This window comes from Aeromonas sp. FDAARGOS 1411 (genome assembly GCF_019047125.1).
Classification (GTDB): domain Bacteria; phylum Pseudomonadota; class Gammaproteobacteria; order Enterobacterales; family Aeromonadaceae; genus Aeromonas; species Aeromonas veronii.
Window position 1 is genome coordinate 862,294 of sequence record NZ_CP077214.1, and the last position, 230,686, is coordinate 1,092,979.

Below are 230,686 nucleotides of genomic sequence, written 5' to 3' on the forward strand. Positions count from 1 at the left end.
ACTGGCGTGATGGCAAAGTGCATCTGCCGCTTCTGACCCACCTCAACGGTGCCCTGTTTGGTGCGCCCGAAGCCGGGGTAGACATGACCTTCAGCTTCTTCGAGCTGATTGCCCACGCCGCCAAGACCAGACCGCTCGGTGCGGGCTGTATCATTGGCTCGGGCACCGTCTCCAACTACGATCGCAGCGCCGGTTCATCCTGCATTGCCGAGCGCCGCATGCTGGAAATTCTTGATTGTGATCAAGCTATAACCCCCTATTTGCAGTTTGGTGATAGAGTGTCGATCGCGATGGAAGATCGCTCTGGCCAAAACCTGTTTGGCACTATCTCTCAACAGGTGGTGCCAGCGAGCGGTCAGGGAGGTTGATGGCCAGCGCCGGTTGGCGGCAAGGATATTCGGGATATGTCCGGATCACGACGAGCCCTCAACCGGTGCCGGATACACAAGGAGGCAGGTGGCGAGCACCTGCCGGGCTTCGGGCCCAGATAAGATGCAGGGACAGATTATGTTGCAGTTGTTTGGCTATTGGCGTTCGTCGGCAAGTTTTCGGGTACGGATCGTGTTGCAGCTCAAGGGGCTCGCCTACGAGCAGCATCCCATCAATTTGCGGCAAGGCGAGCAGAGCGAGAAGGCCTATCGCCGGATCAACCCCCAAGGGCTGGTGCCGTTTCTGGTGGATGGCGATGTGCAGATCGGTCAGTCGGTCGCCATCATGGAGTACCTTGACGAGACCTATCCCGCCTACTCTCTGATGCCCTCTTCCCCCGACGCGCGGGCCCGGGTGCGCCAGATCGTCAACATGATCGCCTGTGATATTCACCCGCTCAACAATCTGCGGGTACTCAACTATCTGGAAGAACACTTCAGGGCCAACAACGAGCAGGAGGCCCGCTGGTATCGCCACTGGATTGACGAGACCTTCACCGCCCTCGAACAGCTGTTGATGACCACCGCCGGTGTCTACTGCGTCGGCAACGAAGTGACCCTGGCCGACTGCATGCTGGTGCCCCAGGTCTACAACGCCCGTCGCTACGACATGACCCTGGACGATTACCCCACCATCCGCCGCATCGTCGCCAACTGCGAACAGTTGCAAGCCTTTATCAAAGCCGCCCCCGCCAACCAGCCGGACGCGCAGTGACCTACTGACTTGAATCGCGGGATGGCATCAACACGCCATTCATAAACAAGGGCCCCACTGTGTGGGGCCCTTGTTCGTTAACGGCACTCCAGTTTGCTGGCGTGCCTCTTTCTGTTCAGAGGGGATCAGGCTCCCTGCTCCGGGCGGGCGTCCGGGATCAGCGGATCGGCTTTGCGGCGGCGCAGCAGGCGTACCAGCGGGGGTAGGGTGATTACTACGATGGCCAGTACCAGCAGGGTCTGGCTGATGCCGCTGCTCCACAGGATGGCGGTGTCGCCATTGCTGATGGAGAGGGCGCGGCGCAGGTTCTGCTCCAGCATTTCACCCAGCACGAAGCCCAGAATGAGCGGTGACATGGGGAAGTGCATCTTGCGCAGCAGGTAGCCAAAGACCCCGAGGGCCACCATCAGCAACAGGTCGAAGGTGGTGCTGTGCACCGCATAGACTCCCACCGCCGAGACGCTGGCGATGGCGGGCACCAAAAACCAGAGCGGGATGGAGAGCATGCGGGTAAAGAGCCCCACCATGGGGATGTTCATCACCAGCAGCATGACGTTGGCCAGCAAGAGGGCGGCGATCAGTCCCCACACCACATCGGGCTGTTCGGTGAACATGGTTGGGCCCGGGGTGATGTTGTAGAGGGTCAGTGCCCCCATCATCACCGCCGTGGTGCCCGAACCCGGCACCCCCAGGGTCAGCATGGGGATAAAGGAGCCGCAGGCTGAGGCGTTGTTGGCCGCCTCCGGCGCGGCCACGCCGCGAATGTCCCCTTCGCCGAATTTGGCATTGGGCCCCGCCAGGCGCTTCTCGGTCATGTAGGTGATGGCACTGGCGATGGTGGCACCGGCGCCGGGCAGAATGCCGACGAAGAAGCCGATGGTAGAGGAGCGCAACATGGTGCCGGTGCAATGGACCAGCTCCTTGAAGTTGAACAGCATCCGCCCGGTGGTGCGCACCAGCTTGCCGCCACTGCTGGTATGCTCCAGCATCAGCAGGATCTCGCTCACCGAGAAGAGGCCGATCACCACCACGATAAACTGCACCCCGTCCGAGAGGTGAACGCTGTCGAAGGTGAAGCGATAGACGCCAGTGTTGGCATCCACCCCGACGGTAGCGAGCCCCAGCCCAATCAGCGCGGCCATAAAGGATTTGAGCGGGTTCTGGCTCATCATGCTGCCAAGGCAGGCGATGGCGAACACCATCAGGGCAAAATACTCCGCCGGGCCGAAGGCCAGTGACCAGCGTGCCAGCGCCGGGGCGAACAGGATAATCCCGCCGATGGCGAGCATGGAGCCGACAAAGGAGCTGACCGCCGAGATGGAGAGGGCCACTCCCGCCTTGCCCTGCTGGGCCATGGGGTAGCCATCCAGCGCGGTCATGATGGCGGCGGCATCCCCCGGCACGTTGAGCAGGATCGAGGAGATCCGCCCGCCATACTCGCAACCGATATAGACGGTGGCGAGCAGAATGAGCGCCGATTCGGGGGGCAGTTTCAGGGCAAAGGCCAGCGGCAACAGGATGGCGACGCCGTTGATGGGGCCAAGGCCCGGCAGCAGGCCGACCACGGTGCCGACAAAGCAGCCGATGAGGGCAATAACCAGATTCTCCGGGGTGAGTGCCACCGCAAAGCCCTGGGAGAGGTACATCCAGGTATCCATATTGACTCCTTAAGAGAACCAGACGCCGAGGGGCAGGGTGACATCCAGCAGCCGGTCGAAGGCGAGATAGAGCACCAGACCGCCGACAACGCCGGAGAGCAGGGCGGCTTTGGCAGAGGCGCCAAACAGGCGCCCCAGAACAAAGGTGAGCAGGGTGGTAGCCAGCGGAAAGCCCAGCCACTCGAAGCTGGCACCGTACCCGGCCAGCGCTACTACCATGATGGCGAGGTGGCGCAGGGTACGCAGCGGCGGCCAGGTAACGATGTCCGGCTGGCGGCGCAGCAGCAACAGGGCGCAGAACGCCATCAGGCCGATGATGCCGAGCGGGAAGGGGCGTGGCCCCAGCGGCTCATAGCTGTATTCGCTCTGGATCTGCCAGGCGATGGCGGCGCCTGCCAGACAGAGCAGCAGCCAGATGGCGGCGAAGATGCGATCGCTCATGGCTGCGGCTCCTATTTGGCCAGACCGAAGGCTTTGGCCTGCTCGCGATATTGTGCTACCTGCTCCTTGACGTAGCTGTCGAGGGCCTCGCCGGTGAGGTCAAACTCGAACAGGCCGCGCAGATCCCGCTGCGCCTTGAAGGTGTCGGTTTTCACCAGCTGATCGAAGGTCTGCTTCCACCACTGGTATTCGCTGTCGCTTACCTTGGGGCCGACATAGAAGCCGCGGATCACCGGCCACACCAGGTCATAACCCTGCTCCTTGGCGGTGGGGATGGTGGCCAGCTTGCCGGGCAGCCGCTCGGCAGAGAACACCGCCAGCACCCGCAGTTTGTCGCCACCGATATAGGGCACCATCTCGCTCAAATCACCGGAGACCGCCTGCACATGGTTGCCCAGCAGCGCGGTGACCGGCTCGCCACCCCCTTCAAAGGCGACGTAGCGCATCTTGTGGGGGTCAACCCCGGCCTGTTTGGCCAGCAGCGCCGTCTTCATCCAGTCCTGACTGCCGATGGAGGCACCCGCGCCGATCACCACGCTGTTGGGATCGCGCTCCATGGCGCTCACCAGCTCCTTGAGGTTCTGATAGGGGGCATCGTGGCGCACCGCAATCATGCCGTAATCGGTGCCCACCGCCGCCAGCCAGCGCACATCGTCCACCCCGTAACGGCCAAATTTCCCCTGGGAGAGGTTGAGCAGGGAGCCACCGGAGAAGGCGACCACGGTCCCCGCCTCGGCAGGGCGCTGGGCCACGATGGCGTTGTAGGCCACGGCGCCGACCCCGCCCGGCATGTAGGTGACCCGCATCGGCTTGTCGATGGTGCCGGTCTCCTGCAGGCTCACCTGCAGCAACTTGCAGGTGAGATCGAAGCCACCGCCCGGTTTGGCTGGTGCGATACATTCGGTACGGCTCGGGGTCGTGGCACTCTCGGCTGCCTGCAGTGGCAGGGCGCCGAGCAGGGTTAGCAGGGCGAGGGCATGACGTGTGCGTTGCTTCATGGTTGTGTGCTCCATCTTGTCGTTGTTTTTCCTGGGTGTGACTCCGTCGATAGACGAAGTGATGCGAAATTGTTAAAACAACAACCTTTCATTCACCTTTCAATCGCTGACCAAGAGCCGGGAGTGTGACTCTGATCGCACCTTCTCCCACAATGGCAGTGACGAAGGGATTCAGTTGAAGTAGTAAGGCTGAATGCTGCGGTTAGGAACAAGGGGAGAGGGATGCGCTTGCTGTTGGCAGAAGATAATCACGAACTGGCCCACTGGCTGTCGCGGGCACTCACCAGCGCCGGTTTCGCGGTGGATTGGGTGGCTGACGGGGCTCAGGCTGATCACCTGCTGCGCCACGAACAGTACGCGCTGGCGGTGCTCGATATCGAGATGCCCAAGCTCGACGGGCTGGCGGTACTCGGCCGGTTGCGCAGTAGGGGGCAGGGGGTGCCGGTGCTGCTGCTCACCGCCCGCGGCGCGGTGGAGGAGCGGATCTGCGGCCTCAATGCCGGTGCCGATGACTATCTGGCCAAGCCGTTCGATCTGGGGGAGCTGGATGCCCGGTTGCGAGCCCTGCTGCGGCGCAGCGAAAGCGGTGGTGCCGAGCTGCGGCTGGGGCGCCTGACCCTGCACCCCGACGGCTATTTTCTGCTGGCCGATGCCCGCCTTGCCCTGACTCCGCGCGAACTGGCGCTGCTGACCGCGCTGATGTACCGCCACGGGCGGCCGGTCGCCAAGGGGCAGCTGTTCGAGCAGGTGTTCAACCTCGATGACGAGGTGGGGCTCGACAGCATCGATCTCTATATCCACCGGCTGCGCAAAAAGCTGGTAGGCAGCGGGGTGGTGATCACCACCCTGCGCGGTCTCGGCTATCTGCTGGAAGCGGCGCCGGAGGCCTCCCATTAGTCGCTCCCTGCTCCATCAACTGCTGCTATTTCTGGGGGGCCCCTTGCTGATCCTCTGGGCCGCCTCGGCCTGGTACAGCTACTACGGCGCGCTGGCGGCGGCCACCTCGGCCTATGATCGCACCCTGCTCGCCTCTGCCCGCACCGTCGCCGAGCGGCTGACGGCGGCCGAGGGCAGCCTCAAGGTGGATGTGCCCTACGTGGTGCTCGACAGCTTCGAGCGCAACATGCGCGATCGCCTTTTCTATCAGGTGCGCGGCATCGACGATAGGGTCATCTCCGGCTTTGACGACCTGCCCCCCATGCCGGACGGTACGCCCCTGACCGACCGCTATCCGGCGCTCGCCTACTTCTACGACGGCCTCTATCAGGAGGCGCCAATCCGCGCCGTGATGTTGCTGCAACCGGTAGGCGAGGGGGGCGTCACCGGCATGGCCCGCATCACGGTGGCGGAAACCCTGCTCGGCCGCCAGCAACTGGCACAGCAGTTGCTCTGGTCGGCCCTGTTGACCCAGGGGGCGCTGGTGGTGCTCACCCTGCTGCTCGCTTATCTGTTGCTCAAACGGCTGCTCACCCCGATGCGCCGTTTGTCGCGGGAGATCCTGCGCCGCGATGCCGCCAATCTTGCCCCCTTGCCGGATTTGCTTCCCTGGCAGGAGACCCGGCCGCTGGTGCAGGCGTTCAACCGCCAGCTGGCCCGATTGCGCCAGCTGGTGGCCCGGCAGGAGCGCTTTAGCGCCGATGCCGCCCATCAGCTGCGCACCCCGCTCACCATCCTGAAAACTCAAGTTGAGGTGGCGCGCGGCAGTGGCGATCCGGCCCTGATGAGCGAAAGCCTCGATGCCATGGCCGTGCGGCTCGATCACACCATCGCCCTGACCGAACGGCTCCTGCTGCTGGCGCGACTCAAATCGGACGAGTGCTCCGGGCTGCGCCAGCGGGAGCCCATCGAGTTGACGGCGCTGGTACAGCAGGCCTGTCTGTCACGGTTGGCGCAGGCGCGCAGCAAGGGGATCGATCTCGGTTACGAAGGGGAGGAGTCCGCCATCATGGTGGCGGGGGAGCCGCTGCTGCTCGGGGAGCTCTGTGCCAACCTGCTCGACAACGCCATCAAATACACCCCACCCCACGGCACGGTGACGGCGCGGGTGGTGCGCAGCAATGGGCAGATCTGGCTGGAGGTGGAGGATAGCGGCCCCGGCATCGCCCCCGAGGTGGCGGAACGAGTCTGGCAGCCGTTCCAGCGCCTCGAGCAGGGGAGTGAACAACCGGGAGCGGGGCTTGGTCTGGCACTGGTGCGCGATATCGCCCACTACCACCACGGCGAAGTGGTGTTGCTGCCAGCGACCCAGCTGGGTGGCTTGCTGGTGAGGTTGATCTTGCCGCTGGCAACATCGTGAGGGCGATAAAAAAGAGAGGGCACCTCGCGGTGCCCTGTTTATCTACACATAGATGGCGTTGGGGGGTCAGCTGCGGATCTTGTTGAAGACAAACAGGACGATAAGGGCGCCCACGGTCGCCAGCGCAATGCTCGGGATATTGAAACCGGTCACGGAGCCCAGCCCCAGCAGGGTACCCACGTAGCCGCCAACCATGGCGCCGACAATCCCCAGCAGGGCGGTCATGAAGAAGCCACCGCCATCGCGGCCCGGCATGATCCACTTCGCCAGAATACCAACCAACAGTCCCAATACGATCCAGGTGATAAAGCCCATGGATTAATCCTCTCTGTGTGTTTGAGCCCGCATTATAGGCAGGGATGCCGGGATGCGAAGGGCCAGACGGCGCTGGCCGGTCACAAGCTGTCGGACGGCGGCCAGTGCTGGTCGGGCTGCACAGTCCGGTTATGAGCGGCTGAATGGCGGTATGTGCGCCGCCAAACAGGCGGGGGATGGCCCACGTAAAGGCCAAAATGAGAAAAGCCCCGCAAGCGGGGCCGGGTTTGTGACGGGGTTGTGCCCTCACTTCTTGAGGTATTTTCTGATCGCCTTGCCTGAGGTGCCGACTGCCTTGACCGCCCGTTTCAGCTGGACTTCGGTGCACTCGAACATTTTGATCCACTGCTTCATCTCATAGGGATCGTTGACATTGATCTTCTTGGCATCGAACGGGTGAGCGACCGCATTGCTGTCAGGCATACAAACCTCAACTTGTTGAAATAGTTGGCGAGAAAGACATTTCTGCCTGAGCGCCATCATCCTCTCAATTGGCAAGGGGCAAGGTGACGGAGTTCACACAACCTGGGGCCTGAGGGAGGTGTGCAGGTTTGCTTTGCTGATCTGTGAGCGATCACCACTTATTCGCTCGCGCCTTATGGGCAGTGAACCGGATGGCGCGAACGATGGGGAGTGATGGGGACTGGGGGCTTTGTGGTCAACCGGACTGCGGGCTATCAAGCCTCTGCCAGCGCCCGCATTTCCAGCCGCTGCTCGCCGGGGCGACAGACCAGCACCGAGCCTTGCTCGAACCAGTCTCCCAGCACGATGCGCCGCGCCGGCTGGCCATCGAGGGTGAAGTCGTGGATGGCAGGTCTGTGGGTATGGCCGTGGATCATCATCCGGCAGTCGTGGGCGCGCAGGGTGTCGTCCACCGCCGCTGGCGTCACATCCATGATGATCTGGCTCTTGTGGGCATTCTCCATCTGGCTTTGGCCGCGCATCTTGCAGGCGATGGCCTGACGGCGGGCGAGCGGCAGCCGCAAAAAGAGCCAGCGCAGCCACTTGAGCTGGGTGATGCGACGAAACTTCTGATACCCCTCATCCAGGGTGCAGAGCAGATCGCCGTGGCTCAGCACCACTCGCTCCCCATAGAGGTCGATAACGCAAGGGTCACCCAGCAATGTCATCCCAGCGCGCTTGGCAAACTGCTGGCCCAGCAGAAAGTCGCGGTTGCCGTGGATAAAGTAGATGGGCACGTTCTGCTGGCTCAGGGCCAAAAAGGCATCGGCCATCTGCTGATGGAGCGGATTGGGGTCATCATCGCCAATCCAGAACTCGAAGAGATCCCCCAGCACATAGAGGGCATCGGCGCCGGGGGCGTCGTGCTCGAGAAAGCGCACCAGTGCCGCGGTCATATCGGGCCGCTGGGCAGAGAGGTGAATGTCACTGATAAAGAGGGTGCTCATGATGTGGGGGTCGGGCTCTCGGTCGAAACAGGGCAAACAGGGGTGGCAGAGATAGTAGAAACAACTGGGGACGAATAGTGCGCTGCGGGCGCCATCGCGCCAGTTGAGGTATGGATATCGTCACGGGATGGCGGCTGCCATGACAGCTTGGCCAGATTGCGCCCCTCCAGCGTCAGCAGGGCGGCATAAGGATCGCCCGCCAGCCCCAGCAACCGGCACATGGCTGCTTCCCCTTTCAATCCCTCTTCAAGGCGAAGGTGCAGCACTTCGCGGTAGAAAGCATCGCCAAAGCGTTGTAGCAAAGCCGCCATCAGGGTGAGGTGGCGCCAGCCGTTCAGCGTCTCGATGGGGACGGGGGTGACATAGAGCTCCAGCGGCCAGCTGGCCTCGCTCTTGTCAGAACCGCTATTAGCAAAGTGCTGGTCGAGGCAGGAAAAGGTGCGCTCCAGCAGCCAGACATTGTCGCCCTTGTCGCTCGCCTGCCAGCCTTGCTCTGCAAAAGTAGCGGCAAACGCCGCCGGATCGGGATGCTGGCAGAGGATATCGAGATCGCTGCCCGGCCGATCGAGGCCGATGGCGAGCGTGCTCACCAGCGCCATATCGCTGCACTGCGTGGCAAGCTCATCCCACAACCCGGCGGTGAGCAGGGCATGGGCCGAGCGCTGGCGCGGGTTGCCGTGGGCCAGATAGTCGAGGCGGCGCCAGTTTGGGCTGGCAGTGGAGGAGGCAGATGGAAAAACTGCGGCCGGGGCCGCAGTTTTGTCAGTGCCGAGTCGGCAGAGATCAGTCAGCAAGGGTCACCTTGGTGATCACCACGTCTTCTACCGGCACGTCCTGGTGGATGCGGCCGTAGTTACCGGTCTTGACGCCTTTGATCTTGTTGACCACGTCCATGCCGGCAGTCACTTCACCGAATACGCAGTAGCCGAAGCCCTGAGTGGTAGCGGATTTGAAGTCGAGGAAGTCGTTGTTGTTCACGTTGATGAAGAACTGGGCGCTGGCAGAGTGCGGCTCCATGGTGCGGGCCATGGCGATGGTGCCGATCTTGTTGGACAGGCCATTGGCCGCTTCGTTCTTGATGGGAGCGCGGGTGTCTTTCTCTTCAAAGCCCGGAGCGTAGCCGCCGCCCTGGATCATGAAGCCGTCGATGACGCGGTGGAAAATGGTGTTGTCGTAGTGACCGTCACGGCAGTATTGCAGGAAGTTGGCCACGGTTTCCGGGGCTTTTTCAGCGTTCAGGGTGAGGGTGATGTCGCCGTGATTGGTGTGCAGAGTGACCATGATATGTCCTTTCATTTGATGCGGGCGACGAAGTGCCCGCAGGTGTATGGCATAAAGTGGTGGCAATTCTAGCCCATCAGGGGCTGGCGGCATAGTCTCTCAGGCGCCGTAACCGTGCTGGCAGGCGGGATTGGCCCGCTTTTCTGCCTCGTTTTCTGCCCCCGAACGGGGTATTATGACCAACCATTTTACTCACAGGCAGTGGTTAGAAGATGCTGAAGATATACAACACACTCACTCGTCAAAAAGAAGAATTCAAACCTATCCACCCGGGCAAGGTGGGCATGTATGTGTGTGGTGTCACCATCTACGATCACTGTCATATCGGCCACGGCCGCACCTTCGTAGCCTTTGATGTGGTCGCTCGCTACCTGCGTTACGCCGGTTACGACCTCACCTACGTGCGCAACATCACCGACGTGGATGACAAGATCATCAAGCGCGCCGCTGAAACCCGCGTCACCTGCGACGAGCTGACCGAGCGTCTGATTGGCGACATGCACGCCGACTTCGACGCCCTCGGCATGGTGCGCCCGGATATCGAACCGCGCGCCACCCAGCACATCGAAGAGATCATCGAGCTGGTGCAATCCCTGCTGGAAAAAGAGCACGCCTACGTGGCGGACAACGGCGATGTGATGTTTATCGTCGAATCCTACGCCGACTACGGCAAGCTCTCCGGCCAGGATCTGGAGCAGCTGCAAGCCGGTGCCCGCGTTGACGTGGTCGATGCCAAGCGCAACCCCTTGGACTTCGTGCTGTGGAAGATGTCCAAGCCCGGCGAACCGACTTGGGAAAGCCCCTGGGGCCCGGGCCGTCCTGGCTGGCACATCGAGTGCTCCGCCATGAACTCCAAGCACCTTGGCAACCACTTCGACATCCACGGCGGCGGTTCCGATCTGCAGTTCCCGCACCACGAGAACGAGATCGCCCAGTCCTGCTGCGCCCACGGTGGCGACTACGTCAATACCTGGATGCACAGCGGCATGGTGATGGTGGATAAAGAGAAGATGTCCAAATCCCTTGGCAATTTCTTCACCATCCGTGACGTGCTGGCCCACTACGACGCCGAAACCGTCCGTTACTTCCTGATGTCTGGCCACTACCGCAGCCAGCTCAACTACTCGGAAGATAACCTCAAGCAAGCCCGCGCCGCGCTGGAGCGCATGTACACCGCCCTGCGCGATCTGCCGGTAGCCGTTGCTGCCGGTGGCGAGGAGCAGGTGGCTCGCTTCGTTGATGCGATGGACGATGACTTCAACACCCCGGAAGCCTACTCCGCACTGTTCGATCTGGTGCGCGAGATCAACCGCCAGAAGGGTGAAGACATGGCCGTTGCCGCCGCGCTGGGCGCCCGTCTGCGCGAACTGGGCGCCGTGCTCGGCATCCTGCAGCAAGACCCCGAGGCTTTCTTGAAGGGTGACGAAGCGGACGAAGAGGTTGCCGAGATCGAGCGCCTGATCGCCGAGCGCAATCAGGCCCGCGCCGACAAGAACTGGGCCGCCGCTGACGCCGCCCGCAACCGTCTCACCGAGATGGGTATCGTGCTGGAAGACAGCGCCGGAAAGACCAGCTGGCGCCGGGCCTAAGGTCGGTGGGCCTTGTTGGCGTCTGGTGCCAACAGGTTAAGCCAATAAAAAAACCGCAGCCCTTGGGCTGCGGTTTTTTATTGCATTGATTATGTCATATAGTTCCACATTTTTGAGTTAAATCATGGTGACACAAATATTTTAAGTTCGACATCATTACTGTGTGCATTTGATAGCCAGCTCTGTATTAGTTGGTATGCCTGTAATGATTCACTGTTTGCTGTTGACCCCTTAGCTAACTGCTCGGAAAAATGCTTCCGTGAAAAGCTATTAGCCGCGACTATCCAAATTTCTTTTCTTACAGCATGAGAACTCCGTCTTTGGGCGATAAGATCCCAAACCTCGTTAAGCTTTTTTTCTCTATCTATATGATCTTGAGCCGAATAACGCTGGCGATTAAACATTCTAATTCTTTCGTTCATAAGTAACTTAGCACTATTTTTTGGCCATGGTGATAAAAGTTCAGTCCAGTTCCCTGGCTTTAGTTTAGTATTATTGCTAGTTAACATCTCTATGTTTTTTATGGCCTGAGAACCAACTTCTGCAAGCCCACCAGCCGAAGACTGCGGTCTAGTCGTTGAACTTCCACATTTAACATGAACGTAGACTAATTTTTCTGTAGAGGAAAGTATAAAATCAGCGGGCTCAGTTCCCATGTCGGTATTTATAACAAGATCTGCTTCTGGTATATATTTATAGAAAGGCCCTAAATCTTCAATTGTAGGATTAGGTAAGGAATATGCTTTGAGCTTGTCTAGCAGATAAAAAATAGAATCCTCACTAAACTCATCATTATTTATGACCTGATAGACGCTATCTTTGAACCCTTTTTCATCAAGATCCTTATTCAATAAACATGCTAGACCAACAATAACACTTGATAAATTGGAGTCATCTAAAGAAAACGATTTTTCTATTGGTAACTGTAGCTGGTAAAATCTACCACTTGAATATCCTATGCCACGTTCAAGTAGAGCGCAGTGTAGATTCTTAGCAAGAAAGTCAATGATATTTTTATCCGGTTCAATGTCAGGGTCGGTAGAGAATAAAATATCACTATCGGAGGAAAATTGAAAGAATGGCTCGTTTTCGATAAGATTTGCAGATATATGGCTGTCAGCAATATTAGGGTCTAGTAAAAAACCAGATTTGAACTCTCGATATATAAAGTTATTGTCGACACTAAATAAATTCCCATTAACTTTAATACTTAAAGGGCTATTTAGGGCACTGAAGTCAAAAATAACACTGAGAATATTCAGGTTTGACTGTGGTTGAATTGGCTTTGCAAATGAATCTATCAATGCACTAGTTTTTTTCCCTTTTATTGTGAATTGTACTGCGATATGTTCAAGCCAATCATTTAATTCAGCTAGGCTGAAAGAATAATCTTTCTGATCTGAAATCCGCCCAGAGTCAACACCTACATAAAAACTACCAGATTTTTTATTAAATTGGTCGTATGTGTCGCATCTCAAAGTAGCTAATCGATAAGCGGCATTTCCTTGAGTATCTACTAATTGCTTATCTAGATCATCACCTTTTACAACCACACTTTGTGGCCTTCTTTTTGTTGTGCTAAATGATTTACTACTAGCTTCTGTTGTTTTTACTGATTCCCCTGAAGACATAATGCTAAATAGTTTGTCTTGGACAATCGCGCTACCTAAATTAAGTTCTTCATCATAATCAAATCGCCTTCCTCTACTATCGTATACTGCAATGATATCTTTGGATATTTCTTTCAACAAAGTTATTTCTAAGGACGGTTCAAAAAAGAAATGGTCTTTTAAAAACTTCGATTTGTTGAATGCAATAGATACGATCAGTTTTATATCGAAATCAGTATCAAATTGTTTTGCAAGTTCACCAGCATTATTGCTTCTCCAGAATAACAAGTCTGACATTACATGTAAGCTAAATCCATTTGATTTATTTAAAAAACAGACGGATGCGGTTGGAATAATCAGAGATGATGACGGCGTAAAATCATTTATATTAAATTTAGATAAAAATCTGTTTCCATAATAACTAGCATCAGGAAAAGCATCTAGATATGTATCTATTAATTTATTTGTATCGAGAGAGGCTATAAATTTAGTTATGGCTTCTGGCGTGCTTAGCGAGGCATCAAATTTTCGATAATTAAGCCATAATTGATGATTTATCCCTTGAGTAAACTCAACCACTTCTGGGTTTACATCATCAAATAATCTTACAACTCGACCAATGGTTTGTACTAGTTCCCTGCCACTATTAACCGGGTAGGTCAAAATGAGCAGTTTAGCTTGAGGAATATCAACTCCTTCATCAAGTTTACGCTGATGAATGATTATGTCATACGCTGATTCTTTAAGATTTTTAGGAACGGATGATTTCACATTATCACGCTTGTCATTGGCATACTGCTCATGGATTGCAAGAATTTTGAAATGCGAGTTCAATAAGTTGTAGTAATCAACGATGTCAGAAAATTTGTTGCATTTTATTATACACTTAGTGCCTGGGTTTAAATCGAAAAAATATTGGATATGATTTATTAGTTCATCATATTCAATAGTTTTAAATGTAGGCTCACATAATATACCATCAGATAATGCTCTTTCAAATGAGTATATAAAACTAGAGTTTCCGTTAATATCAAATTGGAATAGGTCATTACGATAAGGTGTTGCAGTAATAACTATTTTATGGGCTTTTAAACCTCGGACTAGTGTTCGCCATACGGGAGATGGTTCTGAATGTCCCTCATCTATTATTATAAGGTCAATGTTGTTTTTTAAAACCTTTAGCTCATCTTCATTGAAAGATTGTAATTTTTGGAATGTTGAAATATAAATCCCGTTCTTAGATGTGTCATCAATCTTAGAAAAAACAGTCTTTTTTAAATCATATTCGTTGGCGGTTATTTTGCTAAAAAAACCACCGCTAACCTCTAGAATTAGCTGGTCACATACTGCTCTTCTATGACACAAAACTAGAATTCTTTTCTGCATTGCTTGGTGACAGAGTATAGCAATTACACCTGATTTTCCGGCACCGGTAGGTAAACTTATAAGGCATGATTTTATCTCATCTGAAAATGGCTTTTTTATATAATCCAGCCCTACATTTATACTTTCTTTTTGACATGTTCGTAAATTATCCCAAAGAACGTCATTGATATTAAAATTGTTTGTAGTCATCAATTTATACCTAAATAATGATATTAAACAGAGCCGTATTTTTCGATTCGAAAAGCATAATGGGATGTGCGAGAAAAAGGTAGTTACCACTACAAAGCATTCACTATCTGGCCTTCAATATAAAACCGTTTCCCAATAGATATCTGTGCCGCTTGCTGTTCTGCACACCATGAATTTTTCACCTATGAAATCATATCGATGGCGCTTGTTGCATTGGTGCGACAATCTGCTCTCGCCATGGGGTGGACGAAGGGTTGGTTCTGAGATAAGGGTTCCCCAATTGATATCCCGATAACACTGGGATGGGAGCAGTACACGAAGTTCATTGCCCCGCTATTTCTAAGTACGGTTTTCAACTTTCCAATGGTCACCTTCACTAGATGGTTTTTTATTTTTATCGCCATCCATACATCGAGTCACTTTATTTTTTCCTGTGCCCATTAAAAGCGGGAACCAAATAGGATTTTGATCTTTGGCAAGCATAAAATAGACTGGGTCTTCAATGCTTACGTTTTGTGGCTCTTTTGGGCTGCAAAGTAAAAAGTGAGGCTTTACATTTGGCCATGTATCTTCATCGCCGAAAATAGCCTTAAATCGCTTGTTTTTACTGTTTAACTGAGCGTTGCTAAAATAGCTATCGCCTTTAGCCTCAATCATCACAATATGGGTTGTGTTTTCGTGATCAACAAAGGCAATAAGAAAGTCGACATCTTCTTGAGTGCCTGATATTTGATAGTCAGTTTCAATTCCATTTTCATCTATGAAATTGCGTTCTACGCAGCTCGCAGTGTTGTTTTTAGTGAGGTACAAGCTGGCATAGATCCAGTCAAGGTGATAGTCCATCGCGGCAAAGTATTCTCTGGGGATCTTTATACCGATTAGCTCTGATATTTTATCAAGCTGTTTGTCATCCATGCGAAATTCTGGGTTTCCTAGCATTTGGCCAATTAGGTAAAACCGCTCTTTGCGGTTAAACGATTTCAAATTATTAATTAGGTTATTGCTCATATAAATCTCGAAAATGTATCTTGTCTGATAGGAAGTAATACAATGGAAATCGGTGTATATCGCAGGGTGTAATGAACGAAGTGAATTACACCTCTATCTCAGATTGGCATGAATCCTGTGTCTGATATTTTCCTCGGGGCTACGGGTCGGGTGTTGCCCCCTGTAGTTCGCCGAGCGAGCGCCGCTGGGACAAACGGGTGAACCGAGGGAACCCGACGCAGGAGGGCGAACAAGTGGGGGAGAAGACTTTTGGTGATATTTGCCAAAGAGAGCGGGTCTTTCCAAAGTCACTCGCCAAGCCGCGCAGCGGCGGCGAAACCCCATCGAGGACGGAGTCCTCGTGTCCTGCATGGCGAAGCCATGCCAATTAGACGGCGATATTTCGTCAAGCAATGACGTTACCGACCCCTCACCCTAGCCCTCTCCCGCAAGGGGAGAGGGGACAGTTACCGCGGACGATTACGCTTCGCTAATCGACCCTACGCTAAAGTCGCTACCGCCCCTGACTGTCGCTACCAGATTGCGCCGTTGACCATTGATCTCGGAAAAGGGGTCAACAGACGCCCATCGCCATATTACGGAGCCAGAGTGGCCTTATCTATGGTTTTGATGAGCTAACTATCAGAAAAGAGTGGTTTTTTGCGCTGGCACAAACTTTTATTAATTAGCGATTAGTTGATGATTGTCGGGGCTTGGTAGTGGCAGGGCGGTGGGGTGACGCCGCGAGAGGAGTGCAAACGGTAAAAAGCGAAGGGGCCCGCAGTGGGCCCCTTGTTGTTGGCGCTCGACGCCGCGCCGCTATTTGGCGGCGGGGGTTGGGAAGTATTTGCTGTGCAGCAGCGGGTATTCGCTGCTCGCCAGCACCTGGGTCAAGCCGGTCTGGAACTCCTTGACCAGCTCGTCGCTCACCGGATGGCTGAAGGCGAAGCAGAACTGCTCCGAGCTCAGCACCCACTGCTCCTTGAAGCGGGCGGGGTCGAGTTTTTGTTCGACGATCAGCTGCTCCATGGTGGTCTTGTTGGTGGAGACCAGATCGACCCGGCCGGAGGTGAGCATCTTGAGCGCCTGTGCCAGCCGGTTGGCGGCCATCAGTTTGGTCTCGTCAAAGCCGTTGTTGAGCAGCAGTTGCTCCCCCACATCGGCCCGCACCGCCCCGATATTGAACGCCTTGGCATCGTCGAGCCTGGTGATGGTGATATTGCGATCGGCCAGCCCCACCAGCACGATCTCGGCATACCCGATAGGGCAGGCCCACTTGAACAGGGGATCCCGCGCCTGGGTGCGGGCGGTGGAGAAGAGCACCGCATTGGGCTTTTGGGTCAGCAGGTAGTAACCGCGCGCCCATGGCATGATGGTGATGGGCTGCGCCGGTGTATTGGTCTTTTTCCATACCAGTTGCAGCAGCTCGACTGCGAGGCCGGTGGGGGCGCCGCTGGCATCGGCGTAGTTGTAGGGTTTGTACTCTTCGGTGATGTAGTGCAGTTTGCCGAGCTCAGGACTCGCCTGTGCGAGGGTGGCCAGCAGCGCCCCGGCCAATCCAATCCATGGTTTCATTTTTGCCATCCTGATCAAGGGAATATCTGCTCAAGTGTGACCAAGCTGGCCGATTTCGCCAAGGCGACGGAGCATGTTTGGCAAAAAAGCGCGGGTGCACAGTCCCATCCTGCGCCCAATGTCGGCGGCGATCAGGGTGTTAGCGCAGCGGCAGGTATTTGGCTTGCAGGGCCGAGAAATCCGCCGAGGCGACGACATGGGTCAGCGCCTGCTGAAAGAGGGCGACCTCGCTGTCGGACACCTGACGGCTGAAGGCGTAGCAGAGCGGTCTGGCATCCAGCACGAAGGCGACATGAAAGTCATCCGGCTTGAAGCCGAGCTGCTGCAGGGTTTGATAGCCCGCCAGCTTGTTGGTCGCAAAGAGATCGGCGCGACCTGAGGTGAGCATTTTGGCCGCCTGGGTGAGACGGTTAGCCAGCATCAGCTGGCGCTCATCGATACCGCGTTCGAGCAGCAGCTGTTTGGAGACGGTGGAGCGCACCACGCCGACCTTGTAGCGGCTGATCTCGGCCTCCGAGCCGAGGGTGATGTTGTCCGCCTTGCGCCCCAGCAGCACAAATTCCGAGTGATCGATGGGGCAGGCCCACTTGAAAAGCGCCTCCCGCTGCGGGGTGCGGGCGGTGGCAAACAGCACCACATTGGGTTTTTGTTGCAGCAGGTTGTAGCCCCGAGCCCAGGGCATCATGCGGATGGGCTGGGGCGACACGCCGCGCGCTTTCCAGATAAGCTGCATCAGCTCTACCGACAATCCGGTTGGCATCCCTTGCTGGTCGCTGAAATTAAACGGGGGAGAGATTTCGCTCAGATACTCGAGCTTGCCCGGATCGGCCTGCGCGAAGGTGGCCCACAAGAGCAGTAGCAGATGAGGTAGGTGCCATGTCCGCACGGGAAAGATCCTTCGCAATCAACTATGTAGCCCAGTTTGACTGCTTGTGGCGGGAATAGCTAGCCACCTCTATTGCATCTTTCATCAATAAAATGGGCAGCGAACTGCTGCCCAGCGGGTGAGTGAGTGCTCAGCGCACCGGCAGGTATTTGGCCTGCAATTTGCGAAACTCCTCCGAGGCAAGGGCGCGGGTCAGGCCCTGCTGAAAGAGGGTGATCTCGCTGTCGGGCACCTGACGGCTGAAGGCGTAGCAGAGCTGCTCGGCGCTCAGCACCATGGCCACGTTGAAGTCGTCGCTATTGAGCTTCAATTCGCGGATGGCATCATATCCCGCCAGCTTGCTGGTGGCGAGCAGGTCGGCGCGGCCGGAGAGCAGCATCTTCAACCCCTGCGACAGGCGGTTGGCCGGGATGATGTTGTTGTCATCCATGCCGTTGTTGAGCAGCAGCTGCTCGGCGGCATCCGAGCGCACCGCGCTGATCTTGTACTGGCTCATCTGATCGAAGGCGGTCAGGGTGATGTTTTGCGCTTTGCGGCCGAGCAGTATGTACTCCGAGTAGCCGATGGGGCAGACCCACTTGAAGAGATCCTCCCGCGCCTGGGTGCGGGCGGTGGAGAAGAGCACCACGTTGGGCTTCTGGGTTAGCAAGTAATAACCTCGCGCCTAGGGCAGGATGCGCACCGGCTGGGGTGTCACGCCGCTGTGTTGCCAGATCATCTGCAGCAGATCGACCGCAAGGCCGGTGGGCTGGCCTTGCGGATCGCTGAAGTTGTAGGGGGGGTACTCTTCGGTGAGGTACTCGAGCTTGCCCAGATCAGCCCGGGCCGTCGAGGCCCAGCAGAGCAGCAACAGATGACAGATCAGCCATATCCTCATTGGGAACATCCTTAGCGATCAACCTTCCCTTGAGTGTGACCATGAACAGAGTAAATAGCCACTCACTGCCGCTACCAGCGGGCGCGGATCTGCCCGATGGGCTGGTAGGCCTCATCCCGCAGCCCCACCAGCAGGGTCTTGCCATCCGCTTGCAGCCGGAACTCGCCGTAGCGGGCCGCTTCGTATTGCTCCCCCGTGCCCTCTTCAAAGAAGTAGGCATCGGGGCCGATCTGCCACTGCCGCTCGCTCTGGTGCACCTGCAATAGCCGCTCATCGCTGGCGAGCCGATCCGGTTTGCCATCGGCCACCAGACTGGCCACCTGATGGGCATCGAGGCGGATCACCAGGGTGTCGATGCCTTTGTTTTGAGTAGTACGGGCGTCGCGGCTGGTCAGCTCGCGGGCAATTTCATAGTTGAGCCGCATGTAATCCCCCTGCATCAGGGAGCGGGGATCGACCGGAGCAAGCCGCAGCAACACCACTTCGCCGCTGCTCATGGCGTGCTCATAGCGCCAGACGGTGGCATTGATGCCCGCCAGGATGGCGAGGCCGCTCAGCAACAGGGCGAGTTGTCGGGTGGCGGGTTTCATGAGTCGCTCCTTGCCGCAAAGGTGGTGAGCAGCTGGCGGGCCACCAGCAGCAGGATGCCGGAGCCCAGCAGCAGCCAGGATTTGGTCATCAGGGTGAGCCCCAGATCGTAGTAATAGAGCGAGCCATAGCCGAGCAGCAGCAGGGCCGAGAGGGTCATCAGCCCCAGACTGCCGGCATAAAATCCGAGGATCAGTACCAGTGCGCCCGCCCCCATGCCGGGGATGATGGCGCTGATCAGCACCAGTGGCAGGCCAAACAGCAGGGGGAGCCTCAGCTTCACCATCACCGCCAGCAGCAGGGCGGCGCAGAGCAGGGGATTGAGCCAGAGCGGCAGGCGGGACAGCCCCAGTTCGTCCAGCACGCTGCTGCCGCCATCCCAGAGCGGATGGTGCAGGCGGCCCAGCACCAGCAGGGAGAGGGCCAGCCCCAGCGTGATGGAGTGGTAGAGTTGGTGACGGGCGGGATCCCTATCTGCCCGCAGCCAGCAGAAGGTGATGGCCGCCATCACCAGCGGCAGCGCCAGCAGTTGCAGCCCGAGGCAAGCGAGGCCAAGGGTGAGCAGCAGGGCCGCCGCCACGCTGTGAAACAGCCGCACCAGCCAGTGATCGAACAGCACGGCGATGGCAAGGGACAGCAGGCACAACCCAAACCAGAGCAGGGCATGATGGAGATCAAGCTGATCGAGCAGGCCATAGAGCAGCCAGGCATCGGCCGCTAGGGTGAGGGCCAGCACGAACTGATCCCAGAGATCGCCGCTTTGGCTGCGATTGAGGGCGTAGGCCCCCGCCAGCAGCACGGCCCCGAGCAGCAGGGCGCTGTTGGCCTCGCGGGTCAGCTGTTCGAAGGTGAGAAACAGGAAAAAGAGCAGGAACAGGGCGGCAATCCACCCCACCAGCCCCAGCATAAAGCGGCTCGACCAGTGGGGCTGGGTATCACTGGGCTGATCCCCTTCCACCAGATTGGCCTGTTGCAGTGCTTGCCAAAGGGTCAGATCACTCATGAGACCTCCGTTGTTGTTGCAGCCAGCGGGCGGCGGTGACAGAAAGGCCGATGGCAATCAGGCTCAGCAGCAAGAAGCCGTTGATGTCGGGCTCCATCCACTTGCCCAGCGCCGCGAGGATGACGGCAATCAGGCTGAGGCACCCCATGGCGAGTCCGGCGATAAATCTGTGGTGCCACAGGGCATAGGCCGCAGCGAGCCAGCCAAGCCAGAGCGGCCACACCAGCGGGGAGGCGACATCAAACAGCGCCAGCAGGGTGAGCAGGGTGGCCCCCAGACCGGCAGCAAGGCCCGCCAGCCAGCTTGGCATCAGGCGCCAGCGGTTTGGCGCCAGCAGAAGCAGACCCCAGAGGGCGGCGTTGAGCAGGGTAAGGCACCAGCCCAATCCCTCTTCATCGAAGGTAAAGAAGAACGTGAACAAACCGAGCCGCCAGTAGAGCACCAGCGCCAGCTGGCCGAGCAGCCAGCTTAAGGTCCAGAGCAGGGGACTTTGGCCAAATGCCGCCAGCGGCACCAGCATCAGCGCCCAGGTGGCGAACAGTTGCCAGGGATCGGCGCCGGTCTGGTAGGTCTGACCCACCAGCGCCAGCAGGGCACCGATATTGAGGGCGATGGCGAGCAGCAGCGCCTGACGGGGGGTATCCCCAAGGGGTTTGCGCCACAGCAGAAGCAGCATGGCGAGCAGCGGCGCCTCCAGCAGGGCGAGGCGGGAGACCCGGCCCAACTCCTGCCAGTTGAAGGCAACGAAGAAGATGAGGCCAGCCCCGATGCAGAGGGCGCCGAGCCAGAGCAGCAGCCGGTCAAACAGCCACTGCCAGCGCGCCGGATGGGGGGGAAGATCGGCGAGGGTCAGGGCGTCCGCCAGCTTCTCTGGCGCCAGCCGTCCCTGTTTGACCCATTCGAGAAGCGTCTCTCTTGATACGTTGTGCATGGGGGGACTCCACGAGGTTTGCCCCATTATGGCATGAGGTCCCCGCAACCGTGCACTGCCCCTTGGCTGTAGGGCAGGTGGTTGCGACAGCGGGTTACGCACTAGACAAAGCAGCAAACAAAAAAGCCCTCCGAGGTGGAGGGCTTGGTCAGCGGAAAAGGCGATCAGGCAAAGATCAGGGTGCTCACCCCGAGGCCGACGAAGAGGATGGCGCAGGCGATGCGGATCCCCTTGAGCGGCAGCTTGTCTGCCCCCAGCTTGCCGATCAGCACCACCGGCACGTTGGCCAGCATCATGCCGAGGGTGGTGCCGGTAATGACCTGTACCAGCGAATCATATTTGGCGGCCAGCAGCACGGTGGCGATCTGGGTCTTGTCGCCAATCTCGGCGATGAAGAAGAGCACGAAGGTGGCCATAAAGGGGCCGTATTTATCCAGCGAGCTCTCCTCGTCATCCATCTTGTCCGGCACCAAAATCCAGATAGCCATGGCGATAAAGGCGATGGCGACCAGCCAGGTCATTATCTTGGGATCGAGCCAGCGGCTGATGAACTCACCAATCCAGGCGGCGCCCGCATGGTTGAGCAGGGTAGCCGCCAGCATGCCGGCGATGATGGGCCAGGGCTTGCGAAAACGGCAGATGAGCAGCAACGCCAACAGCTGGGTTTTATCGCCGATTTCGGCAATAGCGACGCTGAGGGTTGAGGTTAACAAGGCTTCCATAAAAATGACCGGGGGACGGAATTGTTATAAACCAAAGACAAGCCTGCGCCATCCGTCCCCGGTATTGGCACTGGCCCGTCAAAGGTCTTGTCAAATCCATGGCTGGCATGGATCACCCTGACCATGGTGATTTGGCACCAAGTATGTTGATCAGGGTCGCAAACCGGTATTCATGCAATGGATGGCACCGGTGTACGAGACTACTCCCCCTCGATGGGAGCGGGCATTCTAGGGAAAAACCGCATGAGTGACAAGGGGATCAGCCACCCACCAGCTTGACGCTGAAACCGGCTTTCTCCAGCTCGGTTTTGATCAGGTCCCGTTTATCCCCCTGGATCTCGATCACTCCCTCCTTGATACCGCCTCCGGTGCCGCACTTTTTCTTGAGCAGGGTGGCCAGGGATTTTTGCTGATCGGCGGGTATGCCATGAATGGTGATCACCCCGGCGCCCTTGCGCCCTTTGGTCTCGCGGCGAATGCGCACGGTGCCGTCAGTGGGGAAGGGGGAGGCGGATTGGGGAGCGCTCTGCTCCTTGATCATGCCGCCATCTGTGCTGTAAACGAGGCGGCTGTTGTTGTCGTGATTCATGGCATTACTTTATGGGTTAGCTAAGCGGAGTTTGATTTTACTCAAATAAAAGTTGAAGACACAGCTTATAATGCCCCAAGTAAAAGAGAATTATTATTGTTTAACTTCAGGAGTCAGTCATGGTACTCACGCAGTTGTCACCGGGACAGAGTGCTCGCATCAAGAATATGAATCAGCTCGCCCGGCCGCTGCGCCGCAAACTGATGGTGATGGGCCTGTTGCCCCAGACTGAAGTCATTTATCTGCGCTCCGCCCCCCTAGGGGACCCGCTCCAGATCCAGTGCCAGGGGATCTGTCTCTCCATGCAAAAGAGTCTGGCCCAGCAAATAGAAGTCGAGCCGGTATAACCCCCTGTTCGGCTACCGCTTCGGTCAAGAAAGTCACCGGGAGCGGTTCAGAGACAAGAAGTCGAACCTGCAAAGCAGCTTGCCACTCGCACGCGGCGGGTTCAGAAGAAAATAGAGGTAGAGCTGGTATGAATTATTCCCTGGTAACGGTAGGTAACCCCAATAGCGGTAAGACCTCCCTGTTCAACGCCCTGACCGGCGCCCGCCAGCAGGTAGGCAACTGGAGTGGCGTCACCGTCGACAAGAAGATGGGTGAGTTCAGCGCGGGTGAGCATCACTTCAAGCTGATGGATCTGCCTGGCATCTATAGCCTGGCGGGTCAGGATGGCAGTCTGGACGAGCAGATCGCCAGCCGCTTTGCCCAGGGCCAACAGCCCGACCTGCTGCTCAACGTCATCGACGCCGCCAATCTGGAGCGCTCCCTCTACCTCACGCTACAACTGCGTGAACTTGGCCTGCCCATGGTGGTGGTGCTCAACAAGCTGGATATCCTGCAAAAGCGCCGCATCGTCATCGACGAGAGCAAGCTCGGCAAATCCCTCGGTTGCCCTGTAGTGGCCCTCTCTGCCCACAACAGCAAGCAGGTTGCCGCCTTCAAGCAGCAGATCCGGCAGTTTATCGGTCAGCAGCAAGCAGCCTTGCAACTCGATTACGGCCAAGAGCTTGAAACCGATCTGGCGGAGCTGGAGACCCTGCTCGCCCCGCATCACCTCACTACCCGTGGCCGCGCCCTGCGCCTGCTGGAAGAGGATGCGGTGATGCAGGAGACTCTGCTGCCCGGTCAGCAGGCGGCCGCCGCCAATGTGGTAGCTCGCGCTCATCAAGGGCAGGATATCGACCTGCAACTGGCAGATATCCGCTACGGCCATATCCACCAGTGGGTACAACAGGCTCGCCAGCAGAAGGGCAAGCTCACCGAGGCCCAGAGTGAGTGGCTGGATCGGGTGCTGCTCAATCGCTGGATTGGCATCCCCTTCTTCCTGTTTGTCATGTACCTGATGTTCATGTTCGCCATCAAGGTGGGCAGCGCCTTTATCGACTTCTTCGACATCATGGGCGGCGCCCTGTTTGTCGATGGGGTGCACCACCTGCTGGGGCTGATCAATGCCCCCGAATGGTTGGGCGCCATTCTGGCTGACGGCTTCGGGGTTGGTTTGCAGACCGTGGCCACCTTTATTCCGGTGATTGGTTGCCTCTATCTGTTCCTCGCGGTACTGGAGAGCTCCGGCTATCTGGCCCGCGCCGCCTTCGTGGTGGATGCCCTGATGCGCCGCCTCGGCCTGCCGGGCAAGGCGTTCGTGCCGATGCTGATGGGCTTTGGCTGTACCGTCCCCTCGGTGATGGCGACCCGTACCCTCAACTCCGAGCGGGAGCGGCTGATGACCTCCGCCATGGCCCCCTTCATGTCGTGCGGTGCCCGTCTGCCGGTTTACGCCCTGTTTGCGGTGGCCTTCTTCCCTGAATCAGGCCAGAACCTGGTGTTCGGTCTCTACCTCATCGGTATTCTGGTGGCGGTGCTCACTGGCCTGCTGCTGCGCAATACCCTGCTGCCGGGCAAGAGCGACTCCATGGTGATGGAGATGCCGGATTACGAGTGGCCGCGTCCTGTCAACGTTGCCATCAAGACCTGGCAGAAGCTCAAATCCTTCGTCTTTGGCGCCGGTAAAACCATCGTGCTGGTGGTTGCCGTGCTGAGCGTGCTTAACTCCCTGGGTACCGATGGCAGCTTTGGCCATCAGGAGCAGGAGAGCTCGGTCCTGAGCAAGATCAGCCAGGCGGTGACCCCGGTGCTGCACCCCATCGGTGTGCGCGATGACAACTGGCAGGCTACGGTCGGTATCGTCACCGGTATCTTCGCCAAAGAGGCGGTGGTCGGTACCCTCAACAGCCTCTACGCCGGTGGTGGCGCAGATGAAGAGGAGGCGAGCGAGTTCTCGCTGGTGGCCAGCTTCCATGAGGCGATCGATGCCGTGGCAGCCAATCTGGCGGAGATCAACCCGAGCGACCCTATGGGGCTTGATGTTGGCAACCTCGACGACCAGAAAGCTGCCGCTGAGGCGCAGGAAGTGGATGTCTCCACCTACGGCAACATGCAGACCCACTTCGATGGGGCGGCTGGTGCCTTTGCCTACCTCTTGTTCGTGCTGCTCTACATGCCTTGCGCCGCCGCCATGGGTGCCCTGGTGCGGGAAACCGGTCGCCAGTGGGCCCTCTTTACCGCGGCCTGGTGCAACTATATGGCCTTTATGTGCGCGACCCTCTTCTATCAGGTGGCCACCTTCGCCGCTCATCCGGAGCAGAGCCTGTTCTGGATCGTCAGCTATGGCCTCTCTCTGGTACTGCTCTGGTGGGCCGGTCGCCGTCACGGTGACATCGTCGCCCGCAAGGTGGTGACCTTATGATCCTGCGCGAGCTGGGGGATTACCTCGCCGCGCAGCAGAAGGTGAGCCGGCGTGATCTGGCTCGCCACTTCCACACCTCGGAAGATGCGGTGGAGGCCATGCTCGGCGTCTGGATGCGCAAGGGGCGGGTCATCAAGCGCGAGAGTCGGGTCTGTGGTGGCAGTTGCTGCGGCAAGAGCGAAGAGGTGATGTTCGAGTGGTGTGACGCGGGCCAGATTGGCATCAAGATCCGCTAAACGACTACCAGACCTCATCACCAAACATCGAACAATAAAAAACGGCAGGCCCTGCTTTAAATGAGGGTCTGCCGTTTTTATTGCTGAAAACAGGCGAGATCAGGCGCTCTGGCGAGCCTCGCTCAGCAGTGCCAGCGCCGGTTGGGCGTTGTCCGGCATCAGCCGGTAGGCCTTGTGGTGTTTGACCCGGGTGGCTTTCTTGTTGCCCTGGCTCAGCAGCAGGCCGTGCTTGAAGGCCGCCTCGGCCAGCACCTTCTCTTCACCGCGCACATAGAGGGTGAGGGGTTTGACAAGCTCACCGTCCTCGATATGGCCTTCATATTCGCTATGGCTTACCACCAGACTCGCCTGACCGCCCGATTGCAGGCGCAGCTTGGCGTTCACCTCGCTCTCGGTCAGCACCAGCCAGCCTGCCGCCGTCAGATCCTCCAGCAGGGCCGCCAGCTTGGCTCCCAATTGCTGCGGATTGGTCATGGCGCACTGGTATTGGAAGGCGATGCGCTCCAGCAATCCCTTGAGATCGGCGCCCGCACCCAGCGTGCGGCCAAGCTGCACCCAAGCTTTCAAATCTTCCATCACCAGACGGGAGAAGCGCTTCTCCTTGAGGGAGTCGGCCATCCAGGTGCAGAGAAAGTGGCTCTCTTGCGCCGGAGTGCGCTTGCCCGCCTTTTGCTCGGCGGTGCGGGCCAGTTCGGCCAGGCTCTGGGTGGCCATCTCGAGCAGGGCCTGATTGTAGGTCGGAGAGGTCATAAGCAATCCTTGAGTTGACCACCAGGGGTCAACACCGATGACAGAGATGGCAAAGGCGCCAGTGGCGCCTTTGCGGTTCAATAGAGCAACTGTCCGCCTTATTTCGGCTGGCGGGGCTTCTTGGCGGCGGCCAGACGCTTGAGGCGCTGACCCTGCAGCTTGGCTTCGGCCATCACCTGGGCCACGGCGTTATCTTCACGCTGCGGACGCTTGCCGAAGCGGCGACGCTCCTGCAGCTGTTTGATCAGCTCGTCACGGCTGCTCACCTCATAGCCCGGTACCATGATGCGGCGGATCTTCTGGCCGATCAGGGCCTCGATCTCCAGCAGGGTACGCTCCTCTTCACGGCTGACGAAGGAGATGGCCATGCCGCGCTTGCCGGCACGACCGGTACGGCCGATGCGGTGCACGTAATCTTCCGCCAGGAACGGCAGATCATAGTTGACCACGTACTCCAGATCCGGAATGTCCAGACCACGGGCTGCCACCTCGGTGGCGACCAGTACCCGTATCTTGCCTTCCATGAATTCGCGCAGGGCGCGGCGACGGTTGCCCTGGGCCTTCTCGCCATGGACAACGGCGGACTTGATGCCGTCGAGGTTCAGCTCCTCGACCAGCACATCACAGCTCTCGCGGGTACTGGCGAACACCAGCACCTGCTGCCAGTTCTGCTTGCCAATCAGCTCGGAGAGCAGCTCGCGCTTGCGCTTCTGCTCGACCGGATAGACGGTGTGGCTGACGGTGTCGGCGGTGGAGTTCTGCTTGTTGACGCTGACGATCTGCGGTCTGTCCAGCATCAGGTTGGCCAGCTTCTTCACCGCGTCGGAGAAGGTGGCGGAGAAGAGCAGGTTTTGACGGGTCTTGTTGACCGCTTGCAGGATCTTCTGCACATCGGCACTGAAGCCCATGTCGAGGATGCGATCCGCTTCATCCATCACCAGACACTCGACGCCAGAGAGGCTGAGGTTGCAGGCGGTGAGGTGCTCCAGCAGACGGCCCGGGGTGGCCACAATGATGTGTGCGCCCGCTTTGAGCTTCTTGGCCTGCACGTCCTGCTTGCCACCGCCGACGATGGTGATGGTGGTGATATCGAGATACTTGGCGAAGTCATTGATGTTGCTCGCCACCTGAGCCGCCAGCTCGCGGGTCGGGGTCAGGATCAGCACCCGGGCGTTGGAAGGCTGGACCGGCGCCGGATTGTCTACCAGACGCTGCAAGATGGGCAGGGCGAAGGCGGCGGTCTTGCCGGTACCGGTCTGGGCGCTGGCCAGCACATCGCGGCCACGGCGAATGGCCGGGATCGCCTGTTGCTGCACAGGGGTCATCTCCTGATAACCGCAATCTGAGACAGCACGCAAAATCTCGGGGGCAAAATCGAACGATTCAAATCTCATAATGGGTTCCTGTGTTCCAGCTGGGCTGTGTTTGGCTTGGTTAGCTCGGCATGAGCGAGACGGAGGTTGTAACCACCGACGGCTGCGCCTGACATCAAGTCAGAGAGTGAGCCGGAAAATGGCGGGCGCGAAGTGTAACAGATAGACGTCACAAATTCTGCCTCAAATGGTTGTCCTTTTCTCATCCTTTGTGGTGTGAATGGCGGTTGAAAGCAATCATTTGACTCCCAAAGACCAAGCCCAGAGCAGTGGGTGAACGGATTTGGGCAAGGACGAAAGGGATATCGATGGAACTGGAACAGTTAAAACGCCAGCTGGAGCAGCTTGGCGAGCGCAATGACAGCATGCAGCAGGCTCGCCACCGCATGCTGCTCAATATCACCCGCGATACGGGGGAGTTGCTGTCAGTGCTGGTGCAGACCCGTGGGGCGCAGGCGGTGCTGGAGATTGGCACCTCCAATGGTTACTCCACACTCTGGCTGGCAGAAGCGGTGCGTCGGCTTGAGGGGCACGTTACCACCATTGAGCTGGATGAGGATAAGCGCGTGCAGGCCCATGACAACTTTCAGCAAGCAGGGTTGGCCCCCTGGGTAACCTTGCTGGCAGGGGATGCAGGCGAGCTTTTACCGACCTTGCCGCAAGCCGGCTATCAGCTCATCTTCCTCGATTCGGATCGTCAGCACTACCGGGCATGGTGGCCGCAGATCCGCCGCCTGCTGGCACCCCGTGACCTACTGGTGGTCGACAACGCCATCTCCCATCGCAGCGAGATGGTGGAGTGGATGAACGAGGTCGGGCAGGATCCGGCCTTTGCCACCTCGCTGGTGCCGGTCGGCAAGGGGGAGTGGCTGGTGGTGCGTTTGTAACAAGGTGATGGCCTGGATTTGGTATCGGGCTGGCAGTGTATGTTTATTCATCATGAATAAACAGTGTGTCCCGCAATCAGTAGCGAATGCGGGACTGCTTTTTCGTTATTCATTATTTCACTTAACATCTTCATATTTCATGGTTTGGTAACGGGAACCTTCGCGTTATTTTTTGCTGGTGCCGCCAAGTGCAATCGTTTATTGACTGTCATCGTATATGTGGCGTGAACCGATTAAATGGTGCTGGTAGCAGTAGGATTCAAAATAATAATTGCATGGTAATCCGGATTATCGTTGGCAAGCGTGCTGGATGTTTACAAATATAACGAGGTGAATAATGAAAAAACTGCACTCCCTGTTTTTGCTGGCAGCCCTTCCACTGGCTTTGATGACATCGGCGCAAGCCGAGTCCAGCCTCGCCGCTATCCAGAGTGCCGGTGCGATCAAAATCGGCACTGAAGGCGCCTATCCTCCGTTCACCTATCACGACAAGAGCGGCAAGCTGGTCGGCTTTGATGTGGAGATTGGCGAGCTGATTGCAAAAGGCCTTGGGGTGAAGCCGGAGTTTGTCGAAGGCAAGTGGGATGGTCTCATCGCCGGGGTGGATGCCAAGCGCTACGATCTGGTGCTCAACGAAGTGGCCATCACCCCGGAGCGGCTGAAAAAGTATGATTTTTCAGATCCCTACATCACCTCCAAAGCGGTGATCGTGGTGCACAGCGATAATCACAGCATCAACAGCTTTGCGGATCTGAAGGGTAAGAAATCATCCCAGTCCCTGACTAGCAACTTTGCTCGGCTGGCGAAATCCTCGGGCGCCGAGGTGGTCGCCACCGAGGGCTTCAACCAGTCACTACAGCTGGTGCTGACCGGGCGAGTGGATGCCACCATCAATGACAGCCTCTCGTTCCTCGACTTCAAGAAACAGAAACCGGATGCCAAATTGAGGGTGGCGGCGACCGAGGCGAAGGGGGAGCAATCGGCAGTGTTGCTCGCCAAGGGACAGCCGGAATTGCTGGCCGCTATCAATCAGGCACTGCGCACTGCCAAACAGGATGGTAGCTACCAGAAAATATCTCTTAAGTATTTTGGTACTGATGTCTCGCAATAATATTGCCGGAAAATAATAACTAGCGAGGTAATTAACGTGCCAGCCTGGTTGCAGTTAATGATCGACTCTTTTTGGCCCCTGCTTAGAGCGGGGCTTATTTTTACCGTGCCACTGACCCTGATCACCTTTGTCTTGGGAATATTGCTCGGCTTGCTGGTGGCGCTGGCCAGATTATATGGCCCGACACCATTGGTGGCACTGGTTCGTTTTTATGTCTGGCTTATTCGTGGTACGCCGCTGCTGGTGCAGCTCTTTCTGATTTTCTATGGCTTGCCGAGTGCTGGCATTGTGCTGGATGCCTTCACCGCCGCGGTGATCGGGTTCACCCTCAACATCGGCGGCTACAGCTCTGAGATCATCCGCGCTACTCTCGCGGCGATCCCGAAAGGGCAGTGGGATGCAGCCTATTCGATTGGCATGAACTGGCCCCAGGTGATGTGGCGGGTGATCCTGCCGCAGGCGGCGCGTATTGCGGTGCCACCGCTCTCCAACACCTTTATTTCACTGGTCAAGGACACCTCGCTGGCGGCGGCAGTGACCGTGCCCGAGCTGTTTCAGGCTGCCCAGCGGCTCGCCTCTGTTACCTATGAGCCGCTCATTCTCTACAGCGAGACTGCCCTCATCTATTTGATGTTCAGCTCGGTGCTCTCCACCTTGCAAGACCGGCTGGAGCGCAAGTTGACCCACAAAGAGACCCGGGAGGTCGCCCTATGATCCGGTTGCGTGGTATCGAGAAGCAGTTTGGCGGGCAGCGGGTGCTCAAGGGAATTGATCTTGCCATGGTGGCGGGCAGTGTGACCGCCCTGATTGGCCCCTCCGGCAGTGGCAAGAGCACCCTGTTGCGCTGTGTCAATGTGCTGGAGCGGCCGGATGCGGGGCACCTGGTGCTGGGGGGGAGCGAACTCGATTTTTCTCACCATCTGCCTCGCCAGAGCGTGCAGGCATTGCGCCAGCAGACCGGCATGGTGTTCCAGAATTTCCAGCTGTTTCCGCACATGACGGTGCTGGAAAACGTGATTGAGGGGCTGGTGACCGTGTTGAAGTGGCCAAGAGCGAAAGCGGAGGCGCGCGGCTTGCAACTGCTCGACAAGGTGGGGCTCAGGCACAAGGCCGAGGCGGTGCCTGCCACCCTCTCCGGTGGCCAGCAGCAGCGGGTTGCCATTGCGAGGGCGCTGGCGCCATCGCCCAAGGTACTGCTCTGTGATGAACCCACCTCGGCGCTGGATCCCGAGCTTGCCCAGGAGGTGGTGACCGTGCTGCGCCAGTTGGCCCGCGAGGGAACCACCATGCTGATTGCCACCCACGATCTGCGGCTGGCCGCCCAGATAGCGCAGCAGGTGATCTTTCTGGAGGCGGGTGAGGTGGTGGAAGCTGGCAGCGCACGCCAGATGTTCACCACCCCCAAGCGGGCGCGTACCTTCGAGTACATCTCCACCCTCACCGAGCGGTTGCCGGAGAGCTGGAGCATCTAGCCGCTCCCCGGACGAGGTGGGTGGAGTGATAAGTGGCAAGCTGCCAGCGAGAACTCCTAGCCTTAAATTCCGAGCCTTAAATTCCTAGCCTCAAAAGAAGAGCCCCGCACTGGCGGGGCTCTGTTTTGGGTTGACTGGGGAAGTGCAGGTTAGACCGCCAGATAGTCCATGATCCCTTCGGCTGCCTTGCGCCCTTCGTAGATGGCGGTCACCACCAGATCGGAGCCACGCACCGCGTCGCCACCGGCGAACACTTTGGGGTTGCTGGTCTGGAAGGCGTATTCCGCCTGCTCGCGGGCCTTGATGCGATCCCGGTTGTCGAGCTCGATGCCGAACTCCGCCATCCAGGGTTGGGGGTTGGGTTGGAAGCCAAACGCCATCACTACCGCATCGGCAGCCAGCACCTGCTCTGAACCCTCGATGACCACCGGATTGCGGCGGCCATTGGCATCGGGTTCACCCAGCTCGGTGCTCACTACTTTGATGCCGACGGTGCGACCGCTGGCATCCAGCTCGACCGCCACCGGCTGCAGGTTGAACATGAATTCAACCCCCTCTTCGCGGGCGTTTTTCACCTCCCGCTTGGAGCCCGGCATGTTCTCCTCGTCGCGGCGATAGGCACAGATCACCTTGGCGGCTCCCTGACGGATGGCGGTACGTACACAGTCCATGGCGGTATCGCCGCCGCCCAGCACTACCACCTGCTTGCCGGCGAAGTCGATGTAGTCGGCTTGCGCCTTCTCGAACCCCAGCAAGCGGTTGGCGTTGGCGATGAGGTAGGGCAGGGCGTCATAGACTCCCGGCGCCTCTTCGTTGGCAAAGCCGCCCTTCATGTACTTGTAGGTACCGACCCCGAGGAAGACCGCATCGAACTCGCCGAGCAGGTCGGCGAAGGTGATGTCCTTGCCCACCTCGGTCTCGAGACGAAACTCCACGCCCATCCCCTGGAAGATCTCGCGGCGACGCTGCATCACCTCTTTTTCCAGCTTGAAGGAGGGGATACCGAAAGTGAGCAGGCCACCGATCTCCGGATACTTGTCAAACACCACCGGGGTGACGCCGTTGCGTGCCAGCACATCGGCACAGGCGAGACCCGCTGGGCCGGCGCCGATGACGGCGACCCGCTTGCCGGTCTTGACCACGTTCGAGAGATCGGGCTTCCAGCCCATCTCGAACGCCTTGTCGGTGATGTATTTTTCGATGTTGCCGATGGTCACCGCGCCGAAGCGATCGTTGAGGGTGCAGGAGCCCTCACAGAGGCGATCCTGCGGGCAGACCCGACCGCATACTTCCGGCAGGCTGTTGGTCTGGTGGGAGAGCTCCACCGCCTCCAGAATGCGCCCCTCTTTGGCCAGTTTCAGCCAGTTGGGGATGTAGTTGTGAACCGGACACTTCCACTCGCAATAGGGGTTGCCGCACTCGAGGCAGCGATCCGCCTGCATCTGTACCTGCGGCTGATTGAAGGACTCGTAGATCTCCACAAACTGGATTTTGCGGATCTTGAGCGGCTTCTTGGGCGGGTCAACCCGCTGGACATCGATAAACTGAAATACGTTCTGGCTCATAGGGTTCCCTCCTTATTGCGCCTGGATTCTGAGTTCTGCACTGGAACGGCTGGTGTGACCCAGCAGCGATTTCACGTCGCTGGACTTGGGTTTGATCAGCCTGAACTTGGGCACATAGGAGTCGAAGTTGGCCAGGATCTCCTCGGCGCGCGAGCTGCCGGTCTCATTGAGGTGCGCCGTGATGATACCGCGCAGGTGCTCCTGATGGATGGCGAGATCCGCCACGTCCAGCAGTTCCACCAGCTCGGGGTTGGTGCGCTTGGCAAAGTTGCCGCACTCGTCGAGCACGTAGGCAAAGCCGCCGGTCATGCCCGCCGCGAAGTTGACGCCGGTCTGACCGAGCACGGTGACGATGCCGCCGGTCATGTATTCACAACCGTTGTCGCCAATTCCCTCGACCACCGCCAGCGCGCCGGAGTTGCGCACCGCGAAACGCTCGCCAGCAGTGCCTGCGGCGTAGAGTTTGCCGCCGGTGGCGCCGTAGAGGCAGGTGTTGCCGATGATGGCCGCTTCATGGGACTTGAACGCCACGCCGACATGGGGCTTGATCACCAGCTTGCCGCCGGTCATCCCCTTGCCCACATAGTCGTTGGCATCACCCGTAAGGATCATCTCAAGGCCACCCGCATTCCAGACGCCAAAGCTCTGGCCTGCGGTGCCGTTGAAGTGCACCTTGACCGGATCCGCCGCCATCCCCTGGTTGCCGTGGCGTTTGACGATCTCGCCCGAGAGGCGTGCACCCACCGAGCGGTCGGTGTTGCGAATGTCGTAGCGGAACTCGCCACCGCTTGAGGTTTCCACCGCTTCCAGCAGATCTTCCACCATCTTGAGGTTGAGCGGCCCCTTGTCGAAGGTGGGGTTGTGCTGCTGGCTGAACAGGCTGGAGCCTGCCGGTGCTACCGGACGGGCCAGAATGCCAGAGAGATCCAGCTTGGCCTGACGAGCGGTGAGGCCGGGCAGGGCTTCCAGCAGATCGGTGCGGCCAATCAGGTCGGTCAGCTGGGTGACGCCGAGCTGAGCCATCAGCTCGCGGGTCTCCTCGGCGATGAACTTGAAGTAGTTCATCACCATCTCCGGCAGGCCGGTGAAGTGCTCGCGACGCAGCTTCTCATCCTGAGTGGCAACGCCGGTGGCACAGTTGTTCAGGTGGCAGATCCGCAGGTATTTGCAACCGAGCGCCACCATGGGGCCGGTGCCAAAACCGAAGCTCTCGGCGCCGAGGATGGCTGCCTTGATGATGTCGAGACCGGTCTTGAGACCACCATCCACCTGCAGCCGCACCTTGTGGCGCAGGCCGTTGGCGACCAGCGCCTGCTGGGTTTCGGCCAGACCCAGCTCCCACGGGGAGCCGGCATATTTGACCGAGGTGAGGGGGCTCGCGCCAGTGCCGCCGTCATAACCTGAGATGGTGATGAAGTCGGCATAGGCCTTGGCCACGCCGCAGGCAATGGTGCCAACGCCGGGTTCGGAGACCAGTTTCACCGACACCAGACAGCTCGGGTTGATCTGCTTGATGTCGAAGATGAGCTGGGCCAGATCCTCGATTGAGTAAATGTCGTGGTGCGGCGGCGGCGAGATCAGGGTCACGCCGGGCACGGAATAACGCAGCTGGGCGATCTGGGCGGTGACCTTGTCACCGGGCAGCTGGCCACCTTCGCCAGGCTTGGCACCTTGAGCCACCTTGATCTGCACCACATCTGCGTTCATCAGGTAGTGAGGGGTGACGCCAAAGCGGCCGGAAGCCACCTGCTTGATGCGGGAGTTCTTCTCGGTACCGAAACGCTTGGGATCTTCGCCACCTTCGCCGGAGTTGCTCTGACCGCCGAGGCGGTTCATGGCGACAGCCAGCGCCTCGTGGGCTTCAGGGCCGAGGGCACCGATGGACATGGCGGCGGAGTCGAAGCGGGGGAACAGCTTGTCGGCTGGCTCAACCTGATCCAGCGCGACCGGATTGTCGACCTTCTTCAGCGCCAGCAGATCGCGCAGGGTGGCAACCGGGCGCTCGTTCACCAGACGGGCGTACTCTTTGTAATCGGCATAGTTGCCGGAGCGCACCGCGGTTTGCAGGGTCTGCACCACATCCGGGTTGTAGGTGTGGTACTCGCCGCCGTGGACGAACTTGAGCAGGCCGCCGTGGGGGAGGGGCTTGCGCACCAGCCATGCCTGACGGGCCAGATTGTGCTGATCCTGCTGGATGTCGGCAAAATCGGCACCCTGAATACGGCTCGATACGCCGCGGAAGCAGGTATCGACCACCGACTTGGCCAAGCCCACAGCTTCGAACAGCTGGGAGCAGCGGTAGCTGGCGACCGTGCTGATGCCCATCTTGGACATCACCTTGTAGAGCCCCTTGTTGATGCCGTTGCGATAGTTGACCATCGCCTGGCGCAGGGACATGGTGAGCACGCCCTCTTCAACCTGTTTGGCCAGGGTTTCGTAAGCGAGATAGGGGTAGATGGCGGTCGCGCCAAAGCCCAGCAGCACCGAGAAGTGGTGCGGGTCACGGCAGCTTGCAGTCTCCACCAGAATGTTGGCGTCGCAGCGCAGGTTGTTGTCCACCAGGGTGCGCTGCACTGCACCCACCGCCATGGCGGCCGGGATCGGCAGGGTGTCGGCGCTGATATCGCGATCCGACAGCACCAGCAGCACGGTGCCACTCTTTGCAGCGGTTTTGGCCTCGTCGCAGATGCGCAAGATGGCCGCTTCCAGCCCCTCTTCGGGCTTGAAGTTGAGGCTGATCACCTGATGACGGTAGTACTCACCTTCCAGTGCCAGCAGCTGGTGGAAGTCGGAGTAGAGCAGGATCGGCGACTGGAACAGCACCCGGTGGGCGTGGCCGAAGGTCTCGTTGAAGACGTTCTGCTCGCGACCGATACAGGTGGCCAGCGACATCACGTGGTTCTCCCGCAGCGGGTCGATGGGCGGGTTGGTAACCTGGGCAAACATCTGGCGGAAGTAGTCATAAAGGGTGCGCGGGCCGGAGGAGAGCACCGCCATCGGGGTATCATCCCCCATGGAGCCCACCGCTTCCTGACCATTTTCACCGAGAACCCGGATGATCTGATCCAGCTCCTCGAAGGAGTAGCCAAACAGCTTCTGATAGGTTTTCAGCTGGTGGTCGGAGAACTCGCGGCTACCGGTCTGGCTGTCGTCCATCTGCTCGAAGGGGACCAGTCGGCGGCAGTGTTTATCCATCCACTGCTTGTAGGTGTGGCGGTTCTTGAGGTCGTCATCGATCTCGAAGCTGGTCCACACCTTGCCGTTGCTGGTATCCACCACGAACAGCTCGCCCGGGCCGACCCGGCCCTTCTCCAGCACTTCGTCCGGGGTGTAGTCCCAGGTGCCGACCTCGGAGGCGAGGGTGATGAACTTGTCCTTGGTGATGACGTAGCGGGCCGGACGCAGACCGTTGCGATCAAGTGCGCAGGTGGCGTAGCGACCATCGGTCATGACGATACCGGCGGGGCCGTCCCACGGCTCCATGTGCATGGAGTTGAAGTCGTAGAAGGCGCGCAGGTCGTCATCCATGTTCGGGTGCTTTTGCCATGCAGGCGGGATCAACAGGCGCATGGCGCGGAACAGATCCATACCACCGGCGAGGAAGAGATCCAGCATGTTGTCGAGGCTGGAGGAATCCGACCCAGTGGTGTTGACGAAGGGAGCCGCTTCCTGCAGATCGGGAATGAGCGGGGTGGCAAACTTATAGCTGCGTGCCTTTGCCCACTGGCGGTTGCCAGCGATGGTGTTGATCTCGCCGTTGTGGGCCAGATAGCGAAACGGCTGGGCCAGCGGCCAGCGCGGGCTGGTGTTGGTGGAGAAACGCTGGTGGAAAACGCAGATAGCCGCCTGCATACGGATGTCGGCGAGATCCAGATAGAAGCGCGGCAAGTCCACCGGCATGCACAGTCCTTTATAGACGGTGACCAGATTGGAGAGGCTGACCACATAGAAGTAGTCGTCGTTGACGCGTTTTTCGATGCGGCGACGCACGATATAGAGGCGGCGCTCGAGATCCTTGTCGACCCAGCCGGGCGGGGCGTTGACAAAGACCTGTTCAATGCTGGGCAGGGAGGCTTTGGCGATGGTACCCAGTACGTTGGTATCGACAGGCACCTTGCGCCAGCCGACCAGACTCAGGGTCTCTTTTTCCAGCTCTTCGTCGATGATGTCGCGGGTCTGCTGGGCCAATACGGGGTCAGGGTTGAGAAACAGCATGCCGACCGCATAGTTGCGGCCAAGGTGCCATCCCTTCTCCTCGGCGACAGCTCTGAAGAAGCTGTCCGGTTTTTGCAGCAGCAGACCGCAACCATCGCCGGTCTTGCCATCGGCGGAGATCCCGCCGCGGTGCTGCATGCGAGCCAATGCTGACATCGCGAGACGGACAAGCTTGTGGCTGGCTTCCCCTTCCATGTGGGCCAACAGGCCGAAGCCACAGTTATCCCTCTCCAGCTTTGGATCATATAGTGACATTGCATTTCTCCCTTGCTCGGCCTTGTATCGCACAGTCATCACCTGACTGCATAAATTGCGATTGGCTCTTGTGGTTCCGTCTGCCTGACGTGGCGAATCTCCAAACTAATGGGATTTTCTGGCGAGGTCAATCGCAGGTCAGGTTTGTCTTCATGGTTACATTCGCATAACAAAATGTCGGGTTAGGGGGATTAGCTCGCAGTTATGGAGTGTTTATTCTGTGTGGTTTGATTTTGTTGGTTAAATATATCGCCATTGGCGGGCTCAATGGTGCGCTCGGCGACGATGGGCGAATGTAGTAATTTTACCAACCCGATGTGGCCGACAGCGGAAGGGATCACATTTTCAATATCCCATGCTTGCAATTGTGTGCTGTCGGGTCTCTTTGAATTTTTCATTGTTCAACAGTGGGTTATCAGGTCTCATTTTCATATGGATGTTTACTGTTTGAATCGTCAAAGAACTGTAAAAATTCTTTTTTTGCGCTTTTTCTCTATATTTATTCAAAATTGATCGGGTATTTATATGTTTTACCCTCTCCGCTAGCTTGATCCAGCTCAGCCCCTGTTTTGCGCAAGCTCGTACAATGGCGCTCCTTTAGCGGAGGTGTCATGCAGTTACACGAACTCGTCAATACATTCGGTCAGGATCTCAAGCAGCGTCATGGTCAGAAGATCCACAAACTCTCCATCCACGGGGCCTTCACCTGCCCGAACCGTGACGGCACCCTGGGCCGTGGTGGCTGCACCTTCTGCAATGTATCCTCTTTTGCTGACGAGTCGGCTCAGCAACTCTCCGTGGTGCAACAACTGCTGGCTCGCCGGGACGAAGTCACCCGTGCCAAGCGCTATCTTGCCTACTTTCAGGCCTATACCAGTACCTATGCCGAGGTCGAATATCTGCAGCGGATGTATGAAGAGGCGCTGTCAGTGAGCGATATGGTGGGGCTCTGTGTGGGCACTCGTCCCGATTGCGTGCCGGATGCGGTGCTGGATCTGTTGGCGGGCTATCAGGCCCGGGGTTACGAGGTGTGGCTGGAGCTTGGGCTGCAAAGCGCCAATGACAAGACCCTGCAACGGATCAACCGCGGCCATGGTTATGCCGCCTATGAGGATGCGGTAAGACGTGCCCATCAGCGCGGCATCAAGGTATGTGCCCATCTGATCGTCGGCCTGCCGGGCGAAGTGCCGATGGACAGCCTCGATACCCTGCATCGCATCGTTGAGACCGGTGTTGAGGGGATCAAGTTGCATCCGCTTCATGTGGTTGAGGGTAGTACTCTCGGCAAGGCGTGGCAGGCGGGGCGCCTTGAGGTATTGACGCTGGAGCAGTATGTGGAAGCGGCCGTTGCCATGATCCAGCACACGCCGCCCGAGGTGGTGTATCACCGGATTTCGGCCTCCGCGCGCCGTCCAACTCTGTTGGCGCCAGCCTGGTGTGAAAATCGCTGGACGGCCATGGCGGATATTGCCAAAGCACTCTCATTGAGCGGCCCGCAAGGTCACGCGTTTGGCAGACCCTTCATACTTCCTGACCTATAATTGAGCACCAGATTATTATTTTCACGTAAAACATAGGGTTATATAAAAAACTTCATACCCTAAACTATAGTTTTGGTACGTGCCGGTTGATATAGTGGTGCGCCATAATAAATGTCATTATCAATTAACTCCGACATTCACCCTGATTGCAGTGTTAGCATGGTGTTGATGAGCCGATTATTTTTACCAATAACGAATCATGCCACCATTGCTGCTGTGCCGGGAAATTGGCGATGAGTGTCGCGATCTATCTGGACAGGTTTATCCCCTGATCAGTCTCATCAGCGGGAAGGCCACTCGGTTTTAGCGTGGCTACAGCAGGGAAATATGAGCGATGAACGCTCCTATCTACCTCATTTATGCAGTGACAGGATGCTATGCAAGCAGAAACAAGTCGTATTGATGAGTTATTGGAGTGTCTGGTCTTCTTGACCCGTTTTTATGGTGTGCCCAACAGTCAGGATGCCCTGACGACCGGGTTGCCACTGGTCTCCGGACGCCTGACTACCGCACTCTTTTGCCGTGCTGCCGAGCGGGGCGGGTTATCCGCCCGTGAAGTGATACAGCCACTGGCCGATATTTCTCCCTTGCTGCTGCCTTGTGTATTGCAGATGCGCAGTGGTGGCGCCTGCATTTTGCTGGAGTGGAACGAAGATCGCAGCCAGGGGAAAGTGATTTTCCCGCAGGCCGGTGATGCCGCGCAATGGCTGACCGCAGCCCAGTTGGGTGATGAGTATCTGGGACGCCTCTTCTACGTGAAGAAGCAGTTCAAGTTTGACGAACGCTCGCCCAAGGTGCTTGAAACCCGTGATGGACACTGGTTCTGGAGCACCTTGTTCGAATCCCGCGGCATCTATCGCGATGTGCTGATCGCCTCCATTCTGATCAACCTGTTTGCCATCGCCAGCCCTCTTTTCACCATGAACGTCTATGACAAGATTGTGCCCAATCTGGCGTTTGATTCACTCTGGGTGCTGGCGGTCGGGGCCATGGTGGTCTTTACCTTCGATTTTGTGATGCGGCAGTTGCGTAGTTACTTTATCGACATTGCCGGTAAAAAGTCTGATGTGCTGCTGTCCGCCAAGATTTTCGCCAAGGTGATGGGCATGCGGATGGAATCTCGTCCCGCTTCCACTGGCGCGTTCGCCAAACATCTGCAGGAATTTGAATCGGTGCGGGAGTTTTTCACCTCCGCAACGGTTTCTACTCTTATCGATCTCCCTTTTGCCGTCTTCTTCCTTTTTATTATCTGGATGTTTGCAGGCGTAATGGTGGTGGTTCCCATCGTCGCCATGCTGATCCTCATCGCCTACAGCTTCTATATTCAAGAGCCCCTCAAGCAGTCCATCGAAGAGGGTTCACGCCTTGCGTCCCAGAAGAACGCCAACCTGATTGAAAGTATTTCCGGGCTGGAAACCGTCAAGATTTTCGGCGCCGAGAGTATGTTCCAGCATCGCTGGGAACAGGCCGTCTCCCATATTTCCACCTGGGGCGTACAGACCCGCCGCATTACCAACTCCATGTCCTCGCTGGCCAGTTATATCCAGCAGGTGGTGACGGTCGGTCTGGTGATTGTCGGTGTTTACCAGATCTCCGAAGGTTTGGTCACCATGGGGGGCATGATTGCCGCCGTGATGCTCTCCAGCCGCGCCATTGCGCCCATGGTGCAACTCTCCGTATTGTCGACCCGTTATAACCAGGCCAAGTCAGCACTGGATATTCTGGAAAAAATCATGCAAACCCCGGGTGAGCAGGAGGAGGGCAAGCAATATATCCATCATCCGGTGATTGCCGGTCGAATTGAATTTGAAAATGTCTCCTTCAAATATCCCGGCATGGAAACCAGCACTCTGCACAATATCAATTTGCGCATTCAGCCGGGCGAAAAGGTGGCGATTATCGGCCGGATTGGGGCGGGTAAAACGACCCTCGAGAAGCTGTTGATGGGGTTGTATCGACCGACCGATGGCTCGGTACGTATCGATGGTTTTGAACTCGATCAACTGCCACCTGCGGTAATCCGCCGCAATATTGGTTGTGTCCCGCAAGATGTCATTCTTTTCTTTGGCTCGGTGCGGGACAACATCATGCTGGGTAATCCGCTGGTGGATGATGTGAGAGTCTTGCGCGCCGCCAAGCGGGCGGGTGTCACCAACTTTACCAACAGGGATCCCAACGGGCTGGATCGGCAGATAGGTGAGGGTGGCCGTCAGCTCTCCGGTGGTCAGCGTCAGTCGATCCTGCTGGCACGCGCCCTGCTCAATGATCCCCCCATTCTGGTGATGGATGAGCCGACCTCCAACATGGACAACCAGTCCGAGATGCAGGTTAAGCAAGAGCTCGCCAGACTGGGCCCGGAAACCACATTGATCCTCATCACTCACAAAACCTCGATGCTGGATGTGGCATCGCGAGTGATCGTCATCGAGCAGGGGCAGATCGTTGCTGATGGCCCCAAAGAGGTGGTGTTACAGCAGTTGAAGGAAGGCAAGGTGCGCGTGCAGGAGGTGTCCCATGGTTAAGGGGCTCATGGACTGGTTCAAGCGCAGCAAAAAGACGCCTTCCGGCGAGGTATTGCCAGCACCCGAGCATCTGGAGTTTGTCGATGACGGCGCGGCAGCTGTACTGCTGACCACGCCGACCGGAGCTCGTATCCTGCTATGGTGTTGTTTCCTCTTTTTCATGAGTGCCATCGTCTGGGCGGCCTGGGCCGAACTGGATGAAGTCACCGTGGGTCAGGGCAAGGTTATTCCGTCCCGTCAGCTGCAGGTGATCCAGAACCTGGAAGGGGGGATCGTCAAAGAGATCTTCGTCAAAGAGGGGGATATCGTCGAAAAGGGGCAGCCGCTGCTGCGCATTGATGACACCCGTTTCCGCTCCGACTTTAGAGAACGGGAGCAAGAGGTAGTCACCCTGAAGGGGGATGTGGCTCGTCTGCGCGCCGAGATGGCCAGCGTCGAGGTGAAAAACGACCCGGCACTGGGTTGGCGTGAGCAGGTCGTGGTAGGCGAAGCGCCAATCCAGTTCCCCGATGGTTATGAAACCGTCTTTGCCGAATACGCACACCGTGAGCGGTCTGTACAGCGGGATCGCCTCAATAACCTGAAAAACCAGCTCTATATTCTTGGTCAGCAAATCGAACAGAAAGAGCAGGAGCTGATTGAACTAAATGCCAAGATCCGCACCGTGAATCGCAGTGTGGATCTGGCCAGACAGGAACTGAATATTAGCCGTCCGTTGGCGAAAGAAGGTATAGTGCCTCAAGTGGAGCTAATTAAGCTGGAGCGGCAGGTCAACGAGATGCAGGGGGAGCTGGAGAGCAACCGTCTGCTGATCCCAAAACTCAATTCGGTACTGCGTGAGACCATCTCCAAGCGTAATGATATTGCGTTGAAGTTCAGAGCAGATTCCCAGACTGAACTGAATGAGAAACAGGGGCGGCTTGGCCAGTTGTCAGAAGGGCAGGTTGGCTTGCGAGACAGGGTCGACCGGACCAGCGTGATTGCTCCGCTCAAGGGCACCATCAAGAAACTCAAGATCAACACCCTGGGCGGCGTGGTTCAGCCCGGCATGGATTTGATGGAGATTGTGCCGCTGGAGGATACCTTGCTGGTAGAAGCCAAGGTGTCACCGAAAGATATCGCCTTCCTTCGACCGGGGCTGGATGCCATCGTCAAAATTACTGCCTACGACTTTACAATCTATGGAGGATTGCATGGCAAGGTTGAACAGATAAGTGCGGATTCGATCCAGGATGAGGAGGGGAACTCCTTTTATCTGGTTCGGGTTCGAACAGAGAAGAGTTACTTGGGCGATGAGCTTAACGCACTTCCCATCATCCCCGGTATGTTAGCCAGTGCTGATATCATTACTGGTAAAAAAAGTGTCCTAGACTATTTGCTTAAGCCGATTTTACGGGCAAAGCAGTCGGCACTGAGAGAACGATAAGCCAACAATCTAAAAACAAAACATGACTGGAGATAACATGAAAAAAACGATTGTTGCCATGCTGGTCAGTGGCTGCATCCTGATCCCGAGTTTGGGTCAGGCCCAGACTCTGGAAGAGTCAGTGGCACAGACACTTGCTACGCATCCCAAGATAAAGGAAGCGTTTGATCTGTATCAGGCACGACTCTATCAGCATGATGGAGCCAAGGGTGGCTATTATCCTACGATCGATCTGCGTGGTGGCGTAGGCTATGAAAAAACTGACAGCCCTTCTACCCGTGCTGCCAGTGCCAACAGCAATATTGATGATTCCATGACTCGCAAAGAGGCTGGACTCAGTCTGCGGCAAATGTTGTTTGATGGCTTTGATGTCAGCAACAACGTCTCCAGAACCGAAGCTGAAGCCAATGCCCAGCGTCTGGCGATGATCTCCGAAGCAGAGAATACTGCGCTTCGAGTAGCTGAGGTCTACCTCAATATGCTGCGTCAGCAGGAGATCCTGGAGCTTTCCAAACAAAACTTGGAAACCCACGAACAGATCCGCAGCGACATCAGCAAGCGGACTGATTCAGGGCTTGGCTCTACTGCGGATCAGACCCAGATTGAAGGTCGTGTTGCCCGGGCCTATTCAAATCAGGCCGCTGCCGAAAACAACTATCGCGACGCAGAGAGTGAATTTATTCGTGTCGTGAACGAGGTACCAAAAGATCTGGTACAGCCGGTTCCCAATACCGAGCTTATCCCGGCCAGCCTCGATAGTGCGCTGAAAACGGCGACCGAAGTCCACCCGACCCTGCTCTCTTCCCTGCAGGATATCGAAGCAGCCAAGTATCAACATGAAGGCGCCAAATCCGGTTTCTACCCCAATGTAACATTCGAGGTCGATCAGAACTGGAATGAGGATATCGATGCGGTCAAAGGGCGCAACGATGATCTGACCGCAATGGTGCGCATGCGTTACAACCTGTTCCGTGGCGGTTCTGATGTGGCAGAGAGCAATGCAACATCGGCTCTCTACTCTCAGGCGAAAGACATTCATTTGAATGCGTTTCGCCAGGTTGAGGAAGGCACTCGTCTGGCCTGGAACGCGAAAGAGTCGTTGGCCAAGCAAAAGACCTTCCTGAAAGAGCATGTTGACGCCAGCTATGACACCGTACAGGCGTACAAGAAGCAGTTTGGGTTGGGTCAACGGACATTGCTGGACGTATTGAACACCGAGAACGAACTGTTTGAGGCGCGTCGCAGCTATATCACTGCCGAGTATGATGCACTGCTGGCGGACTATCGCATTCTCAACGCGACAGGCAGCCTGCTCAATGCATTTAGCGTCAAACAACCCGCTGAATGGCAGGCCAGGCAATAACCGTTTGTTCATGATCCCGCAGGGATCATGAACGCCAACATGGTGATTGCAGCTGGCAATCACCATGTTTGGCTAACGCAGGTTGTTGTACGAGCTTTGAGGAGTGCAGCAGTAATAATGCAGCAGGAATATGATGTGACACTCCAGCGCGGAACCGGTAGCCGATGGTGTTATCTTCTTAATGAATGGAGATACAGATCCCTACGCGCTCTGCGCCACTCCTTATGGATCCTGCTGTTACCCTTCTCACTTCTGCTCTGTGCCAGTCAGCCTCTGCCACAGGAAGATCTCAACTTGATCAAGCGGGCGGAGCAGACCTATGGCGCCAGAGCCGGCAAGCGTGTAACCAGTTGGCGTATGTTGGTCATGGAGACGAAGGGCAGGGCCCTGAGCGAAGAAAAAAAGCTTGAGCGGGTTAATAATTTTTTCAATCGGATGCGTTTTATTGACGATATCAAGTTGTGGCGCAAAAAGGATTATTGGGCAACCCCGCTGGAATTTTTGGGAGCCGCCGGGGGAGACTGTGAAGATTTCAGTATCGCCAAATACTCTACGCTGCTCGAGCTTGGGATCCCTGATGATAAAATGCGGATGGTGTACGTCAAGGCTCTTGATTACAACCAGTTTCACATGGTGGTGGCATATTATGAGACACCCTCTTCCGTTCCGGTTATTTTGGATAATTTGATAGGCTCGATTCGCCCTGCCACGCAGCGGCGTGATCTGGTGCCTATTTACAGTTTTAACGGTAGTCACTTGTGGTTGATGAAGGCACGAGGCCAAGGGGAACTGGCTGGTCAATCATCCCGCTTGGGATTATGGAATGATTTACGCAATCGCATGACCTCGGGGCGATTGGCTCGGCCAGTGGTGAATTTGGATGATTAACCTATGACGCTCTATCGACAGTTATTAGCCACCATGCTGCTGCTGTTTGGATTGTTATTTGCGGCCACATACTGGGTGCAATTCAATTCAACCCGCACTTATCTTGCGCAGCAACAGGAAACAACGGTCATCAATACGGCAACCTCGCTGGGGCTTGCGCTCACCCCCTATCTGGAAAACGGTGACAAGGTCGGTGCCGAGTCGGTGATCCAGGCCATTTTTGATGGTGGCTATTATCGATTGGTTCGCTTGGATTTGCTGGCATCAAAGGATGTCATCGAGCAGGAAAATACCAACAATATTCAGGGGGTACCGCGGTGGTTTGTAAATTTGGGACTGTTTCCTGAGGTATCCAACGAGTCAATTCTGACGTCTGGCTGGTTGCAGCTTGGAAAATTAAAAGTAGTGGGTCATCCCGGCCAGGCTTATTACGAGTTGTGGCGGGGGATGAGCGAGCTGGCGAGCTGGTTTCTGGTCGGCTTTTTGATCACCACAATTTTGTTGATGAGAGCACTCAACTACTTGCTCAAGCCACTCAAACAGATCTGTGATCAAGCCGTCGAGATTGAGCTGCACCATTTCGGTCATACGATCCCGGAGCCTAAAACCCATGAATTGAAGCAGGTCGTTCAGGCGATCAACACCCTCTCAAGCAAGTTGGCGTTGCAGTTCAAAGAGCAAGCCGATGAGGCCGAGAAATTGCGCGAGCGGGTTTATGTCGATGCCGTGTCGGGGCTTGGCAACCGAGCCTATTTTGTGGGTCAGGTAAACGCATGGATAGCGGAGGCTGGCCAAGGTGGCGTCATGCTGGTTGCGGTCGACATGCTGGATGATATCTATCGCGATGAAGGCTTTGCTGCCCGCGACAACATGGTCAAATCGATAGCTCAGGCTTTGAAAGAGCAATTAAAAGGGTGGGATGGCGCAGCCTTGGCACGGATCTCCGCGACGGAATATGCGCTGCTCTGTCCAACTGACGATCTCACTCAGTTAAAAGAGCTGGCTGAAGTGATTAATAGCCGCATTGCCGATCTGGTGGTGAATCCAATGGGCGAAGGGGATGCGCTCTCCGTCATCGGTATTGCTGGTCGTGATGGCAATGATGATCTCTCTGCCTTGTTGACCAAAGCCGATAATGCGCTTGGCAAGGCGCGCAATGAACGCCGTGGTGCTGTGGTGATGGAAGGGGGGACCGAGCAAGGTTTGATGGGGCGTTTGGCCTGGCGAGATCTGGTACAAGATGCCATTTCACGACAACTTTGGCGCTTCAAAGCCCAACCAGCTTGCCGGTTTGATAATGGAGCAAGGTTGCATGCCGAGCTGTTTGCTTCTATCTCTCGGGATGGCACTGATTATTTTGCAGGTCAGTTCTTGCCCGCGATTGAACAGTTCAAATTGGGTGGCGAGTTTGACCAAGCGGTGCTTGATGCTTGCGTTCCATTACTGCAAAAACAGTCTGATCTGGTACTGGCGATCAACATCACTGCTGGCTCGCTCTGCTCGGATGAATTTTTAACCTGGCTGACGCGCTATCTGACCGAGCATGCAGAGCTCAAAGAGCGGTTGTTATTTGAAATACCTGAAGCTGCCATCATGAAACATAAAGACAACGTGGCTGCGTTGGTTGGCACCTTGCAAGCTCATGGCTTCCAGTGGGGGGTTGACCACTATGGTCGTCACTTCCAGTCTCTGGGCTATCTGGAGGAGCTGTCGCCGGCTTATGTCAAGGTCGATCACGGTTATACCAGTCAGGTCATGGAGCCGGGGGCTGACACCTCATTCCTGGCTGCAGTGTGTCGCGCCGCACACAATGCCGGTGTGACCACCATTGCGACCCGTGTCGAGGATCAACATCAAGTGGAACTGCTTTCCAAGTTGCATATCGATGGTTACCAGGGATTTGTTCATCCTGCCTTCCCATTGTCTTGAACTAAATGTTGGAAATGGCCCCGATAGGGGCCTTTTTTATACCAGTCACTTCTCTTTTCGCCATTTTTCTATAACCAACTCAAGGTCGGCCTTGAATGGAGCTGTGTCTAGGATTCTGATTTGTATTAAGAAATTCCAACTCTTCGATTTTTTTCCGTCCATTTGTTGAATTCCTCTCGAACGTACGCTTTTTTGCAACGGAACAGCGCGCTATCTCCTTCTACGGTGTAGACATCAAGATCTGTCACCTTGGAGCAATGGATATGCGTACCCAAATCATCGACAAGTCCGTGGTTGTCTCAGCTATAGAAGGCAATGTGGAGATTGTGCTGGCTGATGGAAGCAGCCGCCCTCTTCAAAAAGGGGAAATTCTCCAACCCGGAGCAAAATTGGCCATAGCTGATGACGCCAAGCTGGCTCTTTCCCCTTATGACGATACTCCAGCATCGGATGTTCCGGCAGGTTCCGAGTCCGATGGACCTGCTCAACCGCAAGTGGCGGCCAGCCAGGAAGGCGCACCTTCAGATATTGCTGCATTGCAAGAATCGATTCTGCAGGGGGTTGACCCGACTCAAAACTTTGAGGCTTCTGCTGCTGGTGGGGCTCCAGCGGCCGGTGGTGGTGGCGGTATTGGTGGGGTTGCGGGGGCCAGTGGTAATGGTGGTTTCGTCACAATTGATCGAACAGGCGATGCCACGATAGCGGCTGCAGGGTTTGATACCACCTACGATACGGCCGCTGTCATCAATGAAAATCAGGCCGAAGATTTGATTCTTGAAAATCAGCTTGATGATTTGGGCGAAACCGCCGAGACCCAGGAAGACACTCAGGTGAGTGGGAATTTACTCGACAATAGTACCAATCCAGATGGGCCTGCTGATGCCTCTATCGTTTCATATGACTGGGGTATCAATATAGGAGTCCCTGCCGGTGTTGCTGCCACCATTACCGGAGTGGGCACGCTGATCATCAATGGTGATGGTTCTTTCACCTTTACCCCGGCTCCTGATTATTCCGGAGCCGTACCTACCGTGAGTTATGTGGTTACCGATGGCACTGATATCGTCACGTCAACCTTGACGCTGATAGTGACTCCACAAGGTGACATCGATTTCAACGCTGAGGTACTGAGCGTGGTGACCAGCGAGACCGATGCACTGTTGGAGGTGTTGCTGACCAACACAGTGAGTATCAGTGATGGCGATGGTTCAGAGACCTGGACAAGCCTGGTGTACACCTTCGACAACTTGCCGGCGGGGACCGAGGCGGTGGGTGGCACTCTGGTGGGTAACGTCCTGACAGTGAACGTGGTGGCGGGGGCATTGCCGCCAGCGTTCGGGCTGCTATTCCCGGCGGATTATTCGACGGCCGGGGTGTCGGGCAGTGTGAACAACACCGGTGCGCCTATCAGTTACACCGTGGTGGCGACCACCAATGAAGGCACGGCCAGCAGCAGTGGCACGGTCACTATCGGAGTGGAAGGGGATATCAGCGTCAGCGCGACTGACCTGGTGGAAGCTGAAACAGACAACCTGATAGTGGTGTCGCTGGCGGCGCAACTGAGCGTGAGTGCGAGCGACGCGGACAAGTCGGAAGAGGTGACGAGCGTAACGGTGACCCTGAGCGGTGTCCCGGCAGGTGCGTTGATGGGGACAGGCTGGGTGGCTGGCGCGGTGGCGGGCAGCTACAACTGGAGCGGTGCGAGCACAGCGGGAGTACCGACCTTCACCTTGCCGGCGGACTGGAGCGGGGTGGTGAATGGCAATGTGGCGGGGACTACGGACGAGGGTGGGGCAGACAGCAAGCCCTTCACCGTGACCGTCACTGCCGGCCATGACATTGACTTCAACGCTAAGGCACTGAGCGTGGTGACCAGCGAGACCGATGCACTGTTGGAGGTGTTGCTGACCAACACAGTGAGTATCAGTGATGGCGATGGTTCAGAGACCTGGACCAGCCTGGTGTACACCTTCGACAACTTGCCGGCGGGGACCGAGGCGGTGGGTGGCACTCTGGTGGGTAACGTCCTGACAGTGAACGTGGTGGCGGGGGCATTGCCGCCAGCGTTCGGGCTGCTATTCCCGGCGGATTATTCGACGGCCGGGGTGTCGGGCAGTGTGAACAACACCGGTGCGCCTATCAGTTACACCGTGGTGGCGACCACCAATGAAGGCACGGCCAGCAGCAGTGGCACGGTCACTATCGGAGTGGAAGGGGATATCAGCGTCAGCGCGACTGACCTGGTGGAAGCTGAAACAGACAACCTGATAGTGGTGTCGCTGGCGGCGCAACTGAGCGTGAGTGCGAGCGACGCGGACAAGTCGGAAGAGGTGACGAGCGTAACGGTGACCCTGAGCGGTGTCCCGGCAGGTGCGTTGATGGGGACAGGCTGGGTGGCTGGCGCGGTGGCGGGCAGCTACAGCTGGAGCGGTGCGAGCACAGCGGGAGTACCGACCTTCACCTTGCCGGCGGACTGGAGCGGGGTGGTGAATGGCAATGTGGCGGGGACTACGGACGAGGGTGGGGCAGACAGCAAGCCCTTCACCGTGACCGTCACTGCCGGCCATGACATTGACTTCAACGCTAAGGCACTGAGCGTGGTGACCAGCGAGACCGATGCACTGTTGGAGGTGTTGCTGACCAACACAGTGAGTATCAGTGATGGCGATGGTTCAGAGACCTGGACCAGCCTGGTGTACACCTTCGACAACTTGCCGGCGGGGACCGAGGCGGTGGGTGGCACTCTGGTGGGTAACGTCCTGACAGTGAACGTGGTGGCGGGGGCATTGCCGCCAGCGTTCGGGCTGCTATTCCCGGCGGATTATTCGACGGCCGGGGTGTCGGGCAGTGTGAACAACACCGGTGCGCCTATCAGTTACACCGTGGTGGCGACCACCAATGAAGGCACGGCCAGCAGCAGTGGCACGGTCACTATCGGAGTGGAAGGGGATATCAGCGTCAGCGCGACTGACCTGGTGGAAGCTGAAACAGACAACCTGATAGTGGTGTCGCTGGCGGCGCAACTGAGCGTGAGTGCGAGCGACGCGGACAAGTCGGAAGAGGTGACGAGCGTAACGGTGACCCTGAGCGGTGTCCCGGCAGGTGCGTTGATGGGGACAGGCTGGGTGGCTGGCGCGGTGGCGGGCAGCTACAGCTGGAGCGGTGCGAGCACAGCGGGAGTACCGACCTTCACCTTGCCGGCGGACTGGAGCGGGGTGGTGAATGGCAATGTGGCGGGGACTACGGACGAGGGTGGGGCAGACAGCAAGCCCTTCACCGTGACCGTCACTGCCGGCCATGACATTGACTTCAACGCTAAGGCACTGAGCGTGGTGACCAGCGAGACCGATGCACTGTTGGAGGTGTTGCTGACCAACACAGTGAGTATCAGTGATGGCGATGGTTCAGAGACCTGGACCAGCCTGGTGTACACCTTCGACAACTTGCCGGCGGGGACCGAGGCGGTGGGTGGCACTCTGGTGGGTAACGTCCTGACAGTGAACGTGGTGGCGGGGGCATTGCCGCCAGCGTTCGGGCTGCTATTCCCGGCGGATTATTCGACGGCCGGGGTGTCGGGCAGTGTGAACAACACCGGTGCGCCTATCAGTTACACCGTGGTGGCGACCACCAATGAAGGCACGGCCAGCAGCAGTGGCACGGTCACTATCGGAGTGGAAGGGGATATCAGCGTCAGCGCGACTGACCTGGTGGAAGCTGAAACAGACAACCTGATAGTGGTGTCGCTGGCGGCGCAACTGAGCGTGAGTGCGAGCGACGCGGACAAGTCGGAAGAGGTGACGAGCGTAACGGTGACCCTGAGCGGTGTCCCGGCAGGTGCGTTGATGGGGACAGGCTGGGTGGCTGGCGCGGTGGCGGGCAGCTACAGCTGGAGCGGTGCGAGCACAGCGGGAGTACCGACCTTCACCTTGCCGGCGGACTGGAGCGGGGTGGTGAATGGCAATGTGGCGGGGACTACGGACGAGGGTGGGGCAGACAGCAAGCCCTTCACCGTGACCGTCACTGCCGGCCATGACATTGACTTCAACGCTAAGGCACTGAGCGTGGTGACCAGCGAGACCGATGCACTGTTGGAGGTGTTGCTGACCAACACAGTGAGTATCAGTGATGGCGATGGTTCAGAGACCTGGACCAGCCTGGTGTACACCTTCGACAACTTGCCGGCGGGGACCGAGGCGGTGGGTGGCACTCTGGTGGGTAACGTCCTGACAGTGAACGTGGTGGCGGGGGCATTGCCGCCAGCGTTCGGGCTGCTATTCCCGGCGGATTATTCGACGGCCGGGGTGTCGGGCAGTGTGAACAACACCGGTGCGCCTATCAGTTACACCGTGGTGGCGACCACCAATGAAGGCACGGCCAGCAGCAGTGGCACGGTCACTATCGGAGTGGAAGGGGATATCAGCGTCAGCGCGACTGACCTGGTGGAAGCTGAAACAGACAACCTGATAGTGGTGTCGCTGGCGGCGCAACTGAGCGTGAGTGCGAGCGACGCGGACAAGTCGGAAGAGGTGACGAGCGTAACGGTGACCCTGAGCGGTGTCCCGGCAGGTGCGTTGATGGGGACAGGCTGGGTGGCTGGCGCGGTGGCGGGCAGCTACAACTGGAGCGGTGCGAGCACAGCGGGAGTACCGACCTTCACCTTGCCGGCGGACTGGAGCGGGGTGGTGAATGGCAATGTGGCGGGGACTACGGACGAGGGTGGGGCAGACAGCAAGCCCTTCACCGTGACCGTCACTGCCGGCCATGACATTGACTTCAACGCTAAGGCACTGAGCGTGGTGACCAGCGAGACCGATGCACTGTTGGAGGTGTTGCTGACCAACACAGTGAGTATCAGTGATGGCGATGGTTCAGAGACCTGGACCAGCCTGGTGTACACCTTCGACAACTTGCCGGCGGGGACCGAGGCGGTGGGTGGCACTCTGGTGGGTAACGTCCTGACAGTGAACGTGGTGGCGGGGGCATTGCCGCCAGCGTTCGGGCTGCTATTCCCGGCGGATTATTCGACGGCCGGGGTGTCGGGCAGTGTGAACAACACCGGTGCGCCTATCAGTTACACCGTGGTGGCGACCACCAATGAAGGCACGGCCAGCAGCAGTGGCACGGTCACTATCGGAGTGGAAGGGGATATCAGCGTCAGCGCGACTGACCTGGTGGAAGCTGAAACAGACAACCTGATAGTGGTGTCGCTGGCGGCGCAACTGAGCGTGAGTGCGAGCGACGCGGACAAGTCGGAAGAGGTGACGAGCGTAACGGTGACCCTGAGCGGTGTCCCGGCAGGTGCGTTGATGGGGACAGGCTGGGTGGCTGGCGCGGTGGCGGGCAGCTACAGCTGGAGCGGTGCGAGCACAGCGGGAGTACCGACCTTCACCTTGCCGGCGGACTGGAGCGGGGTGGTGAATGGCAATGTGGCGGGGACTACGGACGAGGGTGGGGCAGACAGCAAGCCCTTCACCGTGACCGTCACTGCCGGCCATGACATTGACTTCAACGCTAAGGCACTGAGCGTGGTGACCAGCGAGACCGATGCACTGTTGGAGGTGTTGCTGACCAACACAGTGAGTATCAGTGATGGCGATGGTTCAGAGACCTGGACCAGCCTGGTGTACACCTTCGACAACTTGCCGGCGGGGACCGAGGCGGTGGGTGGCACTCTGGTGGGTAACGTCCTGACAGTGAACGTGGTGGCGGGGGCATTGCCGCCAGCGTTCGGGCTGCTATTCCCGGCGGATTATTCGACGGCCGGGGTGTCGGGCAGTGTGAACAACACCGGTGCGCCTATCAGTTACACCGTGGTGGCGACCACCAATGAAGGCACGGCCAGCAGCAGTGGCACGGTCACTATCGGAGTGGAAGGGGATATCAGCGTCAGCGCGACTGACCTGGTGGAAGCTGAAACAGACAACCTGATAGTGGTGTCGCTGGCGGCGCAACTGAGCGTGAGTGCGAGCGACGCGGACAAGTCGGAAGAGGTGACGAGCGTAACGGTGACCCTGAGCGGTGTCCCGGCAGGTGCGTTGATGGGGACAGGCTGGGTGGCTGGCGCGGTGGCGGGCAGCTACAGCTGGAGCGGTGCGAGCACAGCGGGAGTACCGACCTTCACCTTGCCGGCGGACTGGAGCGGGGTGGTGAATGGCAATGTGGCGGGGACTACGGACGAGGGTGGGGCAGACAGCAAGCCCTTCACCGTGACCGTCACTGCCGGCCATGACATTGACTTCAACGCTAAGGCACTGAGCGTGGTGACCAGCGAGACCGATGCACTGTTGGAGGTGTTGCTGACCAACACAGTGAGTATCAGTGATGGCGATGGTTCAGAGACCTGGACCAGCCTGGTGTACACCTTCGACAACTTGCCGGCGGGGACCGAGGCGGTGGGTGGCACTCTGGTGGGTAACGTCCTGACAGTGAACGTGGTGGCGGGGGCATTGCCGCCAGCGTTCGGGCTGCTATTCCCGGCGGATTATTCGACGGCCGGGGTGTCGGGCAGTGTGAACAACACCGGTGCGCCTATCAGTTACACCGTGGTGGCGACCACCAATGAAGGCACGGCCAGCAGCAGTGGCACGGTCACTATCGGAGTGGAAGGGGATATCAGCGTCAGCGCGACTGACCTGGTGGAAGCTGAAACAGACAACCTGATAGTGGTGTCGCTGGCGGCGCAACTGAGCGTGAGTGCGAGCGACGCGGACAAGTCGGAAGAGGTGACGAGCGTAACGGTGACCCTGAGCGGTGTCCCGGCAGGTGCGTTGATGGGGACAGGCTGGGTGGCTGGCGCGGTGGCGGGCAGCTACAACTGGAGCGGTGCGAGCACAGCGGGAGTACCGACCTTCACCTTGCCGGCGGACTGGAGCGGGGTGGTGAATGGCAATGTGGCGGGGACTACGGACGAGGGTGGGGCAGACAGCAAGCCCTTCACCGTGACCGTCACTGCCGGCCATGACATTGACTTCAACGCTAAGGCACTGAGCGTGGTGACCAGCGAGACCGATGCACTGTTGGAGGTGTTGCTGACCAACACAGTGAGTATCAGTGATGGCGATGGTTCAGAGACCTGGACCAGCCTGGTGTACACCTTCGACAACTTGCCGGCGGGGACCGAGGCGGTGGGTGGCACTCTGGTGGGTAACGTCCTGACAGTGAACGTGGTGGCGGGGGCATTGCCGCCAGCGTTCGGGCTGCTATTCCCGGCGGATTATTCGACGGCCGGGGTGTCGGGCAGTGTGAACAACACCGGTGCGCCTATCAGTTACACCGTGGTGGCGACCACCAATGAAGGCACGGCCAGCAGCAGTGGCACGGTCACTATCGGAGTGGAAGGGGATATCAGCGTCAGCGCGACTGACCTGGTGGAAGCTGAAACAGACAACCTGATAGTGGTGTCGCTGGCGGCGCAACTGAGCGTGAGTGCGAGCGACGCGGACAAGTCGGAAGAGGTGACGAGCGTAACGGTGACCCTGAGCGGTGTCCCGGCAGGTGCGTTGATGGGGACAGGCTGGGTGGCTGGCGCGGTGGCGGGCAGCTACAGCTGGAGCGGTGCGAGCACAGCGGGAGTACCGACCTTCACCTTGCCGGCGGACTGGAGCGGGGTGGTGAATGGCAATGTGGCGGGGACTACGGACGAGGGTGGGGCAGACAGCAAGCCCTTCACCGTGACCGTCACTGCCGGCCATGACATTGACTTCAACGCTAAGGCACTGAGCGTGGTGACCAGCGAGACCGATGCACTGTTGGAGGTGTTGCTGACCAACACAGTGAGTATCAGTGATGGCGATGGTTCAGAGACCTGGACCAGCCTGGTGTACACCTTCGACAACTTGCCGGCGGGGACCGAGGCGGTGGGTGGCACTCTGGTGGGTAACGTCCTGACAGTGAACGTGGTGGTGGGGGCATTGCCGCCAGCGTTCGGGCTGCTATTCCCGGCGGATTATTCGACGGCCGGGGTGTCGGGCAGTGTGAACAACACCGGTGCGCCTATCAGTTACACCGTGGTGGCGACCACCAATGAAGGCACGGCCAGCAGCAGTGGCACGGTCACTATCGGAGTGGAAGGGGATATCAGCGTCAGCGCGACTGACCTGGTGGAAGCTGAAACAGACAACCTGATAGTGGTGTCGCTGGCGGCGCAACTGAGCGTGAGTGCGAGCGACGCGGACAAGTCGGAAGAGGTGACGAGCGTAACGGTGACCCTGAGCGGTGTCCCGGCAGGTGCGTTGATGGGGACAGGCTGGGTGGCTGGCGCGGTGGCGGGCAGCTACAGCTGGAGCGGTGCGAGCACAGCGGGAGTACCGACCTTCACCTTGCCGGCGGACTGGAGCGGGGTGGTGAATGGCAATGTGGCGGGGACTACGGACGAGGGTGGGGCAGACAGCAAGCCCTTCACCGTGACCGTCACTGCAACTAACGATGCTCCCATGCTGACTGTCTCGGATCTGCGCATATCCGAGGAGGGATTACCGGGATCCAATCCAGACAATTCACCTAATCCTGGCGATATTACCGATAGCACCTCGACCCATGCGACGGCAAGTGTGACAGATATTGACAGCAATACCTTTACGTTCACTCTTTCTGCTCCATCTGGCCTGAGCTCTGGAGGGGTACCAGTTGTGTGGAGTGGTATAGGGTCTGCGACACTGGTGGGTTCAGCGGGAGGGATCCCAGTCATACAAGTATCTGTAGATCCGGTTGGTAAATATACCGTTACCTTGCTGGGGCCCATCGATCATGAATTTGGAGACAATAAGGAAGGACTGAAGACATTTACCTTCAACCTGTCAGCCAGTGATGGTGACTTGAGTGATACCAAGCAGGTCAGTGTTGTTATTGAAGACGATATGCCCGTGATCACAGGCATCGAAAGTCTGGAAGTGATGAATGTAGCCGACATCACTACCGGTGGATTGTTTGGCGTCTCTTTTGGTGCTGATGGCCCTCTGGGTAGTGGTGGACTGAAACTGACTGGATGGCCTGATTTGGCAGGGATCACCGAAACCTTGTCGACTGATGGCAAGACTCTGGTAGCAACCATTGATGGTAGTGGGCAGCCACCTAAAGTGTTCTATACATTGACACTCAATGACGACAATACTTACAGCTTTGAACTGGTTACTCCCCAGCCAACCCGGACTTTCTCGATCGGAGCACAGTTCGGTGCTGGCGCGCCTGTTGAGACGATCGGAGTTACTGCTGGCGGGATTGGTGTCCTGTTCGATGGTCTGCTGTTCAATGGCAGCGTCAATAATCCTCAGAATCTGCCGGGGAGTGATGCAGATAATCTCAACCCGAACAACAATGGTTTCGGGATTAAGAACGGCAACCTGGATAATAACGAAGGGTTCAAGGTATCCACGACTGCAGCCGTTGATGGGCTCTCTTTCAACGTCTACGGGGTTGGCAACACCAATACCAGCACCATACAGTGGGTGGCTTATGCTGCCGACGGCGTGACCGTCGTCGATTCCGGAGAGCTTGTTCTGTCAGGACTCAAAGGGTCGATGCAGTTGGCCAGCATAGAACCCGATGGGGAGTTCAGCCAGCTTTATGTCCGCTTTGTGCTGAATGGCAATGACTCGGTGAGGATCGAGAATTTCGGAGTGATCGACAAGATCACGCCTCTTGATATTGACCTTGATTTCAGCGCTACCTTGACTGATGCCGATGGAGATAAAGCCAGCGCCAACTTTACTGTATCTGTCAAGAGCAATGAGCCTCCCGTCGCGTCCAATATTCTGGTTGTGGGCAGCAACACCTCGGATACCCCCGACACTACCGGGACCCCCGGCACGGATGATGATCACAAGGTGCCCAACTCCAACGGTAGTGTGGATGGTCTGGTTGCAGGCGGTGCTGGTCACGATATTGTGGTGGGGGACATCGGCGGCACCAGTACCAATTTCATCCCAGGTGAGAATTACAATATTGCCCTGGTGGTCGATGTGTCTGGCAGTATGGCTGGATCACGACTGAGTATGCTCAAGGCCTCCCTGACCCATTTGGCCAACCAGTTGAAAGATCATGATGGTGAGATCAATGTCACCTTGATTGGTTTTGCGGCGCATGCCAGCGAGAGTGTGACAATAGTAGGGCTTGATGCCAGTAATGTGAGCAACCTGACCAATGCCATTGACGCACTGGTTGCCAATGGTGGCACCAACTATGAAGCCGCGTTCAATCAGGCCGTGCAGTGGTTCAATGATGGTAGCAAGGCTGCTCCCGGTTACCAGAACCTGACATTCTTTGTCACGGATGGTAACCCGACTTACTACCTCAATGACAGCAATCAGGTCGCCGGACCAGGCAACAGCACCACATTTGAGGTGATCAAGGAGTCGGTGGATGCCTTTGTTTCACTCAGTGCCATCAGCCTGGTCAATGCAATCGGGGTGACCAATGATGTTAACAAGGATTTGTTGAAGTTCTTTGATAACACGACTGAAACGGCAGATCAGTTTTACTCGGCAGGCAGCTTCCTTGACTTGGCCACATTTGGTAGTGGTAGCGGCATAAATGCCGCCTCGGGATGGGGGCTCAGTGGTGATGCTCAGGGATCGCATACTGTTACGAATGGAAGCTTGCGGATCCGGGATGATCGAACCGGTTCTGATTCTGACAGGACAATATTGGCGCTCGCCGTGGCCAATGCCATCCAGGTTTCTGCGGCACAAGCCGGAGCAAGTCTGCAGTTCCAGTATGCCTTGAATGGTGTTAATAGCAGCGACAGCTTCATCTGGAAGTTGGTGAAACTCGAGGGTGGCGTCTGGGATATGCTCAATCCAGTGCAAACGGGCACCATTACTGGTGTTAGTTCATCTGTTTTGACGGCTTACAGCACCATCACAACCGATGGACTGCCTGTCGGACAATACGGGTTTGTGTTCGAACTGCTCGACAGCTCCAATGACCGGAATGCTGAGGTACGGATAGACAATATCCGGATCGAGCAGGGTTTCAATGCTCCGATCGGCGATGCCCAGATTGTGACCAGTGCCGAGCAGTTGACGGCAGCCCTGACCGAGGGGGATCAGATTACCGTGTTGCTGGGGGCCGGCAATGACGTGGCCGATGGTGGTGTTGGCAATGACATCCTGTTTGGCGATGTGCTCAATACCGATACGCTGGCCAGCGAGTTGGGACTGGATCTGCCCCAAGGTTCTGGTTGGCTGGTATTTGAAACGCTGGAGTCCAGTCATGGGTGGACACGTGAACAGACGGTGGATTACATCCGGACCCACATTACTGAGCTGAGTGGGGAGAGTAGCCGCAGTGGTGGTAATGACACCCTATATGGTGGCAGTGGCAACGATATCCTTTTTGGCCAGGAAGGGAACGACACCCTTGTTGGAGGTGTCGGTGATGATTATCTGGATGGTGGTTCTGGTAGCGATATTCTCTCGGGCGACCTTGGTAAGGACATTCTGATCGGTGGCCTTGGCAGCGATACCATGACCGGTGGTGGGGAGAGTGACACCTTCAAGTGGTTGGCGGGGGATGTGGACGGCAGTATCGATACCATTACTGATTTCACTTTAGGTGATACCAACAATGGTGGAGATGTACTGGATCTGTCGGATCTGCTGGTCGGCGTACCTGCAGTGGGGAACAACGAGGATCTGGCAGTCGTGTTGGACAACTATCTGCAGTTCAACACGACGACCAAGACGTTGACGATAGATCCTGCCGGGGCCGGTGGGAGCCCGGAACTGACCATCCAGTTCCAGAACTCACTCGACCTTGCCTCACTGGGCTCCAATCAGGAGATCATCAAGCACTTGCTGGATGACGGTAACTTGAAGGTTGATCCGTAACCTTGTCTCGGGGTCGGGCTTGCCTGGCCCCTGTTTTTTCCTCAAGGGGATGGATAAGATAGCGGCAGTAGAGGAGAGGGGTAATCATGCAGTCATTCAACTGGGTCGACATTGATGGCATCCGTTATAGCTGGGATGGGCAGGGGAACATTACCTGTGCAGGCCAGTTTGGCTATCAGGCATCGATCGCGGGGGATCGGCTGGATGGGATGGAGATTGAGAATGAGGCCGGTGATGTAGCGGGCTCGCTCTATGTTGACTTCGCTACGGCCTCTATCACTTATGTGCCGGTCATGGATACCGAGTCAGCCCATAACATGATTCTGGTTGGCCATCATCAGGGGCAGCAAGAGTATCCGCTGGCCAGTTTTCACTCTCCGTTGTTGCAAGATTTGCTAGGGCCATCTGATACCATCCCTTGGTCTGCGATGGAGGAGGATAGTGGTGGCACCAATATCGGACAGGCGGTGCAAGGACACGTTCTGTCGTGGGATTCGTTCCATTTCGATGATGAGGTGTTGGTCTGTGGCGCGGCTCCTGCGCTGGATATGGCAAACCAGAGCCAGGATCCCGGCAGCATGGTCACCATTAGTCTCGATCTGACCAATCAGATACTGGATCAGCTCCCCCCCTTGCACGATATATGAATCCCGTAGCTGCACGGGCATAATGGCCTCAATCTTTCCGATTGAGGTTTTTTCTATGTGGCGTCCCCTTCTTACTCTTTCCGCTCTGGTTGTCAGTGCTCCGCTGCTGGCGATTGAAGTGCCGCAAGCGCCCCATCTGGTGGTGAGCGGTTATGCCGAGCAGAAGACCGAACCCGATATGCTCACCCTCAATGTGGCGGTGAGTGCACTGGATAAGCAGGGCCTCAAGGCCAAGCAGCAGGTCGATACCAAGGTCGCAGCCTTTTTCAGCCAACTGGAAGGGTTGGGGATCAAGCGCAGCGATGTTGAGGCTGGCAACCTGATGGTCTCGCCGGAATATCAGTATGGTGAAAACAAGAAGCCGGTATTGCTGGGATACCGTGCCCAGCGACAATTGGCGGTGAAGCTCTATCAGCTCGACAAGTTGAGCCCCCTGATGGATACCGCACTTAAAGCCGGGCTGGAGTCTGTATCCCAGATTGAATACGGGTTGAAATCGCCGCAGGTCATCAAGGAGCAGGCCCGTCTGAATGCCGTTGAGGATGCCAAAATCAAGGCTGAATCTCTGGCCAAGGCGTTCGGGATGAAGCTTGGCAAGGTCTACAGTGTGGAGTACCGCAATGCTTCGCCCATTACCGCCTACAGCCGCAACCTGAAGGTGGTGCAGGCCATGGCGATGGCTGCTCCCGCGCCGGATATGGCGGACAACAGCTATCAACAACAGCAGATCACGGTAAGTGATAATATCGAGGCTGTTTTCTTGCTGGAGTGATGCTAGTCGTTTGAGTTCGGTCATGAACAACCCCGCCATTTGCTGCGGGGTTTTTATTGCGCATCGATGCAGATATAAAAAAGCCGACGCTCGTGTTTACTTAATCGAGCGTCGGCTTTTTGTTGCGCTGGGTTTATCAGGCGGTCACAGCATCAGCCTGGGTCGCTTCAGGAGCAGGGTTGCGGATGAGGTAATCAAACGCACCCAGTGCAGCGGTGGCGCCGGCACCCATGGAGATGATGATCTGCTTGAACGGTACCGTGGTGGCATCCCCTGCGGCGTAGACGCCGGGCAGGGAGGTCGCCCCTTTGGTATCGATCTCGATCTCGCCAAAGCGTGTCAGGGCAATCTCGCTCCCTTTCAGGAACTCGGTGTTCGGTACCAGGCCGATCTGGACGAAGATCCCCGCCACCGCCAGGTGTTTGATCTCACCTGTGGTGCGATCTTCGTAGTCCATACCGACCACCTTGCTGCCATCACCGATCACTTCGGTGGTGCGCGCGCTCATGATGATGTCGATATTGCCCATGGAGCGAGCCTTCTTCTGCAGCACTTCATCGGCACGCAGGGTATCGGCAAATTCCACCACGGTGACGTGTTCGACGATGCCAGCCAGATCGATGGCCGCCTCGATGCCGGAGTTACCGCCACCGATCACCGCCACTCGCTTGCCCTTGAAGAAGGGGCCATCGCAGTGCGGGCAGTAGGCCACGCCCTTGGTGCGGTACTCAAGCTCGCCCGGCACGTTCAGATCACGCCAGCGGGCACCGGTAGCCAGGATCACGGCGCGGCTCTTCAAGGTGGCGCCAGAGGCGAGATCCACGTTCACATATCCATCTTTGCTGATGGCGGCGGCGCGCTGCTCGGTGATCACTTCAACGCCGTACTGTTTGACGTGCTGCTCCAGGCTGGCGGCCAGCTTGGGGCCTTCGGTGTAGGGCACTGAGATAAAGTTCTCGATGCCGACGGTGTCCATCACCTGACCACCGAAACGCTCGGCAACGATGGCGGTGCGAATGCCTTTACGAGCGGCATAGATGGCCGCTGCGGCGCCAGCCGGGCCACCGCCCACCACCAGTACGTCATAGGGATCTTTCTCATTCAGCTCGGCAGCCTTGCGCTCGGCGGCGCCAGTGTCGAGTTTGGCGACGATCTCTTCCAGCGAGATGCGGCCCTGGCTGAACGGTTGGCCGTTCAGGTAGACATTCGGTACCGCCATGATTTGACGCTCGGCGACTTCTTCCTGGAACAGGGCGCCGTCGATCATGGTGTGGGTGATGCCGGGGTTCAGGGTCGCCATCAGGTTGAGGGCCTGTACTACGTCCGGGCAGTTGTGGCAGGAGAGGGAGATATAGGTCTCGAAGTGGAACTCACCTTTGAGATTGCGGATCTGCTCCTGCACGGCCGCATCGGCCTTGGAAGGGTGGCCGCCGCTTTGCAGCAGGGCGAGTACCAGAGAAGTAAATTCATGACCCATGGGGATGCCGGCAAAGTGAACGCGCGGGGCTTGGCCCGAAGGCGCGACACTCATGGAAGGCTTGCGAGCGGCAGTGCCAGAGGTCTGGGTGATCTTGGGTGACATCTCGGCGATCTCGCTGGCCAGTGCCAGCAGCTCTGCAGATTTGTCGCTGTCGTTGCCGGACACGCTGATCTCGATGGGATTGACGATGTACTGCAGATAGGTGTTCAGCTGTTGTTTGAGGTTGGTATCCAACATGGTCGAATTCCTTCTTGTAATGGCGAGTTGGCATTAAATGTGAGTCGGTCTGCTTTCAGGTCTATTTGGCAAGGCCGGAAAGCAGACCGGCCCTGAAGCGGGCCGGTCTTGGAAGCGGGAGGCTTAGATCTTGCCTACCAGATCCAGGGACGGGGCCAGAGTGGCTTCGCCTTCTTTCCATTTAGCCGGGCACACTTCACCCGGGTGGGAGGCAACGTACTGGGCCGCTTTGACTTTGCGCAGCAGTTCCAGTGCGTCACGGCCGATACCACCAGCGTTGATCTCGACGATCTGGATGATGCCCTGCGGGTCAATCACGAAGGTACCGCGGTCAGCCAGACCAGCTTCTTCGATCATCACACCGAAGTTGCGGGTGATGGTACCAGTCGGGTCACCAATCATCGGGTACTGGATCTTCTGAATGGTGTCAGAGGTGTCGTGCCATGCTTTGTGAGTGAAGTGGGTGTCGGTAGAGACAGAGTAGATCTCGACGCCCAGTTTCTGGAATTCAGCGTAGTTGTCAGCCAGGTCGCCCAGCTCGGTCGGGCAAACGAAGGTGAAGTCAGCCGGGTAGAAGAAGACCACGGACCACTTGCCTTTCAGGTCAGCGTCAGACACCTGAACGAATTTGCCATTGTGGTAGGCGGTAGCATTGAACGGCTTGATTTCAGTGTTGATGTAGGTAGACATGTAATTGCTCCTTGGTGATGTATATATGCCGGTCTGGTGTTGAAGACTCTTGCCAGACGAGGCGCTTAACTTTCGATGGATTCATCATAGGGGCTTCAGCTAATCGATAAAAGCCGCAATTTTGAATCGCTTAAATCTACTTATTAGATAGCTCACTATGGCTGTACCTAACATGAATATCTCTGGCCTACTGAGATAACTCCTTGTCGTGGTTCAATATCTGTGCGCTACATCGCCTTTTCAAGGCATAAGAAGGGGTGTGCAGAGTCACGATGACGCGATGAGATAAACGGTGGTGCAAACAGGTGGCGCAGGAGGTTGAGGCAGCTGCTTGCAGCGATGGGGATGTGCTGGCAAGGGGAGGCAGAAAGGCGCAGATAAAAAAATCCCGGCGCTATCGCAACGACAGGGCCGGGTCATCAAACAAGGAATGGCTATATAAACAAATGCTTTACAGCAAAGACTAACTACGGGGTGTGCAAACTTGCAGACATATGAGAAGAAGATAATGGGTGCACAATCCCTCGTCTCCCCCTCGGCAACTATTGCATGAGAGGGATGATAGTGTGATGCAGATCACAAGGCAAGCATTTGGTGTAATTTTTCAATCAAAATGAAAGTGTTTCATCATTTCAGCTTATTTTTACGGCTGAAAACGCTTTTGCTGTAATTTAATTACATGGCAATCTATCAAAAGTCGGTAGGTGGTTCCTGCTCTTCCATCAATTCCAGCAGGTTGATGGCCACGGCAATGAAGTCCGACTCGGTGACAATGCCGATCAGCTTGCGTCCTTTGAGTACCGGCAGGCAGCCATATCTGTGCCGCTGCAGGTAAAGTGCCGCCTCCTTGATGCCGGCGTGAGGATCTACGCTCGCCACTTGCCGTGTCATGATCTCGTCGAGTTGCACGCTGTCGGTAAATTCGGCTTCCCGCTCCGGGCTGATGAGCAGCAGCTTGGATTCCCGGGTGGCCAGGATATCGGTGAGGGTTACCAACCCCAGCAGGTGGTGCTGCTCGTCGACGATGGGAATGTGGCGGATCCGCTCCTGCTGCATCAGGTCCATCGCCTGTTTGACACTGTTTGACGGACCCAGAGTGAAGGGGTGTTCGGTCATGATTTCGGATAGGGTCATCATGGTGGGCCTCCTTGTGTATCTGCTTTCACCCTAGCCCAGCCCCAACTGGCAAAACATGATCAGGGTCAATACAGAACATTAAAGAATCATTAACCGGAGGTGTGTCTCAATATTGCTCGCTACCCCTTGTCTCTCTTGGGTTTTTGGTCTTTTGGGTTGCCTTGGAAGATGGGTATAACTAGACTAGCCGCCGATTCCCCCCGAGGTGAAAGATGCAAGTATCCGATTTTCATTTTGATCTGCCAGACGAGCTGATTGCCCGCTATCCGATGGCAGAGCGTACCGCCAGCCGCCTGTTGCAGCTCGATGGTCAGACTGGCGCCCTGCGCCACGGTCAATTTGTGGATGTGCTGGATCAGCTCAATCCGGGTGACCTGCTGGTATTCAATAACACCCGTGTCATTCCGGCGCGCATGTTTGGCCAGAAGGCCAGCGGCGGCAAGCTGGAGGTACTGGTCGAGCGCATTCTGGACGAGCACAGCGTGCTGGCCCATGTCCGGGCCTCCAAGGCGCCCAAGCCCGGCACCCGGATGATCATGGATGGTGGTGTGGAGGCAGAGATGCGTGCCCGCCACGACGCCCTGTTCGAGATCCACTTCCTCGACCCGCGTCCGGTGCTGGAGATTTTGGAGGCCATCGGCCACATGCCGCTGCCCCCCTATATCGACCGTCCCGACGAGGATGCCGACAAGGAGCGCTACCAGACCGTTTACAATCAAAAGCCGGGCGCCGTCGCGGCCCCGACCGCCGGTCTGCACTTTGATGAGCCGCTGCTTGAGAAAATTCGGGCCAAAGGGGTTGAAACGGCCTTTGTCACTCTGCATGTAGGGGCGGGTACCTTCCAGCCGGTGCGGGTAGAGAAGATTGAAGATCACCACATGCACTCCGAGTATGCGGAAGTGCCGCAAGAGGTGGTGGATGCCATCGCGGCCACCCGTGCCCGTGGTGGTCGGGTGATCGCGGTGGGGACCACGTCGGTCCGTTCGCTGGAGAGCGCGGCCAAGGTCACCCTGGCGCTGGGCAAACCGCTAGCGCCCTTCTTTAGTGACACCGATATCTTCATCTTCCCTGGTTACAAGTTCCAGATTGTCGATGCCATGGTGACCAACTTCCATCTGCCGGAGTCGACCCTGATCATGCTGGTCAGCGCCTTTGCCGGTTATGACAACGTGATGGCGGCCTATCAGGCAGCCGTGGCCGGGCAGTACCGTTTCTTCAGCTACGGGGACGCCATGTTCGTCACCCGTCGCCAGGTTGAAGCATAAGCTTCAGCTTATTTACCGGGCCGTGAGCGGCCCTTCTATTGTCAGACTGTTTATCTGACGCAGCCGAGGTAGCAATGAAATTTGAACTGAAAACCACCGACGGCCGTGCCCGTCGCGGTCAACTGGTCTTCGAACGTGGTGTGGTACAAACGCCGGCCTTTATGCCGGTCGGGACGTACGGCACCGTCAAGGGGATGACCCCGGAAGAAGTGCGTGAAACCGGCGCCCAGATCCTGCTGGGTAACACCTTCCACCTCTGGCTGCGTCCGGGTCAGGAAGTGATGCGTGCTCACGGCGATCTGCATGACTTCATGAACTGGCAGGGCCCGATCCTGACCGACTCCGGTGGTTTCCAGGTTTTCAGCCTGGGCCATATTCGCAAGATCACCGAAGCGGGCGTCCACTTCCGTCACCCCATCAATGGCGAGAAGATCTTCCTCGACCCCGAGAAGTCCATGGAGATCCAGTACGATCTGGGCTCCGACATCGTGATGATCTTCGACGAGTGCACCCCGTACCCGGCCACTTATGAAGAAGCGCGCAAGTCCATGGAGATGTCCCTGCGCTGGGGCAAGCGTTCCCGCGACAAGTTTGATGCGCTGGGCAACAAGAACGCCCTGTTCGGCATCATTCAGGGCTCGGTCTACGAAGATCTGCGTGATGTCTCCCTCAAGGGGCTGCTGGAGATCGGTTTCGACGGTTATGCGGTCGGTGGTCTGGCCGTGGGTGAACCCAAAGAGGACATGCACCGCATCCTCGAGCACGTCTGCCCGAAAATCCCGGCCGACAAGCCGCGCTACCTGATGGGGGTCGGCAAGCCGGAAGATCTGGTGGAAGGGGTGCGCCGTGGTATCGACATGTTCGACTGCGTCATGCCGACTCGCAACGCCCGCAACGGCCACCTGTTTACCACCGATGGCGTAGTGAAGATCCGCAACGCCCAGCACCGCAACGACACCAGCACCCTGGATGCCGAGTGCGATTGCTACACCTGCAAGAACTACAGCCGCAGCTACCTGCACCATCTGGACAAGTGCAACGAGATCCTCGGTGCCCGTCTGAATACGATTCATAACCTGCGTTACTACCAGCGTGTGATGCAGGGTTTGCGGGACGCGATCGAGCAGGGTAAATTAGACGACTTTGTAACAGAGTTTTACCGTCGGCAAGGGAAGCCTGTGCCTCCGTTAGCTGAAAATGACGTTAAATAACAACAACATATAATTTTGTTTTTTTAAATCTACATCAATAAGAGGTTGTTAAATGAGCATTATCTCCAAGGCGTATGCAGAAGGCGCAGCACCGGGTGCACAGGGTGGTGGTATGGAAATGATCATCATGCTGGCCGTATTCGGCCTGATCTTCTACTTCATGATCTATCGTCCCCAGGCCAAGCGTGCCAAGGATCACCGCAATCTGATGAGCTCCTTGTCCAAGGGTGATGAAGTGCTCACTTCCGGTGGCCTGGTTGGCAAAATTGCCAAAGTGGCTGCAGACAGCGATTACCTGGTGATCGCCCTGAACGACCAGACTCAAGTCACCATCAAAAAGGACTTCGTCTCTGCCGTTCTGCCCAAGGGTTCTATCCAGTCCCTTTAATCTCCCAAGGAGCACAGCGTGTTGAATCGCTATCCGCTGTGGAAATACCTGATGGTGATCCTGGTGATCGCCATCGGTTTTCTATATGCAGCCCCCAATCTTTACGGCGAAGATCCGGCTTTGCAGGTTTCTGCCAGCCGTGGTGCCGAAGTCAAGCTAGATACTCTTGATCTGGTGAAAGAGACCCTTGAAGCGGCCAAGATCCCGGTCAAACATGCTGCATTCGAGCACGGTTTTATCCTGATCCGTTTCAAGAACACCGAAGACCAGCTGAAGGCGCGCGATATCGTTGCCAACAAACTGGGCGACAACTTCATTACCGCACTCAACCTGGCACCTTCCACTCCCGCCTGGCTCGAAGCCATCGGTGCGGCGCCTCTGAAGCTGGGTCTTGATCTGCGCGGTGGTGTGCACTTCCTGATGGAAGTGGACATGGCCGAAGCACTGACCAAGCAGCAAGAGCAGATGGTGCAGGATTTCCGCTCCGAGCTGCGCATCCAGAAGATCCGTTACTCCGGCGTGCGCCGGGTCGGTGATCAGGTGCAGGTGATCTTCCGTGACGAAGGCGATCAGGAACGCGCCGTTTCTCATCTGCGTCGTCAGAACCCTGATTTGACCTTCACTACCGAGCAGAAAGGGGATGAGTTTATCCTGCTGGCTGGTCTGAGCGAAGCCAAGATCAAGGAAGTGAAGAAGTACGCCCTCGAGCAGAACATCACCATCATCCGTAACCGGGTCAACGAACTGGGCGTGGCCGAGCCGCTGGTACAACAGCAAGGCGCCGAGCGCATTGTGGTTGAGCTGCCCGGTATCCAGGATACCGCCCGCGCCAAGGAGATCCTGGGTGCAACCGCGACCCTGGAATTCCACATGGTCGATGAGACTGCCGACATCCAGGCTGCGGCCGATGGCCGTGTCCCGCCCAGCTCCAAGGTCTATACCGATCGCAATGGTCGTCCCGTGGTGCTGCAAAAGCGGGTGATCCTGACCGGTGACCACATCGTGGGTGCCCAGTCCGGTTTCGACGAGTACAGCCGTCCCCAGGTCAACATCAAGCTGGATGGCCAGGGTGGCAACAAGATGGCCAACTTTACCAAGGACAACGTCGGTAAAGGGATGGCGACTGTCTTCATCGAGTACAAGCCGGTCGGTCAACCGGGTCCGGATGGCAAGCGCAAGTTCCGCAAGCAGGAGGAGGTGATCAACGTCGCCACCATCCAGTCGCGTCTTGGCAGCCAGTTCCGTATCACAGGTATCGACAACGCCAACGAAGCCCACAACCTAGCGCTGCTGCTGCGTGCCGGTGCCCTGATCGCCCCGATCCAGATCGTGGAAGAGCGCACCATTGGCCCGAGCCTGGGTCAACAGAACATCGATAGCGGTATGGAAGCCATCGGCTGGGCCATGCTGGTGATCGTGCTGTTCATGGGGATCTACTACCGCGCGTTCGGCTGGGTTGCCAACCTGGCGCTCTGTATGAACCTGGTGTTGATTGTCGGCATCATGTCGATGATCCCGGGGGCCACTATGACATTGCCGGGTATCGCCGGTATCGTCTTGACGCTGGGTATGGCGGTGGATGCCAACGTGCTGATCTACGAGCGTATTCGTGAAGAGATCCGCAACGGTCGTGGTGTTCAGCAAGCCATCCATCTGGGCTTTGATCGGGCATTCTCCACCATCGCCGACTCCAACGTGACCTCGCTGATCACCTGCGTGATCCTGTTCGGTATCGGTACTGGCGCCATCAAGGGCTTTGCCCTGACGCTGGGCATTGGTCTGACCGCCTCCATGTTTACTGCCATCACAGTTTCCCGTGCCATTATCAACCTGGCTTGGGGTGGACGGCGTATCGACAAGCTGCCCATCTGAGGATAGAGAGATGTTTCAGATTCTACATTTTGAAAAACCGATCCCGTTTATGCGCTATGCCAAGCCGGGTGTGGTTTTCTCTTCCGTGCTGATGGTGGTAGCCCTGTTCTTCCTGTTTGATCGGGGTCTGAACTGGGGTCTGGACTTTACCGGTGGTACCACCATCGAGGTGGGGTTCCAGCAGTCGGTGAGCCTGGACAAGATCCATGACGCTCTGGAAGAGCAGAAGATTGAAGGGGCAACCCTGCAACACTTTGGCTCCAGCCGTGACGTGCTGTTCCGCCTGACCCCGAAAGAGGGGGTCAAGGTAGAACAACAGGGTAACGAAGTGCTGGCGGCGGCCAAGCAGCTCGACGAGGGCGCAGTGCTCAAACGCGTCGAGTTCGTCGGCCCTTCCGTGGGTGATGAACTGGCGACAGACGGTGCGCTGGCCATGCTGGCCTCCATCCTCTGTATCCTGGCCTACGTGGCAGTGCGTTTCGAATGGCGTCTGGCGCTGGGGGGCATTCTCTCCCTGGTGCACGACGTGGTGATCACGCTGGGTGTCTTTGCCTACTTCCAGTACGAGTTCGACCTGACCGTACTGGCGGCGCTGATGACCCTGGTGGGTTACTCCCTGAACGATACTATCGTGGTGTTCGACCGCTTGCGGGAGAACTTCCGCAAGGTGCGTAAAGGGGATACCGAATACATTCTGGATCTCTCCATGACCGAGACCCTGAGTCGTACCATCATCACCTCCGGCCTCACCTTTATCGTGGTGCTGGCGCTGCTGCTCAAGGGCGGTGCGCTGATCCACGGTTTTGCCGTGGCCATGGTGATCGGTGTGGCGTTCGGTACCTACTCTTCCATCTATGTGGCGAGTGCGTTTGCCATGTTCCTCGGCGTCAAGCGCGAGCACATGCTGCCCACCCAGGTAGAGAAAGAGGGTGCGGACCAACAGGAAATCCTGCCGTAACAGTGAAGAGCGCCTCATGGCGCTCTTTTCTTATCTCTGCGTGTCGTTTGCTGACGCACATGATTTAAACAACAGGAGTTTGTCATGCATCACAATCCCCGTTTTTTGGCGCTGGTTGACGGGATCCGCTCCCGCATCACCGAAACCGATGTTCACCAGATCAAGCGCTGGCAGGATGAAGGGCGCACGTTTCACCTAATCGACGTGCGGGAAGAGAGCGAGTGGGCCAAAGGCCATCTGCCCGGTGCCCGATATCTGGGTCGTGGCGTGATTGAGCGGGATATCGAGACCCAGTTCCCGGATCTCGAGACCGAGCTCTACCTCTATTGTGGTGGTGGTTTTCGCTCCATTCTGGCTGCGGACAACCTGCAACAGATGGGTTATCGCAAGGTGATCAGCGTCGACGGCGGGTTTCGCGGTTGGTGCGATGCCGGATACCCTGTCGAATCCTGATTTATTTGAGGTAGAGGGGCACAGCTACATGACAAAGCGGCAGTTGACCTTTACCATATGCGGGGTCAAGCGTAAGCGTCGGAGTGTTCATTGAACGTCAGGAAAGGGATTGGATACCTCCTCGGTATCCTGTTGTTGCTTCCCATGTGGGGTTGCAGCAGTAGCAGTCAGGTTAACACCCCCAAGGTTCCCAAGCCGCAGCCTGCTTCACTGGTGTTGGCGACCCCCCTGCAGGTCTCCTACCAGAGTGAGCTGGCGCTCGCCCGACTCGGGCAGATGCTCAGTGAAATGGAACTGACCACCGAGCAACGGGCAGAGTTGTTCTATGAGCGTGCTGTGGTGTTTGATCGGGTTGGTCTGCGTTCCCTCGCGCGGCTCGATTTCAACCGTGCCCTGCGGGAGAAACCGGATTTCGCCGAAGCCTACAACTTCATCGGCGTCTATCTGGTACAGCAGCAGAATTACGACGAAGCCTATGATGCGTTCGATTCTGCCCTCGAACTGGCGCCGGACTATGACTATGCCTATCTCAACCGTGGCATCGCCCTCTATTACGGCAACCGTCCCGAACTGGCCGCGGCCGATATGAAGCGTTTCTACGAGGCGCAGCCGGAAGACCCCTATCGGGTGATCTGGCTCTATCTGGCCGAGCAGAAACTCGACCCGTCGGCCGCCATGAGCCGGATGCGCGAGCGTCTCAACAAATACGATGACGATGCCTGGAACTGGGATCTGGTACGCCTCTATACCGGCGAGATCAACGCTTCCCAGCTGATGGGCAACGTGGTGAAAGGGGTGAAGGATAACCGGGAGCTTGCCGAGCGTCTGTGTGAAACCTACTTCTATCTGGGCAAGTTCGAGCTGGGCAAAGGCAACCGCAAGGAAGCCATCAGCTACTTCAAGCTGGCCTTATCTAACAACGTCTATGACTTCATCGAGCACCGCTATGCGCTGCTGGAGCTGGAGTTGATGGCGCGCAAGCCCTTGCCGCCAGGTGCCCAGAGCGCTCGTAACAAGGGTGATCAGCCCTCCTGATCTACTGCCAGATAGTGGTAAAAAAGGCCTCGCGATGAGGCCTTTTTGTTGGGCGAATGGCGGGTTTACTCCACCAGGCTCATGCCGGGGATCTGGCGCCAGTAGCCGTTGCAATCGCTTCCTTGCTGCAAGGAGAGTGGAGCCTGGCCCTGCCGGTTGGCTTTGAAGCGGGCCAGCATCTCCAGCGTCTCCATCCCTTGCGGCGAAAGCCTGACCACATCTACCAGACCTTCCATACCAGCCAGCTCGTTACCCAGGTTGTAGCAGTAACCGGACTGGGTCTGGATCCCGTTGAGATTGAACACCCGCTGCCCCTCGCGGCTGTTGGCCAGTCGTCCGGTGGGGTAGTTGATGCAGGCGAGCTCGCAGTTGTCCTTGGGCTTGTCGAGGGATCGGGCGGTGAAGCAGCGCGCCGAGTAGGCGAGCGGCAGATGGCCGTAGGCAAACACCTCCACCTCAAATTGGTCGCGCAGGGGGCCCAGATCCTGATTGAGCTGGATCAGCCAGTCACGGGAGAGCTCCACCGGCATGACCCAGCGTTTCATCCCCTGTTTGAGCAGCATGCGCAGCACATCGGCGTTATAGGCGTTGATGGCGGGGCCACAGACGAAGGGGATCCCTGCCTCCCAGGCGAGTTGCACCGTACCGAGATCGTTGGCTTCGACCATAAGATCGCCATTGTCGACCAGCCGCTTCACCTCCTTGAGCTCGGAAGGGGCGGAGATAAGGGCGAGGGTCGAGAGCACTACCTGCTTGCCGGAGTTGGCGACCTGACGGGCCAGCGCAATCCAGTCATCGACTTTGAGTTCGCGCCGCTTGCTGCAGACGGTCTCCCCCAGATAGATGATGTCGGCCTGACTGTCGGCAGCGGCATGGTAAAAGGATTCGGTATCGGCTTTGGGCCAGTAGAAGAGCAGAGGCCCGAGAGAAAATTGCATAGGTGGACTCCTTATTGCCACTGACGATGGTAGGCGCCGAGGGTAGTCTGGCTACCTTCGGAGACGCGGGCGAGCTGGGCATCCCACTCAGCTTTAACCTGATAGGCCTCGGGATTGGCCTGATAGGCATCGATGGCTGCACGCCACACCCGGGTCACTTGCTCCACATAAGCTGGGCTGCGTTGGCGTCCTTCAATCTTGACCGACTGGATCCCGGTCTTGAACAGCTCGGGCAGGAGACCCAGGGTATTGAGACTGGTCGGCTCTTCCAGCGCGTGGTAGGTCTGGCCATCCACGTCGAAACGCCCCTTGCACAGGGTCGGGTAACCGGCATTTTCGCCCGGGCCATAGCGGTCGATCAGCACCTCGTTGAGCCGCGACTCGAGACCATTCGGGGTCTCTTCCCAACGGACGAACTTGGCCGGTGAGCAGGCGCCGACGGTGTTGGGACTCTCGCCTGTCATGTAGGAGGAGAGATAGCAGCGCCCCTCGGCCATAATGCAGAGGCTGCCAAAGGCGAACACCTCTAGGCCAGCATCGGTCTCGCGGGCCAGCTGCTTGACCTGATGCATGGAGAGCACCCGGGGCAGCACCACCCGGGTGACATTGAATTGCTGCTGATAGAAGCGAATGGCGGCGGCATTGGTGGCGCTGGCCTGCACCGAGACATGGAGTTCCATCTCGGGGTAGTGGCGGCTGGCATATTCCAGCACAGCGAGATCGGCGATGATTAACGCATCGGCGCCGAGGGCCACCCCGCGATCAACCGCCTGTTTCCATCGAGTATCGGCCCCGGGATGGGCAAAGGTATTGATGGCAATATGCAGCTTGCGACCATGTTGATGCACATAATCTACCGCCTTCTCCAGTTTGCTGTCGGTAAAGTTGAGACCGGCAAAGTGGCGGGCATTGGTGTCATCCTTGAAACCGATATAAACGGCATCGGCCCCGTTATCCACGGCGGTTTTCAGTGCCGGCAAACTGCCTGCCGGACAGAGTAATTCCATTGGTACGCTCCGAGAGTGCATATGAAGGGCAAACGAGCCCTGATTGTATGCAGCCATGCACTCCCGCTTTTTGACCTGAGGCAGCTTTGTGTGGCTTTACCCTTCTTGAGGTAACCCTGCACAAGTTTGATTTCCAACAGGATCTTGCCACTCTCCCTGTGTTTGAATGCGCAAAAAAGGGAGTCTATCGTGTTTCAACAACTGCAACGCCGCCTGGTCGAACAGGCTCCGCGCTTCTTGCGCCATCCCCTCAAGCTGGTTCCCTTCAATCTGCAAAAGCAGCTGATGGAGAGTTTGCTGGCCCGGGTATTCAAAGAGGCTATCGAAGATGGCGATTTCGAGTTTCTGGCAGACAAGTGGCTGAAAGTCGAAGTCTCTGATCTGGAGCTGTGCTGGTTTATCAGTGAGCAGAATGGCCTGCTGGTGGTAGCTCGCGAGTGTGACAAGGCCGATGTCTGCTTCAGCGGTACCGCCAACGACCTGATCCTCATCGCTGGTCGCAAAGAGGATCCGGATTCGCTCTTTTTCCAGCGCAAGCTGAAGATAGAAGGGGATACCGAACTGGGCCTTGAGGTGAAAAACTTGATGGACAGTCTGGATCTCGATGGCTTGCCAAGCCTGATGAAGTATCCCCTGATGGATCTGGCGACGTTTATCGAACGGGCCCGCACCGAGTCAGCGCAGGCTCCGGTGCAGACGGCGCCGGGCGGGATCCCGTCTTAAGTGGACAATCACCCCATGGGCATGGCGACGATAATGGTGCCGTGCCCAGAGGCAACGACAGGCCCACAGACAGGGCACCAAGGCGATGAGTGCTACAGGGGCAGGCAGCTGTGACATGGTCAGCCCCGCAGCCAGCCAGATGAAGGGCAGCGCTTCATACAGCCACTCCGGCTGTAGCCAGCGTTTGCTCGGAAAGATAATCAGATCGGTACGCCGGTAGCTGGAGCGCATCATCCAGGTCACCGCTCCGGCGATAAACAGTAAGGCGCCAGCAAACCAGAGCAGGGGCTGTTCACTCAACGTAATAATGGCAATGGCTGCCAGCAGGTAGAGGCTGGGCAATCTCTCATAGATAAAGGGAGGAAGCATGGCGTTGTGTCTCCTGTGCCGTTTATCGGATATCCATCAAGTTTAGTCCCCCCCTCTCACTTCCCTCATGCTGGTTTGTTATACAAACGGGTAGTTTTGTTCTGAAATGGCTCGGCTTTTACGGTGCCAACATTGTGTTCTCTTATGTTACAATTGCGCGCCATTTTTGACTGAAGATTGACTGGGCATGTTGGATCAGATTCGTATCGTTTTGGTAAACACCTCTCATACCGGCAACATGGGGTCTGCGGCACGCGCCATGAAGACCATGGGGTTGACCCAGCTGGTATTGGTTGATCCGCAAGCCTTGCCGGATGACAATGCCTTCGCCTTGGCTGCTGGTGCCAGCGATGTGCTTGCCAATGCCCGTATCGTCCCGACTCTGGACGACGCGATCGCCGATTGTGGTCTGGTGATTGGCACCAGCGCCCGCTCGCGAACCCTGAGCTGGCCCATGCTCGATCCCCGTGAGGCCGGCGAAAAGTCGATAGTCGAGGGGATGCAGCACCCGGTCGCGCTGGTGTTTGGCCGTGAACGCACTGGTCTCACCAACGACGAATTGCAAAAGTGCCACTACCACGTGGCCATTCCGGCCAATCCTGATTACAGCTCTCTCAATCTGGCCATGGCGGTGCAGACTCTCTGCTACGAAGTGCGAATGCGCTGGCTGCAGGGGCAGGCCGCCGAGCCTGAAGATGAGATGGCTTATCCGAGTGCCGCCCAGCTGGAAGGGTTTTATCAGCACCTGGAACAAACCCTGATGAAGACCGGTTTTATTGCCGATGATCATCCGGGTCATGTGATGAGCAAGCTGCGTCGCCTGTTCAATCGGGCTCGGCCGGAAGCGGCGGAGCTCAACATTCTGCGCGGTATTCTGACCTCGGTGCAGAAAGCGCGCGTACCGGATTAATCCGACTGATTTACTCAACCATATACTTGACTGATTTGGTCGGGTATGTGACCATGTGCCCCATTAAATTGCTTCGCAAGACGGTAAGGCACATGAGACTGACTTCAAAAGGACGTTACGCTGTAACCGCCATGCTCGACGTGGCGCTGCATGCAGAGCAGGGGCCCGTCCCCCTTGCCGATATTTCCGAGCGCCAGGGCATCTCGTTGTCCTATCTCGAGCAGCTCTTTGCCCGCCTGCGTAAACATGGTCTGGTGAGCAGCGTGCGTGGCCCGGGTGGTGGTTATCGCCTCGGGTTGGCCCCAGGCGAGATTTCGGTTGGTCAGGTGATCACCGCGGTCGATGAGTCGGTCGATGCAACCAAGTGCCTCGGCAAGGGCGGTTGCCACGGCGGTACCCAGTGCCTGACTCACTCCCTGTGGCGCGACCTGAGTGAGCGGATCTCCAGCTTCCTCGGGGATATCACGCTGGCCGAGCTGGTACGCCAGGCCGATGTGCGCCGCATTGCCGGCAAGCAAGATGAACAAATGAAGACCGTGTTGTCCCTGGTTGATCGGGCAGAACACGGCGATGTGAGCTTGAAAGTCCAACTATAAACGTGCTTTCCACAGCGGGACTCTGTATGACCCGGACTGTGACGGAGAAAAACATGAAACTGCCTATTTACCTTGATTATTCGGCAACCTGTCCGGTGGACCCGCGTGTCGCAGAAAAAATGATGCAGTGTCTCACCATGGATGGCCTGTTCGGCAATCCGGCTTCCCGTTCTCACCGCTTTGGCTGGCAAGCCGAAGAGGCGGTGGATCTGGCCCGTAATCAAGTGGCAGATCTGATCGGTGCCGATCCCCGCGAGATCGTCTTCACTTCCGGTGCGACCGAATCCAACAACCTAGCCATCAAGGGGGTTGCCCACTTCTATGCCAGCAAGGGCAAGCACATCATCACCTCCAAGACCGAACACAAGGCGGTGCTCGATACCTGTCGCCAGCTGGAGCGTGAAGGGTTCGAGGTGACCTATCTTGAGCCGATGCCAAACGGCCTGTTCACTATCGAGATGATCGAGAATGCCATGCGTGATGACACCATCCTGGTCAGCATCATGCATGTGAACAACGAAATCGGCGTGGTTCAGAACATTGCCGCCATCGGCGAGTTGTGCCGTTCCCGCAAGATCCTGCTGCACGTGGATGCCGTTCAGAGTGTGGGCAAGATCCCGGTAGATGTGGAAGCACTGAAAGTGGATCTGCTCTCCGTCTCTGCGCACAAGGTGTATGGTCCGAAAGGGATTGGTGCACTGTTTGTTCGTCGCAAACCCCGCGTTCGTCTGGAAGCCCAGATGCACGGTGGCGGCCACGAGCGCGGCATGCGTTCCGGTACTCTGCCGACCCATCAGATCGTCGGGATGGGCGAAGCTTTCCGCATTGCCAAAGAAGAGATGGTGAGTGAAGGCGAGCGTATCTTGGCACTGCGTCAGCGTCTGTGGAATGGCATCAAGGATATTGAAGCCGTCTACATCAATGGCGATCTGGAGCAACGTGTTCCGGGCAACCTCAACGTCAGCTTTGCCTATGTGGAAGGGGAATCCCTCATCATGGCGCTGAAAGATTTGGCTGTCTCTTCCGGTTCGGCCTGTACCTCCGCCAGCCTGGAACCCTCCTATGTGCTGCGCGCACTGGGTCTGAACGACGAGCTGGCACACAGCTCCATCCGTTTCAGCATGGGTCGCTTCACCACCGAGGAAGAGATTGACTACGCGGTCAAGCTTATTCGTGACTCCATCGGTCGTCTGCGCGAGATGTCCCCTCTGTGGGAGATGTACAAAGACGGCGTCGATCTGAACACGGTCGAATGGGCTCATCACTGATCTATCTGGTCAGTGAGCAACAGAATTAGCAGGAGTGAGATATGGCTTACAGTGAAAAAGTAATCGACCACTACGAGAATCCTCGCAACGTCGGTGGTTTCGACAAGAATGATCCCAGCGTTGCAACCGGCATGGTCGGTGCGCCCGCCTGTGGCGACGTGATGAAGCTGCAATTGAAGATCAGCGACGAAGGCATCATCGAAGATGCCAAGTTCAAGACCTACGGCTGCGGTTCCGCCATCGCCTCCAGCTCCCTGGTGACCGAATGGGTCAAGGGCAAGACCCTAGACGAAGCTGCTGGCATCAAGAACACCGATATCGCTGAAGAGTTGGCCCTGCCACCGGTGAAGATCCACTGCTCCATTCTGGCTGAGGACGCCATCAAGGCCGCCATCGCCGACTACAAGCAGAAGAAAGGTCTCTAAGCGCCGGAGAGCAGTATGGCTATTACCATGACAGATGCCGCCGCGGCACGGGTTTCCTCTTTTCTGGCTAATCGGGGCAAGGGCATTGGCCTGCGCCTCGGCGTCAAAACCACCGGCTGCTCCGGTCTGGCCTACGTGCTTGAGTTCGTTGATGAACTGACCGATGAGGATCAGGTGTTCGAGCAGCAAGGCGTCAAGATTATTGTTGATGCCAAGAGCCTGATCCATCTGGATGGCACCGAGCTGGATTTCGTCAAGGAGGGCCTCAACGAGGGCTTCCAGTTCAACAATCCCAATGCCAAAGGCGAGTGTGGTTGCGGCGAAAGCTTCAGTGTCTGAGATGTTTGACGTCAATGATCCTTCGTCTGTGGTTGAGCGGGTCGCCGATGACCCGTTCAACCACATCTCATTTGCCAGGGGCGAGTGAGGTAGTGGCGAACGTTTCCAAGAGGTTTGCATGAATCATTTCGAGCTGTTTGGGCTGGTTGAAGGCTTCGAGCTCGATACCCGTCAGTTGGCTGATACCTACCGCCAGCTGCAAACCCAATTCCATCCTGATCGTTTTGCCACCGCCCCCGAACGGGAGCAGCTGGCTGCGGTGCAACGTGCCGCCCAGATCAATGAAGCATTCACCACCCTCAAGGCGCCGCTGCGCCGTGCCGAATATCTGCTCTCCCTGCGTGGCACCGATATCCGTGGTGAACAGCAGACTCTGCAAGATAGCGCGTTTCTGATGCAGCAGCTGGAGTGGCGCGAGCGTCTGGCCGATCTGAAAGATGACGCCGACCCTGAGCGCGCCATCAAGGATTTTCGCAGCGAGATCAGGCATGATCACCAGATGTTGATGCAGCAGCTGACCGAGTCTCTTGCCGCCGGCAGAGATCTTGTTGCCGCTGATTGCGTTCGCAAACTCAAGTTTGTCGACAAGCTCCTCGAAGAGCTGGAACGATTCGAAGACTCGCTTCTCGAGTCTTGATCCTTTAACGCTGGAAGTTTCATTACCCATGGCATTACTGCAAATCGCCGAACCCGGCCAGAGCGCTGTTCCTCATCAGCACAAACGTGCCGTCGGCATCGATCTCGGCACCACCAACTCTCTCGTCGCTGCGGTTCGCAGCGGTCACGCCGATACCCTTTGCGATGAGCAAGGGCGCGACCTGCTCCCGTCAGTGGTGCACTATCAAAGCGACGCCATTCGAGTGGGGATTGATGCCAAGCGCGAAGCGGCGCTCGATCCTCACAACACCATCGTCTCGGTCAAACGGATGATGGGCAAGGCGCTGGCCGATATCGATACCCGCCAGCAGCCTTACCAGTTTGTTGCCGCCGACAATGGCATGCCGCAACTGCAAACCCGTCAGGGGCTGGTCAATCCGGTGCAGGTCTCGGCCGAAATTCTCAAAAAGCTGGCCGAGCGTGGCGCCCAGACACTCGGGGGCGATCTCGATGGCGTGGTCATTACCGTGCCCGCCTATTTCGATGATGCCCAGCGTCAGGGGACCAAGGATGCGGCCCGTCTGGCCGGTCTGCACGTACTGCGCTTGCTCAACGAGCCGACCGCAGCCGCGATTGCCTATGGCCTTGACTCCGGTCAGGAAGGGGTGATCGCGGTTTACGATCTGGGTGGCGGTACTTTCGATATCTCCATCCTGCGGCTGCATCGCGGTGTGTTTGAAGTGATGGCGACCGGCGGCGATTCCGCCCTCGGCGGTGATGATTTTGATCACCTGCTGGCGGACTGGATCAAGGAGCAGGCGGGCCTCTCCGGTGAGCTGGATGCCCATCTGCAGCGAGAGCTGCTGGATGTGGCCGCTGCCGTCAAACACGGCCTGACCGATGCCGAGCAGGTGGCGTGCACCTTTGCTGGCTGGCAGGGTTCAGTGAGCCGTAGCCAGTTTGATGAACTCATCACCCCGCTGGTGAAACGGACCTTGCTGGCTTGTCGCCGCGCCCTGCGCGATGCGGGTCTTGAGCAGGTGGAAGTGCTGGAAGTGGTGATGGTCGGTGGCTCCACCCGGGTGCCGCTGGTGCGTGAACTGGTGGGCGAGTTCTTCCAGCGTACGCCGCTGACCAGTATCGATCCGGACAAGGTGGTCGCCATCGGCGCCGCTATCCAGGCCGATATTCTGGTGGGTAACAAGCCCGATGCCGAGATGCTGCTGCTGGACGTTATCCCCTTGTCGCTGGGTCTGGAGACCATGGGCGGCCTCGCCGAGAAAGTGATCCCGCGCAACACCACCATTCCGGTTGCCCGCGCCCAGGAGTTCACCACCTTCAAGGATGGTCAGACCGCCATGGCCATTCACGTGGTACAGGGTGAGCGCGAACTGGTGGCCGATTGCCGCTCCCTGGCTCGCTTTACCCTGACCGGTATTCCGCCGATGGCTGCCGGCGCCGCCCATATTCGAGTCACCTTCCAGGTGGATGCGGATGGTCTGCTCTCGGTCAGCGCCATGGAGAAATCCTCCGGCGTGCAGGCCGAGATCCAGGTCAAGCCCTCTTACGGGCTGGCGGAGCAGGATATCCTCAACATGCTGAGTGCCTCCATCGAGAACGCCCAGCAGGATATGGATGCCCGCATGCTGGCCGAGCAGCAGGTTGAAGCCGACCGGGTGATCGAGAGTCTCAATGCGGCGCTGGCCGCCGATGGCGATGCCCTGCTCAATGCAGCCGAGCGTGCCGAGATTGATGCCGCCATCGCCCATCTGCTGACCATGCGCAACAGCGGCGCAACCCATCAAATCAAAGAAGCCATTGAGGCAGCCGATGCTGTCAGTGGCGAGTTTGCAGCCCGCCGGATGGACGCCTCCATCCGCAAGGTGCTGACCGGACAAAACGTCAACAAGGTGTAATATGCCAAAACTGATCATTCTTCCTCATCCCGTACTCTGTCCGGATGGCGCCGCCCTCGAGGGGCAAAGCGGCGAGACCATTCTGGATGTGGCGCTGCGCAACGGTATCGAAATCGAGCACGCCTGCGAGAAATCCTGTGCCTGCACTACCTGCCACTGCGTGGTGCGCGAGGGCTTTGACTCGCTCGAGCCAAGCGACGAGCTGGAAGACGATATGCTGGACAAGGCGTGGGGGTTGGAGCCGGAATCCCGTCTTAGTTGCCAGGCAAAATTGGCGGACGAGGATCTGGTGGTGGAACTGCCCAAGTACACCCTGAACCTTGCCTCTGAACGCCATTAATTACACATGAGTGAATTGCACGTGCAGCATCCTGTGGTGCTTCAGTGATATGGTGGAAGGCCGTGACCCTCGGGGGCACGGCCTTTTTTGTATTCGTTATTCTCTCTTTGCCAATAAGCTCTTTCCCATAAAGAGTGCTTATACATAGTGCCAGTAAAAAGGAAGCAAACACGATGGCTGACATGATGAAGGTAGCGTTATCCACCCAGGCTGCGGCCGCCTATTGGGGCGAGGGCGCCCAGCTCAGTTTCAATGGCGACGAGGCACTGATCCATCTTGGTGCCGCCGGTCAGGAGAAGGATGTTCTGCGCACCGTTCAGCGCGCCGCCCGTCGCCTCGAATCGAGCGGGATCAAGCGGGTGACGCTGGTCGGTGAAGGCTGGGATCTGGAGCGTCGCTACGCGTTCGCCCAGGGGTTCTACGCCGCCAAGGGATCGCGTGAACTGGATTTCGGCCAGCAGAGCGACGCGGAAGCCCGTGAACTGGATGCGCTGCTCAAGGCGGCTCGCTGGGTACGTGACATCACCAATGGCTGTCCGGAAGAGATCTACCCCATGAGTCTGGCGGAATCGGCCCTGTTGCTCATTCGTGGTCTGGCCGGGGATCAGGTTACAGCTCGCATCACCGCCGGTGAAGCGCTGCGCGAGTCCGGTCATATCGGGATCTGGTCGGTTGGCCGTGGCAGCGAGCGCGAGCCTGTGCTGCTGGAGCTCGACTACAACCCGACTGGGGATCGCAATGCGCCCGTGGTGGCGGCGCTGGTGGGCAAGGGGATCACTTTTGATTCCGGTGGCTATTCCATGAAGTCCTCTGACAACATGCTGCCGATGAAGTCCGACATGGGCGGCGCGGCCATGGTGACTGGCGCGCTGGCGTTGGCTATCAGCCGCGGTCTGAACCAGCGGGTGAAGCTCATTCTCTGCTGCGCCGAGAACCTGGTCTCCGGCCACGCCTTCAAGCTGGGCGACATCCTTACCTATAAAAACGGCATCTCGGTCGAGATCCAGAACACCGATGCGGAAGGGCGTCTGGTGCTGGCCGATGGTCTGATGGCGGCCTCTGACTGCGGCGCGGCTTATATCCTTGACGCTGCCACCCTGACCGGCGCTGCCAAGATGGCGCTGGGGCGCGACTACAATGCGGTGTTTGCCCTCGATGAGACAGAACAGCTGCGCGCGTTGGCCGCCGCCAAGGTGGAAAACGAGCAGGCGTGGGCGCTGCCGCTAGAGCCCTGGCATACCAGCCAGCTCACCTCGGCTTTTGCCGATCTGGGCAACGTCGCCTCGGCAGAAGGCACGGCCGGTGCCACCACGGCTGCTGCGTTCCTTTCCCGTTTCGTACGTGATGAGGGTAAGGGTTGGGTGCACCTGGATCTGGCAGCCTCTTATCAGAAATCGGGCAATGATCTCTGGGCAACTGGCGCCAAGGGTCACGGTCTGCGCACCATCGCACGCTGGCTGCAGGAGGTGACCGCATGAATGTCTGGCTGAGTCGTGAATTTGCACCGGCCGAGTGGGGGGAGGGGGCGCTGCTCTCTCACCGTGCCGACGGCATGGTGATCCATCTGGTGACGGCCAATCCGCTGCTCGATATCCAGCAGGCGGCCCGTCGCCTCTGCCAGCAGGGGATCCAGAAAGTGACCCTGGCTGGTCACTGGGAGCGTGAACAGCAGTGGGCTTTTGCCCAAGGGCTACAAACCCCCAAGGCGGAGGTGCAACTGCAGTGGGCCATGTCCTCGGAAGAGGATAGAGAGGAGCTGGAAGCGCGTTGGCTCTGCGGCCGCTGGGTGCGCGAGATGACCAATGCCACCCCGGAGCAGTTGGGCCCGCTGGAGCTGGCGGTGGAAGCTGCCTCCTTTATTACCGAGCTGGCGCCGGACAAGGTGAGTCATCGCATTTTGAAAGGCGAAGCGCTGCAACAGGCGGGCTGGGTCGGCCTTTACCAAGTGGGCCGCGGCAGTGCGCGCGAACCGGTATTGCTGGAGCTCGACTTCAACCCGGGGCGTGACCCCAAGGCGCCGGTGGCGGCAGCGCTGGTGGGCAAGGGGATCACCTTTGACTCCGGCGGCTACTCCATGAAGAGCTCCGAGGGGATGCTCACCATGAAGTGCGACATGGGGGGCGCGGCGATTGTCACCGGTGCGCTGGCGCTGGCTATGCTGCGCGGGCTCGACAAGCGGGTGAAGCTGATCCTCTGCTGCGCCGAGAACCTGGTCTCCGGCCACGCCTACAAGCTGGGCGACATCCTCACCTACAAGAACGGCACCACGGTCGAGATTGTGAATACCGATGCCGAGGGGCGGCTGGTGCTGGCCGACGGCCTGCAACTGGCGAGCGAGTCCGGCGCACCGCTGATCATCGATGCCGCGACCCTGACCGGCGCTGCTGTGATGGCGCTGGGTGGGCGCTACAATGCCCTGTTTGGCCTCGATAAAGGACTGGTAAGTCGGGCCATGACCTATGCCGATGCCGAGCATGAGCCGGCCTGGCCGCTGCCGCTGGAGCCCTGGCACCGCCAGCAGTGCCCCTCCCATTACGCCGACACGGCCAACAGCCGTCCGGTGAAGGGGGGCGGGCCGGGTGGCGCCTCCAACGCGGCGGGTTTCCTCTCCCGTTTCGTTGCCAACGAAGGGATGGGCTGGTTGCATATCGATCTGGCAGCTTGCTTCAGTGACAACGGCGATGCCCTCTGGGCGCCGGGGGCCAATACCCTGGGGATGCGCACCATAGCGCGGGCCCTGCTGGCGGAAGCCAAATAGGCGAGACAAGGCACCTTCGGGTGCCTTTTTCATGCTGTTCGAATTGTGAACAAAAGATGGGGTTTTGGCGGCTTAAGGTAACTATCGTGCGCAAGCGCACATATTTTCCGGCTCTGCTCGGTCAAGATGAGTGTGGATGTTGATTGCAAGGGAGTGATGTTTAATAAAAAGTTGCTTGTTTGTGTGTTTTTCCGGTTTTTGTTTACGTATAATCGCCAGCGAACATGGATTCTAACAATAAAACTCTGTAGTTAAGGAAAGATATCAATGGCCATCGAACGTACCTTCTCTATCGTCAAACCGGATGCTGTCAGCAAAAACCTGATCGGTGCCATCTATAGCCGTTTCGAAAGCGCAGGCTTGAAAGTTGTGGCATCCAAAATGCTGCACATGAGCAGTGAACAGGCTGCCGGTTTCTATGCCGAGCATCAGGGCAAGCCTTTTTATGACAATCTGGTCAGCTTCATGACCTCTGGCCCTGTCATGGTGCAGGTGCTGGAAGGGGAAGACGCCATCCGTCGCAATCGCGAGATCATGGGTGCTACCAACCCGAAAGAGGCGCTGGCTGGTACCTTGCGTGCCTGTTATGCCGAGAGCATCGATCGCAACGCAGTACATGGCTCCGATGCACCGGCATCCGCTGCCCGCGAAATTGCCTACTTCTTCTCTGACAACGAGATCTGCCCGCGCGGCTGATTTTTGTGGATGATGACCCAAGGGAGCCTCGGCTCCCTTTGTTGTTTTCGCCGTTTACGCAATATCCCTCTATTCTCCAGGTGGAAAGCCAGACCCATTATTTGTACAATGCCGCCCCCTGACGTCGTCAGCCAATAATTGATGAAGTGTTTGAACTGAGGCCATTGATGAGCGAAACAAAAATCAACCTGCTGGATCTTGATCGGGATGCCATGCGTGCCTTTTTCGTCGAACTGGGCGAGAAGCCATTCCGGGCAGATCAGGTCATGAAGTGGATCTATCACTTTGGGTGTGATGATTTCGATCAGATGACCAACGTCAACAAGGTGCTCAAAGAGCGCCTCAAGGCGATCGCCGAGATCAAGGCGCCCGAGATCAGCCGCGAGCAGCGCTCTGCCGATGGCACCATCAAGTGGGCTCTGCAGGTGGGCGATCAGGAGGTCGAGACCGTCTACATCCCGGAAGATGACCGCGCGACCCTCTGCGTCTCCTCTCAAGTTGGCTGTGCGCTGGAGTGCAAGTTCTGCTCCACGGCTCAACAAGGCTTCAACCGCAATCTGAAAGTCTCCGAGATCATCGGTCAGGTGTGGCGTGCGGCCCGCGTGGTCGGTGGCAAGCGTCCCATCACCAACGTGGTGATGATGGGGATGGGCGAGCCGCTGCTTAACCTCGCCAACGTGGTGCCCGCCATGCGTCTGATGATGGATGACTACGGCTTTGGCATCTCCAAGCGCCGGGTGACCATCTCCACCTCTGGCGTGGTACCTGCGCTGGACAAGCTGGGCGACCAGATCGACGTGGCGCTGGCTATCTCCCTGCACGCCCCGAACGACAAGCTGCGTTCAGAGATCATGCCTATCAACGACAAGTACAACATCGAGGAGTTCCTCGCCGGTGTCCGTCGTTACCTGGCCAAATCCAATGCCAACGGTGGTCGGGTGACCGTCGAGTATGTGCTGCTCGATCATATCAATGACGATATGCAGCATGCTCACGAGCTGGCCAAGGTGCTCAAGGACACGCCGAGCAAGATCAACCTGATCCCGTTCAACCCCTTCCCAGGCAACCCTTACGGCAAGCCGAGCAACAGCCGTATCGATCGCTTCTCCAAGGTGCTGATGGAGTACGGTTTCACCGTGATTGTCCGCAAGACCCGTGGTGATGACATCGATGCCGCCTGTGGTCAGCTGGTGGGTGACGTGATTGACCGTACCAAGCGAACTATCAAAAATCGGATGCAACAGGATGGGATTTCCGTCAAAATGGTTTAAATGCTAAGCCATTGTATAGACAGGGAATGGATACACGTACATTGATCGTAGTGGCAGCGCTCTGCGCGCTGCCAGGCTGTGTGACCGAGACCACTTACGCTGGCCAGAACTCGACCCAGCGTGAAGTGGGTCCTGACCTCAAGGCGGCAGCCCAAACCCGCCTCGACCTGGGTATCCAGTACCTGCGGCAGGGCAACGCCGAGCAGGCCAAGTTCAATCTTGACCGCGCCCTCCAGTATGACCCCTCCAACCCCCAGATCCAGATCGGTTTTGCCTACTTTTACCAGAAGGTAGGAGATTTCAAGGCAGCCGAGACCCATTACAAGAACGCCCTTGCCATGGATCCGTCCAATGCTGACGCAATGAACAACTATGGTGCCTTCCTCTGTGATCGCGGCAGGTATGCCGAGGCAGATCAGGCGTTCAACCAGGCTGTTATTCAGCCAGGCTACGTAAAAATTGCCGATACCTATGAAAATGCGGCACTTTGTGCGCTGCAAAATCGCAGAAATGATAAAGCAGGCGAGTACTATCGCCTGGCCTTGGGGTATAATCCCCGCAATCCAGGGTTATTGCTGGACTTGGCCGAGCTTTCCATGAAAGATGGCAAGCTGCCTGATGTGCAGTCCTACCTCGCCCGTTTTGCCGATGTGTCAGACGAGAACGAGGAGAGTCTCTGGTTGAGACTTCGGCTGGCGCAGGCGATGGACAAGCCGGCATTACTTCACCAATTCGGGACTGAGCTGGTAAGGCAATATCCCACTTCGCAACAAGCCAAGCGTTATTTAGCCAATGACTATTGAACAGCAACACGATTTCCAAGACGACTCCCAGGCAGTAGGCCCAGGCCAATTGCTGCGCAACGCCCGTGAACAGCTTGGCTGGACACGAGAACAGGTTGCGTCCCGCATTCACCTTCGTCTGACCCTGATCGCCGCTATCGAATCGGATACCTACGACAAGCACACCTCCCATACCTTTATTCGGGGCTATCTGCGTACCTATGCCAAGCTGGTCGGGATCCCCGACGAGACGATTCTGGCCGCTTACGACAAGCTGGGTCTGACCCCTCCCGACAATATCGACATGCAGAGCTTCTCCCGTCGCTCCCGCCAGCAAGCCAACGACAGTCGGCTCAAGGTGGTGACCTGGCTGGTGATCCTGGTGTTGATTGCGCTCTCGGTCGCCTGGTGGTGGCAGAGTACTTCACGCCGCTCCGCCGGTGATGAAGCGCTGGCAGCCACCGAGATGAGTGCAACCAGTTCGACTCCGGCTGAACCTGCCATCACGCCGCCCGATGCGATCAACACAGCTCCGGCCGAAGGCGCAGCCATCGCACCGGCCGCAACTGACATGACTGCCCCAGTGGTGGTTTCCGATGCGACGGTTACCCTGGCGCCTGCTTCTGCGGCTGTTGCTCCGACCGATGTCAGTGCGGCTGTCGGCACTGCGACCGATGCTGCAGTATCCGGCGCCAATGGCACCGAATCTGAAGAGGCTGTCGTTGATCCGGCGACGGCGCCGCAACTGAAGATGAGCTTCACCGCCGATTGCTGGCTGGATGTGAAGGATGCCAACGGCAAGACCCTGTTCAGTGGTCTGAAGAAGGCCAACGACGAGCTGGTGCTGGAAGGCGCCGAGCCCCTGAAGTTCATCATTGGCGCGCCCATGGCCGTCAAGCTTGATTATAAGGGTCAGTCGTTTGATATGAGCCGTTACAACAACGGTCGTACAGCCCGCTTCTCACTGCCGCAGGAGTAATCTGTTTCCCATGTCTTCTCACGAATCACCCATCATTCGTCGTAAATCCAGACAGATCATGGTTGGTAATGTACCGGTTGGGGGCGATGCCCCCATTACCGTGCAGACCATGACCAACACCAAGACCACAGATGTTGCTGCGACCATCGAGCAGATCCAGCGGATCGAACGGGTCGGTGCCGATATCGTCCGTGTCTCCGTGCCCACCATGGAAGCGGCGGAAGCCTTCCGGCTGATCAAACAGCAGACCCGCATCCCCATCGTGGCCGATATCCACTTCGACTATCGCATCGCCCTGAAAGTGGCCGAGTACGGTGCCGATTGCCTGCGTATCAACCCGGGCAACATCGGCAACGAGCAGCGGGTGCGCTCGGTGGTCGATTGCGCGCGCGACCTCAATATCCCGATCCGTATCGGGGTCAATGGCGGGTCGCTGGAGAAAGATATTCAGGAGAAGTACGGCGAGCCGACCCCCGAAGCGCTGGTGGAGTCCGCCATGCGTCACGTGGACTACCTCGATCGCCTCGATTTCCAGGACTTCAAGGTGAGCGTCAAGGCCTCTGATGTGTTCCTGGCAGTCGGTGCCTATCGCCTGCTGGCCAAGCAGATCGAGCAGCCGCTGCACCTTGGCATCACCGAAGCGGGCGGTTTCCGTGCCGGCGCGGTGAAGTCTGCCATCGGTCTGGGCATGCTGCTTACCGACGGCATCGGCGATACCCTGCGTATCTCGCTGGCGGCGGATCCGGTGGAGGAGGTAAAGGTCGGTTTCGATATCCTCAAATCCCTGCGTATTCGCTCCCGTGGCATTAACTTTATCGCTTGCCCATCCTGCTCACGGCAGGAGTTCGATGTGATCGCTACCGTCAATGCACTGGAAGAGCGGCTCGAAGACATCATCACCCCGATGGATGTTTCCATCATCGGCTGTGTGGTGAATGGCCCGGGTGAAGCGCTGGTCTCCGACCTTGGTCTGGCGGGGGCCGCCAACAAGAGTGCCTTCTATGAAGGGGGCCAGCGGGTCGATCGGCTCGACAACAAGGATCTCATTCCAACTCTGGAGCGCCGCATTCGCGCCCGCGCCGCCATGCTGGATCCCGCCAACCGGATCCCGATGGACAAGGAGTGAGCGAAACAGGGCCACATTGGGTGGCCCTTTTTCCAGGTGACTGATTTTAAATCCCGCATCCGGATTCCCTGATTTTACCTTGGGGGGGAAAATCCCTATAATGCGGCCAAATTTTACCTCTTTTTCTCGAGTATCAACGTGGCAAAACAGATCCAAGCTATTCGCGGTATGAATGATTGCCTGCCGGAGCAGAGCCCGGTATGGCAGAAGGTTGAACAGATCCTGCGCCAGGTCGTTGCCAGCTATGGCTACAGCGAAGTGCGCATGCCGATTGTCGAGCAGACTCATCTGTTCAAGCGCGCCATCGGTGAAGTGACCGACGTGGTCGAAAAAGAGATGTACACCTTTGAAGATCGCAATGGCGACAGCCTGAGCCTGCGTCCGGAAGGGACCGCCAGCTGCGTCCGTGCCGGTATTGAACACGGTCTGCTCTACAACCAGGAACGCCGGATGTGGTACATGGGCCCCATGTTCCGTCACGAGCGTCCCCAGAAGGGCCGTTACCGCCAGTTCCACCAGTTTGGTGTCGAGCTCTTTGGCATCAACGGGCCGGACATTGACGCTGAACTGATCATGCTGACCCACCGTCTGTGGCGTCTGTTTGGCATCAGCGAGCATGTCACCCTGCAGCTCAATACTCTGGGTCAGAGCGCCGAGCGTGCCGCTTACCGCGATGCGCTGGTGGCCTATCTGGAGCAGTACAAGGATCAGCTGGACGAAGAGAGCCAGCGCCGCATGTACAGCAACCCGCTGCGGGTACTCGACTCCAAGGATGAAAAGGTGCAGGCCATTCTGGCAGATGCCCCGCGTCTGTTCGACCATCTGGGCGAAGAGAGCCTGGCCCACTTCGAGGGACTCAAGCGCCTGCTCGAGTCTGCCGGTATCAAATACGAAGTGAACGAGCGTCTGGTGCGTGGTCTTGACTACTACAACCTGACCGTGTTCGAGTGGGTCACCAGCAGTCTGGGTGCCCAGGGCACCGTCTGTGCCGGTGGCCGCTACGATGGTCTGGTGGAGCAGCTGGGCGGTCAACCGACCCCGGCCGTAGGCTTTGCCATGGGCATGGAGCGTCTGGTGCTGATGCTGGAGACCCTCGAGCTCAACGCCGATATCCGCCCGGCGGTGGATGTCTATCTGGCGATGGTGGGCGAGGGGACCGAACAGGCTGGCTTCCAGCTGGCCGAGCGTCTGCGCGATGCCCTGCCGGACCTGCGCCTGATGAGCCACTGCGGTGGTGGCAACTTCAAGAAACAACTCAAACGTGCCGACAAGAGCGGCGCGGCAATCGCCCTGATCCTTGGTGAGACCGAGGTGCAAAACGGGGAGATCACTATCAAATATCTGCGTGGTCAGGCCGAGCAACAGACCGTCAAGGTTGACGCCGCCATTGCCCTGCTGGCAGCCAAAGGAGAGTAAGCTGTGGAAGTCTATACCACCGAAGAACAACAGGTTGAGGTTATCAAGGAGTGGTGGAAAGAGAACGGAACCTCGGTGATTGCCGGGACCGTGATCGGTCTGGTCGGTCTGTTCGGCTGGCGCTATTACAACCAGCACCAGCAAGAGACCATGGAGGCATCCTCCCACTCTTACAACCAGGTGATTGAGCAGCTGGCCAAGGGCGATACCGCCGGTTTCGAGCAGGCACAGCAGTTTGTCACTGCCAACAAGGGTGACTCCTACGGTGAACTGGCCGCGTTGCAACTGGCTGCCGCTGCCGTCAAGGCGGGCAAGCTGGATCTGGCTGCCGAGCAGCTGGAGCTGGTGGCGACCACGGGTGACGAGAGCATTCGTCCCATCGCGGCGCTGCGTCTGGCCCGTGTGCTGAATGATCAGGACAAGGCAGATGAAGCGCTGGCCAAGCTGGCGACCATCCAGAATGAGGCCTTCAAGGCGCAGGTAGCCGAAGCCCGTGGTGATGTGCTGCAAAAGCAGGGCAAGACCGAAGAGGCTCGTGATGCCTATCAGGCGGCGGCGGATGCCGGCGGCCTGCAGGGTAGCGCCGAGCTCAAGCTGAAAATGGACGATCTGGCCCTGCCGGCCGTTGCGACTGGTGAGGCACCGGATGCGTAATCTATTCAAGATGGTGGCGCTGGGGGCTGCGGTCTCCTTCGCTCTGCAGGGGTGCTCCCTGTTCAGTTCCGAAGAGGATCTCAACCCGATGGCGCCGCTGCCCAAGGTTGAATCTGCCTTCACTGCCGACACCGCATGGTCATCTACTGTGGGTGATGGTATCGGTGACTTCTACTCCCAGCTCAAGCCGGTGGTGGAAGAGGATCGCATCTACGCGGCGGCCCGCGACGGCGATGTCAGCGCCTTTGACCGTGCCAGTGGCGATCGCCTCTGGAGTGTCGATCTGGCCGACCTGCCGGTCAACGCCGACAAGCGCAGCGCCCGCCTTTCCGGCGGCCTGGTCTCCCGTTACGGCAAGCTGTTCCTCGGCTCCGAGAACGGGGTGGTCTACGCCCTGAACGAAGAGAACGGTGAAGTGCTGTGGCAGACCAATGTGCCCGGTGAAGTGGTGGCAAGCCCCGCGGTGGAAGATGGCCGCGTGGTGGTGTTGACCACCTCCGGTCGCCTGATCGCCCTCGACACTGATGAAGGCAAGATGCAGTGGTCGCTCTCCGAAGAGCAGCCGCCGCTGACCCTGCGCAGTGCCGGTGCACCGGTGATCACCAACGGCGCCGTGATTTACGGTCGTGCCGATGGCAAGGTGGGCATCGCCCTGCTGAGCAATGGCCAGCCGGTGCGTCAGTCCAAGGTGGCTGATCCGCGCGGTGCTACCGAGCTGGACCGCATGGTGGACGTCGATGCCAGCCCGCTGATTGCCGGTGATGAGCTCTACGCCATCGCCTACAACGGTCAGTTGATGGCGCGCAAACTGATGACCGGCGATGAAGTGTGGAAGCGCAAGTATTCCGGCTATCGCGATCTGGCGATGACTGGCAATGCCATCGTGCTGACCGACAGTCGCAGCCACCTGTTTGCCATCGACCGTCGCAACGGTCTGGAGCTGTGGTCAAACACCCAGCTGGAAAATCGTACCGTCACTGCACCTGTCATCTTCGGTGACTATGTGGTGGTGGGTGATGTGGAAGGATACCTGTATTGGCTTGATCGTACCGACGGTACCATCAAGGCGATGCAGCAGCTCGATAGCAGTGGTCTCTACGCCGCCCCGCTGGTGGATGGCGAGACCCTGTATGTGCAGAGCCGTGACGGCAAGTTGTACGCCCTCAAGCGTCCTTGATCGTCCGATAATGTGAATATCCGGCTCCTGGTCTTCGGACCCGGAGCCTTTGTCGTCTTGAGAATGAGGCTTTTATGACTCCTGTAGTAGCCCTGGTGGGCCGCCCCAACGTGGGGAAATCCACCCTGTTTAACCGCTTGACCCGTACTCGGGATGCCCTGGTTGCCGATTTTCCCGGTCTGACCCGGGACCGTAAATACGGTCAGGCGAAGTTGGGCGAGCTGGAATTTATCGTGGTCGATACCGGCGGTATCGATGGCACCGAAGAGGGGATCGAGCTGAAGATGGCCGAGCAATCCCTGCTGGCCATCGAAGAAGCGGACGTCGTGCTGTTCATGGTGGATGCCCGTGCCGGTCTGACCGCGGCGGATCAAGCCATTGCCGAGCACCTGCGCAAGGCCCACAAGAAGGTATTTCTGGTGGCCAACAAGACCGACGGTATCGACGGTGATTCCGCGGTCTCCGAGTTCTACGGTCTGGCGCTGGGTGAGGTCTACCAGATCGCGGCCGCCCACGGTCGTGGCGTGCTGAGCCTGCTGGAACTGGCCCTGGCTCCCCATCTGGAGACCCTGGTCGACTCCGCTACCGATGAAGATGCGCAGGATGAGGAAGAGGAGGACTTCGACGAAGAAGCCCTGCTGCGCATGGTGGCTGCCGGTGAACTCGATACCAAAGAGGACACCAAGGAGACCCCGTTCGCCGACCTGCCCATCAAGTTCGCCATCGTTGGTCGTCCCAACGTCGGTAAATCTACCCTGACCAACCGCATGCTGGGTGAAGATCGGGTCATCGTCTATGACATGCCCGGCACCACCCGTGACTCCGTTTACATTCCGATGGAGCGTGACGAGCAGAAGTATGTGGTTATCGACACAGCCGGTGTGCGTCGTCGTGGCAAGGTGCACGAGACGGTTGAGAAGTTCTCCGTTATCAAGACCCTGAAAGCTATCGAAGATGCCAACGTTTGCCTGCTGGTGATCGACGCCCAGGAGACCATCACCGATCAGGACTTGAGCATCCTTGGCTACGTGCTCCACGCCGGTCGCTCCGTGGTGCTGGTGGTGAACAAGTGGGATGGTCTGGATCAGAAGGTGAAAGAGGATGTGAAGAACGAGCTGGATCGTCGCTTGGGCTTCATCGACTTCGCTCGCGTCCACTTCATCTCCGCCCTGCACGGCAGCGGTGTCGGCCATCTGTTTGAATCCATTCAGGAGGCTTACCAGTCCGCCACCCGTCGTACCAGCACGGCCATGCTGACCCGCATCATGCAGATGGCGCAGGAAGATCACCAGCCGCCGATGGTCAACGGTCGCCGCGTCAAGCTCAAATATGCTCACGCCGGTGGCTACAACCCGCCACGTATCGTGATCCACGGCAACCAGCTGAACGACTTGCCGGACTCCTACAAGCGGTATCTGATCAACTACTTCCGCAAGTCCCTCAAGATCATGGGCTCGCCGATCAGGGTCGAGTTCCAGGAGTCGGTCAACCCGTTTGAAGGGAAGAAGAACACCATGACCCTGAGTCAGGAACGTCAGCGCAAACGCCTGCTGAAGATGAAGAAGAAATAAGTCCTTGCGGCTGCCCTCACCGGCAGCCGCTTTGTTATCCTCGCCATGTTAAGGTGAGGAATAAGGGGAGGGGGATCTGCCATGGAACAAGACCATGGCAGATCCACTTTTCGAGGAGTTGATTATGGAAGCCCTGCTTTGTCCATCATGCCAGGCTGAACTGGATACCCGCAGCAAGGAGCAAACCTGTGGCCAGTGCCAGGCCCCTGTTCGCGTTACTGCCATCTGCCCCACCTGCCAGCAGGAGCTGGAGCGTCTCAAGGCGTGCGGCGCGGTGGATTACTTCTGCAACCACTGCAACTCGCTGATCTCCAAGCGGACGGTACAGTTCAAGGCGGCGCTGGTGTAAGACGATAATCAGGTGAGAAAGAAGATAAAAAAACCCGGCGAATGCCGGGTTTATGCTGTGTGCTCTGCAATAAGCAGGGTATAGGATCGATTTCTGCGCCACAGGTTGCGCTTGATGTCATTAAGCTTGAGTTTGCGTCTGGGGCTCCAGCTGCACTTCGCTTTTCTGACCAGACTGATTTTTCTACGTTTTTGCATCTTGGTCTCCTCCCAACTCAGGTGGCCATCCAGGCCTTGGGTCATTGATGGAGCCCATCCGAAATTGCTGTTATTTAATCTCTCAACATAATGAAAACAATGCGATTTCGGATAGGCTCCGATGTGAATCGATGGTAACAGAGAAGTTTGTGTGAAAACAGCCGAATAATGGCTGGTTAGCGCATGGTGATCTGATTGACCACTTCGGCGATGGCGGTGGGGCGCTCGGCCAGCTCGGGCTCGCTGTCGTTGTCGAGACTCTCCCGCTGATGTGCCTTCTGTTGCTCGTTGTCGAGCCAGAGCAGACTCTGGTAATACTGGCGCACGTTGTTGACATAGTTGCGCGCCTCGCTGCCACGGGCATAGCCGTAACGTACCTTGCGGTGCCAGCGCGCCTGTTGCAGCAGCGGCAGCACCTCTTTCACGTCGCTCCAGGCGTCGGGATTCTTGCCGAGCTCTTTGGTCAGGCGGCGGGCATCCATCATGTGGCCGTAACCGATGTTGTAGGCGGTGAGGGCAAACCACACCTTCTCGTCATCGGGCACCGAATCCGGCACCTTCTCCATCATCTGTTGCAGATAGAGGGAGCCACCTTTGATGCTCTCTTCCGGATGAAGCCGGTCGTTGACTCCCATCGCCTTGGCGGTGGGCTCGGTCAGCATCATCATGCCGCGCACGCCGGTGTAGGAGCGGGCCTGCGGGTCCCAGTGAGACTCCTGATAGCTGATGGCGGCGAGCAGACGCCAGTCGATATTCTTGGCGTGAGTCTGGAACAGCGGCTGGTACTTGGGCAGCAGGCTCTTGGCGCGCTTGAGGAAGGTGCGGGTATCGACAAAGTCGAAGTTCTGCACGTGGCCGAAGTACTTCTCGTCCAGCTTGGCAATGGCACCATCCATAAAGCGCTGACCGAAGAAGTCGATCACGCTGGCATAGAGGCTGTCATCGGGCAGCTTGCTCATGGCCCAGGCAACGGTTTGCTTCTGGGCCAGGGTCAGCCCCTCGGTGAGCTCTGGGTAGTAGCGCTGGGTACGGGCCAGCACGGTATCCTGCACCACCGTGTAGTCAATCTTGCCATCCACCACCTGTTTGAGCAGCTCCTCCACATCGGCGTTGTCGCTGGTGCTCCAGGCTAGTTTCGGATTCTCTTTGCTCATCTCTTTGAGCAGATCTTCACCAGTGGAGCCGGCGGCCACCACCAGCTTGCCCTTGATATCGTTCAATGAGGCCGGCTTGGGTTTGCCGTTGCGGTAGACCAGTTTGGGGGAGACCTGGTAGAAGCCCGGGCCGAAGCGAAACAGCTCGCGTCGCTCGGGGGTGACCATGATGGCGGCAGCCGCCAGATCGAGTTTGCCCTTTTTCAGCAGGGTGACCAGTTGGTCAGTGGTGTCGACCGGGATGATGGTGAGTTTCACCCCCAACCAGTCGGCATAATTTTGCGCCAGCTCGTAATCGAATCCCTGGGCGAGGTCGTCACGCTGGTAATAGGAGGTGGGACCATAGATGGTGCCAACCCGGATCTCGCCTCGCTGGCGGATCTGCTCCAGCTGGCTGGAGGGGCTATAGAAGTCGCAGCCAACCAGTGTCAGCGTCAACAACAGCCCGATAAACAGTCGAAAAATGCAGCGCAAGTAGGTGAGTACCTTTGTTGAAAAAATCGGCATTTGTCAAAAAAGAGGCACCTTTATACCAGAGAGTGTGCGCAGAGTCACACTGCACGAAGTGAGAAAAACGTTTGTCCGCTGTGAGCCAGATCCCTATAATACGCGCGTCTCAATTCCCCCCCACTTTAAAACTTGGTGAGAAAGGTCATATGGATATCTTGCGTGGTGCCCCAGCACTGTCTGATTTTCGTGTCCAAAAACTGCTGCAACGCTTCGCACAGATGAGAAATGAGAGTGGAGTAGAAAGCGGAGTAGAGATAGAGGATGTCTATGCCGAGTATGTGCACTTTGCCGAGCTGACAAGCCCCCTCTCTCCCCCCGAGCGAGCGACCTTGGGCCAGCTCTTGCGCTACGGCCCGACCATCCCCGAACACACCCCCAGCGGTCAGCTGTTTCTTGTTACCCCCCGCCCCGGCACTATCTCCCCCTGGTCTTCCAAAGCAACCGACATCGCCCACAACTGCGGCCTGAAACAGGTCAAGCGGCTGGAGCGTGGTATTGCCTACTACCTGACCATCAAGGGGCAGGGTGAGCTGAGTGCCGCCCAGCGCAGCGCCATTGCCGCCGTGCTCCATGATCGGATGATGGAAGTGGTGTTTGCCGAGATGAGCGAAGCTGCCGCCCTGTTTGCTCACCACGAGCCGCGCCCCTTCACCCAGGTGGATGTGCTGGGCGGTGGTCGCGCAGCCCTGGCCGAAGCCAACGTGGCGCTCGGTCTGGCGCTGGCCGACGACGAAATCGACTATCTGGTGGAGAACTTCACCAAGTTGGGTCGCAACCCCAACGACATCGAGCTCTACATGTTCGCCCAGGCGAACTCCGAACACTGCCGTCACAAGATCTTCAATGCCGACTGGACCATCGATGGCGAACAGCAGCCCAAGTCGCTGTTCAAGATGATCAAAAACACCTTCGAACAGACGCCGGATCATGTCCTCTCTGCCTATAAAGACAACGCCGCCGTGATGGAAGGGAGCCAGGGGGGCCGCTTCTTCCCGAGCCCGGCCAACGGCGAATACCAGTATCACCAGGAACAGGTCGACATCCTGATGAAGGTGGAGACCCACAACCACCCGACCGCCATCTCCCCGTTCCCGGGCGCAGCCACCGGCTCCGGCGGCGAAATCCGCGACGAGGGAGCCACCGGTCGCGGTGCCAAGCCCAAGGCGGGTCTGGTCGGTTTCTCCGTCTCCAACCTGCGCATTCCAGGCTTCGAGCAGCCCTGGGAGCAGGATTTCGGCAAGCCGAGCCGTATCGTCAGTGCCTTCGACATCATGCAGGAGGGGCCGCTCGGCGGCGCCGCGTTTAACAACGAGTTCGGCCGTCCGGCCATTCTCGGCTACTTCCGTACCTTCGAAGAGGAGGTGCCGAGCCACAACGGCGTCGAGGTGCGTGGCTACCACAAGCCCATCATGCTGGCAGGCGGCATCGGCAACATCCGCACCGAACATGTCCAGAAAGGGGAGATCCCGGTCGGCGCGGCACTGATTGTGCTGGGTGGCCCGGCGATGAACATCGGTCTGGGCGGTGGTGCTGCATCCTCCATGGCCTCCGGCCAGTCAGCCGAAGATCTCGACTTTGCCTCGGTGCAGCGTGACAACCCCGAGATGGAGCGCCGTTGCCAGGAGGTGATCGATCGCTGCTGGCAGCTGGGTGACGACAACCCTATCGTCTTTATCCATGATGTGGGGGCGGGCGGTCTCTCCAACGCCATGCCGGAGCTGGTCAACGACGGTGAGCGGGGTGGTCGTTTCGATTTGCGCGCCATTCAGAGCGACGAGCCGGGCATGAGCCCGCTGGAGATCTGGTGCAACGAATCCCAGGAGCGTTACGTGCTGGCGGTAGCGCAGGACAAGCTGCCGCTGTTCAAGGCCCTGTGCGAGCGCGAGCGCGCCCCTTATGCCGTGATCGGCACCGCGACCGAAGAGAAGCATCTGACCCTCTCTGACAGCCACTTTGACAATCAGCCCATCGATCTGCCGCTGGACGTGCTGCTGGGCAAGGCGCCCAAGATGCACCGTGACGTGGTGAGCCTCCCAGCACAGGGCAAAGCGCTCCAGCTAGATGGCATCACTTTGAGTGACGCGGCCGAGCGGGTTCTGCGTCTGCCGACCGTGGCGGAGAAGTCCTTCCTTATCACCATCGGCGATCGCAGCGTGACCGGTCTGGTCAATCGCGACCAGATGGTTGGCCCCTGGCAGATCCCGGTGGCCGATTGCGCCGTCACCGCTGCCACCTACGACAGCTATCACGGCGAAGCCATGTCCATGGGCGAGCGTACCCCGGTGGCGCTGCTCTCCCACGCCGCCTCCGCTCGCATGGCGGTAGCGGAAGCGCTCACCAACCTGGCACCGGCCCACATCGGTTCCCTCAAGCGGGTCAAGCTCTCCGCCAACTGGATGGCCGCTGCCGGTCACCCGGGTGAAGATGCCGGTCTCTATGAGGCGGTCAAAGCGGTAGGTGAGGAGCTCTGCCCGGCCCTTGGCATCACCATTCCGGTGGGCAAGGACTCCATGTCCATGAAGACCCGCTGGCAGCAGGATGGCAAGGAGCACAGCGTCACCTCGCCGCTCTCCCTGCTCATCTCCGCTTTTGCCCGGGTCGAGGATGTGCGCAACACGGTTACTCCGCAACTGCGTACCGATCTCGGTGAAACCGACCTTATCCTCATCGACCTTGGCAATGGCAAGCAGCGCCTCGGCGCCTCGGCGCTGGCGCAGGTCTATCGCCAGCTGGGTGACAAGGCGCCGGATCTCGACAATCCGGTCCAGCTCAAGGGCTTCTTCAACGCCATTCAGGCGCTGGTGGCCGATCGCAAACTGATCGCCTACCACGACCGCTCCGACGGTGGCCTGTTCGTCACCCTGACCGAAATGGCGTTTGCCGGCCACTGCGGCCTCGACATCCAGCTCGATCGCATCGGCGGCGAGCTGCTGCCGGCGCTGTTCAACGAAGAGCTGGGCGCCGTCATTCAGGTGCGTCGTGAAGATAAAGAGGCGGTGATGACTCTGCTGGCCGGTCACGGTCTGGCAGCCTGCTCCCATGTGCTCGGTACCGTGCGCGAAGGGGATCTCATCACCTTGCAGCGGGGCGGTCAGGAGGTCTATCGTGCCAGCCGTACCGCTCTTCGCACCATCTGGGGCGAGACCAGCTGGCAGATGCAGCGCCTGCGCGACAACCCGGCGTGCGCCGACAGTGAGCACGCGGCCCGTCAGGACGCCACCGATCCGGGTCTGCATGCCAAGCTGACTTACAACCCGTCCGAGGATGTGGCTGCTCCCTATATCGCCCGTGGGGTATCCCCCCGTCTGGCGGTGCTGCGCGAGCAGGGAGTCAACTCCCATGTGGAGATGGCGGCGGCGTTCGATCGTGCCGGTTTCGCGGCAGTGGACGTGCACATGAGCGACATTCTCTCCGGTCGCATCAAGCTGGAGGAGTTCCAGACCCTGGTGGCCTGTGGCGGCTTCTCCTACGGTGACGTGTTGGGGGCCGGTGAAGGCTGGGCCAAGTCCATCCTGTTTAATGACAACGCCCGCGAGCAGTTCCAGCGCTTCTTCGAGCGTGGCGATACCCTCTCTCTGGGTGTCTGCAACGGTTGCCAGATGATGTCCAACCTGCGGGATCTCATCCCGGGCGCCGATCTGTGGCCGCGCTTTGTGCGCAACCGCTCCGAGCGCTTCGAGGCGCGCTTCAGCCTGGTGGAAGTGCAGGAGTCCCCGTCGGCCTTCTTCGCCGGCATGGCAGGCTCGGTGATGCCGATTGCCGTTTCCCACGGGGAAGGGCGTGTCGAGGTGCGTGATGCCGCTCACCTGAACGCACTGCAGCAGAGCGGTCTGGTAGGGCTGCGCTTTGTCGATAACCGCGGCAGCGTGACCGAACAGTACCCGGCCAACCCGAATGGCTCACCGAACGGTATCACCGCCGTGACCACTACCGATGGCCGTGCCACCATCATGATGCCGCACCCGGAGCGGGTGTTCCGCACCGTGGCCAACTCCTGGCACCCCGACAACTGGGGCGAGGACGGCGCCTGGATGCGGATGTTCCGCAACGCACGGGTTCGTCTGGGTTAATAGAGACAGCACCAGCGCATAAAAACAGAAACCGGCCAAATTTGGCCGGTTTTTCAATATGGGCTCTGTCGATCAGGTTTGGCCGTGGCCAAGTTCATGAGGGGTAAACTCTCCCCGATCCAGAATACGCAGACAGGCATCGACCACGGCTTCATCCAGCTGGACTCCCCGCATGGCCATGATATGGGTTCGGGCCTGCGCAATCCCCAGGGCAGCACGGTAGGGACGATCCGATGACATGGACTCCACTATGTCGGCGACCGTGAGAATGCGCGCTTCCAGCAGGATCTGCTCGCCTTTTAACCCTGATGGATAGCCGGAACCGTCGAGATACTCGTGGTGCTGGTGGATCATCCGGGCTATGGGCCAGGGCAGGGCGATATCCTTGAGCACCAGATAACCCGCTGTCGGATGCTCCTTGACCAGATTGAACTCCTGGGGGGTCAGTTTGCCCGGTTTGGTGAGGATCTCGACAGGGACCTGGATTTTGCCGATATCGTGCACCATGGCGCCCAGATAGAGACCGCGTAGCGGTTTATCACCCAACCCCAGTTCTCGGCCGATGGCCAGCGCCAGGGTAGCGACATGCTTCTGGTGTCCGGCGGTGTAGGGATCGCGTTGTTCCAGCACGGCAGCGATGGCTCCCAGCGCATCCTCTAGGGCCAGCTCCAGTTGGCGGGCATGCATGGCTTTTTCACGCTGGGCGGCAAGATAGGCCTGCTGGGTTCGACGTGCCTGCAGGCCATAGGTCAGGTAGTCGGCCAGTCCGTTGAAGAGATGCACCTCCTCATCGGTGAAGGCTCTGGCCTGCGTGCTGTGAATAAGCAGTCCGCCTGGCACAGTGGCTTGCCACTGCAATGGCAGCAGCAGCCGTCCCCTCAAGGTGGCGGAGTGGTGGACCAGTTCGGTGCCAAGTGCTTCGTTGCGCATCTCGCCTGAACTGATTGCACTGATCAGGGCTGCGTCCCGGGTGAGCCAGTTATCGCTGGCAAACCAGACGGCCTGACCTGCCTGCGCCAGGATCTGTACTCTGTTCTGATCAGCGGTCTGCAGTACGGTCACCAGGGGAAAACGGCCATCGAAAGTGATGGCATCACAGATCTCCTGCAGTAGTGTCTGTTCATCCCCCTGCTTGAGCATGGCATGGTGGGCGCGGGTTATTGCTTCCAGCGTCCAGGTATATTGCTGGAGACGCTCCTGCTGCTGTTTCTGGTCGGTGATATCTTCGAAAAAGACAGCGACACCGATCACCTTGCCCAGCTCATCGTACAGGGGAAACTTGGTGGTACTGAGCCAGCGGTCTTCACCCCCTTTCAGATAGGGTTCTTCGTGATGCCGGGTTGTGCCGCTGGCCATGACCTGGAGATCGTCATCCCGGTAGCGTTGGGCCAGCTCGGCCGGGAAAAAATCGGCATCGCACTTGCCAACCAGTTCGGCCGGGGTGAGGGCCAGATCGTCGGCCAGCAGTCGGTTGCAGGCGATGAAGTGTGAACGGGTATCTTTCAACAGGACGCGATAGGGCAGCTGTTCCATCACCTGATGGAGCAGGGCTGCGGTGGGGTGAGAGCTGACGCCCGGTGGCTGAATGGATGGCGGTAGATCTTTTAACATCATCTTGGTGCAACCAGAGTCAGGTGGTAGTAAAGCGGTAGCCCGCTTGCCAGACGGCGAAACAGGCATCGACCACCTGTTCGTCGTAATGCACACCGGCATAGCGCGTCAGCTCGGCGAACGCATCGGTGAGAGAGAGGGCGCGCCGGAACGGACGGTGGGCCGTCATGGCGGCCAGGGAGTCGGCGACCCGTATAATCCTCGCCTCCAGCGAGATCGCATCCCCCTGTAGCCCTTGTGGGTAGCCGCTACCATCGAGATTTTCATGGTGCTGCATCACTATGGTGGTGATGGGCCAGGGGAAGTCAATCTGTTGCAGGATCTCGCGGCCAGTGTCCGGATGCTGTTTGATCAGTTCGAACTCAACCGGCCTCAGTTCCCGCGGGCGTGTGAGGATCTCCGCCGGGATCTGCAGCAGGCCGATGTTATGCACCATGGCCGCAAGACCCAATCCATCCAGCTGCTCTTGCGGCAGTTGCAGCTGTTGACCTATAGCCAGCGCGAGATCATGCACGCGCCGTTCGTGTCCTGCCGTGACCGGATCTTTGTGGGCAATCGCGGAGGAGAGGGCCGCGATGGTCTGAAACAGCAGGGTGCGCTGGCGCTCCTCGCTTTCCTTGATATGGGTGATGTCGACCAGTGCCCCTATGATTCCGGCCACCTCGCCCTGATGGTCATAGAAGAGATCCTTGAAGTTGAGCACCTGGTAGCGGTGGCCGCTGCGATCAAACAGCGTGTGTTCAAAATATTGCGGCTGCCTGCTGCGCAGCACCTCCATGTCCCTTTGGGTATATTCGTCCGCCATCTCCGGGGGCAGGATTTCGTCCACCCGCTTCCCCTGCAGCTCGGCCTTGCTGATCCCGGTGACCTGGGTAAAGGCCGGGTTGCAGCTGAGAAAGCGCCCTTCGACATCCTTGTAGAACACCGGGATGGGAATGGCCTTGAGCAGGGATTCGTTGAGGCGCTGCATGTCGACCAGCTCGGCCTGCTGGCGCCTGGCGAGCTGTTCGCTGTCCTTGCACAACTGGATGGCGCGCGCCAGATTACCGAGCACCGGGCTGAACAGATGGCAGACCGGCACTGTGTGCTGCTGGGGTTGGGGGGCCAGCAGCAAGATGAGATATCCCCCGTCAACCCTGAGCCGATAGGCAAAGTGGTACGGTCGGCCACCGGGGAGAGGCAAGGTCGTTTGCAGCGCACATTGGTCACCTTCAACAATCCAGGCAGGCAAGGAGAGCAGCGAGCCACTGTGCCGGGATAGCTGATCATCACCAATGACCTTGAGCAGCTCATATCCTTCCCGTTGCTGCTGCAATACCACACCAACCGGTGTGGCACAGTGAAACATAAAGCGCTGCAACACTTTGGTGAGCAGGGCATCGAGTGTGACCTCCCGACCGATGCAGAGGGCGAGATCGCAGACAATGGCCATGGCGTGATCGTTATTCATTGCTAACCCTCGCTGAGACAGAGGATGGCACCGTTGTGAAAGAGCGGGTAATCCCCCGGCCTTACACTTCCTATCTCGCCAAGAGAGAGGGCCCCGACCAGCTCGTGGGCTCCGCTGTGGCTAAAGAGGGTCTCCAGCTCCAGGGTGCTCTGTTCGCCGAAGTGCTGCTGACGGCCGGCGCAGTAATAGATCTCGAGGCGCTCGGGTGTACCGTGCCGGCCGAGCTTTTCGGCCAGTTCGACAGCGTGCTCTGTGGGGCTTTCCGGGGCTTTCAGCAGTGTGAGAATACTGTGGTCAGGCACCTCTCCGACGCAGAGCAGGGCACCGTCGTCGGTAACGGCGACCGGGATCCGCACGATCACATCGCCATTGGCTCGCAGCAACCCCAAGGGCAAATGTACACCGTACCGATAGAACTGCTCTGGTGTGAGGTTTTGCTGGAACTGTTGCCGGATCAGGGATTGATAGCGGCTAAAAGCCGGCTCCCAGTCGATAAAGGAGATCTTGTTGCCTTCACTGCTGGTTGCGAGCATGGGCTGGGCAGTGAGTTGATAGCCGTGCTCCAGCAAGGGGGGACTGTGGGGGGAGAGCAGTGCACAGCTGACCCCATGCCCCAGCAATCTCTGGGTGTCAAACAGGCAGGGCATGGCTGTGAACTGGCCGCTACCTGCATTGACACCCGCATAGTTGACCCTGTCCGCCAGCCTTAGATAGATCCCCTCGAGCAGGGTTGCAATATTGGGGAGCATGGCGTCAAAGGTGAGAAAGAGGGTGGGAACCTTCTCGGTGTCCGGCCATTCTGCCAGTCGGGACGCCAACTGCTCGCAGATGATATCGGCCAGTGTATCGGCACTGGCTGTAGGGGAGAGCGAGAGCAGCAGAGGATTGTGGGATGCTGGTCGGGGCAACAGCCAAGCCCCCCTTTCGTGGAAACCGTGCCGACTGACAAGGCGTGGAAAGATGGCGCCGCAGAGTTGAATGTTGAGGCGCTGACACTGCTGCTGCAGATCGGCAACGCGTGCGGCATCCCGCTCGGCTAGCAACACATCGAGTCGTTGCCCCTCATAGGGAAGCAATGCATCGGCCAGTGGATGCGCATCAAATTGATGAAAAGTAGGCTGCATCATCGCTCGGAACTCCATTCCTGCCAGTCATCAATATATCAGCAAGGGGGTTGGATGAATACCGGACGAGACCAACGGCTGCACGGGGTGTGAGATGCCAACACAAAAGGGTCTCTGCCAGCAGGCAATCCACATAAAAAAGAAACCGGCCACATGGGCCGGTTTTGAAGGGAAATGAGCCGGGTTACTGCAACACCACCTGCTGAAACCCTTGTACCAGGCTGATGACCGGCTGGGGATAGAGCCCCAGCAACACCACCAGCACTGCAGAGAGCAGCACCACCACACCACCGGAGGAGAGCGCCCAGTCGGCGCTGGCATCGCGCTGCTGCATACCCGGTTCGCGCAGATAGAGGGTCACCATCACACGGAGGTAGTAGTAGAGACCCAGTGCGCTGCCGAGCACGATGGCACCGGAGAGCCACCAGAGCTGCGCCTCGACGGTGACGCCGATGAGGTAGAACTTGCCGATAAAGCCGAGGGTCATCGGGATGCCCGCGAGTGACAACATCATCACCGTCAGTACGGCAGTCAGATAGGGGCGCTTCCAGAACAGACCACGATAGCTGTGCAGGGAGTCGGCATCCTTGCCGCGATAGGGGCTCGACATCATGCTCACCACCCCAAAGGCACCCAGGCTGGTGAACAGATACATCAGCAGGTAGACCCCGGCTGCTTCCACCGGCATCTGGCCGAATCGGCTCGCCACGATCACCGCCAGCAGGTAACCGAAGTGGGAGATGGAAGAGTAACCCAGCATCCGTTTGACGTTGGTCTGCACCAGGGCCAGCAGGTTGCCGACCAAGATGGAGATGATCGCCATGGCTGCCAGCAGCCAGTGGAGCATGGGATCGCTCGCCGCCGGTACCGCCAGATAGAAGCGCAGCAGCACGGCAAAGACCGCCACCTTGCTGACGGTGGCGAGGAAGGTGGCGACCGGTGCCGGGGCACCTTCGTAGACATCCGGGGTCCAGAGGTGGAAGGGGGCCAGGGAGAGTTTAAAGGCAAAGCCGACCAGCATTAACCCCAAACCGCCCATCAGCAGCGGATGGTGAGCCGGGCTCTCGGCCAGGGTCTGTCCCAGGGCGGCAAAGCTCAGGCTGCCCGCCTGTGCGTAGAGTAGCGCCATGCCAAACAGCAGGAAGGCGGTGGCGGCGGCAGAGAGCACCATGTATTTCACCGCGGCTTCCAGCGAGTGGCGCTCGCGGTAGGCGTAACCCACCAGACCGAACATCGGCAGGGTCAACATCTCGATCCCGATAAAGAGAGAGGCGAGGTGACGGGAGCAGGCCAGCACCAGACCACCGGCAGTGGCGATCAGCAGCAGCAGGAAGAACTCCTCCCGGTTGTCCGGGTAGGCTTTCAGCCACGACTGGCCGAAGGTACAGGTTGCCAGCGCACCAATGAGCACCAATCCCATGTAGAAGACGGCATAACCATCGACTTGCAGCAGCGGGGTGACCCCCTGATCCCCTTGCGCCATCACGATGGGCAGCGAGAACAGAGCAAGGTTGAGGCCAACAATGGTGACGGTAAAGGCGGTGGTGACACAGCGGCGCCACGCGATGGCCAGCATCAGGGCCGCCATGGCCCCGGTGGTCAACAGCAGGGGAAGCAGTGCCAGCAGTTGGGAAGCGGAGAAAGTCATTGCAGGGCTCCAGCAGTCGGCAGCAGATACCAGTGCAGCACGTTGATAAGGCTGCTGCTGGCGGTGTCAATCACGGGTTGGGGATAGAGGCCAAGCAGAACCAGCAGGCCCGCGATCACCATCATCATGGTCAGCTCGCGGCGATCCAGCCCCTTGAGCATGCTCTCATCCTTGGCGGGGCCAAAGCAGGCGCGCTGCAACATGATGAGGGAGTAGACCGAGGCCAGTACCAGACCGAAGGTGGCGACCGCCGTGATGACAGGGGCAACCTGGAAGCTGCCGACCAGGATCAGGAACTCGCCGACAAAGTTGCCGGTGCCCGGCATGCCGAGCGACGCTACCGAGAAGAACAGCATCACGCCGGGCAGATAGCGCAGGCGTCCCCACAGGCCGCCCATCTGGCGCAGATCCCGGGTGTGCAACCGCTCGTAGAGCTGACCGCAGAGGATAAAGAGGCCGGCAGCCGAGAGACCGTGGGCGATCATCTGCACAACGGCGCCCTGCAGGGCCAGCTCGCTACCCGAGTAGATGGCGATCATCACAAAACCCATGTGGGAGATGCTGGTGTAGGCTACCAGCCGTTTGATGTCGGTCTGGGCAAAGGCCACGATGGCACCGTAGACGATACCGATCAGGCCAAGCACCATGGCGTAGGGAGCAAATTCGGCTGACGCTTCTGGGAAGAGCGGCAAGGCAAAACGCAGCAGACCATAGGCGGCGGTTTTGAGCAAAATACCGGCGAGATCCACCGAACCAGCGGTCGGCGCCTGACTGTGGGCATCCGGCAGCCAGCCGTGCAGCGGTACCAGCGGCATCTTGACCGCGAAGGCGATAAAGAATCCCAGCATCAGCAGCCACTGAACGCCCTTGCTCATCGGTGTATTGAGCAGCTCCAGATAGTTGAAGGTGAAGACTCCGGTGGCATGCTGGTGGGTCAGCACCAGCCCGATGATGGCCACCAGCATGATAAGGCCGCTCACCTGGGTGTAGATGAAGAACTTGGTTGCGGCGTTGATCCGTGATTTGCCGTCAGTGACCGAATGGCCCCAGAGCGCAATCAGGAAGTACATGGGGACCAGCATCATCTCCCAGAAGAAGAAGAAGAGGAACAGGTCCAGCGCCATAAAGACCCCGAGCACGCCGCCCAGGATCCAGAGCAGGTTGAGGTGGAAGAAACCGATGCGCTGCACGATCTCTTTCCACGAACAGAGAATGGCCAGTACACCGATAAAGCAGGTGAGGATAACCATCAAGAGCGACAGGCCATCCACCGCCAGATGCAAAGAGATGCCGAAGCGGGGGATCCAGGGCAGGCGCCACTCAGCGGCCCAGGCGGAGGCAGCACCGGAGACGCCCGCGCTGTCGAGGCCGGTCGTGGCAAGGGAGAAATCACCACTTAGCCAGATGGCACAGGAGAGCAGCAGGCTGGCGCTCATGGAGAGCAGGGCTACCCAGCGGACAAACTGCCCGCCGAGACGCTCCATCTGCCAGCAGAGCAAGCCGCCGATAAAAGGAATTAGCAAGATCCAGAGTAAGGTCACGGTATCAGCTCTCGTTCAAGTTCATATGAGATTGCACGCCCTGTTCCATCAGGGAGAGCAAACAGCCTGGCTGTATGATTGTCCGGTTGTTCATCGCGTTACCCCAGTAGCAACAGCGCCAGCACCAGCACGGCGCCGATCCCCATGGAGGCGGCATACCAGCGCAACTTGCCGGTCACGGTCCAGGCCAGCAGCTGGTTGCCACGCAGGGCAAGCCAGGCGGGCAGGCCCATCATCCAGTCCAGCGGATCCTGCCCGACCAGACGGGTCGCCAGCAGATAGGGTTTGACCCACAGCTGGTCATAGAGCCAGTCAAAGCCCCAGGCGTTGAACCAGAGGGTGCTGAGCAGGCGGCCCGGCGCGCTGTTGGCAATGGAGGTGGCCAGACGGCGCTCACCGAGGAACAGAAACGCGGCCAGTGCAATGCCTGCGATGGCGATGATGCCGGAGGCTACCTCCAGGGCATGGCGACCCTCTTCGATATGGTCCCCCGGGCCTGCCGGCAGTACCCCCGCCAGCGGCGGCACGATCAGCGCGCCTATGCCGGTGGAGAGCACCAGCAATACCAGCAGCGGCAGATGGTGAGCCAGACCGTGGCCCGCATGGGCTTTGGTCTGCTCTTTGCCATGGAAGGTGATAAAGATCAGCCGGAAGGTGTAGAGCGAGGTGAGGAATGCCCCTACCAGACCGGCCCACAGCAGCGCGCTTTGGCCAGATGCTTCTACTTGCCACAGGATGGCGTCCTTACTGTAGAAACCGGAAGTGACCAGCGGCAACGCCGCCAGCGCCGAGCCCCCCACCAGGAAGCAGGCATAGACCAGCGGCAAACTCTTGCGCAGGCCACCCATCTTGAAGATGTTCTGCTCATGGTGGCAGGCAACGATAACGGCACCGGCGGAGAGGAACAGCAGCGCCTTGAAGAAGGCGTGGGTCATCAGGTGGAAGATGGCCCCTTCCCATGCGCCGACACCCAGTGCCAGAAACATGTAGCCAATCTGGCTCATGGTGGAGTAGGCGAGGATCCGCTTGATATCGGTCTGAACCAGCGCGGCAAAGCCTGCCAGCACCAGGGTGATGGCACCGACCAGCCCGACCAGATGGAGGATCTCTGGCGCCAGCAGGAACAGGCCGTGGGTACGTGCAATCAGGTAGACACCGGCGGTCACCATGGTGGCGGCGTGGATCAGCGCGGAGACCGGCGTCGGGCCTGCCATCGCATCCGCCAGCCAGGTTTGCAGCGGCAGCTGGGCCGATTTGCCGACCGCGCCACCCAAGAGCATCAGGCAGGCCAGCGACAGGGCAGGGGAGCCCTCGGCAAACAGGGTCGGGGCACGAACCAGCAGCTCGTGGATATTGAGGGTGCCCAGTTCCCGATAGAGGATAAACAGGCCGATGGCGAGGAAGACATCACCCACCCGGGTCACGACAAATGCCTTGAGGGCCGCTGCGCCGTTGTTGCGATCCTTGTAGTAGAAGCCGATCAGCAGATAGCTGCACAGCCCTACCCCTTCCCAGCCGAGGTAGACAAACAGCAGGTCATCGGCCAGCACCAGGAACAGCATGCTGGCGATAAAGAGGTTGGTGTAGGTGAAGAAGCGGGAGTAACCCTCTTCCCCGCGCATATACCAGGAGGCGAACAGGTGGATGAAGAAACCCACCCCGGTCACCACCCCCAGCATGGTCAGCGACAGGCCATCCAGTGCCAGCGAGAAGCTCGGGGTAAAGTTGCCCACCGCCATCCATTGCCACAGGCGCTGGACATAGACGCCCCCCTCGGGCGGGTTGCCCAGAAAGTCGATGCCCACCCACAGGGTAGTGAGGGCCGACAGGCCAATGGAGCCAACCCCGATCAGCGCCGAGGTACGCTCACCAAACCGGCCGAGGGAGAAGGCCAACACCAGCCATCCCAGCAGCGGAAATAGAAAAGTCAGATATAAGAGGCTCATCCGCGCATCTCGCTCACAGTGTCCACGTTCAGGGTGTGGTAACGACGATAGAGCAGCAGTAACAGGGCAAGGCCGATACTGGCCTCCGCTGCCGCCAGAGAAATCACCAGGATATACATGATCTGGCCATCGGCCTGGGCCCAGCGGCTACCCGCCACCACAAACGCCAGTGCCGAGGCATTCATCATGATTTCGATACTCATCAGGATGTAGAGCAGGTTGCGGCGGATCAGCAGACCGCACAAGCCGATGCAGAAGAGCACCGCGGCCAGCAGGAGGCCGTGCTCCATAGGGATTCCATTCATTGCTGACCTCCTTCTTGTGCAGAGCGGGAAGCAGAGCGCGGGACGGAGAGCACTTCGCCGCTCTTGTCTTCCCGGCCCAGATGGTAGGCGGTCACCAGACCCGCCAGCAGCAGGATGGAGGCAAGCTCCACTGCCAGCACATAGGGGCCAAAGAGCTCGACACCCACCTGCTTGGCGGTCACCTCGGTCACTCCGATCAGGCCCCCGGTCACCCCGAGAATGCCGTGGGCCAGAAAGCCCAGCAGGATCAGCGAGAGCAGGGCTGGGCCCCCCCAGGTCATGGGGGTGAGCCACTTTTTCTCCTGTGCCTGGGCACTCCCCAGGTTCAGCATCATCACTACGAACACGAACAGCACCATGATGGCGCCGGCGTAGACGATCACCTGCAGGGCGCCTGCAAAGGCGGCACCCAGGCAGAAGAAGATCATGGCCACGGCGATGAGGGAGATGATGAGATTGAGCAGCGCATGCATGGGATTGCTGGTGCTGATCACCCGCAGCGTGCTGTAAATGGCCACCAGGGCCGAGGCATAAAATGCCAGTTCCATGATTGACTCCTCAGGGCAGCAGGCTCTTGACATCGATGGGCTTGGCTTCGTTTTCGGCATCCCCTTTCGGCTTGCCGTCGATGGCCATCCCGCTCATGCGATAGAAGTTGTAGTCCGGGTATTTGCCGGGCCCGCTGATCAGCAGATCTTCCTTCTCGTACACCAGATCCTGGCGGCGATACTCACCCATCTCGAAATCCGGTGTCAGCTGGATGGCGGTGGTGGGGCAAGCCTCTTCACACAGGCCGCAGAAGATGCAGCGAGAGAAGTTGATGCGAAAGAACTCCGGATACCAGCGACCATCTTCCCGCTCGGATTTTTGCAGCGAGATGCAGCCGACCGGGCAGGCAACTGCGCAGAGGTTGCAGGCCACGCAGCGCTCGTCCCCGTCGGGGTCGCGGGTCAGCACGATGCGACCGCGGTAGCGGGGGGCGGCATAGACTGCCTGCTCCGGATAGTTGAGGGTTTCACGGGGCCGCCAGGCATGGGAGAAGACCATGGCCAGACTGCGTAACTGGGTGCCGACACCCTGAATAATGCTCACAATTTTCATATTGAGTGCCTCACTGCGCACTTATCAGTACAACTGCCGCGGTGACCAGCATATTGATCAGGGTCAGCGGCAAGCAGACTTTCCAGCCAAACGACATCACCTGGTCAAAGCGCGGGCGAGGCAGGGAGGCCCGCAGCAGGATGAAGAACACCATGAAACAGGCGGTCTTCAGGGCAAACCAGATGAAGGGGGGCAGCCAGGGGCCGTGCCAGCCACCGAAGAAGAGGGTCACGATGAGCGAGGAGATCAGCACGATGCCGATATATTCGCCCACGAAGAAGAGACCCCACTTCATCCCCGCATACTCGATGTGATAGCCGTCGGCGAGCTCCTGCTCGGCTTCTGGCTGATCGAACGGGTGACGGTGGGTGACGGCGACACCGGCAAACAGGAAGGTGACAAAGCCCAGGATCTGGGGCACCACGTTCCACAAGTCTGCCTGTGCCTCGACGATATCCCGCAGGTTGAAACTGCCGGTCTGGATCACAATCCCCATCAGGGAGAGCCCGAGAAACACCTCGTAGGAGAGGGTCTGAGCCGAGGCGCGCAAGCTGCCGAGCAATGAGTATTTGTTGTTGCTCGACCAGCCGGCGAACAGCACCGCATAGACCGCCAGCCCTGCGATGGCCAGGATGTAGAGCAGCCCCACATTGAGATCCGCCACGCCCCAGGTGGGGGTGATGGGCACCACCGCAAACGCCAGAATAAAGGCAGTGAAGGCGATGATGGGGGCCAGGATAAAGATCCGCCGATCAGCGAACGGCGGGATCCAGTCCTCCTTGAAGAACATCTTGATCATGTCGGCAGCCAGCTGGAGCAGACCAAACGGCCCCACCCGGTTGGGGCCGTAGCGATCCTGCCACAGGGCCAGCAGACGGCGCTCGATGAAGCTCATGAAGGCGCCTGCCCCCACGATCCCCACCAGCACAATCAGTGCCTTGCCCACCTCCAGCAACAGATCGATCAGCGACTCGCTCATGCGATCACCTCCTGCAGGTTAGTGATTGAGGCTTGTTGCAGGGCTGTCGGCAGGCCGTTCACCCCAAGGGGCAGCCCCACCAGACCGGCGCTCAGCTGCTCGCTAAGCCGCAGACGCAGTTGCCAGTGGCTACCGCCCCAGGAGAAGGAGACCTGACTGCCCCCGTGGAGGGCCAGACGCTGCGCATCAAGGGGATTGAGCACCAGCTCGGGTTCGTTCATCCGGGCCTGAATGACCGGGCTGCGAGCGGAAAGCTCCTCGCCGCCAAACAGCTGGGCATAATTGACCACTTGCAGCGCCTCTGCGGCCTTGAAGGGGGCGGGGATGGTGGTGAACCAGCCGAGCAGCTCCTTGCCTTCTGCCTGCGGGTCTGTTGCTTCCAGCAGACGGCGACCCGGATCGCCAGCACGCAGTTTGCCACCCACTTCATCCTGGAACTTGTTCCAGGCGGAGGGAGAGTTCCAGCCCGGCGCCCAGGCGAACGGTACTTGCGGCAGCGGCTGACGGGCTCCGGCATACCCTTCCATGGAGAAGTTGAAGGGGGAGTCGGGATCTTGCGCTACCCGTGGCTCGCTGACGTTCTGATCCGCCAGCATGGAGGTGCGACCGCTGTAGCGGTGAGGCTCGCGGGCCAACCGCATGCCACGGATCCGCAAGCCTGCGTTGGGCGCCGCTTCCAGCATGGTAGCCAGCAGCGGATTGCTGGTGGCGCAGTCATGGTTGACCTGGTCGAAGTTCTGCCAGCGCAGCGGCTTGCGTTCGATCGCCCCTTGCAGCGCCGCCAGCCAGCGCCACCCTTCACGCACCTGAATATCGGCGTTGTAAAAGGCGGGTGCATAGACCTGGAAGAAGCGCTGGGCGCGCCCTTCCATGTTCACCAGCGTGCCATCGGCTTCGGCAAAACTGGCCGCTGGCAGCACCAGATCAGCCTTGTTGGCGGTCGGGGTCGCCTGATGGTCGATGACCAGCAGGTGCTGCAGCCGTGCCAGCGCAGCATCCACCCGGTTGCGCGGCGCGCGGCGGTAGAGATCGTTCTCCAGGGCAACCAGCGCCAACCCCTCTTCGGCCTCGATGCGCGCAAGGGCGGCTTCGAGCGGCTTGTCTGACAAGGTTTGAGCGCCCAGCATGGCCAGCCCCAGCGAGTTGGCCTCCTGGCCAACCAGCGCGATGTTGGCTTCCAGTCCTCGGCCTTTCAGGGCGCGGGCAATGTTGCTGGCCGCCTCAAGCAGCGCCACATCGCGGGCAGTGGAGCCTGCAATGATGAGCGGCTTCCTGGCGTTGCTGAGCAGCTCGGCCCAGCGAGTCGCTTGTGCCTGCTGCTCGGGGCAGAGGTCGCTCACGGCCGGTGCACTCGGGTCGAGCAGGTGGGCGATGGCAAAGCCAAGGCGCGCCTGATCGGCATAGGGGGCGTGCAGCTTGTCGGCCGCCACATCGTCAAGACGGGTGGTGTCGAGACTGGTGATGAGCAGCGGGTAGCGCTCGTTCTGACCCAGGGTCTGAACGGCGGCGACTTGCCACAGATCGACCTTCATCTTGCGGGCCAGCTCGCGAGCCTTGCCCTTGACCGACTGACGCAGCGCCAACGCGATACGGGCTGCGCTCATGGTGACATCTTCACCCAGTACCAGCACTGCGTCAGCCTCTTCCATGTCCCGCAGGCTCGGGGTCGGCACGCCGCCCTGTTGCAGGATCTGCAGCATCTTCAGCTGACAGGCCCATTCGGCCTGCTCGACGCCTGCGTAGAAGTTGGCTTCACCCACCAGCGCGCGCAGGGCAAAGTTGCTCTCCAGCGAGGCGCGGGGCGAGCCGATGCCGATGAGGCCGCGGGCACTGCGCAGGGCATCTGCGGCGCGGTTGAGGGCGCCATCGACTGTGATGGTCAGCTGGTTGTTGCCATCTTTGAGCAGCGGTTGGCGCGGGCGGTCGGCCAGATTGACGTAGCCATAGCCAAAGCGGCCACGGTCACAGAGGAAGTAGTGGTTGACGCTGCCGTGGAAGCGGTTTTCGATACGGCGCAGCTCGCCATAACGCTCACCCGGGCTGATGTTGCAGCCCACGGAACATTGCTGGCAGATGCTGGGGGCAAACTGCATGTCCCACTTGCGGTTGTAGCGCTCGGAGTGGGTCTTGTCGGTGAAGACGCCGGTGGGGCAGACCTCCACCAGGTTGCCGGAAAATTCGCTCTCCAGGGTGCCATCCTCGACCCGCCCGAAATAGACGTTGTCGTGGGCACCGTAGACCCCGAGATCCTCGCCACCGGCATAATCCTTGTAGTAACGGACGCAGCGGTAGCAGGCGATGCAGCGGTTCATCTCGTGACCGATGAAGGGGCCCAGCTCCTGATTCTGGTGGGTGCGTTTGGTGAAACGGTAGCGACGGCTGTTGTGGCCGGTCATCACCGTCATGTCCTGCAGGTGGCAGGCGCCGCCCTCTTCACACACCGGACAGTCGTGAGGGTGGTTGGTCATCAGCCACTCCACCACGCTCTTGCGAAATTCTTTAGCCTCTTCATCCTCGATGGCGATGTAGCTGCCATCGGTGGCCGGGGTCATGCAGGACATGACCAGACGACCGCGTTTGTCATCGGCATTCTGATACTGTTTGACCGCACACTGGCGGCAGGCGCCAACGCTACCCAGCGCCGGATGCCAGCAGAAATAGGGGACGTCCAGACCCAGCGACAGACAGGCTTGCAGCAGGTTATCTGCCCCGTCTACCTCGTACTCTTTGCCGTCTACATAAATGGTTGCCATACAACTTCCCTGAAACCTGTTTTGTGAAATCTGTGGTGTCGTTACCAGCGCTCGCCCAGCAGATTGGGCTGGATCCCTTTGACCGGCTTGCGGTTATCACTGCTGCCTTTGATCCCGGCCTCGAATTCGGAGCGGAAATATTTGATGGCGCTGGCAAGCGGCTCGACGGCGCCCGGTGCGTGGGCGCAGAATGTCTTGCCCGGGCCAAGGAAACCGCAGAGTTGTTCCAGAGTCGCCAGATCGCCGGATTGCCCTTCGCCACGCTCCAGTGCCCGCAGCAGCTTGACGCTCCAGGGCAGGCCGTCGCGGCAGGGCGTGCACCAGCCACACGACTCGCGGGCGAAGAACTCCTCCATGTTGCGCAGCAGGGAGACCATGCTGATGGAGTCATCCACCGCCATGGCGAGGCCAGTCCCCATCCGGGTACCTACCTTGCCGATACCGGCGGTATACATCTGGGCATCGAGGTGCTCCGGCAGCAGGAAGCCGGTGCCCGCGCCGCCCGGTTGCCAGGCTTTCAGGCGATAGCCGCTCTTCATCCCGCCGGCGTAATTTTCAAACAGCTCGCGGGCGGTGATGCCAAAGGGCAGCTCCCAGACCCCGGGGTTGTTCACCTTGCCGGAGAAGCCCATCAGCTTGGTGCCGTGATCTTCCGAGCCCGGCAGCGCCAGCCCGTGATACCAGGCGACTCCGTTGCCGATAATGGCGGGGACGTTGCAGAGGGTTTCGACGTTGTTGACGCAGGTGGGTTTGCCCCAGACGCCGGAGACGGCGGGGAAGGGGGGTTTGGCGCGCGGGTTGGCACGGCGCCCTTCCAGCGAGTTGATCAGTGCTGTCTCTTCGCCACAGATGTAGCGACCGGCGCCAGTGTGAACAAACAGCTCGAAGTCAAAACCCGAGCCCAGAATGTTCTTGCCCAGCAGACCGGCGGCCTTGGCCTCTTCCACCGCGCGGCGCAGGTGGATGGCGGCATCAACGTATTCGCCGCGCAGGAAGATATAGCCGCGATAGGCCTTGAGCGCCCGGGCACTGATGATCATCCCCTCGATCAGCAGATGGGGCAGTTGCTCCATCAGCAGGCGATCTTTCCAGGTGTTGGGCTCCATCTCGTCGGCGTTGCAGAGCAGGTAACGGATGTTCATGCTCTCGTCTTTGGGCATCAGCCCCCACTTTACACCCGTGGGGAAGCCCGCGCCGCCACGCCCCTTGAGACCGGCATCCTTGACGGTACTGACAATCTCGTCCGGGCTCATCTGGCCGAGCGCCTTGCGCACCGCTTCATAGCCCTGTTTGGCCTGATACTCCTCCAGCCACACCGGCTGGCCGTCATCCCGCAGCCGCCAGGTGAGCGGGTGGGTCTCGGGGGCTCGCGGGGTGCGATTGGCGGTGCCAAGAGAGGCGAGGATCTTGTTTTGCGGCAGGCTCATGGGTAAGCCTCCAGGGTTTTCAGCAAGGTCACCGGATCGAGGCCGCCATAGGTGTCGTCATCGATCATGATGGCTGGCCCCTTGTCGCAGTTGCCAAGACAGCAGACCGGCAGCAGGGTGAAGCGGCCATCCGGGGTAGTTTGACCGGGGCCGAGGTTCATCACCTCCTTGAGACCGGCCATCAGCTCTTCATGGCCATTGATGTAGCAGACCATGCTGTCGCAGACGCGGATGATGTGACGCCCCACCGGCTGGCGGAAGATCTGGCTATAGAAGGTGGCGACCCCCTCCACGTCGCTGGCGGGAATGCCGAGCTCGGCCGCGATGGCGTGAATGGCGCCGTCGGGTACCCAGCCTCTGGCCTGCTGCACGATCTTGAGCGCTTCGATGCTGGCGGCGCGGGGATCTTCGTAGTGGTGTTTCTCGTGTTCGATGGCATCGCGTTCAGCCTGGCTCAGAACGAAGTCGTCCTGTTTGCTGCTGCATGCCCCTTGCCCCTGTGGGGTCTGATTATTGTGACACTGACATTGCTGGCTCATGACTTGACCTTTGGTGGCTTGTCCTTTTACTGCTCGTCCGGCGATCCCAATTCCCGGCCATGGCCGGGAGGCGGGATCACTTAACGGTCCACATCCGACATAACGAAATCGATACTGCCCAGATAGACGATGAGGTCCGACACCATGCTGCCCTTGATCACCGAGGGGATCTGCTGCAGATGAGCAAAGCTCGGGGTGCGGATCCGGGTCCGGTAGCTCATGGTGGAGCCGTCACTGGTCAGGTAGTAACTGTTGACGCCCTTGGTCGCCTCAATCATCTGGAACGACTCGGCAGCGGGCATCACCGGGCCCCACGACACTTGCAGGAAGTGGTTGATCAGGGTCTCGATGTGCTGCAGGGTGCGCTCTTTGGGCGGCGGTGTGGTGAGGGGGTGATCCGCCTTGAACGGCCCCTCCGGCATGTTCTTCATGCACTGCTCGATGATCGACATGCTCTGGCGGATCTCCTCGATCCGCACGGTGGCTCTGTCGTAGGCATCGCCATTGCTGCCGACCGGCACTTCAAAGTCGAACTGATCGTAACCGGAGTAGGGACGCCACTTGCGCACGTCGAAGTTGAGGCCGGTGGCGCGCAATCCGGCCCCCGTGGTGCCCCAGGACAACGCCTGCTCGGTGGTGTAGGCAGAGACGCCGATAGTTCGACCGCGCAGAATGCTGTTGCGCATCGCCGCTTTTTCGTAATCCATCAGACGTTTGGGCAGCCAGCTCAGCAGGTTGTCCTGCACCAGCCGTTGCCATCCCTTCGGCAGGTCGTGGGCCACACCGCCGATACGGAACCAGGCCGGGTGCATGCGGGCACCGGTGATCGCTTCGATGATGGTGTAGATCTTCTGCCGGTCGGTGAAGGTGAAGAAGACCGGAGTCATGGCCCCCACGTCCTGGATATAGGTCCCGAGGAACAAGAGGTGGCTCTGGATGCGGAACAGCTCCGCCATCATCACCCGGATCATGTCGACCCGCTGCGGCACCTTGATGCCGGCCAGCTTCTCGACCGCCAGCACATAGGGGAGGTTGTTCATCACCCCGCCCAGGTACTCGACCCGGTCGGTATAGGGGATGTAGCTGTGCCAGGACTGGCGCTCGCCCATCTTCTCGGCGCCGCGATGGTGGTAGCCGATATCGGGCACGCAGTTGCGGATCTCTTCGCCATCGAGCTGCAACACCAAGCGGAAGGCGCCGTGGGCAGAGGGGTGGTTGGGGCCGAGGTTGAGGAACATGTAGTCCTCGTTCTCGTTGCCGCGGGCCAGTCCCCACTCTTCCGGTTTGAACAGCAGGTTCTCCTGCTCCATGTCCTGTTTGGCGGCATCGAGCATGAAGGGATCGAATTCGGTAGCGCGCGCCGGGTAATCCTTGCGCAGCGGGTGACCCTGCCAGCTCTTGGGCATCATGATCCGGGTCAGATGGGGGTGGCCATCGAAGGTGATGCCCATCAGATCCCACACTTCCCGCTCGTACCAGTTGGCATTGGGGAAGTGGTTGGTGATGGTGGGCAGATGCAGGTCACTTTCGGCCAGCGCAACTTTCAACATCACATCGGCGTTACGGTCGATGGAGATGAGGTGATAGAAGACGGTGAAATCGCTCTGGGGCAGACCGTCGCGATGGCTGCGCAGCCGCTCATCGGTGGCGCTGAGATCAAACAGCATCACAAACGGGGAGGGCACCTTGCGCAAAAAGCCCATCACATCCTGCAGCAGTTCGCGGGGAAGCCAGACCACCGGCACGCCGGTGCGCGTGGTCTGCACGGTGAAGTGCTCGGCCCCGAAGTGGGCAAACAGTTCGCCAATGACTTTGGCATCCTTGTGGTCGCTGGGCTGCCACTGGGCCATGGCGTAATTGCTGGGAAAATCACGAGTCAGTTTCATGGTCAGATCTCATCCGGCGTGCGCAGGTTGGTCACATTGATCCGTTCGCCGCGCTTGCGCTCTTTTTCGGCCTGCATCTGGGGACGGTAGATCCCCTGATCGCCCACTACCCAGGAGAGGGGGCGGCGCTCTTTGCCGATGGAGTCCTGCAGCAGCATCAGGGCTTGCAAAAAGGCTTCGGGACGGGGCGGGCAACCCGGAATGTAGACGTCGACCGGCAGGAACTTGTCCACCCCCTGCACCACGGAATAGATGTCATACATGCCGCCTGAGTTGGCACAGGCCCCCATGGAGATCACCCACTTGGGTTCGAGCAACTGTTCATACAGGCGCTGGATGACTGGCGCCATCTTGATGAAGGGAGTCCCTGCTATCACCATGAAATCGGCCTGACGGGGCGAGGCACGGATAACTTCGGCGCCGAAGCGGGCCACATCGTGGGGGGAGGTGAAGGCGGTACACATCTCCACATAGCAGCAGGAGATGCCGAAGTTGTAAGGCCAGAGGGAGTTTTTGCGGCCCCAGTTGACTGTGTCTTGCAGCACCTCCTCGAGGCGGCCCATCATGATGCCGCGCGTCGCTTCTTGCGCCAGTGGGTCATCGACGGTCTGGCGCTGCTCCTGGGGGTAGCGCTCAACGGGTGCATCCGGGTCAATCCGGGTCAGGGTGTACTTCATGGTGCAACCTCAAGGAAAGGGTCTGTGGTTCAATCACTGTTTTTGTTGTTCAGCTGCGGTTTGCGCGGTGACCAGTCCAGTGCGCCGATGCGCCAGAGGTAGATCAGGCCGATAAGCAGCAGTCCGATGAAAATGGTGGCTTCAATAAAGCCGACCCAGCCACTCTCCCGCACGGAGACAGACCAGGCAAACAGGTAGAGCGCCTCGACGTCGAAGATGACGAAGAACATGGCGACCAGATAGAACTTGGCGGAAAAACGCAGGCGGGCACTGCCGACCGAGTCGACACCAGATTCAAATGGCTTATTCTTGGTGCGGCCGTAGGCACGACCCCCCAGCAGGGCGGCGAGGCCTATCATCACCAGACAGATGGTGATGGCACCGATGACATAAATGGCAAACGCCCAATGTTGAGCAGAAATATCAGCAAACATAGAGGTTTTCCCTAACCGAATGAGTTATGTGACTTAACATTGATGCTACGCATTATGACAGCTTGGTGCTGATTTACATGCCATTTTTACGAGTTAATTATTAATCTGTTAACTGGAAATTAAATTCTGTTAAGGAGCGCACTTTTTTACTGGTTATGGCAGGCAGGAAAGACTTGGAAAGAGCAGAGAGCTGCTCCTCGTTATCACCTGAAAGGGGTAAATGCCGAGAGTGAAGCCCGGTCTGCTCGGTATTACGGGTAGGGAAAGCTGGGGTGAGAAAAGTGGGGACGGGTGAGACGGGTACGATCAAAAGGCAATAAAAAGAGAGGCTTTCAAGCCTCTCCTGTCATCGTGTTCCGGTTTCGAGCGTGGGGCGGTCAGGGTTTATTGGCGACCAGCAAGACCTGATCCGGGTAGGCGCCAATGGAGCGAAGACCGATATCTCCCGAGGTGATATCCAGATACGCCCGCTGACCATTGGCGGAGGTTACCGTGCTGCTCATCAGATAGACATAGCCCTCATTGACCTCTTTACCGCCCCCCGCCATGGCGCGCGGGAAAATGGCTTCATTGAGAGAGGGCTTGTAGCAGGCGTGCTCGACCAGGGTCGCCAGCTCCTTGATGTCGGGCAGGCGCCACTGGCTGATACCGCCGAAGTGATAGAGAGCATGGCTGCTGTCACTGCGGATCCGCTCCGCCACTTGCAGCCCCTGCTGCCAGTAGTAAACGGTCGGTTCACCCAGGCAACTGCTGCCACTCCATGTCTGCCCCAGTTTGCAGCGCATCCAGGTGAGGCCGGTGTGTTGATCCGTGACGGTGCCGTTGCCATGGTCAAGAAAACGGGCAGAGGGGGCGGTGCGATCCATGGTGTCATCACAAATGGCAGCACCGTGGGCCAGGGGGGCCAGCAGTGCCAGCATGGCGAACGAAAAGCGATAAAGGCTCATGATATTCCTCGGATTATTGGGGAGTGGCGACCAGTCGTACCTGCATCAGCTCGATATAGGTATCTTGCTGCACCAGCGCGGGATAGGTGGTGCCCGCATCTTCTCCCAGGAGCAGGACTGTGCGTTTGCTGATGGGGCCACCGGAAAAGCGCTGGGCGGTGTTGCTGGTGGCGCTCCAGTAGTAGCCATGGTAGGTGTCATCTTCCGAGGAGGCGATATCCGGGAAGTAGCGGGTATCTACGATGATGCGCTGACCCAGCGGGTCCTTGGCCAGGCTACCGTAGTGCATCAGTGACATCAGCTCACCCATGGTGGGCAGCCGCCACTGGCTGATGCCGCAACGCTGCTCGCCATTGAGCCACTGCTGATACGCGCGGGTGGTCAGCATGGTGGTCAGCGCCTGTGCCCGGGCGAGGGCCGCCAGATCTCCTTCGGCGGTGAGCTGTTCGATCCTGTTATGAATATGCTGGTAGGCCGCTTGCTGCTCGCCTGCGGTCGCCTTGAACTGCTCATCCTCATAGGCAAAGGGTCTGCTTTTCCAGGCCGGACTCAAGGGATCGTCCGATTTGACCTCCCACACCAGACCGGTATTGAGATCCTTGACGCACTGCCAGCTCGGCGCGTTGTCGGGGAGCACCTGACCGCGATCATCGAGTTTGCGATAGGCAAGCTGGGGACGAGTGCGATTCCAGCTGGCATCTTGTCCCGGATAGTCATCGGGTTCCTGTTCCAGCAGCGGGTCGTTGCCATCGCTGAAGGTGGTGACGCCGGTGACGGTCAGCAGGTTGCGTGGCTGCTGCTGCACCAGCAGGGTCAGCAGCTCGCTTTGGGTCTCTTCAGCAAACTGGCCGTTGCGCTGCCACTCCTGAGCCAATTGCGCCAGCATCAGGCTGATGGCGCGATAGCTGGTGGTGAGCAACTGGGTCTCCTTGGCGGTGGCAAGGCGTGTGCGGGCCTGTTGCTGCAAGCTGATCGCCACCTGCTGTAGCGCCTGATCAAACTGGCCTAGACCTGCGAGGGCCGCGCGGTCGCTGCCCGGTTGCAGCGGCGCGAGATCGGCCAGCAGCTGCGTCAGTGCGCGATCGGCGGCCACCCCTTCGGCAATGCGGCTCTGCCACAGGGTGCTGAGCAGGGTCGGTTGTAGCCGTTGTGGATCCCCTTTGGCAGCCGGATGTGCCAGCAGCAGGCCTCCGCTCCTCGGTACGAACAGCAGGGGCGAGTTGACGATGTTGGCCGAACGGCTGACCAGGGCCACAACTCCTTCGCCGCTGACGGCAGGGTCGGCAGGATCACATTGCCAGTTCTGATCCAGATCGGCGCACAGGGTTCCGGCAGTCGGCAGGGCGACATCGACCCGGTAGTCCGGGATCGCCAGTGGTGCGTTATCTTCCCCGCCGCCACAGGCGCTGAGCAGGGCTGAGAGGGTTGCAATAACCAGTACGGATTGTTTCACTTCACATTCCTTGATTCGGTCACAGGTTCACGGGGGCGGTAACCCCCGTGGTACAGGATTCAACGGCGCGGGGTGCTCCGGCGCCAGAGGCGGGGCCAGAGGGCCAGCAACAGCAGCAGGGGGGAAGCCGTGCCGCCACCCCCTTCATCCTGCTCAAGGGGAATGATGCCGGTGTTGGGCAGGGCTTCATCCTTGTCGCAGCGGGCGCCGACTTGCTGGGCTACCCGCCAGTTGCGCAACTGACCGGTGTCACCGGCGCTGGTGTCGTTGATTTCCAACAGCCAGCGGCCAGCGAGCGGTTCGCCGTGCAGCTTATCGAGTGATTCGAACGGTACCAGTTCACGGGGGAACTCCCCTTTGAGCCGGGTATGGCTGGCGTAACCCTTGTTCCACAGGCTGATCCGGGTGCCGTAAGGGGAGGTGAGCCAGATCTCCAGCTGCTCCAGCTTGCTGTGCTCCAGATCGAGGGCGACCACGAATCCGCTGTCGATGCGGGCCTTGCTCTCGGGCAGGGTGAGAGTGAAGCGGGACAGGCCGTGCCGTTCATCGCTCACCGCATCCTTGATCTGGCCACCCTGGCCGATGGCCCGCTGCCAGAGCGGTTCACCGATCGGCAGTTGCAGGTCAAGGCGGGTCTGGCGCTCGGTGGGGCTGGGCAGGGTGAGCTGGAACTGCAGCGGCAAGGTGACTGCCTCGCCACAGGTCAGATTGCTCGCTGCTTCCAGCGGCATGGTCCAGCGGGCGGTGCCATCGGCGTTGAGCTCTCCTTGCCAGTGACCATCACCCATGAGCCCCTTGCTCGGGAGCAGGTTGGCGTCAGCCACGGTCAGGGGGCGGCCGCTCTGGTTGGTCAATTCGATGGCGAGGCTCTTTTTCTCCCCGGGCAACAGGTAGCTGTCATCGGCAAGGCGGGCCGCGATGGGCGTGGGCAGCAGGGCGTGGTGGCGGAAGGCCTGCTCCAGCAGCTTGCCATAGCTGCGATCCGGATAGAGGCGGTTGGCGGTATCCACGGTGACCCGCGCCAGCTGGGGCATCCGCACCTGCGGGCCGAGGCCGAAGTGAGATTCAATCAGCAGGGTATCGAACTCGTCACGGGCTACCTCGCCATACTGTTCAACGGCCTGGCGCAGCGCGGTGAAGAGCGGGGTGCCCCACAGCTGGTCGCCGTTGCTGCCGTTGATGGTGAGGTGAGCCGGATAGAGGAAGCCCGGATGATAGCGCGCCCGCAGATCATCGAGCTGACGGGGCGTCCGGCCGCTTATCCTGGCATCCCAGTTGAAGACCATGAAAGGCTCGAACTGGCGAGCCTCTGGACTACGCTGGCGCCAGCTGGCGGCCAGATAGTCGCTAAAGCCCTCGCCGATGGCGCCCCAGTCACCCTCTTCTCCCATGTCGGGCAGGATATGGTGCTGCACCGCATGGCCAAACTCGTGCCAGATCACCATGGGATCTTCCGCGTCGGGCACCCCTATCCGGCCAATTTCCAACCGGCGCAGGAAGGGGTCATAGAGGGAGTTGTCCTGCTCCCCGGCATCGGTATCGATGGCCAGGGGGCCGCCCATCAGCGTTGGGTAGCCAAGGGATTCCACATGGCGCTGGGCCAGATCCAGATGGTAGTAGCCATTGATATCGAGGAAGGCGGGCTGCTGGTGATCCAGCTGGAAGCCATCGGCATCAGGGCTGCTAAAGGGGGCAGTTTCCGGCGCCGTGCCATCCACGACCCGGGCGCGTGGGCCACTCAGCTGGTAGGTGTCATCCACCTTTTGTACCCTGAGCGGCACGGTGCGATAGGCCCCGTTGTCCAGCACCAGATCGTGGCGCCACAGCAGGTTGCCATCTTGCAGTTGGGTGCGTGGGTCGAGGGCAAAGATGCGGGCCTGCACCGTAGCCGCTTCCCCTGCCAGCGGGATCGCTTCGGCACGGGTGTTGGCCTCTTGCAGCGTGCGCCCCAGCAGGGCGCTGCCATCGCAGGTGACAAACAGTTGCCAGTAGCTGCTCTTGCTGTTGCCCGGATGGCTTTCCACCGCCAGCAGACGCCAGGCCGCAGTCAGGGTGTCGCCATCCTGCCAGTACCAAGGCTGGGCTTCGTCACTGCCAGCGAATTGCCACACCGTACCATCCAGCGTGGCGGTATAGGCATCCACCCCGGCGCGGCTTGCTTCATCACATGGCGTCGCCTGTGCCTGCATCAGCCGGGTATTGTGATAAAGGCGCCACGGGCGACCCTGCTCATCGAGACTGACGGCGGCCATCAGGCCGGCGATCGGTGCGCCATTGAGCTGCTGGCGATAATGCAGATAGTGGCCCAGCTTGCCTTGGCGCTGATAGGCCGGGGCATCACTCAAGGTGACGCCGAGCTGCTGTTCGAGCCAGAGGCGGGTATCGGCCGGGGCGTCCTGTTCGACAAAACGCAGTTCGGCGGCCTGAGTGGAAAAGCCAGCCAGCCCCAGCAAGAGGGCGGGCAACAGGGGTTTCATAGTGGTACTCCCAATCAGCGGCGGGGTCATTGGTTGATCCCCGCCAGATGCAACAAGAAGGCAAATTCACGAGCCCGATCGCCACCACCGGCGCGGTGGCCCCCCTCCAGTTCGGTCAGCAGCAGGTAGGGGCCGGAGCCCGTGCTGTGCTGCCGCAGGCGGGCCAGCCACTTGACCGGCTCCCAGTAGGGGACCTGGCTATCGTGCAGGGCGGTAGTGACCAGCAGGGGCGGGTAGGGGGCGCGCTGCAGGTTGTCGTAGGGGCTGATGCGACGCATCGCCTGATACTCTGCGGGCTTGGCCGGGTTGCCCCACTCCTGATACTCCTGACGGGTCAAGGGGAGGGCAGGATCGCTCATGGTGCCGAGCATATCGACGAAGGGAACCTGCAACACGGCGCCGCTAAAGAGTGTCGGTTGCTGGTTGAGGGCCGCAGCAACCAGCGTGCCCCCCGCGCTGCCCCCCATGGCAAACAGGGGCAGAGGGGCTGAGTCGGGTGACCAGTGGCGCAGGGTGTTGCCGGCAGCGATAAAGTCGCTGATACCGTTCTGCTTGTGGATGCCCCGCCCGTCGCGGGTCCACTGCTCCCCCAGCATGCCGCCGCCGCGCACATGGGCGATGGCGTAGACAAAGCCCCGATCCAGCAGGCTCAACAGCTCTTTCTGGTAGTAGGGGCGCATCGGCGTGCCATAGGCGCCATAGCCATAGAGCAGTACAGCGCGAGGGGCCAGATCTTTGCGCCACACCAGCGAGACAGGCACCCGGGTGCCATCGGCAGAGGTGATCCAGCGCCGCTCGCTCTGATAGGGCAATGCTTTATTGCCTGCGGTGTGCCGGTCGTTGATCCACTGGCCGCTGTTCAAATCCAGCCAGCGTTGGCCGGGGGGCTGGCTCAAGCCCTGACTGCGCACCAGAATACGGTCGCTGGCCGGGTCATGTTCTCCTTGTAGCCAGCCGGTTCCGGCGCCACTGGCCAGCGGCAGGCGCTGGCGTTCATGGCCGTTGCGATCGAGCAGGGCGAGCCAATCCTCCCCCTGCTGGCGAAACTGCACCACCAGATGGCGATCAAACAGTCGCCACTTTTCGGGATCGCCGAGATCCTCCCCTTTGGCGGGCCACAGGCGCTGCCACTCACCGAGCGGCGTGCTGGCTGAATAGAGGGCAAACGCCCCCTCCCGGTTGCTCTTGATCACCCAGCCGGATTGGCTGTCCAGATAGTATTCCACCCCGCGCTGGCGGGGTTTGACCTGCTGCGGCTTGCCCGAGTCGAGCAGGTACTGCTCCGAGCTATCGTGGTTGTTGCCCTGCAACACCAGATGCTGGCCATCCGTGGTGCGATAGAGGCTGAGCAGCCAGGCGGGATCCTGCTCCTCATAGAGAGTCTGCTCCTGGCCATCCTGCCAGCCGCGCAGCTGCCAGGGGCGCAGGGTGTAGTGCTCGTTGGCGATGGTGTAGAGGGTGCGACCATCTTGTGACCAGGCGAGATTAGCGCTGCGCTGCGCCAAACTGGCCAGCGCCTTGCCGCTCTGGAGATCGAGCAGGGTGACCTGATAGTCGAGATCGCCGCGCCTGTCTTCGGCGATGGCCAGTGTGCGGTTATCCGGGCTCAGTGCCCAGCCGCCCGCTTCGTAATAGCCCTCACCCGCTCTGGCGGGAAGCCGCTGCAGCACCTTGCCCCCGTGGCGTTGCCAGAGTGAGCCATCCGGGCGCAGCTGCCATGCCTGATCGCCGCGGACAAGCCAGTTGTCTGGCACAGATTCCCCCGCCGGATGGCGGGCAAATTCGGCGCGCAAGGTTGCTTCCAGCGGCTGCTGCGCGGCGAGTTGCTGCTCGCTCCAGCGATTTTGCTGCTTGAGCAGGGCGAGAATGGCCGGGTTGCTACGGCTCTCGTCCCGCAACCAGAAGTAGGGATCCTGGCGTACGGGATTGCCTGAAATCAGGTGCGATTGGGACGGGATCGGCGGTGGCAGAGTCTCTTGCGCCCACGCCAACGGGGCGGCCAACAGGGCCGCCATGATTGCATGATGTTTCATCACATCCCCACGAAACGGTAGCTGAGGCTGGCTGACAGGTAGCGGCCGCTCTGGCTGTAGAGGGAGGTATCGCTGCCAGCCGGAAGTCCGGCCACATCCTGATAGCGGACGTAGCGGGTATCGAGCAGGTTGCCGATGGTGGCATTGACCTTGAGCGCCTCGGTGATCTGCCAGTCGCCGGTGAGATCCAGACTGAACCAGCCTGCGCTGCTCTGGCAGGCACCGTTGTAGCCAGTCTGCGCATTGGCGCACTGGGGCACCTTGGTCATGGCGGCGGCATAGTTGCCACTGAGCTCAACCCCCCAGTCGAGCTGTTGCCAGCGCAGGGTGGTGTTGCCTTCCAGCGGTGTCTGGGTGCGCAGCGGCTCACCGCGGTGATCCTTGCCATCCATCCAGGCCAGATTGGTCGAAAGCTCCCACTCGTCGCTCAGCCAGAGGCTGGCGGCCAGCTCGGCGCCCCAGGTTTCTGCTTTGGCAACGTTGCGATATTGGCGCAGGAAGACACCGTCATCGAGGCGAAAACCGGTCTGGCGCCAGTCGATGAAGTTGTAGTAGCGGTTGTAGAAAACGGCCGGTTTGACGCTCCAGTTGTCGCTTTGGCCATTCACTCCCCACTCCAGACTGTGGCTGGTCTCCTCCTTGAGGTTGGGGTTGGCAATGATCTCGAATGGCGGCATGGCAAAGTAGTGGGGAATGTTGCCGTAAACCTGATCGTAAGCGGGGGCGCGGAAGCCGTTGGCATAGCTGAGCCAGCTGCGCCATATCTCGTTGAAGCGGTAACTGGCCGCCACACTGGGGGAGATGTGGTCGCTGTGGTTCTCAGCCAGATTGCTGTCCGGTGCGCGCAGGCGCTGGCGGTCAAAGCGCAGGGTCGGGGTAAACTGCCAGCTGCCCAGATCGATCACATCGCTCAGCCAGATGCCATCGCGGCGGGTCTCGGCCTTGCTGAAGGGGGCTTTCTGACCCTGGGTGGTGATGCCATCTTCCAGGGTCAGATTGCTGACCGGTCGCTCGTGGTTGGCCTGCTCCACTTCCACACCGTAGCTGAAGGTGTGATCCAGCGAGCCGGTGCTCAGCTTGCTCTGCAACTCCAGCTCACTGCCAAGGCGCAGCTCCTCGAACGTGGAGAGGGTGCGCTGGCTGCGATATCTGGGATAGCCGCTCAGGGCATCGTTGCGCAGCAGCTGGCGCTGGTTGGCTTCGTTGCGTGACTGGTTGCCAAACAGGCTCCAGTTGAGGGTATCGACCATGCCCAGATCGTTGGCTTCCCAACTGAACTTGCCGCCTTGGGTGCGCTGATCGCCATCTTCCTGAAAACCGACCACATCCCAGCTGCCATCGGGTTGGGGCACCGCCTTTGGGCCCATCTGGCGTTTGGCGTGATCCTCGTAGTAGTCCAGCTCCAGCCGCAGAGCGTGATGGGCATTGAGGGGGAGGCGGCTGCTGGTGGAGGCACTCATGCCATCCAAATCAGCCGGAATGCGGTTCTCCTCAAAGTTGGCGGTTTCGTTGCCACGCCAGCCGGAGAGGCGCAACAGATGTTCGCTCTCCAGTGCCCGCACCGCGCCGGTCATGCTGAGCTTCTTCTTGTTGCTGTCGCCACCGTAGAGGGTTTTGGCCGCCAGATAGCTATCTTGCTGTTGCAGATAATCTTCTGGCTGCTTGGTATTCATCACCACGGTGCCGCCGATGGCATCGGAGCCATGCAAGGAGGAGCCGGCCCCCTTGGCCACCTCAATCTGCTTGATGTCATCAAGGTCGAAGTTGAAGCGACCTACCTTGTCATTGATGTTGTCGGCGCCAAAGCCGTCGCTGACGCGCACTCCATCCTTGATCAGCAGGATACGGTTGCCACCGATGCCGCGCACGCTGATGTTTTGCGGTCGCCCGGCAGAGCCGGTGACCGAGACTCCGGGGATCTTGCGAAACACATGAGTCAGCTCGCTGGCGACCTGACGGTCCAGCTCTTCCTGGGTGATGACGGTGATGGAGCCGGAAACATCGGAGAGTTTCTGTTGTACCCGTTGCCCGGTGACAATGATGGTGTCGTCGCTGCGAGCCTTCTCCACAGGGGGAAGATCGGCCGCGCCAGCGGAGGCACACAGGAGTGCCGGCCATGCCTGAAGCAGTTTGTTCATAATGATAATTGTTTTTATTTAAGCCTGAGGGGCGGCATTATTGCAGAGGCCTGACCACTTGACAATAAATGGCAATCATTATCATTAAGATCTTATGGTGTTGATATTATTGAGTTATTTGTTTTTAGAAAGGGGCTCCCGCGCGAGGCGGGAGCGGGGAGATCAGGGCTTGAGCAGTTGCAGCGACTCTTCTGCGGCCTTGCCTTGGGAGAGGGTGATATCGACCCGGCGATTTGCCTGGCGATGTTCGGGGGTGTCATTGGCAAAGCGGGGTTGGGTGTCGGCAACCCCCTGAGCGATGACTCGTCTGGCATCCAGCTGGGGGTTGGTCAGCATGGTCTGTACGATGGAAGAGGCCCGCAGCACCGAGAGCTCCCAGTTGTTGCGATAGAGCTCCACCGGCGCTTGGGAGTTGTCGGTATGACCGGTGACCACTACCTGCCCCGGGATATTGGCCAAAATGCCGGCGATCTTGTTGACCAGCGGGATGAACTGGGGCTGCAGGAACGCCGAATCGGCGGGAAACAGCGCCTTCTCGCCGATGCGGATCACCAGCTGACTGCCAAGCTGCTCGACCTCCAGGTCCTTCGATTCGATCTGGGCCTTTAGCTGTTGCTCAAGCTTCTGCTTGGTCACCTGCACCCACTCCTGCTCCCGGGTCTTGTGGGGCCAGGCTTCGGTGGCGCTCGGTTTTTCCGAGGCACCTATGGTCTCGTTGAAGGGATCCGATGCCGCCATGGGGGCATCTTTCTCCAGCACAGTCTCCTCTTTCGGGCTGCTCGGCGTGGTCTTCGATTCCGGTTCGAGAATCCCTGTGCCCCCCTGCATCAAAGGTGAGCCGGCAGGCGGGGAGATGAGGCCGATTTTACCCAGCGACTCGATAAAGCCCTGGATAAGCACCCGGGTTTCGGACTGCTTTGCCATGGCAAAGGAGTAGAGCACCACAAACAGGGCGAACAGCAGGGTCATGAAGTCGGCATAGGAGACCAGCCAGCGTTCGTGGTTCTCCGGTGCTTCAGCCTTTTTCTTTTTGGCCACCGTGACCTCCCAGATAAGGTTCGAGGGTAACTTGCAGGCGTGCCTGGGATTCGCCATCCACGATGCAGAGAATGCCGGTCAGGGTCATCTCCTTGTAGTGGCGGATCTGGTGGGCAAACCCTTTGTAGCGGTTGCCGAACGGCAAGAAGATCAGGTTGGCTGCGGATACCCCGTAGATAGTGGCGATAAAGGCCACCGCGATGGCGCCGCCCAGCTTGTCGGGGGCATCCAGCAGACCCATGGCGTGGATCAGGCCAAATACCGCCCCGACGATCCCCATGGTCGGGCAGTAGCCGCCCATGGCTTCATAGAATTTGACCGTCTGTTCGAGATCTTCCTGTTCAAATTCGATCTCGTTCTCCAGCACCTCGTGGATTTTGGCCTTCTCGTAGCCATCGACCATCATCTGCACCCCTTTCTTCAGGAAGGGATCCTTGATCTCCTCGATCATCCCTTCCAGCGCCAGCATACCGCTGCGGCGGGCGTTGCCTGCCAGGGTCTCCAGCAACTGTGCCTGTTCCAGCAGGTCGAGTTTGAGGGGAGAGAGCAGCCATTTGAAACGCTTCATGGTGCTGCCGACGACGGAGAAAGGGAACTGGGTCAGCGCAGCACCTATGGTGCCACCTATCACGATAAGAAATGCGGGCAGATCGAGCAGTGCACTGGGATGACCACCCTCGATCATGTTGCCGCCAAGGATGGCGATCAACGCCAGTACCAAGCCAATCAAGCTCATCTTTTACACGTCCCTGCATGTTGATAATGGCTAGTGTAGCTACTTAAGTATCAGTATTTCAAAATGAAATCCAATCGCTGAGCAATTAATGGGCGCTGGGTAACGTCCATAAAAGAAGGCGTGTTGCGGCCATAAGATGGCATTGCAATCATCTTGTTGCTCCTGTTGTGACAGGAAGGAACGCTTGTCGGGTGGGGCAATCACAAAAGCAAGGTAGGGGGCGGGTGCTGGCAATACGAAAAGCAGTGATGTTCCATCAGTGCTTTGCAAACCGGGGGATGAGTGCGTGGATGATCTGCCACTGCGTGGCTCTGGCTCACTTGTCGGCATAGGTGTTTGCCGGAAAGCAAAAAACCGACCCTGAGGTCGGTTTTTTTAGATTTGGCGGTGAGGGAGGGATTCGAACCCTCGATACGTTGCCGTATACACACTTTCCAGGCGTGCTCCTTCAGCCACTCGGACACCTCACCAAATTTTCGTTCGCTGCGCTGTTGCGCTGGAACGGGGCGTAATTTAGGGGAAAGGGCTGTGTGGGTCAACCACTTTTCCCCTTATTTTTCATAATCTTTTCCGAATGCCTAACCCTTGCGCAGAATGCCGGTTTTTTAAACCGGATCAGGGCTTGTCGAGGATGATCAGACTGTCCGGCAGCTCGTTTTGATCCCGGGTGGCCGGGAAGGCATCGGTCAGAATGGCGCTAACGCGCTCCACGCACTCCAGAAAACCCTGTTCGATCTCCCTGTTGCGCACTCGAGCCACGAAGTCGTCGATGATCTCCTGCCACTGGCCGTTGTCGATATGCTGGGCGATGCCATCATCCACCAGTATTTCTACATAGTGCTCGGCGGCCGAGACGAAGATCAGCACCCCGAGTCGGTCGCGGGTGCGGTGCAGCCCTTGCTCGACAAATTGCAGGCGTGCCATCAGGGCCGCCCGGTGCTGGCGAACCTTCTTCGGGATGAGCCGCATCTTGATGGGGGTCCAGTGGAACAGCAGGCTCAGCAGCAGCCAGACCGACCACTGCACCAGCAGGATTTCGTACCAGCCGAGCCAGAAGCCGAGCTGGAACACCAGCAGCGGGGTGAGCATCGCCAGTAGCGCCGCCCAGAGGGTGGGAATATAGCGATAGCCATCGCTGGCCGGGGCCAGCACGGTGACCAGTTCAGCATCAGTCTCTAGCTCCGCTTCGCGCACCTTGGCCTGAAGCGTGTGGAAGAACTGTTTAGAAATCATGATTTGTCTCTTTACTCCTGTTACCAGCCACCGGAGGCTCCGCCGCCGCCAAAACTGCCGCCGCCACCGCTGAATCCGCCGCCGGAGCGACCACCAAAGGAGCCGGCACCCAATCCACCAGCCATGTAGGCCGACCGACGTCGTCCTCCCGGCCCCCCGCCGCCACCCCCGCGCAGGTTGTGGAGCACGATCATCGCAATCACCACCAGAATAAACAGCCAGGGGCCGCCACCGTTGTCACTCTTTGGCTGCTCGACCGGCTGATACTCTCCGGCGAGTGCCTTCATGATGCTCTGGCTGCCCGCCATGATCCCGGCCACCATATCGCCGCGCTTGAAGGCGGGCAGGATGCGGCCATGGATGATGTTGGCGGCGATGGCGTCGGGCAGGGCGCCTTCCAATCCATAGCCTACCTCGATCCGCACCTTGCGCTCATCCTGGGCGATCAGCAACAGCACGCCATTGTTTTTGCCTTTCTGGCCGATCCCCCAGTGGCGACCGAGCTGGTAGCCGTACTCCTCGATGGTCTCCCCATCGAGGCTATCGACAGAGACCACCACCAGCTGGATGCCGCTGCGCTTTTCAAAGGCGGCCAGCTGTTGGGTCAGTTGATGGGCCTGTTTGCGGGACATCAGACTGGCTTCATCCACCACCCGTCCGCTCAGCGTCGGGAAGTCCGGTGCCGCTTGCAGGGCACTGGCCCAGAGCAGCAGACAGGGAAGAAACCAGCGCAGCATCATCTTCATTGGAAGCTGACCTTGGGCGCCTCATCGGCACCGGGTTTGGCACTGAAACTGGGTTTGGCCTCCAGATCCGAGTAGAGCAGCTTGGACCAGATAACGCCGGGGAAAGTGCGGATCTCGGTATTGAACTGGCGCACCGCCTCGATATAGTCGCGGCGAGCCACCGAGATGCGATTCTCGGTTCCTTCCAGCTGGGCCTGCAGGGCAAGGAACTGCTGATCCGCTTTCAGCTCGGGGTAGCGTTCTACCACTACCATCAGGCGGGAGAGGGCGCTGGAGAGCTGGTTCTGCGCCGCTTCAAACTCCTTGAGCTGGGCAGGATCGCTCACCTGTACGCTGCCGACCCGGGCACGGGCATCGGTGACCGCTTTGAGGGTCTCCTGCTCATGGCTGGCGTAGCCCTTGACGGTGGCGACCAGATTGGGAATGAGATCGGCACGGCGCTGATACTGGTTCTCAACCTGCCCCCAGCTTGCCTTGACCTGCTCATCCAGGGTCGGAATATTGTTCATGCCGCAGCCGGTCAGGCCGAGCAGCAGGGTCAGGGTCAACAGGCTCTGCGTGGTTCTGCGCCAGAGTGATGTGGCCATCTTGTTGTTCTCCTTTGGTATTTCGAGTCGATAGTGCGCCATGGATGGTGTACGACCAAGAGTGCACCACCATACCAGCTTGGGGTCAGTTGCCACAACGCGCAGGTAGCTCAGGTCGCTTGTTGATGCCGGAGACCTTGGGCAGCTGGGGCTTGTCTTTGAGCCAGGAGGCCAGCTCTTCCCCGCAGCCATTGCCGGGCGGAATGGGGGCCTGAGGTTCGCAATCGGGGCTGCCTACCGGGCAGCGCAGCCTCACGTGGAAGTGGCTGAAGTGGCCCACCCAGGGGCGCAGCTTGGCGACCCAGGGCTCGTCACCAGCCTGTTGGCAGACCGCGGATTTGATCACCGGATTGACGAAGATGCGGGCCACCTCGGGTTTGCTGGCCGCAAGCCGCAGCAGGGTGAGCTGCTGGGGGCCAAAGCGGCCCGGTAACATCTTGTAGCTGGGTTCGTCGATCAGCGCCCACTCCTTGGGGGCATCCTGCTCCCATTTGCTGATGGGACGGTTGGCCATGCGAAACCAGATATCGGCATCAAGGCCAGTCTGGTGGCTGCGATGGCCGGAGGTAAAGGGGCCGCCCCGGGCCATCGCCAGATCGGCGATATAGAGGTCCGGCAGCCCGGCCATGCGGGTCTGGTTGGCCAGCGTCTGCAGATAGTGGATAAGGTCGGGGTGGCCGTAGTAGCGCAGCCGTTTGGTGCGGATCACCTGATAACCCGGCCCTTCGAGGGGCAGGGATACGCCGTTTTTCAGGCAACCGGCGGCATAACCACCGATGGCTTCCGCTTGCAATACAGTCGCCAGCAACAGGGACGTCAGCATGTGCGTGCTCCTTGTCTTGCTTCGAGTCGGCTCAGCAGTACGAACAGACTCAAACATATAAATAAATAGGCCGCGGCCACCAGCAGCCAGATCTCGTAGACCAGTCCGCTGGAGTTGGCCATCTCGGTACCGACGAAGGTGAGCTCCTGCACCGAGATAAGGGAAACGATGGCGGTATCCTTCACCAGCGCGATGAGCTGACCGGTGAGGGGGGGCAACATCAGCAGCATGGCCTGCGGCAGGATCACATGGCGCAGCCGCACCCAGGGAGAGAGCCCGAGGCTCTGCGCCGCCTCCCACTGGCCACGGGGGATGGCGGCCAGCCCGGCACGGACGATCTCGGCGACGAAGGCTGCGCTGATCATGCCAACGCAGAGGGTGCCTGAGATGAGGTTTTCCCAGCGGGCAGGTGGGCCAAACAGCGCCTCTTGCCATGGGGAGAGTGATACGGTGCCGAGCCAGCGGGAGAGGCCGCTCGCAGGCAGCAGCTGGTTGGCGATAAAGAAGTAGAAGATGAAGATAAAGACCAGCGGCGGCAGATTGCGGATCAGCTGGATAAACAGGGTCGCGGGCATCACCAGCCAGGGGCGGCGGCTGAAGGCGGCTACCCCCAGCGCAGTGCCGAGCAGCAGCGCCAGCACCATGCCGAGCAGGGCGATGCGCAAGGTGGTGAGCAGACCGCTGAAAAAGTAGGGCAACTCGCCGTGAGGGCCAGGGGTGAACAGCAGAGCGAAGGCCTCATGCCAGCGCCACTGATAGGCCACCCCGATGTGCAAGCGGCTGGCCAGCCAGAGGCCAGCCAGCAGCAGGATCAGGGCGATCGCCCCATCCAGCCAGTTGATGTTCCGACATGGCTTCCGGACGATGCGCCGGATGGTCTGTTTGAGGGCCATCAGCATCAGGGATTGGCGACCTGCGCTTCCCACGCCAGCGACTTGAACCAGTAGTCATGGCGCGCCTTGAGCCAGCCATCGGCCTGACGGGCGGCGATCCACTCGTTGAACTGCTCAGCCAGGGCATCATCCCCCTTGCGCAGGGCAAAGCCTTCATCGCCTTGTGCCAACGGCTCGGCAAACGGCATAAAGAGGGCATCCGGATGGCGCAGCGCCTCTTGCTCGGGTTTCGGGGAAGAGGAGAGGGCGCCGTGGGCGCGGCCGTTCAGCACCTCCTGAAATACCTGTGACTCGTCATCAAACTGGCGCAGGGTGGCCTTGGGGAAGTGTTCTTTTGCCACCTGTACCGGTGAGGCACCACGACGTACCGCCAGGATCACCCCGCGCTGGTTGAAGTCCGCCACGGTTTTCTTCTCTTTGGCCATGGTGCTGGAGGCGGCCAGCTGCACCCCCGAATGGGAGTAAGCCTGGGTGAAGCGCACGCTCTTCTCCCGCTCGGGGGTGATGGTGAGGCCGCCGATGATGACGTCATATTTTTTCGCCAGCAGGGAGGGGATGATGCCATCCCAGGCGGTAGGCACGAACTCTACCTGCCAGCCGTTATCTGTGGCGAGGCGACGGGCCACGTCAATCTCGAAACCGATCAGGGCCCCCTGCTTGTCGCGCATCGCCCAGGGGGCGAAGGTGGACATGCCGACCCGCAGGGTACCGCTCTGCTCGATCTGCGCCTGGGTGTCGGAGGGGGCTGTTTCTGCCAGTGCCGGAGTGAGCAGGCTTGCCAGCAGCAGGGCTGCGCCCGACAGGGTGGTCTTGAATGACAGATTCATGGTTAGCGTCCTTGTTGATCCGGATTCAGGTGACGGGCCAGTGCCCGCGAACAGGCTGACAGTGTCAGGGTTAACAGCAAATAGAGGGCAGCTACGGTAAACCACACCTCAAAGGTCAGAAACGTATCGGCAACCAGAGTACGCCCTTCGTTGGTCAGATCGAAGATGGCGATCACACTCACCAGCGCCGAATGTTTGATAAGGGAGACCAGCTCGTTGGTGAGCGGCGGCAAGGTGATGCGCACCAGCTGGGGCAGGATCACCTTGCGCAGGGTGATGGTTCGCGACAAGCCAAGGGACTGGGCTGCCTCCCACTGTCCTTTGGGAATGGCCTGTACACCTGCACGCAGCACTTCGGCGGTGAAGGCCCCCTGATAGAGGGAGAGGCTCAACACGGCGCAGGCAAGGGGGGCCAATCCCAGCATGGGGCCAAGCAAGAAATAGAGAATATAGAGTTGCACCAGCTGGGGCGTGGTGCGCACCAGCGCCAGATAGGCGATGGCGAGCCAGGGGCCGAGCCGGGAGGGGACCAGCCGCAGGCTGACCACGCACACCCCGATCGCCAGAGTGCCCAGCAGACTGAGCAGCGCCACCTGCAAAGTGACCAGCAGGCCGTTTAGCAAGGGGCCGGCATAAAAGGTTCCCTCATCCCATTCGCCGAGAAAGGGCAACACCCGCGGCCACTGCCACTCATAGCCCATCTGGCGAGCGCCGCTATAGAGCGCCCAGCCCAGTAGCGCACAGAGCATCACAGTGCCTGACAACCAGCCGAGCAGGCGGGGGCGATTGAGCCTAGCCATGATAGCTGAGCACCTGTTCGAGGAAGGCCTGGGTTCGCGGGTGCCGGGGGGCGTTGAACAGCTGGGCGGGCGGGGCCGACTCGATGATCTTCCCCTCATCCATAAAGAGCACCCGATCCGCCACCTGACGGGCAAAGCCCATCTCGTGGGTGACGCAGATCAGGGTCATCCCCTCGTCAGCCAGCTCGCGGATCACATCGAGCACTTCACGGATCATCTCGGGGTCGAGGGCGGAGGTGGGCTCGTCAAACAGCATCAGCTCGGGTTGCATGCAGAGGGAGCGGGCTATGGCGACCCGCTGCTGCTGGCCGCCGGAGAGCTGGTGAGGGTACTTGTCGGCCTGAGCCTGAATGCGCACCCGCTCGAGCAGTCCGAGCGCCCGGGCTTTGGCCTCCTGAGGGCGCAACCCCAGGGTATGCACCGGTGCCACCATCAGGTTTTCCAGCACCGTCATATGGGGGAAGAGGTTGAACTGCTGAAACACCATGCCAACCCGACCTTGCAGGCGGCGCAGGTAGGAAGGGGTCACCGGCTCGCCAAACAGGAACAGCTGGCCGCCGTCGATCCCCTCCAGCCCGTTGATGGTGCGGATCAGGGTCGATTTTCCCGAGCCTGACGGGCCACAGATGACCCACTTCTCTCCCCGTTCAATGGTGAGATCGATGTGATGAAGAGCCTGAAAGTCGCCATAGAATTTGTCGACGCCACAAAAGCGCACACAGGGTTGCGAGCTGGTCAAGAAGCGGGTCCCACTGAGAATCATTTACGCCATGGTATTGATTTTATAGGGGGATGACAAAGAAAACCCCCTTGTCAGCATCCTGATGGCTATTCACAATGGCGCCATTTCGTGATGACAGGAGCTTTTCATGCGTATTACATCCTTGCTTGCCGGTTCCCAGGTGCAGCTGTTGATGCCGCCAGCGGTTCGCTATCGCTGCGTCATTTTTCTGCTGTTGCTGGTGAGTTGGGGTGTGGTGGCGGCCTCCTTGTGGGATGGCTGGGGCGCCATGGCGCTGCTCAACTGGGTGGGCGTGGTCTTTGGTGGCATCACCGGGATCATGGTTTCGCTGCCCCGCAGCTGGCAGCCCTGGCGCCTGGCGGAGCTGGGGTGGGACGAACAGCATATCTATCTGCTCAATGGCAACAAGGATGAGGCGCTGGCGCTGCCCCGCAACCAGCTGGTGGCGCTCGAGCGGGAGCGGCGAGTGGGTCACGACGGCCAGTGGCTCGACTTCAGCCTCGATCTGCAGCTGAGTGAAGAGGAGCTGGCGGCGGCCATGGCCTTGCTGGATCTCAAGGCAGGGGAGCTCCATCTGGTGAGCCCGTCTGTCTATCGCTTCGGCTTTAAACGGGCCTGGCACGGTCGCCGGATGCTGGCGCAACGGTTGTCAGATCTGCAATCGGCCTGAGTCGACTATTTTCTCGACAATTCCCGGCAAAGCTCAGATACTGCCAGTGACTCGAATTGATCTTGTCTGCACTGTTAACCCAAGAGATCAATCACTTGACGACAGTGTGGAGAAGGCCACGGCATGAAGCCATGGCAGGTCCGGCATAGGGGTTGTGCCCTTACCGTTATGCTGGGAATTGCATAGAGAAGGCACCTTGAATCGAGAGTGGATGGCATGAAGATTTACGTAGGAAATCTGTCGTACCGGATGACGGCCGACGAACTGAAAACCCTGTTCAGCCAGTTTGGACAGGTCGACAAGGTTGATATCATCATCGACCGCGATACCGGCCAGTCAAAGGGGTTTGGTTTTATTGAAATGCCGGTCAATGGTGATGCCGAAAAGGCCATCGCTGGTCTGCATGGCACAGAAGTCGGTGGCCGTACCATCACCGTCAACCAGGCCAAACCGAAGACAGATGCTCCCCGTGGTCGCCCGCAACAGCGCCACCGCTAAGGTACCTCGGCAATAAAAAAACGGCATGGGTTTCCCCCATGCCGTTTTTGTTTCTGAATGTTTTGCTGTGATCAGGGGACGTCGTAACCGAGTGCCGCCTTGCGGATGCGGAACCACTGCTGGCGGTTAAGCTCGATGGATTCGGCGGCCACGGCGGCGGCAATCCGCTCCCGCTTGCCGGAGCCAATCAATGGCAGCGGCTGGCTTGGCAGCATCATTACCCAAGCGTAGACCACCTGCTCGATAGTCTGGGCGCCCACTTCCTGACGGATCTGCTCCAGTTCGGCACGCAGCGGGGCATAGGCCTCATCGCTGAACAGTCGGCCGCCGCCGAGACATGACCAGGCCATCGGCTTGATGCCAAGCTGCTGGCACTGATCCAGGGTACCATCGAGGGTCCCTTCCTGATGAAGCGGCGAGATCTCCAGCTGGTTGGTGACTAGCGGGAAGGGGAGGCGCGATTGCAGTAGCTCGAACTGACGGGCGGTGAAGTTGGATACCCCGGCGTGCTTGATCTTACCCGCCTGTTTCAGGGTGATAAAGGCGTCGGCCACATCATCGGCGTTCATCAGGGGATCCGGGCGGTGGATCAGCAGCAGGTCCAGATGGTCGGTGCCGAGCTTGCGCAGCGAGGCCTCGGCGCTGGCGATGATATGGTCCTTGCCGGTGTTGTAGTGGTTGAGAGCATGCTCCGGCTTGGCGGTGAGGGCGATGCCGCACTTGCTGACAATCTCCATCCGGCTGCGCAGGGAAGGCTCGAGGCGTAGGGCGTGACCAAAGGCCTCTTCGCACTGGTAGCCACCATAGATATCGGCGTGATCGATGGTGGTGACCCCCAGATCCAGATGATATTTCATCAGATCGAGCAGAGCGGCCGGAGAGAGCTGCCACTCCATCAGGCGCCAGTAACCCATGATGAGGCGAGAGAAGGTGGGGCCTTGCGGATGCAGGGCGACACGGGATACAGACATGGTTGACTCCTTGAAAAACACGATGCGAAAACGATGTGCAACATAGATGACTGCCGGCATCTTGGCCTCATGTGGCTGGCAAAGCAATAATGGGCAGTGGCATGATTCGAACTTTGGTTCTGATCGCAGAGTAGGAGAGAGAGTTGGATGGAAGGATTTGCCGAGCGCTTGCAGAGCCTGATCGGGGAGATGAGCGTGAGCGCCTTTGCCCGCAAGGTAGGGCTCAGTGAAGCGCTGATCCGCAAATATTTGAAGGGAGCCGAGCCTGGCCTGGCGCGGGCCAACCAGATCGCCATGGGGGCCAACTGCTCGCTGGAGTGGCTGGCAACCGGCTGCGGTTATCTCTACCGTCAGGCGGAAGTGGTAGACAGGGAGGCGCTGGCAGCGGCGCAGCTACTGCTGGGCGAGCAGCAACCCGGGGTGGGGCTGCCCGATGAGGAGGCACTGGTCACCCTGCTCGCCTATTACCAGTTTTTGCGCACCCACAAGAAAGCGGACGGTTTTCTCGACTTGGCGCTGGCGCGGGAGTTTGGTCGCCATCTGGGGGAAGCGTGATGAGGGGCATATTACCCTTTGGTCGTGTCACGGCCGGTTGATTATTCTGATACGCTCTAAGCAAGATAACTCTCCATGGAATGGGCGATGAGCTACTTGATCCTCGGAAGCGGTGCGCTGGGCTCGGCGCTGGCAAGAGAGCTGATGGCAAGGGGGGAGTCCTTCCTTCTGGCCGGACGCACCTATCCAAAAGGGATCGAGATGGGGGCTTTCTTCCCGCTGCAAGAGGTGGACGCCATCTCGTTCGACGCCCTGTTTACCCTCTACGACACCGATCCGCTTCCCACTGTGGTGATCAACACCATCGGCCTGTTGCACGATGTCAGCTTTATGCCAGAGCGGCGGGTCGAAGAGGTGCACCCCAAGTGGCTGTGCGACAGCCTGCTTGCCAATGCCTGGCCAACGCTGGCGCTGGCTGCCCGTTTCAGTCGGTTGATGGGCAATGACCATCCGCTGTGGCTCTGTGCCATCTCCGATCTGGCGGGCTCCATCACCGCCAATCTGGAGGGGGGCCGTTACAGCTACCGGATGAGCAAGGCGGCCCTCGACATGGGGGTGAAAACTCTGGCCCTCGAGTGGACGCAGCGTTTCCCGCAAGCGGGGGTGGTGGCGGTGGCGCCCGGCTTGATGGACTCCCCGATGAACACCCCCTTTCTGAGTGAGTTGCCTGCGGAGCAATTGCAGGAGCCTGCCGAGGTGGCGGTGAAACTGCTCAATCTCATCAAGGGGTTATCGTTGACCCAATCGGGCCAGCTACTGGATCTCAACGGTCAGCCGCTACCCTGGTAAATCCCGCCTGCGAGTTCTACGGACGTATATTGGCTTCACATTCTGCTCATGCGCCCCTTGCCAAGCGAGGGGCGCATGGCTAACGTCACTCTCCTGTTTCAGGAGGGATCTCATGCGCTATATCGATTTACGAAGTGACACCGTCACCCAGCCTACTGACGCCATGCGTCAAGCCATGCTCCACGCCGAAGTCGGTGACGATGTCTATGGTGAAGATCCGGGCGTCAACGCGCTGGAGGCCTTTGGGGCCAGATTGCTGGGCAAACAGGCGGCGCTGTTTGTGCCGTCCGGCACCATGTCCAATCTGTTGGCGGTGATGAGCCACTGTCAGCGCGGTGAGGGGGCCATCCTCGGCAACGCCGCTCACATCTATCGCTATGAAGCGCAGGGGAGTGCCGTGCTGGGCTCCGTAGCCCTGCAACCCTTGCCGATGCAGCGTGATGGCACGCTTGCATTCGATGATATCAAGGCTGCGCTGGCCCCTGATGATGCCCACTTCGTCCAGACTCGCCTGATCTGCCTTGAGAACACCCACAACGGCAAGGTGCTGCCGCTCTCCTATCTGCAGGAGATGGGGGCATTCGTTGCCGAGCGCGGCTTGAAGCTTCATCTCGATGGCGCCAGGCTCTTTAACGCCGCCGTGGCCAGCGAGACCTCGGTCGAGGTGATCGCTGCACCGTTTGACAGTATCTCGATTTGTCTCTCCAAGGGGTTGGGGGCACCGGTGGGCTCGCTGCTGGTGGGCAGCCACGATTTCATCGCCCGTGCGCGCCGCCTGCGCAAGATGCTGGGAGGTGGCATGCGTCAGGCGGGCATTCTGGCGCAAGCCGGTCTGTTTGCCCTCGAGCAGCATTTGACCCGCCTGGCCGATGATCACCGCCGTGCCAAACGGCTGGCCGAAGGGTTGGCTGCACTGCCGGGCATCGAGCTCGACCTCTCGCTGGTGCAGAGCAACATGGTGTTCCTGCGGCTGCATGAGGGGGAATCGGCCCCTCTGCTCGCTTTTATGAAGGAGCGGGGGATCCTCTTTTCCGGTTACGGCGAGCTGCGGTTGGTGACCCATCTGCAAATCAACGATGACGATATTGAAGAGGTGATCGACGCCTTCACCGAGTATCTCGGGGCGCGTTGAGACGGCTGGTGAGGTAGAGGTTATACCGAGACCTGTTCATACCGAAATAAAAGAGGGCGCCGCGGCGCCCTCTGTTATTTGCAGCCAGCTCAAGCCCGTCGCTGGCCGCTCATCAGCATGGCCTCATCGGTGGCATCGTAGATCATCACCGCGATATGGGTCACCTGACCGCCGAAATCGGCCAGTGGCACCAGCGTCAGGTTCTGGAACATGTGGGGGGCCGAGCCGGTAATGGGGCGGTAGTTGGAGAAACGCAGCAGATAGGGCTTCTGCTCCCAGGTGCTGAAGGCGCGGTTGTTGAGTTTGAAGACCATGTTGGCCTTGCGTTCGAACCAGGCTCTGTCCACATCGGGGAAGAGCTCGAATAGTACGCCATCGCGCACGTCACTGGCCAGTCGGCCGCTGTGGCTCTCCATAAAGCCGTTCCACACCTGTACCTTGTACTCCTTGTCGAGCACCACCAAGCCTACGTCCAAGTTCTGGACTATGTTCATCAGCCAATGAAATTCACGGATTTCCATAGTCACTCCTAGAGCATGTGCATGATTTTGTTGTTCATGGTGGCGATGGAATCTTCGGTAAACAGCAGCAGCAGATCACACTGCACCGCGTAGTCCTGGATCCGGTAGTTGATCTCGATGGCGAGCGTGCGGCGCCAGCGACTCTTGTTAGTGTTGATCAGCTCGTTGATGGGTCTGTGCTGGCCGAGCACCACCGGGTGCCCCTGACTGAAGGGAGTATCGAGCTGGTTGGCGTAGCCGCGCAGGAAGGCGCCGATCAGCACGTTGGCGGTATCCATCAGCAGCTCCAGTTCGGCGGTGCGATCCAGCGTCCCCTGATGGTTCATCAGCTTGGCCAAATCTTTGAAGCTGGAGTCATGGAACAGGATCAGCGCTTCGCCGGCGATCCCCGCCCCGATAAACCCCTGACAGACGGCGGAGAGGGTATCTGAATCCGCAGCGGCCGAGAGGGCCATATGCAACTCTGATACTTCCAGCACGTTGACGTTGGGGATAGGCAGTACCACGAAGGCGTTGAGCAGACGAGCCAGCAAGTCGGCGGCCTGACCCATGGAGACGTTGGCCAGCTCCTGATAGACATCGCGGATTTCGGGGGTGATCTTGACGCCTGCATCGGCTACCACGCCGCTTGTCAGCTGCTCGGGGGCGCTTGGTTGACTGCTCGGGGCGGCACTCCAGAAATCATGCTTTTTGAGCAGGGCGAGCAGGGTTTCGGGGGCGGCGGGTTTCTTGATGAAATCGAGCGCCCCCAGCCCCATGACCCGCTGATAGGCCTCTGGCTGGATATCCCCGGAGACCACGATCACCTTGTTGCGCAGACCCTCCCGTTGGAGGGTCTCCAGCACGCCGTAACCGTCCATTTCCGGCATGGTCAGATCGAGGAAGATGAGATCGCCATGACCCATCAGCACCTGTTCGATCCCTTCGAGACCATTGGCTGCGTAGTGCAAATCGACTTTCCAGTCGGCCGGGAGCGCCCGCGCCAGCTGTTTGCGGGCGAACCCGGAGTCATCACATATCAATACATTCATGGCGTTAGGCAGGCTCTGTTGGCAAGGGATGCTATAAGTGTGGCCCGCTAACGGTCAGATGCAATGGGTGAGGCTATCACCTTGTGAAAATTGGTTGTCCCACTGCCGATTGCGATAGCGTGCTGAGTATTTTTCAACAAATTCAACGAACATCTTAACACGCAACGGAGCGAACTGGTGCTGGCAACACAACATGTAGAAGGGGCGATTGCCGGTTTGCCAGTCGGTCAGTACCGGCACCAGCTGCTCGTCATGGAGGAAGCTGCTCAGATAGTGCAGCGGGGCATTGACGATCCCCAGATGACGCCGGGCTGCACGTACCGCGGCCTGGGTCTGGTTGACGGTCAGTTTGGCGCTGCGTTTGATGCAGACGCTCTGGCCATCCTTGTCGGTCAGCTGCCAGTGCTGGTGAGGCCAGCAGTAGATGAGATCGTGCTCTTCCAGCTGGTTGGGATGGGAGGGGGTGCCCTTCTTGGTTAAATAGAGTGGTGAGGCAAACAGGCCGTACTCGATATGGCCGAGACAGATCGCATTGGGCAGCGACTGGGGCAGCTCACCGTTGAAGAAGACCAGATCCCGATCATTGTCGAACAGGTGTTGGTGATCATTGGTCTGGGTGATATCGAACTGTACCTCGGGATAGTGCAGCCCGAATTCGGCCAGCATATCGATGAGGATGGTGTTGGAGAGTGCGATCGGCGCAGCTATCCGGATAAGCCCGGTGATGTCGGCCTCTTGACCCTGGATCTCGCTGGTGGCCTGCTCGATTTGTGCGAGTGGCGTGCAGAGACGTTCGTAGTATCTGAGGCCATCATCGGTAAGGCGGAGCTTGCGGGTAGAGCGATGTAGCAGGGAGCAACCCAGTTGCTCTTCCAGCTGGGAAATGCGTCGACTGATGGTGCCTGTTGGCATGCCCAGTGCGGCTGCAGCGTGGGAGAATCCTCCCTCTTGCACCACCTTGACGAACAGGTAGAACTCTTCGATGTGCTTCATAAACGCTGTTCTGGGTGTAACAAGGGGGCAACCATAAAAAGAGCGTTCCGGGTTGGCAAGGGTAATTCAGCGTTTAATTGATCTGGATTCGATTTCTGTTGATACCAGTTATCCACCCGCCTGTCATCTCAGTTTCCCCGAGCTGGTGATTATTTCGGCACGATGCCAAATGGTACTGCGGCAGTGATGCTTGCCATATACCCTGATTTGTTCTGCTATAACCGCGGGCGAAGGCCGATATTGCAACCTGATGGAAGGGCGCAGGGTTGCTCTGTGTGCTCAGCCGGGGTGGTTTTCCATCCCCAGCCAATGTGATGCAGATCATATATTCTGGTTTTGCTCATTGCCTGTTGAAAAATGAATTTGGGGTATATCAATTCCGCCTTAGTGAACTATTTTTGTCCGTTTTGGCGTTTTTTTGGCTGTTTATCCATCCGCTTGGTTAATTAATGGAAGCTTTGTGACAGAGAGTGATGACTATTTCCGCCATTGATTTAAATGTTAATAACAAATTTGTCGCAGCAAATATGCAATTGCTCTTTCAAGGTCTCGAGTGGATAGCTCTTAGTGCTTGTTTTTACTGGGGAAAAAAGTTAAAAATCGACTATATGATTTGCCTGGATTAACAGGGTCCTTGGCTGAGTCCTTTGTAGTATCGCCGTACAGGCTGCCCTGTTGTTGATATCTGAAAAAGTTTTGTCCGCTCTTGGCTATGTGAAAAGGGATAATGGCCGAGAGGTATTTGCACCTTGCATTCTGCAGCTAGCGGTTTGCCAGATCTGTTTTCCGGTTAACCAGTGACCATCCAGCATGAATGACCTTGACCAGATGAATACGCTTGACGAACGGTTACTGAAGACGATGGATGTTCTGCATACCCCGATCTGGGTTTATGACATCGAGCATCACCATATTTTCTGGGCAAACAGCGCCGCGCTCTCCGTGTGGGAGGCGACGTCTCTCGACGAACTCTGCTCCCGCGACTTCTCTGCCGATATGGCAACCGCCATCGATCTGCTGCTGCAGCGCTATCTGGGTGATTTTCAGCAGGGGCGCAGTTATAACGAGTGGTGGACCCTCTCCCCAAAGGGGGTCAAGAAGCAGATCTATCTGCGCCTTTCCGGTATTCAACTGGCTGGCCGTCTGATGATGATGACCGAAGCGGTGCTCGACTCCGATACCCTCTATCAGGAGTCCTCGCTGGCAACCGGCGATACCCTGGCCTGCCTGTTCGATAGCCATGGTGTGTTCGAGAGTGGTAACTATCACTTCGAAATGTGCTTCGGCCACCAGATCGCCAAGCTCTCCCAGGTTTTCTCCGGCAATGATGACAGCTTCTACCAGAAGCTCTCCCGTCTCGATGAAGTGGTGACCGAGGGGGAGTGCCGAACCCTCAAGGGGATGCGCTGGTTCCAGTATCAGTTCCGCTATATCCAGCAGGGGGCCCGCATTCTGCTCACCATGCGGGATATTACCGATCGCAAACTCGAAGAGCTGGAGCATCGCCACCTCGCCTGGCACGACTCCCTGACCGGCCTGCTCAATCGGTATGGCTTGATGAAATCCCTTGAGGCCTATTGCGGGCTGGGGGAGCGTTTCGCGCTGGTGTTCATGGATCTGGACAACTTCAAGCTGGTCAACGACAACTACGGCCACAAGGCGGGAGATCGCCTGCTGGAGCGGGTCGCCGGTCGCCTCAAACAGATTTGCCCGCGGGATGTGGAGCTGGCTCGCCTCGGTGGCGATGAATTCACAGCACTGGTGCCGCTGGGCAATCAGGGGGATCGGGCGCAAGAGGTGGCCGATCAGATGCTCTCCCAGATGACCAAGCCGCTGCAACTGAGCGGGCTGCCGGAGGTGACCATCGGCGGCAGTATAGGTATCGCCATCTATCCCGATGATGCGGATGACGGGGACAACCTCATCACCCGTGCCGACATGGCCATGTATCAGGCCAAGCAGATGGGGCGGCTGCGCTGGCAGCGTTTCACCCCCAGCATGCAGCAGACCCTGCAGCGCAAGCTCAATCTCAAACAGTTTCTGGCCAAGGCTATCGGCCGCCAGGAGCTGAGCCTCTGTTACCAGCCGCAGGTCGATGCCGCCAAACGGCGTCTGATCGGTTACGAGGCGCTGCTGCGCTGGTACAACCCGGTGCTCGGCAATGTGTCGCCGGTGGAATTTATCCCGCTGGCCGAAGAGATGGGGCTGATCCGCGAGATCGGCAGCTGGGTTCTTTCCACTGCGCTGGCACAAGTCGCCAGCTGGCAGAAGCGCTTCCATCAGCGGGTGCCGGTCTCCGTCAACCTCTCCGGTTTCCAGCTATCGTCGGCGTTGCCCGGGCAAGTTCGCCAGCAGCTGGAGCTGCACGGGGTGGATGCCTCCCTGTTGACGCTGGAGCTGACCGAAACCGTGCTGATGCTCGATATGAAGGGGTGCCTCGGCATTCTCGACGATTTGAGCGAGCAGGGGATCAAGATTGCCATCGATGATTTCGGTACCGGCTACTCCTCTCTGGCCTATCTCAACCGGTTGCCGATCAACAACATCAAGCTGGATCGCTCCTTCGTGGTCGGCCTCAACTTGCCGGTGATCCGGGCGACTGCAGCCATGGCCACCAATCTGGGATTGGGGATCATGGCGGAAGGGGTGGAGGAGCCTCACGAGCTGGCCGCACTGCAGACCCAGGGGTGCCATGTGTTCCAGGGATATCTGTTCAGCAAGCCGCTGACAGTGGCGCAAGTCGAAGCGAGCGGTTTCGTGGTGGAGTGCCAGGTTGGGCGTTATCCACTGCTAGATACCGTGGTGGCAGAGTAACAAGTGTGCGTTAGGCCACAACTTGGAATTTTATTCCGCAACATTTAATCAAAATTAATCATTCTTTTGCGATCGGTCATGAGACGGATTGGCTGGAATTGCTAGCATGCGACCTCGTTTCTAGGGAAAGGAGTATCGCAATAATGAGTCATGCTGCTGTCAATGACCGTCCGGCCAGCCCTCCCAAAGGTTGGCTGAACCGTTTCCTCAATGGCGTCGAGAAAGCCGGGAACAAATTACCCGACCCCGCCATGTTGTTCCTCTACGCCTTGCTGATCGTCTGGGTCGGCTCCTGGGTGTTGTCACAATTCCAGTTTGATCTGGTCAACCCCCGTACCGGGGAGGCGGTAGTGGTCAACAACCTGCTGACCGGTGCCGGTCTGGCCGAGTTTCTCTCCACCATGGTGACCACCTTTACCGGCTTTGCCCCGCTGGGGATCGTGCTGGTAGCCATGCTCGGGGTCGGGGTGGCCGAGCAGTCCGGTTTTATCAATACCGGTCTGAAAAAGTTGCTGAAAGTGACGCCTGCCCGTTTTCTCACTCCCATGCTGATCCTGGTAGCGATCGTCAGCCACACCGCCGCAGATGCGGGTTATGTGCTGGTGATCCCCATCGGTGGCATCATCTTCCACGCTGCCGGACGCCATCCGCTGGCGGGGATCGCCGCTGCCTTTGCCGGTGTCTCAGGCGGTTTTGCCGCCAACTTCCTGCCTTCCGGCGGGGATGCGCTGCTGCAGGGTTTTACCCAGTCCGCCGCTCAGTTGCTCGATCCTGACTACATGGTCAACACCCTGTGCAACATCATCTTTACCGGTGCATCTTCGTTGCTGATCATCTGCGTCGGCTGGTTCATCACCGAAAAGGTGGTGGAGCCGCGCCTCAAGCACGTGGCGCTCAACGAGGATCTGGAGAGTGCCGACGAGATGGGGCGCTACAGCGTGCAAGAGAGCCGGGCCTTCAACTGGGCCGGGTTTGCCATGCTGGCGGCTATCGTGCTGCTGGCGCTGGCGCTCTCCCCGAGCGATTCACCGTTGCGTGCTGCCGATGGCTCCCTGACCACCTTCGCCGCGCCGGTGATGAAGTCCATTGTGCCGCTCATCTTCCTGCTCTTTATCCTGCCCGGAATTGTCTACGGCTTTGTCGCAGGCAGCTTCAAGAGTGGCAAGGATGTGATCGATGCCATGTCGGCCACCATGAACAAGATGGGCTCCTACATGGTGATGGCCTTCTTCTGCGCGCTCTTTATCAAGGCGTTTGGTGACTCCAATCTGGGCACCCTGCTGGCCCTCTCCGGTGCCGAAGTGCTCCATGCGCTGGCGCTGCCCGGTGAGGTGACTATCGTCGGGATGATCCTGCTGACCGCCAGCGTCAATCTGGTGGTGGGGTCGGCTTCGGCCAAGTGGGCGCTGATCAGTCCGATCCTGGTACCCATGCTGATGGCGGTGGGGATCTCCCCCGAGCTGACCCAGGCGGCCTATCGGGTCGGGGATTCCGCCTCCAACATCATCACCCCGCTGATGGTCTTCTTCCCGCTGGTGGTGGTCTATTGCCAGCAGTATGTGAAGAGCACCGGGATCGGTACTCTGGTCTCCATGATGCTGCCCTACTCGCTGGCCTTCCTGGTGAGCTGGACGATTTTCCTGCTGCTCTACTGGGCGCTCGGCTTCCCGCTCGGCTTGCAAGCCCCTTACGTCTATCCGGCCCCTTAAGCTGGGTGTGCGAGGGAGCCTTGGGCTCCCTCGTTTTTTTCGCTATGGTGTTACCTCATTTTGGAGGTGCCATGAATCAGACCATCGATCTTATCCTTTCCCATCGCTCCATTCGTCAGTTCACTGCCGAGCCGATCGCCCCGCAGCAGCTGGATGCCATTCTCGCCGCCGCCCAGTCAGCCTCGACCTCGAGCTTTGTGCAGGTGACCAGTATTGTGCGAGTCTGCGAGCCCGAGGCGCGTCAGCAGTTGGCCATGCTGGCGGGCAATCAACCCTATGTGGCGGAGGCGGCCGAGTTTCTGGTGTTCTGCGCCGATTACCACCGCCACACCCAGATCGTGCCCGAGGCCCAGATCGGCTATGCGGAGCAGTTGCTGATCGGAGCCATCGACGGCGCTCTGATGGCGCAAAACGCCCTGCTGGCGGCCCAGTCGCTGGGGCTGGGCGGGGTCTATATCGGCGGCATTCGCAACCATCCGGCCGAGGTGAGCGAACTGCTCGGCTTGCCCCATCAGGTGATCCCGCTGTTTGGCCTCTGCCTTGGTCACCCTGCCCAGCAGCCGGAGCAGAAACCCCGTCTGCCCAGGGGATTGGTGGTGCATCAGGAGCGCTACCAGCACGAGCTGGATCGCGGCCTGCTGGCCCGGTACGATCAGCAGATCGCGGACTACTATCAAGCCCGCAGCAGCAACAACAAGCAGCAGACTTGGAGCGGCCAGATCCGCGCCATTCTGGGCAAGGAGTCCCGCCCTTTCATGCTGGGATTCCTGCAATCGCGGGGCTTTAACCTCAAGTAATGGCGCTGATGGGCGATACTATGGGGAGGTGACCGTCATGGTCATCATCCCCTGATCCTGCAATCTCTCCCTGAGACCGGGGGCACAGCTTGGTGACAAATCGTGGGCAAGGGGGGATCTGCAGGCTACCTTAAGTGGGTAAGCTGTTGTAGGATCACGCAATTGGATAGGAACAGGGGTTTGGACATCCTATGATTTTAACTTTGGTATTGCTGTCTATTGGCGCACTCCTGTTTTTGGTTATCGCCTATAACGTGGTGCAGCAATATAAGCAGAAGGCAGAAGCGGACAAGCGTCACGCCGTTGCCAGACACAAGACGGTGGCCGACGAGACCGAAGAGGTGTTGCTGAACGTCAATCTGGTGCCTTTCTCCAAGAACATGGTGTTGCTGTTGCAGCACCGGATCCTCGATGCCTATCGCGCCATCGCCCAGGTGATGCCGAACAATCAAATCAAGCAGCGCATCGTTGATGTGCAGACCCAGATCAAGAATGTGCAGGAGAACTACAGCGTGCAGGATGAGGGGCAGTTCAAGACCCCGGAGTCCGATCGTCAGGCGATCCAGATGCTGCAGCTGGTCAAGAAGATGCGGGCCGTGCTGCGGGTAGAGCACAACAAGGGCAAGATTGACCCTCAGGGGTTTGCCCAGGAAGAGCGCCGCCTTGAGCTGATGCAGCTCAAGATCAACATCTCCAATCTGGTCAAGCGGGCGATGGATGCCCGCATTCAGGGCCAATATGGTACTTGCCGCCAGCTCTATACCAAGGGTCTGTCGGCCATGGCGAGCGTGGGCGACAAGGATCCCTATCTGCTGGCCCGTGAAGAGGATATGCGTCAGGGGCTCAAGGAGCTTGAAGAGCTGCAGCAGCAAAACAGCGCGCAGGATCTGCAAAACATCAAGGACAAGGAAGCCGACGAGCTCGATGTCCTGTTTCAACCCAAGAAGAAATGGTAAGCATGTCCCACCCTCTCGATTCCACACTGGGGCCAATGGCCCCATTTGTTTCTCAGCTGTTGGCCGAACTGGCCGCCACTGGCGTCACAATTTCCCGGCCAACGGTCGATCACCTCTGTTATCGGGCGGCTACCCTGCAGGAGTACCGCGCGCTATGTGCTGTGCTGGCTGAGGCGGGCACCTTGCTGGTGGAGGGTATGATTGGCGGGCGCCCGATTGCGACTTATCAGTTGCATCAGCCGCTGTTGGCTGGTGAGGTACAGGTACCCTGTATCGAGCTGGCTGCACCGAAACCGGGTCGCGTCCATCAGGCGGGGCTGGAACATATCGAGCTGGTGGTCACTTCACTGCAAGATCTGGTAGCGCGCTATCCCGAGCAGCCATTCAAAACTGGCAACATGCAGGATATCCGCAACCCCGATATTGGCCTGATGTTGCCCTCCGGCCAGATCAAGTTTCATCTGCGCCCGCTAGCTGAGGTGATCGCCGAAGAGGTGGCGACCGGTGCTGTGGTCGCGGTGCCTGCGGATTATTTCGATCAGGAGTGATCCTGCGCTCAATGCGGTGCGAGCCTGACAGGCTCTTGAATAACGCAGCAAAAGGGGTCACCGGTGTGACCCCTTTTGTTATCTGGCGGTGCTGGGTTGCGAGAGCGCTATCTGCTCGTGGGTGACCCTGTTTGCGCTGAGCCTGTTACCCGTGTCGGTGGGGTTGCTGGGCGGGCAGTGGTGATTGGCTTCGCTGCTTGAGACGGCCGAGCCAGAGGCTCAAGCCTGCCGTCAGGATGAGGACCAGTTCAATTCCCATGACCAGACCGCCCAGCTCGCCTTGCTCCCAGAAGGGGTGCAGGTAAAGTCCCCCCAGACTCGCCCCCAGATAGTAGGCCACCAGATAGAGGGAGGAGGCGAGGGCGCGGTTGTGTTCGACATGATGACCCACCCAGGCACTGGCGCAGGCGTGTGCCAGGAAAAAGCCGAAGCTGGAGACCAGCAAGCCACTCAGGATCCCGGGCAGGCTTCCTTGCAGCAGCCAGAGGCTCCCGATGGCCATCAGGGCGATCCCGACCAGCAGCATCCGTTGTGCCCCCCAGCGGTTGGCAAAGCGGCCACTCAGAGAAGAGGCTACAGTCCCCGAGAGATAGGTGAGAAAAAGCATGCCGAGCCACTGGGTGGGCAGGGAGAAAGGGGGCTTGGCCAGCAGGAAGGTGAGATAGCTGAACTGGTTCAGAAACACCATAAAGTTGAGCCCGCCTATAAGGTAAGCTCCTACCAGCAAGGGATTGGTCAAGTGTTGCTGCAAGGCGCGGGCAAATTGGCCGCGAACGGGGGCGCTCGCCACAAAGCGGGTTTGGTGTGGCAGCAGCCAGAAGACCAGCGGCAGCAGTAACAGGCTGATCACCCCGATCCCCAGAAAGGTATGCTGCCAGTCGCCAAACCAGCCAGCCAACAGACCGCCGACCACCCGACCGGCAATGCCACCGAGGGAGTTGGCGGCAATATAGACCCCCACCGCCGAGAGCAGCGCCCGTTTACTGAACTCTTCCCCCATATAGGCAATCGCAGTGGCTGGTAACCCGGCCAGCAGCGCGCCCTGCAGGATACGTAGCAGCAGCAGGGAGCCAAACTGCTCAACCAGCGGGATCAACAGTGAGAGCAGGATCGCCAGGGTGAGGGTACCCAGCATGACCTGCCGACGGCCATGGCGATCCGCCAGTCTGGCGCAGATCAGCAGGGAGGCGGCGAGGCCTGCAGTGCATCCTGCCAGGGTCCAGCTGGCCGAGAGAGAGTTGACCGAGAAGACCTCGGCAATCAGGGGTAACAGGGGATGGGTCTGGTAGAGGTTCAGAAACACCAGAAAAGAGCCCAGGCTGAGGGCTAGGGTTGCACGTATCCACTCGCGACTTCCGACTTCAATCATTGCGTATTGTCCTGACTACTTTTGGTCAGGGTAGAGTCCTTACAGTTATAAATATAATATATTTAAGTTATCCATCTCATAAGATGAATTGATACATGGATCTGAAACAGCTCACCTATCTGCTGGCGGTCAGGGATGCCGGCTCATTTACCAAGGCAGCCAACAGTCTGCATGTGGCACAGCCGGCCATCAGCATGGCCATCGCCAAGCTGGAGCAGCAGCTCGAATTGCGGCTGTTTGATCGACAGGACCGGGCGGTACGGCTCACCCCGGAGGGAGAGGTGCTCTGTCGCCATGCCGAGCGCTTGTTGTTGCAGATGCATCAGGCCGAGGCCGAGATGGCCGAGCTCAAGGGGCTAGAGCGGGGGGAGGTGCGGATCGGGATCCCCTATATGATGGGCTCCTACTATTTTCCCCCTCGACTGATGGCCTTCAAGCATCGCTATCCCGGCCTCAAGATCCGGGTCGAAGAGGCCGGCACCCGTGAGCTGCTCAGCCGGATGGTGGATGGCTCCCTCGATCTGGCCATTCTCATCACCAGTGATCTTCCCCCCGCCATCGAGGGGGCACATCTGCTGAGCGAAGAGATGTTGATGGTGGTGGGGGACGATCACCCCTTGCGCGGCGAACCGGCCGTCACCCTCTCGCAGTTCTTTGCTCAGGAGCTGGCGCTGTTTCGCCGTGGTTTTTACCACCGGGAGCATATGGAGGCGCTAGCCCATAGCCTGGGCGTTGAACCCGATATCGCCTTCGAGAGCAATCTTATCCCTCTGCTCAAGGCGGTGGTGCGGCAAGGTTTTGCGGTGACCACCTTCTTGCGGATGGTGCTGGAAGAGGAGCCGGATCTGAGTGGCGTGCCCTTCGACCCGCCCATCTACCTCGACCTCTGTGTGGCGTGGCGGCGTGGCGATCCGCTATCTATGGCCAACCGTGCCTTGCGCGATTTCCTACTCAAGGATCGCCCGGCCTGATGGCGGCGGGCTATTGCTGAAAGTTTGTTACTATTAACGGTGGGTTCGCTTGAGGGCTACACCATGAAATTGCAGCAATTGCGCTATATCGTCGAGGTGGCGAACCACAGGCTGAATCTGTCGGCCACCGCCGAGAGCCTCTTTACCTCCCAGCCCGGGATCAGCAAACAGGTGCGGATGCTGGAGGATGAGCTGGGGATCAAGATCTTCGAGCGCAGCGGCAAACACTTGACCCAGATCACCCCCATCGGTCGGGACGTGATCAAAGTGGCCGCGGAGGTGCTGGACAAGGTGGCCACCATCAAGGTGATGGCTAGGCAGCATGTGCATCCGGAGCAGGGAACACTCACCATTGCCGCCACTCATCTGCAAGCCCGTTATATTCTGCCCACCATCCTCAAGGGATTCATGGCCCGCTTCCCCAAAGTTGCCGTGACGGTGATGCAAGGGAGTGCGGCGCAGTGCCGCGCAGCCGTGCATGATGGCGCTGCCGATCTGCTGCTGGCGGATGAACCGGAGGAGGGGAGCGATCTGCTCATGCTCCCCTCTTTTCAATGGCAACGGGGCTTGGTGCTGCCAAAGGAGCATCTGTTGGCCAAAGCAACATCGCTGACCCCGGCCGAGCTGGTGGAGTTTGCGCTGGTGACCGATGGAAGGGCTCTCTCCACAGCTCATGGCACTGATTGCGCTCATGCCGAGAGCCGGATCGCCTGCTGTGCGAGCGACAGCGATGTGCTCAAGACCTATGTCAGACAAGGGATGGGTATAGGGGTGATGGCAACCTTTGCCTGGGAGCCCCAGCGCGATGGGGATCTGGTGCTCAAAACGGCGCCCTGGCTACCAAGCGGTGTAGCCGCTATCGGGTTACGCAGAGGGGCATTTTTATGCGGCTATCTCTACGATCTGATTGAACGTCTCGCGCCGCAATTGACCCGCGAGCGGGTCGAACTATACTGTGCTGCCCGCACTGGCGAAGAGCTTGAAGCTCTGCTGGCCAATCTGACCGTGCCACTTAGATAGCCAGGGTTGATTTGCGGTCATCCCAAGAAAAACGCCTCCGAATAGGAGGCGTTTGACTATCTGGTATTCGTCAATGCAGGCTCACTTCTTCAGCATATGATCCAGCTTGTTGGCCTTGGTCGACAGATAGAACTCGTTGTGGGGATTGCGCCCTTCCTGCAACGGTACCCGTTCGACCACCGGAATACCGAAGGATTCCATCGCTTTCATCTTGCGCGGGTTGTTGGTCATCAGTTTGAGAGACTTGACCTCAAGCTGCTTGAGCATATCGGCGCAGATGGTGTAGTCGCGCATATCGGCGGCGAAACCAAGGGCCACGTTGGCTTCCACGGTATCGGCCCCCTGATCCTGCAGGTGATAGGCGCGGATCTTGTTGAGCAAGCCGATGCCACGGCCCTCTTGACGCACATACAGCAACACGCCACGACCGGCTTTGGCGATATTTTCCATGGCCGCCTGCAACTGGAAACCGCAGTCACAACGCAGGCTGAACAGGGCGTCGCCGGTCAGACACTCTGAGTGGATCCGGCCCAGCACGGGCTCTTCACCGGTAATGTCGCCCATCACCAGTGCGGCGTGATCTTTGCCTGTGCCGGTTTCCTGAAAACCTACCAGCGTGAAGGTGCCCCAGGGGGTTGGCAATTTGGATTTGGCCACGAGGGTAACGCTGCTCATAGGTTGCTCCTTACTACTAACGGCTCAAAAAAGGGGGCCAGTTTAGCGCGCCTTATCAGGAACGACCATAAGAACAAGTCCCTGCATTGCTTAATGAAATCTCCAAATGAGATACAAGCACAGCTGTCCGGCGGGGTTTTGGCCCTTTGTGCGGATTGATGACTGCCAGGCTCACCACATTCGGGTATAATCGGCGCCCATTAACCCACCCCTTCGGGATGGGAGCAACACAGTGCAGGAGAGAAGTTATGCCTCAGATGGCCCCCGTAATGACAATTGATGGCCCCAGTGGTGCAGGTAAAGGCACCTTGTGTCAGCTGCTTGCTGAGAAGCTGGGTTGGCACTTGCTGGACTCGGGCGCCATCTATCGGGTGTTGTCCCTGGCCGCCCTGCATCACGATGTAGAGCTGGACAGTGAAGCCTCACTGGTGCCGCTGGCTGCCAATCTGGATGTGCAATTTCAGGTTGAGGGCGATCTGGTCAAGGTTATCCTGGAAGGGGAAGATGTCTCCCGCACCATCCGCACCGAAGAAGTGGGTAATGCTGCCAGTAAAATCGCCGCCTTCCCCCGTGTGCGCGAAGCCTTGCTGCGCCGTCAGCGGGCATTTCGTCAGGCCCCGGGTCTGATTGCCGATGGTCGTGACATGGGTACAGTTGTTTTCCCCGAGGCCGAGGTGAAGATTTTCCTCGACGCCAGTGCCGAAGAACGGGCCCAGCGTCGCTATAAGCAGTTGCAAGATAAGGGCTTTGATGTTAACTTTGAGCGTCTTTTAACCGAGATTCGGGAACGTGACGATCGCGACAGAAATCGCGCTACTGCACCCCTGAAACCGGCAGAAGATGCTCTGGTGGTAGACTCTACCGCCATGACCATAGATGAAGTGCTGGCAACAGTACTCGCCTATGCAGAGCAACAACTTGGTGATGCCAGCGCAAGCTGACATCCGGTCGTCTGCACCAAGGATGGCGCAGATTATTTAAAACAGCCCCGCTTGTGCCGGATTGCAAGTGGATGTTTCATTTGTGACATAAACAATGATCGAATCTTTTGCTCAACTCTTTGAAGAGTCCCTGAACGCCGTTGAAACCCGTCAAGGTTCCATCGTCAAGGGTACTGTCGTTGCTATCGAGAACGGTTTCGTACTGGTTGACGCCGGTCTGAAATCCGAGTCCGCTATCCCGGCTGAAGAATTCAAGAACGCCATGGGCGAGCTGGAAATCAACGTCGGCGACACCGTTGACGTGGCTCTGGACTCTATCGAAGATGGTTTCGGCGAAACCAAGCTGTCCCGCGAAAAAGCCAAGCGCCACGAAGCCTGGCTGCAGCTTGAGAAGGCTTACGAAGAGCAAGCTACCGTTATCGGTATCATCAACGGCAAGGTCAAGGGTGGTTTCACTGTTGAACTGAATGGCATCCGTGCCTTCCTGCCGGGTTCTCTGGTTGACGTGCGTCCGATCCGTGACACCGCTCACCTGGAAAACAAAGAACTTGAGTTCAAAGTCATCAAGCTGGACCAGAAGCGCAACAACGTTGTTGTTTCTCGTCGTGCCGTGATCGAGACCGAGAACACCTCCGAGCGCGAAAGCCTGCTGGCTAACCTGCAAGAAGGTCAAGAAGTTAAGGGTATCGTCAAGAACCTGACCGACTACGGTGCATTCGTAGATCTGGGCGGTGTTGACGGCCTGCTGCACATCACCGACATGGCGTGGAAGCGCGTTAAGCATCCTTCCGAAATCGTCAACGTTGGCGACGAGATCGCTGTCAAGGTTCTGAAGTTCGACCGCGAGCGTACCCGTGTATCCCTGGGTCTGAAGCAGCTGGGCGAAGATCCCTGGGTTGCTATCGCCAAGCGTTACCCGGAGACCACCCGTCTGTCTGGCCGCGTGACCAACCTGACCGACTACGGCTGCTTCGTTGAAATCGAAGAAGGCGTTGAAGGCCTGGTACACGTATCCGAGATGGATTGGACCAACAAGAACATCCACCCGTCCAAAGTTGTTAACGTTGGCGACGTGGTTGACGTGATGGTTCTGGACATCGACGAAGAGCGTCGTCGTATCTCCCTGGGTCTGAAGCAGTGCAAATCCAACCCGTGGCAGCTGTTTGCCGAAACTCACGCCAAAGGCGACCGTGTTTCCGGCAAGATCAAGTCCATCACTGACTTCGGTATCTTCATCGGTCTGGATGGCGGCATCGACGGTCTGGTTCACCTGTCTGACATCTCCTGGAACAACCAGGGCGAAGAAGCCGTGCGTGAATTCAAGAAAGGCGACGAGATCGAAGCCGTTGTTCTGCAAGTGGATCCGGAGCGTGAGCGCATCTCCCTGGGTGTCAAGCAGATCGAAGAAGACCCGTTCAACAAGTACCTGGCTGACAACAAGAAAGGTGCTATCGTGAAGGGTAAGGTTACCGAGGTTGATGCCAAAGGTGCCGTTATCGAACTGGCTGATGGCGTAGAAGGCTACCTGCGTGCCTCCGACGCTGCTCGTGACCGCGTAGAAGACGCCACTCTGGTGCTGTCTGTTGGTGACGAAGTTGAAGCTAAATTCATGGGCGTTGATCGTAAGAACCGCACCGTAAGCCTGTCTGTCCGTGCTAAGGACGAGGCTGATGAGCGTGTTGCTATCGATAACCTGAACCAGCAAGAAGAAGTTGTGTTCAGCAATGCTATGATGGAAGCGTTCAAAGCCGCCAAGGGTGAGTAATCCTTGATGCAAGAAAAGGGCGGCATTGCGCCGCCCTTTTTTATCCTGGCAAAATGAATATTGCATGTGATCGGGGAAGGAGATTTAACGTTATGACCAAATCAGATCTCATCGAACAACTGGCAGCCAGCCGCATGCATATGCCGGCCAAGGATGTCGAAGCCGCCATCAAGGAGATCCTTGAGCAGATGGCGTCGACCTTGCAAAACGGCGACCGGATTGAAATCCGCGGATTTGGCAGTTTTTCACTGCACTATCGTGCGCCCCGTGTGGGCCGCAACCCCAAGACTGGGGACAAGGTTGAACTGACCGGGAAATATGTCCCGCACTTCAAACCTGGCAAAGAGTTGCGCGAGCGCGTCAACATCATTGAATAATGCAGAAATGGGCATACCTCGGGTATGCCTTTTTTCTTTTTGGCACCGATTCCTGTGCCAATCGTCTTGTTTCTTAAACTCTTTTCCCATTCACTCTAGAGTCTGCCTGCGATTTTAAGGATAATCAGCCTCTCATTAGATACTGACAGGGAGCTCTTATGAAGCGTATTTTGGCCCTCATTCCGCTGGTGCTGGTGTTTGTTCTGACCCTGGCGCTGGGCTCACAAAATGGCCAGCTGGTTCAGTTCAATTACCTGATCGCTCAGGGTGAGTTTTCACTTGCCATGCTGTTGGGCTTCTTCTTTGCTGGCGGTTTTTTGCTGGGCTGGCTGGTATTCGGCCTGCTGTTCCTGCGCCTGAAAATGCAAAACCGCACCCTCAACCGCACCATGCGTCGTCAATCCCGTGAGTTGGAGCTGGCCCGGTCACCGGGTAAGGAATAATGTTCCTCAATGCTTGAACTGCTTTTCCTGCTGTTGCCCATCGCCGCCGGTTATGGTTGGTACATGGGTCGCAGGAGTGTTCGCCAGGACACCCAAAAACAGAGTAACCAGTTTTCCCGCCAGTATGTGGCGGGCCTCAACTATTTGCTGTCCGATGAATCCGACAAGGCGGTAGACCTCTTTATTCAGCTGCTTGAGGTGGACAGTGAAACCATCGAAACACACCTCTCCCTCGGCAACCTGTTTCGCCAGCGTGGGGAGGTCGATCGTGCCATCAAGATCCACCAGAACCTGGTAACCCGCCAACTGACCCGGGAGCAGCGACAGCTTGCCCTGCAGGAGCTTGCGCGCGACTTTTTGGCTGCTGGTCTGCTGGACCGAGCGGAAGCGCTCTGGAATGAGCTGTGTGACGACAGCGACTATGAAGAGACGGCGCTGGCACAGCTGTTGATCATCCATCAGCAGTTGCGGGATTGGGATAAGGCCATCGATGTGGCGGTTCGTCTGCAAAAATTCCAGGGCAAGAAGCTGGCCGACCCCATCTCCCATTTCTATTGCGAGCAAGCCGAAATCGCGCTGCGTGAGGGCAATAAAGGGGAGGGGCTGGCCAAGCTCAAACGGGCGCTCAGTATCAATCCGGCATGTGCCCGGGCCAGTTTGCGCCTCGCTGAGCTCGCCATGGCAGAGGGGGAGTATGAGCAGGCCAGCAAGGAGCTGCTGCGGGTGTTCGAGCAGGATATCGACTTTGCCTCCGAGGCAATGCCCAAATTGCTCGAGTGCTATCAGCAGTTGGGGCGCACGCCTGCATTGATCCCGCTGCTTGAGAAGGCAGTGGAAGATCACGCCGGTGTCAGCGTGACCCTGGCCCTTGCCAAGCTGGTTGAAGAGCGTGATGGCCTGAGTCAGGCCCGTTCGCTGGTGTTGCGTCAGCTGCGTCGTCATCCGTCGATGAAAGGTTTTTACCAGCTGGTGGGTTTTCAGCTGGCCAGTGCGGAAGAGGGGCCTGCCAAGGAGAGCCTCGAACTGCTGCAACAGCTGGTCGGCGAGCAGATCAAAATCAAGTCAACCCACAAGTGTCGGCAGTGCGGCTTTGCCACTCACTCGCTGTTCTGGCAGTGCCCGTCTTGTCGCCAGTGGGGTTCCATCAAGCCGATCCGTGGTCTGGACGGTGAATAACAAGCAATAGGATGTGAGATGCAAGATCCCAAAGTACTGGTAGCGCTGGATTATCAGCACGAGGCAGATGCCTTAGCGTTCGTTGAACGTATCTCTCCGGCCCAGTGCCGTCTCAAGGTAGGCAAGGAGATGTTTACCCTGTTTGGCCCGCAGTTTGTACGCCAGCTGGTGGCCAAGGGATTCGATGTTTTTCTGGATCTGAAGTTTCACGATATTCCCAATACCGTTGCCAAAGCCGTGGCAGCCAGTGCCGAGCTCGGTGTCTGGATGGTCAACGTGCATGCCAGTGGTGGTGAGCGGATGATGCGTGCCGCCAAAGATGCGCTACTGCCTTATGGCGACAAGGCCCCCCTGCTTATCGGCGTGACCGTGTTGACCAGCATGGAGCAGTCCGACATGATCCCCCTCGGGTTGGATGTGAGCCCGGCCGAGCAGGTGATCCGGCTGGCTACCTTAACCAAGGCATCCGGCTTGGATGGGGTTGTCTGCTCTGCCAACGAGGCCCATGAGCTTAAAGCCTTGCTGGGTGATGAGTTCAAGCTGGTGACCCCGGGTATTCGCCCGACCGGTTCAGCGGCCGGGGATCAGCGCCGGGTGATGACACCGAAAGCGGCGGTCGAGGCGGGGTCCGATTATCTGGTTATCGGTCGCCCCATTACGCAGGCTGCCGATCCGGCCGCCATGCTGGCCAGCATCAATGCCGAGCTGGTTGGTGCGTAACAGGCTCACTCAGTGATACACGGTGCAGGCCGAGCAACAGGCCTGCACCGGCCCCGATAAGATGAGAGCCGATGTGTACCCTGGCATTGATCAGGGTGGATATCGGGCTCTCTCCTGCGTTGTAGAAGTCCATCGCCAGCTTGAGCCCCATCCCTGCCAACAGTAGCCAGCCCGATGTGCGGCGTCCGTGGCGGATATCCTGCATTGCCCCCCAGACAAACAGACCATGCAGCGAGCCGGATAGCCCCATGTACCACTGGGTCTGCGGGCACCACCACCAGATCCCCAAGCCCACTGCCAGCCAGAGCAGCAACATCAGCAGCGGCAGGCGAGCCCCACCCAGATAGTCGCGAAACAGGCTATAGAGGATGGCGAGGCCGCCCAGATTGAGCAGCAGGTGCCACAGATTGGTATGAGCCAGATTGCCTGTTATGATCCGCCACCCTTCGCCCCCGGCGATCAAGGGCCGATCGAAGGAGAGCTGAAGATTGGGAACGGTAAAGAAGAGTAGCAAGCTGGTGAGAGAGAGCGTGATAACCCAGAGCAATCCAGATTTGTCTGACAACATGAAACAGTCCAACGACAAGAACAGTCGATACTGTACACGTTGCACCCGAGCCCTCAAAGCCTGCCTGTGCGATTATATTGTGCCGGTTGACAATCACACGCCCCTCTACATCTTGCAGCACCCCAACGAGGTGGCACATCCCAAGGGGACTGCGGCGCTGCTGGCAGCCTCTTTGCAACAGTGCGAAATCCATGTGGGGGAGGATTTTTCCCGCGACGAGTGGCTCAATGTGCTGCTGGCTGACCAATCCCGTCGTTATTATTTGCTCTGGCCGGATGAGGATGCCATTTCGCTGACCGATCTTCGCCAACAGTGGGAGAGTGAATCCCCTGGCTCCGCATCCGTCGCCTTTATCTTGCTTGACGGCACCTGGCGCAAAGCCTATCGCATGTTGCAGAGCAACCCGGCACTGGTCCGCTTGCCCCGCATCGGCATTGGTACTATTGCCGGTCAATATGCCATTCGCAAGAAACCCTTTCCCGATGCCCTCTCTACCATAGAGGCGGGCTATCACCTCTTGTCCCGGTGGGAGGGAAGGCCGGAGCGCTATGCGCCCTTGCTGACCCTGTTCAATCGGTTGAATACCCAGTGGCAGGACTTTGCCGAAGGCCGCCGCGCGTGACAATTCAAGGAGTTATCAAGATGAAAAAAGCAGTCGTGGTTTTCAGCGGCGGTCAGGACAGCACTACTTGTCTGGTGCAGGCATTGGCCCGGTATGATGAAGTGCACGCCATCACCTTCGACTATGGCCAGCGCCATCGGGAAGAGATCGACACCGCGCGCCGTCTGGGCAGTGCACTGGGGATTGCCGCCCACAAGGTGATGGATGTGACGCTGCTCAATGAGCTGGCGGTCTCTGCCCTGACCCGTGACGACATCCCGGTCAGCTGCGAGCTGCAGGATAATGGCCTGCCCAACACCTTCGTGCCGGGCCGCAATATCCTGTTCCTGACCCTGGCTTCCATCTATGCCTATCAGGTGGGCGCCGAAGCGGTGATCACCGGTGTCTGCGAGACCGACTTCTCCGGCTATCCCGATTGCCGTGACGAGTTCGTCAAGGCCCTCAATCAGGCGGTGTCGCTGGGGTTGGATCGCGGTATCCGTTTTGAAACTCCCTTGATGTGGCTCGACAAGGCCGAGACCTGGGCTCTGGCGGATCACTATGGTCACCTCGACACGGTGCGCCAGCAGACCCTGACCTGCTACAACGGCATTGCCGGTGACGGTTGCGGCACGTGTCCTGCGTGTGAACTGCGCAGTCGCGGCCTGAACAACTATCTGGCCGACAAGGCGGGCATCATGGCCAGACTGTTTGAGAAAACCGGGCTGGGTGAGAAAAGCGCAGAGTGAGCCTGCGTCTTGCCGTGGCTTGGGGTATAATCCGCGACTTTTGCAACAAGCCGTGATCGAGATGCACTACCCAATCAACGAGATTTTCCAGACCATCCAGGGGGAGGGTATCTTTACTGGCCTGCCCGCCATCTTTGTTCGCCTGCAGGGTTGCCCGGTGGGCTGCCCCTGGTGCGATACCCGTCATACCTGGGTTGTTGATCCGGCTCGTGAAGTGGGCAAGGCGGCGGTGCTGGATCGCTCCAACGAATCCGATTGTTGGAGCCAACTTAGCACCGCGCAGATTATTAAGAGCTTTACCGACCTGGGTTATCAGGCGCGCCATGTGGTGATCACCGGTGGCGAGCCCTGCCTCTACGATCTGCACGAACTCTCGTCAGCCCTGCTGGCGGCGGGTTATCAGGTGCAGATTGAAACCAGTGGCACCAGCGAGATCAAGACTCATGAGCAGACCTGGGTAACAGTCTCCCCCAAGATCGGTATGAAAGGGGGGCTGCCTGTGCTGGTCTCGGCGCTGGAACGGGCCAACGAGATCAAGCATCCGGTGGCCACCGAGCACCATATTGAAGAGCTGGATACGCTGCTCGCTACTGCTACCCTGCGCCCGGACGTGGTCATTGCCTTGCAGCCGATCAGCCAGAAACCAAGGGCCACCCAATTGGCGATGGATATCTGTATCGCGCGTAACTGGCGACTCTCAATCCAGACTCATAAATATCTGGATATTGATTAATATGGATTGGCTATCCGACGAGCAGGTGCTGCTGACCCTGACCAACAAGATGCCTTACGGTAAATATCAGGGGCGGCGTATCATCGATATTCCCGAGCCCTATCTGGTGTGGATGGCGCGCAGCGGTTTTCCTGCGGGTAAATTGGGCCAGACGCTGGCGTTGGCTTACGAAATCAAACTCAATGGACTCGAGTCCATGATTATTCCCATTATTAACAGGATGTCGGTATGAGAATATATACGAGGCAGGGCGACAAGGGCATGACCCGGCTGGCCGATGGTATCCAGTTGCCAAAGGATCATTTGCGGGTCGAGACCTACGGTTATATCGATGAGCTCAACTCCCATATTGGCTTGCTGATTTGTGACGTCCCATCGCAAGAAGTCAGCTTATTGGCTGATTTACAGCTGTTGCAACAGGAGTTGTTTGATCTGGGGGGGGAGTTGGCATTCTCCAGCGACGCCCAGAATGAATCAATTTGGCAAGTTAATGCCGCCTGGACCACTCGCCTTGAACAGCAGATAGATCGTTATAGTGAGCCATTGCCGCCGCTGCGCCAATTTATATTGCCCGGTGGTTCCCGTGCCGCGGCGCAAGCGCATGTGGTGCGTACTCTGGTGCGTCATTGCGAGCGCTTGCTGCTGACATTGAGCCGGGAAGAGCGGGTCAATCCCGAGGTGCTGCCCTATCTGAACCGGATGAGTGACTGGTTCTTTACCGTTGCCCGCTATCTCATCTGCGTGGCAGGGGATCGTGAAGTGCTGTGGGTCAAGGCAGCAGATCGCCCGCAATCGGCTATCTGATATTTCACGTTTAAGTGGCAATAAAAAACCTCGCCTTGGCGAGGTTTTTTATTAGCAACGAGATTGAGATCAGATAGCAAAGTCTTCCAGTGATTTGCCTGCTGCCACTGCGCTGGCAATAGCCGAAGGCATACGGCCCTGGCCAGTCCAGGTTTTCTCTACGCCATTATCCTGATAGCGATATTTGGCTGGCCGTGGTGCCCGCTTTGTTTTTTCGGTCTTGCCAGATGTTGTTGCAACGGCATTGACCAGCTCGGCCGGGTCAATACCGGCGGCTTTGAGCATTTCGCTATATTCGTTAATTTTCCGCAGATGCTCTTCACGGGCCTGACGCTCGGCAGCTTCATCCTGCTGACGTTCAGCAACGATAGTAGAGAGTTTTTCCAGTGCCTCTTCCAGTTGTTCCAGAGAAAGCTCGCGGCAGGTCGCACGCAGACTGCGGATATTAAGCAGTACCTTTAAAAATTCATTCATAGGAGTTACCACGTCGAGTCAGAGAAAAATATTATGTTCCAGTTGATTCTTGCTTGGTGATTTAAATAAGTCAAGCCGGGTTAAATATTATATCCGTGGGGAACATCAATACAGATATTTAATATGGCCTGCAATAGGCTTGATGATTGGATGCTAATGAGGCCGTAGTAGGTGAAAATAGCGTCAAAGCTGGCGTTGTTGCATCATTTGACTACCATTTTCCGACCTTGATTTGTTTATTATGATTATTTAATCAAAAAACTTGCTATAAGCTGCCATCTCGATAAAATGTGCGGCGAATACCTTTAAGTAGAGGCGCGCTGCCTATGAGTATTTGTGCGGAGGGTGATGCCTGTGATGCACAAGGAAAGGAGTCAGCGCCGAAGTGGCCAGGCCATCATACCGGGCTGCTGGTTCTGCATCTAATAGGTGCAGGACTGCCATAGTCATCCACTATGGAGCGCTACCTGAAGGGGCTGAGGAGTATGACCTCCCCATAGGTTTTGTTTCTTTAGATCCTCTCGGTAGATCTCCACCTGTAATCTTTAGGTGCAAAGAGATCATGGACATTAGTCATTTCGCCGACTCCGGTTGGTCCGTTCTTCCCCCCCTGTTGGCTGTCGCGCTGGCGATCATGACCCGCCGCGTGCTGCTGTCCCTTGGTGTGGGCATCGTCACCGGCAGTTTGCTGCTCAATCAGTTTTCACCCCTCGAATCCCTGCATTACATGTTGAATACCGTGCTCAAGATCTTCTGGGTCGATGGCGCGCTCAATCGTGACAATGTCAACATGATCCTGTTTATGCTGCTGCTGGGTGGCCTCATCAGCCTGATGAGCGTCTCCGGGGCGACCCGTGCCTTTGCCGAGTGGGCCGAGCGTCGTGCCAAGACCCGCAAGGGCGCCAAAGCCCTGACTGGCATGATGGTGTTTGCCTTCTTTATCGATGACTTCTTCCACAGCCTGTCGGTGGGGGCAATCTGCCGTCCGGTGACCGACCGCTTCCAGATCTCCCGTGCCAAACTGGCCTATCTGCTGGACTCCACCGCGGCGCCGGTCTGCGTGCTGATGCCCATCTCCTCTTGGGGCGCCTATATCATCGCTCTGGTTGGCGGCATCATGGCGGCACACGGTCTAACTGAACAGAGCCCCATCGCGGCATTTGTCGAGATGATCCCGATGAACCTCTACGCCGTCTTCACCCTGATCATGGTGCTGGTGGTGATTGCATTCCAACTCGACATCGGCCCGATGCGTCAACACGAAGCGTGGGCGCTGGAAGGCAAGCTGTGGGATGAGTCCAAGGGCCGCCCCATCGGTCTGGATATGGAGAGCCCGGAAGAGAGCAACGGCGGCATGATCGACATGGTACTGCCGATCCTGACCCTGACCGCCGCCACCATCTATTTCATGATTGATTCCGGTGCTGCGGTGCTGAACGAGAAGGGGCTGCCGTTCAGCGTGCTCGGCTCGTTCGAAAATACCAACGTCGGCTCCTCGCTGGTTTACGGTGCCCTGTGCAGTCTGGTGGTCTCCATCGGTCTGGCCATGCGCCTGAAGCTGGGTGCCAAAAACTGGATCAAGGCCGCGCCGCAAGGTGTCATGGCCATGCTGCCAGCCATCAACATCCTGCTGTTTGCCTGGACCATAGGTGCCGTGGTGCGCGACGTGGAGACCGGCAAGTACCTGGCTTCGTTGGCTAACGGTAACCTGCCGATCGAAGTGCTACCTGCCGTGGTCTTTATCCTCTCCTGTGCCATGGCGTTTGCTACCGGTACCAGCTGGGGTACCTTCGGCATCATGCTGCCGCTGGCCGGTGACATGGCCGCCGCCAGCGACATCAGCCTGATGTTGCCGATGCTGGCGGCGGTACTGGCTGGCTCGGTGTTCGGGGATCACAGCTCACCCATCTCCAGCACCAGCATCCTCTCTGCCACCGGTGCCGGTTGCCATCACATCGATCACGTGATGACCCAGCTGCCCTATGCACTGGCCATCGCCTTCGGTGCGGCCATCGGTTACCTGGCAATGGGCTTGATGCACTCCAGCCTGGCCGGTTTCAGCGTCAGCGCCCTCTGGTTCGTGCTCTTTACCAGCTATCACCTGAAAAAGGCCAAAGCGCGGCCAGAGCTGGCCACCGCGTAACATTTATAGAGCAAGGGGCCCGCGGGCCCCTTGGTTTTGTCAGGGGCTTTGGTTAGCATGCGCCCCATAAATTCAGTTTCGGAACAGTATCATGGCTTCACTGCACTACAAATTTGCCACCATGAATTCAGGCAAATCCACCCAGCTCATTCAGGCGCACTTCAACTATCTGGAGCGGGGCATGCATCCTCTGGCGATGACGCCAGCCATCGATGACCGTTTCGGGGTCGGGGTGATCAGTGCCCGGGTTGGCCTTGAACTGAAGGTGGACGTGTTCAGCGACAGCTGCGATCTGTTTGAAATGGTGAAAGAGCGCCATGCGAAGAAACATATCGATGTTTTCATCGTGGACGAGGCCCAGTTCCTGACCCGTGAGCAGGTCTACCAGCTGGCCCGCATCGTCGATGAGCAGGATATTCCGGTGATGGCCTATGGCCTCAAGACCGATTTTCGCGGCGAGCTGTTCCCCGGTTCCTACCATCTGCTCTGTCTTGCCGACAAGTTTGAAGAGCTGAAGAGCATCTGCTGGTGTGGCAACAAGGCTCACATGAACTCCCGGGTCAATGAAGCGGGGCAGGTGATGCGTGATGGCGAACAGGTGGAGATCGGCGGCAACGATCGCTATGTGTCGCTCTGTCGCAAACACTATCTCGAAGGTCGGGCCTACAAGTAATTCGGCTGCGATATTTGAATCGTCGAGAAGGGCGTCAATCTGGCGCCCTTTTTATATTCCCCAACTTCTATCGCTGTGGTTCAGTCGATCTCGATATCCACCGGCGCAATGATGGGATCGGCCACCGGCAGGCGTTGAAACAGCTGGCGAAAATGGTGCTGTACCCGGCCTATATCGACCAGTGACATGCCGGAGGCAAAACCGAACCAGACATAGAGGCCGGTGAGATCGCGAAACATCGGCGGCAAATAGCGGGGAGCGGCGATCAGCCCCTCCAGATAGTGCTGATAGAGCACCGGAATGTCATCCAGTGTCACCTTGCCGACAAACAGCATCGGCAGGATCTCGGGCACCCCTTCCAGCACTGCGCTGCGGATAAAGTTGACCGTCTCCACATAGCCACGCACGTAGGAGAGATCCTTGGTAAAGCAGGCGCCGCCGCCCACCATGCCGCCACGAAAGACCCGCTGGGTGATCTTGTAGGCGTCGTGCTCGCTGGTGCCCTGCAGCACGAAGTGCTGAAACACCTCGATAAAATCGGCGCCGCGCTCGGCCATGTCGATGGCCATCACCCGATCGGAGATACGCTTGGCCCGATCCGGAAAGGAGCTGAAGGTGAGCGTCTCAATCAATACCGCCAGCCCCTCCTGACAGGCGGTGATCCGCGGTGAACCGGCGCTCAGCCAGGTGGCATAAGGCTGCTGGCGACCGTTGAGGGTGGTGCCGACATGGACCCACCCCTCGTGTACCTCCAGTACCTGCAAATCCAGCTCGGAGAAACGGGCGTGGGAGTTGAGCTTGATGTAGTCGCCACCGGCCGCTGCATCGGAGACGATGCCATCGCTCAGCTTCACCTGCACAGTGCCGTCACTGAAGTAGCTCGACAGCTTGCCCTGCAGTTTGGCGACCGCGGCTTCTCCTTCGAACTCCTTGGGGTAGGGGCGCACCAGATGGCGGGCGCCGGGCAGGGAGAAGATATCGCACAGGCGGGCGCCCAGCTCCTTGAGAGTCTTGCGATCCCCGCGCAGGTGATCGCTGGCAGAGCCATAAAGCAGCTGGCTGTAACGCTGAAAATCGGGTTGGCCGCGCTGGCGCAGCATCTCGATCACCACCATGTACTGATCGACCGTCTCTTGCAGGATCCGGCCAAGATCGTCCTGTGGCCCCAGTTTTCTGCGGATCCGGTCCCGCAGCTCCTTGAGCTCCAGATACTTGTTGCGCGGATCGAAGCCGAGGGGGAGGGCATCATAGAAGTGTCTGTCAATAGCGGGCAGCTCCCTGCCACCGCTTGTCAGAAAGCGATCCTGCAGATGGCGTGGCCATTTGATGGCATCCAGAATGCGGATGGGTTTTTGCAGGGTGAGCAGCTCATCCGAGAGTGATTTCAGATGAAGGCGATACTTTTCTTGGATTGTCATGGGGCCCCCTGTGGGGCAAGCGTCATCGTGGATTTGGCTGAGTATATGCATAGCGCTTGCCAAAAAGAAGCGAGCCGCAGGGTTATCGGGTTGGCGTGCTTTTTGTTGATAGCAAATTGGTTTAGACTGCGCCCCTTGATCCCAATCTTGTCGTGGAAATGATGAATATCCCCAGCTCCGAAATGATAATGCGTTGGTTGCAACAGGCTCGTATCGAGCACTATGTCTGCGACCAGTGTCACGGTATCCACATTGTCTCTTTGCAGTCGGTCGATGGTATTCAGGAGAGCCGGATCTTCGTGGAAGAGGAAGGCCTGCTGTTCTCCTCCGAGCTGGAAGTGCGCCCCTCCGCAATGCTGCCGCTGGTTGCCGAACTGGGCCGACTCAATATGCAGTACCCCTCCCTTAAGGTGTTCCTCGATATCATCGATGACAACCTGCCGCGGCTGGTTGTCGGCCACACCGTCTTTACCAAGGCCGGACTCAGCGTCGAGCAGTTCCTGTTGTTCGTGCAAAGCACCATCGCCGCAACCCACGAACTGGTTGCCGAATGCGAACGTTCCGGCTTCCTCAACCTGCCGGAAATTCAGGTTGCACCGGAATCTGTGCATTAAGTGTTCGAACGGTTCGCCAGGTGAAAAAAGCCGTTGACGCGGGCGGGGCTTTCCCCTAAATTACGCCCCGTTCCAGCGCAACAGCGTAGCGAACACAGTGTTGTCTGAACACGTTAAACCACAGACAAAAATTTGGTGAGGTGTCCGAGTGGCTGAAGGAGCACGCCTGGAAAGTGTGTATACGGCAACGTATCGAGGGTTCGAATCCCTCCCTCACCGCCAAATTGCAAAGCCCCGATGGAAACATCGGGGCTTTTTGCTATTCGCGTTTTTGCGAGCGCGGTGGGCAAGCCGATGGCGATGGGCGGCGGGCTCGGGTATAGTCCTGCGCCAATGGCGTTATCCTGTTTTGCTGACCCGTCGTGGCCCTGGTGGTGGCGAGGGGCAGGCCCGTGTAAGGAGTGTTATGAAGTTCAGTCCCCTGCTTGATGAGATGATGAAAGCCCTGCAGGTATTGCCTGGGGTGGGGCCCAAGTCTGCCCAGCGGATGGCCTTTACCCTGCTCGAGCGCGAGCGCAGCGGCGGTTTGCGGTTGGCCCAGTTGCTCTCTCGCGCCCTGACCGAGATCGGTCATTGCAGCCACTGCCGCACCTTTACCGAGAACGATCGCTGCGATATTTGCGCCAATCCCAAGCGGGAAGAGAATGGCCTGCTCTGCGTGGTGGAGAGCCCGGCGGACGTGGCCGCCATCGAACAGACCGGTCAGTTTTCCGGCCGCTACTTCGTGCTGATGGGCCATCTGTCGCCGCTCGACGGCATCGGCCCGGAGGAGCTGGGGCTCGATATTCTGGATCGCCGCCTGAAGGATGAGGCGATCAGCGAGCTGATCCTCGCCACCAATCCCACCATTGAAGGGGATGCCACCGCCTGGTATATCGCCGATATGGCCCGCACCGCCGGGGTAGAGGTGAGCCGCATCGCCCACGGGGTGCCGGTGGGCGGCGAGCTGGAGCTGGTGGATGGCACCACGCTCTCCCACTCCCTGATGGGGCGCCAGCGCCTCAAGTAAGGGGAGGGTGGCGGCAGGCAAGTCGCGAAAAACTGAACATAAAATCGGCGGTCACACGCCAACAGGGGGCGAATGAGCAGGATTGCACATTCGCCCCCTTGATATTTGGATCCCTGTCCCCATCTAGGTTGGGCATATGTTCAACCCGATGTTTCTGAGGATTGGTCCATGACCCAAAGTGTTCATGCCGAAACCCACGGCTTTCAGACTGAAGTCAAACAACTGCTGAGCCTGATGGCTCACAGCCTCTACTCCAACAAAGAAGTATTCCTGCGCGAGCTGATCTCCAACGCATCCGATGCGGCGGACAAGCTGCGCTTCAAGGCGCTTTCCGATGCCTCTTTGTTCGAAAACGACGGCCAGTTGCGTGTGCGTCTGGTGGTGGACAAAGAGAAGCGTACCCTGACCATCTCCGATAACGGGATCGGTATGACCCGCGATCAGGTGATCGAGCACCTGGGTACCATCGCCAAGTCCGGCACCGCAGAATTCTTCAAAAACCTCTCCGGCGATCAGGGACGTGACTCCCAGCTGATCGGTCAGTTCGGGGTCGGCTTCTACTCCGCCTTTATCGTGGCCGACAAGGTGACCGTGGTCTCCCGCGCCGCCGGTACTGCTCCGGAGCAGGGCGTACAGTGGGAATCTGAAGGGGAAGGCTCCTTCACCGTCGCTGACGTAACCAAAGAGGGTCGCGGTACCGACGTCATCCTGCACCTGCGTGCCGAAGAGGACGAGTTCCTCGACGACTGGCGCCTGCGCTCCGTGGTGGGCAAGTATTCCGATCACATCAGCGTGCCGGTGGAGATGTTCAAAGAGGGCACCCCGGATCGCGAAGAGGATGGTGAGACCATCGTCGGCACCCCGGGCGAGTGGGAGCAGGTCAACCGCGCCACGGCACTGTGGACCCGCAACCCGAAAGATATCAAGGACGAGGAGTATCAGGAGTTCTACAAGCACGTCGCCCACGACTTTGAAGATCCGCTGCTGTGGGGTCACAACCGGGTGGAAGGGGCGCAGGAGTACACCAGCCTGCTCTACGTACCAGCCCGCGCACCGTTCGACCTCTACAACCGCGAGCAGAAGCACGGTCTGAAGCTCTACGTACAGCGCGTCTTCATCATGGACGACGCCGAGCAGTTTATGCCGACCTACCTGCGCTTCGTCAAAGGGGTGCTGGACTCCAACGATCTGCCGCTCAACGTCAGCCGTGAAATCCTGCAGGACAACAAGGTTACTGCCTCTCTGCGCAAGGCTTGCTCCAAGCGGGTTCTGACCATGCTCTCCAAGCTGGCGAAAGACGATGCCGAGAAGTACGCCAAATTCTGGAAAGAGTTCGGTAACGTGCTCAAAGAGGGCCCGGCCGAGGATTACGCTAACCGCGAAGAGATCGCCAAGCTCTTGCGCTTTGCCAGCACCGCTGGCGAGGGCGAAGCCCAGACTGTCTCTCTCGAGGATTACGTTGGCCGCATGAAGGAAGGCCAGCAGAAGATCTACTACATCACTGCTGACTCCTATGCCGCTGCCAAGAACAGCCCGCACCTCGAGATCTTCCGCAAGAAGGGTGTCGAAGTGCTGCTGATGTGGGAGCGTGTGGATGAGTGGCTGATGAGCCACCTGACCGAGTTCGACGGCAAGCAGCTCATCTCCGTCACCCGTGGCGAGCTGGATCTCGGCGATCTGGAAGATGAAGCATCCAAGCAGGCGCAAGAAGAGGCCGAGAAGGCTAATGCCGGTCTGGTTGAGCGGGTCAAGAAGAGCCTGGGCGATGCAGTGAAAGAGGTGCGTGTCACTCACCGTCTGACCGACTCCCCCTCTTGCATCGTCACCGACGCCTACGGTATGAGCACCCAGATGATCAAGCTGATGCGCGCGGCCGGCCAGCCGGTACCGGAGCAGAAGTACATTCTGGAGCTCAACCCTGACCATGCGCTGGTGAAGAAGCTCGATACCATTGAAGACGAGGCGCTGTTCGGTGAGTGGGTCACCCTGCTGCACGAACAGGCCCAGCTGGCCGAGCAGGGCGGGCTGAACGATCCGGCGAGCTTCGTCTCCCGCATCAACCGTTTGTTGCTGCAAGCCTAAGCCGCGACTCCGGTAACAGAAAGCCCACTGCATGCAGTGGGCTTTTTTGATCCCGCCGAGTGAGCGCGGCGACAACAGCGGCAAGGGCGGCGGCCAGTGCCTCTCTATTTGCGGTATTCGTTGTTGTAGTTCTGGATGAGACGGCGAGTCACCTCATGCTGGGGATCGGCAAACACCTTGAGAGTCTTGCCGCGCTCCACCACTCGCCCTTCGTGCATCACCAGCACCTCGTCGCTGATATGGCTGACGATGCCCAAATCGTTGGCTACCAGCACATAGCTCAGCCCCATGGTCTCCTGCATCTCCAGCAGCAGGTTGATGATCTGGGAGCGTACCGAGATATCCAGGGTGGAGAGCGCCTCATCGGCTACCACTATCTTGGGGTTGAGGATCAGCGCTCGCGCCAGCGCCACCCGCTGCTGCTGACCGGAGGAGAGCATCTGCGGATAGAACAGGGCGTGATCCGGCAGCATCCCCACCATGCGCAGGGTCTGCACCACCTTCTCGCGGCGCTCCTCCTCGGTCATCTCGGTGTTGAGACGCAGCGGGGTCTCCAGGATCTGGCCGACCCGGATCTTGCGGTTCAGCGAGGTGTTGGGATCCTGAAAAATCATCCGCAGCAGTTTGCAGCGAGTCTGGTAATCGCCATGCACCATCAGCTGGCCGTCGATGGCGATGTCGCCGCTGGTGGGTTCGATCATGCCGGCCAGAATGCGGGCGAGGGTGCTCTTGCCGGAGCCAGCTTCGCCGACGATGGCGAGGGTCTGACCCACTTCGAGATCGAACGAGAGGGGCTTGATCGCCTCCACCGCCTGACGACGGAATAGACCGGTGCGGTTCTGGTAGGTTTTGCTAAGGCCTCTGACCTGCAACAGGGACGGCTCGATCACAAGCGGGGCTCCTTCATGGGGGCATTAACGGTCATCATTTTTTTGGCTCCTCCATGTTCAGCGGGAAGTGGCAGCTGAACTGATGGCCCTTGATCTTGTTCATCAACGGAGTCTGCACGCACTGCTTCTGGGCGTAGGGGCAGCGCGGCCCCAGACGGCAGCCGATGGGCAGGTGTTGCAGCGGCGGGATGACGCCGGGCAGGGTCTCGAGGCGCGACTTGTGGCGCACCAGCTTGTCAAAGTCGGGGATCGATTTGAGCAGGGCATCGGTATAGGGGTGATGCGGGGTCTCGAGGATCTGCTCCCGGGTGCCCACTTCCACCATCTGGCCGCAGTACATCACGTTGATGGTATCGGTCAGGTTGGCGATGGCGGCGATATCGTTACTGATGATCAGGATGGTGGTATTGCCCAGCTTGTTCATCTTGTCCAGCAGTCGCAGGATCTGGGAGTGAGTGGTGGACTCCATGGCGCTGGTGGGCTCGTCGGCTACCAGCAGACGCGGCTGGTTGGCAATGGCCATGGCGATCATCACCTTCTGGCACATACCATCCGACAGCTCGTGGGGATAGGCGCGCATCACCTTTCGGTGATCCTTGACGCCTACCCGGTGCAGCAGGGCGATGGCCTTCTTCTTGCGCCACTGGAAGCGCTGCCAGAATTGTCCCTCGAACGAATCGGTCGGTATTGCCTCTTCTAGCTGGGTGCCGATCTCCTCGGAGGGATCGAGACAGCTGATGGGGTCCTGGAAGATCATGGCGATCTCGCGACCCATGATGCGACGGCGCTCCTTGGGGGCCATGGTCAGCAGATCCATGTCGTTGAAGCGCATCCGGTCGGCACGTACTGTCCAGTTGTCCTTCTCGATGCCGACGATCACTTTGGCGATCAGACTTTTACCTGAGCCGGATTCACCCACTAGACCGCGGATCTCCCCCTCGGTCAGGGTCAGGCTCACCTTGTCCACCGCCTTGACCTTGCCTTGCGGGGTGTCGATCTCGATGGTGAGATTGCGAATATCGAGCAGCGGCATCAGTCATTCCCCTCTTTGAGTGCTTCGCGAATGCCTTCACCAACTAAATTGGTCACCAGCACGCTGAACAGGATGGCGATGCCGGGCAGGGTGACGGTCCAGGGGGCGAGATAGATAAGGTCGCTCGAATCGGCCAGCATGGTGCCCCACTCCGGTTGGGGAGATTGGGCGCCGAGGCCAAGAAAACCGACCGCCGAGATATCGAGAATGGCCGCCGACAAGGTGCGGGTGGTCTGGGCCACCAGGGTTTCGACAATGTTGGGCAAAATAGCCAGCCGCATGATCCGGAAGGGAGGCGAGCCATCGAGGCGGCTGGCGGTGATGTACTCCTTCTGCATCTCGGCATGCACTGCGTTATAGGTGGCCCGGATAAAGGGCGGGATCAAAGCGAGCGTAATGGCAATCAGGGTATTGCCAAAACCCGGCCCCATGATGGCGACCATGATGATGGCCATCAGCAGGGAGGGGATGGAGAGCAGGGTATCGAGCAGGTGGTGCAGCACGCTCGATTTAAGCCCCTTGCTCATCCCGCCGAGGATACCGATGGCGGAGCCCACCACCATGGCGATCACCACCACGACCAGCGCATAGCCGAAAGTGAGACGCGCCCCTACCACCAGCCGGGAGAGCATGTCGCGCCCCAGATCGTCGGTGCCGAGGAAGTAGTCGATGTTGCCGGTCGCCGCCCAGGAGGGGGCGAGCAGCAGCTTGTCGGTGTGCTGTTCATCGATGCCGTAGGGGACGACAAGCGGCCCCACCAGCGTGATGAGCAGCAACAGCAAAAAGCACCAAAGCCCTGCCATCGCCAGCGGATTGCGGCTGTAGGAGGCCCACGTCTGCTCAAGGGGCGAGAGGATCTTGAGCTCGGGATAGATGTTCGATTTATCTTGCATAGGATACCTGGCTCCTGGTCACGCCATGAGCGCGTTCAATCTTGTTTGGCATACAACTCTTTGCGCCGTGCCGGATAGATAAGGGTGGTCAGCAACTCGGTGCTGACGCTGGTCAGGATCACGAAACTGGCGACCACCAGGGTCGCGCCGCGAATGGCGGCGTAATCCTGCAGGGCGATGCTGCTGATGAGCCAGCGGCCGATCCCGTGCCACTCGAACACCACCTCGGTGATCATGGCGGAGGTGAGCACGCTACCCAGTTGCAGACCCAGCAGAGGCAGTACCGGCGGCAGGGCGTTCTTCAGACCATGGCGCCAGACGATCTGCGCCTTGGAAAGGCCCCTGCTCGCCGCCGCCTTGATGTAGTTCTGCTTCATCACGTCGATGAGGGAGCTGCGCACATGGCGGATCACCTCGGTGGTGGGCACCACCGCCAGCACCAGTGACGGGAGAATGAGGTGGCGCAGGGCATCGTGCAGCGCCGCTTGCCGCCAGGGTTCGTTGCTGAGCAGCACATCGATCACCGCGATTCCCGTGATGGGGGGCACGTCGTAGAGCAGGCTGATCTGGCCCGATGCCGGCAGCCAGCCGAGATCCAGCGAAAAGAGCATCACCACCAGCAGTGCCAGCCAGAACACCGGCACCGCATAGCCGATAAGACCGGCAGTCATGATGGAAAGATCCAGCGTCTTGCCCTGGGACAGGGCCGCCAGGGTGCCGAGTGGAATGCCCACCAGCAGCGAGATGGCGAACGCCGCCAGACAGAGGATCAGGGTCGCCGGGAAGTAGTGGCGGATCTCGTCCAGCACCGGTAGCCCGGAGACGCTGGAGAGCCCCAGGTCACCTGCGAAAATGCGGCGCAGGAAGTCGGGATAGCCGCTCCAGAAGCTGAGCTGATTGCCGATCAGCCGATAGTCCAGCAGATAGGCGACAAAGGTCAGCGCCAGCAGGGTGATGAGCAGCAGGTTGATGCGGCGCAAGGTGTATAGAAGCATGCTTACTCCCTGTGAGCCTGGTTGAAGGAAGTGCCACCAAAGGGCATCAGCGTCAGCCCCTCGATGTCGCTGCGGCTGACCTGGGTACGCAAGGCGTGCGCCAGCGGGATCAGCGGCAGCTGTTCGTTGAGCAGGGTCTGGGCATAGTAGTAGTTACGCAGCCGGAACGAGAGCTGGGGCGTGGTGACCGCATCATCCAGCAACTGATCGAAGGCCGGGCTACACCAGCGGCTGTAGTTGTTGCCCCGTTCTACCGCCGAGCAGCTCAGCAGCTGGCGGAAGAAGTTGTCCGGATCGGCGTTATCGGCAATCCAGCCGGAGAGCAGACTGTCGTACTGCCCCTTGGTGAGGCGGCCTTCGATCACCGGCCACTCCCGTTGCACGATCTTGAGCTTGATCCCGACCTTGGCCAGATCGCTGCGGATCAGCTGGGCGGTCTTGACTGCATCCGGGTTGTAGGGGCGGGCGTCCGGTTGTACCAGCACCTGCATCTCGAACCCTTTCTCCAGACCCGCCTCCTTGAGCAGCTGGCGCGCCCGTTTCAGATCGGGTTTGCGCTCGGGCAGGCTGGGGTTGTACCCCCATGAGAGGGTCGGCAGCAGGCTGTTGGCGGGCAGGCCGGTATCGAAATAGACCGCCTGAAGCAGGTTGTCGATATTGATGGCGCTGGCAATGGCCTGACGCACCTTGACGTTGTTGAATGGCGGCTTGCGGGTATTGAGGGCCAAAAAGGCGACGTTCATCCCCGACTGGACCGAGAGACTGAGCGCCGGATTTTGCTTGATCACCGAGAGCTGGCTAGCGGAAGGGGTGCTCATAACGTCGCACTCGCCGGTCAGCAGCTTGGCCAGCCGTTTGGCGGATTTGGGGGTGATGTCGTATACCAGCTGTTCAATCTTGGCATCGCCGCCCCAGTAGCCAGGGTGGCGCAGATAGCGGATGAACTCGTTGTGGCGATACTCCTTGAAGCTGAACGGCCCGGTGCCGATGGGGCGGCTATCCAGCAGGGCCGGGGTGCCTGCCTGCAACATCTGCTCGGCGTATTCGGCGGAGAGGATCACCGCATAGTCGCTGGCCAGGGTGGCGAGGAAGGAGGCGTTCGGCTGGTTCAGCTCGAAAACTACCGTCTGCGGCCCCTTCTTGCTCACCCGTTTGATCAGCAGATCTTGCCCCAAGCTGTAGAAGTAGGGGTAATCGCCGCCGGAGACATTGTGATAGGGGTGCTGCTCGTCAAGCTGGCGGGCATAGGTGAAGACCACGTCATCGGCATTGAAAGTGCGGGTGGGCTTGAACCAGGGGGTATGGTGAAACGTCACCCCCTTGCGCAGGGTCAGGGTATAGGTGAGGCCATCCTCGCTGACATGCCAGTTGGTGGCGAGCGCCGGCTCCAGCGCCAGGGTGTTGGGGTTCACCTCCAGCAGGCGGTCGTAGAGCGGACGGGCACTGGCATCCAGTGTCACCCCGGAGTTGGAAACATGGGGATTGAAGGAGAGGGGGGATCCCTCAGCACAATAGATGAGTCCGGTTTTGGAGGCCTCGGGTTGCTTCTGGCAGCCGGTGACCAGCACCAGCAGACCCAGCAGCAAGGGTGTGAGCATTCTCATTGTTGAACCATGTTCTTATAGGGGTTTTGTACGCACGTTTTGATACAAATGTGCCAGCGCGAAGGCTGGCGTGTTGCTGGAGTCGGCATCAACCGCGCTCCTTCATTCTTGTTCTGCATCGTTATCGCCATCCAGCAGCTGATATTTGCGTAGCATGCCACGGAACTGGTGATAGCTTAAGGCCAGCAGTTGAGCGGCTTTGCGCTGATTATACTGGGATTGCTGCATCGCTTGCTTGAGTAAATTAATCTCGTACTCCGCCACCGCCTGCTTGAGATCGAGCGGCAAGGCGAGGGGGGATGCAGATTGTACCTCGCTTCGGTCCTCTTGCGCAGGTTGCGTGACCTGTGGTCGCCAGGGGGAATCAAACGGGTTGAGCACCAGGGTCGAGAGCGGCAACTGGGGATTGCCCTGACGATAGATACTGCGCTCCACCACGTTCTTCAGCTCCCGCACGTTGCCCGGCCAGTGGTAATCCAGCAGCAGTTGGGTCGCCTTGCGCGAGAAACCGGCAAACAGCGGATAGCCCAGCTCCCGGGTCATGCTGTGGGCGAAGTGCTCCGCCAGCATCAGGATATCTTCCCGCCGCTCCCGCAAGGGGGGGAGGGTGATCACATCAAACGCGAGCCGATCGAGCAGATCGTGGCGAAACTGCCCCTTGTCGGCCAGCGCAGGGAGATCCTCGTTGGTGGCGCAGACCAGTCGCACATCCACCTTGAGGGGCTTGGCCCCACCCACCCGCTCGAACTCGCCATACTCGATGACCCGCAGCAGCTTCTCCTGCACCCGGGCGCTGGTGGTGGCCAGCTCGTCGAGGAACAGAGTGCCGCCATCGGCCCGCTCGAAGCGGCCTTGGTGGCGCTTGGCCGCGCCGGTAAACGATCCCGCCTCGTGACCGAACAGCTCGGTTTCCAGCAGGCTCTCGCTCAGGGTGGCACAGTTGATGGTGACAAAGCTTTGATCCCAGCGCGCCGAGAGATAATGTAGGCGGTGGGCGATCAGCTCCTTGCCCGTCCCCCGCTCACCGATGATCAGCACGGGTTTGCGCAGCGGGGCGAGCCGTGAGGCCTGCTCAATGATCTCGAGAAATGCGTTGGATTCCCCCAGCAGGCTTTCCGTGGCCGTGGTCATAGTGATCCCTGTCAGTTGTAAAAGCTGGTCAATCTTACCAAAAGTTGGTGATTTTAATCATCACTTGCGCGAGGCATCTTGCAATCCAGTTATTCTGCCCCATATAAATCAACAAGTTAAATTTTGTTCCAGATTGGCACACAAGTTGCCATTGTCAATGGAGAAACAACGCCATGCCAATAACAGGAGTGCAATCATGAGTATTTTTTCCCGTCTGGCCGACATCATCAATTCCAACCTGACGGCCCTGCTCGACAAGGCAGAAGATCCCCAGAAGATGGTGCGCCTGATCATCCAGGAGATGGAGGACGAGCTGGTCAAGGAACGTTCCAATCTGGCCCGCTTCCTCGCCAGCCAGAAAGAGATTGGTCGTCAGGTCGCCCGTCATCAGGAGCGGGTCGACGAGTGGCAAGCCAAGGCCGAGCTGGCCCTGACCAAGGGACGTGAAGATCTGGCCCGCGCCGCCCTTATCGAGAAGAAGAAACAGACCGAGTTGTCAGAGACCCTCTACCGCGAGCAGCAGGCGGTCGACAGCGGCATCGAGAAGCTGGGTGAAGAGATCCGCCAGCTCGAAGCCAAGCTGGAAGATGCCCGCGCCCGTCAAAAGGCGATGGCCATTCGCACCGAAGCGGCCAGCAGCCGTCTCAATGTGCAGAGCCAGGTAGCCCGTGGCGAGAGCCAGGCGGTGGTGAGCAAGTTCGAGCGGATGGAGCGTCGCATCGACGAAATGGAGGCGCGCGCCGATCTGGGTCAGTCCGACAAGGCGCTGGCGCAGCAGTTTGCCGAGCTGGAAGTTGACGATCAGATAAGCCGCGAGTTGGAAGCCATGCGCCAGAAACTGGGTCAGGGCGACAGCAAAAGCGAAGGCAAACAGGGGGAGTAACAGATGGAAGATCTGCTGGGCGTATTGATGGTTCCCATGGTGGTCTTCATGGTGGTGGTAGCCCCCATCTGGCTGGTGCTGCACTATCGTGCCAAGGGGCGCATTGGCGCCGGTCTTGCCGATAGCGAGCGGGAACAGCTGCAAGGGCTGCTGGCTCGCACCGAGAAGATGCAGGAGCGAGTGGGCGCGCTGGAATCAATTCTGGATGCGGAAGTACCCGGTTGGAGGAACAAGGTATGAGCAGTGTCAGTCGTGAAGGGCGTAACCTCTATCGTGATCCCCAGCGTGGCAAGATAGCCGGGATCTGTGCCGGTTTGGCTGAGTATTTCGGGGTGGAGACCTGGATCGTGCGGCTGCTCGCCATCAGTGGCCTTATCTTCGCCGGTTTCATCACCTTCACCGCCTATATCGCCGCCTGGTTCTTGCTCGATAAAAAGCCGGTCACCCTCTACTCGCAAGAGGATGCCGACTTTGCCGAGGTGCGGATGAAAGCGCGCAGCTGGCAGGCGGGGATCACCCCTCATCAGGCGCTGGGCCGCATCGCGCAGGAACTTGACGCGCTGGAGCCCAGAGTTCAGCGGATCGAGAAACTGGTGACCTCCAGGGAGTTCACCCTGCAGCGGGAATTTCGCAAGCTGTAGTGCTTGCTCAAGCACTCAATGTCGATGGCGGCGCCTCCCGTGATGCGCCACCATCGACACCAGCTATCCAGATGCAACCACCAAGGGAGAACGGATCAAGCCTTGATACTCAATAAACTGGAACAGAAGTTGACTCGCCTGCAACACAAGGCGAACGACGTGGTGAACCGGGTGCGGGATCGCCATATTCGGCTGGCGGTGACCGGCCTCTCTCGCAGCGGCAAGACCGCCTTTATCACGGCGCTGGTCAACCAGCTGGAGCACGCGGCCATCGACGGCCGTTTGCCGTTGTGGGATGCCCTGCGTCAGGGGCGCATCCTCGGTGCCCGCCGGGTGCCGCAGCTCAATGCCCACATCCCCACCTTCGCCTACGAACGTGGCCTCGACTCCCTGTTTGGCGATCCACCTGCCTGGCCCGAGCCCACTCGCGGCGTGGCCGAGGTGCGCCTCGAAATCCGCTATCGCACCCGTCATCCCCTGCGCAAACATCTGGGGGAGATCTCCACCCTCTACGTGGATCTGGTGGACTACCCCGGGGAGTGGCTGCTCGACTTGCCGCTCCTTGAGATGAGCTACGAGCAGTGGAGCGAACAGGTGCGCGAGCAGCTTCGTCGCCCAGAGCTGCAGGCACTTGCCGCCAGCTGGCTGACACCCGGGTGGCAGGTCGATCAGCGCTTCGAAGAGCGGCCGGTGGCTGAGCTTGCCGAGCGCTACACCGCCTATCTGCATGCCTGCAAACAGGAGCTGGGATTGCACCTTATTCAACCCGGCCGTTTCGTGTTGCCGGGGGAGTATGCCGGTGCCCCCATGCTGCAATTTGTCCCCTGGGTGTGGGATATGCCTGACAGCGAGCCCGCCGATGGCACTCTTTACGCCACTCTCAAGCAGCGCTTCGAGCAGTACAAGCAGCATCTGGTGCAGGGATTCTATGAGCAGCACTTTGCCGGCTTTGATCGCCAGATCGTGCTGGTGGATTGCCTGCAGCCCCTCAACGCCGGGGCGGCCAGCTTTGGCGACATGCAGCAGGCCATCGCCCGCATCATGGAGAGCTTTGCCTACGGCAAGAGCAACTGGTGGCGGCGGCTCTTTTCGCCCCGTATCGACAAGCTGCTCTTTGTGGCGAGCAAGGCCGATCACGTTACCCCCGAACAGCATGCGCCCATGGTCTCACTGCTGCAGCATCTGGTGCGCAGCGGTCGCGGTCAGGCTCGTTTTGAGGGGATCACCACCGAGTGTCTGGCGCTCGCCGCCATCAAGGCGACCGAGGTGGGCAAGGGGGTGGCCAATGGCCGCGAGTTCCCCGCCATCCGCGGCACCAGCCTGAGCGGTGAATCGCTGCTGCTATTCCCCGGGGAGGTGCCTCCCCATATTCCGCCAGCGCAGTGGTGGAATAGCCAGGGCTTTGATTTTCAGGCGTTTCGCCCTATGCCCATGAGCCCCCATCAGGCGTTGCCCCATATCCGGCTCGATGCGGCGCTGGAGTTTCTGCTCGGGGATCACCTCGAATAACGGTGTGCAGTCTTGGCACCTGAGCCGAAGGCTGCGCACAGGAGAACAATGTGATGAACGATCAGATAAAAGAGCGGCCACCGCTGCAGGGCAAGGTGATCCTAGAGCCTGCCTTGACTGTGGCCAGTGACGAGCGACCGCCCGCACCGGCCCAGCGGCTGGAGGAGGCGAGTTTCGAGCGCCTCGACGAGCTGGACGAGCTCACCGAGGTGGAGAGCGCCCTCGTCATCAAACCGCGTCGCCGTCATCGGCTACTGGCGTGGGGGCTGGGGGCGGTCGGTCTGCTCTCGTTGGGCCAGTATGGCGCCTTTCTTTACGATCAATTCCTCACCACCCCGCTCTGGGGCAGCGCCTGGCTGGCGGCCTCGGCGCTGGTGGCGGCGGGGACCGCCAGTGTGGTGGGGCGCGAGTGGCTGCGACTGCGCACCCTCAAGCGGCGTCAGGATGTGCGCTCGCGAGCAGAAGATCTACTTGCCCATCAGGGAGTCGGGCAGGGGCAGGCCTTTTGCGAAGGGTTGGCGGTCAAAAGTGGCGACAAGGGGCGCGAGGGGTATCAAACCTGGCTGGCCCAGCTCGATGAGAGTCACAGCGATCGGGAAGTGCTGACCCTCTACAGCCAGCTGGTACTCGGCGAGCGTGACAAGCTGGCGCAGGCGCGGGTGGCCAAATGGTCGGGGGAGGCCGCCGTGCTGGTGGCGCTCAGCCCGCTCGCCACCGTCGACATGATGCTGATGCTGTGGCGCAACCTGCGGATGATCGAGGATATCGCCGATGTCTACGCCATCGAGCTCGGCTACTGGAGCCGCATTCGCCTCATTCGTCAGGTGTTTCGCAACATGCTCTACGCCGGTGCCACCGAGCTGGTGACCGAGGTGGGGATGGACTTGCTGGGAGCCGAGTTTGCCGCCAAGCTCTCTGCCCGCGCGGCGCAAGGGGTGGGGGCCGGGCTGCTCACCGCTCGCCTTGGCCTGCGTACTATAGAGGCGTGCCGCCCGCTGCCCTGGTGTGCGGACGAAAAACCGAAACTCGGCGAGCTGCGCAAGCGGCTGATCGGCCAGTTGGCGGGGTATCTCAACAAATCCTGATAGCCCTGTCTGCACCTTGCTGCGATGACCCATGCCCCTGTCGTGCTCGCCAAGCCGCAGGGGCATGGTTTTAATCGGCAGATCATTGAGTTGGCAGCAGTGCCCGGTTTTGGCGAGGCGCCCGTTTACGGTTAAGCTGGCAGTCAATCACACCAATAGTACCAATCGGCAAGGATGCCCGATGAACTTTACCTTTCGCCAGATCCGTTATTTTGTGGCCGTGGCCGACAGCTTCTCAGTGAGTCGCGCCGCCGCCGAGTTGCATATCTCCCAGTCGGCGGTGACCAGCGCCATTCGCGAGCTGGAGACCGAGCTCGGCGCCCCGCTATTCGAGCGCAATCCGCGCGGCGTCACCCTCACCACTCAGGGGCACCAGTTTTTGCTCCACGCCCGCCGCATTCTCGGCGCCATGACCGAGGCGAGCCACTCCCTCAAAGCGGTGGCCCAGCAGGATCAGGGACGGCTCACCATCGGCGTGACCACCTTGGTGGCGGGTTACTACCTCTCAGAGGCGCTTGGCCGCTTTCGCCGTGCCTTTCCGGCGGTACAGATCGAGGTGAAGGAGGATGAACAGCCTTTTCTGGAGCACCAGATCGTCAACGGCGAGGTGGATGTGGGGATCCTGATGACCAACCGCACCATCCGGCAAGAGGCGTTTGATACCGAATTGCTGACCCGTTCGCCGCTGCGGCTCTGGCTGGCCGCCAACCACCCGCTCTGCGCCGAGTCGACCCTCTCGCTTACCGCGCTGGGGGAGGAGCCGATGATCTCGCTGACCGCCGATCAGCTCGATCAGATCATCGGTGGCGGCCTGCGCCGCTACGGCATCTCCCCCCGTATCGTGCTGCGCACCGCATCGGTGGAGGCGGTGCGCAGTCTGGTCGCCAGCCAGCTCGGGGTCGCCCTGTTGCCCGACTTTGCCTATCGCCCCTGGTCGCTGGAGCAGGAGCGGGTCGAGGCGCGCCCCATCAAGGAGCCCATTCCCGCCATCGATATCGGGCTGGTGTGGCGCCGTGGTTCTCGGCTGGATTGGACGGCGCGGGAATTTATCGATATTGCGCGGGATCAGAGCCGGTTGAGAGCTCGTCAGGCGCTCCCTCGCTAGCCATCTCTTGCGGAGTAGCCACCAAAAATCAGATTCATCTGCACTCGATATCGATTTAGCTGATACCTGAGCCACCAAAAATTGAAATATTCATCGTATTGCCACTCCCCTAAGCTCATTGCTGGTTAACAGGATGTTAACGCCCATGGTGGCGTTCCTTCACCTGATGCAAGTCAACACAATGCAAGGAGTGCATGATGAAATTGACCCCTCTGATGCTGGCTCTTGTTCCGGCACTGCTGGCAGGCCAGACCCAGGCTGCCCCGACCGAGCTCGGTAAGGGTGAAGGCCAGCTCAATATCGTGGCCTGGGCTGGCTACGTTGAGCGTGGCGAGACCGACAAGAACTACGACTGGGTGACCGGATTCGAGAAAGAGACCGGCTGCAAGGTGAGCGTCAAGACGGCGGCCACCTCGGACGAGATGGTGGCCTTGATGAACGAGGGGGGCTTCGATCTGGTGACCGCCTCCGGCGATGCCAGTCTGCGTCTGATTGCCGGTGGCAAGGTGCAGGCGCTCAATCTGGCACTCATCCCGAGCTACAGCAAGATTGATCCCCGGCTGCAAAATGCCCCCTGGCACACTGTGGATGGCAAGCACTACGGCGTGCCCTACCAGTGGGGCGGCAATATCCTGATGTACAACACCAAGGTGTTCCCCAAGGCACCGGACTCCTGGAACGTGGTATTCGAGGAACAGACCCTGGCGGATGGCAAGTCTAACAAGGGGCGGGTGCAGGCCTTTGACGGCCCGATCCACATCGCCGATGCCGCCCTCTATCTGATGACCCATCAGCCTGCCCTGGGCATCAAGGATCCTTACGAGCTGAACGAGGATCAGTACAAGGCCTCCCTCGATCTGCTGCGTAAGCAGCGCCAGCTGGTGGGACGCTACTGGCATGATGCCTTCGTCCAGATCGATGACTTCAAGAATGAAGGGGTGGTTGCGTCAGGCTCCTGGCCGTTCCAGGCCAATGCCCTGATTGCCGACAAGCAGCCCATCGCCACCACTGTGCCGAAAGAGGGAGTGACCGGTTGGGCAGATACCAGCATGGTGCACAGCGATGCCAAGAACTTCACCTGCGCTTACAAGTGGCTGGAGCACTCCCTGAGCAACAAGCTGCAGGGGGATCTCGCCGCCTGGTTTGGCTCGGTGCCTGTGGTGCCTGCCGCCTGTGAGGGCAATGCCCTGCTGGGCCCGACCGGGTGCAAAACCAACGGTATCGACAACTTCGATCGGGTTCGCTTCTGGCGCACTCCGGTCTCCCAGTGCAATAGCCAGGGAACTTGCGTGCCCTATTACCGCTGGGTCTCCGACTATATCGCCATTCTGGGCGGTCGCTAAGGCGGCGCGAGCAAGGTGGTCGCCCCGGCTGCCACCTTGCCAACGGCAGGGGAGCTGCGCCTCCTCTGCACGACTGCCGAGAGCGGATAATCAAGCGGGCCGGACAGGAGTCCGGCCCATCCCAGCACAGACAAGGACGCCCCATGAACGCCGTACAATTTGACCGGGTCAGTCGCCACTATGGCGAGGTGAAGGCGGTCGACGACATCTCTTTCCAGATCCCCTCCGGGGAATTCTTTACCCTGCTGGGGCCGAGCGGTTCCGGCAAGACCACTTGCCTGCGGATGATCGCGGGCTTCGAGTACCCGAGTGACGGGGAGATCCGCCTGTTCGGCGAGCCCTGCTCCACCGTGCCCCCCTACGATCGCAACCTCAATACCGTGTTTCAGGACTATGCCCTGTTTCCCAACATGGATGTGCGCGACAACATCGGCTATGGCCTGATGCTCAAGGGGGTCGCCAAGGCACAGCGTTACCGCAAGGTGGACGAGATGCTGGAGCTGGTGCGACTGCCCGGGGTCGGCAAGCGCCGCCCGAGCCAGCTCTCCGGCGGCCAGCGCCAGCGCATCGCCATCGCCAGAGCCCTCATCAACCAGCCACGCATCCTGCTGCTGGATGAGCCGCTGGGGGCCCTCGATCTTAAACTGCGCGAGCAGATGCAGCTTGAGCTCAAGGCGTTGCAACGCCAGCTGGGCATCACCTTTATCTTCGTCACCCACGATCAGCAGGAGGCGCTCTCCATGAGCGACCGGATCTGCATCTTCAGCCAGGGCAAGATCGAGCAGATCGCTGCGCCAGATACCATCTACGATGCTCCGGCGACGCCGTTTGTGGCCCGCTTCGTTGGCACCGTCAATCTGTTCGAAGGGGAGCAGGCCAGACGGCTGTGCGGCGACGGCAGCCAGATGATGGTGCGCCCGGAGCGGATCCGGCTCGCTGAGGCGGGCACGCCGGGCTGGTCGGGGGAGATCCGCGAGGTGGAGTATCTGGGTCCCTTCGTCCGTTATCGGGTTGATCTCGGGGAGCAGCTCGAGATCATCGTCAACCACCCCAATGAGGGGCAGGCCCGTCTGGCCCGTGGCAGCAGGGTCAGCCTCAGCTGGCCGGAGCAGGCTATCCATCGCCTGAGCGGCGCCCATCAGGGGGCGCAGCCATGAGTGCCCCTCACAGTGCGAGTCTTGCCATGAACCATCAGCCCGAACCTGCCCGTTTCAGGCCGCTGCGGCGCCTCTCGACCCTGCTCTATGGTCGGCCCGGCCTGCTGCTGGCGATCCTGCTGGGGCCGCCGCTGCTGTGGCTCGGCATCATCTATGTCGGCTCCTTGCTGATGCTGCTCTCCAACTCTCTGTTCGGGCTGGACGAGTTCAGCGGTCAGGTGCGCCACGAGCTGGGGCTGCAAAACTTCGTCGCCCTGCTGCGGCCGGAGAATCTGGATGTGATCGGCCGCACCGTCGGCATGTCGTTGCTGGTGACCCTGGCCTGCGCCCTGCTCGGTTTTCCGGTTGCCTACTACATGGCACGCTACACCAGTGGCAAGACCCGGGCGCTGTTCTATGTGGGGATCATGCTGCCGCTCTGGTCCAGCTATCTGGTGCGGGTCTATGCCTGGAAGCTGATTTTGGCCAAGGAGGGGGTAGTGAGCTGGCTGGCCGACAGCATGGGGCTGGAGTGGCTGCTCGATGCAATCCTCTCCCTGCCGGTGATAGGTGGCCCGTCGCTCTCTTTTTCGCGGCTCGGCACCTTTATCGTGTTCGTCTATGTCTGGCTGCCCTTCATGATCCTGCCCATTCAGGCAGCGGTGGAGCGTATACCGCGATCCCTGCTGGAGGCGAGCAGCGATCTGGGGGCGACACCCGCCCAGACCTTTCGCAACCTGATCCTGCCGCTGGCGTTGCCCGGTGTGGTGGCGGGCTCCATTTTCACCTTCTCGCTGACCCTCGGTGATTACATCATCCCCGGCATCATCGGCAACTCGACCATGTATATCGGTCAGGTGGTCTACATGCAGCAGGGAACGGCGGGCAATCTGCCCTTTGCCGCCGCCTTCTCGCTGGTGCCGATCCTTATCATCGCCATCTATCTGGCGATTGCGAAACGGTTAGGAGCCTTTGATGCGCTTTGACTCTATCGCTTTGAACCGGCAGCAAGGAGGCCGTCATGTCAGCTAGCTCAGTGAGCCGTCAGGGAGAGCGCCCTTCGGGCCTGCTCAAGTACGCCGCCATCGGTGGACTCTTGTTCCTGCACTTTCCCATTCTGTTTATCTTCCTCTACGCCTTCACCAGCGAGAGCAAGAGTTACCAGTTTCCGCCCCCCGGGCTCACCCTCAAGTGGTTCGAGGTGACCCTCAATCGCCCCGATGTGTGGCGTGCCATCCAGCTGTCGCTGGAGGTCGCGGGGCTGGCGACGTTGGCAGCCATGATCCTCGGCACCTTGGCGGCAGGGGCCATTGCCCGCAGCCGCTTCTTCGGTCAGGAGGTGGTGTCGCTGTTGCTGGTGTTGCCCATCGCGCTGCCCGGTATCGTCACCGGTATCGCGCTGCGCTCGGCCTACGGCTTGATGGAGATCCCGTTCAGCTTCTGGACCATCGTTATCGGCCACGCCACCTTCTGTGTGGTGGTGGTCTACAACAATGCGCTGGCCCGTTTTCGCCGCACCAACCAGAGCCTCATCGAGGCGTCGATGGATCTCGGGGCCGACGGCTTCCAGACCCTGCGCTACGTGATCCTGCCCAATCTGGCCACGGCGCTGCTGGCGGGGGGCATGCTGGCCTTTGCCCTGAGTTTTGACGAAGTGATCGTTACTACCTTCACTGCGGGCCAGCAGACCACGCTGCCCATCTGGATGTATCAGGAGCTGATCCGTCCCCGAGACAGGCCGGTCACCAACGTGGTGGCCCTCATCATAGTGGCCTTCACCACTATCCCCATTTTGCTTGCCTACTACCTTACTCGCGACACCCATGATGTCGCTGGCAGTGGCAAATGATGACTCAACGCGTGCGCAAGGATGCAACCATGAAACTCTCTACCCAACTCTTGATTGATGGCCAGTTTGTGACCGGCGAGGGGCAGGCCGAACCCATTCTCAACCCGGCCAACGGCGAACAGATCGCCGCCGTGCCCGAAGCCTCGTTCGAACAGGTGAACCGGGCGGTGAACGGTGCCCAGCGCGCCTTCGCCCAGTGGCGCCGCACCACCCCGGCAAGCCGCAGCAACCTGCTGCTGCGTCTGGCGGATCTCGTCGAGCGCCACGCCGAGGAGTTTGCGGCGCTGGAATCCCTCAACTGCGGCAAACCTTATCTGGCGGTGCTCAACGACGAGCTGCCCGCAGTGGTGGACTGCTTCCGCTTCTTTGCCGGGGCGGCCCGCTGCCTGCAAGGGCCGCTGGCGGGGGAGTATCTCGAGGGGCACACCAGCATGATCCGCCGCGACCCCATAGGTGTTGTGGGCAGTATCGCCCCCTGGAACTACCCGCTGATGATGGCGGCCTGGAAGATGGCGCCGGTGCTGGCAGCGGGCAATACGGTGGTGCTCAAACCCTCCGAACAGACCCCGCTCACCGCGCTGCGTTTGGCGGAGCTGGCCAGCGAGATCTTCCCCCGCGGCGTTATCAACGTCATCTGCGGGCGGGGGGAAAGCGTGGGGGCACCGCTGGTGGAGCACCCGCTGGTACGGATGGTGTCGCTCACCGGCGATATCGCAACCGGCCAGAAGATCCTGCAAAGCGCTGCCCGCACCATGAAGCGCACCCACCTTGAGCTGGGGGGCAAGGCACCGGTGATCATCTTCGACGATGCGGATCTGGAAGCGGTGGTGGCGGGCATTCGCACCTTCGGTTTCTACAATGCAGGGCAAGATTGCACCGCCGCCTGCCGTATCTATGCCCAGGGCAAGATCTACGACAAGTTTGTCGCCGCCATGACCGAGGCGGTGGCCTCCATCAAGGTGGGAAGCCAGTACGAGGAGGGGGTCGAGATGGGGCCGCTTATTTCGGACAGACAGCGCAACCGGGTCGCCAGCTTTGTCGAGCGGGCCCAGAGCAGCGGCCATGTGGAGGTGACGGCGGGGGGCAAGATCCGCCCCGGCAACGGCTTCTTCTTCGAGCCGACCCTGATTGTCGGGGCCCGGCAGGAGGATGAGATCGTGCGGCGCGAGGTGTTTGGCCCCGTGGTGTCGGTGACCCGTTTCAACGATGCCGAGCAGGTGGTGCAGTGGGCCAACGACTCGGACTATGGCCTCGCCTCGTCGGTCTGGACCAAAGATCTGAGCCTCGCCAGCAAGGTGGCCAGCCACTTGCAGTATGGCTGCACCTGGATCAACACCCACTTCATGCTCACCTCCGAGATGCCCCACGGCGGAATGAAGATGTCGGGCTACGGCAAGGATCTCTCCCTCTATGCGCTGGAGGATTACACGGTGCCGCGCCATATCATGGTCAAGCTGTAGTGGGTATTGGTTAGCTGATTGTCACAATTTATTTACAACTGTTTCAGGCAGCCGACTCATGGGTCGGCTGCTTTTTTTGTTGCCATTTCGTTACAGTGAAACCGTGATGAAACGGCAAGGCGCCTGATGTGGCGCCAGAGGATGGAACCGCTATGGCAACCTTCTACACCGCCCACCAGCCGGATGCTGACGGGGTGATCCACTACAGCAACGAGGAGCATGGTACCTGGCAGGTCCTGATCGAACGTCAGTTCGCCGCTCTTGCTGGCAAGGGGTGTGACGAGTATCTGGCCGGTCTCGACAGGCTGGGGCTGCCCCGTGATCGCATCCCCCAGCTGGCCGAGATCAACGCCGTCTTGCAGCCTGCGACCGGCTGGTCGGTGGCGGCGGTGCCTGCGCTTATCTCGTTCGATCGCTTCTTCGCCCTGCTGGCCAATCGCCAGTTTCCGGTGGCGACCTTTATCCGGCGCCGGGACGAGCTCGACTACCTGCAAGAGCCCGATATCTTTCACGAGATCTTCGGCCACTGCGCCATGTTGACTAATCCGGCCTTTGCCCACTTCACCCACCTCTACGGTCAGTTGGGGCAGCAGGCGAGCAAGGAGCAGCGAGTTTTTCTGGCGCGGCTCTACTGGTTCACCGTGGAGTTTGGCCTCTTGGCGACGCCGGACGGGCTGCGTATCTACGGTGGTGGCATTCTCTCCTCCATTGGCGAGACCGCCTATGCCCTTTCCGGCAAGCCGCTGCTGCAACCCTTCGATCTACTGACTGTGCTGCGCACCCCCTATCGCATCGACATCATGCAGCCCACCTATTTTGTGCTGCCGAGTCTCGATCATCTCTACCAGCTGACCGGGGAGGAGATCATGGCTGCTCTGGCCGAGGCCAGTCGGCTTGGCCTCTATCCGCCGCGCTTTGAGGTTCCCGTTGGCAAACAGGCGAGCTGACCAAAAGCAAACAACCCTATTTCATTTTCATTAATTCAAGCAGGAGTAACCCATGTCCGAACTGGCCAGCCAGCAGTGTGAAGCGTGCCGCGCCGATGCCCCCAAGGTGAGCGATGAGGAGCTGCGCGAGCTGATGCAGCTTATTCCCGACTGGCAGCCGCTGGTGGTGGAGGGGGCGCTGCAACTGCGGCGGGAATTTACGTTTCGCAACTTCAAGGAGGCGCTGGCCTTTACCAACCGCCTGGGCGAGCTGGCGGAAGCGGAGTTCCATCATCCGGCCATCTTGACCGAGTGGGGGAAGGTGACCGTCAGCTGGTGGACTCACAAGATCGGTGGGCTGCACCGCAACGACTTCATCATGGCTGCACGCACGGATGAGCTGCTGAAGTGAACGCCACCACTCATCGAGTGAGCGATATGGTGACCGTCAGCTGGTGGACCCACAAGATCGGCGGATTACACCGCAACGACTTCATCATGGCTGCGCGCACCGATCAGTTGCTCCGGTAATCGCCCCCCACACCAGCGTCATCGGTTGACCCGGGCCTGCCTGCGAAAGCGGGGCGGGCCCGCATTTTTATGGGCTGGCGCTCGCACTGGGGGGATCGAGACTGTATTATCCGCTCATTCATAGAGTTAGCTAGGAAGTGTGTCCCGAATGCGTCTTGAAGTCAGCTGTGAAGACCGCCTGGGCCTGACCCGGGAACTGCTCGACCGCTTGGTGGAGCACAATATCGATCTGCGCGGCATCGAAATCGATACCTCAGGCATCATCTATCTCAACTTTCCCGAGCTGGAGTTCAGTGATTTTCAGCATTTGATGCCGGAGATCCGCCGCATTCCCGGCGTCTACGACGTCAAGACCATCCCCTACATGCCTTCCGAGCGAGAGCACCACGAGATCGAGGCGCTGCTCAAGGCGCTGCCGGATCTGGTCTTCTCCCTCGACAGCAAGGGCAAGGTGACCCAGGCCAACCAGTCGGCCCTCACCACCCTCGGTTTGCCGGTGGAGGAGGTGCGCGGCGTGGCGCTCGGTTCGCTGGTCAAGGGGTTCTCCTTCACCCGCTGGCTGGAGGCGAGCGAGATCAAGCCGCAGACCTGCAAGCTCAGTTTCAATGGCGAAGAGTATCTGGCAGATCTGATGCCGCTGTTCGTGGCAGAAGCCCGCGGCAAGCAGGCGCTGGCCGGGGCCGTGGTGGTGCTCAAATCTGCCCGTCGGGTCGGCCTGCACTTCAGCGCGCTTCATGCGGTGGAAGTGGGGGGCTTCGAGCATCTGCAGGCCGAGAGCCCCAAGATGAAAGAGGTGCTGTCGCAAGCGCGCAAACTGGCGATGCAGGACGCGCCGCTGTTGATTGTCGGTGAGACCGGTACCGGCAAGGAGCTGCTGGCCCGTGCCTGTCACGGGGCCAGCCTGCGCTCCAGCCACCCCTTTATGGCCCTCAACTGCGCCGCCATGCCCGATAACGTGGCCGAGAGCGAGCTGTTTGGTTATGCCCCCGGCGCCTTTGGCAACAACACCGAGGGCAAGCGCGGCGTGCTGGAGCTGGCGAGCGGCGGCACCCTGATGCTGGACGAGATCGGCGACATGTCTCCCCATCTGCAGACCAAATTCCTGCGGGTGTTGCAGGATGGGGTGTTCCGCCGGGTCGGTGACGAGCAGGAGGTGAAGGTCAACGTGCGTTTCATCTGCACCACCCAGAAGCAGTTGCTGGATCTGGTGCACGAAGGAACCTTCCGCGAGGATCTCTACTATCGCCTCAACGTGCTCAGTCTGGCGCTGCCCCCCCTGCGCGAGCGCAAGGCGGACATCATGGTGCTGGCCCAGCAGTTTGTCTCCCGCTTTGCCAGCGAATTGCAGCGACCCCGTCCGCGCTTTACCCGCAACATGGCCGACTACCTGACCGCCTACCGCTGGCCGGGCAACGTGCGTCAGCTGCGCAACTGTCTCTACCGCGCCATGACCCTGCTGGAAGGGGATGAGCTGGGGCCCGAGCAGATCGACCTGCCGGTGGCGGCCGATACCATGCCGCTGATCGACGAGTGGTTTGAGGGGAATCTCGACGATGCGGTGAAGCGCTTCGAGAGCCAGCTGCTGGCCCGGCTCTATCCCGCCTTCCCGTCGACGCGCCAGCTGGCCAAACGCCTGGGCGTGTCGCATACCGCCATCGCCAACAAGCTGCGAGAATACGGCATCAGCAAGAAGTGATTTCCACCTTGCTGCCTGCCACCAGAGAGCCCGTTACCAGACGGGCTCTCCGTTTTCTTTACACGAACTCTGTAGTTGATGGCGGGGTGAGACTTGTCAGGCCAGTGTCAGCCAACTTACTATCTGGGTTCATGTACCCGAACCGCAATGCCATAGCAGCGGTATTGTCAAGGCGACTACCTCCCGATCATGCTGTTACTCTTTTCCCCCCGTTTAACTGCCCGTCTGGCGCTCCTGTTGGTTGCGTTTGGCCTGCTGTTGCCCCGTGCGCTGGCGGAAACGGCCGCGGAGAGCCGGGCGACGGCGGTCAGGGAGCTGGTGCTCGATATCATGAGTTACACCCGCTGGCCCACCGAACCTGCGGTGCTGCGTATGTGCGTGGCGGCGCCGACCGAATATGCCGGCGCCCTCTTTACCATCGATCGTCAGGCCAATGGCCGTACCGTGCAGGTCCATCGTTACGAGGCGAGCGATCCGGCCATCAGCGATCACTGCGATGTGCTCTATCTGGGGGTACTCGACGAGCCGACCCGGATTGCGCTGTTTGCCCGCCTGCAGGGACACCCAGTGCTCAGCATCAGCGAATACAACCACGACTGTTCCACCAGCTCGGTGTTCTGCCTGCAGACCTCGCCGGACAGCGTGCGGGTGCGGTTTAAAGTGAATCTCGATGCTCTGGCCCTGAGCGGCGTGCGGGTGCATCCCGCCGTGCTCAAGCTGGCCCATGCCGACAAGGGGGTCCCATGAGACGACAGGTGAGCGCGGCTCCCCGCCGTCTGACCCTGCGTCAGAGCCTGGGGCGAACCCATCTGGTGGCCGCCATCACAGCCGTCAGTGTGGCGGGACTCTTTTTTACTCTGGTGGCCCTGCTGGTAGTGCGTTTTTACGCCGACCACAATCTGGAGCTGGTAGCCCGCGCCATCAGCTACAGCGCCGAGGCGGCGGTGGTGTTCCATGATGAGGAGGCGGCGAGCGAGGCGCTCAGTGGCATCGTTGCCAAGGAAGAGGTGGCCGAAGCCACTATCGTGCTGACCAATGGCCAGCTGCTCGCCAGTTGGGAGCGCCCCAGAAGCAACCCGCTGGTGACGCTCGAAGACTATCTGGCCCAGCTGCTGATGCCGGGGCCTGTCAAACTCCCCATGCTGCGGGGTGGTGAACAGATCGCCACCATCGAGCTGCGCGGCCACGGTGAATACCTGTTGTTGTTTTTGCTCTCGGCGCTGCTGGCGATGGTGGTTTGCCTGATGCTGAGCGCCATGGTGGCACTCTATGTGGCTGACCGGATGCAGGTCTCCATCACCGCACCGCTGCGCAAACTGGCACTTGTCGCCCACTCGGTACGCCGACAACGCACCCTGGGGATGCGGGCACCACCGGCCGATATCGTCGAGATTAACGAGCTGGGGGATGACTTCAACTCCCTGCTGGACGAGCTGCAAGCCTGGCAGGCCCAGCAGGCCCGCGAAAATGCCAGCCTGCTCCATCAGGCGACCCACGATGCCCTCACCGGACTGCCCAATCGCGCCCTGTTTGAAGCGCGGCTCGCGCAGGCCATCTCCCTCGGCGAGCAAGAGGGGTTTGCGCTGCTCTATCTCGACTGCGATCGCTTCAAGCAAATTAATGACACGCTGGGGCACAACGCCGGTGACGATGTGCTGATCGCGCTCTCAAGACGGGTGCAACATCAGCTGCGTCCGGATGATCTGGTGTTTCGCCTCGGTGGTGACGAGTTTGCGGTGCTGGTTGGCCCACTCCAGCGACAGCATGAGGTGGAAGAGGTGATTGGCCGCATCCAGCAGGCGATGAGCGAACCGGTGGCGCTGCGTGACGGTCGTCAGCTGGTGGCTGAGGTGAGTGTCGGCTTTGCCGTCTATCAGGCGGGCATGAGTGCCAGCGTGCTGTGTGATCAGGCTGATGCAGCCATGTATCTGGCGAAACGGGCGCGCCGCAGCGAACAGCAAACCATCGCCTGACTGGCAAGCATAACAACATAAACAAGGAGCAAACCATGAAGATCACCCACCTGTTGAAAGTGACCCTGCTGGGGTTGATGTTGTCGCTGCTGGCCGGTTGCCAGAGCGCGCCCAAGGGGTTGACCCCGGAGCAGATCGCCGTGCTCAAGGAGCAGGGCTTTTATCTGACCGATGAGGGGTGGACGCTGGATCTGGCCAACCGGGTGCTGTTTGCCAACAACGTGGGGGCGCTCAATCCCCAGACTCGCCAATCCGTTGAAAAACTGGGTAAAACACTGCTTGGCGTAGGGTTGGACAAGGCGCGGGTGGATGGGCACACTGACAATACCGGCGAGAGCAGCTACAACCAGCAACTCTCACTGAAGCGGGCCCAGTCGGTGGCCGATGTGCTGGTCTCGGTCGGCATGAAGCCAGCCAATCTGGAGATCCATGGCCGTGGCGAGACCATGCCGCTGGCGGATAACAAGACCAGAGAGGGCCGGGCCGCCAACCGCCGGGTTGCCATCGTCATCAGCGATCAATAACCCTTTCATCGTTTCGTTACCCATAAAAAAGAGCGCCCGACCGGCGCTCTTTTTGATCGCGACAGCTGGGGTCGCGGGGACATGTGGGGCAGGGTTACTGCGCGCTATTTTGCCCGTTATTGTCGTGATGACTGCGCAGGCGGATGTTGATCATCTCCACCACCAGCGAGAAGGCCATGGCGAAGTAGATGTAGCCCTTCGGAATATGCAGGTCCATCCCCTCGGCCATCAGGGCGAAGCCCACCAGGGTGAGGAAGGAGAGGGCCAGCATCTTGATGGTGGGGTGGTTATCGACGAAATCACCGATGGATTTGGCGGCAAACATCATGATGAAGACGGCGATCATGATGGCCAGCACCATCACCGGCACGTGATCGGCCATACCGACTGCGGTGATCACCGAGTCGAGGCTGAACACGATATCGAGGATGGCGATCTGGATCAGGGTGCTGATAAAGCCCGAGGCCGCTTTGCTGACGCTTTCCGGCTCGGCCGCCCCTTCCAGGGTGACGTGGATCTCGTGGGCACTCTTGCCGATGAGGAACAGGCCCCCCAGCAGCAGGATCAGATCGCGGCCGGAGATGGCTTCACCCAGCACGGTGAAGAGCGGATCGGTGAGGCGCATCACCCAGGCCAGCGAGAGCAGCAGCAGGATCCGGGTACCCATGGCGAGCCCCAGACCCAGAATGCGCGCTTTTTGCCGCTGCGCCTCCGGCAGGCGACCTACCAGGATGGAGATAAAGATGATGTTGTCGATGCCCAGCACGATTTCGAGCAGGGTAAGGGTGGCGAGTGCGACCCAGGCAGAGGGATCAAGAACCCATTCCAGCATGATTGAACCTTGGTTGAAAATTGGTTGGAAAATTGAAGCAGCGCATTCTAGCAGGGGCGCCACTGCTTGTCCCGGAGGGGGGAAAAGATAAAAATGGTGGCCATCGCAAGGGAGGCAGGCATGTTTCGATTAGGGTTCATCATTAATCCGGTCGCCGGGATTGGCGGCGCAGTGGGGCTCAAGGGCAGTGACGGCGTGATAGCCGAGGCGCTGGCCCGTGGTGCAGTGCCCAAGGCGCAGGAGCGGGCGCGGCAAGCCTTGTTGCCACTGTGCGAGCTGAGCGTCCCGTTTGAACTGCTGACGGTAGCGGGAGAGATGGGGGAGGCGGTGGCCCGATCTCTGGGACTACCCTGTCGGGTCATCTATCAACCGGTCGGGGAGAGCACCTCGGCCGATGATACCCGCCACGCTGCCGAGCTGATGCGCGAAGCCGGGGTCGATCTGCTGCTGTTTGCCGGTGGCGATGGCACGGCGCGGGATATCTGCGCCGCGGTGGGGGAGTCCTGCCATGTGCTCGGCATTCCGGCGGGGTGCAAGATCCACTCCGGCGTCTACGGGGTGACGCCTGCCGCCAGCGGGCGGGTGGTGGCGCGGATGATTGCAGGGGAACTGCTCAGCCTGATCGATGCCGAGGTGCGCGACATCGACGAGGAGGCGTTTCGCGCGGGCAAGGTGCGGGCCCGCCACTACGGCCAGCTGAAGGTGCCCGGCGATCTGCGTTACGTACAGGCGGTAAAGCAGGGGGGCAAGGAGTCCGAAGAGCTGGTGTTGGCGGATCTCGCCGCCGGTGTGGTGGAGCAGATGGAGCCCGATACCCTCTATCTGATGGGCTCCGGCAGCACGGTGGCAGCCTGTATGGCTGAGCTCGGTCTGGAAAATACTTTGCTCGGTGTGGATCTGGTGGAAAATGGCCGACTTATCGGGCAGGATCTCAGCGCCGCCGAGATCCTGACCCGGATCCGCGGCCGTCGCTGCCGACTGATCATTACCCTGATAGGCGGACAGGGACATCTGTTCGGGCGCGGAAATCAGCAATTGAGTCCTGAGGTGATTCGGTGTGTCGGGCTGGAGAATATCCAGGTGCTGGCAACCAAAGCCAAGCTTGCCGCCCTTGCGGGCAGGCCGCTGCTGGTGGACACCGATGATCCCGAATTAAACCGGGCGTTGCGTGGTTATCTGCGAATAACCACGGGATACAAGGATCAGGTCATCTACCCGGTGGCCAACCCGGAATAGGACGCCAAGGACGCTGCTGGCCTGGCGCCAGAGAGCTGCAATCAACCGGATTGCGGTTCCATACCCCCGAATTTTTTGCCGCAAATGAGGCTGCGTTACATGACGATTCACGATTTTGAGCACAAGTTGTTGGGACTGATCGACAGCATGGTTGCCACCGCGACCGACGATGAGCTGTTTGCGGGGGGTTATCTGCGAGGTCATATCTCATTGGCCGTTGCCCGGGCCGAGCTGGAAGGCAAGACCCTGGTGCGGGACGTCAAGAGCTATGTGCTGCGCAGCCTCAACGAGGCGATCTTGCAAGGTGAGCTTTCTGAAGAGGATGAAAAACTGGTGCAGGCGATGTGGAGTCGTTTGCAACAAGACGCAGAAGCTTGATCGGATACACAATTCAAACTGAAGTTTGAGTTTATCCTTCCCCTGAAGTTAGTGAAAGGTTAATAATAAGTTTCGCCTTTTGTTTCAGGGATTAAACTATGGCCTCCTCCTCACGCATTGCCAATAAACTGCCGCTCGAGATGCTCTATCACTGGGAGCGGCAGTGTCCTGATCGAACCTACCTGCGTCAAACCATCAATCGCGAATATGTCGATTTCACCTGGGGTGAAGTGGCCGATGAAGCGCGGCGGATGGTGACGGCCTTGCGTCACCTCGGTCTGGTGGCGGGTGACAAGGTGGCGCTGCTCTCCAAGAATTGCGCCCAGTGGTTTATCGCCGATCTGGCGATGCAGATGGGGCAATACGTGAGCGTGCCCATCTACCCGACTGCCAACGTCGACACCATCGAATATGTGCTGCGCCACAGCGAGGCCAAGGCGATCTTCGTCGGCAAGCTGGATGACTGGAAGAGTCAGGAGGCGGGCGTACCCGCCGATCTGCTGCGCATCGCCTTCCCCTATGACACCATGCCGGCCAGCCACCAGTGGGACGATCTGCTGGAGGCGCATGAGCCGATCCCTGACAGCCCGGTGCAGGCCCCTGACTCCCTGCTGAGTCTGGTCTACACCTCCGGCAGTACCGGCAAGCCGAAAGGGGCCATGCTGAGCGTCGAGCGTTACGCCTGGTCGTGCGAGAAGCTGGTGGAGACGGTGAGCCTGAGCCAGGCCGATCGGGGTTTCTCCTATCTTCCGCTGGCCCACATTACCGAGCGGGTCTACATCTACGGCGGAAGTCTCTATGGCGGCGCTACCATCGCGTTCCCTGAATCCCTCGACACCTTTATCGAAGATGTCAAACGCTGCCGTCCCACCGTCTTTATCTCGGTGCCACGGCTGTGGGCCATGTTCCGCATCAAGATCCACGAGAAGCTGCCCCAGAACAAACTGGCGTTGCTGCTCAAGATCCCGCTTATCTCCGGCCTTATCAAACGCAAGCTGCAAAAGGGGTTGGGACTGGATCAGGCCCGGGTACTCGGCTGCGGCTCCGCGCCTGTCTCCCCTGCGCTGCTTGAGTGGTATCTGAGCATTGGCCTCAAGGTGACGGAAGCCTGGGGCATGACCGAGAACCACGCCTACTCCACCATCAACTACCCGTTCCGCGCCGACAAGATCGGCACCGTCGGCAAGGCGGGGATCGGAGTGACCATCAAGATCTCCGATGAGGGGGAGATCCTTTGCCGCTGCGAAGGGATGATGCTGGGTTACTACAAGGATCCCGAGCACAGCGCCGAGGCCATCGATGCCGAGGGGTGGCTCCACACCGGCGACATGGGCAAGCTGGACAAGGAGGGTTATCTCACCATCACCGGCCGGATGAAGGATGTGTTCAAGACCGCCAAGGGCAAGTATGTGGCGCCGGTGCCCATCGAGGGGCTGCTGGGTCAGGAGCCCATCATCGAACAGCTCTGCGTGATTGGTTACGGTATGCCGCAGCCCATTGCGCTGGTGCAACTGGCCGAGAGCGCCATGAAGGGCAATCGGGAGGAGGTCAACGCCAGACTGGAAGCGGCGCGGGTACGGGTCAACGATCAGCTGGAATCTCATGCCAAAATTCGCGGCATTCTGGTGGTGAAAACCCCCTGGAATATCGAGAACGGCGTGCTGACTCCCACCATGAAGATCAAGCGTCACCTGCTGGAGCAAAAGTACGCCCAGGTCGGGGATCGCTGGCCCTCATCCCAGGTGGTGGTGTGGGAGGAGTAAATCCCCCATTTTCCACATCGCGACAAACAACAACGGCCCTTGATGGGCCGTTGTTGTGTTTGAGGCATATCACTCGCCGCTGTTTTGTCGGCGAGTAAAAGCGCGCCCGGTTAGATCTGCGCCAGCGCGGCGGCCAGATCGGCGATCAGGTCGTCCGCATCTTCCACCCCGATGCTGAAGCGGATGAGGTCGTCGTTGACTCCGGCAGCGAGGCGGCTCGCCTCGTCCATGGCGGCGTGGGTGGTACTGGCCGGATGGCAAGCGAGACTCTCGAGATCCCCCAGACTCACCGCCTGCACGAACAGTTGCAGGTTATCGAGCAGGGCGGCGCAGCGCTCAAACCCGCCTTCCAGCTCAATACTCACCATGCCGCCAAAGCCGCTGGCGAAGGCGCCGAGGGCATCGTGGCCCGGATGGTTGGCAAGGCCCGGGTAGATCACCTTCTTCACCGCCGGATGTGCCGCCAGAAACTCGGCCACTTTCTGGGCATTGTGCAGGTGGGCATCCATCCGCAGCGGCAGGGTCTTGACCCCGCGTTGCAGCAGGTAGGCCTCCTGCGGGCCGATGGGGGAGCCGATATGCTTGAGGGCCACGGTGCGGATCGACTTCATCAGGGCGTGAGAGCCCGCCACCACCCCGGCGATGATGTCGCCGTGGCCGCCCAGATATTTGGTGCCGCTGTGCATCACTACATCGACCCCGAGCTCCAGCGGACGCAGCAGGTAGGGGGTGAGGAAGGTGTTGTCACATACCGTAATGGCGCCCACCTTGCGGGCCGCTTCCACCACCAGCCGCGGATCCACCACCTTGAGGGTGGGGTTGGTCAGGGTTTCGAACAGTACCACCTTGGTAGCAGGGCGGATGTTGGCCAGCAGATCCCGATCGCTCTCGTAGGCGGTGACCTTGATGCCGGCGCGGCTGAAGGTCTGCTTGAGGAAGGCATCGGTGCCGCCGTAGAGCGGGCCGATATAGGCCACCTCATCGCCGCTGTCGGCCAGGGCATACATGATGGCGCTCACCGCCGCCATGCCGCTCGCCACCACCAGCGCTTCGTCGGCCCCTTCCAGCGCCGCCAGTTTCTGCTCCAGCTCGGCGGTGGTGGGGTTGCCAAAGCGACTGTAGATAAAGCCGGGGGCTTGACCTGCAAAGCGCTCCTTGCCCGCCTGGGCGTTGAAGTAGCTGAAGGTACTGCTCTGGTAGAGCGGGGTGGTGAGGGCGCCGGTCTGGGGGTCGATCCGCTGGCCGCTGTGTACGCTCATGGTCTTGAATTTCATCGTGTTGCTCCGTGATGACCAGGCTCTGGCCATGACTTGTTTTGTTGTTCGTTGCTTGTTGTTTTTGTCAGCGCGGGTATGTGCATGCGGCTTGTGACTTATGCATATACCCGCCTAGGGATCTTTACGCTGCTTAGGCCGTTATCGCTTCGCTTTCAGTGCGCGGGAGGCGAGTTGGTTCCACCGGCCCATAGTGCCGCGCCGCCACATCCGGGTGGGAGCGCAGCCGCCCTTTCAGCACGTTCTCCCCCACCTGATAGAAGAGCGGATTGGTCGGGTCACTCTCCGGCCCTTGCGCCTGTGCTGCCAGCTCGGGGGAGAGGCTGAGCAGTGGCACGGTGGCATCGAGCCGCGCCGCCATAAAGAAGGCGCAGGAGAGGCGCGATACGCCGGGCGGCGGGCTTACCACCCGATGCAGGGTCGCCTTGAGATAACCGTTGGAGGCCAGCTCCAGCAGCTCGCCGATATTGACCACCAGCGCTCCCGGCAGGGGCGGTGCGGAGATCCAGCCGTCGGCCGTCTCGACCTCAAGCCCAGAGTGATTGTCTTGCATCACCAGCGTCAGGTAGCCGGGATCCTTGTGGGCGCCGACCCCTTGACTGCTGCCACCCGCCTCTTGTCCCGGGTAGTGAATCAGCTTCATGTGTTGGTAGGGGGCGCCGCGAATACTGTCGTCAAACACGTTGGCCGGTTGCTCCAGCACCTCGGCGAAGGCAGTGAGCAGGGTGAGGGTGATATTGCTCAGCCGCTCCTGCCACGCCAGCAGATGGGCTTTCATCTCTGGCAAGGCGGCCGGCCATTGGTTGGGGCCGATCAGCCGCTGCCAGGGTTCACGGATCAGGGCCGCAGGCAGGGCTTGCGCCTCATTCATGATATCGAACTGCTCCCGCAGATCCGGCCGCGCTCGGGTCAGCTCGGCACCGACCCGGTTGTAGCCGCGAAAGTGGGGGCTGTTGACCATCTGCACTGCCAACTTCTCCTGCTCCGGCAGAGTAAAGAAGCGCTCTGCCAGCGCCAGGGTCTCTAGCATCTCAACCTTGCTCAAGCCGTGGCCGACCAGATAGAAAAAGCCCACATCGCGGGCGGCCGCGGCCAGCCTGGCCAGCATAGAGCGACGCACCTCGGGTGCCCCGTTGAGGGCAGCCAGATCGATGATCGGCAGTGGTGAATGTTCCATGTGCACCTCCTCACTCTTTCGTTATCTCTGGCGCCATCTCTTCTGCTGCCTCTGGTGCGGGCAGGTCTGATGAGCGGCAAACGGGATGGCGCCATCTGGGATAAAGGGGATGCTACTGTTCGGTGTTATAAGACGGAAACAACAAATTATTCTTAGTTATACACAAAATTCGAAATGGAATTCGGCAACTGATGGGCTGAAGGTTTTTTGCGCAGCCATTGTGGGGTAAAGGGGCAATGATGAGGGGGAGAGTGATAACCAGAGGCAAGCTGCCAGTGGCAAAAATGACCAAAACAGAAAATGGCCAAAACAGAAGGGAGACGGATGCCTCCCTTCTGGTTGAGCGGGTGTTCACCTGACCGGAAGCGTAGGTGAGTGACCGCGCATTCTGGCCTTAACCGATTGCTGGCTCTCAGTAACCCAGGGTAAAGCGCTGGCTCTCAGTAACCCAGGGTAAAGCGCTGGCGCAGGTGAGCCGGTTTTTCCGCCTCGTTCAGCACGCCATCGGCCAGATCACCGGCGGTGATCCCGGCAGGCTGTTCGCCACTAAAGAGCACCTGGTCGCCACCAATCCGATAGCCGCCGCGCTTCTCGCCCGGCTCCAGGAACACCGGGGGAGAAACAAAGCGCCAGTCGAGGGCGGTTTCACGACGCAGGGCGGTGAGACCGTCGCGGGCCGCCAGCGCCCCCTGTTTCCACTCGGCCGGAAACTCCGGGGTATCCACCAGTTGCACGCCGGGGGCGACCTCCAGACTGCCGGCGCCACCTACAACCAGCAGCCAGCTGTTGGCCGCCTTGGCTGCTGCGACAATCGCGTTGGCGCCCTTGAGGTACTGGTCGTAGATATCCGGTGTGGTCCAGCCCGGGTTGTAGGCGCTGATCACCCGATCGTGCCCCTGGAGCACCTCGGCCAATGCCTGCGGGTTTTGGGCATCCACCGCCACGGCGGAGACCTGCGGATGGGCGGCCACCTTGCTGACATCGCGGACGATAGCGGTGACGTGATGGCCACGGCTGATGGCCTCGTTCAGGATGGCTGAACCGACAAAACCGCTGGCACCGATCAGGGCAATCTTCATGGGGAACTCTCCTTCACTGTTGGAATGGGGCTATCCTACGCCGCCATTTATGATTTAATAATCACCTCAGAAATGCATTCACTTATAAGCTGGATTTAATAATGGAACAGCTCAGACGTTACGCCATCTTCGCCGCCGTGGTGGAGGCGGGCAGCATGACAGGGGCGGCCAAATCCCTCGGCATGACCCCCTCTGCCGTCAGTCAGCATATCAGCCAGCTGGAGAGCCTGCTCGGGCTGCCCCTGCTCCATCGCTCCACCCGTCGCCTCAGTCTGACCGAGGCGGGAGAGGTGGTGTGGCAAGGGTGCCGGGCGTTGCAACAGACCCTGAGCGAGACCGAGTTGCGCCTCTCCGAGGTGCGCGACGCCCTGCTCGGGGAAGTGCGGATCACCGCCCCGGTGGGGATGGCGGGCCAGCCGCTGGCGCTGGCATTGTCCCCGCTGTTGCAGGCCCACCCCGGCCTCACCATCCAGATAATTGCCGATGACGAAAAGCGGGATCTGATTGCCGAGCGGATTGACGTGGCATTGCGGGTCGGCACCTTGCCCGACTCGACTCTGGTGGCCCGCAAACTGGGGCAAACCCGGATGCTGCTCTGCGCCGCCCCCACCTATCTGGCGCGCAAGGGGACGCCGCGCACGCCCGCCGATCTGGCCGCCCACGATTGGCTCTGTGGCGACATGCTGGGCAACGGTTTGCTGCTGCTTGACGAGAAGGGGGGCGAACACAGGGTGAGGTTCAAGGCCAAGGTGCTCTGCAACAACGTGTTGCCCCTGCGCCAGTTTGCGCTGGCAGGGCAGGGGATCTCGCTGCAACCGGAGGGAGAAATTGGCGAGGATCTGGCGCAGGGGCGTCTGCTCGAACTGCTGCCCGGTTTTCGGGTGGCGCCGATGGAGATCCACGCCATCACGCCGCAGCGGGAGATCCCGGAGAAGGTGCGGCGGGTGGTGGAGGCGCTGCGCAGCTATTTCGGCACGACGATGTCGTCATGAGCTGCGCCTTAATGGTTGAGAAAAGGCCCCCGATTATCCTGAAGGGGGATTATCCATAAGGCGGTTTGTCGAGAAGAGCGATAGCCCGGATGAGGAGAAGGGCATGCTTGACTGTTAAGCATAATTAAAACGAACTGACGGCCCGCACCTGATCTTTGAGCCAATTAAGCCCGGTATCCTGACCGGAGCTCTTGTGCCAACTCATGTAGACGGGGCAATCCTCCGAGAGCCAGGGGAGGGGATAGCTGGCCAGATCCAGCGCCTGCCCCAGCTTCTCCATGTGCCACTGGCTGGCGACGCAGAGCCAGTCGGTACGACTCACCAGATGAAGAGCGGTGAGCAGGGAGTCGCTCTCGTAGGCAATCTGGCGCGGCGGCAGCGGCGCCTTGGTCAGGGTGTTGAGCAGCAAGCTGTCGAGCCGCCTGGTTTGCAATACCACGTGCTTTTCGTTGAAGAAGGTGGCCATGTCGGGGGCCTGGCGGATCCTGGGGTGATCCTTGCGGCAGGCGATGCGCAGGGCCTGGGACATGATCTGCTCGTTTTCGATCCCCTGCTCCGCCATCGGCTTGGTGGCCAGCACCAGATCCACGCTGTGCAGATAGAGGCTGTTCTGGCGCAGGGCTTCGTCCTGCACCTGGGTGTTCCACTCCAGCTGACAGTTGGGGGCTTGGGTCTGCAGCAGGTTGTTGAGCTCCGGCAGGAAGAAGATATCGATATCGGGCACCCCCGCGATGCGAAAGGTGCGCCGACTGGTCTGGGGATCAAAGAGATCGGTGCGCTGCAGGCTGCGCTCCATGTCGTGCAGCGGCACCATGATCTCGTGGTGCAGACTGAGCGCTCGCGCCGTGGGGGTGATGCCGCGTCCTTGGCGGACAAACAGCGGCTCGCCCACCAGGGTGGTCAGGCGGCTGATGGCCTGGCTGATGGCCGAGGGGGTCATCTCCATCATCTCGGCGGCCGTGGTGACACCACCATAGCGGATCACCGCATCGAGGACGCGAAAGAGATTGAGATCGACTTGAGACATGGTGGCTACCGTTAAGCAAAATTAAACAGTTAACATACTGAACAGCCTCTTGTCCGGCCAGCATTCCCTGCGAGAACTGTGATGTTTCCCTCTCTATTCGTCATCTTCCATCTTGCCGCGAATGCGATCGAGCCTGTTTTGCAGCCATGCTTGAGCCCGGCAGGTGGCCCGCGGCATAGAGTAGCGCGACCAGCAGCAAGCCGCCCAGAAAGAGCCAGCGAGCATTTCCCCAATAGCCGTTGTCTGTCATCAGGGCGGCCAGCAGCAAGGGCCCCAGCAGCTGACCGAGGTTGGCGAGCTGGACAAAAAATCCCTGCACGATGGCCAGTTGCACCGGCCCCTGACTCACTCCCTGCGCAGACGAGAGGATCGCCGGCGGCGCCATGCCACCCGAAAGGGAGAGGACGAGGCACAATCCATAGGCCCACCACGGCGACAGGCCGGGCCAGAAGGCGAGCATGCCGCACAGCGCCATCAGGCCCAGTGCCCAGCTGATGAGCCGATCTCGTGCCACGCCCCGGCGCAGCAGCCATGCCCCCATCAGGTTGCCGGGAATATTGGCGACCACCGCCAGCGCTGAAAGCAGGGCGATCTGGCTTTGGCCAATCCCGGGGCTGCCTTGCAACATGGTTGGCAGCCAGACAAAGAGCGCCCAGAGCATCAGGCTGTAGAGCGTGAACGCCAACCCGTAGCGCCAGAGTGCCTTCTGCCGGAGCACCGTGAGTTGGCGCAGCGGGTGGCCCGAGTTGATCGAGTTTTGGGGTGCCCAGACCCGCAGTTTATCTGCCGAACGACTGGCGAGCAGAAGCAGCAGGGCAGAGAGTTGCGGGATCATCAGGATCAGCCAGGCCAGTCGCCAGCCACCTTGCGCCGTGAGCCAGGGGGTGAGCAGCATGCCCGCCGCCGCCCCGAGGGGCAGGTTGACCGCCCACAGGCTCAAGGCCAGTCGTTTATCCTCCTCCTGGGTCACCGCCACGATAAAGGCGGGCATGGCCACCGAGACCAGCAAAAAGCCAATCCCCTCGACAATGCGCGACAGCAGCATCATGGCCAGCTCGGTAGCGGGCAGCGCCAACGCACCGCCTGTGACGATAACCAAAAGCCCGACAACCCCGGTTTGCCGCCCACTCCAGCGGGTCAGCAACAGGCCGAGAAAGAGACTGCAGAGGATCGCCAGCGTATTGAAAGCTGAGGCGAGATAGCTGGCTTCGACCAGTGTCAGCCCCAGCTCGCTGCGCAGTATGCCGAGTACGGCGGGCACTTTGCCAAGGCAGAGGGCGCCGCTGGCACCGGCAAAAATGGCGAGGAAGACCAGAGGCCAGCGTGTGCTTTGTGGCTGGTGGCCAGCGAGCGTGCTCATGGCCGATATTGGCCGTTGCGCAGCCACTCATCGTTGAGCTGACCAAATTCGCCGCGCTGATAGGCATGCAGCCGATCTGCAATGGCGTCGTGGCTGTTCATGACGAAGGGGCCATGTTTGACCAGGGGTTCATTGAGCGCCTGGCCTGAGAGCAGCACGAAGTGGCAGGGCTCGGTGGCCTCAAGCTGCAGAGCCACCGCCTCGCCGCCCTCGGCAGAGAGGCTGACACCCATCCCGTGACCTGCCGGGATGAGGTGCCGCTCTCCCTCCGCCTGCAGGGTCAGCGATCCGGTCAGGGAATAGATCATGGCATTCCAGCCTGCTGCCAGCAGATGGGTGAAGCGGCTGCCGAGCGCGCAATGGCCATCGAGCAGGGTAAAGGTTTGGGGCAGTTCTACCGAGTGTGGTGCCGTTATCCCGTTGCTGTGGCCTGCGACCACCCGTACTCGCACCCCTTCGCCATGAAATTCGGGGATGGTGGCAGCGGCTGCGTGGACGGCAAAAGGCGACATCATCTTTTGACGGGCAGGCAGGTTGACGAAGATCTGCAGGGCGTGGACATAGGGCGATGCCCCCTCCGGCTGCTCGGTATGTACGGCCCCGCGCCCGGCCGCCAGCCAGTGGAGCGCCCCCGGTTCGATGGGGCCCTGATTGCCGAGGGAGTCGTAGTTGACGTGGGGGCTTGTCGAATCCTCGAACAGATAGGTGACGGCAGAGATCCCGGCGTGGGGATGGGGCTCGAAGGTGGGGGCGGTCATCTGGAAGTGATCCACCATCACCACGGGGTCTATCAGACCGTTGAAAAAGTGTTCGCCAAAATGGCTGGCTTCAAAGCCGCTGCCAATGCGCAGCGGTTGGCCCTTGACGGGGGCGGAGAGAGTCAGACGTCTGGTCATCGATATAACCTCTTGAAGACAAAAGAAGCCTTCGGTCATCTGACCGAAGGCGAGGCGAGTTACGACTTCTTGGCACCCTCTTGCATCTGCCACACCAGGGTGGCGAAAGGCATGTCGAGGGCGCTGTAGACATCGTGCGCCTTGGGGTCGACGTTGCTGCGCAGCATCTCGACTGCGGCGGAGGCGTAGTCGGTGACCGGGATACCGGCCCCCAGCAAGCGTTGCAGCCCAGTGGTGCGCTTGGCTTCGTTGAAGGTGCCGGAGGCATCAAGCACCACCCGGGCATCATAGCCGGCAGCCTTGGCAGAGAGAGCCGGGAAGCTGGCGCAGATCTCGAGGGATACCCCAGCGATGAGCAGCTGTTTGCGGCCGGTCTTCTCAATGGCGGCGCGCACGGCGGGATCGTCCCAGGCGTTGATGACGGTGCGGTTGATCACCTTCACATCCGGCAGGGCACTGGTCAGTTCGGGCATGGTGGGGCCCCACATGCCATCGGGCATGGTCGCGGTCACGATCACCGGCACGCCGAGGGCGCGGGCGGCGTTGGCCAGCGCCACCACGTTGTGCTTGAGCTCGCCCACCGTGGTGTCGCGCACGCCGCTCAGCAAGCCGACCTGATGGTCGACCAGCAGCAGTACCGCATTGTCTCGGGAGAGCATCTCCAGATAGCGGTTGGGTGATACAGTCGGATGGCTGGCAGCCTCGGCGGCTATGGCCGGTGTCGCTGTGGTGGTCAGCGTGGCGGTCAGGGTCGCCAGACCGAGCAGGGTGGCAGAGCAGATTTGTCGCAGTTTCATGGTGAACTCCTTGTGATATCGGAACAGTCAAACGGCCCTTGCTGGTGGGGCGGATTGCCCGCGCAGCAACCGTCTGATGGGGACAGGGCCATTATGATGGCTGCAAAAATGGCGACAATCTGGTGAAATAGGTTCTTATCGTTCTATTGGTGGAACGATGTGAACGCACCTCACCCTTACCAAGGCAGCCCGATGACACCACTGGAACTTGATTTGAATGATCTCTATCTCTTCACCCATGTGGTGCAGCGACAGGGATTCACTGCCGCCGCGCGGGCGCTTGGCGTGCCCAAGTCGCGGATCTCGCGCCGGATCCGGCTGCTGGAGGAGCGGCTGGATACCCGGCTGCTGCAACGTACTTCGCGCCAACTCAGCCTGACCGATGCCGGTGAGGTGCTCTATCGCCACTGTCAGGCGATGCTGGCCGAAGCGCAGGCGGGAGAGGCGGCTGTGCGGCAACGGCAGCAGGAGCCGAGCGGTCTGGTGCGGATCAGCGTGCCCATTACCATTGCCGATGCGCTGCTTGCCCGTTTGCTGCCCGCGTTTATGGTGCAATACCCCAAGGTGAGGCTCGCCGTGCAAGCCAGCAACCGGCAGGTGGATCTGCTGGAGGAGGGGCTGGATGTAGTGATCCGCGGGGTGGCCTTCGAGCAGCCCCCCTCCAGTCTGGTGCAGGTGCCGCTCTGCACGGTGCAGTGGGGCGTGCTGGCTGCCCCAACGTGGCTCTCTCGCCACGGTGCATTGATGCATCCGCGCCAGCTGGAGGGAGAGGATGCCCTGCTCTTCAGCTCGCTGGAGCGTCAGGCCGATCTGTTGCGGCTGCGGCACGATAGTGGGGAGAGTGAGGAGGTGGCGGTCAATGTGCTGTTGCGCAGCGACAATATGCAAACCCTCAAGCAGGCGGCGCTGGCGGGGCTAGGAATGGTGGGCTTGCCACTTTACGCCTGCGTGAATGAGCTGGCGGATGGGCGGCTGCAACAACTGCTGCCCGAGTGGCGTCCCAAAGATGGCAAGCTGGTGATGCTCTACCCAGCGCGGCGCGGCCTGTCACCGGCGGTCAGAGCCCTCATCGACTTTATCAAGGTGCAGTTGCCTGCACTGCTCGCAGAGGTCGGCCAGCCCCGCTGAAGGGGTTATCCTTCCATCTTGCGGCGAATGCGCTCGAACAGGCTCTGCAGGCAGGCTTGATCCCGATCGGCGGCCCGCACCGCACCGTACATATGGCGACGAATACCACTCCCGAGGGGGCGGGAGCAGAGCATCCCCTGTCTGACAAACTCGTCGCTGGCCCAACGCGGCAGGGCGGCGACCCCGAGTCCGGCGGCGGCCATCTGCAGCATCACCGAGGTGTTGTCCACCGGCTTGCAGCGGGCGGGCTCCACCCCGGCGGGTTGCAAAAAGCGGCTGAAGATATCCATGCGGCTGCGCTCCACCGGATAGACCAGCAGCACCTCCGGCCCCAGATCGCCCGGCTCGATGCGGCTCCGGTGGCAGAGGGGATGATCCGGCGCCATCACCAGAGTCAGATCGAAGGCAAACAGTGGCTCGAAGTGGAGATCGCCGCGGGCCTGCACGTCCGAGGTGAGCAGCAGGTCGAGCTGGCCGCCGAGCAGGGCATTGATGGCATCAAAGCCCGGCACCGACTCCACTTCCAGATCCACCCCTGGCCACTGGCGGCGAAATTCCGGCAACAGCGGTAGCAGCCACTGGATGCAGCTGTGGCAATCAAGTGCCAGATGAAGCCTGCCCGCATCGCCGCTCTGCAGGGCCTGCAACTGCTTCTCGGTCTGGGCCAGAGCGGGCAACACCTGACGGGCGAGGGCGAGCAGCTGGCTGCCGGCTGCGGTCAGCACCAGCGGGCGGCTTTTGCGCAGGTAAAGCTCCAGATTGAGGCGGGTCTCCAGCTCTTTGAGCTGGTGGGAGAGGGCGGACTGAGTGAGGTTGAGGGTCAGCGCCGCACCGGCCAGCGAGCCCTGCTCGGCCAGCGCGGTCAATGTTTTCAAGTGTTTGATCTCTATCCCTGCATTGCTTGGCACTGCCATAAGATGGCTCCTTATGAGATTGCGTATGGCGCTGAGGTTGCGGTCGGCGGTGACCCTGCTGCGCCTTTTGACTTCGGCACCTCTTGCACCTGTAAACATCGGCCTCTGTATCCTCGCGGTGAACCTGACTGGCGGTCAGTTGAGGATTATTTGAGAGCCACTTGAAGAGGATTCAATAGCCAGCGTCACCTTATCTTGTCATTTTGGATGTGTAAACATCTGGATGGCTAAATCATCCAGTTTCCCATCAGATGAATGAGCATAAGGAAATGAACCTATGACACGAGCACACACCTTGGGCTTCCCCCGTATCGGCGCCAAGCGCGAGCTGAAATTTGCCCTCGAATCCTACTGGCGTGGTGAGACCACTCAGGCCGAACTCGTTGCCGTGGGCAAGACGCTGCGTGAGCGCCACTGGCAGGCCCAGCACGGCGCTGGGGTCAATCTGCTGCCGGTGGGCGACTTTGCCTGGTACGATCAGGTGCTAGGTACCAGCCTGCTGGTGGATGCAGTGCCTGCCCGCCACCGTCATGGCGAGACCGATCTCGACACCCTGTTCCGGGTGGCCCGCGGCCGTGCGCCGACCGGCCCGGCGGCGGCCGCCGCCGAGATGACCAAATGGTTCAACACCAACTATCACTATCTGGTGCCGGAATTCAGCCGTGATCAGCGTTTCAAACTGGGCTGGAGCCAGCTGTTTGACGAGGTGGAAGAGGCCAAAGCGCTGGGGCTGCCGGTCAAGGCGGTGCTGCTGGGGCCAGTCTCTTATCTGTGGCTCGGCAAGGAGAAAGAGAGCGGCTTCTCCCGCCTTGAACTGCTCGATCGCCTGCTTATCGTCTATCAGGAGATCCTGGCCAAACTGGCCGCCCAAGGGGTGGAGTGGGTACAGATCGATGAACCGGCGCTGACGCTGGACCTGCCGGACGAGTGGCGGCTGGCCTATCTCAACGCCTACGAGCGCCTCACGGGCCCCTGCAAGCTGCTGCTCACCACCTATTTCGGTTCGGTGGCTCATCAGCGCGACATTATCACCAGCCTCAAGGTAGATGGCCTGCATCTGGATCTGGTGGCCGCCCCCGAACAGCTGGAGACCCTGGTGCCGCATCTGCCCGCCCAGTGGGTCATCTCCGCCGGGGTGATCAACGGCCGCAACGTCTGGCGTGCCAATCTGGCCAAGCTGGCGCCGACTCTGAAGGCACTGAAAGCCAAACTCGGCGAGCGGCTCTGGGTGGCCTCATCCTGCTCATTGCTGCACAGCCCGGTGGATTTGACCCTGGAGCAGGAGCTGGATCCCCAGACCCGCAGCTGGTTCGCCTTCGCCTTGCAAAAATGTTTCGAGCTGGGACTGCTCAGAGAGTATCTGGATGGGGGCGAGCTCGACAAAATCACCGCCTACAGCCAGCCCATCGTGGATCGGGAGTCCGACAGCCGGGTGCACAAAAAAGCGGTGCAGTCACGGCTCGCCAGCCTCACCAACAGCGATTTTGATCGCCACAGCCCCTATCCGGTCAGGGCCGAGCTGCAGCGCTCGGATCTCAAGCTGCCGCTGCTGCCCACCACCACCATCGGCTCCTTCCCGCAGACCTCGCAGATCCGGGTGTTGCGGCAGGATTGGCGCGCCGGTCGCATCGATGACAGCGCCTACGAGGCTGGCATTAAGGCCGAGATCCGCGATGCCATCGCGCGTCAGGAGGCCATCGGGCTGGATGTGCTGGTACATGGCGAGGCCGAGCGTAATGACATGGTGGAGTATTTTGGTGAGCTGCTGGATGGCTTTGCCATCACCCGTTTCGGCTGGGTACAGAGCTATGGCTCCCGCTGCGTCAAGCCGCCGGTGATCACCCGTGACATCGATCGCCCGACCCCCATGACGCTCGAATGGACCCGATTTGCCCAGAGCCTGACCGACAAGCCGGTGAAGGGGATGCTGACCGGTCCTGTGACCATCCTCTGCTGGTCCTTCCCGCGCGAAGACGTGAGCCGCGAGCAATCCGCCCTGCAAATCGGGCTGGCCATTCGCGATGAGGTGGCAGATTTGGAGGCCGCTGGCATCAAGATCATCCAGATAGATGAACCGGCGATCCGCGAAGGTTTGCCCCTGCGCAAGCAGGATCACCAGGCCTATCTCGACTGGGCGGTGCGAGCCTTCCGTCTGAGCGCCAGCCCGGTGGCGGACAGCACCCAGATCCACACCCACATGTGCTACAGCGACTTCAACCTGATCATCGAGGCGGTGGCGGCGCTGGATGCGGACGTGATCACCATCGAGACCAGCCGCAGCCAGATGCAGCTGCTCGAAGCGTTCGAGCGCTTCAACTACCCCAACGAGATTGGCCCGGGCGTCTACGACATCCACTCGCCGAACGTGCCGAGCCAGAGTTGGATTGAGGGGTTGCTGCGCAAGGCGGCCAAGCAGATCCCGGCCGAGCGGCTCTGGGTCAACCCGGATTGCGGCCTCAAGACTCGCGGCTGGGAAGAGACTGAGGCCGCCCTCAAGGTGATGGTCGATGCCACCAGGGCGCTGCGGGCCGAGCTGGCGTAACCGGCAAGCCGTGACCGCCATCGGTAAGGTGGTGTGCTGAAAAACGAATGAGAGAGGGGAAGCCACTGCTTCCTCTCTCTTTTTTCGTTGGCCACTTTTTCCACTGGATCCTGAACCTTGCCGCAGCCCGCTTTGCACTAGGCTCAGAGGTGGCAGAAGTGGATGGAGTCGCGGCCATGAGAGTCAGTCTGGGGAGCGCAATCTTGTGGGGATTGCTGATGTGGCAGAGTGTCTGGGCGGCGCCAGCGGCCGAGTTGAAGCTGGTCTACTTTGACGACTTTGCCCCATATTCGTGGCGTGACGAACAGGGTAGGATGCGCGGGCTGATGATCGACGTGATGGATCGGGTGGCGGCGCAGATGGGGCTGCGGGTGCGCCATGAAGGTTATCCGTGGCAACGGGCGCAAAAACTGGTGCGGATGGCGCAGGCCGATGGCTTTGTCACTATCGCTACTCGGGAGCGGCGCAGCTATACCCTGGTTGTGGAAGAGCCGGTCACCACCACTGTGCTAACCATTTTTACCCAGCGTGCCCATCCCCGCATAGCGGAATTTCAGCGTGCCAGCCGCTTGAGCGACTTCAAATCGCTTACCTTTCTCGACTATTTCGGTAACGGCTGGGGCAAGGAGAACCTGGCGGGCTTCACCGTTCATCACACCATCAATGTTGATAACGTTTTCAAAATGCTGGCGGCGGGTCGGGGGGACCTGATGGTGACCGACCCACTGGTGGCACGCTTCAAACTCAACCAGCTGGGTCTCTCCGGGTTGGTGGTCGAGGTGCCGCTGCAGCTTGACGCTACCCCGTTCAATCTCTGCATCGGCAAGCACTCCCGCTTCAATACCCGGATAACCGAGTTCAACCGTGCCCTGCAACAGCTGCGACAAAGCGGCGAGTTGGCGCGTATCGTCGAACGCTATCATTGATGCGTTGCCGCCATCTGCTGTTTGCCAACGGCGTGTCTATCTTGGCGTCATATCGGCGATGGTTGCCCAGAAGGCATCGATCAAGGGCCCCTTGCTGTGGGGCGGACGGATAAGGCCAATGGTCCAGCAGGCTTCCCCATCTCTAAGGGGCAGGGTGAGTACATCCGGGTGCTCTATGGTGGTGGAGGAGGGGACCAGGGTCCAGGCGATCTCTGCCGCCGCGGTGGCAACACCGGCGGCGAAGTCGTTGACGTACTGGATATCGCGAAAACGCAGCCCGCTCTGGGCCAGATAGTTCATCAGGTGATCGTAAAAGGACGGGGCCTTGTCCCGACGCAGGATCGCCAGCGGCTTATCCACCAGATCCGCCAACTCCCTCACATCGCGGTAGCTGGCGGGTAGTACGGCGACAAAGTGGGCTTCGACCACCGGCAGGGCATGCCACCCCTTGGGGGCGGGCAGGCGGCAAAAACCGAGATCCAGCTTGCCTTCACTCAGCGCCAGCAGCTGGTGGTGGGTGGAGAGATCGTTGAGCTCTATGGTGACCTGTGGCCGCTCGGCGCGAAAACGGGCGATGGCGGCGGGTACCAGGATCTTGGTAGCGACGCCAAAGCCGATGCGCAGGGTGCCAACGTTGCCCGCCAGCACGTCGCGGGCGGTGCGGGAGAGCTGCTCGCTCTGGATGACCACAGCGCGGGCATCCTCATACAGCGCCCTGCCCAGTCCGGTGAGGCGGGTGGTACTGGCGTTGCGCTCGAACAGCTCGCCGCCCAGCTCCTCCTCCAGCCGCCTTATCTGTTTGCTCAGGGCCGACTGGGTAACATGTTGACGTACCGCCGCCTGGCCGAAGTGCAGCACCTCCCCCAGAGTGACGAAGGCTTTCAGATCCCGTAGCTCCATCAGGGCTCCTTTCATTCCTGTTGGGAATGTTGAGTGGTCATATTTGTCATTGGACGGAATTTTAGAAGTGATGGATGCTTATGCCAATTCATTTCGGGTGCCCCGGCACGGGGGCGCCGAGTTATCAGAGATGGCTGACACCATCAGCGCAGAAGGAGCAACACCAGATGCATCACCACAAGTTCAACGACTTCCCGAGCGATTTTCTGTGGGGCGCCGCCTCCGCCGCCTATCAGGTGGAGGGGGGCTGGAATGCCGATGGCAAGGGGCCCTCGGTGTGGGATCTCTTCACCAAGCTGCCGGGCAAGACCTTTGAGGGGAGCAACGGCGATGTGGCGGTGGATCACTACCACCGCATGGAAGAGGACGTGGCGCTGATGGCCGAGATGGGGCTCAAGGCCTACCGCTTCTCGGTGAGCTGGCCGCGCATCTACCCCACCGGTCGGGGGGAGGTGAACGAGGCGGGGCTGGCCTTCTACGAGAAGCTGATCGATACCCTCTTGGCCCACCAGATCGAGCCGGTGCTGACCCTTTATCACTGGGATCTGCCGCAGGCGCTGCAAGATGAGTACGGCGGCTGGGAAGACCGACGCATTATCGAGGATTTCGAGCGCTACTGCGTGACCCTCTATCAGCGTTTTGCCGGCAAGGTGAAGTACTGGGTGTCGCTTAACGAGCAGAATTACAACCTGACCAATGCCTATCAGCTCGGCACTCATCCGCCGGCCGTGCAGGATCGCAAGCGCTTCTTTGCCGCCAACCATATCGCCTTTCTGGCTAACGCCCGGGTGATCAAGGCGTTTCGCCAGCATGTGCCAAATGGCCTCATCGGCCCGAGCTTTGCCTACTCCCCTGCCTATCCGGCGTCGTGCGATCCGAAAGATATGCTGGCCTATGAGAACGCCGAGGAGTTCAACAACCTCTGGTGGCTGGATGCCTACTGCTTTGGCCGCTATCCGCAGGCGGCGCTCGCTTACTTGCGGGAAAACGGTGAGGCGCCGGAGATCCTGCCGGGCGATATGGAGCTGCTGCGAGAGGGGACGCCCGACTACATCGGCGTCAACTACTACTACACCCTGACCTACACCGATAACCCCTTGGGTGGTCAGACCCTGCAGCGGATCAACACCACCGGCAAGAAGGGTACTACGCCATCGAGCGGCATCCCCGGCCTCTACAAGACGGCGCCCAATCCGCACCTTGAGACCAGCAACTGGGATTGGGCCATCGACCCGACCGGGATGCGCATCGCGTTGCGTCGCCTCTCTTCCCGCTATGGTCTGCCGCTGATGATCACCGAGAACGGCCTTGGCGAGTTCGACAAGCTGGAGGCGGGCGACAAGGTGAACGATGAGTATCGCATCGATTACCTGCGCAGCCACGTCAAGGCGTGCCAGGAGGCGATGCAGGATGGAGTGGAATTGCTCGGCTACTGCGCCTGGTCGTTCACCGACATCCTGAGCTGGCTCAACGGCTACCAGAAGCGCTACGGCTTCGTCTATGTGGATCGTGACGAGCAGGGGGGCTCCCTTCGCCGGATCAAGAAGGCGAGCTTCCACTGGTACAGCCAGGTGATTGCCAGCCAGGGCAAGCAGCTCTGACGATGTATCGCGTCGCGTAACCAGCGGGCCCGGGCAATCCCCGGGCCCGCGCTGTTTGTGGCGGGGGAGAGGGGGCAAGCCGGTTTCTCTCTGTGCGACTCACCCCTGTTTGCTGATTTTTGTCCTGCCAAAGCCGCCGACCCCTGCTATTATCTGCGGCCGAACATGAGCCAATAAAAATCAGGATATCGTGATGACTGACCACACTTTTATTCCCGGCAAGGACGCGGCGCTGGAAGACTCCATCGAACGCTTCCAGACCAAGCTGCAAGCCTTGGGCTTTGATATTGAAGAGGCCTCCTGGCTCAACCCCGTGCCGAACGTCTGGTCGGTGCATATTCGCGACAAAGAGTGCGCCCTCTGCTTCACCAACGGCAAGGGTGCCAGCAAGAAGGCGGCCCTCGCGTCTGCCCTTGGCGAATATTTCGAGCGTCTCTCCACCAACTACTTCTTCGCCGACTTCTATCTGGGCGAGCAGGTCGCCAACGGCGATTTCGTTCACTACCCGAACGAAAAGTGGTTCCCCATCGAGGGTGACCAGTTCCCGGCCGGTCTGCTCGACAGCTTCACCCGCAAGTTCTACAACCCGGACGGTGAAGTGACCGCCGACATGCTGGTGGATCTGCAGTCAAACAACGAAGAGCGCGGTATCGTCGCCCTGCCGTTCGAGCGTCAGTCCGATCACGAGACCGTCTACATCCCGATGAACATCATCGGCAACCTCTATGTCTCCAACGGCATGAGCGCTGGCAACACCAAGACCGAAGCGCGCACCCAGGCGCTCTCCGAGGTGTTCGAGCGCCACGTAAAGAACAAGATCATCGCCGAGGCCATCAGCTTGCCGCTGATCCCGGACGAGGTGATTGCCCGTTATCCGGGGATTGCCGCCTCCATCGCCGCCCTCGAAGCGGAAGGCTTCCCCATTTACAGCTTCGATGCTTCCCTGGGTGGCCGCTATCCGGTCATCTGTGTGGTGCTGCTCAACCCGAGCAACGGTACCTGCTTTGCCTCCTTCGGCGCCCACCCGCGCTTCGAAGTGGCCTTCGAGCGGACCGTCACCGAGCTGCTGCAGGGCCGCGGTCTCAAGGATCTCGACGTGTTCGTGCCGCCGTCATTTGATAACGAGCAGGTAGCTGATCACCACAACCTCGAGACTCACTTCATCGACTCCTCGGGCCTCATCAGCTGGGATCTGTTCAAGCAGGATGCGGACTTCGAGTTTGCCGACTGGGACTTCCGTGGCACCTCGCAGGAGGAGTTCGATCACCTGATCGGCATCTTCCATGAGCTGGAGCAGCCGGTCTATATCGCCGACTACGAGCATCTGGGTGTCTACGCCTGCCGCATTCTGGTGCCGGGCATGTCCGACATCTATCCGGCCGAAGATCTGCTGCTGGCCAACAACAATATGGGCGCCAACCTGCGCGAAGTGATCCTGGCGCTGCCATCACTTGATTGGGATGCCGAGCAGTACATGGCGTTGTTTGATCAACTGGATGAAGAGGGGCACGACGAGCGTACCCGTGTACGCGAGCTGCTGGGCATCGCCGCTGCCAAGGGGACCGCGCTGCACACTCTGCGCGTTGGCGAGCTGAAAGCCATGCTGGCGCTGGCCGCCGGTGAGTTGGAGACTGCTCTCGATCTCATCGACTGGACCATGGAGTTCAACCAGTCAGTGTTCACTGCCGAGCGTGCCAGCTACTACCGCGCCCTGCGTGCCTGTGTCGAGTTGTTCCTCGACGAGGAGCGGGACCCGGAGCAGTATCGCGCCGTCTTCACTCGCATGTATGGCGAAGAGACGCTGGCACAGGCATGGGCCAACGCCACTGGCGAAGCACGCTTCCACGGGCTGGAGGCGGCCGACCTGTCGCTCTCCCAGTTCCCGCTGCACCAGAAGCTGCTGGCGGCTTACGAGAAGCTGCAAAAGGCCAAGCGAGCCCATCACTGGGCGTGATTGTTGCTGTAAAGGAAGGGGCCGAGTGGCCCCTTCTGTTTATCGTGCGGCAAGGCACGGGATAGTTATTCAAAGATGAAATAAAAAACAAAAAATACCCCTAAGGGGGTTGATGGCAGGGCAGGGGATGTGCTGGCGATCTGCAAAGATATCTTGCCAATACCATATTTCCATGATCGAAAATAAATTCTTTAAAATCATTGCATTAAAAATGTGATATTTCTGTTTCAGCTGATACCTGGTGTAAAGTGGCGTAGCCATCGCACTAAAATATTTGTAGTAAAATTACATTCGCACTCTGATAAACTTGATCAATGTCAATTTTGGCTATTTGGCCCTTTGTTATGATTTCAACAGGCAAAACATTCAGGTAGAAAATAATTGAAAGCTGAATCTCCATTCGATTGTCTCAAGCCCGAAGCCATTGCAGCACTGGCTGAAGACATCACCTATGCCAAGGCCACCAAGCCGGCATACAAGGTCATTCCACTGGCCATCACCGCAGGCGCTTTCATCGCCATCGCGTTTATCTTCTACATCACAGTGACTACCGGTACCGGTTCCATGCCTTGGGGTATGGCCAAACTGGTTGGCGGTCTCTGTTTCTCTCTCGGCCTTATCCTCTGTGTGCTGCTCGGTGCTGAGCTGTTCACCTCCACTACCCTGACGCTGGTGGCCAAAGCGGCCAATCGCATCAGTTGGGCACAGCTGCTCAAGAACTGGGGGCTGGTCTACTTCGGCAACCTGATTGGCGGTCTTCTGATGGTGGCGCTGATCATTGTTTCTGCCGAGTACACGGCAGCTGACGGCCAGTGGGGTCTGAATGCCCTGAAAGTGGCCCAGCACAAAATTCACCACACCTTTTTCGAAGCCGTTGCACTGGGTATCCTCTGTAACCTGATGGTATGTCTGGCTGCCTGGATGGCATTTGGTGCCCGCAGCGCGACTGACAAGGTAGTGGTTATGTTGCTGCCGGTTGCCATGTTCGTTGCATCAGGTTTCGAGCACAGCATCGCAAACATGTTTATGATTCCGGTTGGCATCGCTATCCATAGTGTGGCTGGCCCGGAGTTTTGGCAGGCCATCGGCCAGGATCCGGCAACCTTTGCTGACCTGACCGTATCCAACTTCGTCCTACACAACCTCATCCCCGTGACCATCGGTAATATCATCGGTGGTGGCGTGATGGTTGGTCTGACTTACTGGTTTATCTTCCGTCGTCATCATTAAGGATGATTGCGGGATACTACATCAATACCGTGTGAGGTAATGAAAAATGGCAGAACTTAACGAACAGTTCCAAAAAGCATGGGAAGGCTTCGCGGCCGGTGAATGGCAGACCTCTGTCAACACCCGTGACTTCATCCAGAAGAACTACACCCCGTATGAAGGTGACGAGTCCTTCCTGGCTGGCGCGACCGAAGCGACCACCAAGCTGTGGGACAAGGTCATGGAAGGGATCAAGATCGAGAACCGCACTCACGCGCCGGTCGATTTTGACACCGACCTGCCCTCCACCATTACCGCACACGATGCCGGTTATATCGATCAGAGCCTCGAGAAAATCGTAGGTCTGCAGACTGACAAGCCGCTGAAGCGCGCCATCATCGCCAACGGCGGTATCAAGATGGTTAAAACTTCTTGCGAAGTGTACGGTCGTCAGCTGGACCCGATGGTCGAGAAGATCTTCACCGAGTACCGCAAGACTCACAACCAGGGCGTGTTTGACGTTTACACCAAAGACATCCTGAACTGCCGCAAGTCTGGTGTTATCACCGGTTTGCCGGATGCCTACGGCCGTGGCCGTATCATCGGTGACTACCGTCGTGTCGCTCTGTACGGTGTTGACTTCCTGATGGCCGACAAACTGGCCCAGTTCAAGTCCCTGCAAGCTGACCTGGAAAACGGTGTAAACTTGGAAGCCACCATCCGTCTGCGCGAAGAGATCTCCGAGCAGCACCGTGCCCTGGCACAGATGAAGGTGATGGCTGCCAAGTACGGTTGCGATATCTCCGTACCGGCTACCAATGCCCGCGAAGCAGTTCAGTGGACTTACTTTGCCTACCTGGCTGCTGTTAAGTCCCAAAACGGCGCTGCCATGTCCTTCGGTCGTACCTCCAGCTTCCTGGACATCTACATCGAGCGTGACCTGCAAAAAGGCCTGATCACCGAGCAAGAAGCCCAGGAGCTGATGGACCACATGGTCATGAAGCTGCGTATGGTTCGCTTCCTGCGTACCCCGGAATACGATTCACTGTTCTCCGGCGACCCGATGTGGGCTACCGAGACCCTGGCTGGTATGGGCGTTGATGGCCGTACCCTGGTCACCAAGAACAGCTTCCGTATGCTGAACACCCTGTACACCATGGGCCCGTCCCCTGAGCCGAACCTGACCATCCTGTGGTCTGAGAAGCTGCCGGTCGGTTTCAAGAAGTACTGCGCCAAGGTATCCATCGAGACATCTTCTGTTCAGTACGAGAACGACGATCTGATGCGTCCGGATTTCAACAACGATGACTACGCCATCGCTTGCTGTGTATCCCCGATGATCGTTGGTAAGCAGATGCAGTTCTTCGGGGCTCGTGCCAACCTGGCCAAGACCATGCTGTATGCAATCAACGGCGGTATGGATGAGAAGCTGAAACTGCAAGTGGGTCCGAAGACCGACAAGATCACCTCCGAGTACCTCGAATACAACGATGTGATGGATCGTCTGGATCACTTCATGGATTGGCTGGCCAAGCAGTACGTTGCTGCGCTGAACATCATCCACTACATGCACGACAAGTACAGCTACGAAGCCTCTCTGATGGCGCTGCACGACCGTGACGTATATCGCACCATGGCGTGTGGTATTGCTGGTCTGTCTGTAGCTGCTGACTCCCTGTCTGCTATCAAGTACGCCAAGGTCAAGCCGATTCGTGACGAAGATGGCGTTGCCATCGACTTCGAAATCGAAGGCGAATACCCGCAGTTCGGTAACAACGACGCTCGCGTCGATGACATCGCCTGTGACCTGGTTGAGCGCTTCATGAAGAAGATTCAAAAGCTGAACACCTACCGTGGTGCTGTTGCTACCCAGTCTGTTCTGACCATTACCTCCAACGTGGTATATGGCAAGAAGACCGGTAACACCCCGGATGGCCGTCGTGCCGGTGCTCCGTTCGGCCCGGGTGCAAACCCGATGCACGGTCGTGACCAGAAAGGTGCTGTTGCATCCCTGACTTCCGTTGCCAAGCTGCCGTTCGCTTACGCTAAAGATGGTATCTCCTATACCTTCTCCATCGTACCGAACGCACTGGGTAAAGATATGGAAGCCCAGAAAGCCAACCTGGCTGGCCTGATGGACGGTTACTTCCACCACGAAGCCAACGTAGAAGGTGGTCAGCACCTGAACGTTAACGTGATGAACCGTGAAATGCTGCTGGACGCCATGGAAAACCCGGAGAAATATCCGCAGTTGACCATCCGCGTATCCGGTTATGCCGTTCGCTTCAACTCTTTGACCAAAGAACAACAGCAAGACGTCATCACCCGTACCTTCACTGCCGCTCTGTAATCGAGTCGCAGTGAGTAAAAACCGGCGCCAAGGTGCCGGTTTTTTTATGCGTGCGATTCAGGGGGAGTAATCATCCCCTGTGACTCGCCCCCAGTTCCATCGCAACCACAACAGTTGTTACTGGATATTTGAAGAGGATCAAGGGGAGGGGCTCACCAGGATTGACCTAGGCCTCGTCTGTAATGCGATTATGCTTTATTCGCGCTCTAAGGGGATAGGCGGTTGCTTTGCCTGCCATTGCATCAGTGTTGCTATGGCTCGTGGAACAGCTGATCAGGTTTAAGGGGTGAACAGAGGCGCCATCGCGGGTATCAAGCAATACCCATAAGCCTGTGACTATGGAATCATTCTCTGCCTCTGCCTCTGCCTCTGCCTCTGCCTCTGCCTCTGCCTCTGCCTCTGCCTCTGCCTCTGCCTCTGCCTCTGCCTCTGCCTCTGCCTCTGCCTCTGCCTCTATCTCTCTCAATGTGCAGTTGGGAGGGGGTCTGGTTTAGCCAGCCAGATATGTGTGAAGCTACAAACCCTGCTTGCAGAAACAACAAGGGCTGCACATTGTGCAGCCCTTGCCTCTGGAGAATAGCGGGTTGAGCGTGTCAGCTGGCCCAGGTGATGATGTGATCGATCCATTCACCCGCCTGATCCTCGTGAATGACTTTGCCACGGACGGATTGACCAGCCTGATGCATCGCGGAACGACTGCCGGTCAGCAGAGGATGCCACTCTGGAAGAGCGTCACCTTCAGACAGCAGGCGATATGCGCAGGTTGAGGGGAGCCAGCCATATTCGGTGATCTTGTCATGGGTGATCTGCAGACAGTCAGGCTCTTTTTTGAAACGATTGGCGTAATCAGAGCACTGACAGGTCTTGGTGTTAAGCAAATTGCAGGCGACATTGGTGAAAACCAGTTCGTCGGTATCTTCATCGATCAGCTTGTTGAGGCAGCATTTTCCGCAACCATCGCAGAGGGATTCCCATTCGGATTCAGTCATCTGCTGCAGACTCTTGGTCTGCCAAAAGGGGGCTTGCATCATACCGCTCACTTATTACACCTGATAAAACTCGTGGTTATACCCCTTGTTACCCGGTATTTCAAGGAGAGGGTCACTCCGGGGGGAAATTTGTCGTGATCAGCTCAAATGAATGCAATGACTTTCAGCCTCATCATATTGCTCAAACGGGTTCGCTGGTGGGCAGGAAGTCCCACAGGTTTGAATACTTGGGCTGCATGATTGTCCAGTTCAGGTTTTATTTTCTGCTTCTTGATCCGTTACATCTTTTGATGTTTGTCTGCTTGCAGCAAGCAGGGTCAAATGATCTCCGATGCCTACCGTCAGGCTGTTGCACGCTTGTCTTTCAAATAAAGCCGCTGGTCACATATTGTTTGCGCCCTTCTGTCGCTGCGACCCGCGGGAGAGCCTGCGTAGGCGTTCGTTTTTTGTCTTAATGATTGAGATAGATATCTTGCTCTGAATAGGCCAGCAGAGGTGTGTCGAGGTTAGTCCGTTTCGCGCCAAAGAAGCGGGTGAGTACGCCAGATTGCTGTCCCAGTCGCTGTAGCTTGACGTGATCCAGCTCGATCTGCTCGGGTAGCCAGGTAAATACGGCGGCGCAGTGACCATTGCCCAGACTGCGCTCCAGGGTTTGCTGCCAGTTCTTGATTTTGGGGCTATGTACCACCAGCACTCTCCTGGGATCGATACCTCGCTCTTCCAGACGGCTGACTGTGGGGCGTCCCGGCGGGGCGATCAACAAGATCCAGCCGGTATGAGCCTCCCCAAGCTTGGTCAGCTCGCTCAGAAACTGATCATCAGACTGGATAGTCACACCATAATGAGCCAACTCCGCTTTGCAGGCGGTTCTGGTTGGCCAGGGCTTGCTCATGACACGATTCATCGCAAAGGGCAGTGAGTGCAGGGGCTGGTTCATATATGGGGTTCCTGTATGAATATCCAAGCTGTATGTGCATACAGTATTTCTATCCTGTGGCAGTGACAAGGTGTTTTTGCTGAAAAATGTGATGGTGTTGGCATGTGTCGTTAGTAAGGTTATGTTTTTAAACACTATTTAATATAAAGCTGGCTAGGTGTTTTTCGTACTATGGACAAACCTTGCGTAACCGCCCATGGTTATACAGGTCATTTACAGGAGGTGCCGCCATGGATATCAGTACCTTGCAACGTCTTGATGCCAACATCTTGCTGGGCATCATCAATGAGAAGCTAAGGCTTGAGTGCGACGGGTTGGAGGAGTTGCTGGCCTATTATGATATGAGTGAAGAGCAGTTGGCAGGGCGTCTGGATCAGATTGGGTACCATTACGATCCATTGAGTAATCAGTTCAAGGCACATCTTTAAGGGTGCAATGATTGCTTCATATTTATACGGTAATTTTTCAGGCACATTGAAACCGGTTTCAATGTGCCATCTTGCTGCCTATTTTCAGGGATTTTCAAGGCTTGGCAATCTCTGAAAACCTATTCATGCCAGAATATTTTTATTGTTTCATTAAGCTTATGATAATAAAGGGAATGTTTGTTTTTGTGCGATCAATTAAAGGAAAGGGTTTTCAAGCTTTTCAGGCTGTTTTTATCGGTTAAAGTGTGACTTGCGTTAACTTTTAATTCTGCCGCTTTAGTTAGTATTCTCACGCCGGTACATATTTTGAGATAACAACAGCGCCGGTCCCGCAAGCGGGATAACAATTTTATTTGTAACGAAGGAATATGGTTTATGGCTACCAAGAAGAAGACAGACCAGGATCTCCAACTGGATAAAGATCAGCTCAAGGCGAGTATCGTGCGTCACCTGCGTTCTACCTTGGGAACAAGCGAACAGAAAGCCTCTCCCGAAGCGTGGTGGAAAGCCACTGCTGCGGCTGTCAATGAACAGGTGTACGAGCGCCTGACCCGCACTCAGCAGACTCATTTCAAGAAAGATACTCGTGCGATTCACTATCTCTCTGCTGAATTCCTGATGGGACGATTGACTTCCAACAACCTGCACAACCTCTCCCTCTACAAGACTTGCGAAGAGGCGCTGGGCGAACTTGGTCTGGAACTGACCGACCTGTGCGAACAAGAGCCGGATATGGCACTCGGCAACGGCGGCCTGGGTCGTCTGGCTGCCTGCTTTATCGACTCGCTGGCTACTCTGAACTATCCGGCGGTTGGTTACGGTATCCACTACGAACACGGTCTGTTCCGTCAGGAAATCCAGGATGGCCGCCAGATCGAGCGTCCGGACTCCTGGCGTGAATATGGCAACCCCTGGGAGATCTGCCGTCCCGAGTCGGTGCAAGAAGTGCCGCTCTATGGCTATGTCGAGACCGTGTTTGGTGACAATGGTGGCCTGAAGAAGGTATGGCACGCCGGGCGCAAGATCAAAGGGGTGCCTTGGGATATTCCGGTGGTCGGTTTTGGCGGTCATACCGTCAACATCCTGCGTTTGTGGGAATCCCGCGCCTCCGAGTTTTTCGACTGGGACGTGTTCAACGCCGGTGGTTACATCGACTCCCAGGCTGAGAAAGCCCAGGCCGAGACCATCTCCAAGGTGCTGTATCCGAACGATGAGACCGATGCAGGTAAAGAGCTGCGTCTGATCCAGCAGTACTTCTTCTGTGCTTGCTCCATCAAGGACATCATGCGCCGCTACAAGCGGGTCCATGGCAGTGACTTCAGCAACTTTGCTGCGCAAATCGCCATTCAGCTCAACGATACTCACCCGACTGTCGCCATCCCGGAACTGATGCGGGTGCTGGTTGACGAGGAAGATCTGAACTGGGATGCCGCTTGGACTATCTGCTATCAGGTCTTCTCTTATACCAACCACACTCTGCTGCCGGAAGCGCTGGAGAAGTGGTCGGTCAGCCTGTTCGAGAAAGTACTGCCTCGCCATCTGGAGGTGATTTACGAGATCAACGCCCGTTTCCTGAACGAGTTGGTGGAGCCCAAGTGGCCGGGCAACGATGCCATCAAGGCCAAGCTCTCCATCATCGAAGAGGGTGATGTACGCAAGGTTCGCATGGGCAACCTGTGCGTGATCGGTTCGTCCAAAGTGAACGGTGTGGCCGAGATCCACTCCAAGCTGGTGAAGGAAGATCTCTTCCCCGAGTATGCCGAGCTGTGGCCGGAAAAAATGTGCAACGTGACCAACGGGGTGACCCCGCGTCGCTGGCTGCTGGCGTGCAACCCGGAACTGGCTGGCCTCTACAACGAAGTAGTGGGCAAGGAGTGGCCGCTGCAACTGGACAAACTGCGTGGCGTGGTGAAGTTTGCCGACGACAAGGCGTTCCAGCAGCAGTTCATGACCATCAAGCGTCACAACAAAGAGAAGCTGGTCAAGGTCATCAAAGACGAAACCGGTATCGATGTCAGTGCCGAGGCGATCTTTGACGTTCAGATCAAGCGTCTGCACGAGTACAAACGCCAGCAGCTGAACCTCATTCACATCATGGCACTCTATCGTCGTCTGCTGGCCAACCCGGACTATGACATGCATCCGCGCGTGTTTATCTTCGGCTCCAAAGCGGCGCCCGGTTACAAGCTGGCCAAAGACATCATCTATGCCATCAACAAGCTGGCGGATCGGGTCAATAACGATGCTCGTATCCAGGGCAAGCTGAAAGTGGTGTTCATGCCGAACTATCGCGTGAGTCTGGCCGAGAAGCTGATCCCGGCGGCAGATGTCTCCGAGCAGATCTCCACTGCAGGTTATGAAGCATCCGGTACCGGCAACATGAAGATGGCACTCAACGGTGCAATCACCATCGGGACGCTGGATGGAGCCAACATCGAGATCGCTGAAGAGGCGGGTGCCGAAAACTGTGCCATCTTCGGTCTGAACGTGGACGAAGTGAAGTCGCTGAAGGCGCGCGGTTACAACCCGTACGACTTTTACTATGCCAACTCCGAGCTCAAAGCCGTGCTGGACTGGTTTGATACCGACTACTTCACGCCTGGTCGTCCGGGTGAGCTGGCCTCCATCAAGCGCTCCTTGCTGGAAGGGGGAGACCCTTACCTGACCCTGGCGGACTTCCAGTCCTACTCGGATGCACACAAGCTGATCGATACCTGGTATCGGGATCCGGCACTGTGGGCGAAGAAGGCCATCATCAACTCGGCCACCATGGGCAAGTTCAACTCCGACCGCTCTATTCAGGACTATGTGGATCGGATCTGGGATCTGAAGGCCTGCAACATCGGCTAATCGGATTCATAAATGAGAAAACCCCCGCAATGCGGGGGTTTTTGTTTATTGGGGGGGAGGTGGATCAGAGGATATCGCCAACGAAGTAGGCCAGCAGGGCGAGCAACACGGTAAAGACCACGTTCAGAGCCATACCGGCTTTCATCATCTCCCTCTGGCGGATGTGGCCACTGGCAAAGACGATGGCATTGGGCGGCGTGGCGACTGGCAGCATAAAGGCACAGGAGGCACCGATAGCGATCAACACCGACATCACCACAGGTGATACACCCAGCGCCTCGGCGACACCGGCAAACAGGGGAACCAACAGTGCGGCGGTGGCGGTGTTGGAGACCAGCTCGGTCAGGAACACCACGAAGGCGGCCAGCATAAGCAACACAACAAAAATGTTGGCGTTGGAGAGTACGGCCGACAGATGGCTGGCAAGGAATGCGCTGGTACCAGTGGCCTTGAGAATGGCGCTCAGGGTCAGACCGCCGCCAAACAGCATCAGCACGCCCCAGTCGGTGTTCTGGTTGACGTCATCCCAGCTGGCGACACGGCTGACCACGATGGCCACGATGGCGCCCATGGCAATCAGGGTGTCGAGTTGCGGAATACCGCCAAAGGCGTTGGAGATGGGTTGTGAGCCGATCCAGAGCACAACGGTGGTCAGGAAGATTGCCAGCGTCACTTTACGCTCGCGGGTCCAGTTGATGGTGACATCCTGGATCTCGACGCGGTGGCTGAGACGCGGGCGGGTTACCAGATAGAGCAAGGCAATGCCGCAGGGCATCAGGATCAGCACGACTGGAACACCGAATTTCATCCAGTCAGTGAAGCCAATCCCCATCTGGGCGGCTGCGATGGCGTTGGGCGGGCTACCCACCAGGGTACCGATGCCGCCGATACTGGCGCTGTAGGCGATCCCCAGCAATACGAAGACGAAGGTGGCGCGCTCTTTTTTGCTATCGAGGCGTGCCAGCATACCGATCGCCAGTGGCAGCATCATGGCGGTGGTAGCGGTGTTGCTGATCCACATCGACATGGCGGCTGTGATGGTAAAGAGCAGGATCACGCCCCAACCCAGATGACCATTGGCCAGGTGCATCACCTTGCCTGCCATCAGGGTATCCAGTCCCTGTTTGGAGAGGGCTGCCGCGAGGGCGAAACCGCCAAAAAAGAGGAACAGGATCGGGTTGGCAAAATCGGTGAGGGATTTGCTCATGTCAAACACCCCGAGCACGGTAGCCAGCAGGGGTACCAGCAGCGCGGTGATGGTGACGTGCAGTGCTTCGGTCAGCCAGAGTATGGCGATAAAGACCAGAATGCCCAGCCCCTTGTTGACCATGGGGTCAAACGGGAGCCAGGCGAGCATGGCACAAAGTAGCAAGACATCCAGGATGACGAGCCCTGATTTGATGTCCAGCCAGCGAGATGGAGCAGAGGGTACAGCTGATGTGTGCATAATGTTCTCTCGGTTAATTTATGGTTGTTTTTGTGTTGCCGAGATTACATCCATTCACTTGTTTGAAACAGACTCACATGTTGAAAATCAGCCTCTACTCACATACTCATTGATAAAAATGAGGAAATGAATACATAAATAAAACATGTGCGAAATATAAATCAAACATCCATGAACTGTTCCAGCCACTGCTTGAACATGTTCTTGGGCAAGGAGCCATTTATCTGGTTCACCAGTTTGCCCTGTTTGAAGACCATCAGGGTGGGGATGCTGCGAATGGTGTAACGGGCGGCAATGGTGCTCTGTTGCTCGGTATCGACTTTGGCAAAGCGTATCCGTGGTTCGAGTTCATGGGCAACCTCATGAAATACCGGAGCAAACTGCTGGCAGGGGCCGCACCAGCTGGCCCAGAAATCGACCACGACCGGGATGTCTGAGTTGATCAGGGTATCGAAGTTATCCGCATTCCCGAGGCAAGGGGTCTGGCTGAACAGGGGGGCTTTGCAGCGCCCGCATTTGCCAGATGTATCGATATGGGTAACGGGCAGGCGGTTCTTGGTAAAGCAGTGGCTACAATAAGTAGTGATAAATGACATAATTGGTTCCTTCTAAATCAGCTCTGGCCGGGGATATGATGAAAAGCCAGAATGAAGCAATCGCGAAACAATAGCGAAATATCAGAGCAATAACGGTAACACAGTGCCCAGCGGGAGTGGATAATTCCCCCAGGGTTCATTGCCTGACCGGATAATTCAGCGACCACCAGATGAGAGTCGAGACGGGATGAGTAAAGGATCACGGAAAAACCGTGCTGTGCCAGGGCTGATTGTTGCCCTGCTGCTTGCCTTTTCGGGCTACTGCTGGCAGTCGCTCAGTCAGCAGCAGCAGGCCCACAACCTGAACGAAGCGGCCGAGGTGGTGCTGAACAGGATCAACGCCGATACCCTCTATCTGCTTGGGCGGGAGCAGGCCAATGACAGCAATGTCCAGCAGCGCCTGAACCAGTTATCCATAACCCTTGACGGTTTTGTACGGGAAGTCAGAAGCGATCCCGAGCTGGTGCAAGACGACCTTTCCCAGGCTCTGCTTGATGACATGGACAACTATCTGATGGCGCTGGCCAGGCTTCATGCCATTGAGATGGCTATCGAGTACCTCAATGCGCCCCTGCAGGCCCAGATTAAAAAGGTGCGGGGGATAAGCCCGTCAGACAGTGCTCTCCATCGCGACCTGGAGGAGTTGGCGCAACTGAGCAACTATCTGCAGCGCAGTTGGGACAAACGTGAACAGACTACGCTGGACCAGCTGCAACAGCAGTTGCAATCCCGTTATGGCAACTTGCCGGAGATCGCTACCCTGATCCGCCTGAGCAAGGAGATGAGCCAGCAGGTGATTGCCTATCACACCTTGCGTTACCAGCTCATCGACATGCATGTGATCGAGAGTCTGGTGCGCTGGAAACTCGACAAGCTGGAGCGCGCTTCCTCTTTGATGAACCGCTTCTATCTGATGGTGCTGTGCGGGGCTTTGATCTGCTTTGCGCTAGTGGCCTTCACCCTGTGGCGCCGCAACCAGAAGCTGAGCGAGTTGTCGCGCCAGACCGGCTTGCTGGCCCAGGCCAAAAGCGATTTTCTGGCCAACATGAGCCACGAGATCCGCACCCCCATGAATGCCATCATAGGTTTTAGCTCGCTGGCACTGCAGACCGAACTGGATCAGCAACAGCGGGACTATCTGGGCAAGATCAAATCCTCATCCGATACCCTGCTGCTGCTGATCAACGACATCCTTGATTTGACCAAGGTGGAGTCCGGCAAGCTGACGTTGGAGGAGATCGACTTCGATCTCAGCGAGCAGCTAGATTCGCTGGCGGGCATGTTTGCCGATCTGGCGGAGCGCAAGCACGTGGAGGTGGTTATTCGCAAGTCACCGGAGGTACCGGTCTTCTTGCGTGGAGATCCCCTGCGATTGGGGCAAGTACTGGTCAATCTGGTGAACAACGCCATCAAGTTTACCGAACGCGGTGAAGTCGAAGTCTGCATCGAGCTGGCCAATCCTCACCCAATGCGGATCCGCTTCAGTGTGCGCGATACCGGCATCGGCATTGCCGAAGAGAAGCAGACCCAACTGTTTCAAGCGTTTACCCAGCTGGAGGCGGGTAATACCCGAAAATATGGCGGCTCGGGTCTTGGGCTCAACATTTCCCAGCGGCTGGTGGAGCTGATGGGGGGGCGGATCACCGTAGAGAGCAAGCCTGGCGTCGGCTCTCTGTTCAAGTTCGATATTCCGATGGCGCAGGCGGTCTACGGCGTCGCTGGACGGAAAGTCTTCTTCGAAAACCAGCCGCTGGTGATGGTGATGGATGACAACGAACTGGTGCTGGATCTGGCCCGGGACATTCTGACTCGCGCGGGAGTGCGAGTGCTGCCGGTTAACTCCCTTTCCCGTGCCCGTCAGCTGCTCCGTGAAGAGGGACCGAATCTGCGGTTGGCGATCCTCGACTGGCGCATGGGTCAGGAGGATGGGCTCGATCTGGCGCTGGAGATGTATCAGCACAGCCAGTGGCGGCGGATCCCCATCCTGATGATCAGTGCCTGGGCCAGAGAGGGGTTACACGCCAGGATGGACAGCATGGGGCTGACCCATTTTCTGCCCAAACCGATGACCGAAAATGCCCTGCTGGCCAAGGTGGACGAACTGCTCAACGGCAGCTCCTACGAGCTCAACCTGCGCAAGGCAGAGGCACAGGGGGATCAGCAACACTTCAAATCCCTGTTGCAGGGTACCCGAGTGCTGTTGGCGGAAGACAACCGGGTCAATCAGCAGCTCATCATCGAATATCTGCGGCGCGTCGATGCGGTGGTGTGTGTGGTCAGCAATGGTCGGGAGGCGGTGGAGCGGGTCGCCGAGCAGCCTTTTGACGTGATCCTGATGGATTTGCAGATGCCGGTGCTGGACGGACTCGATGCCACCCGCCAGATCCGCAAGATGGTCGACAAACACGATGTGCCCATCATTGCCCTCACCGCCAGTGCCATGCCCGGTGACAAGGAGCGTTGCTTGGGGGTGGGGATGAATGGCTATGTCACCAAGCCTGTGAGCAAGCTGGATCTCTATAACAACCTGCTGCAGTGGGTAAAGCCGCAAGGGGTGGAGCAGGCGGGGATCATGGAGGTGAAACCGCCGGATATGATCGGGATCCTCGATCTGCAGGATGCCCTCAAGCGGCTGGAGCAGGACAAGGAGGCGTTGCAGATCCTTTTCAAGCTGTTCATGTCGGAACACAAGGACGACCTGTGGGAGATCCGCTCCGCCCTGCGCCGTCAGCAGCCCGAGGTGGCCAGCAAGCTGCTGCACACCCTCAAGGGGGTGTCGGCCAATATCTCGGCGGCCCGTCTGCAATTGGTGGCTGGCGAGCTGGAGTGGC

At 59.0% G+C, this 230,686-nt stretch carries 198 protein-coding genes, 2 tRNA genes, 2 pseudogenes and 1 riboswitch (2 of these 203 running past the window's edge); of the genes and pseudogenes, 112 read left to right on the forward strand and 90 right to left on the reverse strand.

Features of this window, described 5'->3' with window-relative positions; genetic code table 11:
* Positions 1 to 368: the end of a fumarylacetoacetate hydrolase family protein gene (locus I6L41_RS03810; protein WP_158113976.1), read on the forward strand. It extends 628 nt beyond the left edge of the window; only the last 368 of its 996 coding nucleotides appear in the window; its start codon lies off the left edge, out of view; the stop codon is at positions 366 to 368.
* A 139-nt stretch (positions 369 to 507) separates the two neighbouring features.
* Positions 508 to 1,143 carry a maleylacetoacetate isomerase gene (gene maiA, locus I6L41_RS03815; RefSeq protein WP_005361400.1) on the forward strand — a complete coding sequence of 212 codons (636 nt, stop codon included), beginning with the start codon at positions 508 to 510 and terminating at the stop codon, positions 1,141 to 1,143.
* 125 nt (positions 1,144 to 1,268) lie between these two features.
* Here the strand turns inward: maiA and I6L41_RS03820 are convergent, their stop codons facing one another.
* Genes I6L41_RS03820 through I6L41_RS03830 form a run of 3 tightly spaced genes read right to left on the reverse strand, consistent with a single transcriptional unit; the run spans position 1,269 to position 4,240 of the window.
* Positions 1,269 to 2,801 carry a tripartite tricarboxylate transporter permease gene (locus tag I6L41_RS03820; protein ID WP_193860758.1) on the reverse strand — a complete coding sequence of 511 codons (1,533 nt, stop codon included), beginning with the start codon at positions 2,799 to 2,801 and terminating at the stop codon, positions 1,269 to 1,271.
* 9 nt (positions 2,802 to 2,810) lie between these two features.
* A complete protein-coding gene (locus I6L41_RS03825) occupies positions 2,811 to 3,242 on the reverse strand; it encodes a tripartite tricarboxylate transporter TctB family protein (protein ID WP_216962106.1) in 432 nt (143 codons plus the stop codon).
* Positions 3,243 to 3,253: 11 nt separating this feature from the next.
* Positions 3,254 to 4,240: a tripartite tricarboxylate transporter substrate binding protein gene (locus I6L41_RS03830; protein ID WP_005350924.1), complete on the reverse strand. Its 987-nt coding sequence runs from the start codon at positions 4,238 to 4,240 to the stop codon at positions 3,254 to 3,256.
* 222 nt (positions 4,241 to 4,462) lie between these two features.
* On the opposite strand from I6L41_RS03830, the gene tctD reads away from it, so the two are divergent.
* Both tctD and I6L41_RS03840 read left to right on the forward strand, forming a co-directional pair.
* Complete coding sequence (tctD, locus tag I6L41_RS03835) at positions 4,463 to 5,137, forward strand: transcriptional regulator TctD (RefSeq protein WP_005350926.1); 675 nt, start codon at positions 4,463 to 4,465, stop codon at positions 5,135 to 5,137.
* A gap of 43 nt (positions 5,138 to 5,180) precedes the next feature.
* A complete protein-coding gene (locus I6L41_RS03840) occupies positions 5,181 to 6,536 on the forward strand; it encodes a sensor histidine kinase (RefSeq protein ID WP_216962108.1) in 1,356 nt (451 codons plus the stop codon).
* 66 nt (positions 6,537 to 6,602) lie between these two features.
* On the opposite strand, the gene I6L41_RS03845 is transcribed toward I6L41_RS03840, so the two are convergent.
* From I6L41_RS03845 to I6L41_RS03865, 5 genes are all read right to left on the reverse strand, one after another.
* Positions 6,603 to 6,851, reverse strand: a complete 249-nt coding sequence (locus tag I6L41_RS03845) for a GlsB/YeaQ/YmgE family stress response membrane protein (RefSeq protein WP_005359720.1) — start codon at positions 6,849 to 6,851, stop codon at positions 6,603 to 6,605.
* Between the two features lie 246 nt (positions 6,852 to 7,097).
* Positions 7,098 to 7,274 (reverse strand): DUF3606 domain-containing protein, encoded by a 177-nt coding sequence (locus tag I6L41_RS03850; protein ID WP_005337420.1) that lies wholly within the window; start codon positions 7,272 to 7,274, stop codon positions 7,098 to 7,100.
* 254 nt (positions 7,275 to 7,528) lie between these two features.
* Entirely contained in the window at positions 7,529 to 8,260 is a 732-nt protein-coding gene (lpxH, locus tag I6L41_RS03855) for a UDP-2,3-diacylglucosamine diphosphatase (protein WP_216962110.1), read from the reverse strand.
* Complete coding sequence (locus I6L41_RS03860; RefSeq protein ID WP_216962112.1) at positions 8,257 to 9,054, reverse strand: DUF4269 domain-containing protein; 798 nt, start codon at positions 9,052 to 9,054, stop codon at positions 8,257 to 8,259. Before I6L41_RS03860 ends, lpxH begins: the two co-directional genes overlap by 4 nt.
* Complete coding sequence (locus I6L41_RS03865; protein WP_005337417.1) at positions 9,044 to 9,541, reverse strand: peptidylprolyl isomerase; 498 nt, start codon at positions 9,539 to 9,541, stop codon at positions 9,044 to 9,046. The genes I6L41_RS03860 and I6L41_RS03865 overlap by 11 nt, the downstream gene beginning before the upstream one ends.
* A gap of 212 nt (positions 9,542 to 9,753) precedes the next feature.
* Here I6L41_RS03865 and cysS point away from each other — a divergent pair, with 212 nt between their 5' ends.
* Positions 9,754 to 11,130, forward strand: coding sequence for a cysteine--tRNA ligase (gene cysS / locus I6L41_RS03870; RefSeq protein WP_216962116.1), 1,377 nt, complete (start codon positions 9,754 to 9,756; stop codon positions 11,128 to 11,130).
* 122 nt (positions 11,131 to 11,252) lie between these two features.
* Here the strand turns inward: cysS and I6L41_RS03875 are convergent, their stop codons facing one another.
* The 10 genes and pseudogenes from I6L41_RS03875 to I6L41_RS03920 form a co-directional block, all read right to left on the reverse strand.
* Positions 11,253 to 14,315 (reverse strand): DEAD/DEAH box helicase, encoded by a 3,063-nt coding sequence (locus I6L41_RS03875; RefSeq protein WP_216962119.1) that lies wholly within the window; start codon positions 14,313 to 14,315, stop codon positions 11,253 to 11,255.
* A 339-nt stretch (positions 14,316 to 14,654) separates the two neighbouring features.
* Complete coding sequence (locus I6L41_RS03880; RefSeq protein WP_100646151.1) at positions 14,655 to 15,323, reverse strand: hypothetical protein; 669 nt, start codon at positions 15,321 to 15,323, stop codon at positions 14,655 to 14,657.
* Between the two features lie 798 nt (positions 15,324 to 16,121).
* Positions 16,122 to 16,877 carry an ABC transporter substrate-binding protein gene (locus I6L41_RS03885; RefSeq protein WP_216962121.1) on the reverse strand — a complete coding sequence of 252 codons (756 nt, stop codon included), beginning with the start codon at positions 16,875 to 16,877 and terminating at the stop codon, positions 16,122 to 16,124.
* Between the two features lie 139 nt (positions 16,878 to 17,016).
* Positions 17,017 to 17,763, reverse strand: a complete 747-nt coding sequence (locus I6L41_RS03890) for an ABC transporter substrate-binding protein (RefSeq protein WP_216962125.1) — start codon at positions 17,761 to 17,763, stop codon at positions 17,017 to 17,019.
* A 130-nt stretch (positions 17,764 to 17,893) separates the two neighbouring features.
* A pseudogene (locus I6L41_RS03895) lies at positions 17,894 to 18,640 on the reverse strand (substrate-binding periplasmic protein).
* Between the two features lie 71 nt (positions 18,641 to 18,711).
* The gene (locus I6L41_RS03900) at positions 18,712 to 19,230 is read right to left on the reverse strand and encodes a GDYXXLXY domain-containing protein (protein WP_216962127.1); all 519 of its coding nucleotides are present in this window, start codon (positions 19,228 to 19,230) and stop codon (positions 18,712 to 18,714) included.
* Positions 19,227 to 20,231 (reverse strand): DUF4401 domain-containing protein, encoded by a 1,005-nt coding sequence (locus tag I6L41_RS03905; protein WP_216962130.1) that lies wholly within the window; start codon positions 20,229 to 20,231, stop codon positions 19,227 to 19,229. Before I6L41_RS03905 ends, I6L41_RS03900 begins: the two co-directional genes overlap by 4 nt.
* Entirely contained in the window at positions 20,224 to 21,162 is a 939-nt protein-coding gene (locus I6L41_RS03910; RefSeq protein ID WP_216962134.1) for a DUF2157 domain-containing protein, read from the reverse strand. Before I6L41_RS03910 ends, I6L41_RS03905 begins: the two co-directional genes overlap by 8 nt.
* Positions 21,163 to 21,326: 164 nt before the next feature.
* The gene (locus I6L41_RS03915) at positions 21,327 to 21,884 is read right to left on the reverse strand and encodes a TMEM165/GDT1 family protein (RefSeq protein ID WP_005337386.1); all 558 of its coding nucleotides are present in this window, start codon (positions 21,882 to 21,884) and stop codon (positions 21,327 to 21,329) included.
* 259 nt (positions 21,885 to 22,143) lie between these two features.
* Positions 22,144 to 22,473, reverse strand: a complete 330-nt coding sequence (locus I6L41_RS03920; RefSeq protein ID WP_216962137.1) for a translation initiation factor — start codon at positions 22,471 to 22,473, stop codon at positions 22,144 to 22,146.
* Positions 22,474 to 22,592: 119 nt separating this feature from the next.
* Between I6L41_RS03920 and I6L41_RS03925 the strand changes: the two genes are divergently transcribed.
* From I6L41_RS03925 to I6L41_RS03935, 3 genes are all read left to right on the forward strand, one after another.
* Positions 22,593 to 22,820 (forward strand): FeoA family protein, encoded by a 228-nt coding sequence (locus tag I6L41_RS03925; protein ID WP_005337384.1) that lies wholly within the window; start codon positions 22,593 to 22,595, stop codon positions 22,818 to 22,820.
* Between the two features lie 128 nt (positions 22,821 to 22,948).
* Positions 22,949 to 25,222, forward strand: coding sequence for a Fe(2+) transporter permease subunit FeoB (gene feoB, locus I6L41_RS03930; RefSeq protein WP_216962140.1), 2,274 nt, complete (start codon positions 22,949 to 22,951; stop codon positions 25,220 to 25,222).
* The gene (locus I6L41_RS03935; protein WP_005350974.1) at positions 25,219 to 25,458 is read left to right on the forward strand and encodes a FeoC-like transcriptional regulator; all 240 of its coding nucleotides are present in this window, start codon (positions 25,219 to 25,221) and stop codon (positions 25,456 to 25,458) included. The genes feoB and I6L41_RS03935 overlap by 4 nt, the downstream gene beginning before the upstream one ends.
* 99 nt (positions 25,459 to 25,557) lie before the next feature.
* Here the strand turns inward: I6L41_RS03935 and I6L41_RS03940 are convergent, their stop codons facing one another.
* Both I6L41_RS03940 and I6L41_RS03945 read right to left on the reverse strand, forming a co-directional pair.
* Positions 25,558 to 26,208, reverse strand: a complete 651-nt coding sequence (locus I6L41_RS03940; protein WP_216962143.1) for a DUF2913 family protein — start codon at positions 26,206 to 26,208, stop codon at positions 25,558 to 25,560.
* A gap of 98 nt (positions 26,209 to 26,306) precedes the next feature.
* Positions 26,307 to 27,602 (reverse strand): DEAD/DEAH box helicase, encoded by a 1,296-nt coding sequence (locus I6L41_RS03945; protein WP_216962145.1) that lies wholly within the window; start codon positions 27,600 to 27,602, stop codon positions 26,307 to 26,309.
* 287 nt (positions 27,603 to 27,889) lie between these two features.
* On the opposite strand from I6L41_RS03945, the gene I6L41_RS03950 reads away from it, so the two are divergent.
* The 4 genes from I6L41_RS03950 to I6L41_RS03965 all read left to right on the forward strand — a co-directional run bounded on the left by I6L41_RS03950 (position 27,890) and on the right by I6L41_RS03965 (position 31,051).
* The gene (locus I6L41_RS03950) at positions 27,890 to 28,468 is read left to right on the forward strand and encodes an O-methyltransferase (RefSeq protein ID WP_216962147.1); all 579 of its coding nucleotides are present in this window, start codon (positions 27,890 to 27,892) and stop codon (positions 28,466 to 28,468) included.
* A gap of 337 nt (positions 28,469 to 28,805) precedes the next feature.
* A complete protein-coding gene (locus I6L41_RS03955) occupies positions 28,806 to 29,579 on the forward strand; it encodes an amino acid ABC transporter substrate-binding protein (RefSeq protein ID WP_216962149.1) in 774 nt (257 codons plus the stop codon).
* Positions 29,580 to 29,636: 57 nt separating this feature from the next.
* Positions 29,637 to 30,293 (forward strand): amino acid ABC transporter permease, encoded by a 657-nt coding sequence (locus I6L41_RS03960; protein WP_216962152.1) that lies wholly within the window; start codon positions 29,637 to 29,639, stop codon positions 30,291 to 30,293.
* Complete coding sequence (locus I6L41_RS03965; protein WP_139441838.1) at positions 30,290 to 31,051, forward strand: amino acid ABC transporter ATP-binding protein; 762 nt, start codon at positions 30,290 to 30,292, stop codon at positions 31,049 to 31,051. Before I6L41_RS03960 ends, I6L41_RS03965 begins: the two co-directional genes overlap by 4 nt.
* Before the next feature lie 149 nt (positions 31,052 to 31,200).
* Here I6L41_RS03965 and I6L41_RS03970 read toward each other — a convergent pair whose 3' ends face one another.
* A complete protein-coding gene (locus I6L41_RS03970) occupies positions 31,201 to 32,616 on the reverse strand; it encodes an FAD-dependent oxidoreductase (RefSeq protein ID WP_005346752.1) in 1,416 nt (471 codons plus the stop codon).
* A gap of 12 nt (positions 32,617 to 32,628) precedes the next feature.
* Positions 32,629 to 37,086 (reverse strand): glutamate synthase large subunit, encoded by a 4,458-nt coding sequence (gene gltB / locus I6L41_RS03975; RefSeq protein ID WP_216962154.1) that lies wholly within the window; start codon positions 37,084 to 37,086, stop codon positions 32,629 to 32,631.
* Positions 37,087 to 37,697: 611 nt separating this feature from the next.
* Between gltB and I6L41_RS03980 the strand changes: the two genes are divergently transcribed.
* The 10 genes and pseudogenes from I6L41_RS03980 (at position 37,698) to I6L41_RS04030 (ending at position 59,999) form a co-directional block, all read left to right on the forward strand.
* On the forward strand, positions 37,698 to 38,627 hold the full coding sequence (locus I6L41_RS03980; protein WP_216962156.1) for a TIGR01212 family radical SAM protein: 930 nt from the start codon (positions 37,698 to 37,700) through the stop codon (positions 38,625 to 38,627).
* Positions 38,628 to 39,004: 377 nt separating this feature from the next.
* Positions 39,005 to 41,149 (forward strand): type I secretion system permease/ATPase, encoded by a 2,145-nt coding sequence (locus I6L41_RS03985; RefSeq protein ID WP_005350980.1) that lies wholly within the window; start codon positions 39,005 to 39,007, stop codon positions 41,147 to 41,149.
* A complete protein-coding gene (locus I6L41_RS03990; protein WP_005350982.1) occupies positions 41,142 to 42,575 on the forward strand; it encodes an HlyD family type I secretion periplasmic adaptor subunit in 1,434 nt (477 codons plus the stop codon). Before I6L41_RS03985 ends, I6L41_RS03990 begins: the two co-directional genes overlap by 8 nt.
* 37 nt (positions 42,576 to 42,612) lie before the next feature.
* Positions 42,613 to 43,938, forward strand: a complete 1,326-nt coding sequence (locus tag I6L41_RS03995) for a TolC family outer membrane protein (protein ID WP_043819337.1) — start codon at positions 42,613 to 42,615, stop codon at positions 43,936 to 43,938.
* A gap of 135 nt (positions 43,939 to 44,073) precedes the next feature.
* Positions 44,074 to 44,826 (forward strand): transglutaminase-like cysteine peptidase, encoded by a 753-nt coding sequence (locus I6L41_RS04000; protein WP_005350994.1) that lies wholly within the window; start codon positions 44,074 to 44,076, stop codon positions 44,824 to 44,826.
* 3 nt (positions 44,827 to 44,829) lie between these two features.
* Positions 44,830 to 46,755 carry an EAL domain-containing protein gene (locus tag I6L41_RS04005; RefSeq protein WP_042056178.1) on the forward strand — a complete coding sequence of 642 codons (1,926 nt, stop codon included), beginning with the start codon at positions 44,830 to 44,832 and terminating at the stop codon, positions 46,753 to 46,755.
* Between the two features lie 263 nt (positions 46,756 to 47,018).
* Positions 47,019 to 47,423, forward strand: a pseudogene (locus I6L41_RS20795) (retention module-containing protein); the annotation flags it as partial.
* A gap of 162 nt (positions 47,424 to 47,585) precedes the next feature.
* The gene (locus I6L41_RS04015) at positions 47,586 to 58,580 is read left to right on the forward strand and encodes a VWA domain-containing protein (RefSeq protein ID WP_302054531.1); all 10,995 of its coding nucleotides are present in this window, start codon (positions 47,586 to 47,588) and stop codon (positions 58,578 to 58,580) included.
* An 86-nt stretch (positions 58,581 to 58,666) separates the two neighbouring features.
* Positions 58,667 to 59,227 carry a hypothetical protein gene (locus I6L41_RS04025; RefSeq protein WP_005337339.1) on the forward strand — a complete coding sequence of 187 codons (561 nt, stop codon included), beginning with the start codon at positions 58,667 to 58,669 and terminating at the stop codon, positions 59,225 to 59,227.
* Positions 59,228 to 59,282: 55 nt separating this feature from the next.
* Positions 59,283 to 59,999 carry an SIMPL domain-containing protein gene (locus tag I6L41_RS04030; protein WP_019446090.1) on the forward strand — a complete coding sequence of 239 codons (717 nt, stop codon included), beginning with the start codon at positions 59,283 to 59,285 and terminating at the stop codon, positions 59,997 to 59,999.
* A 136-nt stretch (positions 60,000 to 60,135) separates the two neighbouring features.
* On the opposite strand, the gene ahpF is transcribed toward I6L41_RS04030, so the two are convergent.
* The 3 genes from ahpF to I6L41_RS04045 all read right to left on the reverse strand — a co-directional run bounded on the left by ahpF (position 60,136) and on the right by I6L41_RS04045 (position 63,543).
* A complete protein-coding gene (gene ahpF / locus I6L41_RS04035; protein WP_216962159.1) occupies positions 60,136 to 61,716 on the reverse strand; it encodes an alkyl hydroperoxide reductase subunit F in 1,581 nt (526 codons plus the stop codon).
* Between the two features lie 123 nt (positions 61,717 to 61,839).
* Entirely contained in the window at positions 61,840 to 62,406 is a 567-nt protein-coding gene (gene ahpC, locus I6L41_RS04040) for an alkyl hydroperoxide reductase subunit C (RefSeq protein WP_005337335.1), read from the reverse strand.
* 690 nt (positions 62,407 to 63,096) lie between these two features.
* Entirely contained in the window at positions 63,097 to 63,543 is a 447-nt protein-coding gene (locus I6L41_RS04045) for a CBS domain-containing protein (RefSeq protein ID WP_013723842.1), read from the reverse strand.
* A gap of 212 nt (positions 63,544 to 63,755) precedes the next feature.
* On the opposite strand from I6L41_RS04045, the gene queA reads away from it, so the two are divergent.
* The 7 genes from queA to nlpI all read left to right on the forward strand — a co-directional run bounded on the left by queA (position 63,756) and on the right by nlpI (position 70,725).
* Positions 63,756 to 64,808 carry a tRNA preQ1(34) S-adenosylmethionine ribosyltransferase-isomerase QueA gene (gene queA / locus I6L41_RS04050; protein ID WP_005337331.1) on the forward strand — a complete coding sequence of 351 codons (1,053 nt, stop codon included), beginning with the start codon at positions 63,756 to 63,758 and terminating at the stop codon, positions 64,806 to 64,808.
* Between the two features lie 74 nt (positions 64,809 to 64,882).
* Positions 64,883 to 66,019: a tRNA guanosine(34) transglycosylase Tgt gene (tgt, locus tag I6L41_RS04055; protein ID WP_005337329.1), complete on the forward strand. Its 1,137-nt coding sequence runs from the start codon at positions 64,883 to 64,885 to the stop codon at positions 66,017 to 66,019.
* Positions 66,020 to 66,071: 52 nt separating this feature from the next.
* Positions 66,072 to 66,407 (forward strand): preprotein translocase subunit YajC, encoded by a 336-nt coding sequence (gene yajC, locus I6L41_RS04060; protein ID WP_005337327.1) that lies wholly within the window; start codon positions 66,072 to 66,074, stop codon positions 66,405 to 66,407.
* Between the two features lie 18 nt (positions 66,408 to 66,425).
* A complete protein-coding gene (gene secD / locus I6L41_RS04065; protein WP_216962163.1) occupies positions 66,426 to 68,279 on the forward strand; it encodes a protein translocase subunit SecD in 1,854 nt (617 codons plus the stop codon).
* A 10-nt stretch (positions 68,280 to 68,289) separates the two neighbouring features.
* A complete protein-coding gene (secF, locus tag I6L41_RS04070) occupies positions 68,290 to 69,237 on the forward strand; it encodes a protein translocase subunit SecF (protein WP_005337322.1) in 948 nt (315 codons plus the stop codon).
* An 84-nt stretch (positions 69,238 to 69,321) separates the two neighbouring features.
* The gene (locus I6L41_RS04075; protein WP_019446086.1) at positions 69,322 to 69,690 is read left to right on the forward strand and encodes a rhodanese-like domain-containing protein; all 369 of its coding nucleotides are present in this window, start codon (positions 69,322 to 69,324) and stop codon (positions 69,688 to 69,690) included.
* 90 nt (positions 69,691 to 69,780) lie between these two features.
* Complete coding sequence (nlpI, locus tag I6L41_RS04080; RefSeq protein WP_005351017.1) at positions 69,781 to 70,725, forward strand: lipoprotein NlpI; 945 nt, start codon at positions 69,781 to 69,783, stop codon at positions 70,723 to 70,725.
* A 65-nt stretch (positions 70,726 to 70,790) separates the two neighbouring features.
* Here nlpI and I6L41_RS04085 read toward each other — a convergent pair whose 3' ends face one another.
* Both I6L41_RS04085 and I6L41_RS04090 read right to left on the reverse strand, forming a co-directional pair.
* Positions 70,791 to 71,663, reverse strand: a complete 873-nt coding sequence (locus I6L41_RS04085) for a U32 family peptidase (RefSeq protein WP_139442111.1) — start codon at positions 71,661 to 71,663, stop codon at positions 70,791 to 70,793.
* 11 nt (positions 71,664 to 71,674) lie between these two features.
* Entirely contained in the window at positions 71,675 to 72,670 is a 996-nt protein-coding gene (locus I6L41_RS04090) for a peptidase U32 family protein (RefSeq protein WP_216962167.1), read from the reverse strand.
* Positions 72,671 to 72,859: 189 nt separating this feature from the next.
* Here I6L41_RS04090 and I6L41_RS04095 point away from each other — a divergent pair, with 189 nt between their 5' ends.
* A complete protein-coding gene (locus tag I6L41_RS04095) occupies positions 72,860 to 73,393 on the forward strand; it encodes an SCP2 domain-containing protein (RefSeq protein ID WP_157160993.1) in 534 nt (177 codons plus the stop codon).
* Here I6L41_RS04095 and I6L41_RS04100 read toward each other — a convergent pair.
* Complete coding sequence (locus tag I6L41_RS04100) at positions 73,346 to 73,762, reverse strand: hypothetical protein (RefSeq protein WP_216962170.1); 417 nt, start codon at positions 73,760 to 73,762, stop codon at positions 73,346 to 73,348. The genes I6L41_RS04095 and I6L41_RS04100 overlap by 48 nt on opposite strands.
* Positions 73,763 to 73,949: 187 nt before the next feature.
* Between I6L41_RS04100 and trmJ the strand changes: the two genes are divergently transcribed.
* From trmJ to I6L41_RS04200, 20 genes are all read left to right on the forward strand, one after another.
* On the forward strand, positions 73,950 to 74,672 hold the full coding sequence (gene trmJ / locus I6L41_RS04105; protein ID WP_216962173.1) for a tRNA (cytosine(32)/uridine(32)-2'-O)-methyltransferase TrmJ: 723 nt from the start codon (positions 73,950 to 73,952) through the stop codon (positions 74,670 to 74,672).
* A gap of 92 nt (positions 74,673 to 74,764) precedes the next feature.
* Positions 74,765 to 75,268 carry a Fe-S cluster assembly transcriptional regulator IscR gene (iscR, locus tag I6L41_RS04110; RefSeq protein ID WP_026035025.1) on the forward strand — a complete coding sequence of 168 codons (504 nt, stop codon included), beginning with the start codon at positions 74,765 to 74,767 and terminating at the stop codon, positions 75,266 to 75,268.
* 53 nt (positions 75,269 to 75,321) lie between these two features.
* On the forward strand, positions 75,322 to 76,536 hold the full coding sequence (locus I6L41_RS04115) for an IscS subfamily cysteine desulfurase (protein WP_013723838.1): 1,215 nt from the start codon (positions 75,322 to 75,324) through the stop codon (positions 76,534 to 76,536).
* A 41-nt stretch (positions 76,537 to 76,577) separates the two neighbouring features.
* Positions 76,578 to 76,961 (forward strand): Fe-S cluster assembly scaffold IscU, encoded by a 384-nt coding sequence (iscU, locus tag I6L41_RS04120; RefSeq protein ID WP_005333813.1) that lies wholly within the window; start codon positions 76,578 to 76,580, stop codon positions 76,959 to 76,961.
* A 15-nt stretch (positions 76,962 to 76,976) separates the two neighbouring features.
* Positions 76,977 to 77,300, forward strand: coding sequence for an iron-sulfur cluster assembly protein IscA (gene iscA / locus I6L41_RS04125; protein WP_005333812.1), 324 nt, complete (start codon positions 76,977 to 76,979; stop codon positions 77,298 to 77,300).
* A gap of 118 nt (positions 77,301 to 77,418) precedes the next feature.
* On the forward strand, positions 77,419 to 77,937 hold the full coding sequence (gene hscB, locus I6L41_RS04130; RefSeq protein WP_149153152.1) for a co-chaperone HscB: 519 nt from the start codon (positions 77,419 to 77,421) through the stop codon (positions 77,935 to 77,937).
* A 28-nt stretch (positions 77,938 to 77,965) separates the two neighbouring features.
* Complete coding sequence (hscA, locus tag I6L41_RS04135; RefSeq protein WP_139405296.1) at positions 77,966 to 79,813, forward strand: Fe-S protein assembly chaperone HscA; 1,848 nt, start codon at positions 77,966 to 77,968, stop codon at positions 79,811 to 79,813.
* Between the two features lies 1 nt (position 79,814).
* Positions 79,815 to 80,153 carry an ISC system 2Fe-2S type ferredoxin gene (fdx, locus tag I6L41_RS04140; RefSeq protein WP_005333808.1) on the forward strand — a complete coding sequence of 113 codons (339 nt, stop codon included), beginning with the start codon at positions 79,815 to 79,817 and terminating at the stop codon, positions 80,151 to 80,153.
* A 173-nt stretch (positions 80,154 to 80,326) separates the two neighbouring features.
* A complete protein-coding gene (gene pepB, locus I6L41_RS04145) occupies positions 80,327 to 81,631 on the forward strand; it encodes an aminopeptidase PepB (RefSeq protein ID WP_216962177.1) in 1,305 nt (434 codons plus the stop codon).
* A complete protein-coding gene (pepB, locus tag I6L41_RS04150) occupies positions 81,628 to 82,911 on the forward strand; it encodes an aminopeptidase PepB (RefSeq protein ID WP_005359802.1) in 1,284 nt (427 codons plus the stop codon). The genes pepB (I6L41_RS04145) and pepB (I6L41_RS04150) overlap by 4 nt, the downstream gene beginning before the upstream one ends.
* Before the next feature lie 267 nt (positions 82,912 to 83,178).
* Entirely contained in the window at positions 83,179 to 83,607 is a 429-nt protein-coding gene (gene ndk, locus I6L41_RS04155) for a nucleoside-diphosphate kinase (RefSeq protein WP_005333805.1), read from the forward strand.
* Positions 83,608 to 83,774: 167 nt separating this feature from the next.
* Positions 83,775 to 84,878, forward strand: a complete 1,104-nt coding sequence (locus I6L41_RS04160) for a bifunctional tRNA (adenosine(37)-C2)-methyltransferase TrmG/ribosomal RNA large subunit methyltransferase RlmN (protein WP_005344856.1) — start codon at positions 83,775 to 83,777, stop codon at positions 84,876 to 84,878.
* Between the two features lie 11 nt (positions 84,879 to 84,889).
* Positions 84,890 to 85,681 carry a PilW family type IVa pilus biogenesis/stability lipoprotein TapF gene (tapF, locus tag I6L41_RS04165; protein WP_085943024.1) on the forward strand — a complete coding sequence of 264 codons (792 nt, stop codon included), beginning with the start codon at positions 84,890 to 84,892 and terminating at the stop codon, positions 85,679 to 85,681.
* Positions 85,671 to 86,639, forward strand: coding sequence for a cytoskeleton protein RodZ (rodZ, locus tag I6L41_RS04170; RefSeq protein WP_216962180.1), 969 nt, complete (start codon positions 85,671 to 85,673; stop codon positions 86,637 to 86,639). Before tapF ends, rodZ begins: the two co-directional genes overlap by 11 nt.
* A 10-nt stretch (positions 86,640 to 86,649) precedes the next feature.
* Positions 86,650 to 87,765 carry a flavodoxin-dependent (E)-4-hydroxy-3-methylbut-2-enyl-diphosphate synthase gene (ispG, locus tag I6L41_RS04175; RefSeq protein ID WP_005333801.1) on the forward strand — a complete coding sequence of 372 codons (1,116 nt, stop codon included), beginning with the start codon at positions 86,650 to 86,652 and terminating at the stop codon, positions 87,763 to 87,765.
* Between the two features lie 138 nt (positions 87,766 to 87,903).
* Complete coding sequence (gene hisS, locus I6L41_RS04180) at positions 87,904 to 89,181, forward strand: histidine--tRNA ligase (protein WP_042056135.1); 1,278 nt, start codon at positions 87,904 to 87,906, stop codon at positions 89,179 to 89,181.
* Positions 89,182 to 89,184: 3 nt separating this feature from the next.
* Positions 89,185 to 89,835, forward strand: a complete 651-nt coding sequence (locus tag I6L41_RS04185; protein WP_181497236.1) for a tetratricopeptide repeat protein — start codon at positions 89,185 to 89,187, stop codon at positions 89,833 to 89,835.
* Entirely contained in the window at positions 89,828 to 91,012 is a 1,185-nt protein-coding gene (gene bamB, locus I6L41_RS04190) for an outer membrane protein assembly factor BamB (RefSeq protein WP_040066510.1), read from the forward strand. Before I6L41_RS04185 ends, bamB begins: the two co-directional genes overlap by 8 nt.
* A 74-nt stretch (positions 91,013 to 91,086) precedes the next feature.
* Positions 91,087 to 92,583 (forward strand): ribosome biogenesis GTPase Der, encoded by a 1,497-nt coding sequence (gene der, locus I6L41_RS04195; protein WP_005333794.1) that lies wholly within the window; start codon positions 91,087 to 91,089, stop codon positions 92,581 to 92,583.
* A gap of 124 nt (positions 92,584 to 92,707) precedes the next feature.
* Positions 92,708 to 92,932, forward strand: a complete 225-nt coding sequence (locus tag I6L41_RS04200) for a zinc ribbon domain-containing protein (protein ID WP_005344872.1) — start codon at positions 92,708 to 92,710, stop codon at positions 92,930 to 92,932.
* A gap of 373 nt (positions 92,933 to 93,305) precedes the next feature.
* Here the strand turns inward: I6L41_RS04200 and mltF are convergent, their stop codons facing one another.
* The gene (gene mltF / locus I6L41_RS04205; protein ID WP_005344877.1) at positions 93,306 to 94,790 is read right to left on the reverse strand and encodes a membrane-bound lytic murein transglycosylase MltF; all 1,485 of its coding nucleotides are present in this window, start codon (positions 94,788 to 94,790) and stop codon (positions 93,306 to 93,308) included.
* A 149-nt stretch (positions 94,791 to 94,939) separates the two neighbouring features.
* Between mltF and purL the strand changes: the two genes are divergently transcribed.
* Entirely contained in the window at positions 94,940 to 98,863 is a 3,924-nt protein-coding gene (purL, locus tag I6L41_RS04210) for a phosphoribosylformylglycinamidine synthase (RefSeq protein ID WP_216962183.1), read from the forward strand.
* A gap of 72 nt (positions 98,864 to 98,935) precedes the next feature.
* On the opposite strand, the gene I6L41_RS04215 is transcribed toward purL, so the two are convergent.
* The 32 genes from I6L41_RS04215 to I6L41_RS04370 all read right to left on the reverse strand — a co-directional run bounded on the left by I6L41_RS04215 (position 98,936) and on the right by I6L41_RS04370 (position 135,778).
* Entirely contained in the window at positions 98,936 to 100,477 is a 1,542-nt protein-coding gene (locus I6L41_RS04215) for an HD domain-containing phosphohydrolase (protein WP_254203392.1), read from the reverse strand.
* A 16-nt stretch (positions 100,478 to 100,493) separates the two neighbouring features.
* Positions 100,494 to 101,924, reverse strand: coding sequence for an HD domain-containing phosphohydrolase (locus I6L41_RS04220; RefSeq protein ID WP_216962186.1), 1,431 nt, complete (start codon positions 101,922 to 101,924; stop codon positions 100,494 to 100,496).
* A 2-nt stretch (positions 101,925 to 101,926) separates the two neighbouring features.
* Entirely contained in the window at positions 101,927 to 103,051 is a 1,125-nt protein-coding gene (locus I6L41_RS04225) for an FIST signal transduction protein (protein ID WP_216962189.1), read from the reverse strand.
* A 181-nt stretch (positions 103,052 to 103,232) separates the two neighbouring features.
* Positions 103,233 to 104,696 (reverse strand): NADH-quinone oxidoreductase subunit NuoN, encoded by a 1,464-nt coding sequence (nuoN, locus tag I6L41_RS04230; RefSeq protein WP_216962192.1) that lies wholly within the window; start codon positions 104,694 to 104,696, stop codon positions 103,233 to 103,235.
* On the reverse strand, positions 104,693 to 106,237 hold the full coding sequence (gene nuoM, locus I6L41_RS04235) for an NADH-quinone oxidoreductase subunit M (RefSeq protein ID WP_005337249.1): 1,545 nt from the start codon (positions 106,235 to 106,237) through the stop codon (positions 104,693 to 104,695). Before nuoM ends, nuoN begins: the two co-directional genes overlap by 4 nt.
* Before the next feature lie 98 nt (positions 106,238 to 106,335).
* Complete coding sequence (nuoL, locus tag I6L41_RS04240; protein ID WP_216962195.1) at positions 106,336 to 108,183, reverse strand: NADH-quinone oxidoreductase subunit L; 1,848 nt, start codon at positions 108,181 to 108,183, stop codon at positions 106,336 to 106,338.
* Positions 108,180 to 108,488, reverse strand: a complete 309-nt coding sequence (gene nuoK, locus I6L41_RS04245) for an NADH-quinone oxidoreductase subunit NuoK (protein WP_005337247.1) — start codon at positions 108,486 to 108,488, stop codon at positions 108,180 to 108,182. The genes nuoL and nuoK overlap by 4 nt, the downstream gene beginning before the upstream one ends.
* Positions 108,485 to 109,036: an NADH-quinone oxidoreductase subunit J gene (gene nuoJ / locus I6L41_RS04250; protein ID WP_058053339.1), complete on the reverse strand. Its 552-nt coding sequence runs from the start codon at positions 109,034 to 109,036 to the stop codon at positions 108,485 to 108,487. Before nuoJ ends, nuoK begins: the two co-directional genes overlap by 4 nt.
* Positions 109,037 to 109,046: 10 nt before the next feature.
* Positions 109,047 to 109,589, reverse strand: a complete 543-nt coding sequence (gene nuoI, locus I6L41_RS04255; RefSeq protein ID WP_005337245.1) for an NADH-quinone oxidoreductase subunit NuoI — start codon at positions 109,587 to 109,589, stop codon at positions 109,047 to 109,049.
* Positions 109,590 to 109,599: 10 nt separating this feature from the next.
* Positions 109,600 to 110,568, reverse strand: a complete 969-nt coding sequence (gene nuoH / locus I6L41_RS04260; protein WP_204383034.1) for an NADH-quinone oxidoreductase subunit NuoH — start codon at positions 110,566 to 110,568, stop codon at positions 109,600 to 109,602.
* Positions 110,565 to 113,321, reverse strand: a complete 2,757-nt coding sequence (gene nuoG / locus I6L41_RS04265) for an NADH-quinone oxidoreductase subunit NuoG (RefSeq protein ID WP_216962198.1) — start codon at positions 113,319 to 113,321, stop codon at positions 110,565 to 110,567. Before nuoG ends, nuoH begins: the two co-directional genes overlap by 4 nt.
* A gap of 41 nt (positions 113,322 to 113,362) precedes the next feature.
* The gene (gene nuoF, locus I6L41_RS04270; protein WP_216962202.1) at positions 113,363 to 114,748 is read right to left on the reverse strand and encodes an NADH-quinone oxidoreductase subunit NuoF; all 1,386 of its coding nucleotides are present in this window, start codon (positions 114,746 to 114,748) and stop codon (positions 113,363 to 113,365) included.
* Positions 114,745 to 115,287 (reverse strand): NADH-quinone oxidoreductase subunit NuoE, encoded by a 543-nt coding sequence (gene nuoE / locus I6L41_RS04275; RefSeq protein WP_005344912.1) that lies wholly within the window; start codon positions 115,285 to 115,287, stop codon positions 114,745 to 114,747. The genes nuoF and nuoE overlap by 4 nt, the downstream gene beginning before the upstream one ends.
* Before the next feature lie 80 nt (positions 115,288 to 115,367).
* Entirely contained in the window at positions 115,368 to 117,173 is a 1,806-nt protein-coding gene (gene nuoC, locus I6L41_RS04280; protein WP_040067274.1) for an NADH-quinone oxidoreductase subunit C/D, read from the reverse strand.
* A gap of 2 nt (positions 117,174 to 117,175) precedes the next feature.
* Positions 117,176 to 117,850 carry an NADH-quinone oxidoreductase subunit B family protein gene (locus tag I6L41_RS04285; protein WP_005344917.1) on the reverse strand — a complete coding sequence of 225 codons (675 nt, stop codon included), beginning with the start codon at positions 117,848 to 117,850 and terminating at the stop codon, positions 117,176 to 117,178.
* 29 nt (positions 117,851 to 117,879) lie between these two features.
* The gene (locus I6L41_RS04290; RefSeq protein ID WP_005344919.1) at positions 117,880 to 118,284 is read right to left on the reverse strand and encodes an NADH-quinone oxidoreductase subunit A; all 405 of its coding nucleotides are present in this window, start codon (positions 118,282 to 118,284) and stop codon (positions 117,880 to 117,882) included.
* A gap of 377 nt (positions 118,285 to 118,661) precedes the next feature.
* Entirely contained in the window at positions 118,662 to 119,231 is a 570-nt protein-coding gene (locus I6L41_RS04295) for a DUF1566 domain-containing protein (RefSeq protein ID WP_005351118.1), read from the reverse strand.
* Positions 119,232 to 119,244: 13 nt separating this feature from the next.
* Positions 119,245 to 120,684 carry a DUF1566 domain-containing protein gene (locus I6L41_RS04300; RefSeq protein WP_216962205.1) on the reverse strand — a complete coding sequence of 480 codons (1,440 nt, stop codon included), beginning with the start codon at positions 120,682 to 120,684 and terminating at the stop codon, positions 119,245 to 119,247.
* A gap of 59 nt (positions 120,685 to 120,743) precedes the next feature.
* Entirely contained in the window at positions 120,744 to 123,191 is a 2,448-nt protein-coding gene (locus tag I6L41_RS04305) for a proprotein convertase P-domain-containing protein (protein WP_216962208.1), read from the reverse strand.
* Positions 123,188 to 125,194: a prolyl oligopeptidase family serine peptidase gene (locus tag I6L41_RS04310; RefSeq protein WP_216962211.1), complete on the reverse strand. Its 2,007-nt coding sequence runs from the start codon at positions 125,192 to 125,194 to the stop codon at positions 123,188 to 123,190. Before I6L41_RS04310 ends, I6L41_RS04305 begins: the two co-directional genes overlap by 4 nt.
* A complete protein-coding gene (locus I6L41_RS04315) occupies positions 125,194 to 127,332 on the reverse strand; it encodes a TonB-dependent hemoglobin/transferrin/lactoferrin family receptor (protein ID WP_216962214.1) in 2,139 nt (712 codons plus the stop codon). The genes I6L41_RS04310 and I6L41_RS04315 overlap by 1 nt, the downstream gene beginning before the upstream one ends.
* Before the next feature lie 162 nt (positions 127,333 to 127,494).
* Complete coding sequence (locus I6L41_RS04320; RefSeq protein ID WP_005337213.1) at positions 127,495 to 128,370, reverse strand: flagellar motor protein MotB; 876 nt, start codon at positions 128,368 to 128,370, stop codon at positions 127,495 to 127,497.
* Positions 128,348 to 129,106 (reverse strand): flagellar motor protein, encoded by a 759-nt coding sequence (locus I6L41_RS04325; protein WP_216962217.1) that lies wholly within the window; start codon positions 129,104 to 129,106, stop codon positions 128,348 to 128,350. Before I6L41_RS04325 ends, I6L41_RS04320 begins: the two co-directional genes overlap by 23 nt.
* A gap of 382 nt (positions 129,107 to 129,488) precedes the next feature.
* A tRNA-Ser gene (locus I6L41_RS04330) sits at positions 129,489 to 129,576 on the reverse strand.
* A gap of 145 nt (positions 129,577 to 129,721) precedes the next feature.
* A complete protein-coding gene (locus I6L41_RS04335) occupies positions 129,722 to 130,339 on the reverse strand; it encodes a TPM domain-containing protein (protein ID WP_058058422.1) in 618 nt (205 codons plus the stop codon).
* Positions 130,340 to 130,359: 20 nt separating this feature from the next.
* Positions 130,360 to 131,085, reverse strand: coding sequence for a YgcG family protein (locus tag I6L41_RS04340; RefSeq protein WP_005346567.1), 726 nt, complete (start codon positions 131,083 to 131,085; stop codon positions 130,360 to 130,362).
* Entirely contained in the window at positions 131,082 to 131,672 is a 591-nt protein-coding gene (locus tag I6L41_RS04345) for a LemA family protein (RefSeq protein ID WP_005346564.1), read from the reverse strand. The genes I6L41_RS04340 and I6L41_RS04345 overlap by 4 nt, the downstream gene beginning before the upstream one ends.
* Positions 131,673 to 131,757: 85 nt before the next feature.
* Complete coding sequence (mepA, locus tag I6L41_RS04350; protein WP_098969670.1) at positions 131,758 to 132,495, reverse strand: penicillin-insensitive murein endopeptidase; 738 nt, start codon at positions 132,493 to 132,495, stop codon at positions 131,758 to 131,760.
* Entirely contained in the window at positions 132,489 to 133,394 is a 906-nt protein-coding gene (locus I6L41_RS04355) for an amino acid ABC transporter permease (RefSeq protein ID WP_216963828.1), read from the reverse strand. The genes mepA and I6L41_RS04355 overlap by 7 nt, the downstream gene beginning before the upstream one ends.
* On the reverse strand, positions 133,394 to 134,215 hold the full coding sequence (locus tag I6L41_RS04360; protein ID WP_043823663.1) for a transporter substrate-binding domain-containing protein: 822 nt from the start codon (positions 134,213 to 134,215) through the stop codon (positions 133,394 to 133,396). Before I6L41_RS04360 ends, I6L41_RS04355 begins: the two co-directional genes overlap by 1 nt.
* A 2-nt stretch (positions 134,216 to 134,217) precedes the next feature.
* A complete protein-coding gene (locus I6L41_RS04365) occupies positions 134,218 to 135,015 on the reverse strand; it encodes an amino acid ABC transporter permease (RefSeq protein ID WP_216962220.1) in 798 nt (265 codons plus the stop codon).
* Positions 135,008 to 135,778 carry an amino acid ABC transporter ATP-binding protein gene (locus I6L41_RS04370; RefSeq protein ID WP_167567441.1) on the reverse strand — a complete coding sequence of 257 codons (771 nt, stop codon included), beginning with the start codon at positions 135,776 to 135,778 and terminating at the stop codon, positions 135,008 to 135,010. Before I6L41_RS04370 ends, I6L41_RS04365 begins: the two co-directional genes overlap by 8 nt.
* A gap of 106 nt (positions 135,779 to 135,884) precedes the next feature.
* On the opposite strand from I6L41_RS04370, the gene I6L41_RS04375 reads away from it, so the two are divergent.
* A complete protein-coding gene (locus I6L41_RS04375; RefSeq protein ID WP_058057416.1) occupies positions 135,885 to 136,427 on the forward strand; it encodes a hypothetical protein in 543 nt (180 codons plus the stop codon).
* A gap of 249 nt (positions 136,428 to 136,676) precedes the next feature.
* Entirely contained in the window at positions 136,677 to 136,925 is a 249-nt protein-coding gene (locus I6L41_RS04380; protein WP_013723828.1) for an RNA-binding protein, read from the forward strand.
* Between the two features lie 71 nt (positions 136,926 to 136,996).
* Here I6L41_RS04380 and I6L41_RS04385 read toward each other — a convergent pair whose 3' ends face one another.
* On the reverse strand, positions 136,997 to 137,896 hold the full coding sequence (locus tag I6L41_RS04385) for an aldo/keto reductase family oxidoreductase (RefSeq protein WP_216962223.1): 900 nt from the start codon (positions 137,894 to 137,896) through the stop codon (positions 136,997 to 136,999).
* Positions 137,897 to 138,043: 147 nt separating this feature from the next.
* On the opposite strand from I6L41_RS04385, the gene I6L41_RS04390 reads away from it, so the two are divergent.
* The 3 genes from I6L41_RS04390 to ltaE all read left to right on the forward strand — a co-directional run bounded on the left by I6L41_RS04390 (position 138,044) and on the right by ltaE (position 140,372).
* Positions 138,044 to 138,451, forward strand: a complete 408-nt coding sequence (locus I6L41_RS04390) for a helix-turn-helix transcriptional regulator (protein ID WP_005351138.1) — start codon at positions 138,044 to 138,046, stop codon at positions 138,449 to 138,451.
* An 87-nt stretch (positions 138,452 to 138,538) separates the two neighbouring features.
* The gene (locus I6L41_RS04395) at positions 138,539 to 139,240 is read left to right on the forward strand and encodes a hypothetical protein (protein WP_064336640.1); all 702 of its coding nucleotides are present in this window, start codon (positions 138,539 to 138,541) and stop codon (positions 139,238 to 139,240) included.
* Positions 139,241 to 139,352: 112 nt separating this feature from the next.
* On the forward strand, positions 139,353 to 140,372 hold the full coding sequence (gene ltaE, locus I6L41_RS04400) for a low-specificity L-threonine aldolase (protein WP_216962227.1): 1,020 nt from the start codon (positions 139,353 to 139,355) through the stop codon (positions 140,370 to 140,372).
* An 89-nt stretch (positions 140,373 to 140,461) separates the two neighbouring features.
* Here ltaE and I6L41_RS04405 read toward each other — a convergent pair whose 3' ends face one another.
* From I6L41_RS04405 to I6L41_RS04415, 3 genes are read right to left on the reverse strand one after another with little or no spacing between them, the layout of a single operon-like run.
* Positions 140,462 to 140,893, reverse strand: a complete 432-nt coding sequence (locus I6L41_RS04405) for a PAS domain-containing protein (protein ID WP_216962230.1) — start codon at positions 140,891 to 140,893, stop codon at positions 140,462 to 140,464.
* A gap of 8 nt (positions 140,894 to 140,901) precedes the next feature.
* Positions 140,902 to 141,924 (reverse strand): response regulator, encoded by a 1,023-nt coding sequence (locus tag I6L41_RS04410; protein ID WP_204379924.1) that lies wholly within the window; start codon positions 141,922 to 141,924, stop codon positions 140,902 to 140,904.
* A 54-nt stretch (positions 141,925 to 141,978) separates the two neighbouring features.
* A complete protein-coding gene (locus I6L41_RS04415; protein WP_005337171.1) occupies positions 141,979 to 142,917 on the reverse strand; it encodes a LysR family transcriptional regulator in 939 nt (312 codons plus the stop codon).
* 861 nt (positions 142,918 to 143,778) lie between these two features.
* Here I6L41_RS04415 and I6L41_RS04420 point away from each other — a divergent pair.
* The 5 genes from I6L41_RS04420 to I6L41_RS04440 all read left to right on the forward strand — a co-directional run bounded on the left by I6L41_RS04420 (position 143,779) and on the right by I6L41_RS04440 (position 149,741).
* Positions 143,779 to 145,731 (forward strand): bifunctional diguanylate cyclase/phosphodiesterase, encoded by a 1,953-nt coding sequence (locus tag I6L41_RS04420; protein ID WP_216962233.1) that lies wholly within the window; start codon positions 143,779 to 143,781, stop codon positions 145,729 to 145,731.
* A 143-nt stretch (positions 145,732 to 145,874) separates the two neighbouring features.
* Complete coding sequence (locus I6L41_RS04425; RefSeq protein WP_128835523.1) at positions 145,875 to 147,440, forward strand: AbgT family transporter; 1,566 nt, start codon at positions 145,875 to 145,877, stop codon at positions 147,438 to 147,440.
* Positions 147,441 to 147,511: 71 nt separating this feature from the next.
* Entirely contained in the window at positions 147,512 to 148,237 is a 726-nt protein-coding gene (gene nfsA / locus I6L41_RS04430; protein ID WP_216962236.1) for an oxygen-insensitive NADPH nitroreductase, read from the forward strand.
* Positions 148,238 to 148,428: 191 nt separating this feature from the next.
* Complete coding sequence (locus I6L41_RS04435; protein WP_005337161.1) at positions 148,429 to 149,193, forward strand: hypothetical protein; 765 nt, start codon at positions 148,429 to 148,431, stop codon at positions 149,191 to 149,193.
* Positions 149,187 to 149,741: a VOC family protein gene (locus tag I6L41_RS04440; protein ID WP_216962239.1), complete on the forward strand. Its 555-nt coding sequence runs from the start codon at positions 149,187 to 149,189 to the stop codon at positions 149,739 to 149,741. Before I6L41_RS04435 ends, I6L41_RS04440 begins: the two co-directional genes overlap by 7 nt.
* A gap of 145 nt (positions 149,742 to 149,886) precedes the next feature.
* Here the strand turns inward: I6L41_RS04440 and I6L41_RS04445 are convergent, their stop codons facing one another.
* Positions 149,887 to 151,110 (reverse strand): MFS transporter, encoded by a 1,224-nt coding sequence (locus I6L41_RS04445; RefSeq protein WP_216962242.1) that lies wholly within the window; start codon positions 151,108 to 151,110, stop codon positions 149,887 to 149,889.
* Between the two features lie 95 nt (positions 151,111 to 151,205).
* Here I6L41_RS04445 and I6L41_RS04450 point away from each other — a divergent pair, with 95 nt between their 5' ends.
* Positions 151,206 to 152,081, forward strand: coding sequence for a LysR family transcriptional regulator (locus I6L41_RS04450; protein WP_216962245.1), 876 nt, complete (start codon positions 151,206 to 151,208; stop codon positions 152,079 to 152,081).
* Between the two features lie 63 nt (positions 152,082 to 152,144).
* Positions 152,145 to 153,101: a LysR substrate-binding domain-containing protein gene (locus I6L41_RS04455; protein WP_216962248.1), complete on the forward strand. Its 957-nt coding sequence runs from the start codon at positions 152,145 to 152,147 to the stop codon at positions 153,099 to 153,101.
* A gap of 81 nt (positions 153,102 to 153,182) precedes the next feature.
* Here I6L41_RS04455 and ribA read toward each other — a convergent pair whose 3' ends face one another.
* Positions 153,183 to 153,776: a GTP cyclohydrolase II gene (ribA, locus tag I6L41_RS04460; RefSeq protein ID WP_216962252.1), complete on the reverse strand. Its 594-nt coding sequence runs from the start codon at positions 153,774 to 153,776 to the stop codon at positions 153,183 to 153,185.
* Between the two features lie 248 nt (positions 153,777 to 154,024).
* Between ribA and cmk the strand changes: the two genes are divergently transcribed.
* From cmk to pyrF, 6 genes are all read left to right on the forward strand, one after another.
* A complete protein-coding gene (gene cmk, locus I6L41_RS04465) occupies positions 154,025 to 154,717 on the forward strand; it encodes a (d)CMP kinase (RefSeq protein ID WP_019444698.1) in 693 nt (230 codons plus the stop codon).
* Positions 154,718 to 154,811: 94 nt separating this feature from the next.
* Positions 154,812 to 156,482, forward strand: a complete 1,671-nt coding sequence (gene rpsA, locus I6L41_RS04470) for a 30S ribosomal protein S1 (protein WP_005337148.1) — start codon at positions 154,812 to 154,814, stop codon at positions 156,480 to 156,482.
* Positions 156,483 to 156,574: 92 nt separating this feature from the next.
* Positions 156,575 to 156,859: an integration host factor subunit beta gene (ihfB, locus tag I6L41_RS04475; protein WP_005299934.1), complete on the forward strand. Its 285-nt coding sequence runs from the start codon at positions 156,575 to 156,577 to the stop codon at positions 156,857 to 156,859.
* Between the two features lie 158 nt (positions 156,860 to 157,017).
* Complete coding sequence (locus I6L41_RS04480) at positions 157,018 to 157,302, forward strand: LapA family protein (RefSeq protein WP_005337143.1); 285 nt, start codon at positions 157,018 to 157,020, stop codon at positions 157,300 to 157,302.
* A 9-nt stretch (positions 157,303 to 157,311) separates the two neighbouring features.
* The gene (lapB, locus tag I6L41_RS04485; protein WP_005346478.1) at positions 157,312 to 158,478 is read left to right on the forward strand and encodes a lipopolysaccharide assembly protein LapB; all 1,167 of its coding nucleotides are present in this window, start codon (positions 157,312 to 157,314) and stop codon (positions 158,476 to 158,478) included.
* Between the two features lie 18 nt (positions 158,479 to 158,496).
* The gene (gene pyrF, locus I6L41_RS04490; protein WP_157160965.1) at positions 158,497 to 159,198 is read left to right on the forward strand and encodes an orotidine-5'-phosphate decarboxylase; all 702 of its coding nucleotides are present in this window, start codon (positions 158,497 to 158,499) and stop codon (positions 159,196 to 159,198) included.
* Here pyrF and rrtA read toward each other — a convergent pair.
* Positions 159,173 to 159,766: a rhombosortase gene (rrtA, locus tag I6L41_RS04495; protein ID WP_074042643.1), complete on the reverse strand. Its 594-nt coding sequence runs from the start codon at positions 159,764 to 159,766 to the stop codon at positions 159,173 to 159,175. The two genes, pyrF and rrtA, sit on opposite strands and share 26 nt — an antisense overlap.
* Here rrtA and I6L41_RS04500 point away from each other — a divergent pair.
* The 5 genes from I6L41_RS04500 to I6L41_RS04520 all read left to right on the forward strand — a co-directional run bounded on the left by I6L41_RS04500 (position 159,765) and on the right by I6L41_RS04520 (position 162,653).
* A complete protein-coding gene (locus tag I6L41_RS04500; protein WP_216962255.1) occupies positions 159,765 to 160,388 on the forward strand; it encodes a tRNA-uridine aminocarboxypropyltransferase in 624 nt (207 codons plus the stop codon). The genes rrtA and I6L41_RS04500 overlap by 2 nt on opposite strands.
* Before the next feature lie 20 nt (positions 160,389 to 160,408).
* The gene (gene queC, locus I6L41_RS04505; RefSeq protein WP_005359893.1) at positions 160,409 to 161,116 is read left to right on the forward strand and encodes a 7-cyano-7-deazaguanine synthase QueC; all 708 of its coding nucleotides are present in this window, start codon (positions 160,409 to 160,411) and stop codon (positions 161,114 to 161,116) included.
* Between the two features lie 61 nt (positions 161,117 to 161,177).
* Positions 161,178 to 161,849: a 7-carboxy-7-deazaguanine synthase QueE gene (queE, locus tag I6L41_RS04510; protein WP_168769897.1), complete on the forward strand. Its 672-nt coding sequence runs from the start codon at positions 161,178 to 161,180 to the stop codon at positions 161,847 to 161,849.
* Between the two features lies 1 nt (position 161,850).
* Complete coding sequence (locus I6L41_RS04515) at positions 161,851 to 162,081, forward strand: DUF3820 family protein (protein WP_005337126.1); 231 nt, start codon at positions 161,851 to 161,853, stop codon at positions 162,079 to 162,081.
* Positions 162,078 to 162,653 (forward strand): cob(I)yrinic acid a,c-diamide adenosyltransferase, encoded by a 576-nt coding sequence (locus tag I6L41_RS04520; RefSeq protein WP_204483730.1) that lies wholly within the window; start codon positions 162,078 to 162,080, stop codon positions 162,651 to 162,653. Before I6L41_RS04515 ends, I6L41_RS04520 begins: the two co-directional genes overlap by 4 nt.
* Before the next feature lie 69 nt (positions 162,654 to 162,722).
* Here I6L41_RS04520 and I6L41_RS04525 read toward each other — a convergent pair whose 3' ends face one another.
* Complete coding sequence (locus I6L41_RS04525; protein WP_043823568.1) at positions 162,723 to 163,127, reverse strand: H-NS family nucleoid-associated regulatory protein; 405 nt, start codon at positions 163,125 to 163,127, stop codon at positions 162,723 to 162,725.
* Positions 163,128 to 163,429: 302 nt separating this feature from the next.
* Positions 163,430 to 163,601, forward strand: a riboswitch (Lysine riboswitch).
* A gap of 88 nt (positions 163,602 to 163,689) precedes the next feature.
* On the opposite strand from I6L41_RS04525, the gene I6L41_RS04530 reads away from it, so the two are divergent.
* Together I6L41_RS04530 and I6L41_RS04535 are read left to right on the forward strand one after the other, a co-directional pair.
* Positions 163,690 to 165,270: a Na+/H+ antiporter NhaC family protein gene (locus tag I6L41_RS04530; RefSeq protein ID WP_216962258.1), complete on the forward strand. Its 1,581-nt coding sequence runs from the start codon at positions 163,690 to 163,692 to the stop codon at positions 165,268 to 165,270.
* Between the two features lie 91 nt (positions 165,271 to 165,361).
* Entirely contained in the window at positions 165,362 to 165,943 is a 582-nt protein-coding gene (locus I6L41_RS04535) for a thymidine kinase (protein WP_005337121.1), read from the forward strand.
* Between the two features lie 80 nt (positions 165,944 to 166,023).
* On the opposite strand, the gene I6L41_RS04540 is transcribed toward I6L41_RS04535, so the two are convergent.
* The gene (locus tag I6L41_RS04540) at positions 166,024 to 167,361 is read right to left on the reverse strand and encodes a flavohemoglobin expression-modulating QEGLA motif protein (RefSeq protein ID WP_216962261.1); all 1,338 of its coding nucleotides are present in this window, start codon (positions 167,359 to 167,361) and stop codon (positions 166,024 to 166,026) included.
* Between the two features lie 158 nt (positions 167,362 to 167,519).
* On the opposite strand from I6L41_RS04540, the gene I6L41_RS04545 reads away from it, so the two are divergent.
* The 4 genes from I6L41_RS04545 (at position 167,520) to htpG (ending at position 171,066) form a co-directional block, all read left to right on the forward strand.
* Positions 167,520 to 167,975, forward strand: a complete 456-nt coding sequence (locus I6L41_RS04545; RefSeq protein ID WP_005337119.1) for a YbjN domain-containing protein — start codon at positions 167,520 to 167,522, stop codon at positions 167,973 to 167,975.
* A gap of 134 nt (positions 167,976 to 168,109) precedes the next feature.
* Positions 168,110 to 168,197 (forward strand) — tRNA-Ser (locus I6L41_RS04550).
* A gap of 184 nt (positions 168,198 to 168,381) precedes the next feature.
* Positions 168,382 to 168,984, forward strand: a complete 603-nt coding sequence (recR, locus tag I6L41_RS04555) for a recombination mediator RecR (protein WP_216962264.1) — start codon at positions 168,382 to 168,384, stop codon at positions 168,982 to 168,984.
* Positions 168,985 to 169,152: 168 nt separating this feature from the next.
* Complete coding sequence (gene htpG / locus I6L41_RS04560) at positions 169,153 to 171,066, forward strand: molecular chaperone HtpG (RefSeq protein ID WP_075115122.1); 1,914 nt, start codon at positions 169,153 to 169,155, stop codon at positions 171,064 to 171,066.
* A 104-nt stretch (positions 171,067 to 171,170) separates the two neighbouring features.
* Here htpG and I6L41_RS04565 read toward each other — a convergent pair whose 3' ends face one another.
* The 6 genes from I6L41_RS04565 to pspF form a co-directional block, all read right to left on the reverse strand.
* Positions 171,171 to 171,956, reverse strand: coding sequence for an ABC transporter ATP-binding protein (locus I6L41_RS04565; protein WP_005333681.1), 786 nt, complete (start codon positions 171,954 to 171,956; stop codon positions 171,171 to 171,173).
* A 34-nt stretch (positions 171,957 to 171,990) separates the two neighbouring features.
* Positions 171,991 to 172,989 (reverse strand): oligopeptide/dipeptide ABC transporter ATP-binding protein, encoded by a 999-nt coding sequence (locus I6L41_RS04570; protein ID WP_005333679.1) that lies wholly within the window; start codon positions 172,987 to 172,989, stop codon positions 171,991 to 171,993.
* A complete protein-coding gene (locus I6L41_RS04575) occupies positions 172,989 to 173,882 on the reverse strand; it encodes an ABC transporter permease subunit (protein WP_005333677.1) in 894 nt (297 codons plus the stop codon). Before I6L41_RS04575 ends, I6L41_RS04570 begins: the two co-directional genes overlap by 1 nt.
* 35 nt (positions 173,883 to 173,917) lie before the next feature.
* A complete protein-coding gene (locus I6L41_RS04580; protein ID WP_021231386.1) occupies positions 173,918 to 174,877 on the reverse strand; it encodes an ABC transporter permease subunit in 960 nt (319 codons plus the stop codon).
* Positions 174,878 to 174,879: 2 nt separating this feature from the next.
* A complete protein-coding gene (sapA, locus tag I6L41_RS04585; protein WP_041202111.1) occupies positions 174,880 to 176,475 on the reverse strand; it encodes an ABC transporter substrate-binding protein SapA in 1,596 nt (531 codons plus the stop codon).
* A gap of 108 nt (positions 176,476 to 176,583) precedes the next feature.
* On the reverse strand, positions 176,584 to 177,612 hold the full coding sequence (gene pspF, locus I6L41_RS04590) for a phage shock protein operon transcriptional activator (RefSeq protein ID WP_005346257.1): 1,029 nt from the start codon (positions 177,610 to 177,612) through the stop codon (positions 176,584 to 176,586).
* A 196-nt stretch (positions 177,613 to 177,808) separates the two neighbouring features.
* Between pspF and pspA the strand changes: the two genes are divergently transcribed.
* The 18 genes from pspA (at position 177,809) to I6L41_RS04680 (ending at position 194,273) form a co-directional block, all read left to right on the forward strand.
* A complete protein-coding gene (gene pspA / locus I6L41_RS04595) occupies positions 177,809 to 178,495 on the forward strand; it encodes a phage shock protein PspA (RefSeq protein ID WP_005361184.1) in 687 nt (228 codons plus the stop codon).
* 3 nt (positions 178,496 to 178,498) lie between these two features.
* Complete coding sequence (gene pspB / locus I6L41_RS04600) at positions 178,499 to 178,735, forward strand: envelope stress response membrane protein PspB (protein ID WP_005333672.1); 237 nt, start codon at positions 178,499 to 178,501, stop codon at positions 178,733 to 178,735.
* Positions 178,732 to 179,136: an envelope stress response membrane protein PspC gene (gene pspC, locus I6L41_RS04605; protein ID WP_005333670.1), complete on the forward strand. Its 405-nt coding sequence runs from the start codon at positions 178,732 to 178,734 to the stop codon at positions 179,134 to 179,136. Before pspB ends, pspC begins: the two co-directional genes overlap by 4 nt.
* 102 nt (positions 179,137 to 179,238) lie before the next feature.
* Positions 179,239 to 180,645 (forward strand): YcjX family protein, encoded by a 1,407-nt coding sequence (locus tag I6L41_RS04610; RefSeq protein WP_216962267.1) that lies wholly within the window; start codon positions 179,239 to 179,241, stop codon positions 180,643 to 180,645.
* Positions 180,646 to 180,698: 53 nt separating this feature from the next.
* A complete protein-coding gene (locus I6L41_RS04615) occupies positions 180,699 to 181,730 on the forward strand; it encodes a YcjF family protein (RefSeq protein WP_139407868.1) in 1,032 nt (343 codons plus the stop codon).
* Between the two features lie 181 nt (positions 181,731 to 181,911).
* Positions 181,912 to 182,835 (forward strand): LysR family transcriptional regulator, encoded by a 924-nt coding sequence (locus I6L41_RS04620; RefSeq protein ID WP_005346246.1) that lies wholly within the window; start codon positions 181,912 to 181,914, stop codon positions 182,833 to 182,835.
* Between the two features lie 197 nt (positions 182,836 to 183,032).
* Positions 183,033 to 184,178, forward strand: coding sequence for an ABC transporter substrate-binding protein (locus I6L41_RS04625; RefSeq protein WP_216962270.1), 1,146 nt, complete (start codon positions 183,033 to 183,035; stop codon positions 184,176 to 184,178).
* Between the two features lie 143 nt (positions 184,179 to 184,321).
* On the forward strand, positions 184,322 to 185,335 hold the full coding sequence (locus tag I6L41_RS04630) for an ABC transporter ATP-binding protein (protein WP_139407866.1): 1,014 nt from the start codon (positions 184,322 to 184,324) through the stop codon (positions 185,333 to 185,335).
* Entirely contained in the window at positions 185,332 to 186,300 is a 969-nt protein-coding gene (locus tag I6L41_RS04635) for an ABC transporter permease (protein WP_005346227.1), read from the forward strand. Before I6L41_RS04630 ends, I6L41_RS04635 begins: the two co-directional genes overlap by 4 nt.
* Positions 186,301 to 186,335: 35 nt before the next feature.
* The gene (locus tag I6L41_RS04640; protein ID WP_005352644.1) at positions 186,336 to 187,163 is read left to right on the forward strand and encodes an ABC transporter permease; all 828 of its coding nucleotides are present in this window, start codon (positions 186,336 to 186,338) and stop codon (positions 187,161 to 187,163) included.
* 29 nt (positions 187,164 to 187,192) lie between these two features.
* Positions 187,193 to 188,623, forward strand: coding sequence for a gamma-aminobutyraldehyde dehydrogenase (locus I6L41_RS04645; protein WP_216962273.1), 1,431 nt, complete (start codon positions 187,193 to 187,195; stop codon positions 188,621 to 188,623).
* 152 nt (positions 188,624 to 188,775) lie between these two features.
* Positions 188,776 to 189,570 (forward strand): phenylalanine 4-monooxygenase, encoded by a 795-nt coding sequence (phhA, locus tag I6L41_RS04650; protein WP_216962276.1) that lies wholly within the window; start codon positions 188,776 to 188,778, stop codon positions 189,568 to 189,570.
* 52 nt (positions 189,571 to 189,622) lie between these two features.
* Positions 189,623 to 189,961 (forward strand): 4a-hydroxytetrahydrobiopterin dehydratase, encoded by a 339-nt coding sequence (locus I6L41_RS04655; protein ID WP_159163417.1) that lies wholly within the window; start codon positions 189,623 to 189,625, stop codon positions 189,959 to 189,961.
* Positions 189,958 to 190,080 (forward strand): 4a-hydroxytetrahydrobiopterin dehydratase, encoded by a 123-nt coding sequence (locus I6L41_RS04660; RefSeq protein WP_302054525.1) that lies wholly within the window; start codon positions 189,958 to 189,960, stop codon positions 190,078 to 190,080. Before I6L41_RS04655 ends, I6L41_RS04660 begins: the two co-directional genes overlap by 4 nt.
* 148 nt (positions 190,081 to 190,228) lie before the next feature.
* On the forward strand, positions 190,229 to 191,776 hold the full coding sequence (gene tyrR, locus I6L41_RS04665; protein ID WP_005333656.1) for a transcriptional regulator TyrR: 1,548 nt from the start codon (positions 190,229 to 190,231) through the stop codon (positions 191,774 to 191,776).
* Positions 191,777 to 191,965: 189 nt separating this feature from the next.
* Positions 191,966 to 192,523 carry a YfiR family protein gene (locus I6L41_RS04670; RefSeq protein ID WP_005333646.1) on the forward strand — a complete coding sequence of 186 codons (558 nt, stop codon included), beginning with the start codon at positions 191,966 to 191,968 and terminating at the stop codon, positions 192,521 to 192,523.
* Entirely contained in the window at positions 192,520 to 193,749 is a 1,230-nt protein-coding gene (locus tag I6L41_RS04675; protein ID WP_042052887.1) for a diguanylate cyclase, read from the forward strand. The genes I6L41_RS04670 and I6L41_RS04675 overlap by 4 nt, the downstream gene beginning before the upstream one ends.
* A gap of 35 nt (positions 193,750 to 193,784) precedes the next feature.
* Entirely contained in the window at positions 193,785 to 194,273 is a 489-nt protein-coding gene (locus tag I6L41_RS04680) for an OmpA family protein (RefSeq protein WP_005333642.1), read from the forward strand.
* 94 nt (positions 194,274 to 194,367) lie between these two features.
* Here I6L41_RS04680 and I6L41_RS04685 read toward each other — a convergent pair whose 3' ends face one another.
* On the reverse strand, positions 194,368 to 195,105 hold the full coding sequence (locus I6L41_RS04685; RefSeq protein ID WP_042083356.1) for a TerC family protein: 738 nt from the start codon (positions 195,103 to 195,105) through the stop codon (positions 194,368 to 194,370).
* 120 nt (positions 195,106 to 195,225) lie between these two features.
* Between I6L41_RS04685 and I6L41_RS04690 the strand changes: the two genes are divergently transcribed.
* The 3 genes from I6L41_RS04690 to I6L41_RS04700 all read left to right on the forward strand — a co-directional run bounded on the left by I6L41_RS04690 (position 195,226) and on the right by I6L41_RS04700 (position 198,482).
* Positions 195,226 to 196,341: an ATP-NAD kinase family protein gene (locus I6L41_RS04690; protein ID WP_216962280.1), complete on the forward strand. Its 1,116-nt coding sequence runs from the start codon at positions 195,226 to 195,228 to the stop codon at positions 196,339 to 196,341.
* 99 nt (positions 196,342 to 196,440) lie between these two features.
* Positions 196,441 to 196,719, forward strand: a complete 279-nt coding sequence (locus tag I6L41_RS04695) for a YfcL family protein (RefSeq protein ID WP_005333639.1) — start codon at positions 196,441 to 196,443, stop codon at positions 196,717 to 196,719.
* 98 nt (positions 196,720 to 196,817) lie between these two features.
* Entirely contained in the window at positions 196,818 to 198,482 is a 1,665-nt protein-coding gene (locus I6L41_RS04700) for an AMP-binding protein (RefSeq protein ID WP_005333638.1), read from the forward strand.
* A 110-nt stretch (positions 198,483 to 198,592) separates the two neighbouring features.
* On the opposite strand, the gene I6L41_RS04705 is transcribed toward I6L41_RS04700, so the two are convergent.
* The 3 genes from I6L41_RS04705 to I6L41_RS04715 all read right to left on the reverse strand — a co-directional run bounded on the left by I6L41_RS04705 (position 198,593) and on the right by I6L41_RS04715 (position 202,012).
* On the reverse strand, positions 198,593 to 199,756 hold the full coding sequence (locus I6L41_RS04705) for a PLP-dependent aspartate aminotransferase family protein (protein WP_159143873.1): 1,164 nt from the start codon (positions 199,754 to 199,756) through the stop codon (positions 198,593 to 198,595).
* Between the two features lie 133 nt (positions 199,757 to 199,889).
* The gene (locus tag I6L41_RS04710; protein ID WP_216962284.1) at positions 199,890 to 200,933 is read right to left on the reverse strand and encodes an isopenicillin N synthase family oxygenase; all 1,044 of its coding nucleotides are present in this window, start codon (positions 200,931 to 200,933) and stop codon (positions 199,890 to 199,892) included.
* A 440-nt stretch (positions 200,934 to 201,373) separates the two neighbouring features.
* On the reverse strand, positions 201,374 to 202,012 hold the full coding sequence (locus I6L41_RS04715; protein ID WP_216962287.1) for an NAD(P)-dependent oxidoreductase: 639 nt from the start codon (positions 202,010 to 202,012) through the stop codon (positions 201,374 to 201,376).
* Between the two features lie 101 nt (positions 202,013 to 202,113).
* On the opposite strand from I6L41_RS04715, the gene I6L41_RS04720 reads away from it, so the two are divergent.
* Positions 202,114 to 203,004 (forward strand): LysR family transcriptional regulator, encoded by an 891-nt coding sequence (locus tag I6L41_RS04720; protein ID WP_216962292.1) that lies wholly within the window; start codon positions 202,114 to 202,116, stop codon positions 203,002 to 203,004.
* 124 nt (positions 203,005 to 203,128) lie between these two features.
* Here I6L41_RS04720 and I6L41_RS04725 read toward each other — a convergent pair whose 3' ends face one another.
* From I6L41_RS04725 to I6L41_RS04740, 4 genes are all read right to left on the reverse strand, one after another.
* On the reverse strand, positions 203,129 to 204,031 hold the full coding sequence (locus I6L41_RS04725) for a LysR family transcriptional regulator (protein ID WP_005352600.1): 903 nt from the start codon (positions 204,029 to 204,031) through the stop codon (positions 203,129 to 203,131).
* Positions 204,032 to 204,131: 100 nt separating this feature from the next.
* On the reverse strand, positions 204,132 to 205,391 hold the full coding sequence (locus tag I6L41_RS04730) for a CynX/NimT family MFS transporter (RefSeq protein WP_216962296.1): 1,260 nt from the start codon (positions 205,389 to 205,391) through the stop codon (positions 204,132 to 204,134).
* Positions 205,388 to 206,287 (reverse strand): pirin family protein, encoded by a 900-nt coding sequence (locus I6L41_RS04735; RefSeq protein WP_216962299.1) that lies wholly within the window; start codon positions 206,285 to 206,287, stop codon positions 205,388 to 205,390. The genes I6L41_RS04730 and I6L41_RS04735 overlap by 4 nt, the downstream gene beginning before the upstream one ends.
* 59 nt (positions 206,288 to 206,346) lie before the next feature.
* Complete coding sequence (locus I6L41_RS04740; protein WP_216962302.1) at positions 206,347 to 207,084, reverse strand: isochorismatase family protein; 738 nt, start codon at positions 207,082 to 207,084, stop codon at positions 206,347 to 206,349.
* A 192-nt stretch (positions 207,085 to 207,276) separates the two neighbouring features.
* Here I6L41_RS04740 and I6L41_RS04745 point away from each other — a divergent pair, with 192 nt between their 5' ends.
* Entirely contained in the window at positions 207,277 to 208,212 is a 936-nt protein-coding gene (locus tag I6L41_RS04745) for a LysR substrate-binding domain-containing protein (protein WP_216962306.1), read from the forward strand.
* A 5-nt stretch (positions 208,213 to 208,217) separates the two neighbouring features.
* Here the strand turns inward: I6L41_RS04745 and I6L41_RS04750 are convergent, their stop codons facing one another.
* Positions 208,218 to 209,126, reverse strand: a complete 909-nt coding sequence (locus I6L41_RS04750; RefSeq protein ID WP_216962311.1) for a LysR substrate-binding domain-containing protein — start codon at positions 209,124 to 209,126, stop codon at positions 208,218 to 208,220.
* A 277-nt stretch (positions 209,127 to 209,403) separates the two neighbouring features.
* Here I6L41_RS04750 and metE point away from each other — a divergent pair, with 277 nt between their 5' ends.
* Both metE and I6L41_RS04760 read left to right on the forward strand, forming a co-directional pair.
* Positions 209,404 to 211,668 carry a 5-methyltetrahydropteroyltriglutamate--homocysteine S-methyltransferase gene (gene metE / locus I6L41_RS04755; RefSeq protein ID WP_216962314.1) on the forward strand — a complete coding sequence of 755 codons (2,265 nt, stop codon included), beginning with the start codon at positions 209,404 to 209,406 and terminating at the stop codon, positions 211,666 to 211,668.
* Positions 211,669 to 211,844: 176 nt separating this feature from the next.
* Positions 211,845 to 212,594: an ABC transporter substrate-binding protein gene (locus I6L41_RS04760; protein ID WP_216962317.1), complete on the forward strand. Its 750-nt coding sequence runs from the start codon at positions 211,845 to 211,847 to the stop codon at positions 212,592 to 212,594.
* Positions 212,595 to 212,630: 36 nt separating this feature from the next.
* Here I6L41_RS04760 and I6L41_RS04765 read toward each other — a convergent pair whose 3' ends face one another.
* Positions 212,631 to 213,494 carry a LysR family transcriptional regulator gene (locus I6L41_RS04765; protein ID WP_021231364.1) on the reverse strand — a complete coding sequence of 288 codons (864 nt, stop codon included), beginning with the start codon at positions 213,492 to 213,494 and terminating at the stop codon, positions 212,631 to 212,633.
* A gap of 167 nt (positions 213,495 to 213,661) precedes the next feature.
* Between I6L41_RS04765 and I6L41_RS04770 the strand changes: the two genes are divergently transcribed.
* The 4 genes from I6L41_RS04770 to pflB all read left to right on the forward strand — a co-directional run bounded on the left by I6L41_RS04770 (position 213,662) and on the right by pflB (position 220,608).
* On the forward strand, positions 213,662 to 215,095 hold the full coding sequence (locus I6L41_RS04770; protein WP_058058735.1) for a glycoside hydrolase family 1 protein: 1,434 nt from the start codon (positions 213,662 to 213,664) through the stop codon (positions 215,093 to 215,095).
* A 193-nt stretch (positions 215,096 to 215,288) separates the two neighbouring features.
* Positions 215,289 to 217,049, forward strand: a complete 1,761-nt coding sequence (gene ycaO / locus I6L41_RS04775) for a 30S ribosomal protein S12 methylthiotransferase accessory factor YcaO (protein WP_005352574.1) — start codon at positions 215,289 to 215,291, stop codon at positions 217,047 to 217,049.
* A 381-nt stretch (positions 217,050 to 217,430) separates the two neighbouring features.
* Positions 217,431 to 218,279 carry a formate transporter FocA gene (focA, locus tag I6L41_RS04780; RefSeq protein ID WP_041210327.1) on the forward strand — a complete coding sequence of 283 codons (849 nt, stop codon included), beginning with the start codon at positions 217,431 to 217,433 and terminating at the stop codon, positions 218,277 to 218,279.
* Between the two features lie 46 nt (positions 218,280 to 218,325).
* On the forward strand, positions 218,326 to 220,608 hold the full coding sequence (gene pflB / locus I6L41_RS04785; protein WP_216962320.1) for a formate C-acetyltransferase: 2,283 nt from the start codon (positions 218,326 to 218,328) through the stop codon (positions 220,606 to 220,608).
* Positions 220,609 to 221,201: 593 nt separating this feature from the next.
* Here the strand turns inward: pflB and I6L41_RS04790 are convergent.
* Positions 221,202 to 221,636 carry a YcgN family cysteine cluster protein gene (locus I6L41_RS04790; RefSeq protein WP_302054532.1) on the reverse strand — a complete coding sequence of 145 codons (435 nt, stop codon included), beginning with the start codon at positions 221,634 to 221,636 and terminating at the stop codon, positions 221,202 to 221,204.
* 412 nt (positions 221,637 to 222,048) lie between these two features.
* Entirely contained in the window at positions 222,049 to 222,534 is a 486-nt protein-coding gene (locus I6L41_RS04795; protein ID WP_216962328.1) for a cell division inhibitor, read from the reverse strand.
* 230 nt (positions 222,535 to 222,764) lie between these two features.
* Here I6L41_RS04795 and I6L41_RS04800 point away from each other — a divergent pair, with 230 nt between their 5' ends.
* Together I6L41_RS04800 and I6L41_RS04805 are read left to right on the forward strand one after the other, a co-directional pair.
* Positions 222,765 to 222,962: a DUF4250 domain-containing protein gene (locus tag I6L41_RS04800; protein ID WP_005333612.1), complete on the forward strand. Its 198-nt coding sequence runs from the start codon at positions 222,765 to 222,767 to the stop codon at positions 222,960 to 222,962.
* 375 nt (positions 222,963 to 223,337) lie between these two features.
* The gene (locus tag I6L41_RS04805; protein ID WP_043824469.1) at positions 223,338 to 225,812 is read left to right on the forward strand and encodes a glycogen/starch/alpha-glucan phosphorylase; all 2,475 of its coding nucleotides are present in this window, start codon (positions 223,338 to 223,340) and stop codon (positions 225,810 to 225,812) included.
* A 64-nt stretch (positions 225,813 to 225,876) separates the two neighbouring features.
* On the opposite strand, the gene I6L41_RS04810 is transcribed toward I6L41_RS04805, so the two are convergent.
* Together I6L41_RS04810 and trxC are read right to left on the reverse strand one after the other, a co-directional pair.
* A complete protein-coding gene (locus tag I6L41_RS04810; protein ID WP_120414113.1) occupies positions 225,877 to 227,259 on the reverse strand; it encodes a DASS family sodium-coupled anion symporter in 1,383 nt (460 codons plus the stop codon).
* 161 nt (positions 227,260 to 227,420) lie between these two features.
* The gene (gene trxC / locus I6L41_RS04815; RefSeq protein ID WP_216962331.1) at positions 227,421 to 227,855 is read right to left on the reverse strand and encodes a thioredoxin TrxC; all 435 of its coding nucleotides are present in this window, start codon (positions 227,853 to 227,855) and stop codon (positions 227,421 to 227,423) included.
* A gap of 187 nt (positions 227,856 to 228,042) precedes the next feature.
* Between trxC and I6L41_RS04820 the strand changes: the two genes are divergently transcribed.
* On the forward strand, positions 228,043 to 230,686 hold the 5' portion of the coding sequence (locus I6L41_RS04820; protein ID WP_216962333.1) for a response regulator. It continues 161 nt past the right edge of the window; 2,644 of the gene's 2,805 nt are visible here — the first part of the coding sequence; its start codon is at positions 228,043 to 228,045; its stop codon lies beyond the right edge, outside the window.

Coding starts and splice junctions, on each gene's coding strand:
- maiA (WP_005361400.1), top strand. CDS start 508: ATGTTGCAGTTGTTTGGCTATTGGCGTTCGTCGGCAAGTTTTCGGGTA.
- I6L41_RS03820 (WP_193860758.1), bottom strand. CDS start 2,801: ATGGATACCTGGATGTACCTCTCCCAGGGCTTTGCGGTGGCACTCACC.
- I6L41_RS03825 (WP_216962106.1), bottom strand. CDS start 3,242: ATGAGCGATCGCATCTTCGCCGCCATCTGGCTGCTGCTCTGTCTGGCA.
- I6L41_RS03830 (WP_005350924.1), bottom strand. CDS start 4,240: ATGAAGCAACGCACACGTCATGCCCTCGCCCTGCTAACCCTGCTCGGC.
- tctD (WP_005350926.1), top strand. CDS start 4,463: ATGCGCTTGCTGTTGGCAGAAGATAATCACGAACTGGCCCACTGGCTG.
- I6L41_RS03845 (WP_005359720.1), bottom strand. CDS start 6,851: ATGGGCTTTATCACCTGGATCGTATTGGGACTGTTGGTTGGTATTCTG.
- I6L41_RS03850 (WP_005337420.1), bottom strand. CDS start 7,274: ATGCCTGACAGCAATGCGGTCGCTCACCCGTTCGATGCCAAGAAGATC.
- lpxH (WP_216962110.1), bottom strand. CDS start 8,260: ATGAGCACCCTCTTTATCAGTGACATTCACCTCTCTGCCCAGCGGCCC.
- I6L41_RS03865 (WP_005337417.1), bottom strand. CDS start 9,541: ATGGTCACTCTGCACACCAATCACGGCGACATCACCCTCACCCTGAAC.
- cysS (WP_216962116.1), top strand. CDS start 9,754: ATGCTGAAGATATACAACACACTCACTCGTCAAAAAGAAGAATTCAAA.
- I6L41_RS03875 (WP_216962119.1), bottom strand. CDS start 14,315: ATGACTACAAACAATTTTAATATCAATGACGTTCTTTGGGATAATTTA.
- I6L41_RS03880 (WP_100646151.1), bottom strand. CDS start 15,323: ATGAGCAATAACCTAATTAATAATTTGAAATCGTTTAACCGCAAAGAG.
- I6L41_RS03885 (WP_216962121.1), bottom strand. CDS start 16,877: ATGAAACCATGGATTGGATTGGCCGGGGCGCTGCTGGCCACCCTCGCA.
- I6L41_RS03900 (WP_216962127.1), bottom strand. CDS start 19,230: ATGAAACCCGCCACCCGACAACTCGCCCTGTTGCTGAGCGGCCTCGCC.
- I6L41_RS03905 (WP_216962130.1), bottom strand. CDS start 20,231: ATGAGTGATCTGACCCTTTGGCAAGCACTGCAACAGGCCAATCTGGTG.
- I6L41_RS03910 (WP_216962134.1), bottom strand. CDS start 21,162: ATGCACAACGTATCAAGAGAGACGCTTCTCGAATGGGTCAAACAGGGA.
- I6L41_RS03915 (WP_005337386.1), bottom strand. CDS start 21,884: ATGGAAGCCTTGTTAACCTCAACCCTCAGCGTCGCTATTGCCGAAATC.
- I6L41_RS03920 (WP_216962137.1), bottom strand. CDS start 22,473: ATGAATCACGACAACAACAGCCGCCTCGTTTACAGCACAGATGGCGGC.
- I6L41_RS03925 (WP_005337384.1), top strand. CDS start 22,593: ATGGTACTCACGCAGTTGTCACCGGGACAGAGTGCTCGCATCAAGAAT.
- feoB (WP_216962140.1), top strand. CDS start 22,949: ATGAATTATTCCCTGGTAACGGTAGGTAACCCCAATAGCGGTAAGACC.
- I6L41_RS03935 (WP_005350974.1), top strand. CDS start 25,219: ATGATCCTGCGCGAGCTGGGGGATTACCTCGCCGCGCAGCAGAAGGTG.
- I6L41_RS03940 (WP_216962143.1), bottom strand. CDS start 26,208: ATGACCTCTCCGACCTACAATCAGGCCCTGCTCGAGATGGCCACCCAG.
- I6L41_RS03945 (WP_216962145.1), bottom strand. CDS start 27,602: ATGAGATTTGAATCGTTCGATTTTGCCCCCGAGATTTTGCGTGCTGTC.
- I6L41_RS03950 (WP_216962147.1), top strand. CDS start 27,890: ATGGAACTGGAACAGTTAAAACGCCAGCTGGAGCAGCTTGGCGAGCGC.
- I6L41_RS03955 (WP_216962149.1), top strand. CDS start 28,806: ATGAAAAAACTGCACTCCCTGTTTTTGCTGGCAGCCCTTCCACTGGCT.
- I6L41_RS03960 (WP_216962152.1), top strand. CDS start 29,637: ATGATCGACTCTTTTTGGCCCCTGCTTAGAGCGGGGCTTATTTTTACC.
- I6L41_RS03965 (WP_139441838.1), top strand. CDS start 30,290: ATGATCCGGTTGCGTGGTATCGAGAAGCAGTTTGGCGGGCAGCGGGTG.
- I6L41_RS03970 (WP_005346752.1), bottom strand. CDS start 32,616: ATGAGCCAGAACGTATTTCAGTTTATCGATGTCCAGCGGGTTGACCCG.
- gltB (WP_216962154.1), bottom strand. CDS start 37,086: ATGTCACTATATGATCCAAAGCTGGAGAGGGATAACTGTGGCTTCGGC.
- I6L41_RS03980 (WP_216962156.1), top strand. CDS start 37,698: ATGCAGTTACACGAACTCGTCAATACATTCGGTCAGGATCTCAAGCAG.
- I6L41_RS03985 (WP_005350980.1), top strand. CDS start 39,005: ATGCAAGCAGAAACAAGTCGTATTGATGAGTTATTGGAGTGTCTGGTC.
- I6L41_RS03990 (WP_005350982.1), top strand. CDS start 41,142: ATGGTTAAGGGGCTCATGGACTGGTTCAAGCGCAGCAAAAAGACGCCT.
- I6L41_RS03995 (WP_043819337.1), top strand. CDS start 42,613: ATGAAAAAAACGATTGTTGCCATGCTGGTCAGTGGCTGCATCCTGATC.
- I6L41_RS04005 (WP_042056178.1), top strand. CDS start 44,830: ATGACGCTCTATCGACAGTTATTAGCCACCATGCTGCTGCTGTTTGGA.
- I6L41_RS04025 (WP_005337339.1), top strand. CDS start 58,667: ATGCAGTCATTCAACTGGGTCGACATTGATGGCATCCGTTATAGCTGG.
- I6L41_RS04030 (WP_019446090.1), top strand. CDS start 59,283: ATGTGGCGTCCCCTTCTTACTCTTTCCGCTCTGGTTGTCAGTGCTCCG.
- ahpF (WP_216962159.1), bottom strand. CDS start 61,716: ATGTTGGATACCAACCTCAAACAACAGCTGAACACCTATCTGCAGTAC.
- ahpC (WP_005337335.1), bottom strand. CDS start 62,406: ATGTCTACCTACATCAACACTGAAATCAAGCCGTTCAATGCTACCGCC.
- I6L41_RS04045 (WP_013723842.1), bottom strand. CDS start 63,543: ATGATGACCCTATCCGAAATCATGACCGAACACCCCTTCACTCTGGGT.
- queA (WP_005337331.1), top strand. CDS start 63,756: ATGCAAGTATCCGATTTTCATTTTGATCTGCCAGACGAGCTGATTGCC.
- tgt (WP_005337329.1), top strand. CDS start 64,883: ATGAAATTTGAACTGAAAACCACCGACGGCCGTGCCCGTCGCGGTCAA.
- yajC (WP_005337327.1), top strand. CDS start 66,072: ATGAGCATTATCTCCAAGGCGTATGCAGAAGGCGCAGCACCGGGTGCA.
- secF (WP_005337322.1), top strand. CDS start 68,290: ATGTTTCAGATTCTACATTTTGAAAAACCGATCCCGTTTATGCGCTAT.
- I6L41_RS04075 (WP_019446086.1), top strand. CDS start 69,322: ATGCATCACAATCCCCGTTTTTTGGCGCTGGTTGACGGGATCCGCTCC.
- I6L41_RS04085 (WP_139442111.1), bottom strand. CDS start 71,663: ATGCAATTTTCTCTCGGGCCTCTGCTCTTCTACTGGCCCAAAGCCGAT.
- I6L41_RS04090 (WP_216962167.1), bottom strand. CDS start 72,670: ATGGAATTACTCTGTCCGGCAGGCAGTTTGCCGGCACTGAAAACCGCC.
- I6L41_RS04100 (WP_216962170.1), bottom strand. CDS start 73,762: ATGCTTCCTCCCTTTATCTATGAGAGATTGCCCAGCCTCTACCTGCTG.
- trmJ (WP_216962173.1), top strand. CDS start 73,950: ATGTTGGATCAGATTCGTATCGTTTTGGTAAACACCTCTCATACCGGC.
- iscR (WP_026035025.1), top strand. CDS start 74,765: ATGAGACTGACTTCAAAAGGACGTTACGCTGTAACCGCCATGCTCGAC.
- I6L41_RS04115 (WP_013723838.1), top strand. CDS start 75,322: ATGAAACTGCCTATTTACCTTGATTATTCGGCAACCTGTCCGGTGGAC.
- iscU (WP_005333813.1), top strand. CDS start 76,578: ATGGCTTACAGTGAAAAAGTAATCGACCACTACGAGAATCCTCGCAAC.
- iscA (WP_005333812.1), top strand. CDS start 76,977: ATGGCTATTACCATGACAGATGCCGCCGCGGCACGGGTTTCCTCTTTT.
- hscB (WP_149153152.1), top strand. CDS start 77,419: ATGAATCATTTCGAGCTGTTTGGGCTGGTTGAAGGCTTCGAGCTCGAT.
- hscA (WP_139405296.1), top strand. CDS start 77,966: ATGGCATTACTGCAAATCGCCGAACCCGGCCAGAGCGCTGTTCCTCAT.
- fdx (WP_005333808.1), top strand. CDS start 79,815: ATGCCAAAACTGATCATTCTTCCTCATCCCGTACTCTGTCCGGATGGC.
- pepB (WP_216962177.1), top strand. CDS start 80,327: ATGGCTGACATGATGAAGGTAGCGTTATCCACCCAGGCTGCGGCCGCC.
- pepB (WP_005359802.1), top strand. CDS start 81,628: ATGAATGTCTGGCTGAGTCGTGAATTTGCACCGGCCGAGTGGGGGGAG.
- ndk (WP_005333805.1), top strand. CDS start 83,179: ATGGCCATCGAACGTACCTTCTCTATCGTCAAACCGGATGCTGTCAGC.
- I6L41_RS04160 (WP_005344856.1), top strand. CDS start 83,775: ATGAGCGAAACAAAAATCAACCTGCTGGATCTTGATCGGGATGCCATG.
- rodZ (WP_216962180.1), top strand. CDS start 85,671: ATGACTATTGAACAGCAACACGATTTCCAAGACGACTCCCAGGCAGTA.
- ispG (WP_005333801.1), top strand. CDS start 86,650: ATGTCTTCTCACGAATCACCCATCATTCGTCGTAAATCCAGACAGATC.
- bamB (WP_040066510.1), top strand. CDS start 89,828: ATGCGTAATCTATTCAAGATGGTGGCGCTGGGGGCTGCGGTCTCCTTC.
- der (WP_005333794.1), top strand. CDS start 91,087: ATGACTCCTGTAGTAGCCCTGGTGGGCCGCCCCAACGTGGGGAAATCC.
- I6L41_RS04200 (WP_005344872.1), top strand. CDS start 92,708: ATGGAAGCCCTGCTTTGTCCATCATGCCAGGCTGAACTGGATACCCGC.
- mltF (WP_005344877.1), bottom strand. CDS start 94,790: ATGCCGATTTTTTCAACAAAGGTACTCACCTACTTGCGCTGCATTTTT.
- purL (WP_216962183.1), top strand. CDS start 94,940: ATGGATATCTTGCGTGGTGCCCCAGCACTGTCTGATTTTCGTGTCCAA.
- I6L41_RS04215 (WP_254203392.1), bottom strand. CDS start 100,477: ATGATGTTAAAAGATCTACCGCCATCCATTCAGCCACCGGGCGTCAGC.
- I6L41_RS04220 (WP_216962186.1), bottom strand. CDS start 101,924: ATGAATAACGATCACGCCATGGCCATTGTCTGCGATCTCGCCCTCTGC.
- I6L41_RS04225 (WP_216962189.1), bottom strand. CDS start 103,051: ATGATGCAGCCTACTTTTCATCAATTTGATGCGCATCCACTGGCCGAT.
- nuoN (WP_216962192.1), bottom strand. CDS start 104,696: ATGACTTTCTCCGCTTCCCAACTGCTGGCACTGCTTCCCCTGCTGTTG.
- nuoL (WP_216962195.1), bottom strand. CDS start 108,183: ATGAGCCTCTTATATCTGACTTTTCTATTTCCGCTGCTGGGATGGCTG.
- nuoK (WP_005337247.1), bottom strand. CDS start 108,488: ATGAATGGAATCCCTATGGAGCACGGCCTCCTGCTGGCCGCGGTGCTC.
- nuoJ (WP_058053339.1), bottom strand. CDS start 109,036: ATGGAACTGGCATTTTATGCCTCGGCCCTGGTGGCCATTTACAGCACG.
- nuoI (WP_005337245.1), bottom strand. CDS start 109,589: ATGAAAATTGTGAGCATTATTCAGGGTGTCGGCACCCAGTTACGCAGT.
- nuoH (WP_204383034.1), bottom strand. CDS start 110,568: ATGAGCGAGTCGCTGATCGATCTGTTGCTGGAGGTGGGCAAGGCACTG.
- nuoG (WP_216962198.1), bottom strand. CDS start 113,321: ATGGCAACCATTTATGTAGACGGCAAAGAGTACGAGGTAGACGGGGCA.
- nuoF (WP_216962202.1), bottom strand. CDS start 114,748: ATGAGCCTGCCGCAAAACAAGATCCTCGCCTCTCTTGGCACCGCCAAT.
- nuoE (WP_005344912.1), bottom strand. CDS start 115,287: ATGAGCCAGCAATGTCAGTGTCACAATAATCAGACCCCACAGGGGCAA.
- nuoC (WP_040067274.1), bottom strand. CDS start 117,173: ATGAAACTGACTCGTGATTTTCCCAGCAATTACGCCATGGCCCAGTGG.
- I6L41_RS04285 (WP_005344917.1), bottom strand. CDS start 117,850: ATGAAGTACACCCTGACCCGGATTGACCCGGATGCACCCGTTGAGCGC.
- I6L41_RS04290 (WP_005344919.1), bottom strand. CDS start 118,284: ATGTTTGCTGATATTTCTGCTCAACATTGGGCGTTTGCCATTTATGTC.
- I6L41_RS04295 (WP_005351118.1), bottom strand. CDS start 119,231: ATGAGCCTTTATCGCTTTTCGTTCGCCATGCTGGCACTGCTGGCCCCC.
- I6L41_RS04305 (WP_216962208.1), bottom strand. CDS start 123,191: ATGACCCCGCCGCTGATTGGGAGTACCACTATGAAACCCCTGTTGCCC.
- I6L41_RS04310 (WP_216962211.1), bottom strand. CDS start 125,194: ATGAAACATCATGCAATCATGGCGGCCCTGTTGGCCGCCCCGTTGGCG.
- I6L41_RS04315 (WP_216962214.1), bottom strand. CDS start 127,332: ATGAACAAACTGCTTCAGGCATGGCCGGCACTCCTGTGTGCCTCCGCT.
- I6L41_RS04325 (WP_216962217.1), bottom strand. CDS start 129,106: ATGAGCTTGATTGGCTTGGTACTGGCGTTGATCGCCATCCTTGGCGGC.
- I6L41_RS04335 (WP_058058422.1), bottom strand. CDS start 130,339: ATGATTTCTAAACAGTTCTTCCACACGCTTCAGGCCAAGGTGCGCGAA.
- I6L41_RS04340 (WP_005346567.1), bottom strand. CDS start 131,085: ATGAAGATGATGCTGCGCTGGTTTCTTCCCTGTCTGCTGCTCTGGGCC.
- I6L41_RS04345 (WP_005346564.1), bottom strand. CDS start 131,672: ATGGCCACATCACTCTGGCGCAGAACCACGCAGAGCCTGTTGACCCTG.
- mepA (WP_098969670.1), bottom strand. CDS start 132,495: ATGCTGACGTCCCTGTTGCTGGCGACTGTATTGCAAGCGGAAGCCATC.
- I6L41_RS04355 (WP_216963828.1), bottom strand. CDS start 133,394: ATGCTGATGGCCCTCAAACAGACCATCCGGCGCATCGTCCGGAAGCCA.
- I6L41_RS04360 (WP_043823663.1), bottom strand. CDS start 134,215: ATGAATCTGTCATTCAAGACCACCCTGTCGGGCGCAGCCCTGCTGCTG.
- I6L41_RS04365 (WP_216962220.1), bottom strand. CDS start 135,015: ATGGCTAGGCTCAATCGCCCCCGCCTGCTCGGCTGGTTGTCAGGCACT.
- I6L41_RS04370 (WP_167567441.1), bottom strand. CDS start 135,778: ATGATTCTCAGTGGGACCCGCTTCTTGACCAGCTCGCAACCCTGTGTG.
- I6L41_RS04375 (WP_058057416.1), top strand. CDS start 135,885: ATGCGTATTACATCCTTGCTTGCCGGTTCCCAGGTGCAGCTGTTGATG.
- I6L41_RS04380 (WP_013723828.1), top strand. CDS start 136,677: ATGACGGCCGACGAACTGAAAACCCTGTTCAGCCAGTTTGGACAGGTC.
- I6L41_RS04385 (WP_216962223.1), bottom strand. CDS start 137,896: ATGTCTGTATCCCGTGTCGCCCTGCATCCGCAAGGCCCCACCTTCTCT.
- I6L41_RS04390 (WP_005351138.1), top strand. CDS start 138,044: ATGGAAGGATTTGCCGAGCGCTTGCAGAGCCTGATCGGGGAGATGAGC.
- I6L41_RS04395 (WP_064336640.1), top strand. CDS start 138,539: ATGAGCTACTTGATCCTCGGAAGCGGTGCGCTGGGCTCGGCGCTGGCA.
- ltaE (WP_216962227.1), top strand. CDS start 139,353: ATGCGCTATATCGATTTACGAAGTGACACCGTCACCCAGCCTACTGAC.
- I6L41_RS04405 (WP_216962230.1), bottom strand. CDS start 140,893: ATGGAAATCCGTGAATTTCATTGGCTGATGAACATAGTCCAGAACTTG.
- I6L41_RS04410 (WP_204379924.1), bottom strand. CDS start 141,924: ATGAATGTATTGATATGTGATGACTCCGGGTTCGCCCGCAAACAGCTG.
- I6L41_RS04415 (WP_005337171.1), bottom strand. CDS start 142,917: ATGAAGCACATCGAAGAGTTCTACCTGTTCGTCAAGGTGGTGCAAGAG.
- I6L41_RS04420 (WP_216962233.1), top strand. CDS start 143,779: ATGGATGTTCTGCATACCCCGATCTGGGTTTATGACATCGAGCATCAC.
- I6L41_RS04425 (WP_128835523.1), top strand. CDS start 145,875: ATGAGTCATGCTGCTGTCAATGACCGTCCGGCCAGCCCTCCCAAAGGT.
- nfsA (WP_216962236.1), top strand. CDS start 147,512: ATGAATCAGACCATCGATCTTATCCTTTCCCATCGCTCCATTCGTCAG.
- I6L41_RS04435 (WP_005337161.1), top strand. CDS start 148,429: ATGATTTTAACTTTGGTATTGCTGTCTATTGGCGCACTCCTGTTTTTG.
- I6L41_RS04440 (WP_216962239.1), top strand. CDS start 149,187: ATGGTAAGCATGTCCCACCCTCTCGATTCCACACTGGGGCCAATGGCC.
- I6L41_RS04445 (WP_216962242.1), bottom strand. CDS start 151,110: ATGATTGAAGTCGGAAGTCGCGAGTGGATACGTGCAACCCTAGCCCTC.
- I6L41_RS04450 (WP_216962245.1), top strand. CDS start 151,206: ATGGATCTGAAACAGCTCACCTATCTGCTGGCGGTCAGGGATGCCGGC.
- I6L41_RS04455 (WP_216962248.1), top strand. CDS start 152,145: ATGAAATTGCAGCAATTGCGCTATATCGTCGAGGTGGCGAACCACAGG.
- ribA (WP_216962252.1), bottom strand. CDS start 153,776: ATGAGCAGCGTTACCCTCGTGGCCAAATCCAAATTGCCAACCCCCTGG.
- cmk (WP_019444698.1), top strand. CDS start 154,025: ATGCCTCAGATGGCCCCCGTAATGACAATTGATGGCCCCAGTGGTGCA.
- rpsA (WP_005337148.1), top strand. CDS start 154,812: ATGATCGAATCTTTTGCTCAACTCTTTGAAGAGTCCCTGAACGCCGTT.
- ihfB (WP_005299934.1), top strand. CDS start 156,575: ATGACCAAATCAGATCTCATCGAACAACTGGCAGCCAGCCGCATGCAT.
- I6L41_RS04480 (WP_005337143.1), top strand. CDS start 157,018: ATGAAGCGTATTTTGGCCCTCATTCCGCTGGTGCTGGTGTTTGTTCTG.
- lapB (WP_005346478.1), top strand. CDS start 157,312: ATGCTTGAACTGCTTTTCCTGCTGTTGCCCATCGCCGCCGGTTATGGT.
- pyrF (WP_157160965.1), top strand. CDS start 158,497: ATGCAAGATCCCAAAGTACTGGTAGCGCTGGATTATCAGCACGAGGCA.
- I6L41_RS04500 (WP_216962255.1), top strand. CDS start 159,765: ATGAAACAGTCCAACGACAAGAACAGTCGATACTGTACACGTTGCACC.
- rrtA (WP_074042643.1), bottom strand. CDS start 159,766: ATGTTGTCAGACAAATCTGGATTGCTCTGGGTTATCACGCTCTCTCTC.
- queC (WP_005359893.1), top strand. CDS start 160,409: ATGAAAAAAGCAGTCGTGGTTTTCAGCGGCGGTCAGGACAGCACTACT.
- queE (WP_168769897.1), top strand. CDS start 161,178: ATGCACTACCCAATCAACGAGATTTTCCAGACCATCCAGGGGGAGGGT.
- I6L41_RS04515 (WP_005337126.1), top strand. CDS start 161,851: ATGGATTGGCTATCCGACGAGCAGGTGCTGCTGACCCTGACCAACAAG.
- I6L41_RS04520 (WP_204483730.1), top strand. CDS start 162,078: ATGAGAATATATACGAGGCAGGGCGACAAGGGCATGACCCGGCTGGCC.
- I6L41_RS04525 (WP_043823568.1), bottom strand. CDS start 163,127: ATGAATGAATTTTTAAAGGTACTGCTTAATATCCGCAGTCTGCGTGCG.
- I6L41_RS04530 (WP_216962258.1), top strand. CDS start 163,690: ATGGACATTAGTCATTTCGCCGACTCCGGTTGGTCCGTTCTTCCCCCC.
- I6L41_RS04535 (WP_005337121.1), top strand. CDS start 165,362: ATGGCTTCACTGCACTACAAATTTGCCACCATGAATTCAGGCAAATCC.
- I6L41_RS04540 (WP_216962261.1), bottom strand. CDS start 167,361: ATGACAATCCAAGAAAAGTATCGCCTTCATCTGAAATCACTCTCGGAT.
- I6L41_RS04545 (WP_005337119.1), top strand. CDS start 167,520: ATGATGAATATCCCCAGCTCCGAAATGATAATGCGTTGGTTGCAACAG.
- recR (WP_216962264.1), top strand. CDS start 168,382: ATGAAGTTCAGTCCCCTGCTTGATGAGATGATGAAAGCCCTGCAGGTA.
- htpG (WP_075115122.1), top strand. CDS start 169,153: ATGACCCAAAGTGTTCATGCCGAAACCCACGGCTTTCAGACTGAAGTC.
- I6L41_RS04570 (WP_005333679.1), bottom strand. CDS start 172,989: ATGCCGCTGCTCGATATTCGCAATCTCACCATCGAGATCGACACCCCG.
- I6L41_RS04575 (WP_005333677.1), bottom strand. CDS start 173,882: ATGCAAGATAAATCGAACATCTATCCCGAGCTCAAGATCCTCTCGCCC.
- I6L41_RS04580 (WP_021231386.1), bottom strand. CDS start 174,877: ATGCTTCTATACACCTTGCGCCGCATCAACCTGCTGCTCATCACCCTG.
- sapA (WP_041202111.1), bottom strand. CDS start 176,475: ATGCTCACACCCTTGCTGCTGGGTCTGCTGGTGCTGGTCACCGGCTGC.
- pspF (WP_005346257.1), bottom strand. CDS start 177,612: ATGACCACGGCCACGGAAAGCCTGCTGGGGGAATCCAACGCATTTCTC.
- pspA (WP_005361184.1), top strand. CDS start 177,809: ATGAGTATTTTTTCCCGTCTGGCCGACATCATCAATTCCAACCTGACG.
- pspB (WP_005333672.1), top strand. CDS start 178,499: ATGGAAGATCTGCTGGGCGTATTGATGGTTCCCATGGTGGTCTTCATG.
- pspC (WP_005333670.1), top strand. CDS start 178,732: ATGAGCAGTGTCAGTCGTGAAGGGCGTAACCTCTATCGTGATCCCCAG.
- I6L41_RS04615 (WP_139407868.1), top strand. CDS start 180,699: ATGAACGATCAGATAAAAGAGCGGCCACCGCTGCAGGGCAAGGTGATC.
- I6L41_RS04620 (WP_005346246.1), top strand. CDS start 181,912: ATGAACTTTACCTTTCGCCAGATCCGTTATTTTGTGGCCGTGGCCGAC.
- I6L41_RS04625 (WP_216962270.1), top strand. CDS start 183,033: ATGAAATTGACCCCTCTGATGCTGGCTCTTGTTCCGGCACTGCTGGCA.
- I6L41_RS04630 (WP_139407866.1), top strand. CDS start 184,322: ATGAACGCCGTACAATTTGACCGGGTCAGTCGCCACTATGGCGAGGTG.
- I6L41_RS04635 (WP_005346227.1), top strand. CDS start 185,332: ATGAGTGCCCCTCACAGTGCGAGTCTTGCCATGAACCATCAGCCCGAA.
- I6L41_RS04640 (WP_005352644.1), top strand. CDS start 186,336: ATGTCAGCTAGCTCAGTGAGCCGTCAGGGAGAGCGCCCTTCGGGCCTG.
- I6L41_RS04645 (WP_216962273.1), top strand. CDS start 187,193: ATGAAACTCTCTACCCAACTCTTGATTGATGGCCAGTTTGTGACCGGC.
- phhA (WP_216962276.1), top strand. CDS start 188,776: ATGGCAACCTTCTACACCGCCCACCAGCCGGATGCTGACGGGGTGATC.
- I6L41_RS04655 (WP_159163417.1), top strand. CDS start 189,623: ATGTCCGAACTGGCCAGCCAGCAGTGTGAAGCGTGCCGCGCCGATGCC.
- tyrR (WP_005333656.1), top strand. CDS start 190,229: ATGCGTCTTGAAGTCAGCTGTGAAGACCGCCTGGGCCTGACCCGGGAA.
- I6L41_RS04670 (WP_005333646.1), top strand. CDS start 191,966: ATGCTGTTACTCTTTTCCCCCCGTTTAACTGCCCGTCTGGCGCTCCTG.
- I6L41_RS04675 (WP_042052887.1), top strand. CDS start 192,520: ATGAGACGACAGGTGAGCGCGGCTCCCCGCCGTCTGACCCTGCGTCAG.
- I6L41_RS04680 (WP_005333642.1), top strand. CDS start 193,785: ATGAAGATCACCCACCTGTTGAAAGTGACCCTGCTGGGGTTGATGTTG.
- I6L41_RS04685 (WP_042083356.1), bottom strand. CDS start 195,105: ATGCTGGAATGGGTTCTTGATCCCTCTGCCTGGGTCGCACTCGCCACC.
- I6L41_RS04690 (WP_216962280.1), top strand. CDS start 195,226: ATGTTTCGATTAGGGTTCATCATTAATCCGGTCGCCGGGATTGGCGGC.
- I6L41_RS04695 (WP_005333639.1), top strand. CDS start 196,441: ATGACGATTCACGATTTTGAGCACAAGTTGTTGGGACTGATCGACAGC.
- I6L41_RS04700 (WP_005333638.1), top strand. CDS start 196,818: ATGGCCTCCTCCTCACGCATTGCCAATAAACTGCCGCTCGAGATGCTC.
- I6L41_RS04705 (WP_159143873.1), bottom strand. CDS start 199,756: ATGAAATTCAAGACCATGAGCGTACACAGCGGCCAGCGGATCGACCCC.
- I6L41_RS04710 (WP_216962284.1), bottom strand. CDS start 200,933: ATGGAACATTCACCACTGCCGATCATCGATCTGGCTGCCCTCAACGGG.
- I6L41_RS04715 (WP_216962287.1), bottom strand. CDS start 202,012: ATGAAGATTGCCCTGATCGGTGCCAGCGGTTTTGTCGGTTCAGCCATC.
- I6L41_RS04720 (WP_216962292.1), top strand. CDS start 202,114: ATGGAACAGCTCAGACGTTACGCCATCTTCGCCGCCGTGGTGGAGGCG.
- I6L41_RS04725 (WP_005352600.1), bottom strand. CDS start 204,031: ATGTCTCAAGTCGATCTCAATCTCTTTCGCGTCCTCGATGCGGTGATC.
- I6L41_RS04730 (WP_216962296.1), bottom strand. CDS start 205,391: ATGAGCACGCTCGCTGGCCACCAGCCACAAAGCACACGCTGGCCTCTG.
- I6L41_RS04735 (WP_216962299.1), bottom strand. CDS start 206,287: ATGACCAGACGTCTGACTCTCTCCGCCCCCGTCAAGGGCCAACCGCTG.
- I6L41_RS04740 (WP_216962302.1), bottom strand. CDS start 207,084: ATGAAACTGCGACAAATCTGCTCTGCCACCCTGCTCGGTCTGGCGACC.
- I6L41_RS04745 (WP_216962306.1), top strand. CDS start 207,277: ATGACACCACTGGAACTTGATTTGAATGATCTCTATCTCTTCACCCAT.
- I6L41_RS04750 (WP_216962311.1), bottom strand. CDS start 209,126: ATGGCAGTGCCAAGCAATGCAGGGATAGAGATCAAACACTTGAAAACA.
- metE (WP_216962314.1), top strand. CDS start 209,404: ATGACACGAGCACACACCTTGGGCTTCCCCCGTATCGGCGCCAAGCGC.
- I6L41_RS04760 (WP_216962317.1), top strand. CDS start 211,845: ATGAGAGTCAGTCTGGGGAGCGCAATCTTGTGGGGATTGCTGATGTGG.
- I6L41_RS04765 (WP_021231364.1), bottom strand. CDS start 213,494: ATGGAGCTACGGGATCTGAAAGCCTTCGTCACTCTGGGGGAGGTGCTG.
- I6L41_RS04770 (WP_058058735.1), top strand. CDS start 213,662: ATGCATCACCACAAGTTCAACGACTTCCCGAGCGATTTTCTGTGGGGC.
- ycaO (WP_005352574.1), top strand. CDS start 215,289: ATGACTGACCACACTTTTATTCCCGGCAAGGACGCGGCGCTGGAAGAC.
- pflB (WP_216962320.1), top strand. CDS start 218,326: ATGGCAGAACTTAACGAACAGTTCCAAAAAGCATGGGAAGGCTTCGCG.
- I6L41_RS04790 (WP_302054532.1), bottom strand. CDS start 221,636: ATGCAAGCCCCCTTTTGGCAGACCAAGAGTCTGCAGCAGATGACTGAA.
- I6L41_RS04795 (WP_216962328.1), bottom strand. CDS start 222,534: ATGAACCAGCCCCTGCACTCACTGCCCTTTGCGATGAATCGTGTCATG.
- I6L41_RS04800 (WP_005333612.1), top strand. CDS start 222,765: ATGGATATCAGTACCTTGCAACGTCTTGATGCCAACATCTTGCTGGGC.
- I6L41_RS04805 (WP_043824469.1), top strand. CDS start 223,338: ATGGCTACCAAGAAGAAGACAGACCAGGATCTCCAACTGGATAAAGAT.
- I6L41_RS04810 (WP_120414113.1), bottom strand. CDS start 227,259: ATGCACACATCAGCTGTACCCTCTGCTCCATCTCGCTGGCTGGACATC.
- trxC (WP_216962331.1), bottom strand. CDS start 227,855: ATGTCATTTATCACTACTTATTGTAGCCACTGCTTTACCAAGAACCGC.